This is a genomic window from Stenotrophomonas sp. PFBMAA-4, assembly GCF_030053215.1.
Taxonomy (GTDB): domain Bacteria; phylum Pseudomonadota; class Gammaproteobacteria; order Xanthomonadales; family Xanthomonadaceae; genus Stenotrophomonas.
This window is the reverse complement of record NZ_JASGBW010000001.1, coordinates 1-227160: the sequence shown is the minus strand read 5'-3', so window position 1 is coordinate 227160 and position 227160 is coordinate 1. Positions and strand designations below refer to the sequence as shown.

Genomic DNA, 227160 nt, shown 5'->3' with positions numbered 1-227160 from the left:
GGCTTCGCGGGCGCTGGCCGCGGTATCGATGGCGGCCAGCTGCGCACCGCCCTTGGCACGGGCATCGATCATCGTTTCCGAGGCCCGGTTGAGGTCGCGGATACTCGACTGCAGGGTGTTCTGCAGTGCCGTGCGCTGGCTTTCAGTGGACGGGTCGGTTTCCAGTGCCGCGACCAGGCTGTCCAGGGTGGAGAAGATGTCGCGGGTACCCGCGTCGCTGATGTTGAATTCGTCCCCGGCCGCCGGCGCGCCTTCGATGCGCATGCTGACGCCGGCCACGACAATGTCTTCGCCGGGCTTGTGGGTGCCGCTGCCCACCACCGTGCCGCTGCCGTCCACGACCTCGTAGGCCCCTTCGGCGGTGCCGGTGAAGCGCACGTTGAGCGTGCCGCCGGCCCAGCTGCCGCTGCCATCGCGGCTGATGGAGGTGAGCAGGCCGCTGCCACTGTTACCGGCGGCAGCGCTGGCATCCACGCGGCCATCGCCGGTCGGGATGCGCATGAAGATCTCGCTGCCGGGCAGGGCATCGGACACCAGCTGGCCGGGTGCGACCTCCACCTGGCGCTGGTTCTGGTCGCCGTTGTAGGTGACCGTGCCGCCGGACAGCTTGAACGGCGCATCGGCGTCGTTGCTGCCGCCGAACAGGTAGCGGCCGCTGCCGTCGCGGGAGTTGGCCAGCGACAGCAGGCTGTCCTGGATGGTCTTCAGTTCGCTGACGATGGCCTTGAGGTCACTGGACTTGGGCACCGGGCTGTTGGCCTGGATGCTCAGTTCAACGGCGCGCGACATCAGTTCATTGACCTGCGCCAGCGCGTTTTCCTGCAGGCCAAGACGGTTCTGCACGCTGTTGGCGTTCTTGCCGAGCTGCTCGAGGCCGGCCACGACGCGGTCCAGTCCAACGGCGGTGCCGGCACCGACCGGATCGTCCTTGGCCGAGCTGATCTTGCTGCCGGTGGCGATCTGCTGCTCGAGGTGGCTGATCTTGGACTGCTTGGCCAGCATCAGCGATACCGACTGGTTGAACATCATCCCGGTGGAAATGCGGCTGCTCATCGGCGGATTGCTCCCAGGATGGTCTGGAACATGTTGTCGGCGGTGGAGATCAGCTGCGAGGCGGCCTGGTAGGCCTGTTGCAGGCGCAGCATGTCGGCGGCTTCTTCATCCAGGTTCACGCCGGAAATCTCGTCGCGTGCGGACTGCGCCTTGTCCGAGATGACCTGCTGCGCATCGAGCGAATACTCGGCCGAGCGTGCGGCGGCGCCGACCTGGGTGGTCAGGCCACCGAGCGCGCCGTTGAGGGTGACCGTGCCAGCGTTGAATGCCTTGGCATCCTCGACCTTGGCCAGCAGCGCGGCGTTGCTGTTGTCGGACGAGCCTGCCGGGGTAGGGGTGATGTTGAAGGTGTCGCCGGTCTTGGGCGCGCCATCCAGCACGAAGCTCCAGCCGTTGGCGCTGATGGTCTGGCCGGGCGTATAGGTCTGCGGCGCCCCGCCATTGATGGTGTAGGTCGTGGCCGAGGTGAACACGATCGCGGCAGGGTCGCGCAGGTTGGCGTTGCCGACGTCGGTCACCGCAACGCCGGTCAGCTTGCCGGTACCGGTGTTGGCCAGTGCTGCCGTGCCCTTCACGGCGGCGGCGGCCGCGATGCGCGAGGGATCGGTGATGGCCGTTTCCAGGCTGCCGGCCACGCCGGCGGTCGGCTGCAGCAGGAACCGGTCGTTGGTGGCCGGCGTGCCGCTCACCACCAGTTCGACGCCGTTGATCACCAGCGGATCGGTGGCGCTGCCGGTGCCGGTCAGGGCAACGCTGGCGCCGGTGTCGGCGCGGCTGGCCTGCCACTGCGTGCCGTCGAACTTGAGCACGATGTTCTGTGCATCCAGCTTGGACAGGTCGCCATAGGTCGCCGTGATGCTGCCGGTGCCGGCGTTGCTGGTGTTGGGGGTGACGCGCGGGTTGCCGATGTTGAAGAAGTCACCACCCATCTGGCCATACAGGTCCACGCCCTGGCGGTGGGCCTGGTTGAAGCTCTCTGCCAGGCCGACCGCGAGCTTGCCCAGTTCGGCCTGGGCCGGGGTCAGCACGGTGTCGCGGAACTCGAGCATGCCGCCGATCTTGCCGCCCACGGCCTTCGGGTCCAGGGTGATCGTGCCGCCCTGGGTCTGCAGGGCGAGCTGCAGGCGCTCGGGCTGGTAGGGGTCGGTCACCGTGGTGACCTTGGAGGCCGTCGTGCCCACCACCAGCGCATTGCCGCCAGCGGTGTAGACGTTCATCACGCCGCCATCCTGCACGACCGCGGTGCCGCCGGTGTAGCCGACCAGCTGCGAGATCAGCTGGTCGCGGCGGTCCAGCAGGTCCGGCGCGGCGTCGGTCACGTTGCTGCCGATGGCACCGTTGATCTGGGCGATTTCCTGGGCCAGCCGGTTGATTTCGGTGGCACCGGCGATGAGCCCGTTGTTGACCTCGCTGCTGAGGTTGTTCATCTGCGTGTTGAGCTGGCCGAAGCGGCTGGCCAGGGCCTTGCCGCCATCGAGCAGGCTCTGCCGGTCGGCCGTGCCTGCGGCATTGGACGACAGGCCGCTGACGGCATCGAAGAAGTTGGACCAGGAGCCGGCGACGTTCGTGGCCGAGTCGGAGAACAGGGCGTTGACCCGGTCGGCCATGGTCGACAGCTGCTTCAGGCGCGCGAGTTCGCCGCTGCTGTCGAGCAGCCGCGAGATCGCCAGCTGGTCTGCAGCGCGGCGGATGTCGGTGATCCGGGTGCCGCTGCCCACCTCGCCAAACCCATAGTTCTGCGGATCGGCGGTGGCGAAGTCGACCTTCTGCCGGCTGTAGCCGGGCGTGTTGATGTTGGCGACGTTATGGCTGGTGGTCGCCAACGCACGCTGGAAGGCGAGCAGGGCACTGGTACCGGTGGAAAGGACGCTGGACATGGGGTTCCTCAACGACGGGTGATACCCAGCGCCGCTGTCGCGGTGCTGGCGAAGGTCTGGCCAAGGCGCGTGCCGGCGTCGGTCACGGCGGCCACGGCGCGCTCGATGGTCGGGCCACCGGCGATTGCGGCGATCTTGGCCGCGTAGCGCGGATCGGTGGCGTAGCCGGCGCGCTGCAGGCCGCGGGCGAAGCCCTGCACGTCGGTGCCGGCCTGCAGTGCCTGCTGGTAGCGCGGGCTGGTCTTCAGCAGGCGCACGTAGTCGGCGAAGCTCTCGGCGGGCGTGCTGTAGGCGCGGAAGCTGGCCGTTTCGTTACGGCGCACGCCATCGACATACTCGTGGGTGCCGGCGACGGCGCTCTGGCCCTTCCAGCCGGTGGCCTTGATGCCGAACAGGTTGTGCGAGGTGCTGCCATCGGCGTGCTTGATCTGGCGCTTGCCCCAGCCGGTTTCCAGCGCGGCCTGGGCCACCAGGGCGCGGGCATCGACGCCCAGCTCCTTGGCCGCGCTCTGTGCGTGGCCCCAGATGCTGGCTACGAATCCTTCCGGCGTGTTCGCGCCCAGCTGGGCCACGGCGGTGCGGGTGGCCAGGGCATCGGCTGGCGTGCCCATGCTGCCGCGGTTGCTGGCGGTGGCCGCCCACTGGTCGTTGCTGGCCGCCCAATCGTCGCCGGCGATGCTGCTGGCGTACGGATCGCTGGTGCCCAGCGAACGGTGCATGCTGCTGCTGTCGCGGCCGGCAATCAGGTCCAGCGCCTGCTCCATCGGTGCCAGAGCGGGGCTGGTCGCGGCCTGCGCGCCGTCCTGGGCGCCTGCCGCCATCTGCTGCAGCATGCGCACGGCCTGGCTGGCATCGTCCAGCGACAGCGAGGGCGCCGCCTTGGCCGGTGCATTGAGCTGGTAGGCGCGGCTGGCCTTGGCCGGGTCCACGCGGGTATCCAGCGCCGGGCCGTCGGCCTGCTGGCCGGACAGCTGGCGGCTGATGATGGACGACAGGCCCAGGCCTTTGCCCCGGGTCATCGCCTCGGCGATCTTCTGGTCGTACATCTCCCGGAACATCTTGTTTTCACCGGGGAACAGCGAATCACCGAAGCTGGCATCACGCATGCTCTTGACCAGCATCTGCGCGAACTGGCCTTCCAGCTGGCGCGCGACCTTGTCGATCTTGGCCGGGTCGGTCTGCTGTGCAGGATTCAGGTCGAAGGCGGGATTGATGCGCATGTCAGATCACCTCGAGTTCGGCGCTCAGCGCACCGGCCTGCTTCAGTGCTTCCAGGATCGCGATCAGGTCGCCCGGGGCAGCGCCCACGGCGTTCACGGCATGCACGATTTCATCCAGCGTGGTACCGCCGTTGAACTTGAACATGCGGCTGCCATCGTTGGTGGCCGTCACCGTCGACTGCGGGGTGACCACGGTCTGCCCGCCACCGAAGGCATTGGGCTGGCTGACGTTGGCGTTCTCCTGGATGGTCACCGTCAGCGAGCCATGCGAGATCGCGGCCGGGCCGACGCGCACCTGCTGGCCGATGACCACAGTGCCGGTACGCGAGTTGACCACCACCTTGGCCGGCGCGCTGCCCGGGGTCAGTTCCAGGTTTTCGATGCGGGCCAGCAGGCCGATCCGCGCACCCGGGTCGGTCGGTGCGGCCACGGCCACGGTTACGCCATCGACGGCACGCGCAGCGCCCTCGCCGAAGGCGTTGTTGAGCGCAGCGACCATGCGCGAGACCGTGGTGAAATCGTTCTGGTGCAGGTTCAGGGTGATGTCGCCGCCGTTGGCCAGCGGATCGGGCAGGGCGCGTTCGACGGTGGCGCCGTTGGGAATGCGGCCCACGCTGGGCACGTTCACCGAGACGCGCGAACCATCCTTGCCCTGTGCGCCGAAGCCGCCGACGATCAGGTTGCCCTGGGCGATGGCATAGATCTGCCCATCGGCGCCGCGCAGCGGGGCCATCAGCAGCGAACCACCGCGCAGCGACACCGCGTTGCCGATGGAGGACACGGTGATGTCGATCGGCTGGCCCGGCTTGGCAAACGGCGGCAGCTCGGCGTGGATCGCCACGGCGGCCACGTTCTTCAGCTGCGGGTTGACGTTGGCCGGCACGTTCACGCCCAGCTCGCCGAGCAGGTTCTTCAGGCTCTGCACGGTGAAGGGCGCCTGGCTGGTGCGGTCACCGCTGCCATCCAGGCCCACCACCAGGCCGTAGCCCACCAGTGCATTGCCACGCACGCCGCCCACCTGGGCGAGGTCCTTGATGCGCTCGGCGCTGGCCGGGAAAGCAACGGCGAGCACCAGGAACAGCGATCCGTAGAGCGACGCCGCGCGTCGCTGCAGGAAATATCGGAATGAAATCTTCATGGCCATACTCAGAACGGCGTCAGGCCGGAATTGAAGAAGCGGCTCAGCCAGCCCATCGCGTTGGACTGCGCGACCGGGCCGCGGCCGCCGTAGACGATGCGGGCTTCCGCCACGCGGCTGGAGGGAATGCTGTTGTCCGGCGCGATGTCGCCCGGGCGCACGATGCCCTGCACCTGCACCAGTTCGTCGCCCTGGTTCAGGCGCAGGTTCTTCTGCCCCTGCACCACCAGGTTGCCGTTGGGCAGGCGCTGCACCACGGTCACTGTCACGCTGCCCTGCAGGCGGTTGCTCTGCGCGCTGTTGCCCTTGCCGGTGAAATCACGCTTGCCCGACGCAGTGGCGCTGAGCACGTCCTTGCCACCCAGGGTCACCGGCGCACCGAAGATCGACGGCGTGCCGATGCTCAGGTTCGATTCCTTGTTGGTGGCGGTGTTGGCGCTGGTCGTGGCGGTGGTGTTCTCAAGCAGCGTGATGGTCAGCAGGTCGCCGACATCGCGTGCGCGGCGGTCCGAGTACAGCTGCAGCGTGGGGCCGGCGGCGTAGATCGCGCCCGCGGTCGGTGCGGCCTGCGGCGGCATGATCGGCTGGATCGGCGCCATGGCGGGGTACGGGCGCACGTCGCCGGCGATCACGCAGCCGCCAAGCAGGGCGGCCACGGCGCAGGGCAGGGCGATTCGGGCAAGGGTGGAGAAGGACGACATGGCGGTATCCCGTTGGCGACGGTCAGACGTTCTGGTTCAGGTAGCCGAGCATCGCGTCGGTGGTCGAAATGGCCTTGGCGTTCATTTCGTAGGCGCGCTGCGTTTCGATCATCGAAACCAGTTCTTCCACCACGTTGACGTTGCTGCCTTCCAGCGCACCCTGCACCACGTTGCCCAGGCCGTTCAGGCCGGGGTTGCCGTTCTGCGCCGGGCCGGAGGCAGTGGTTTCCAGGAACAGGTTTTCGCCGCGGGCCTGCAGGCCGGCCGGATTGACGAAGTCGGTCAGGGTCAGCGCGCCGATTTCCACGGTGGCGGCGTCGTCGGCCATCTTCACGCTGATGGTGCCGTCGCTGCCGATGGTCACCGACTGCGCGCCTTCGGGAATCTGGATGCCCGGCTGCACCGGGTAGCCGCTGTTGGTGACCAGCTCGCTGTCCTGGTTGATCTTGAATGAGCCGTCACGGGTGTAGGCCGAGCTGCCATCGGGCATCTGCACTTCGAAGAAGCCGCGACCATTGACCATCACGTCCAGTGCGCGGCCGGTCTGCTGCTGGCTGCCCTGTTCGAAATTCTTGGCGGTGGCCACCACGCGCACGCCGGTACCGATCTGCAGGCCGGTCGGCAGCTGCGTCTGCGCCGACGATGCGCCGCCAGGCTGGCGCACCTGCTGGTACAGCAGATCCTCGAAACTGGCGCGGTCCTGCTTGAAGCCGGTGGTGTTGGTGTTGGCGAGGTTGTTGGAAACCACCGACATGCGCATCTGCTGCGCATCCAGTCCGGTTTTCGCGATCCACAGTGCCTGGTTCATCTTCGAAGTCCTGTCTGGGTGAAGCCGGCCGCGCGGTGCGGCCCTTGGGTGAAGTAGTGCAAGCGGCGTGCCAGCAACGGCGCGTGCCGGTGCCGGAATTCCGTCAGCCGCCCAAGCGCAGCAGACTGTTGGCGCTGCGTGCGTTCTCGTCGCCGTGCTTGATCACCTTCACCTGCATTTCGTACTGGCGCTGCAGCTGGATCATCTGCACCAGCGCGCCGGCGGCATCGACGTTGCTGCCTTCCAGCTGGCCGCTGTGCACCGTCGGTCCCTGTGCCTGCGCGAACGGCTGCTGCGGGTCGGTGTTGGCGAACAGGCCGTCAAGGCGGCGCTCCAGGCGTTCGTCGGCGGCCTGCACGATTTTGATGCGGCCGATCATCGCCATCGTCTGCGGGCCTTCGCCCTGCGGGATGATCGAGATCGTGCCGTCGTTGCCCACTTCCATCGCCTGGTAGGGCGGGATGGCGATCGGGTTGTTGTTGTCGTCCAGCACCGGATGACCGCTGGAGGTCACCAGCTGGCCGTTCGGGGTGACCGACAGCGCGGCGCCACGGGTGTAGGCCTCGCTGCCGTCGGTGGCCTGCACGGCCAGCCAGGTGCCGGTCTGCAGCGACAGGTCCAGCGGCTTGCCGGTGATGTGCTGCGCGCCGGCGGTGCGGTTGAAACCGGCGTCGACGTGCAGCGCATCCACCCGCGAGGCAAAGCCCTGGCCACGGATCGGGAAGGCTTCGGTGTTGGCCAGCGCTTCCTTGAAGCCGGGGGTGTCCGAGTTGGCGAGGTTGTGGCTGAGCGTTCCCTGTGCCTGCAGGGAGGCGCGGGCGCCGGTCATCGCAACGTAAAGGGCTTTATCCATGGGGGGCGTTCCGTGACAGGTTCAGCAGGTCATCAACGGATGTTGATGACGGTCTGGGTGATCTGGTCCTGCGTGGTGATCATCTGCGCGTTGGCCTGGAAGTTGCGCTGCGCGGTGATCATGTTCACCAGCTGCTCGGTCAGGTCCACGGTCGATGCTTCCAGTGCGCCGGCCTGGATCTTGCCGAGGTTGGAGCTGTCAGGCGCGGCAGTGCGCGGGGTACCCGACTCGAAGGTCTCAACCCACAGGTTGTTGCCCTTCTGCGCCAGGCCCTGGGTGTTGTTGAAGCTGGTCAGTGCCACCTGGCCCAGCGGCTTGTCATCGCCATTGGAGTAGCGCGCGTAGACCACGCCGCTGTCGGACACGGTGATCTCGTTGAGCTTGCCGGCCGCATAGCCGTCCTGCTGCGTGTTGCGCAGAGCGAACTTCTCGCCGTACTGGGTCGAACCGCTGATATCCAGCGTCATGTTCAGTTCGCCCGCGCCGGTCGTGGGGGTGAACGTGCCGAGGCTGATCTTGGCATCGGCCGGGGTGGTGAGCTTGCCGCTGTTGTCGAATGCGATCGCGGTCGGAGTACCGGCCGGTTCGCCATCGACGTAGTTGTGCACGGTCCAGCCGTTGGTCGCGGCGTCCTTGACGAAGTAGGACACCTGGATGTGGCTCACGCCCAGCGAGTCATAGACGGTGATGCCGCCGCTGGACTGGTTGTAGCTGTTGGAATCGGTCGGATCGAAATCGGCGACCGTCGGCTGCTTGGCGTTGGCGGGCAGGGTGAAGCCCACCTTCACTTCGCTGGTCTGCTTGGGCGGGCTGTCGGTGGTCAGCAGCTGCAGGTCGACCAGGCGGCCGGCGTCGAAGCTGGTGCCATCGGCATTGGGTGCGAAGACCTGCAGGCGTGCGCCCTGCGGGTTGACCACGTAACCGGCCGAGTCGGTCTGGAAGTTGCCGGCGCGCGAATAGACGCGTGCGCCGTTCATGTTCATGGTGAAGAAGCCCTCACCGGAAATGGCCATGTCCAGGCTGCGGCCGGTCTGGTCGTTGTTGCCCTGGATGAACTGCTGGGCCACGTTGGTGACGCGCGCGCCCGAGCCGGTCTGGTTGTTGGACAGGCCGTAGCTGGTGGCAGCGAACAGATCGGCGAATTCCGCGCGCGACTGCTTGAAGCCGACCGTGTTGACGTTGGCAACGTTGTTGGCGGTGACGCTCAGGTCGGTATTGGCGGCGTTGATGCCGGACAGCGAGACGTTGAAGCCCATGGGATTGCTCCTGGTAGATGCGGGGGTGCGGCTCAGCTGACGCGGAGCACGTAATCGATCGGGGCCGTGCCCAGGCCCTTGAGGTTCAGGTACAGGCCGTCGGAGCCGACGGTCACGCTTTCCACCGGTGCCTGCACGTAGGTGGACAGCTTGGTGCTGGTGCCTGCGGTGTCGACGTGGTTGGCGACGATGGAGTACTTGCCCGGCGCCATGCGGTTGCCGTTGGCGTCCTTGCCGTCCCACTTGAACGCCACTTCGCCGGCGGCAGCGGCTTCGACACTGATCGAGGTGACCTTGCTGCCGTTGGCATCGGTGACATCGACGGTGACGATGCCGGCGGCGGGTGCTGCAACGGTGCCGCTGACATCACCTTCCGCTTCCAGCACCAGCTTTTCCGAGGGCACCAGCACTTCATGGCCGACCAGTGCCGCGCCACGCAGCACCTGGTCGCTGGCCATCGATTCCTGGAAGCCCTTCACCGAGGTGTTGAGGTCGGTGATGCCCTGCACGGTGGACATCTGCGCCATCTGCGCGACCATCTGCGTGTTGTCCATCGGCTTCAACGGATCCTGGTGCTGCAGCTGCTCGGTCATCAGGCGAAGGAAGTCGGCCTGGTCGAGCGTGTTCTTCTTCTTGGTGCTGTTGCTGTTGGGGGCGTTCAGGCCGAGGGCGGCGTAGACGTCCTGGTTGGTCTGGGTGGTGACGGTGGTCATGCGGTAATCCTCGCGGGCGCGCCTCAGCGGCCCATGGTCAGGGTGGCCAAGGCCAGTTCCTTGGCGGTGGTCAACATCTCCACGCCGGCCTGGTAATTGCGCGAGGTCGAGATCAGGTTGACCATCTGCGCCACCGGATCGACGTCGGGCTGGTAGATGTAGCCATCGGCGTCGGCCAGCGGATGGCCGGGCTCGTAGCGCTTGATCGGCGCGGCATCGCTCTGGGTGATTTCCTTGACCTTGACCGAGGTGATGTTCGGATCGGTCTTGCTGGTCACGGCCTGGAAGATCGGCTCCAGCGGCTTGTAGACCGCGTCGGCCGAGCCGGCGATGCTGTCGGCGTTGGACAGATTGGAGGCGATGGTGCTCATGCGCACCGACTGCGCCTGCAGTGCGGAGCCGGCGATGTCGAAGATCGGCAGGTTGCTCATGGCTTACTGCCCCGTGATCGCGGTGAGCATGGAACGGACCTTGCTCTCGACGAAGCTGAGCGAGGCACGGTATTCCAGCGCGGCGCGGCCATAGGCGGCGCGCTCGGCATCGGGGTCGACGGTGTTGCCGTCAAGGCTGGGCTGTACGCCTTCGCGGGCCACCTGGAACGGGTTCAGGCCACTACTGATCTCGTAGTGCCGTTCGCTCGTGGTGGTCATCAGGCCGTTGGCATCCAGGCCCTGCGCGTTGCGCAGGGCGGCGTCGAAGTCCAGGTCCTGGGCCTTGTAGCCGGGGGTATCGGCGTTGCCAAGGTTGCTGGCGATCAGCTTCATCCGCTGTTCGCGCAACGGCATGGCCTGGGCATGCACGCCCAGGTAGTCGGTAATCAGGTTGCGCACGGTGCACTCCCACGGGAACGATGCCCGGGAAGCTGCAAGCGGTGTGCCAAAGCGTGAGCGCCGCCGGGCATGGCCCGGCGCTACCCATGGGGTGCGGGAGGTCCCGGTAGCGCCGGGCCATGCCCGGCGGAGGCGCGTGGGGCGGCCTTACGCCGCCATCGCCACCTTGCGCAGGCGGTCCAGCACGAAGTCGGCCAGCTCGTGCGGCGAGTACTTGGCCACGAAGGCATTGGCGCCGACGCGCTCCACCATCGCATTGTTGAATACGCCTGACAGGGAGGTGTGCAGCAGCACATACAGCCCGGACAGGCCGGCGTGGCGCCGGATTTCCGTCGTCAGCGTGTAGCCGTCCATCGCCGGCATCTCGATGTCCGAGATCACCATGGCGTAGCGGTCGGCCGGGTTCTCACCCGAGGCGTGGATCTGCAGCAGGTGGTCCAGCGCCTGCTTGCCATCGGATAGCAGGGTGGCGCCGACCCCCAGCTGGTCCAGCACGCTGCGGATTTGCTGGCGGGCGACGCGGGAGTCGTCCACCACCAGCACCTGCAGCTGCGGGGCGTCGGCCGGCATGGCCATGGTCGGGTCCAGCACGGCCTCGCCACGGATCTGGGCGATGTCGGCCAGCACGCTTTCCACGTCGATCACCTGGATCAGCTCGCCCTGGAAGCGGGTCACCGCGGTCAGGTAGCTCGATTCGGCGCCCAGCTCCGGCGGCGGGTGGATGTCCTCCACCGCGATGTTGACGATGCGCTCGACCCCGCTCACCAGGAACCCCTGGATGGAGCGGTTGAACTCGGTCACCACCAGGTAGCCGGGGGCGGTGTCCGCGTCCGGCTCACGCTCGGGGTGGCCGATGGCCAGGCCCAGGTCCAGCACCGGCACCGAACGGCCACGCACATCGGCCACGCCGGCGAACTGGCCGGGCAGCCCGGGTACCTGGAACAGCTCCGGGCGGCGCAGGACTTCCTGCACCTTGAAGACATTGACGCCAAAAAGCTGACGTCCGCCGAGACGGAACAGCAGCAGCGCCAGGCGATTGTGGCCGGCCAGTCGGGTCCGCTGGTCGATCCGGTTGAGCAGGTCATGGGACATGGCTGCTGTATCGGCGCAGGGGCGGCCGAACTTGAGGGCGCTCTGTCGGTTGCGATGCATCTTGTAGGGTCGACCGTTGGTCGACCGCTCGATTGGTAGGGTCGACTGTTAGTCGGCCGCTCGATTGGTAGGGTCGACTGTTAGTCGGCCGCTCGATTGGTAGGGTCGACTGTTAGTCGACCGCTGTACAAGGGCAGAGCTCTGGCACGCCGCTTGCACGCACCCGGCCAGGTCTTTCCGAGCAGGAGGCGCCATGCGCCGGATCACATCTCTATTGGGCATTGCACTGGCGCTCGCCTCGCCGTGGGCGGCCGCTGCCGATTGGCAGCCGGTGGCCAGCATCCGCACGGCGGCGCTGTCGACCCTGGCGGCCGGCAGCGAGGGCGAGGCCGTGGTGGCCGACGCGCTGCGCCTGCCGCGCTGCGGCTCCGCCCTGCAGGTGCAGCCCACCGCCAACACCACGGTGGAGGTCAGCTGCCCCGATGCCGGGGGCTGGCGCCTGTTCGTGCCGGTGAAGGTGCGCCACAACCAGGCGGTGCTGGTGCTCACCCGTGGCATTGCCACTGGAGAAACCCTGGCAGCGGCCGATATCAGTACTGCCCAGCGTGACGCAGCCCGGATCGCCGGCGCCGTATTGTCCGATCCCGCAAGCGCTGTCGGTCGTATCGCCCGCAGGCCGCTGCAGGCCGGAAGCCTGCTGTCGGCCAACGACCTGGTCACCGAGCGTCTCATCAAGCGAGGAGATAACGTGGCCCTGGTGTCCCGGCGCGGCTCGGTCGAGGTGCGCATCGCGGGCCGGGCGATGGGCGATGCAGGCGAGAACGAGCGCGTTTCCGTTGAAAACCTGTCCTCCCGCCGCATCGTGCAGGGGACAGTGGACGCCCATGGTGACGTAATCGTGGCGCGTTGAAAAAGTAAGAGATTTCCCTAAAGATCACGGCCCTGCGGTCGTTATCCCTTGTGAACGGCAACTCCAGGACACCCCATGAGCCAGAAAATCGACGGCAACCTGCAGGTCCCCCAGGCACTGCGCAGCGTGACGACCCCGGCCACCAAGCCGGGCGTCAGCGGTGATGCACCGGCCCGCCCGGTGGAGGCCGCTGACAGCCTGCGCCTGACCGGCGAGGCGACCAACCTGCAGGCGCTCGAGCGTGAGCTGAGCACCGCCCCGGCCATCGACACCCAGCGTGTCGCCGCCGTGCGCGAGTCGCTGCAGAACGGCAGCTACAAGATCAATCCGGACGCGATTGCATCGCGCATGCTTGAACTGGACCAGCAGCTGCAGGGATGACCGCGGCGATGAGTGAACATCTTCAGCGACTTGCCCAGGCCCTGGATGTCGAACACCAGGCCCTGGTCGAGCACGATGTGCACGCGCTGATCCGCGCTACCGGCGCCAAGCTGGAGGCGTTGCGTGCCTTGGATTCGACCCCGCCGCTGGGCGAGGCCGAGCAGCTGCAGGCACTGGCCGAGCGCAACCGCGCCAATGGCGTGCTGCTGTCGCGCCGCCGCCGCGAGGTGGACTGGGCGCTGCGCCAGCTCGGTCGCACCGAGGCATCGTCTTCGTACGACGCCAAGGGCCAGGCGCACACGGTCAACGCACGCCGGCCACTCGCCGTCGCCTGACCGGCCCGGGGCGCATCCCGGCAGTAGATCCACGCCATGCGTGGATGCAGTCGGTGCGCCACGGGGATCAGACCTCCGCCGGCCATGGCCCGGCGCTACGGATACCCCGGTAGTAGATCCACGCCATGCGTGGATGCAGTCAGTGCGCCACGGGGATCAGACCTCCGCCGGCCATGGCCCGGCGCTACCGATACCCCGGCAGTAGATCCACGCCATGCGTGGATGCGGTCGGTGCGCCACGAGGATCAGGCCTCCACCGGCCATGGCCCGGCGCTACCGATACCCCGGCAGTAGATCCACGCCATGCGTGGATGCAGTCAGTGCGCCACGGGGATCAGACCTCCGCCGGGCATGGCCCGGCGCTACCGATACCCCGGCAGTAGATCCACGCCATGCGTGGATGCAGTCAGTGCGCCACGGGGATCAGACCTCCGCCGGGCATGGCCCGGTGTGCCGGCAGGCTGCTGCGCTGCGCGGCAGCGCGTATATTGGGCGCCTGTTCGCAAGCCCCCGAGTCGCCGTGTCTGCCGCCAACGCCCTGGTTACCGCCCCCCTTCCCCCGCAGCCGGTGCTGCAGGCCCTGTTAGAGCGCCTGCGCGAAGGGCTGCTGTTGTTCACCGAAGACGGTCAGGTGGCCTTGGCCAACCCGGCCGCGCAGAACCTGCTGGGCAGTGAAGAAGCCGCCGCAGCGGCCCCGCAGCGCCTGCGCGAGCTGCTGCCGCCGGATGCGCTGGAGCAGGCGCGCCTGCACGGGCAGTGGAACGGCAGCCTGCCGGTCGGCGAGGGGGTGGTCATCGCCCACCTGTACCACCACGGCCAGCCCGGCAGTGGCCACTACCTGGCCCTGTTCCGCCCCATCGAAGGGCAGGAAGACTACGAGCGCGAACTGCAGCAGCGCCATGCCGAACTGCGCCAGGCCTACCTGCGCCTCAACGGCACCCAGGAAAAGCTGCTGCAGTCGGAAAAGATGGCCTCCATCGGCCAGCTGGCCGCCGGCGTTGCGCACGAGATCAACAACCCGATCGGCTACGTGCACTCCAACCTCGGCAGCCTGCAGGAATACCTGCGCAGCCTGTTCACCGTCATCGAAGCGTACGAGCGGGCCCTGCGCGCGCCGGACCCGAAGGCGCTGATCCCGGAAATCGACGATATCCGTGACCGCCTGGACATCGATTTCATCAGCCGCGACCTGCCGCAGCTGATGGCCGAATCGCGCGAGGGCATCGAGCGGGTGACCCGCATCGTGCGCGACCTGAAGGACTTCTCGTATTCCGGCCGCGACGAGTCGTGGAAGCTGGTGGACCTGCATTCCGGCCTGGAATCGACCATCAACATCATCTGGAACGAGCTCAAGTACAAGGTCACCCTGCACCGTGAGTTCGGCCAGCTGCCGCTGGTGGAATGCCTGCCGTCGGAGTTGAACCAGGTCTACATGAACCTGCTGCTCAACGCCGGCCACGCCATCGCCGAGCGCGGCACCATCACCGTGCGCACCGGCGTGGACGGCGACACGGTCTGGGTCGAGTTCGAGGATACCGGTGGCGGCATTTCGCCGGAGCTGCGCCAGCGCATCTTCGATCCGTTCTTCACCACCAAGCCGGTCGGCAGCGGCACCGGCCTGGGCCTGTCGATCTCCTACAGCATCATCAACAAGCACCACGGCCGCATCGACCTGGACAGCACGCCCGGCTTCGGCTCGCGCTTCCGCGTGGTGCTGCCGGTGAAGCAGCCGCGCTGACGGCATCGGGTAGTGCCGGCCGCTGGCCGGCAACCCCATGGAATCGGGCACCCCGGGCAGCCGGCCAGCGGCCGGCACTACCGGGGCCTGAACCTCAACGCAGCGGCGTGCGATCCTCGCCGGCGTCTCCCGCTTCCACCGGCGTCGGCCCGGCATTGCTGCGCCGTTGTTCCTCGTACGTGCGGAATGCCTGGTGGATGTGCTTGCGCAGCTCATCATCGTTCCAGGGCTTGGTCAGGAAGCGGTAGATCGCACCGCGGTTGATCGCATCGGTCACCGTGTTCAGATCGGTGTAGCCGGACAGCACCAGGCGGATCGTGTCCGGGTAGAGCATCTTCACCCGGCCCAGGAACTCGGTGCCGCTCATGTCGCTCATGCGCTGGTCGGACAGGATCACCTGCACGTCGTTGATCGCCAGCAGGTCGAACGCATCGCGCACGTTGCCGGCGGCCAGGATGCGGTAGCCATCGCGACGGAACAGGCGCACCAGCGAACGCAGCACGTTCTCTTCGTCATCCAGCAGCAGCAGGGTGCGGTCCGGGCGGGTTTCGGCAAACGCTTCCGGGCGCAGGTAGCGGCGGCGCAGGGTCATGCCGGCGGCATCGGCCGACATCGGTTCGCCGAACAGATAGCCCTGGAACACATCGCAGTCGTTGCGCCGCAGGAAGCCCAGTTGCGCCTGCGATTCCACGCCATTGGCGATCACCGTCATGCCCAGCTGGTGGCCCATGGCGATGATGGCGCGGGCGATGGCGGCCTCGCGGTTGCCGGCCGGCGCGCTCTTGATGAAGCTGCGGTCGATCTTCAGCTTGTCCACCGGGTAGCGCACCAGCGCACTCAGGCTGGAATCGCCGGTGCCGAAGTTGTCCAGGCTCAGGCTGATGCCTTCGTTGCGCAGGTTGGCCAGCGTTTCGTGGACGAAGTTGACGTTGTTGGTCAGCGCGCTCTCGTTGATCTCCAGCGTCAGCATCTGCGCCGGCACGCCCGCCGCCTGGATCAGGCCCATCACCTCGGCAAAGAAGTTCGGCCGCAGCAGCTGCAGCGTCGACACGTTCACGGCGATGGTGAAGTCATCGAAGCCCTGGTCGCGCCACAGCCGCGCCTGCTTCAGTGCGCCCTCCAGCACCCAGGTGCCGATCTGAACGATGATGCCCAGGCGCTCGGCGGTACGCATGAAGCGCTCCGGCACCAGCATGCCCAGCGTCGGCGACTGCCAGCGCAGCAGCGCTTCCATGCCCACCACGTGGCCGTCGCGGGCGCTGACCAGCGGCTGGTAGCGCAGCTTCAGTTCGCCATTGGGAATCGCGTCGACGATCTGGCGGGCGATGATGCTTTCGCTGTGCGCGCTGGGCGGGGTATCCACCGCGTGGATGCGCACCGCATTGCCACCCTCGCGCGCAGCCTGGTAAAGCGCATCCTCGGCGTGGTCGAGCAGGCGCGAGGCGCTGCTGGCGTGCTCCGGGCACAGGCTCACGCCCAGCTTGCCGGTCATGAACAGGGTGTACGGCAGCACCGACAGCGGCAGTTCCATCTGCTGGCGGATTTCTTCGGCGAAGTCCTCCGGCAGCGGCAGGTCGGCAGTGCGCGGCACCGCCAGCAGGAACTCATCGCTGCCATGCCGCCACAGCTTGCCGCGGCCGCGCAGGTAGGACTGCAGGCGCTGGGCAACCAGCACCAGGGCCTGGTCGCCGACGTCGGCACTCATGTTTTCGTTGACCGATGCGAAGTGGTCGATATCCACGTGCATCAGCATCAAGGGGGTACCGCCGGAGGCGGCTTCGGTGACCATGACCTGCAGCTCGGGGTTGCCGGCGCCCAACCGATCGGGGGCGTCGTCGATGCTGACAAGGGGCATGTTGGGGTTCCACATGGCTCAGTATTCCGGGGAATCAGCGGCGGCCGCAGTGGCCGCCTGGTAGGGAAGGTGGACGTCGACGAGGGTACCGGCGCCATGCGCCGACTCGATATGGACGTGGCCGCCGACGCTCTGCGCACGTTCGCGCATCACGATCAGGCCCAGCCCGCGCGGGCCGTCCGGGTCGAAGCCCTCGCCGTCATCGCGGATCTGCAGGTGCAGGCCGCGCTGGTCGAGATCGCGCAGCTGCAGCTGCACCTGGCTGGCACGGGCGTGGCGCAGCACGTTGGTCAGGCTTTCCTGTGCGATGCGGAAGCAGGCCTGCTCGATGCTGTTGTCCGGGCGCGAGGGCAGGGTATCGATTTCGGCCAGCAGCTCCACCGGCGAGGAACGGAACAGCACCCGCGCCTGCCAGCTCAATGCCGCTTCCAGGCCCAGTGCGTCCAGCTGTGGCGGGCGCAGCAGGGTGGAGATGTCGCGCAGCTTGGCCACCGTGGTGTCGGCCAGGCTGACGATCTGCGCCAGGTCCTCGCCGCGGCGCTGCGCGTCCTCTTCATCCTGCGCCGCATACGCCGAAAGCTTGATGGCGGTGATCGCCTGGCCGATGTCATCGTGCAGGTCGCGCGAAATGGCGCGTCGCTCGTCTTCCTGCAGCGAGAACAGGCGGCCAGCCATGGCCTGCAGTTCGCGGTTGCTGGTTTCCAGTGCGGTGCGCGTGCGCTCGGATTCGCTCAGGTCGCGCACGATCAGCAGCTTGCAGTCGCGGCCGCCGTAGCGCACTTCGCCCACGGCCAGGCCCGCATGGAAGCGGCGGCCATCGGCACGCTGCATCACCACCACGCTGTTGTGGCCAGGGCTGTGCTGCGGCTGGCCGGCGCGCAGCTGCACGCGCACGCGGTCCAGTTCGGCCGGGTCCACCAGCGCATCCAGCGGTTCACCCAGCAGGGTATGGCTGCCATAGCCGAACAGGGCCGCGGCCCAGGCGTTGGCGTACAGCACATGCTCCTCGGACAGGATCACCACGCCGTCGGGCAGCACCCGCACCAGCTCGCGGAACTGCTCCTCGCGCTCACGCAGCAGGCGGCGCGACTGCTCGCGCTCGGTCACGTCCTGCAGGGTGCCCAGCACCCGCTCGCGGCCGGCCTCATCCAGGCCACTCGCGGCGCGCAGGTGCACCATCAGCGCGCGGCCGTCCATCGACAGCACTGGCAGCAGTACGTCCACCTGCGCCGTGGGGCTGGTACACAGCTCGGCCAGCAGCTGCTCGGTCTGGGCCGCGGTGGTCGGGTCGGCCGGTACCAGCAGTTCATCGAAGCGGTGCCAGCGCCGTGCCTCGGGCGGTCGCCGGCCAAGCAGGCGGTACACCTGGTTGGAATAGCGGCCGAGGCCGCTGGCCGGGTCCAGCTCCCAGGCGCCGATGCGGGCCAGCTCGTGAGCCTCTTCCACCCGCGCCAGGGCCTGGTCGCGGCGCAGCTGGGCCAGGTCTTCGGCCGTGCGGTCGATGGCGATCAGCAGGCGGGCGTTGCGCCCGTCATAGTCGATCGCGTTCGAGCGCAGTTCCATCTGCCGGACGCTGCCGTCGCGCAGCTGCAGCGGGGTGCGCAGGATGCAGATCTGCTCGGGTGCCTCGCGGATCGCCTCCAGCTTGGCCTGCAGCACCAGCCGGTCGCCAGGCGCCCACAGCACGTCGATGGCCTGCTGCAGCAGTTCCTCGCGCTCCCAGCCGAAGGCGAGGCAGGCAGCAGGATTGGCATCGAGGATGGCCAGGCTGTCCAGGTCGTAGACCAGGATCGGCCCGGGGTTGCCCTCGAACAGCTGCCGCAGGCGCAGCTCCGAGCCCTGCAGGCGGGTATGGGTGCGCAGCACGTGCTCGGCCAGTGGCCGCAGCAGCAGGTATAGCAGGCCAGCGCTGGCAAAGGCGAAGAAGGCGTCCTTCACGGTCTGCCAGAACGCCAGCTGCTGCGGGTCCGGCACCAGGGCCGCCATCGCACCATCGGTGGCGATCATCCACGCCAGCGCCAGCACCAGGTAGCTCAGCACCACCCGGCGACGGTCACGACCCAGCGCCTTCGCCATCTGCGGGTCGGGAGCGGGGGCGGTGCCGGTCGGTTCTGCGGGCATGGACAGGGCAGGAAGAGGGGGCGCCGGCCATATTACCGCGCAGGTGCGCCCTGGCACTCAATTATCCGCTGGACGCGCCGTTAACCACTGCGTGCCCCGCTGTCGGGCGCGCCATTCCGGAGCAACATCGCGTGGACCAAGGGATCATCGCCAGCCTGCTGCAGCACCCGCTTGCCTCGGCGCTGGTCATCGTCGACCGTGGCGGGCGCCCGCTTGCAGCCAATGCGGCCGCGCGCGAGCACGGCCTGCCGTCGACGGTGGCGGCCTACGCGCCGATGCTGGAGGACCTGCGCCTGCTTGCGGCCGACGGTGGCATCGTTGCCTGCACCCTGCCGGGTGGCCCCCGCGGTCACTACGATGGCTACCTGCGCGCGGTACACGATGGCAGCGGCAACCTGCTGGCCTTCACCCTCAGCGTGCCCGAGCCGGTGCCGGTGGATGCGGGCGGGCGCTGGGAGCTGGCCCTGGAAAGTGCCGGCCACAGCCTGTGGGACTGGGACATTCCCAGCGACCGGGTGGTGCGCACCCCGGCGCTGGTGGACGAGACGGCCAACGCCATCATCGCCCGCGTGCACAGCGACGACCTGGGCGACATGCGCGCCGCGCTGGACGAACACCTGCGCGGCCACAGCGAGCAGTACAGCGCCCAGTTCCGCTTCCGCCAGGAAGACGGCCAGTGGCGCTGGGTGCTGGATCGCGGCCGCGTGGTCGCCCGCACCGCCGATGGCCAGCCGCTGCGCATGGTCGGCACGCACACCGATATCGAGCAGCAGAAGCAGCTGGAAGCGCTGCTGCAGGAACAGCAGCTGCACCTGAGCGAGGCCCAGCGCATCGCCAGCATGGGCAGCTGGTCGTTCGATCCGACCAACCACCGGTTCTGGTGGTCGCCCGAGCTGCGCTCGCTGCTGGCCCTGGAGCCCGGCGAAGTGCCCGGCCAGCGCCGCTGGCTGAAGCAGCTGCACCCGCGTTCGCGCGGCGCGCTGCGTGCTGCGTGGCGCCGGCTGTGGCGTGACGGCCGCGCCGCCAACCTGGAACTTGAACTGACCCGTGGCAGCGAGCACTCGCAGCACCTGCGCCTGTGGATGCAGCCATTGCTGGACATGGATGGCCACCCCAAGCGCCTGCTGGGCCAGGTGCAGAACATCACCGAACAGCACCAGACCGACGCGCTCATCCGCTGGCGCACCGAACTGCTCAACCGCGTGTCAGCGCTGGGCCGCATCGGTGGCTGCGAGATCGAGGTCAGCACCCGGCACATGCAGTGGACCGAGGAGTGCTACCGCATCCACGGCCTGCGCAAGGAGCCGATCACCCTGGATCAGGCGCTGGCGCTGTACACCGAAGATTCGCGCGCGCATTTCGAGGCCGCGCTGCAGCGCATTGCCGGTGGTGGCCTGCCCGAGCAGCTCGATCTGTGCTTCTACCGCCAGTCGGGCCTGCGCGTGTGGGTGCAGGTGCTGATCGAGCTGGATCGTCGCGATGGCCTGCCGCCGCGCTTCGTGGTCCTGTTCCGTGACATCACCCGCGAGCGCGAAGCCAACGAGCGCATCGAGCTGCTTGCCCATTACGATCTGCTGACCGGCCTGCCCAACCGCGTTCTGCTGGGCGAGCAGACCGCCGAGGCCATCGAAGAAGCCCGCGACCGCGGTACGTCGCTGGCGATGCTGTTCATCGATCTGGACGGCTTCAAGACCATCAACGACAGCTTCGGCCACGCCACCGGCGATGCGCTTCTGAAGGCCGCCGCCACCCGCCTGCACCAGAATCTGCGCAACAACGATCTGTTCGGCCGCTTCAGTGGCGACGAATTCATCGTGGTGCTGCGTGACCTGGCCGAGCCGGAAGATGCCGGCCACGTGGCGCGCAAGCTGATCGGCTCGCTGGCCGAGCCGCTGCGCCGGGGCGACACCACCCTGAAGGTGGGCGCCAGCGTGGGCATCGCGATGCTGGGTGATACCCAGACCGATTTCGACTCGCTGCTGCGCGCCGCGGATGCCGCGATGTACGCTGCCAAGGAAGCGGGGCGCAACACTTACCAGTACTACAGCCAGGACGCCCTGGCGCGCATCCAGCGTCGGCTGGAGATCGAGCACGGCCTGCACGGCGCGATAGAGCGTGAGGAGTTCAGCCTGGCCTACCAGCCGTTGCTGCATGCCCACCACGGTGAGCCGCCGGCCATCGAAGCGCTGCTGCGCTGGCACCGCCCGGGCATTGGCTACTGCAGCCCGGCCGAGTTCATCCCCATTGCCGAAAAGTGTGGCGAGATCGTCCGCATCGGCGACTGGGTGCTGTCCGAAGCCTGCCGCCAGGCATCGGCATGGGACCGCGCCGGCCTGCGCTTCGAGCGCATCGCGGTGAACGTATCGGCCGTACAACTGCGCGACCGTGGGTTTGCCGAGCGCGTGATCGAGATCTGCCACGCCCACGGCTGGCCGCCGCAGCGCTTGGAGCTGGAACTGACCGAATCGGCGCTGATCCGCGACACCGACATCCTGCGCCACTGTTTCGACGTGCTGGAGCGGCACGGCGTTCCGCTGGCGGTGGATGACTTCGGCACAGGCTTCTCCAACCTTCACTATCTCAACCGCTTCCCGGTGGGCCGCCTGAAGATCGACCGCAGCTTCGTGCAGGGCATGCTGCATGACACGGGCACGGCCGAAGTGACCCAGGCCATCGTCCACCTGGGCCACGCGCTGGGCATGAAGGTGGTGGCTGAAGGCGTGGAGACGCACCAGGAAGAAGACATGCTGCGGCGGCAGGGCTGCGACGAAATCCAGGGCTACCTGTACTCACGCCCGCTCAGCCCGCGCGACCTGGCACTGTGGCTGCGCCAGCAGCACGCCGCCCCGGAAGTCGCCCTGGCTCGGTAGCGGTAGCGCCGGGCCAGGCCCGGCGGCACTGATCCGTGCCCTGGTGGGGGCCGACCGTTGGTCGGCACTGATGCCCGCACTCGCGATCATCCACGCATGGCGTGGATCTACTACCGGGCTTCGCCCTGGTGGGTGCCGACCGTTGGTCGGCACTGATGCTCGCGCTCGCGATCATCCACGCATGGCGTGGATCTACTACCGGGCTTCGCCCTGGTGGGTGCCGACCGTTGGTCGGCACTGATGCTCGCGCTCGCGACCATCCACGCATGGCCTGGATCTACTGGTCGACAAACCGCCGTGGGAATTCCGACCGCAGCCGCGCGCGCACCGCCTCAACAACGCCGGCATAGCGCCGCCGCTGGATGTAATACCCCATGTAGAACACCAGCAGGAATACCACCATCGGCCACGCCATCGGGCGCACCAGGACGATCGGCAGCAGCATCGCGGTAAACACCAGCGCGAACCAGCTGCATCGGCCAATCACCCGCACTTCGCGGCGCCGCTTGTCGACCACCAGCTGGCCGCGCAACAGCGGGAAGTAGCGGCCCCCAAAATGCGGGGCGTAGCTCTCGCGGAACGCGACGCTGCCATCAGGCAGCGCATGGAACACCAGGCGCATCCATTTCTCGTCCGCAAGGTCATGCTCAAGCCCACCCAGCGAAAGCTGGGCCAGCTCGGCCGGAGATGCAGCAATGCGCTGGTTGAACAGGGCAATGCCAGTGCCGAAGAAGAACGGCGCCCACCGAACAAGCAGCAGGACTTCGACCAGCAGCAGGGCGATCAGGGCGAGGGCCACCGGTCTTCCATGAACGGGACCGGCGCATCATGCCATAGCGGCTTCGCCACCCCGGTAGATCCACGCCATGCGTGGATGTTGCGGCGAGGGCCAGGCGTCACACCGGCGGATGAAAGCCATCCACGCATGGCGTGGATCTACCGATCCATCAACGCAATGCCTGCGATGGCATAGCTGGCGATCAGCAGCCCGCACAGATACTCCGCCACGATGATCAGCCAGAAGGTGATCGGCTCGATTTCCCGCCACGCATCAAGGGTGCCGGCGCGGCGATGGCTCACATGGATATGCCCGGTGTCGATGGCGTTTGCTGGTAACCAGGCGAACATGAAGGCCATCAGCAGGAACACCAGGCTGCCGAACAGGAACGCGACAGGCCGATGCCGGGGTGGCCGCAAGGTGGCGTAGGCGGGGCGCCAGGTGAAGCAGACCGCGATGACCATCATCGCGACGAATCCCAGCCAGGTCATGAACGTGGTGCTCATGCGACGACACTCCGTGTCCAGCCGTAGGCGGCGTGGGCGGATCATGCCATGAGTCTGGAACGTCTGGCGGGGAGCGCCATCCACGCGCGGTGTGGATCTACCTCAGCGCATCCCCATCGAGCCCAAGATCCCAGGCCATCCCCAGCAGTTCGCCGGCAGGCGCCGGTGGGGCAGGGCGGGCATCGGCCAGCTGCTGCAGTTCCTCGATCTCTTCGCGTGCCACCGTCTCCAGCGCCTGCAACTGCTCACGGACACCCGGGTTGCGCGGGCGCTGGCTGGGGTCGATCGGGGGCAGGGCACGGATCAGGGTCATGGTGCGCGGGTCAGGAGCTTCCAACGGCAGGTTACAGGCAAAGGCCCCGGAATGACCGGGGCCTTGCGGGCTGCCGGAACAGGCAGCGGACATCTGGATCAGAACAGCTCGACCGTACCGGCGCCCATGTTCTGCTGGGCAACCGGCTTGTGCGGCGGGCGCTCCCACTCGCTGCGCAGTTCGCGCAGGCGGCTGCCGGTGCGCTGCAGGGCAGTGGCGATCTCTTCGTCGAACACGCCGCCGTTACGGTGCAGCAGTTCCTGCAGGGCCACCGCTTCGCGGTTGATCGCGGTCAGGCGGTCCAGGTGGGTGTGCACGCCGCCCAGGGCCTGGGTGGCGATGTCTTCGAACTGCAGGGCGCGCACGGCTTCGGCCACGCTGCCGTCGATCGAGCGGGCGCACTCGGACACTTCGCGCATGCCGTCGCCCAGCGAGGCGTTGATCTGGGCCACGTTGTCCAGCATCGCCGCCGCTTCCTGGCGCGCTTCGCGGGAGCGGTCCATGTCACGCGAGGCCATGTGCGAGACCGTCTCGCGCACCTTGGCGATGGCGTCCTTGGAGCTGTGGGCCAGCTTGCGGATCTGCTCGTTGAAGGTGGTCGAGCGCTCGGACAGGTTGCGCACTTCGTCGGCCACCACGGCGAAACCGCGACCGGCTTCACCGGCTCGGGCTGCTTCGATGGCCGCGTTCAGTGCCAGCAGGTTGGTCTGGTCGGCAATCGACTTGACGTCTTCCAGCAGGGCGAAGATGCCGTCCAGGTGCTGGGCCATCTGGTCGATGTGCTGCACGGTGGTGGTGCTCTGGCCGCTCACCTGTTCCAGCGCTTCCACCAGCTGTTCCATGCGGTGGCTGGCGTGCTGGGCGAAGCGGGCGACGTCGAGGCCGGCGCTGCCTTCGTCACCGGCGCGGTCGACGATGCGCGACAGGGCCTGGCTCTGCTGGCGGGACTTGCGGTTCATCGCATCGAAGCTGCCGCCCAGGCTGGACACGGCCTGGCGGATCAGGTCACGGGCGCGTTCCACTTCGCCACGCGAACCGTCGATCTCGTTGCCGACGAAGTTGCGCAGCTCGGTCAGCAGCTGGTCCTGCTCACGCAGGACACGGGCATGTTCCGGGGAACGATGCGCCTGGGCGCGGGTGGTCCACCACGCAAAGCCCAGCCAGCTCAGCGTCATCGTGGTCAGGATCGCCCAGCGCAGGGCGGCCGGCCATTCGAAACCGATGGCGAAGGGGAGCAGCAGGGTCAGGGCCAGGGGGGCGGCCAGACGGATGAAAATGCGTGAGTACATGGACGTTCTCGGGAGGTGCACGGAGGATGTATCGGCCGTACCCCCTTTCTCTTTAACGTCGATGTGCCTTCTGGATGCGCCGGATTTCCGACGCCTCCGGTGCATCAGGGGTCAGAGCCCTTTCCGTACCGGAAAGGGATCCGACCCCGGGCCTCAGGCCAGCTGGCGGTCCACGGCCTCGGTCATCGCCTTGCGGCTGAGCAGGAAGTCCCAGTAGCTGCCCCCCAGCTGCCGCCACAGCACGGCCGCACGCACGGCGGCCAGCAGCAGCGCGCGGATCTCGGCCACCACCCCGGCCTGGGCCAGGTAGTGCGGGTTGCCCTGCACCATGACGCGCGGCTTGAGGTGGCTGATGGTGTCTGCATACAGGCCGCCCAGGCTGGCCAGCACGTCCGGGTGGCCGCTGTCGCCCAGCTCTAGGGCCTGGCGCTGGGCGCGCTCGATGCCCGAGGCGACCTTGTTCACGGTGGCGCCGTCCTGCACGAACCGCCGCTCCAGCTGCAGCACCGACAGGGCCAGCTTGGGCAGGATCGGGTCCTGGCCCTGGTTGCGGAAGTAGTTGTGCAGCAGGCGCAGGCCGGACTTCAGCGCGTCGCGGTCGCCAAACACCTCCTGCGGGGAGGCGGCATCGATGCGGAACACGCTGTCCACCGCGGTACGCACCGCCGCGGCGTCGGAATGGCCGGTATCGGCGATACGGCGCACCTGCTGCAGGGCCTGGGCAATGCCGGCCAGGGCCAGGACGCGGTCGTCGACAGTGAAACTCATGCAGCGATTACCTCAAAAGGAGAAGGGGTGGTGCGCAGGCGCTGTTCCAGCGGCGCATCGGTTGCGGCGATCACCGCGCCGCCCAGGCAGACATCACCGTCATACAGCACCAGCGACTGGCCAGGGGTCACGGCGCGCTGCGGGCGGGCAAAGGTCACCAGCACGCTGCCATCGTCCAGCACCTCGACCGTACACGGCTCGTCCGGCTGCCGGTAGCGGGTCTGGGCGGTGCACTCGAAGCGGCGGGCCGGCGGCGCACCGGCAATCCAGTGGGCGGTCTCCGAGCGCAGCCGGTCGGACAGCATCCATCGGCTGTCGCGGTCCTGGTCCACGTACAGCACGTTGCTGGCCACATCCTTGCCGACCACGTACCACGGCGCGGCAGGGCGGCCGCGCACGCCGCCGATGTTCAGGCCTTCGCGCTGGCCCAGGGTGAAATAGAACACGCCCGGGTGCTCGGCGATGACGCTGCCGTCGGCCGGGTCGAGGATCTGGCCGGCCTTGGCGGGCAGGTAGCGACCGAGGAACTCACGGAAATCGCGCTCGCCGATGAAGCAGATGCCGGTCGAATCCTTCTTGGCATGGGTCGGCAGGCTGACGTCGCGGGCGATCCGGCGCAGGTCGCTCTTTTCCAGGTCGCCGATCGGGAACAGGGTGGCGGCCAGTTGATCCTGCCCCAGCTGGTGCAGGAAGTAGCTCTGGTCCTTGGAACGGTCGGCGCCGCGCAGCAGCAGCCATTGCTGGCCGCGCTGGGCGATGCGCGCGTAGTGGCCGGTGGCGATGCGCTCGGCCCCCAGCTCGCGGGCGGCATCCAGGAAGTGCTTGAACTTCACTTCGCGGTTGCACAGCACGTCCGGGTTGGGCGTGCGGCCGGCGGCGTACTCGGCCAGGAAGTGTTCGAACACGCCCTGCCAGTACTCGTTGGAAAAATCGCGGAAGTGGAACGGGATGCCGAGCAGGCCGCAGACAGCCACCGCATCGCGGCGGTCATCCTCGGCGCGGCAGTCGCCGCTGCCATCGTCGGCCCAGTTCTGCATGAACAGGCCGGCCACGGCTTCGCCCTGCTGCACCAGGCGCCAGGCGGCCACGGAGGAATCGACGCCGCCGGACACGCCCACCATTACCCGAGGGCTGCTCATGCGACCTCCTGGACCAGGGAAAGCGGATGGCGCTGGCCGGCCAGGTAGTCGGCCACCACCTGCCAGACCAGCGGGCTGCGCAGGCGCGGGCCGGCGGCCTGCAGCTCGGCCGGGTCCAGCCACAGGGCGCGGTCGATGCCGGTATCCAGCGGCTGCGCCGGGTCGTGCGAGACCGGGCGGGCGGCGTAGCAGAAGCGCAGGAACGCGGTGCCGTCAGGCGCGGTCCACTGGTAGCAGCCGATGAAGGCGCTCAGTTCCACCGTCCAGCCGGTTTCCTCGCGGGTCTCGCGCAGGGCCGCGGCGGCGAGGCTCTCGCCCGGTTCCAGGTGGCCGGCGGGCTGGTTCAGCACCTGCCGGCCGTCAATGGTCTCTTCCACCAGCAACACGCGGCCGCCGTCGACCACCACGGTGGCCACGGTGGCATGCGGTGCCCAGCGCGGGTCCTGCACAGCGTTCAACTCAGAGGTCGTCCTTCTTGGTCAGCTCCAGCTCCATCGCATCGGCGGTCCGGATGGCCGCATCGATGGCGTCGCTGAGCTGGTCGGTGGTGGCATCGGCGTCGATCTTCACCACGAACATGGCGGTCTTGTCCTGCTTCACCCAGCCGCCCATCTTGGCGTCCTGGGAGTCTTCCAGCAGGCGGTTGGCCACCGCTTCGGGGAACTGCTTGTCCTTGGACACATAGCCCGGCGACCACACCTCGCGGATGTTGTGGCTGCCAAAGTCCTCCACGGCCGAGCGCACGTAGACCATCTGCGTGCGGTCGCCTTCCACATCGAACACCATCTGGTAGTCGCCGTCCTCGTCCACCTCGAAGGTGTAGCCCAGCTTCTCCAGGTGGCGGGCGATGGCGGCATCAGCCTTGCTGCTGTCAGCGGTGGTCGCGGCACCGGCAGTACCGGCGGCGGCCAGGGCGAGCAGCAGGGCAGGCAGAAGGGTCCTTTTCATGAAAATCCTGTGAAACGTGGGGGACAGGCGGTAATTGTGACGGCGGCCGTGCGTGCCGTCCATTCCGCGCCAGGCCGACGCAGCGCCGCCGCACCCCTTATAATGTGCGGATGCCCCGCGAGTCTTCCCCCGAATCCCATCACGACCACGGTATCGCCGTGGAGCCCGCGCGCCCCGAAGTGGCGCCGCCGCCGTTCTACCAGGTGATGATCCTCAACGACGACTACACCCCGATGGATTTCGTGGTGGACGTCCTGCAGCAGTTCTTCAGCATGGACCTGGACAAGGCCACGCAGGTGATGCTGCACGTGCATACCCGCGGCCGCGGTGTCTGCGGGGTCTTCACCCGTGAAGTGGCCGAAACCAAGGTTGCCCAGGTCAACGAGTACTCGCGCATGAACCAGCATCCGCTGCTGTGCACGATGGAAAAGGCCTGACCCCCGGTAGTGCGTAGAGTCGAGCTTGCTCGACTGATCTTCAATGCAGTCGAGCAAGCTCGACTCTACCGAGGGTCAACGCCAGCAATCCGCACCGTTCCAGCCATGGCCGTTCTCTGGCCCCGCCTGCGTGCTCACGTTCAATCCGCCTGCCTTGCCTGCTGACCGCCGGGGCGAGGCGTGTTGCGGGTCATCACGTGGCAATGGAGAGCCGATCGGGTAGGGTTCGCTGAAGCGCCGGCGGGCTGCCCGGGCGTGAACGATGATCAAGCAATCCGCACTGCTAACGCCATCTGAACGCAGCAATCCGCTAGGGTGATGGAAATCGCGTAGTCAGGCCGCATATTGTCCCCATCTGCCGCCGGAGTAATCCATGTTCAGCAAAGACCTCGAACACACCATCGGCCAGTGCTACAAGCGCGCCCGTGAGGCCCGGCATGAATTCATGACGGTCGAACACCTGCTGCTGGCACTGCTCGACAACCCGTCCGCCCAGGCCGTCCTCAAGGCCTGTGGTGCCGACGCCGAACGCCTGCGCCAGGAGCTGGAGCAGGCCATCGAGGCCTCGGTGTCCCGCCTGGCCGAAGACGACGGCCGTGATACCCAGCCGACCCTGGGCTTCCAGCGCGTGCTGCAGCGGGCCGTGTACCACGTGCAGTCCTCGGGCAAGAAGGAGGTCACCGGCGCCAACGTGCTGGTCGCCATCTTCGGCGAAAAGGACTCCCACGCTGTCTATTACCTCAACCAGCAGGACGTCACCCGGCTGGACGTGGTCAATTACCTGTCCCATGGCATCGCCAAGCTGGGCGAGGAAGGCGAGCAGCCGTCCTCCCCGGAAGGCGAGAGCCGCATGGAAGGCGGGGATGGCGAGCCCAAGGGCGATGCCCTGACCGAATTCGCCAGCAATCTCAACGAACAGGCCCGTGCCGGCCGCATCGACCCGCTGGTGGGCCGTGCGGACGAGATCGAGCGCACCATCCAGGTCCTGTGCCGCCGCCGCAAGAACAACCCGCTGTACGTGGGTGAGGCGGGCGTGGGCAAGACCGCGATCGCCGAGGGCCTGGCCCGCCGCATCGTCGAAGGGTCGGTGCCGGACGTGCTGGCCGACGCCGTCATCTACTCGCTCGACCTGGGCGCGCTGGTGGCCGGCACCAAGTACCGCGGCGATTTCGAAAAGCGCCTGAAGGGCGTGCTGACCGCGCTGAAGAAGGTGCCCAACGCGGTGCTGTTCATCGACGAGATCCACACCATCATCGGTGCCGGTTCGGCGTCGGGCGGCACCATGGATGCCTCCAACCTGATCAAGCCGGCCCTGGCGTCGGGCGAGCTGCGCTGCATCGGCTCGACCACCTTCCAGGAATACCGCGGCATCTTCGAGAAGGACCGTGCCCTGGCCCGGCGCTTCCAGAAGATCGACATCGTCGAGCCGACCGTGGGCGAAACCTACGAGATCCTGCAGGGCCTGAAGAGCAAGTACGAGGCCCACCACGGGGTCACCTACTCCGACGAGGCGCTGCAGGCAGCGGTGGATCTGTCGGTCAAGCACATTGCCGACCGCCTGCTGCCGGACAAGGCCATCGACGTCATCGACGAGGCGGGTGCCCGCCAGCGCCTGCTGCCGGAAGGGCAGCGCAAGGAGCTGATCGACGTCGAGGAGGTCGAGGCGATCATCGCCAAGATGGCGCGCATCCCGGCCAAGCAGGTCAGTGCGACCGACAAGGACGTGCTGCAGCACCTGGAGCGCAACCTGAAGATGGTGATCTTCGGCCAGGATCCGGCCATCGGCACCCTGGCGTCGGCCATCAAGCTGGCGCGCTCGGGCCTGGGCAATCCGGAAAAGCCGATCGGCAACTTCCTGTTCGCCGGCCCGACCGGCGTGGGCAAGACCGAGGTGACCAAGCAGCTGGCGCTGCAGCTGGGCATCGAGCTGGTCCGCTTCGACATGTCCGAGTACATGGAGCCGCATTCGATCAGCCGCCTGATCGGTGCGCCCCCGGGCTATGTCGGTTTCGACCAGGGCGGCCTGCTGACCGAGAAGATCGTCAAGACCCCGCACTGCGTGCTGCTGCTGGACGAAATCGAGAAGGCGCACCCGGACATCTTCAACATCCTGTTGCAGGTGATGGACCGCGGCGTGCTGACCGACACCAACGGCCGCGAAGCCAACTTCAAGAACGTGGTACTGGTGATGACCACCAATGCCGGCGCGGCGCAGGCTTCGCGGCGCTCGATCGGCTTCACCAAGCAGGACCATGCCACCGACGCGATGGAGACCATCCGCCGCAGCTTCACGCCGGAGTTCCGCAACCGCCTCGACGCGGTCGTGCAGTTCCAGCCGCTGGGCTTCGAGCACATCCTGCGCGTGGTCGACAAGTTCCTGATCGAGCTGGAAATGCTGCTGCAGGAAAAGCACGTCAGCCTGTCGGCCACCCCGACCGCTCGCGACTGGCTGGCCCACCACGGCTTCGACCCGCTGATGGGTGCCCGTCCGATGGCGCGCATGATCCAGGACAAGATCAAGCGCCCGCTGGCCGACGAACTGTTGTTCGGCAAACTGGTCAACGGCGGCCGCGTCAGCATCGACGTGCGCGACGACGAGCTGGTGGTCGAGACCCACGCCGAACCGGAGCGCCTGCTGCCGGCAACGGTGGAATAAGGGCGGCCGGGCACGGCCTGGTCGCGATGTGATTGGCAAGGGCGGCTTCGGCCGCCCTTTTCATTTCCGCGATCGTTCAGCGCCCCTGCTGCGCCAACCGCTTGAAGGTCGCCGGATCGATCGGCTCGATCCGGGTCACCCAGCAATGGTTGCTGTCGGTCCGTAGCAGGGTACGGGCATTGCCGCAGATCTGTTCGGGCGTACTGCGCGTGAAAAACGTGTAGCTGGCCGAGGCAGCGGCGCCCAGGCAGGGCTTCTGCAGGTGGACCCGATAGTGCGCATCGCCGTTGCGCAGCAGCACTTCCCGCTCCGTGCTGGACGGGCGGATGTCACGGTTGCCGCCCAGGGCTATGCACTCGGTCTGGGGCGTGGGCTGGGCAGGGTCGGCGGCGTGTGCTGCAAGGGAACTGGCCAGCAGAACGACGGGCAACAGGGCGCGTGTGAGCAGGGCGTTCATGGCGGGGCGGGGATGCGATCCGGATTGGATCGGATCCCACGATGCCGCTGGCGTCGCCGATGCGAATCTGCCGCAAGCAGGCCTGACCGACGCCATGGTGCGTTCGGTCACGATGACCTCCGGCACGTAGGCCCGGCGGGCTCAGGAGCTGATGGCGCGGAAACCCAGTTGCCGGCCCTGGCCCATCGGGCCCTCGATCACGAACGCCACGGCCTCGTGCGGGATGTGCAGGCGCTGGCGCTGGCGTGTGCCGGCATGGCTGATCTCGCGCTCGGCGGCCAGGTACAGCGGATGGGATGCGTCCATCTCGACGCAGATGAGGCAGGGCTGCCCAAACCAGGTGCCGTCAGGCCCCTTGCTGGCATAGCAGCGGGCGGTTACGGACTGCGGGTCCAATACGATCAGATAGCTCATGCATCCAGGGGGCGGGCGAACATCACGCCAAGTCTAGCGATCCGCTTCCGCAACATCTTTCGGACGAATACGAAAAATCGCAGCCATGTGATGGTCCGGAGAGCAGGCACGACAAAAGGCCGGCAGCAGGGCCGGCCTTGTCAGGGTGGCGCAGGGCGCCGACCGCTTACTTCATGCGGTAGGTGATACGACCCTTGGTCAGGTCGTACGGGGTCATTTCAACCTTGACCCGGTCACCGGTGAGGATGCGGATGTAGTTCTTGCGCATGCGGCCGGAGATGTGGGCGATGATTTCGTGCCCATTTTCCAGACGAACGCGGAAAGTGGTGTTCGGCAGCGTCTCGCTGACGGTGCCCTCGAACTCGATGGAATCGTCTTTCGACATGTAGTCCTGTGCGGTTCAGAAAACGGCCACGCTGGGCCTAAGGCGCGGTATTTTACGCGTCCTTCGCCCAGCTTGCAAAGATCCGGCTAAATTCCCGCCAGATCCCGGGCCGGCAGGCGCCCCACGGCGTGGGTCCACGGGCCTTCACGGCCTTCTTCGCGTACGGCCAGGCGGACATGCTGCAGGAATTCTTCCCGCGGCAGGTGAACGGCCCCCATCCGCAGCAGGTGCGGGTTCTCCACCTGGGCGTCGATCAGGCACCAGTCCCAGCGATGCAGGGTGGCGGCCAGCGCTGCCAATGCGATCTTGGAGCCGCCGCTGGCGCCGCTGAACATGCTTTCGCCGAAGAACATCGTGCCGATGGCCACCCCGTAGATGCCGCCCACCAGGGTCTGCCGGTCCCAGACCTCGAACGAATGGGCAAAGCCAAGGTCATGCAGATGGCTGTAGGCGCCCACCATGTCCGGGCTGATCCAGGTGCCGTCCTGGCCCGGGCGCGGCGCGGCCGCGCAGGCGCGCATCACCTGGCTGAAGGCGGTATCGGCGGTGACCTCCCAGGTGCTGGCGCGCAGCTGGCGGCGGAATCGGCTGGACAGGTGCACCCCGTCGGTGTGGAAGACCATGCGCGGATCGGGCGACCACCACAGTATCGGCTCGCCCTCGCTGAACCACGGGAAGATGCCGCCCGCATAGGCGTTGAGCAGGCGCAGTGGATGCAGATCGCCGCCCACCGCCAGCAGCCCGTCGGGCTTGCGCAGCGCGGTTTCGGCCGGAGGGAAGGGCGAGTCCGGCGCATCGGACAGGCGCCAGGGCAGCGGGCGGGTCATGCGGGAGATTGTATTCGTCGCGACCCCGCCGGAACGCGATGGTGGATGCGCGTTGACTCTGGTAGTGCCGGCCGCTGGCCGGCAGAGCCGCTTCAGTCGAGCAGGCTCGACGCTACCCGCCCGCGCGGAATGGGCTGTGCTCCATCAGCTCCTGCCGGTACCGGCGCACATCGCGCCGCTCCTGCTGGCACCACTCCTGCAGCGCCTCGGCAAAATCCGCATCGGCCACCCAATGCCGGCTGCGCACCAGTGTTGGCAGGAAGCCGCGTGCCAGTTTGTGCTCGCCCTGCGCGCCGGGCTCGAAGCGTGCCAGTCCTTCGCGCAGGCAGTACTCGATGCCCTGGTAGTAACACGCCTCGAAATGCAGGCCGGGCAGGGTGGCGCCACCCCAGTAGCGGCCATAGAGCGTGTCGCCCCCGCGCAGGCACAGCGCGCCGGCAATCGGCTCGCCGTCCTGCTCGGCCAGGAACAGCACCAGCCCGCGGCCCAGCGAAATCGCCAGATGGCGCAGGAACGCCTCGGTCAGCGCCGGCGCATTGCCATATTCGAGGAAGGTCTGCAGATAGAAGCGGTACATCGCCTGCAGGTCGGCGCGGCTGGCGTCATTGCCATGCACCACCCGGAAGGTGATTCCCTGGCGGGTGACCTTGGCGCGCTCCTGGCGGATGTTCTTGCGGTGCTTATGGTCCATCGCAGCGAGGAACTGCTCGAACGTCGTCCAGTCGCCCGCGTTCTGCCACTGGAACTGCACGTCTTCGCGCAGCAGCCAGTCGTCATTGAAGGCGTCGTCGTCGCTGGCGGTGTGGAAATTGATGTGTGCCGAGGACACCTCCAGCCCGTGCAGCTGCTCGCGAAGCACCGTCAGCAGCGCAGCCCGGTCCCTGCCTTCGCGGGCCAGCAGGCGGGGGCCCGTCACCGGCGAGTACGGCACCGCGCCCAGCCACTTCGGGTAGTAGTCGCGACCGTGCCGCGCATAGGCGTTCGCCCAGGCATGGTCGAACACGAACTCGCCGTGGGAGTTGGTTTTCAGGTAGCCCGGAATGGCGCCGACCAGGGTGTCGCCGTCCCACAGGGTGAGGTGCCGTGTCTGCCAGCCCCAGTCCTCGCGCAGGCAACCGTGGGCCTCCAGCCCGGACAGGAAGGCGTGGCTGACGAAGGGGTTGCGGCCGTTGTGCAGGGCATCCCAGTCGGTGTCGGGAATGGCCTGCAAGGAGTCGAGGAAGCGGGCGGAGAGCATGGGGGAAGGATAGGGCAGGTGGGGTTCGATTTGCCGGGTGTCGTGAATGCCTTGAGGATTCTTGCAATTTCATGGATGCGTGAAGTTCGTTCCGTTGCTCATCCCGGTTGGAAGTCACGTTGATGAAGCAGCGCATCGGCTGCAAAGACTCGAACCGGAGGACCAACACATGACACTGACCCGACTGCTTCGCTGCGCGCCGGGCACTTGCTTTGCAATCGCATCGCTTTTCGCTCCCCTGCCATCATTGGCGGTTGCTGGCTCGGCCGCGGCCAGCGTTCAGCACAGCGATGCACAGCTTGATGCGATCCAGACCGTCAGGGCGCAGGAGATTCTGGACCGGATGAAGCGCCTTGAGGGCCAGTCGAAGGACATCCGCGTGCAGGTGGTTTTCGACTTCGGGGCGGGCGCGCTTCGAGTTTACTTTGGCCCTGGAATCCTGCCGGATGACTACGGCGCCAGCTTTGAAGATCAGCATGACGACTTTCGTCACAGCTTGACGCACATTGCGCAGAAGGCTGCGCCAGTAAAGGAAATCATATTCCACTACGACGGTCGAGAGATCGAAGCGTACTTTCCGGAGGTCAGGAAGGAGGCTGAGTATGCTCAGAGTGCGCGCGTGCCACCGCGTCGCGCGCTGGCGGGTCAGGTCGAAGCCGGCCAGTCCGCGTTCCATCGAGGGCTCGTGGACACGGATCCGGCGGTGGATGCCATCGTCACCCGTGCGAGCCAAAATGCACTCGATTACTACCGACGACAGAATCATCTGAACACCCCGGCGGACGTAAGAGCCGTATATGACCCTGGAACAGGGATGATCCGAATCGACCTGAGAGGGGGGCTTCTGCCCGAAAGCGGTGGCGCCGAGCTGGAGGATCTGCAGGGGTTTATTTCAAATGGTGCACTCGATGCGATGAGGCCTATTTTTCCGGCCACGGGAACGAAGTTCTTCTACAACGGCAGGTCATTCGAGGAGCAGTATCCGGCGGAAGCGATGTAAGGGCGGAGCACTTCGCATTACAGGAAGGCGTGACTGGCGAAAGGGGTGGTGCCGTCGCGCAGGTGGACCCAGTGGGTGACGGGAATGGCCTCCAGTGAGGTCAGGGGGCGAGAAGTACGCAAGGGGAGAAAAAAGGCCCCGCGCAAAACGCGAATGATGATGACGGAATTGGACTGTTCGCGGCGGCTGCGGAGTGAGAAAAGTTGAATTTCTTGTTCCGCGATCGATCCCAGTTCCAAGTCCGGAGAAGCTGGGTGTGGGCCGCATCAGCGGTCGCGCTCAATTGAGGGGAGTATCAGGAGATGAAGGGAACGAAGCTGGCGACACTTGCAATTGCCTTTGGACTGGCCTTCTCGTCCATCACGCATGCGTCCGAGTCAAGAAATGCGGGGTTGGTGGAAGATCCGGCGATATTTGCAGAGCTGGTCGCAATGCTGGAGCGGGACGCCGCCTCCCAGCTTGAGCGGCACCTGCGGGAAGAGGGTGTGCTGCTCCATGTGAGCGTAAGCATTAGCCTGGACCTCGAGGAGCGGTCACTGACGATCAACTTCGGGCCAGGGTATCTGCCAGGGAAGTACGACAGCTATGGCGAACGCTTTCTGTATCCAATGGCCTCTTCGCTGAGGTTTTACGCTGAAAAATCCGGTCTGGAAGTGAATGACATACGCTTCCTCTTTGAGGGGCGGACGCTCGAGGAATACTTTCCGGACGATCTTGCTGTTCCGCCGAAGACCAAAACGCGTCCCGCACATTCGGATGTACTGGTTTCGTCGAGCCATGGCTACATTGCCCTCTATCCAGGCGGGGAATGGGAGTATCAGCGACCCGCACCGATGGGGATTCAGGAGGACACACTCAGTCCGGCCTATGGTGATGAGCTGGAGGCGCTCATTGTTGAGCGAAGTCGCTTGGCAGTGCATCGTGCGCGCAGTCGATCTGCCGAAATTCATCCCGAGTCAGGCAAGCCATGGGAACACATGTCGTCCCGCTATCACTTGAAAGCCCTTTTCCCGTCACGGACCGACATGTGGAATGAATTTCCCAACAGCCCCAAGCCGAATCGCGAAGTGGATGAGGACGTCCGTGCTCGACCGAACTATGCCAATCACCTGGGTGTGGATGCCATGCTCAGCTTGCACACCAATGGACACGTATCGCCCAGCGTTCGGGGCGCTGAGGTTTTTATCATCGCTCCAAGCCGGAGGACAAAGCGCTTGGTGACAGCATTCTCTGCGCAATGAAGGAGATCATCCGCGCACAGGATGGATACGAGGAATTTCCCATTCGGACGCAGGCGACGGAAGGCGGGCACGGCGAGAATCGCATCGGCACGATGCCCTCGGTGATCATTGAAACGGCATACCACTCCAATGCCGAGGACGTAGCTGCATTGCAGGATCCTGTCTTCCGCACAGCCTCAATGAAGGGGGTGGAAAAAGGCTATCGACTCTTCCGCGAAGGCAAGGACTGCCTTCCTCTCAAGGCAGAGCCAATCGAGGGCATTCACCTATCAGCCGGGGGATCGAAGCAGGTCGATGTCGTATTTGAAGGCTATCCCCAGTACCCAATTGAACTGATCACCACCAATGTCGGTTGCCCGCCGGGCTGGACCTGCACGGATGGGCGGGTACGCATCGAAACCCCGGATGCCAAGCCGAGCCAGATCACGCTGCGTTGCGAGAACGCTGGAAGCGCACCCATCTTCTGGGACACCCAGGTGATAGACGACGACGGCGTGAAGTCTCCGCCGGTGCGTCATTGGGTGCAGTGCACGCGCAGGCCCGGAGGTGCGGTCTCAGGTCCGGGCGTCACAGCCGGGATTGAGGCAGCGACGGCGGGTTGAAAAAACGGGCGCCTGCGCGCCCGTTTTCTTCCGTCGAGCATGGCTCGGCGCTACAGCAAAGGCAGTTGAAGCCTCAGCTGGCCTTGCCCTGTGCGTCCAGGTAGCGCTCGGCATCCAGTGCGGCCATGCAGCCGAAGCCGGCCGAGGTGATCGCCTGGCGGTAATGCTGGTCGGCCACGTCGCCGGCGGCGAACACGCCTTCCACCGAGGTCTGGGTGGCGTTGCCGCCCAGACCCGAGCGGATTTCCAGGTAGCCGTTGTTCATGGCCAGCTGGCCGTCGAACAGCTGGGTGTTCGGGTGGTGGCCGATGGCCACGAAGAAGCCGTGGGCGTCGATGTCGCGGGTGCTGCCGTCGAGGGTCGACTTCACGCGGACGCCAGTGACGCCGGCGTCGTTGCCCAGCACTTCTTCCACCTGATGGTGCCAGACGGTCTCGATCTTGCCGGCGGCCACCTTGGCGAACAGCTTGTCCTGCATGATCTTTTCCGCCTTCAGGGTGTCGCGGCGGTGGACCAGGTAGACCTTGCGGGCGATGTTGGACAGGTACAGGGCTTCTTCGACAGCAGTGTTGCCGCCGCCGACCACGACCACGTCCTGGTCACGGTAGAAGAAGCCGTCGCAGGTGGCGCACGCCGAGACGCCGCGGCCCTTGAAGGTCTCTTCGGTCGGGATGCCCAGGTACTTGGCCGTCGCGCCGGTGGAGATGATCAGGGCATCGCAGGTGTACTCGTGGCTGTCGCCGATCAGCTTGAACGGACGCTGGGATAGGTCGGCCGTGTGGATGTGGTCGAAGATGACCTCGGTCTCGAAGCGCTCGGCGTGGGCCTGCATGCGCGCCATCAGATCCGGGCCCATCAGGCCATGGGCGTCACCCGGCCAGTTGTCCACCTCGGTGGTGGTCATCAGCTGGCCACCCTGCTGAAGGCCGGTGATGACGACCGGCTTCAGGTTGGCGCGGGCGGCGTAGACGGCGGCGGTCCAACCGGCCGGGCCGGAACCGAGGATGACGAGGCGCTGGTGGCGGGAGGGCAGGCTGGTGCTCATGTAAACTCGCGAAAAGGTAGATGGGACAAGGCGCTGGCGATGTTTGCGCAGCATCCTCGGCAGGTCATAGAGTGGCGGCTGGGGCGGGGTGATTCAAGCCGATGAACAGAACGCCGTCACCCATGGGTGGTTTTGGCGCCTGTCAGCACTTTTGATGTCACCCGTGACTGAAAACTGACGCCGTGTCGTTTATTATCAAACACTAACAGCGCATTCCAAAGGTATGGTCTAAGGTGGCGAAGCAGGTGCCCGAACGCTCCAAGTCCGACGACAAAAAGGCGTCGCGTCGCTCGGCGGCAGCGGCCACAACCGACAATCCCCGTCGTCAGCGCCTGTGGCGCGACCTGGGGCTGATCGCCATTGCGCCGGCGCTGCTGTACCTGGCGGCCAGCCTTTTCACCTATTCAGCCAGTGACCCGGGCTGGTCGCACACGGGCAGCGTGGTTGCGCCTGTGCACAACATGGGTGGCCGTGCCGGCGCGTGGATCGCCGACGTGCTGCTGCAGCTGTTCGGCTACATCGCGTTCCTGTTGCCGGTGGTGCTTGGCGCGCTGGCGTGGATCGCCATGTTCGGCCTGAAGCGCGAGAGCAAGGGCGAGAACGATCTCGATCCGGCCCTGCGCCTGGTCGGCCTGGTCGGCTTCCTGATCGCCGGTACGGGCTTCCTGCATGTGCGCCTTTTCAGTGGCGACGTTTCCAGTGCGGGCGGCATCCTCGGCAAACTGGTCGGCAATTCGCTCACGGTGGGCTTCGGCGCGCTGGGCGCCAACCTGTTCGTGCTGGTGCTGCTGCTGGCTTCGATCACCCTGGCCACTGGCCTGTCGTGGTTCGCAGTGATGGAGAAGATCGGCCGTGGCGTGATGTCGCTGGCGCCGCTGCTGGAACGCAAGAAGGAACAGGCCACCGAGTGGCAGCAGACCCGCGCCATGCGTGAGGAGCGCCAGGAAGTGCGCAAGGCCGACGCCGAAGTGCGCGCCAAGCGTGAGCCGGTGAAGATCGAGCCGCGCCCGGAGCCAGTGATCGAGAAGAGCGACCGGGCCAAGCGCGACACGCAGATCCCGATGTTCCGTGGCGTCAATGGCGACGGCTCGGACCTGCCGCCGCTGGCGCTGCTGGATGATCCCAAGCCGCAGCCGGTGGGTTACGACAAGGACACCCTGGACGCGCTGTCGCGGCAGATCGAGTTCAAGCTCAAGGACTTCCGCATCGACGCGCAGGTGGTCGGCGCCAACCCCGGGCCGGTCATCACCCGCTTCGAGATCGAGCCCGCGCCGGGCATCAAGGTCAGCCAGATCAGTTCGCTGGACAAGGACATCGCCCGCGGCCTGTCGGTGAAGTCGGTGCGCGTGGTCGACGTCATTCCGGGCAAGTCGGTGATCGGCCTGGAAATCCCGAATGTCACCCGCGAGATGATCTACCTCTCCGAACTGCTGCGTTCGAAGGAATACGACAAGTCGGCCAGCGTGCTGACCCTGGCGCTGGGCAAGGACATCGCCGGCCGCTCCACCGTGGCGGACCTGGCACGTATGCCGCATTTGCTGGTGGCGGGTACGACCGGTTCGGGCAAGTCGGTGGCGGTCAACGCCATGGTGCTCAGCCTGCTGTTCAAGGCCTCGCCGAAAGACCTGCGCATGCTGATGATCGACCCGAAGATGCTCGAGCTGAGCGTCTACCAGGGCATCCCGCACCTGCTGGCGCCGGTGGTCACCGACATGAAGGAGGCCGCCAACGGCCTGCGCTGGTGCGTGGCCGAGATGGAGCGCCGCTACAAGCTGATGAGCGCGGTGGGCGTGCGCAACCTGGCCGGCTTCAACAAGAAGGTGAAGGACGCCCAGGACGCCGGCCAGCCTCTGATGGACCCGCTGTTCAAGCCGAACCCGGAACTGGGCGAGGCCCCGCGTCCGCTGGAGACGCTGCCGTTCGTGGTCATCTTCATCGACGAATTCGCCGACATGATGATGATCGTCGGCAAGAAGGTGGAAGAGCTGATCGCCCGTCTCGCGCAGAAGGCGCGTGCGGCCGGCATCCACCTGATCCTGGCGACCCAGCGCCCGTCGGTGGACGTGATCACCGGCCTGATCAAGGCCAACATCCCGACCCGCATCGCCTTCCAGGTCAGCTCGAAGATCGATTCGCGCACCATCCTGGACCAGTCCGGCGCCGAAACGCTGCTGGGCCACGGCGACATGCTGTACCTGCCGCCCGGTACGGCCATGCCCGAGCGCGTGCACGGCGCCTTCGTTTCCGACGATGAAGTGCACCGCGTGGTCGAGCACCTCAAGGCGATGGGCCCGGCCGATTACATCGATGGCGTGCTGGACGAAGTGCAGACGATGGGCGATGGCGTGGTGGTCGGTGCGACCGGCCTGCCGGAAACCAGTGCTGCAGGCGACGAGTCCGATCCGCTGTACGACGAGGCGCTGCGGGTGGTCACCGAGACCCGCCGCGCGTCCATTTCCGGCGTGCAGCGCCGCCTGAAGATCGGCTACAACCGTGCGGCACGACTGATCGAGGCCATGGAAGCGGCCGGCGTGGTCAGTGCCCCCGAACACAATGGCGACCGCACGGTGCTGGCACCGCCGCCGCCGAAGTAAGCCCTGCCACGCCTACGACGTCCAAGGATCCGACGCATGTTCCGACCCGTTCCCTGCGCGCTGGCGCTGGCCTGTCTGCTTGCCGCCAGCCCGGCCCTGGCCGGGGCGTCGGCCGCGGCGCCGACACCCGCGCCGCCGTCGGTCGGCAGTGATGCCGAGGCCAGCAACAATTTCAGCTTTGTCCGCTACCGTGCGGATTACGTGGTGCGGCCCGATGCCGGCAACGTGCAGACCGAAACCTACGAGATCCTGCTCAAGACCAAGGCGGCGGTGGAACAGTTCAGCCAGGTGCGGCTGAGCTACAGCGAGAAGATGGAGACCCTGGACGTGGTCAGCGCCTATACGTTGACCGCCGACGGCCAGCGCCGCGACGTGCCGGCCGACCGCATCTACACCCAGGAAAGCTATTCCAGCGCAGCCGCGGCCATGTATGCCGACCGCAAGGTGCGGGTGATCGTGTTCCCGAACCTGGCGCCGGGCACGCGCCTGGTCTACCAGGTGCGCCGCACCCAGCAGACCCCGTATTTCCCCGGCTACTTCGGCCTGTGGGAAACCTTCAACGTGTTCACCCAGTACGACGATGCCGAAGTGACCCTGAGCGCGCCGGCCAGCCTGCCCATGCATGTGGACAGCCGGGGCGTGCAGGGCAGAGACACCCCGACGGTGAAGAACGGCCAGGCGCAGTGGCGCTGGCGCTACCAGCGCCGCGAACCGATGCAGGCGCAGAACTGGGCGGCGGCGGTATGGGAGTTCGGCCCGAACATCATGGCCAGCACGTACCGTGACTGGGCCCAGGTCGGGCGCGCCTACCAGGTCAAGGCCGGCCAGGCCGCGCAGGTGACCCCGCAGATCCAGGCGCTGGCCGATGAAGTGACCGCCGGCCTGGTCGACCGCAAGGCGCAGGCCGACGCGCTCTATCGCTGGGTGGCGCAGAACATCCGCTACGTGGCGGTGTACCTGGGCAATGGCGGGCTGGAGCCGAACAGCGCGCAGAGCATCCTCGACAACCACTATGGCGACTGCAAGGACCACGTCGTGATCCTCGAAGCGCTGCTGGCAGCCAAGGGCATCGCCAGTTCGCCGGTGCTGATCGGTGCCGGAGGTGGCCCGACGCTGCCGAAGATTCCGGTGCTGGGCCGGTTCAACCACGCCATCACCTATGTGCCAGAGTTCGATCTGTACCTGGATTCGACCAGTGCCTGGGCGCGCTTCGGCCAGCTGCCTGATGGCGACCTGGGGGCGCCGGTGCTGCGCACCCGTGATGCCACCCTGGCGCGCACGCCGGACAACGATCCGCAGCGCAATGCCACGGCGATGGACGTGCGCTTCACCTTTGATGCGCAGGGCAACCTGCGCGGCGAGACAGTGCCGCAGCTGAGCGACAACGCCGAGATCGGCATGCGCGCGCAGTTCGCCCAGCTCAATGCCCAGAACCGGGCGCGTGCCGAAGAGTCGATCATGGCCGCCTCTGGTTTCGATGGGCGCGGCCAGCTGCAGCTGCTGGGCGTGCCGGTCGACCTGACCCATCCGTTCGGCTACCGCATGGCGTTCCAGGCCGAAGACTACGTGGACTTCAGCGTGGCCGGCGGCATGGCCGTGCCGGACCCGCCGGGCGGCGAGTCGGTGCGCGGGCTGTACGCCACGGCGTCGGCCCCGGCCAACGAAACACCGTTCTACTGCAACGCCAGCCTACGCGAAGAGACCTACCGCCTGCAGTTCCCGGGCAGCGTGCCGATCATCGCCATCCCGCAGAGCCAGCATTTCAGCAATGCTGCCGGTGACTACCGGGTGGATTGGACGCGGCAAGGTCAGGAGGTGATCGTCCATCACCGCCTGCAACAGAACGCCGTGCGGGGTGCCGATGCGCTGTGCCAGCCGCAGGATTACCCGGCCTTCCGTGCGCTGTATCGCGAGGTGCGCCGCGGGTTCCGCGGGCAGGTGCTGTACGGGAGATTGCCGGCGTCCGGCAGCTGAATCGCCGATGCACGCGCGGGGCGGCATAATGTCGCCCTGATCGCCCATTCATCTTCATCCGGGCACACTGGCTCCCAACTTTCCTGGCGCATGCGCCCACAGGATTCCTGCATGAACATCCGCTTCCGTCGTTTCCTCGCCACCACCACCCTGGCCGTGGCCTGCGCCGCTGCCGGCAGCGCCTGGGCCGGCGCCCGCGATGACCTGAAGACCTTTACCAGTGGCCTGAAGGGCCTGGATGGCCAGTTCAGCCAGCAGGTCTTCGACAGTCGTGGCAAGGTGAAGGAATCGACCAGCGGCCGCGTCGCCCTGTCGGCGCCGCGCCTGTTCCGCTGGGAATACGTGCGCCCGCATGAGCAGCTGATCGTGGCTGACGGCAAGAAGGTCTGGATGTACGAGCCGGACCTGGAGCAGGCCACCGTGCGCGAGCAGGGCAAGGAAGAGCAGAACAGCCCGTTGACCGCGCTGATCAATCCGGCGCTGCTGGAACAGCAGTACGACCTGAGCGAAGAGGCCGCCAAGCGTGACGGCCTGCAGTGGCTGTCGCTGTCGCCGAAGCGCGATACCGAAGCCAGCTTCCAGTACGCCGCGCTGGGCTTCAACGCGCAGGGCCTGGCCAAGATGGAAATCACCGACGCGGTCGGCCAGCGCACCGTCATCACCTTCAGCGGCTGGAAGCGCAACCCGGGCTTCGCCGCCGGCACCTTCAGCTTCACCCCGCCGAAGGGCACCGACGTCATCGGTAATTGATCAAGGTTGCCGACCTGGTGGGTGCCAACCGTTGGTTGGCACGCTTTTGATCTGCCGGCCAGCGGCCGGCACTACCGATGCGCCGGGCCCACCGCTCTGGTGGGTGCCAACCGTTGGTTGGCACGCTTTTGATCTGTCGGCCAGCGGCCGGCACTACCGACATGGTTCGCCGGGCAGGGCCCGGCGCTACCGTTGGGTAGCGCGGTACAATGCGCGCGTGCCAAGACATCGTTCCACTTCATTCCCCGGCCCCGATCTGCTGAGCGTCGATCGGGAACATCTGCGCCCGCTGGCCGAGCGCATGCGCCCGCGCACCCTCGACGAAATGGTCGGGCAGAAGCGCCTGCTGGCGCCGGAAAGCGCACTGCGCCGTGCGGTCGAATCGGGTCGCGTGCATTCGATGATCCTGTGGGGGCCGCCGGGCTGCGGCAAGACCACGCTGGCGCTGCTGCTGGCCGAGTATTCCGACGCCGAGTTCCGCGCCATCTCGGCCGTGCTGTCCGGCCTGCCCGAAGTACGGCAGGTGCTGGCCGAGGCCGCGCAGCGTTTCGCCGAAGGCCGGCGCACCGTGCTGTTCGTTGACGAAGTGCACCGCTTCAACAAGGCGCAGCAGGATGCGTTCCTGCCGCACATCGAGCGCGGCACCATTCTGTTCGTTGGTGCCACCACCGAAAATCCGTCGTTCGAGCTGAACTCGGCGCTGCTGTCGCGCTGCCGCGTGCACGTGCTGGAAGGCGTTTCGCCCACCGATATCGTGGAGGCGCTTGAGCGTGCGCTGGGGGATCGCGAACGCGGCCTCGGCGAAGAACACATCGAGGTCGCCCCCGAGCTGCTGCTGGAGATCTCCACCGCTGCCGATGGCGATGTGCGCCGTGCGCTGACCCTGCTGGAGATCGCCGCCGAGCTGGCGGGCGGGGAGGGCGGGCGTATCACCCCGCAGACCCTGACCCAGGTGCTGGCCGACCGCACCCGTCGCTTCGACAAGGGCGGCGAACAGTTCTATGACCAGATCTCGGCGCTGCACAAATCCGTGCGCAGTTCCAACCCCGATGCCGCGTTGTATTGGCTGACCCGCATGCTCGATGGTGGTTGCGATCCATCCTACCTGGCGCGCCGGTTGACCCGCATGGCCATCGAGGATATCGGCCTGGCCGACCCGCGCGCGCAGAGCATGGCGCTGGAAGCGTGGGACATCTACGAGCGCCTGGGCAGCCCGGAGGGCGAACTCGCCTTCGCCCAGCTGGTGCTCTATCTGGCCAGCACTGCCAAGTCGAACGCCGGCTATGCCGCCTTCAACCAGGCCAAGGCCGACGTGCGCGAAAGCGGTACCGAAGAAGTCCCGCTGCACCTGCGCAACGCGCCGACCAAGCTGATGAAGGAGCTCGGCTACGGGGCGGAGTACCAGTACGACCACGATGCCGAAGGTGGCATTGCGCTGGACCAGACCGGTTTCCCGGATGCGATGGGCGAGCGCGCGTACTACAACCCGGTGCCGCGCGGGCTGGAGATCAAGCTGAAGGAAAAGCTGGACCGGCTGCGCGCCGAGCGCGAAGCGGCAAGAGCCGCCAAGGGTCGTTGACCCCGCTTCCGTAGAGTCGAGCTTGCTCGACTGCTCCTGTGCGGCAGTCGAGCAAGCTCGACTCTACGGAATGCCGGCAGTCGAGTTGCGTTCGCCGGGCCATGCCCGGCGGCATCGGGTGTCGCGTGCGCGATATTTGTCGCGTCCGCCAGCATTTGGCACACTGCGCGGTTTCTCCATCAAGGATCGATGCCGTGGATCAGTTGATTCTGCCGTTGAAGCGCTATGCCCAGTTCGAGGGCCGCGCCAATCGCCGCGAGTACTGGATGTTCCAGTTGTTCCTGATGCTGGTCGCCGTGGCCGTGTCGCTGCTGGGTGGCGTGCTGGCCATCATCATGCGCGGCAATGAGGACGCGCTGGCCGCGATCGTCATGGGTTTCATGGGCCTGCTGGGCCTGGTGTGGCTTGCCACCCTGCTGCCGCTGATCGCCGTGACCGTGCGCCGCCTGCACGACTGCAACCAGTCGGGTTGGCTGTACCTGCTGGCCCTGGTGCCCGGTGGTGGGCTGGTCATCCTGGTGTTCGCGCTGTTGCCGGGCACGCCTGAGGAAAATCGCTACGGCCCGGTACCGCCGGAATTCGGCTGAATCCCGGCCGCGCCGCATTCGCCGGGCATGGCCCGGCGCTAGCACTGGCGCGCGGCCCCAGGTTCGCGCGCGCGATACACAGTGTGACGTTTGATCGATGTGATAATCATTCGCGTTTAAGGTAGACTGCGGTCCCTTGATGAAGAGGCGGCCGCGTCCGCCGCATCCGTCACCCATGATGTTTTCCGCACGTTCCTTCGGCTGTCTGGCCGCCCTGATGATGGGGGTCTTGATGGTTGCTCCCTACGCCCATGCGCAGCAGCGCAATCCGCAGCAGCTCATGGGCCGCACCGTGCTGGACGAGCCTGCGTCCAGCTACCGCTTCGAACGTTTCGTGATCAACAGCCCTGACCAGCAGCGCCGCTGGCGGGTGAACGTGGCGATCCCGGCCAAGGCCTCGAAGACGCCGTCGCCGGTGCTGTATGCCCTGGATGGCAACGCCGTTGCCATGGTGCTGGACCAGCCGCTGCTGGCCGAGCTGGCCGCGAGCAAGGCACCGCCGGTGCTGGTGCTGATCGGCTACGACAACGAGCTGCGCATCGACTCCCCGGCGCGCACCCGCGACTACACCGCCTGGATCGACCGCGCCGATGACGAGGGTGGCACGACCCAGGCTGTCGGTGGCGGTGCGGATCTGTTCCTTGACCTGATCGAGCGCCGCATCAAGCCGGAAGTGGAGCGTCGCGCCAACATCGACACCCGTCAGCAATCGCTGTGGGGCCACTCGCTGGGTGGCCTGTTCGTGCTCAATGCGCTGTACACGCGCCCGGCTGCGTTCCAGCGTTATCTGTCGGCCAGCCCGTCGCTGTGGTGGAGCCAGGGTGCCGCCCTCGGCGACCCGGAGCAGCAGTTCGTGCAGAACGTGCATGGCCAGTCCGCCAAGGTGTGGCTGATGCTGGGCGGTGCCGAACGGGTAGGTGATCGCGGCAAGCGCGACATGACCAACCCGCGCGTGGTTGCGCACCTGCGTCGCATCGGCGGCGCCACCCCGGATGCGGCCATGCAGCTGTCCTCGCGCCTGGCCAAGGTGCCCGGCCTGAGCGTGCAGTACCGCGAATTCCCCGGCCTCGGCCATGGCCCGATGCTGCCGGCCTCGTTCCACGCCGCCCTGCATGAGCTGTACGGCGTGACCGACCGCAGCGTGGATGACGGCAAGGCACCGGCGCCCGCCAACGCTGCAGAGTGATCTTCCGCACGGCCTGGCCGTGCACCCCCACTACCCAGGCGTGACTGCCGATGTGCAGCGGCCCAGGCAACCGATGAATCCCGCGCCACGTGGCGCGGCCTACGTGTGCAAGGAGCCTTCCATGTCGTTTCGTCCGTCCCTCCGCCTGACCTCCCTGGCCGCTGGCCTGCTGCTGGCGGTCACCGCCACCGCCCAGCCGGTGTTCGATCAGCCCGCCAGCGCCACCTTCAACGGCACGGTGATCTCGCGCGGCGAGAATGTCGTGCCGGGCAGCACCGCCGAGGTCATCGGCCGCGGCTTCGTGCCGGGCCAGCAGGTCAGCCTGGTGCGCGGTGACAGCGTGCTCAACGCGCAGCCGCTGGTGGTCGATGCCGATGGCAACTTCAAGACCCAGCTTGCCATCCCGGCCGACGCCGTCCCGGGCACCCATCCGGTGGTGGTGCGTGCCAGCCAGCCGTCGGCCGCCACGGTGCTGAAGCTGCGCGTCTCGCCGCAGCTGCCGCTGTCGGGCCAGCAGCAGTTTGCCACCCAGTCCAACAAGCTGGTGCCGGGCCTGTACCAGTCGGCCTACAGCGCGGCCAGCAATGCCGTGTTCGTCACCTCGGCCGTCGGCCGTCCGCCGGTCACCCAGTCGCAGTTGCTGAAGCTGGACCCGAAGACGCTGAAGGTGACCAAGGCGATCACCCCGGCCCAGGTGGCCGGCACCACCAACGGCGCGGTCTACGCGGTCTATGGCGTGGGCGTGGATGACACCAACGGCAACGTCTGGGTCACCAACACCCGCCAGAACTCGATCGCGGTGTACCGCCAGAAGGATCTGTCGCTGGTCCACCAGTTCCCGGTCGATACCGTGCCGCACGCGCGCGACGTCGTGGTCGATGGCACCCATGGCAAGGTGTTTGCCTCGGCCACCGGCGAAGACCACCTGTCTGTGTTCGATGCCAGGACGCTGAAGGAGCTGCCGTCGATCACCCTGGAATCGGGCGTGGACGAGGGCAAGTTCACCCCGATGAGCCTGGTGCTGGACGAAAAGGCCGGCAAGCTGTTCACCGTCAGCATCGGCACCCCCGAAGCCGCGGTGATCGACGTGGCCAGCGGCGAAGTCGACAAGATCATCGACCTGGGCAACTCGATCAGTGCGTCGGGCGTGGCCTTCGATGCGCAGCAGAACCGTTTGTACGTCGCCTCGCAGGGCACCGACAACCTGCTGATTGTCGATGTGGCCAGCGGCAAGGTCGTGCACGATGTGCCGGTGGGTGCCGGTGCGCTGAACGTCGCCTTCGATGACAAGAGCGGCCTGGCCTATGTCACCAACCGCGGTGCTGGCACCGTCACTGTCGTTGATCGCGCTGGCAAGGTGGTCGGCAACCTCGATGGTGGCACCTTCCCCAACCATGTGCGCGCCGATGGCAAGGGCAGCGTGTTCGCGGTGAACAAGTCGCGCGGCGCCGACGACGCCAAGGGCGACCGCATCACCCGCATCACCCCGCGCCAGCCGTAACCCACGTGCCGGGCGAGGGCAGTGCCTTCGCCCGGCCAGCAAGGAGATTCCGCATGACCATCGCTTCCCGCCTGCGCCTGTGCGCGCTTCCGTTGGCCGTTTCGTTGGCGCTCGCCGCCTGTGGCGGCACGTCCGCGCCACCTGCAGCGACCGATGCCGCACCGGCCGCCACCGAAGCCCAGGCCACGGCCGCCGAGCTGCCTGCCGGCTGGCAGCGCGTGGCGGGTAGCGACCTGCCGGCACTGACCGGCCAGGTGCCGGTGCTGCCGGCCAAGGTGCGTTCCGACGACGGGGCTGATGCCGAGGTGACGGACACCAGCCGCATCATCGCCGGCGGCGACGATGTGATTGCCGTGCTGGAGGCGCTCGGCCTGGGCAAGCAGGTGTTCGCTGCGCCGACCAACACCACCACGCAGGCCGGCCAGGCCGCGCCGCACCAGTTCCTGTTCAACCGCACCACCGGCGTGGAGGGCGTGGTGAGCCTGCATGGCTCGCTGTTCCTGGGCAACAGCCTGCGTCGCCACACCGTGCTGGCCGGCAAGCTGCGCGAAGTGGGCGAGTCGGCCGTGGTCATCGACGACCTGCAGCCGGCGCCGGACAAAGTGCGCAAGGTGGCCGCGGCCGTCGGCCTGGCCGATGCCGGGCAGACCTTGGCCACCCAGGTGCAGCGCCAGCTGGATGAGGCGGCGACGCTGGGCAAGGGCCTGGCGCACGCACCGCGCGTGATCCATGTGTCGGCCACCGGCGGTGGCGGCGCGCCGACCGTGGCGGGCGCAGACAGCGCCTCGGCCGAGATGATTGCCCTGGCGGGCGGCGTCAACATCGGCAGCGAGGCAGGCGTCAAGAACTACTCGCAGCTGAGCAACGAGGGCGTCATCGCCGCCGCACCGGAGGTGATCCTGGTGACCGAGCATGATCTGCAGCAGTTTGGCGGCGCCGAGGGCCTGTGGAAGGCCTATCCGACCCTGAAGCAGACCCCGGCCGGCGCAGCCAACCGGGTCTGGGTGATGCCGGATGTGCAGTTGAAGTACACCAGCGTCGGCACCGGTGCCGGGGCGCTGGCCCTGGCCAAGGCCCTGGCGGCGCTTCCGCCGGCATGAGTCCGGCTGATCGGCGCCGTCGTCGCGGGCGGGTGATGCTGCTGGTGGCACTGCTGGCCCTGTTGGGCGCGGTGCTGGCGTCGTTCGCGATGGGGCCGCTGCGCCTGCCGCCTCTGGATGTTCTGCAGGCCCTGGGGGTGAAGCTGGGCCTGGTCGATCCGCAGGCGGTCAGCCGCCGCGACCTCGCCGTGGTGTGGCAGCTGCGCATTCCGCGCGCCCTGCTGGGGGCCATGGTGGGGGCGGCGTTGGCGATGGCCGGTGCGAGCCTGCAGGGATTGTTCGGCAATCCCCTGGCCGACCCCGGCATCGTCGGCGTCAGCCAGGGCGCGGCGCTGGGCGCCGTGGCGGCGATCGTCCTGGGGGCGGCAGGCGCGGCGGGCTGGCTGGTGCCGGTGGCCGCTTTCGCCGGTGGCGCACTGGCCATCGGCCTGACGTATGCGTTGGCGCGGCCGGGGAAGGGCAGCGGCAATGCGACGTTGTTGCTGGTGGGCATTGCGATGGCCGCGTTCTGCTCGGCGCTGATCGGCTTCCTCACCTACATCGCCAGCGAGAGCGAGCTGCAATCGCTGGTGTTCTGGCAGATGGGCTCGCTGGCGCAGGCCAACTGGTCAGATGTGGCGGCGGTGTTGCCGCTGTTCGCCATTGGCGTCTTCGCGCTGCTGCGGCTGGCGACGCCGCTGGACATGCTGGCGCTGGGCGAGCGCCAGGCCCAGCACCTGGGTCTGGATGTTGCGGCCACGCGGCGCAGGCTGGTGGCGTTCAGCGCGCTGCTGGTGGGTGCGGCGGTGGCCTTCGCCGGCTCGATCAGCTTCGTGGGCCTGGTGGTGCCGCACGTGGCGCGCCTGCTGGTCGGCCCCGGCCATCGCTGGCTGCTGCCGGTGTCGGGCGTGTTGGGCGCCTTGCTGATCGTCATCGCCGATACTGCCGCGCGTACGCTGGATCCGCCGGCGGAGATTCCGCTGGGGCTGTTCTCGGCCGCGCTGGGCGCACCGTTCTTCCTGTGGCTTGTGCTGCAGCAGCGCCGCAAGGACACGCCATGAGCGATTTCCTGCAGTTGCGCGATGTGGTGGTGCGCCGCCAGCAGCGCGAGATCCTGCACGGCATCACCCTGGCGTTCGCGCCGGGTACGGTGACGGCGCTGGTCGGCCCCAATGGCGCCGGCAAGTCGACCCTGCTGGCCGTGGCCGCGGGCGACCTGCGCCCGGACGTGGGCGAGGTGCAGCTGCACGGCGCACCCTTGCGCAGCTACAAGGCCGGTCCTTTGGCGCGCGAGCGCGCGGTGATGCCGCAGGAGCACGGCGTGCGCTTCGCCTTCAGCGTTGAAGAAGTGGTGGCAATGGGGCGCCTGCCGCATCCACCGGACCCCGCAGCGGACGATGCGCGGGTGGAGGCGGCCATTGACGCGGCCGAGTTGCAGGCGCTGCGCCTGCGCGAGGTGCAGCAGCTGTCCGGTGGCGAATCGGCGCGCACCACGTTCGCGCGCGTGCTGGCGCAGGACACGCCGTTGCTGCTGCTGGATGAGCCGACGGCCGCGCTCGATCTGCGCCACCAGGAGCGCACGTTGCGCAGCGTGCGCGCGTGCGCCGAAGCGGGCGCGTGCGTGATCGTCGTGCTGCACGACCTCAATCTGGCGGCTGGCTATGCCGATCGCATCGTGCTGCTGGAGCAGGGCAGGGTGGCGGCCGATGGCACGCCGCTGCAGGTGCTGACGGAGGAAAACCTGCAGCGCGTGTACCAGCAGGATGTCGTGGTGCTTGAACACCCGCGTCGCGGCGTGCCACTGGTGGTGGTGACCTGATGCAGTAAAGCGTCGCATTGCACGGCGACGTATCATTGGCGGTTCGTTTTTTCAACGGAATGACCCCCATGAAGCATCACTTCCCGCGCACCGCACTGCTGGTTTCCATGGTTGCAGCGGCGTGTTCCGCCCACGCTGCAACCACCCGTACGGTGTCGATCGAAAAGGCGGTCGACCAGGCCACGTCGATCGAAACGCGCCATGCAAAAGGCCCGGGTGCCGCCGCTGACCTGTTCACCACGCACTACTACGCAGGTGGCGCGATGATGATGGCCTGGGCGGACCAGCACGTGCTGCTGCTCTGCAAGAAGTCGGCGTACCTCAAGCTGCCGGGCATGAAGCCTGCAGCCAGCGAGCTGCCGCTGGAGAAGCGGCAGATGGTCGGCTACCAGGCCATGATGGCCGGCTACGGCGGCATTGCCGCGGTTGGTGGGCTGGTGGATGGCTCGATTGAAGTGGCCGATGATGGCAGCGAAGTGCGCCGCCAGGCCGAACGCAGCTGGGCCTACGGCATTGAACGCTACGCTGTGATCAGCCAGCGCATGCCCAATGGCGCACTGCGCGTGCGGGCGCTGAAGACCGCAACGGTGAACAACGCCAAGCCGTCCAAGCCGGGCGACAGCTTCAGCACCGATGATGACCAGGCAGCGCGCCTGGCCGAGCTGGGTGCGGTGGGCAGCTGGACGGAAATCACGATCCATGACACGCCCAAGCGTGGCGAGGTGGATGCCGATTACTCGCTGAAGGATTGGGTGTCGGTGACCGGCGATCACGCTGCGACGGTGGGTGAAGCGCGGCGGATCAACGGCTGCGAGTGACAGCCTCGGCAAGCCTCATCGTTCCATCTGTGCGCGCAATATTCACTTGCGCGCCAGAATGACAGGTCTAGAATGCGCCCCATGAACCGGATGCCGCTCCTGAAGTTTTTCACCCTGACCCGCGCTAGCGCGGAACGGGCGTGTCTGCCTGGAGTGCCACGGGGTCGTTGATACGGCCATCGATGGACCATCCACAGAGCGCCCTTCGGGGCGCTCTTTTCGTTTCCGGTTTTGTAGAGTCGACCGTTGGTCGACTGGTTGTTCCAGTAGTCGACCAACGGTCGACTCTACCCATCCCATTGTTTTCACCAGATACACCAAGGAGAACGTGCCATGCACCAGATCGCCGAGACCGAACGCTAGCCGCGCCCCCTGTCGCCAACCGGGGGGCGCGGCCCCTGAAGTTGGCTTTGCAGGAACCTTTCTCATGAACACCCAAGTCCTTTCCCGCCGTCGCAACCTTGGCATCATTGCCCACATCGACGCCGGCAAAACCACGCTGACCGAACGCCTGTTGTGGAAAAGCGGCGAGATCCATCGCGTCGGCGAAGTACATGACGGCAACGCGACCACCGATTTCTCGGCGATCGAGCGCGAACGTGGCATCACCATCGGCGCTGCGGCCGTGCAGGCGCAGTGGGCGCCGCGCGACCTGCCGCCGCATCGGCTGACCCTGATCGACACCCCTGGCCACATCGACTTCGCCATTGAAGTCGAGCGTTCGCTGCGCGTGCTCGACGGCGCCGTGGCCGTGTTCTCGGCCGTGGATGGCGTGCAGCCGCAGTCGGAAACCGTGTGGCGCCAGGCGCGGCGGCATCGCGTGCCGCTTATCGCCTTCGTCAACAAGATGGACCGCGTCGGCGCGTCGTTCGAGCGCGTGCTGGAGCAGCTGCAGGACAAGCTGCAGGCGCGACCATGGGCGTTGGGTGTGCCGCTGGGCAGCGAAAGCGATTTCCATGGCTGGGTCGATCTGGTCGACGAACGCGTGCTGCGTTGGCAGGACGGCGCTGCGGCGTCCATCACCCCCTGGGGTGAGGACGAGCGCGGGCAATGGCAGGCACAGCGGCAGGCGCTCATCGAGGCGGTGGCCGACCATGACGACGTGCTGGCCACGGCGTGGCTGGAAGGCGCCGTGATCGATGCGACGATGCTGCGCGCGGCCATCCGTCGGGCCACGCTGGCGGGCGCCGGCGTGCCGGTGCTGGCGGGCGCAGCGTTCAAGGACAAGGGCATCGAAACGCTGCTGGACGCAGTGGTCGATTACCTGCCGTCGCCGCTGGACCGCCCGGCCGTCACTGCCGAAGCGGAACAGGGCGAGGTGACGCTGCCGCCGGATCCGGAAGGTCCGCTGGCGGGCCTGCTGTTCAAGATCACCCACCAGCAGCACGGTGCGCTGAGCTTCGTGCGGTTGTACTCGGGCACCTTGAAGGTAGGTGATGCCATTGCCAGCTCGCAGCACCCGCAAGGGCGCCGCGTCAGCCGCCTGGTGCGCGTGCAGGCCGACCAGACCCACGACATCGAACAGGCCGTGGCCGGTGACATCGTCGCGGTGCTGGGCTGGAAGGATGCCGTCAGCGGTGAAACGCTGAGCGGGCGAGGGCAGCCGTTGCGCCTGGAAAGCATCCAGTCGCAGGCGCCGGTGCTGGCCTGGCGGCTGGAGCCGGCACGCGCGGCCGACCTGATCCGCATGGCGCAGGGCCTGGCCAGCCTGGCCCAGGAAGACCCGTCGTTCAAGGTGGAAACCGAGCGCGACAGTGGTGAAACCCTGGTCTGGGGCATGGGCGAGCTGCACCTGGAAGTGATGGTCGAACGCCTGCGCAGCGAGTGGAAGGTCGACGTCGGCGTTGGCGCGCCGCGCGTGGCCTACCAGGAAACGCCGTTGCGCGCGGTGTCCGGTGCGGTTGGCCGGGTGTCCAAGCAGAACGGCGGCCAGGGCCAGTTTGCCCATGTGGTGCTGGACGTGGTGCCGCGCGAGGACGACCAGGTCGTGTTCAACGACCGCATCGTCGGCGGCGTGGTGCCGCGCAGCTTCATCGCTGCGGTGGAAAAGGGTGTGCGTGCGGCGCTGACGACCGGCCCGCAGGGACATCCGGTGGTGGGCATCGAGGTGAGCTTGGTGGATGGGGAAACCCACGCCAAGGATTCCTCGGAAATGGCTTTCCACCGCGCCGGTGGTGAGGCGATCAAGGCGGCGCTGGCGGCGGGTGGTACGCAGCTGCTGGAGCCGGTGATGGCAGTGACGGTGCATTCGCCGTCGGCCTCGGTGGGTGATGTGGTGGGTGACCTCAACCGTCGCCATGGCCGCATCGCACGCATCGACGACCAGGACGGTCGCGCCGAAGTCAGTGGTTTTGCGCCGCTGGCCAATCTGGTGGGGTACACCACCTCGCTGCGCTCGCTCAGCCAGGGCCGCGCCAGCAGCGAAGCACACCTGCACGGCTACGAGCCCGTGCGCGCTGCATGATGAGTGGAGCAGGGAGCCCGTTCGCGGGCTCCCTTTTTTTGTTTGGAAGTGCCGCGCGCATCCACGCATGGCGTGGATCTACTGGTATCTGCAGGTGCGATGCGTATCCATGCATGGCATGGATCTACAATGGGGTGGTAGATCCACGCCATGCGTGGATCGCATGTGTCCGTCATTACGCGCGTCGGCTCGCGCCGCACTGCAACAAAACTGCAGAAAAAGCTGGATTAAAGTGATGCCTCACGATAAATTGCGCACCCCCAGTTGATTTGCCGCCGACCGCACCCGCCATGCGTGATGACAATGACCCCGGAACCCTGGAGCTGACCCTGCCGCGCAAGCGCGGTCGGCCGCCCAAGTTCGGGTACGCGATGAGCGATGCGCAGCGGGCTGCGCGCTACCGTGCGCGCAGGGCAGGGCAGGCCAACCACGCCGATGTCCGCTCGTGCAGCGACATGGTGCTGCTGGACAAGATCCGCGCGGCGGTCAGCGCCCGCGACACTGAACTGGCCGGCTTCCTGGTCCATGTACTGTGGCAGCGCTATCCGCTGCAGCTGAAATAAATCTTCGTCGGGGTGGCTCTTGTCACCCGGCTTGTTGATAATGCGGGGTTCAGGTTGTTCCCGCTGGCGCGCCCGGGATGGCAGGCGTGCATGTTCGACATGGCTTTGACGATGACCACCACCAGCGACACCACCACCGAAGCTGCACCGAGCGGCGCACCCCTGTTCTACACCCGTCCGGTGCCGCTGCAGGCCGACCGGCACGCTGACGTGCGCATCCTGCCGGGCAAGCTTGAGTTCGCTGCCAGCAGCAACTCGATCCCGCTGGTGCTCGGCGAGTTCTCGCTGGCACTGCACCATTTCCCGATTCTGTTCGCTGGCCCGACCGCCGTGCCGATGGCAGCCGTGGGCGTGACCACCGACAACCTGTTTATCACCGATGGCCTGTGGGCGGACGACACCTACATCCCGGCCTACCTGCGCCGCCACCCCTTCATCTTCATCGATACGGGCGAGGGCAACGATTTCCTGCTGGGCATCGACGAAGACAGCCCGCGCATTGCGCGTGGTGGCGATGAAGGCCAGCCGCTGTTCGTGGACGGCAAGGCTGCCGACATCGTCCAGCAGGCCCTGGATTTCTGCGGCCAGTACACCCGCGAGCACGCGCAGACCCAGAGCTTCTCCAAGGCGCTGCTGGACGCCGACCTGCTGGTCGAGCGCAACGCCACCATCCGCCTGCCCGATGGCCGTGAGTTCAACCTCAACGGCTTCTTCGTGGTGGACGTGGAGAAGTTCGTCGCACTGCCGGAAGCCACGGTGGTTGAGTGGCACCGCAGCGGCTGGCTGGCGCTGATCCACCAGCACCTGATGTCGCTGGGTCGCTTCAACGATCTGACCCGCCGCCAGGCCGAGCGCGACGCCGCCTGAGTTGGTCCTCTGGCGCGGCAGCCCGCCTGTCGCGCCGGATAGTGCTTCGGCACCGTCGCGCATCCACGTGGTGCGCGGCGAACCTGATGGCGCAGGGCGTGTGTTTTCCCGCCTGGCCATTCAAGCAAATACGCATCGGCTGCGATTCCCGGGCCGGCAGCGTGCTGGGCGATGCCTGGCACAGTGGCAAACGGACCTGTACGGATTTTGCGATCATCGCCAAGCGCGCTGGCGTTGGCGATGCGGCGTGGGCGTTGAATTCTGAGGGCCAAGGCTCTGGTTGGGCGCTCAGATTTCAAGAGATTTTCGCCTATTAACGTGACGCATCACGGTCGAGCGACTGGAAGGCTCACGAGGAGGCAGCATGTCTGTTCCAATCCGTTGGTGCGTGGCGGTGTGTGTGCTGGTGCTTGCGAATGGCTGGGGTGTGCCCGGGCGCGCCCAGGAGTCGTCGGCTGAAGATCAGATCGAGGCAGCCGGCGTCATGGAGATCATCCCGGGTGGCCGAACACTGGGATCCATCCGGCTGGATGACGGACGCTGCTTTGATCTGGCGTTGCCTGGGGACGTGTTGAAGCAGCCGCGACGCTGGGACGGAAAGCGCGTCGGTGTCAGCGGTCCGCTGATGTACCGGCCACAGGGCCTCATCGAAGGGATGATGTGGTTCGACATCAAGGACCGGAAGGTCGAGGGGTTGGGGTGCTCGCAGAGCATCATCTATGTGGAGGGGATCAGGAGGTTGTAGATCCTGGCTGGGGTGGAGTTCGCTAGAACATAATATACATTATGCGAAATCGTCTAGGCGGGCTATTGCGGCGAGGAAGGCAAGTCAAGCTGGGGCGCCAAGAAGACCGCCATCCCCCGGGCCGAATTGGAGGCTGTGTTGATCACCTGCGACAACAGTCTTGAAAGCCTGCGTGACCGTAGTCTGCTCTGCTCTGCTCTGCTTGGCCTTTGGCAGTGGCGTACACCGGTGCAGCGAAGTCGTTGCCGCGGATATGCGCGACCTGCGGAACGCCGGCAAGGACGCCCACATCTACACGCGGGGCCTAATGTGGATTCGACGCTGGACATTCCGATCCTGGCGCGCAGCGCCCGGGCGCTGGCTGCCTGGCTCGATGCGGCGAGAATTCGCGAATCAACCAATCTCTGGCGGATATGGAAGGGTTACGTCGTCCCTGCCCTCCGCCCGGCGCTGATGGCGATGACCGGGCATCGAGCATTAGCGTTGTGTGATCGAATAATTCAAGGTGGGAGCACCCAAGGCAAACCGATGGCGCACTTGCTGAAGTAGACTTGTTAACCGATGCGCGTCAGACCCAAGAAGCAGCTCGATCTGCTGTTTGACGAGTGGATTCCGCGAACCAAGCAAGCGCGCATCAACGACAAGGCGCAGATTACCGCCTAGGAAGATAATCTGCGGTTAGCGACAAGGAGAGGCGCAAGTCATGCAATTCGTCAAGAACGGACCTGATGTTCCGGAGCAGCTGCTCCAGGCCCACGAAGATGGTCGCGTGGTGTTTTTCTGCGGCGCTGGCATATCCTATCCAGCCGGGCTGCCGGGCTTTGGTGGGCTGATCGACAAGGTCTACGACGCGCTTGGAACTACACGCACGCCAAGTGAAGATCAAGCCTACAAGAATGCCCAGTACGATGCCACGTTGGACCTACTAGAACGTCGTTTCCCAGGCCAGCGCGCCGCCGTTCGATCAAAGTTACCTGGATCGCTCAAGCCCAACTACAAGAAAAAGGGTGCAGTCCAGACACATTCGGCATTGCTTCGCCTAGCTACCGGCCGTGACGGCGCGGTAAGGCTTGTCACCACCAATTTTGACCGCATATTTCAGAGGGTCATCAAGCGCGAGAAGTTGGGAATACCCAGCTTTCCCGCCCCTCTACTTCCGATACCGAAGAACAGTCGATGGAATGGGATTGTATATCTGCACGGTCTTCTTCCGGACTCGCCCGATGATGGCGCTCTGCAGCGCCTTGTTCTTTCCAGCGGCGATTTTGGTCTTGCGTACCTGACGGAACGCTGGGCCGCTCGCTTCGTAAGCGAGTTGTTTCGCAACTATGTGGTCTGCTTTGTCGGATACAGCATAGGCGATCCCGTACTCCGATACATGATGGACGCCCTGGCCGCAGATCGGATGCTTGGCGAGTACACGCCAGATGCATATGCGTTCGGTGATTTCAAGCCAGGAGAAGAATCGTCTGCGAAAGTTAATTGGTCAGCGAAAGGCGTGACGCCGATTCTTTACGAGACCTCGGTAACCGGCCTGGATCACTCTGCCCTTCATGAGACACTGAATGAGTGGTCTAAAACCTATCGAGACGGAGTCCAAGGAAAGGAGCGCATCATCGTTGACTATGCGTCCTCTATGCCTTTGGCGAGCACCCAGCAGGATGACTTCGTTGGTCGCATGCTGTGGGCCTTGTCTCACAAGTCGGGTATGCCCGCAAAGAGATTTGCAGATTTTGATCCTGTCCCATCGCTGGAATGGCTGACACCGCTGTGTCACGAGCGATACGCGCATAACGACCTGATTCGATTCGGTATTCCGGCTGCTTCAGAGTCAGACGATAAACTGAAGTTCAGCCTAACTCGGCGCCCTGCCCCGTACACACACGCCCCTTGGATGCTGATTGCTCGCTACGGCAGTTTATCGGGCAGATGGGATCAGGTGATGCATCAGTTGGGACGTTGGCTGTGCCGCCACCTAAACGATCCCGCCTTGGTTCTTTGGCTCGTAGAGCGCGGAGGACGACTGCATGACGACTTCTCTTGGCTAGTCGAGAACAAGCTTGAGGAAATTGACAAGCTTCAAACAGCCGGAGACACGGTTGCGCTCCAGCGCATGCGAGACAGTGCCCCGAACAGCATTCCGACTGCGCCGATGCGAACCCTGTGGCGACTCCTTCTCGCAGGACGCGTTAGGTCGCCTGCCACTAGCTCAGACATCTACAGTTGGAAGAGTGCGCTCCGGCGGAACGGTCTTACTCCAACATCACGCATCGAGTTGCGAAAACTGCTGGAGCCGCAAGTGCGGATCCGCGAGCCATACCACCTTGACGAACAGGCCGGGGACGCTGTCGAACCAACGCGACTCAAACAGGTTGTCGAGTTCGAGCTGGTTCTGGCCTCCGATAATGTTGGTACGGCATTGGCAGAACTCCAACAGTCAGAACTATGGCGAGGCGCGCTACCACTATTCCTAAAGCATGCTCAGCAACTTCTACGTGATGCACTGGATCTGCTAGGTGAACTTGGAGAGGCCGACGAGCGAAGTGACCGCTCGCATTGGGATTTGCCGTCTATCAGCCCGCATTGGCAGAACCGAGGCTTTCACGACTGGGTGTCTCTCATTGAGCTATGTCGTGATAGCTGGCTCGCGACACTGGAAGAGGATCCGGAGATGGCGCGGAGCATTGCGCAGGACTGGTGGCGGGAGCCGTACTCGACGTTCAAGCGACTGGCCCTGTTTGCAGCGTCAAAGGAAGGCATCGCGTCGGGTGGGGAGTGGGCGGACTGGCTGGTGTCCGAAGAAGCATGGTGGCTGTGGTCGGTAGATTCTCAACGTGAGGTCATGCGTCTGCTGGTCCTGAGAGGAAATGAGCTTTCGTCAAGCATGCGGGACCGCTTGGAGGCGGCCATTCTGGCCGGCCCCCGTCGTTCCATAGCGGTAGCTGATGAGCACTGGCGACCCAGGGCAGACCGCGCCGCGTGGTTGCGACTTGCCAAGCTTGCCTCAACGGGTGAGCCGCTCGGGGAGCTGGCGCAGGCGAAGCTAGAGGAGCTTTCTGTCGCTTACCCACGCTGGGAACTTGCTGAAAATGAGCGCGATGAGTTTTCGCACTGGATGAGCGGAAGCGGCGACCCAGACTTTGAGGGTCAGCGGCAGCTGGAGCGCGCTCCGCTGGAGCATGCAAATCTGATGGAATGGCTATTGAAGCCGAAAGTCGACGACTTCTTCTATGAGGATGATTGGCGAGTACTGTGTCGTGACAAGTTCCGTGTTGCGTTTAGGGCCTTGAAGGATCTCGCGCAGGCAGGCCACTGGCCAAGCGAGCGCTGGAATGAGGCGCTGCAGGTCTGGAGCGATCAGACGCACCTGCGGCGATCGTGGCGGCTAGTGCCGCCGGTCCTTACTCGAGCCAGTGATGAAACGCTGAGAGAGATGGCGCACAGCGTGTCTTGGTGGATGGAGGCGCCTGCGAAGTCGCTGGATCGGCATGAAGAGCTTTTCTTGTCGCTGTGCCGCCGTGTTCTTGCCCTGGATCACGACGATAATGAGGGCGATGCCCAGCCAACTCAGCATGCGATCAATCATCCGATAGGCCATATCACTCAGGCCTTGCTTAACTATTGGCTGAGCCAGCAGCCCCGGGATGGGCAGGGATTGCCCGAAGAGCTGAAGGCGATCTTCACGGGCCTATGCGATACGAGAGTCCATCAGTTTCGTCACGCGCGCGTATTGCTTGCCACTCACGTCATTGCACTGTTTCGGGTAGATCGCGAGTGGACCGAACATAGTGTCCTGCCACTGTTCCGGTGGCAGACATCGCACACCCAAGCTCGGGCGGCATGGGAAGGTTTTTTGTGGTCACCCCGTTTGTATCGTCCACTGCTCACAGCCTTTAGAGCGGACTTCCTAGAGACAGCAAGCCACTATGCCGATCTTGACGAACTGGACAGCCAGTACGCGACCTTCTTGACTTACGTCGCTCTTGACCGAGCCGATACGTTTACTGCCAGTGAGCTAGCAGCTGCCACCGATAGCCTCTCTGCACAAGGACTCAGGGAGTGTGCGCAGGCACTTGCGCGGGCCCTTGAGGGGTCGGGGGAGAGGCGTAGCGAGTACTGGGAAAATCGGATAGAGCCATATTGGCGCGAGATCTGGCCTAAGGCCCGAAATCGCGCGACCCCCGGAATTTCCGAGGAGCTTGCGCGGCTAGTGGTGGCTGCGGGCGACGCATTCCCGCGAGCACTGGCAACAGTGAAGGAATGGCTGCAACCATTCGATCACCCAGGTTCTATCGTCCACAGATTGCACGAGTCCGGCCTATGCAGAAAGCATCCCAAGGACGCGCTGACACTGTTGCATGTTCTTATCAGGAACGACTTCTGGCCCGTTAACAAGCTAGTTTCTTGTATGGATGAGATCGTAATCGCATGGCCGGAAGCTGACCACGATGGGCGATACCAGAGAATCATGGAGATCATTCGCGCGCATCAGTGAAGCCAAAGCCTAGGACGTGGCGGAGTGTGCCAATATCGCATTGGCCACTCCGCCACAGAAAGCCATCCGGCCCCTAGAGGGCCCGCATGCGGACGGTGTGTTCTGCCGGGGAGACAACCAATCGTGAGAGGCGCGAGTGGATGAGTATGGATCTGGATATCGAACGCACGATTCGGGATGGCGAGCGTAATCAGGACGCCAAACGCCTGATCCATAACTGGTGCCGTCACGCCCGCGTGGAGAAGTTCGGCGGCACGGGCCTGATCGAGATGGAAACCGGCCTACCCATTGGACACCACTCCATGGTGTGCGATTTCGCCCCGGCTTCAGTCATGGCGACGTGGCTACTGGAAGAGTCCGCGGTGCGTTTCCATGACATCCATTGCGCGGGTTGCTCGCATCGCGTGCCGGTCGCTTTGCCCAACCTCGCCATGCTGGTGGCGCAACGTGATGCCGATCGCAAGGACGCAGAGACGCGTGCGCAGAATGCGCAACGCGTCAAGCAGGCGGCCCTGCAAGCTCGCGCAACCGTCCGCGCTGAGCTGCGGAAGATTTTGCCGGTCCTTTCCAAAACCTTCATGGACGACCTTGACCGGCTAGATGCCGATCGCGACGAACAAGCGGCGACCCGTGTGATCGAAAGCGCCCGACTGGCGCCGGAAATGCTCGTGCCAGCTCTTACCGAGTATCTTTTCTCGGTACTGGAAGGCGACGACCACTGGTTGGATGTGCCGGGACTGACCCTTCTGGCTGACACCCCCGACCAGCCTCGATTGATCCGCTGTGCGATGAAATGCCTGCGTGAGGGCTATGCACTCGACCTCGCCGCTGCGATGATCATGCAGCGGCTGGACCACATCGATGCAGCAGACGTCCCCGGGGCGGTCATCGGCCTGGCGTACGTCGCGACGCCACCCCGCCCGGAGTTCGGCCATCCGCACCGCGACGACGGTGATCCGAGTCCGCTGATTCAACTTGCGGATCGCTTTCCCGAGCCCGTCGAGCAAGGCCTGCTTGCCTTGCTTGCGCACCGCGATCAACTTCGCGTGGGCGTAACGGCCCGTGCCATGGGTCTGTTGATTACACGAAGTGAGCGTTGGGTCCGCCCCTTCATACGTCCGCTGGCGGCGCACCTGTCTCGGCTGGACTTCCTGGTCGAGATTGAGCGCGATTCTGAGTTGCGGAGCATCGCCCATGACCTCCAAGTGACTTTAGCCAGTGCTTTCATGGCCGTTCCCGACTTAGCCGATGAAGAGTTAATGCGCCAGTTCGAGAGTGCCTCGAACGAAGGGGAAGGCCGGGTGGCGGGAGTCTACGAGCACGTGCTGCGCCTCGCTCGCCGCACTCGTGACAGCTCGCTCGTCATGGAGCCGGCCCATACCCAAGCATTAGTCGTGGCGATTCGACGGCTGTCGGCGCTGTCGGCGACCTCAGACAACAGCGAGGTCAATCAGCAGGTCCTGGCTTCGTTTCGGCATCCGGGGGCCGCGCTCGCACCGGCCGCGAAGGCTGCGATGGACGTGCTGCTGGGCACCGCCGCGGTGCTCAATTCGAAGCTGGAGGCGCCAGAGCCAGAGCCCAGCATCCGCACGCTTTCCCATCCGTTGGCGGAAATGGAGAAAGCCAATCGCCGCTCGAATCTGTGGCATTTGCGTGCGGCATTGCTTGAGCTGGCCATCCAAGGCGCGCTGGCTGATTCCGAGGGGCTGTCACGCTTCGAGGCCTTTCTTAGTCAGCGCGGCGTGCTTGGCGATACATTCGAGGCGGCAATCGTGCGGGAGATCGCGCCAGTTCTCGCGACCAGCACCGGGCTGAAGACCATGTTGCCCTACCTGTACAGTGCGATGGTTGGCGCCTCGGTCACAGGCCGCGCTGCAGCCGCCGACGCGCTTAAGGAAATAGGCAGCCGGCGATTCGCCGATCTCCCCGACTTGGTCGCCGATAGCCTCGTACTGATGCTCTTCGATCCTTACGTCATCGTGCACAAGGCTGCGGTGCAAGCACTGGGGCGACTTCGGCTTCCGGCCCACTTCAACCGTTTGGTGGCCGCTGCCCTGGATAATCTCATCGTCGCATATCGACAGGGTAGTGATTCCGAGTTCCTGCTCGAGTGCATGGAGGCAAAGGTAAGGACGCGAGGAGACGAAGGCCCTTTGCCCGAGGCGCAGGGCCAGGTACTGTTGACCTTGGTGGCAGAACTGGAACCATCGGTACTCTTGCGTAGCGGACACCGTTACTTCCTCAGGCAGCTTCAGCACCTCGACGGATGGGCGGTGTTGGTCTTGGGCTGGATCCGCCATTGCCGGGAAGACTACGAGCTCGAGCATGCGCTGGAACTGGCTTTAGACCTTCCCGTTGGCGCCTGCGCGCCCCAGATCCCGGCTATCCTGGAAGCGGTGGCGACCGAGCCGAGCAGCCCCCATCTGTGCGGCACGTTCGTTGAGCTGCTCTCGCGCGATCGTGCCTGGTTGGGCGCAACGCAGGTGGCTGCGTTGCACAGGGCGGCCTTTTCCGACACCGTGCGTGAGCGTGCTCGCCGGCTGCAGGCGCAGCAGCTCGAGCGCCGCGTCCGCTTCGAGTACTTGATTAGCGAGGGCCAACTGGAAGAGGCCTTGACCCTGGGGCATGCTTGGATGCAAGCCGACCAAGATCTGACGCAACTATTAGAGAATGATGAAAAATTCCCTTTCTTCTGAGTCCTTGCAGCCGCGCCTGCAGGCGTTGGAGGCATTGGCGGCGATCGCCCAAGGTCGGTGGCCACCCCACGATCTGAAGGCGCTGGCTGTGGCTCTCGATTCGGTGTCATTGGCCTTTTCGAGCGCGGCGGCCGCAACGGCATACAACGCCTTCGGCGGTGTCGTGCGGATCGTCGACATGCTGGCGCATTGGCATAGGGGCATCCTTGACGCAGAGCCGGATGCCGGCCGGTATCTACGCAGCGCCCGCGAGCGTCACCGCCTATGGTTGGATGACTACGGCCATAGCGATGTCGCGGCGGAACTGCGCGCGGCCGTGGAAGGTCTAGCGACGCTGGAATCGACGGACCAAGTCGCCGACATAGCCAGGACGCTCACCACTGTGCCGTTGCCCATCGGCATCTTCGCGCAGCCGGTGAAACCTGACTGGGTCGTCAAGGCGGACCTAGCGCCCACAAAAAAGGAGCCGCCGGTCGATCTGACCGTAGCGTTCTTGAAGTTCCAGTTTGATGGCCAACCGGCAGCGGAAGTGCACCAGCTTGCGGCTCGAGAAGTTCACGATCTGGAGATCGAAGTGCGAGTGTCTCGCTGGCCGAAAGACAAGCGAGAGCTTCGGCTGACGCCGATCTCGGTGGAGCCGAAAACGACCTACGACTTCCCCTGCTTCCAGTTCGAAAAGCCCGACGGCGAAGCGCCGTACACGATGCGGCAGAGCGGTCGCGCCGCCCTGCTGCTACCACAAGGCATGCACGCGCGACCCTTCGAGTTCAAGTATACCGCCGAGTTCATCCCTGAACACGGGGATCAACCGGTGGCAGTTGTAGGCCACCGCACGCTGATCGTTGACGGTGCCGACGCAACAAAGCTGCAGGTCTGCGGTTATCCAGGGCTGGACCAGACGCTGTTCGCACTTCGGGAAATACTTCGTCGCCGTCCGGGCGTGCCGCAAGCGGAATCTGGCGATGCACTGCTCGTCCTTGCCGCGCTGTGCAACTTGGCCGGCCGTGCGGTTCAGGACGCCGAGTTCAAGGGAAGATGGGATGAAGCAGCGTTCCAACGGTACGTGCGCGCAGAGTTGCGTCGCCATCCGTTGATCGGCGCGGATCTGGACGAACACGCCCATGCAGCCGGCGGCATCACTGATCTGTCATTGCGCGGATTGCCAATCGAGCTCAAGGCAGTCGACACGCTAATCAGCTCTGTCGGTCAGTGCGAACCATTCCTCGCCCAAACCGCCAGCTATGCCGTAGCCAAATCCAAGCGCACGGCGATCTTGTGCGTGCTAGACAGTAGCGATAAGAAGACGGCGCCGGTACCGCCCGAGACGCTGCTGGACATCCGCGCACATGCCCAAGACACCGTGTCGATCTGCGTTCTGGTGATCCAGGGCAATCTGGCTCGGCCGAGTGCGTTGTCGCGCTGAATACTCTTCGGCTCTTCCCTCACGTGTGAAGCTTCAACCTTAGTCTGTTCTGCAATCCTTCTGGTAACCGCGTGTGGCTCGGAAGAATCTACTCTTAACCAGTAGTTTGAATGATTGTTTTAAGCCGGGAATTGCCTTTCCCGACCCATGATAAATCTTACTATTCGGCAGTACAGCTTTGCCTGACGACGTGCCTAGAGCCGGATGCAACTGATCAGCCGTCAATTGACTCAGGTGCGATTATGTCGCATTAGCCCCGATCTGAGGTTCCGCGCCCTTGCCGCACGCTGGATGGATTGTCTGCCTGCAGAGCGCTGTCCAGGCCAAGCCACACAAGGCGCTCGCGGAGATCCCTCCCCATGCGACAATGCCGAAAGCGTCAGGGTGATTGGCGGATTTGACCCCAAGCCCTAGCCACAGCGCACAACCGGACGTAATCCTAGCCGGGCCACCGGAAAAGGGTGGTCGGGGCCTCGAAATCCCCGGTTGTGCAATTGTGAAAAGCGCTTGTCAGCCGGCATCACTCTGCGTGATGCCGGCTGGCAATCCGTCGGCCGGCTATGGCGGGCGGTGCGTGGAGGCCTTGTGCCTGCCGGGATGATTGCACACCGGATTTCGAGCCACGCATCGTCCGCCACCTTTATCGGTGGCGGCTTCTGTCTGCACGCAAGGAGCTATGCCATGACCAAGTCCTACTCCCCTGCCCCAAAGCCCACTCCGGAAGCCCCCGCTTCAGAGCCGGCGCAGGATCCCAACAGCCTTATCGCTCTCCTTCACAGCATCGGCGCCGGTGGTGCGTCCGATGGCCAGCCCTGGCCGGAGCGCCATCCCCTGCCCTGGCGCAGGATCGCCCTTGCCGATGCGGATTGCGCATTGGCCGGCCAGCGCGTCATCCAGGAAATCCTGCTGGCGGCCGAGCGTGCTCGCCAGAACGGCGATCCGGACCAATACGTGGGCGACCGGGTGATGGAAGGCCTCGCGATGGCCTGCCTCGCCCTGACGGTCTTCATCCAGGAGCGGGTACGGCCCGCGACCTGACCGGGGCATCCGATCTGGCCGGGCCTGCGCTCGCGTGGGTCCGGCTGGTGGGGCAGTCGAGCAAGCTCGACGCTACTTGGTCGGCTCCTGCAGGGAGGCTTCCAGCAGCGAGACGTAGGTGTCCAAGCGGGTTCGCTGGGCGATCAGGATCCACCCGACCAGATACAGCATCACCATGGCGAAGATCAGGATGACGCCTGCCCAGCCGATGTCGAAGACCCCTGTCCAGTCGCCCCAGTGCCAGTTGCGGAACTGCAGATATAGCGCGACCAGCAGCGGGAACGGACCAAGGCGCTGCAGCCCTCCGTACATGAGGCCCATACGGTCGACCATGCGGGCTTGTCGGATGCTGACGTACCGGAGGCGCTGCTCGCGATCGGCGCGCGGATACGCTCGGAGTTCGGCAATGACGTCCTGCCACTGCAGAAACTCGCTGTCCATTTCCAATGCGTGGGAGAGCCTGGGCTGGAAGTACTGGCGGTACTCCCGGCGCAGCGTCAGGAAGCCGCCGAGCAGGAAGCCGCCAATCTCGACGACGAGACAGGCAAGCGCCACGAGCAGCAACACACGCTCAGGTATCCAGCGGTCAAGAAAAAGGCCGCAGATGAGCCCCACCGCCGCCGCGGCAATGCCGACGCGGAATGACCATTTCTCAGCCTGGCCCGCCTTGGCGTAGATCGATTGGCCCGACAGTTCCTGTATCCGGGTATGGAGCCCGTGGAACGTCAGGGCATCATCGCGTGCCCGCTCTGGCTGCGGAGTGCCGCTGCTCATCTGCATATCCATTGCGTGTCTCGTCCTGTCCCGGAAGGCGTCTCTTACCAAGCCATCTTAGCGTTTACGGGCTGGCGTCCGGCCCGTGCCGGGTTGTAGCTTACGGGTAAGGAAGATCAACAGCGAAGGATGTTGCATGGATGCTGGCGGTATTGGAAAGCGTGGTTATGCGCTTGCGGAGGCTGTTCCGGCAGAGGTTGAGCGACTGTGCGCATCGCTGCAGGCGTTCAATCAGCCCTTCGTGGGTGACGCTGCGGAGACTCACATCCGTTTGCTGATGCGGGATCGCGACGGTGCTCTGCTGGGCGGAATTCTTGCCGAAGTGGCGTTGGGCTGGCTGGAGATTCAGGTGTTGTGGGTCGAGCCCGGTGAGAGATCAAGCGGTGTGGGGGCTGCCCTGCTGACGGCGTGCGAACGACGGGCGTGTGCGCTGGGTGCGCATGGTGCGCGGCTGGATACGTTTGATTGGCAGGCAGAGGGGTTTTACGCACGGCACGGGTATGTGTGCTTTGGACGGTTGCAGGACTACCCACGTGGGCATGCGAGGGTTTTCATGAGCAAGCGGTTGTAGGCGAACGGCAGTCGAGCAAGCTCGACTCTACTCAGTCGGAATCCCAGTAGCGATTGAAGCGCCCTGTCTTCTGATCATAGAGAAAGAACGAGGAAGCGCTGCCGACACGGAAATACTCAAGTGCCTGTGCGCGGCTGCAGACCTTTCCGCTGGCGTCAACCAGGTCATTCACGGTGTTATAGAGGTGGCAACCTGGAGCGCGCACGTCCAGTCCCATGATGTCGTAGCCGTCTTCCAGATTGTCATCGACGAGAATGTGGCACTGGGACGGCGAGTTCGGATCCTTCTTGCCAAAGCAGACTCTCAGCCCTGAGTGGTGCCTGGCGCGGTCAACGACCAGGGTGGCTTCGTCCTTCAAGCCGTCGCCGTTCATGTCGAGGCTTACTTTGGCGAATGCGGTGGGCGACGTTCGTCGCCATTCGTCCTGCTTTTTGAGGTCTTCAATGCTGACCGCTTTCCAGCCCGCCGATGGTTCGCCCGACCTGGCTGCCAGCGGTGCAGCAAGCGCCACTGCCAAGGCGGCTGCTGCGCTCAGGGAAGTAAATCGACTCATGGCTATCCGTGGCCTTCTTGAGGGATTTTGCTTCTGCCAGCATATACATTATGGGCCACGCCAATACCACCATGCGGGTGCGGGATCCCGCGGGGCTGCGAGGGAAGCAGTCGAGCAAGCTCGACTCTACGGTTCGTCGGCGCTGGGTGATTAACCGGGTGAGATGTTCGGGTCGGTTGCGTAGCGCCAGGCGATGGTGCTCTGCAGGTGGCGCTGCAGGTGGTCGAGGAACACGCGCACCCGGGGCGCCAACTGCTTGCCGGGGCCATGCACGGCACTCAGTGGTGAGGTGGCCAGTGCGTGGTCGGGCAGCACCTCCACCAGCCGGCCGGCCTGCAGATCCTCGGCCACATCCCAGATGGATTTCCGCGCAATGCCGGCGCCCTGCACGGCCATCAACTGCGCCACTTCGCCGTCATCGCACAGGGTCGTGGCGTTGACCGGTACGGCAATGGTCCGGCTGCCTTCCAGGAAGCGCCAATGGCTGACCGGCGGGCTGCCGCTGGCGATGCAGTCGTGGCCCTGTAGATCGGCAATGCGGCCCGGCACGCCCCGCCGCTGCAGATACTCGGGCGACGCGCACAGCACCCGCCGGTTGGGGGCCAGTTGCCGCGCAACCAGGCGCGAATCGTCCAGCGTGCCGTAGCGCAGTGCCAGTTCGATGCCCTCCCCCACCAGGTCCACCACTTCATCGCGCAGTGAGAGGTGTACCCGCACACCCGGATGGGCCTTCTGGAAGCTGCGCACCGCCGGCACCACGTGGCGGCGGCCAAACCCGTTGGGCGCGGTCAACCGCAGCACGCCGGCCACCACATCCTGGCGCTGCTCCAGGGCAGCTTCTGCGGCCTCCACGGCATCCAGCACATTCTGGCAATGCACCCGGAACAGCTGCCCCTCATCGGTCAACGAGGCGCGCCGCGTACTGCGGTTGAGCAGGCGGACTTTCAGCCTGCGCTCCAGCGAGGTCAGCCGCTTGCTGACCACCGCCAGGGACACCCCCAGGTCGCGCGCGGCGGCAGACAGGCTGCCGCCATGGACGATGCGCTCGAAGGTGCGCAGCTCGTGGAGGTCGTCAATCACGGCACTTCTTTCCGTTGGGGCAATAGTTCCTTTCCCATATTGCCATTACGGAAAGTGTGCTGCATCCACACAATGGGTTCATCAACGGTGTCGGGTTCTGCCCGGCCCCGCTCTGTGAATGCGCACGCGGTCGCGACAGCACGCGCGCGATGCTTCACAACAGCCACCCTGCAGGTAGCCAGACAATGAAAGACGATCCCGACAAGACCCTGCCGGCGCTCACGCGCCGCCGCTTTTTCCAGGGCCTCACCCTTATCCCCGTTGCCGCAGCGCTGCCGGGCTGCGCCCCGGGTGATGCCCCCGGCCAGGCCGCGCCCCGCGCCGATGCGGGCACGCCGTATGCCCCGCAATTCTTCACGGCGGCAGAGTGGTCCTTCGTGGTGGCGGCCTGCGACCGGCTGATTCCCTCGGATGAGGTGGGGCCCGGTGCGGTGGAATCGGGCGTGCCCGAGTTCCTCGACCGCCACATGCAGACGCCCTACGCCGCCGGGGATATCTGGTACATGCAGGGCCCCTTCCTGGAAGCGCCCAGCGAGTTTGGCTACCAGGGCAAGCTGGCGCTGCGCGACATCCTGCGCGTGGGCATTGCTGCATTTGATGCGCAGTGCCGCCAGCAGCACCAGGGCAAGACCTTTGCGCAGCTGGACCACGCCGAGCAGGAAACGCTGCTGAAGGCGGCCGAGGGCGGCAAGCTCGAGCTGGAAGGCATTTCCAGCAAGTTGTTCTTCTCCAACCTGCTGGGTGAGGTGAAGAACGGCTACTTCGCCGATCCCAAGTACGGCGCGAACAAGGATATGGGGGCCTGGAAGATGATCGGCTACCCCGGCATGCGCGCCGATTACCTGGATTGGATTGGTGTACGGGACAAGGCCTACCCCTTGCCGCCCGTGGATCTGGCTGGACGGAGAGGCTGAAGCAGATGGCACTTGTGAAACCGAAAGTCGACGCGGTCATCGTCGGTATGGGCTGGACGGGCGCGATCCTGGCCAAGGAACTGACCGATGCGGGCCTGCATGTGGTGGCGCTGGAGCGCGGCGGCGACCGCGATACGCAGCCTGATTTCGCCTATCCCAACGTGGTGGATGAGCTGGAAGGTTCGGTACACCGGCGTTATCTGCAGAGCCTGTCACAGGAAACGGTGACCATCCGCCACAAGACTTCCGATACGGCTGTGCCCTACCGGCAGATGGGCTCGTTCAAGCCGGGTACCGGTGTGGGCGGTGCGGGCAGCCACTGGTCGGGCGCGCATTTCCGGCCGCTGCCGGAAGACATGAAGCTGCGCAGCAACGTGGAAGAGCGCTATGGCAAGGCCTTCATTCCGGCCGACATGACCATCCAGGATTTCCCGGTGACCTACGCCGAGCTGGAGCCGCACCTGCATATGTTCGAGCTGGTGTGCGGCACCTCCGGCAAGGCCGGTGTCATCAACGGTGTGGTGCAGCAGGGTGGCAACCCGTTCGAGGGCTCGCGCTCGGCCGAATATCCGCTGGGCCCCAATCCCAACTACCTGGGCGGTGAGCTGTTCTACAAGGCGGCCAAGGAAATGGGCTGGCACCCCTACCCCATCCCGGCCTCCAACGCTTCAGGCCCGTACGTGAACCCGTATGGCTGCCAGCTGGGGCCGTGCAACGCGTGCGGTTTCTGCAGTGATTACGGCTGCCTGAACTATTCCAAGGCCAGCCCGAATGCCTGCATCCTGCCGGTGCTGCGCCAGCGCCCGAAGTTCGAGCTGCACACCCATTCGCAGGTGCTGAAGGTGAATCTGGATGGCAGCCGCAGCAAGGCCACGGGCGTGACCTACCTTGACGCGCAGGGCCGCGAAGTGGAGCAGCCGGCGGACATGGTGCTGCTGTGCGCGTTCCAGCTCTACAACGTGCACCTGATGCTGCTGTCCGGCATTGGCCAGCCCTACGACCCGGAAAGCAATACCGGCACGGTGGGCCGCAACTATTCCTACCAGAACCTCAACCGCGTGGTGTTGTTCTTTGACGAGACGGTGCAGGCCAACGGTTTCATCGGCATTGGCGGTGCGGGCACCACCATGGACGACCTCAACGGCAACCAGCTGGACAACGCCAAGGCGGGCTTTGTGGGCGGCGGTCTGGTGTGGGCGCGGCAGCCCGGTGCGGGCCCGGTGCGTGGCATCAACGTGCCCAGCGGTACGCCCGCCTGGGGCGCGAAGTGGAAGAAGGCGGCGGCGGACAACTTCCGCCACAACTTCTATTACGAGGTGCAGGGCGCGTGCATGTCCTACCGGCAGCACTACCTGAGCCTTGACCCGACCTACAAGGATGCTTTCGGCCGGCCGCTGCTGCGCATGACCTTCGATTGGCACCCCAACGAGATCAAGGCCTCGCAGTTCTTCGTGGACAAGGCCATGCAGATGAGCAAAGTGCTGGACCCGCTTTCGATGAGCGGCGATGCCAAGAAGGACGGCGAGCGCTACAACATCACCAAGTACCAGAGCACGCACACCTGTGGCGGCGCGATCATGGGCGCGGACCCGAAGACCTCCGCGCTCAACCGCTACCTGCAGAGCTGGGATGTCTCCAACGTTTTCGTGATTGGCGCCAACGCCTTCCCGCAGAACAATGGCTACAACCCCACCGGCCTGGTGGGCGGGCTGGCGTACTGGGCGGCCACGGCCATCCGCGAAAAGTACCTGCCCGACCCGGGCCCGCTGGTGCAGGCCTGAGGACGCGACTATGAAGAAGCTGTTCCTCTGGATGATGGCGGTTGGCCTGGTCGTGTTGCTGGCGGCCCTCGCCTACGCGTTTGTGCCGACCAGAACCCGTGTACTGGCCGATGGCCCTGCTCCGGATGCGGCCCTGATCGAACGCGGCCGCTACCTGGCGGCGGCGGGCGACTGCACCGCCTGCCACACGCGGCCGGGCGGAAAGCCGTTTGCCGGCGGGCTGCCGGTGGCCTCGCCGCTGGGCAACATCTACAGCACCAACATCACCCCGGACAAGGACACCGGCATTGGTGGCTATTCGCTGGATGACTTTGATCGCGCGGTGCGGCATGGCATCGCACCCGATGGCCGCACCTTGTACCCGGCCATGCCCTACCCCTCGTATGCGCGCATCACCGATGAGGATGTGCGGGCGCTGCATGCCTACTTCCTGCACGGCGATATCGCCCCGGTGAAGGAAGCCAACAAGCCGGTGGAGATCACCTGGCCGCTGTCGATGCGCTGGCCGTTGGCCATCTGGCGCAAGACCTTCGCGCCACAGGCCGATGCGGTGGCCTTCGATGCCAGCCGCTACAGCGATGCGCAGCTGGCACGGGGCGCCTATCTGGTGCAGGGCCTTGGCCATTGCGGCAGCTGCCACACGCCGCGCGGATTTGCGCTGCAGGAGAAGGCACTGGACGAATCCGGCACCGCGTACCTCAGCGGTGGCCAGATCATCGATGGCTGGAACGCGGTGAACCTGCGTGGCAACCCGGCCGATGGCCTGGGCCGCTGGAGCGAGCAGGACATCGTGGACACGCTGCAGACCGGCCGCAACGCGCACAGCACGGTGGTGGGTACGCCGATGGCCGACGTGGTGGTGCACAGCACGCAGAAGCTGACCGAGGAAGATCTGCGGGCCATGGCCGTGTACCTGAAGCAGTTGCCGGGCAGCGGTCATGACCCCTCCTCGTTTGCTGCCAGCGATGCCACCGCGCGCAAGCTGCAGGCCGGTATCAACGACAGCCGCGGCGCCGAGCTGTTTGTGGACAACTGCGCGGCCTGCCACCGCACCGATGCCCACGGTTACAAGGACGTGTTCCCGTCCATCGCGGGCAACCCGACCGTGCTGGCGGACGACCCGACCTCGGTGGTGCGCCTGCTGCTGCACGGCAGCGCGTTGCCCTCCACCGACAAACGCCCCTCCAACCTGGGCATGCCGGGCTTTGCCGAGCGCCTGAGCGATGAAGAGATCGCCCAGCTGGCGACCTTCATCCGCCAGGAGTTTGGCAACACGGCGTCTGCAGTGGATGCGGGCCTGGCCAGGAAGGTGCGGGCGCAGTTGCAGAAGGAGCAGAAGCACGCTTCAGCAGCGCACGACCCGACCGATGCATCTGACGATGAGGCGCCTGCCAAGTAAGCAGAGCTCCAGAGGTGTGGCGCGCCGGGATCAGCCCCGGCGCGCCTCAGAAGTAGAAGCCGATGTTGACGTTCAACCGGGAAGCCCCTGCGAGGGGCCACCGCCGTTGATGCCGATGCCTTCGCCACCTGAAAACCACATTTCACGCCCGGCAATCCAGTCGACGTAGGTGGTCATGATGTCCTTCTGCAGGCTGCAGCCGGTGACGTTCTGCCATGAGTTGCGTGTGCCGGCGCTGTGCCCCACCGGGCGCGTCATGCTGAGGTTGTTGTAGCAGGTCAGGTCATCCAGCCGGCCCTTTCGCGCAAACGAGTAGGCGACATTCGCGCTCGGCACATCGGCCTGCGCTGCAATCTCGAACGGCGCCTGGAAGGCGGACATGGCGATGCGCTCGCCAGGAATGTCATAGCGATAGCGCGCCCACTGCAGCTGCGTCGTCCAGCCATCGCGCTTCCACTGTGCATGCACGGCGGCGCCTTGGTGACCGTGATGGCGGCGCGTCTGCGTGTTCTGCACCTTGCCAGTGAAGGCCGATGCGCCCAGCAGCAGCTCGCCGCCCGCCCAGGCATGCGCGCGCTCTACCCGTGCATGCAGCCGCTGCCGCTCGCGGTATGGCAGTGCGTCGGTCTGCGCCACATCGAACGAATAGCGATCGTAGCGGGCACCGGAGCCGTATTCGTCGCCGGAGAACCAGCCGACATGCCAGGTGGTGTCGCCATGGGTGTGTACCAGCACCAGCCCGGGGTCGTAGTCATCCTCGATGCCCAGGTAATAGCCGGAGCCGAACCAGAAGCTCTGCGAGGCGGTAGGCAGAAGCCCGAATGGCACCTGCTGGATGCCGGCCTTCAGCTGGGTCTGGTCGTTGAACTGCCAGCCTGCATAGGCGTGATGCACGGCGTGGAAGCCGTCGTACCAGCGGTACTGCGCGGAGAAGGAGAAGGGGCCGGCCCCGGCATCCAAGTCTGCCTGCAGCAGTTCCAGCTGCAGGCGGCTGGTGGGCGCGTAGTCCAGCCAGCCGTAGTTGAAGCGGACGGCGCCGCCGGGCTCGAAGTAAGGTGCTGCATTCCGGCTGCGCTCTGATGCGCTGGCCTGGAACGTGATGCCTGCCAATACCGTGGCAACAACAAAGGAAATGGGTCTCACGAGGGCGCCGCACGCCTCCCTGTTCTGCGGGGAAAGCGCGCTAGTGTGCCGTTGCTGCGATGAATGAGGCGTTTGCTGGGCGCGCCGTGACGGCGCTGCGGCACTCATTCAAGCGCGTTTGATGCCAGCGCCGGGCGTGGGGCGCTCAGAAGCGCGGCGGCTGTCATCGCGATGGCGATCATCACGCACGCCACCGCGAAGGCCGTGCTGACCTGCTGGGGCCCTGCCCCATCCGGTGCAAGCACGAAGAACACGCCGCCCACCAGTGCGACCGAAAGCGCAGCCCCCATCTGCATGGCTGCGGTGACCATGCCGGCGGCGAGCCCTGCCCAGTGTGGCGCCACCCGATCGACGTTGAGGCGTACCAGCGCGGGCAAGGCAATGCCCTGCCCGATGCCGAGCAACAGCAACGGCACAGCCAGCCCGCCGGGTTTGCCGGCTGCAGCGAGGCCAGCAGCTGAAAGGAGTGCAAGTGCTTCCATGCCCATGCCGAAGGCTGCAACGCGTGCGCCCAGCCAACGCGACAGGTAAAGCCCGCAGCTTGGACCAAGCAGTTGGCCAACGCCCAACGGAAGGATGGCCAGCCCTGCGGCAAGTGCGTCGTGCTGCAGGCCTGCCTGCTGATACACGGCAAAGACCAGGAAGAAGGCGGCCAGGGCGTAGAAGCACACGGCGGCCAGGAGCCCGCGGGGCAGGCCCGAGGAAAGCGTGAGCGCCGAGGGCGGCACCAGGGGCGACCGGCCCGAGTCCTCCAGATGCCTCTGGTAGCGCCAGAAGGCCGTGAGCAGCATTGGGCTCGCCACCATTAGTGCCAGGCTCCACCAGGGCCAGCCACGCTCGCGACCTTCAATGAGCGGCACCACCAGCGCAAGGGCACCCGCTGCCAGCAGTGCGGCACCCCGGTAGTCCATCGCCCTCGCCTGCGCTGCCCGCGTCTCACGAACCAGCAGCAAGGCAGCGGGAAGCGCAAGCGCAATGACGGGCAGGTTGATGAGGAAGACGCTGCGCCAGCCCAGGTCCAGCACGTTCACCGAGACCAGCCACCCTCCCAGCAACTGCCCGCCCACGGCTGCGATGCCGAAGGTGGCCCCATACAGGCCCAATGCGCGCCCTTTTTCGGCCGGCGGAAACAGCGCATGGATGGACGCCAGGGACTGCGGTGCCATGACGGCGGCAGAAATGCCCTGCAGCAGCCTGCCGGCCACCAGCGTGCCGGCGGAACCCGCCAGCCCGCAGATGGCCGATGCCAGGCCAAACCCCAGCATGCCGCCGACAAAGGCGCGCCGCCGCCCATGGATGTCGCCCAGGCGTCCGCCGAGGATGAGCGTTACCGCGTAGGCCATGGCATAGACCGACACGACCAGTTGGGTGACGTCTGCCGGTGCCTGCAGATCGCTGCGGATGGCGGGCAGCGCGACGTTCACGATGAAGAAGTCCAGGGGTGGCAACAGCGTGCCGGTCAGCAGCACCGCCAGTGCCGGCCAGCGGCGCGCATCATGCCCGCCCAGTTTCTGATCGTGATTCATCGGCCTCTCCTGGAGCATTCATTCGGGTCGCAAGCGCGTCTCAGCGCATGCCGCCCGAGCCGAGCATGGTCTCGCCGGTTACCCAGCCCGCATCCGCAGAGACAAGAAAAGCCACGATCGAGGCGATGTCAGCCGCCTGGCCGATGCGGCCCAGCGGTGTCTGCTGCTCATTCCAGGCCTGGAAGTCCGAGCCCATGACGCCATTGGCGTGTGTGCCTTCGGTCTCGATCAGGCCGGGGTTGACCGAGTTGACGCGGATGCCGCGTGGGCCCAGTTCACGGGACAGCACGCCGGTGATCGCGTCGATGGCGCCCTTGGTGCCGGTGTAGATGGCGCTCTCGGCAGGCAGCACGCGGGTGACGAAGGAGCTGACATTGACGATGCTGCTGCCTTCGCCAAGCAGCGGCGCGGCGGCGCCGGTGACCAGCAGCGTGCCCAGGACGTTGAGGTCGAACTGTTGGCGATACAGTTCCTCGGTGGTGTCCTCGATTTTCGCAAACTGGTAGATGCCGGCGTTGTTGACCACGATGTCCAGCCTGCCGAAGTGGTCAAGCGCCGCCGCGACCAGCGCATCCACGTCGGTCTTGCTGCGGACGTCAGCGCGCACCGCCATTGCCCTTCCGCCGACAGCCTCAATGTCCGCGACAAGGGCCGTGGCCGCATCTTCAGCGGAGGCGTAGTTGACTACGACGCGTGCGCCATCGCTGGCAAGGCGGCGGGCAATGCCTGCGCCGATGCCCTTTGAAGCGCCGGTGACCAGCGCGACTTTTCCATTCAGTGTGCCCATTGCGTGCAATTCCGGATCTGGCTGCCCCGGTGTGGGGCGGGGAGTGCATGGTGGGCCTTGCGGGATTGTTTGGGCACTGACACTGCTGCATAGTTCACGTTCAATTTTGAACGGATGGACCTGGCCGTGGAATGGAGTGACATCCGCGTTTTTCTGGCGGTGGTCCGCAGCCGCTCCCTTGGGGAAGCCGCCCGCAGCCTTGGCGTGAGCCATCCCACGGTGGGTCGACGGGTGAAGGCCTTGGAGGATGAGGCCGAGCAGCCGCTGTTCCGCAGAACGAAGGATGGCCTGGTGCTGACCGATGCCGGCGATGCCGTGTTGTCGCTGGCAGAATCGATGGAGGCATCCGCGCTTGCCATGGAACGGCGCCTGGCGGGCAGCCAGGATCGATTGGAAGGCATCCTGCGGATTTCATCGGCGGACTGGTTTGCCGCCCACGTGCTGGCCCCCAGCCTGGCCGAACTCGGGCGGCAGCACCCAGGGGTGGTGCCGGAAATCATTGCCAGCTACCGCCTGCTCGATCTGTCGCGGCGCGAGGCGGATGTAGCGTTCCGCATCGTTCCCTTCAGCGAGCCGGAGATCGTGCAGCGCCGCCTGATGACCATGCCTTATGGGCTGTATGGATCGGAGGCGACGGTACGCGCGGTAGCGGATGATCCGCGCTCGGCCAGGCTCATCCTGATGAACGCGGCGCAGGCCCACTTTCCCGACGTGACCTGGCTGATCGAGACTTTCCCGGAGTCGACGCCGGCCTTCAGCAGCACCAGTCGCAGCGTCCAGGCGCAGATGTGCGCGCGCGGCGTCGGCGTTGCCGTCCTGCCGCGTCCATTGGGTGAGCAGGTGGACGGGCTGCATCGCATCGACGCATTCGGGCAACCGCCCGGGCGTGATGTCTGGGTGGGCTACCACCAGGATCTGCGCCATATGGATCGGCTGCGGGCATTGCTGGAGATCGCGGAACAGAGGCTGCCGCACGCCAGTGCGATAGAGCAGCGTTCTTCCAGGGCATCCTGACGCGTGCCGACGCCACGCCGCCATCACGGCGTGGCGCGCATAACACTGCCGGCCTCCCCTTCCGTGCCCTGGCAGCCGCCCTGTGATCGACCCCACCCCCGATGCGCCCGGGCGCCGGCGCGCCGAGCGCGGCCTGGATGGCCTGAATTTCTTCCTGGCAGACGTTCGCGATGGGCTGGGCCCCTACCTGGCCATCTATCTGCTGTCGGTACACCACTGGCAACCGGCCAGCATTGGTGCGGTCATGACGGTGTCGGCCATCATCGGGTTGCTGACCCAGACGCCCGCCGGTGCACTGATGGACCGCATCCATGCCAAGCGGATGACCCTGGCCATCGCTGCCCTGCTGGTGACCGCCAGCTGCCTGCTGCTGCCGTGGACGCAGGGCTTTGCGGTGGTGGCCTCGACCCAGGCGTTGAGTGCCGTAGCGGCCTCGGTGATCGCCCCGGCCATTGCGGCCATTTCGCTGGGTGTCAGCGGGCCGCGCGCGTTCGCGCGTCGGATGGGCCGCAACGAGACCTTCAACCATGCCGGCAACGTTGTGGCGGCCCTGCTGGCCGGTGGCCTGGCCTACCTGTGGGGGCCGACGGTGGTGTTCTACCTGATGGCCGTGATGACACTGGCCAGCGTAGCCGCCGCGGGCGCGATCCCGGGGGGGGCCATCAATGATGCGCAAGCGCGTGGCCTGGCTGCCCAGCCGCAGGGGGCAAATCCACCCTCCCCCGGGCGCCTGCTGTTGCGGGACCGCCGGTTGTTGCTGCTGGCCGCGTGCAGCTGCCTGTTCCACCTTGCCAACGCGGCGATGCTGCCCTTGGTGGGGCAGAAGCTTTCGGTGAGCAGCCCTGCCCTGGCAACCACACTGACTGCCGGCTGCATTGTTGCCGCGCAGCTGGTGATGATCCCGGTGGCGTGGCTGGTGGGCGCGCGTGCTGACCGCTGGGGCCGGCGTCCGCTGCTGCTGGCGGGCTTTCTGATCCTGCCGATCCGTGCTGCCCTCTACCCCGTGTCCGATGCCCCGGCGTGGCTGCTGGGCGTGCAGCTGCTGGATGGCGTCGGCGCGGGCATCTTTGGTGCGCTCATCCCCATCATGGTGAGCGACCTGAGCGAGGGGACCGGGCGATTCAACGTCACCTTGGGCGCGGTCACCACGGTATTCGGGGTGGGCGGTGCGCTGAGCCCGGCCCTGGCGGGCTTCATCGTGCAGCGCGAGGGTTATGATGCCGCCTTCCTGGTGCTGGCGGTGATCGCCACGGCGGCATTGCTGCTGGCGTTGAAGGTGCCGGAGACACGGCGTGGGCTGGCAATCGAGCGCTCCCCGTAGGAAGCGCAGGCGAGCTAGCTCTCCGTTACCCGGCCAGGGTGAAGACTGAGCCCGAGTCGACGCGGATGTTGGCGCCATTGATGAAGCTGGCGCGCTCGGAGCACAGCAGCAGCACGGCGGCGGCAACCTCTTCCGGTCGCCCACGACGCTTGAGCACCATACCGGGGCGCTCTTCATCCAGGAAGGTGCGGATGGCCTCTTCGAACGACATGCCCTTTTCCTTGGCACGCTTGTGCATCATGGCGTCGGTCATGGGTGTATGGATGAAGGCCGGCGACACGGTGTTGATCATGATGTTGTCCTTGCCGTACTGCTTGGACAGGCCCTTGGCCAGGCTCAGCACGCCTGCCTTTGACGCGCAGTACGGCAGTTCGTCGGTATACGGCTGCACGGCATCTTCCGAAGCAAACAACACGATGCGGCCCCAGCCCTTGGTACGCATCGCAGGGATGGCCTGGCGGCACATGCGTACAGCGCCCATCAGGTTGATATCCAGCGTGCGCAGCCAGCCCTCGTCGCCCACATCGAGGAAATCGCCGGTGGCCCCGGTGACGCCGGCCGCGTTGACGTAGATATCCGGGTCGCCCAGCGCGCTGCGTACGGTGGCCCAGATGCGCTCGACGTCCTTGGCTTCGGTCACGTCACCGGCGACGGCCATCACCTCGCCCAGCGGCGTCAGTTCCTGCAGGGCCTCATCCAGCGTACCGTCGGGCAGGTCAGTGATGGCGACGCGTGCGCCGGCCTGCAGCAGTTCGCGTGCGGTCTGTTTGCCCATGCCCGAATCAGCACCGCTGACCAGCGCAATGCGCCCTTCTATTCCGAGATCCATGTTGTGTCCTTCTTGGGGGAAAATGTGGTGCGGCGCGGTGGCTGCGTTTGCAGGAACCGCTCGGCGGTGCGCAGGCCCAGCGCCATCTGGGTCAATGCCGGGTTGGCCGCCAGCGCGCTGGGGAAGGTGGAGTTGTCGCAGATGAAGAGATTGGGGATGTCGAAGCTGCGGCCGTCGCCATCCACAACCGCGGTTTCAGCCGAATCGCCCATGCGGCAGGTACCCAGGGTGTGGGCCGAGCGCGCGGCGGCGAAGATGCCCGTAGCACCTGCGGCCTGCCAGATGCGGGTGAGCTGGGCCTGCGCGTGCGCGTCCAGTGCCCTTTCGTTCGCGCCGTAGCTGAAATCGACCCGCGCGCGCCGCATGCCAAAGGCATCACGCTCGTCGCTGAGGGTCAGCTGGTTGCCGTCCTGTGGCAGGCACTCGCCGTTGATGCCGATGCCGGCCAGATGCCGGTAGGAAGAGAGCGCATCCACCAGTGGCTGGCCCCACAGGCCGGCGCCCCGGGCCAGTGTATTGGCCAGTGTGGCCGGCTGCACGCCCAGGCTCTGTACCAGGTAGCCCCCGGCGAACGAGGCGTCGTGCGGGCGCACGAAATCTTCTGTGATAAGCGAAGACGGGTAGCCGCGGTTCATGCACATATCGGCGTCGAAAAATCCCCACACCTGGGTGGCCACGTGGGCCATGAAGTTGCGGCCGACCTGCCCACTGGTGTTGGCCAGCCCCAGGTTGAGCAGCAGGCGCGGTGTTTCCACGCCGCCGGCACACAGGAAGGCAGCGGCGCATTTCACCCGGTGCAGGCGATGTTCGCGTTGATAGACCACTGCAGTGATGCGGCCGTGGGCATCGCGCTCCAGGTCCACCACCCGGCTTTGATCACGGATCGCGGCACCGTGTGCCACGGCCCACGGCAGCCAGGAGGTATCCATGGTGGCTTTTGCGCCGTTGCTGCAGCCTTGGTGGCATGCGCCGCAGTGGTTGCAGGACCGGCGCAGACCCCAGTGCGGCTGCTGCCGTGCCTGGCTGACCAGCGCGGCAGGCGCATCCGTGGCGCGCACGCCCAGTGCATCACAGCCACGCTGCATGGCCTGGGCGGACGCGTTGCGCAGTACGGGTGGATAGCTGTACTGGCGGGAGGCGTCCCACGGATAGTGGGCAGGGCCGGATACACCAATGAATGCCTCGACGCGCTGCACGTACGCCTGCAGCTCTGCCGCTGCGATGGGCCAATCGGCCCCCTGCCCTGTCAGCGAGCGCAGGCGCAGATCGCGTGGGTCCGGCCGTGGGCAGAAGGCACCCCAATGGAGAGTGGAGCCACCCACGCCCTGCCCGGAATTATTGGCCCCGAAGGCGGTGGGGGTCTGGCCGCCACTGAGCCGCTCTTCCATCCAGTAGATGTCGGTGGCCAGTTCGTCGGCGAGGTGGTCGTCAGGTGCGAATGTTCGACCCGCTTCCAGCACCAGCACCGATACGCCGGCGTCAGCCAGACGGGCTGCCAGCGGCGCGCCGCCCGCGCCGCTGCCGATGATGACGGCGTCGAACGACTGGTCTGCGCTGTGGCCTGGCTCGGCGCGACTCAGCATGGGAGCTGCCACGCGCCGATCATGTCGGCCGCTGTGTGCTCGTAACCTGGGCTCCGCGCACCTTTGCCGCCGACAGCGAAACCGTCATAGCCGATGGCGGCCCAGGTCGAGGGAAGACTCATCCAGGTTCTGGCATACAGCGCTCTCGCGTCCTCAAACCAGTGCGCCAGTTGGACGGGATCCAGCACGGCGTTGTCTGATGTGAAGGGGCTCTGCTGCTGCACCCGATCAAGCAGCGCGTGCTGTTCGGCAAGGGCAAGCGTGGTGAATCCGTTGGCGGCCACATCCAGTTGATCCAGGGCCTGCGCCCACGCCTCTGCGTCGGCAGGCAGATCGGCAAAGCGCCAGCCATCGCTTTCGTGATCCACCAGCGCGTGACCGATACGCAACGCCAGATCGTTAGGGTCTGCGCCGGGTACGAGGCATATCGCCAAGGCAGCCAGCAGTTCCAAGTGCCGTGCAGGCATTGCCGACGTCGGCAGCGGTAGCGGTCTCGCATGCCGCGCCAGCAGGCGGGCGCGCATGCGCGGTGCGACGCGTTCGGCGTTGAGCAGCTGAATGAATTGCGGTGGCAGCGCGACTGCGGCCAGCGGGAGGGCCCACGCGGCGATGTGCTGGGCAAGCCATTCGGGCTGTTCAACGGGGATCAGGTGCGCGGCGGCAGGCGCGGCCTCGACGGATGCATGCAGATAGTGCGGTGCGTTCAGTACGCGTTGTGCCGCTTCGCCCAGGTCACCGTCCTCGGCGCCGGCCAGTATCAGCGCGGGGATGTGCAGATGCGCGGCCTCTTCCTGGTGGTGCTCGCGGCTGCTCTGCTGCAGCCAGGCACGCCAGGCTACCGGGTCGGTGCGCAGCACATCGAGGATGGCGACTTCGCGGGTCGCACCCTGCAGGGGCCGATGTGTGTTGGCGTCGATGAATGCTTCAGCATGGACGCGCGCGGGTGCTCCGTTGGCGAACCAGCCGAGCATCCTTTCCCGGCGTGCCTCTTCCATGGGCTCGGGGCACGGCGGCGATGCGGCGACCAATACCACGCCCGTCAGACCTGCCAAGCCCTGTACGCCATCGCGGCTGCGGGCGGCGAGCAGCGTGGCGATCTTGCCGCCCATGCTATGGCCGACGGCAAACCAGCACGCGGGAGCACGCGTAGTGACTTCCTGCTGAAACCAGTCCACGAGGGCATCGATGTCGGTCGCACCGTCTGCAATGGTGCCGCCGAATCCAGGAATATCCAGCGCGACACACTCGAACGCGTCGCCCAGGGCGCGCTGTACGGCACTCCATTCCCGATGGCTGGCGCCCAGGCTGTGCAGGAGGAAAAGAACGGGACGTTGCATGCTGACCTCGGGATGTAGCGGCGCGAGCATGGTCGTCGGCCTGTCCACGTGGCGTGCAAGCATGCGTCAACGCAGTGCAACGATCACGTGGCGTTGAGCACTGCCTCACTCTGCCTGCGCATGTGGCTCTCTAGGTTCAATCCACCCCACGTCTGGACATCCACCATGTGCACCCCCGCCGCTGTCCCGGCAGCCTTGCATGCTCGCCGGAGGGTGCGTTGATGTCGACGTTGCCCGAAGTTGCTTCCCCCGATGCGTCCCCTGTGAGCGATGCCCCGGTTTCCATCGAGCGCAGGAAGGACGGTGCGCTGCCCATCGAACAATACTCGGCGCTGGGCGAAGGCCGCTCCGTTGCCCTGACCGGCTGCGATGGTTCCATCGATTGGTGGTGTGCGCCCAACATGGACAGCCCGCCGTTGTTCGATCGGCTGCTGGACGGCAACAACGGCGGCTACTTCAGCATTGCGCCTACCGAGCCCTGCACCGTCGAACGCCAATACCGGGCGGACAGCAACGTGCTGGAGACGGTCTTCACCACGGCATCCGGCCGTGCGTCGCTGACGGAATCGTTGAACAGCGGCAATGCGGGTCGCCTGCCCTGGTGCGAACTGGCGCGGCGCATCGAGGGCCTGGAGGGCGAGGTGCGTTTTGCTGTGCACATCTGCCCCAGCACCCGTGCGCAGTCTGCCAGCCCGTACTGCTCCTCGATTGGCGAACACACGGTCTTCCACGTGCAGCGGTTGCTGGGCGTGGCCATTCATCACCCGGCATTGCAGCTGCGGTGGACCGACGAAGGCGCGCGCGGTGAATGCACGGTTGGTGCCGGCGAGCGGGTGACCGTGGCGCTGGTGGTGGGTGAGGATGAGCCGCTGGTTGCGCCGTCGGTGGAAGAAGTGGATGGCCGCATCGACCTGACCGACCGCGAATGGAAGGCATGGGCGCGCAATGTGTCCTACGACGGCTGGGATCGCGCGACGTTCGTGCGCAGTACGCTGGCGTTGAAGCTGCTGCTGTACTCGCCCTCGGGTGCCATCGCAGCGGCGGCCACCACGTCGCTGCCCGAGCGTATCGGCGGTGACAAGAATTTCGATTACCGCTATGCCTGGGTCCGCGACGCTGGGTACACCATCCAGGCCTTCCTGGCCGCCGGTCTGGAAGCGGAATCCAAAGCGGCGTTCACCTGGCTGCTGCGACAGCTGCGGCGCCATGGGCCGAAGGTGGTCTTCACCCTGGATGGCGAAAAGGTGGAGCCGGTGCAGGAACTGCCCATGCGCGGCTACCGCGATACGCAGCCGGTGGTGAAGGGCAACCTGGCCGGTGACCAGCACCAGCACGGCATCTATGGCGACATCTTCGAGACCGCGTTCTGTTTTGTGGCGGCTGGCAACATCCTGGATGGCGCCAGCGCGGAGCTGCTTTCCCGCATTGCCGACCTCTGTGCGGACCACTGGCGCGCAAAGGACTCGGGGATCTGGGAGCTGCCGGAGCTGGAGCATTACACGATGTCCAAGATCAGCTGCTGGCAGGCGCTGGCGCGGGCGGTCGAGCTGGCCGACCAGGGCCAGCTGCCGACGACCTGCCGCGACCGCTGGCAGCGCGAACGCGACCGCATCAGTGACTGGATCGAGACACATTGCTGGTCCGACGCCCTGCAAGCCTTCGAGATGTACCCCGGCAGCGGCAAGCTGGACGCCTCCGTGGCGCTGGCGGTGCGCTTCCGCTTTGACGGCAGGGACCGCCTGCTGGCCACCCTGCGCGCCCTCGACCGTGAACTGGGCCAATCCGGCTTCCACTACCGCTATTCGGGCATGCCCGAAGAAGAGGGCTGCTTCATTGCCTGCTCTTACTGGATGGCAGAAGCGTATGCGCGGCTGGGCTTCGTTGAGGACGCCCGGGCGCGAGTGGATGCATTGAACGGCGCCCTCGGCCGCTGCCAGGGCGTGCTGAGCGAAATGGTGGACCCGGCCACGGGCCACTACCTCGGCAACACCCCGCAAGGCTTGAGTCACCTGGCCCAGGTAATGGCCATGGCCACGATTGCAGATACCCAGGGCTGCCCTTGAGCCGCCCACTCTCCCCCCGCCCCACGATAGGGAACGACCATGAATGACCGTCTGAAAATGCAGGACCCGCGCAGCCAGTATCCGCAGCCGCCTTTCCCCGCCCAGCCGCAGCCCGTGCCGGGCAAGGCGGCAGCCATGGATCCGGTGCCGGACCACGGTGAAACCAGCTACCAGGGCTCGGGCAAGCTGAGCGGACGCCGTGCGCTGATCACCGGCGCCGACAGTGGTATCGGCCGCGCTGCGGCAATTGCGTATGCGCGCGAGGGTGCCGATGTCGCCCTGTCCTACCTGCCCTCCGAAGCGTCGGATGCGGAAGAAGTGTTCGCGTTGATCGAGGCCGAAGGCCGCAAGGCACTGGCGCTGCCGGGTGACATCACCGACCCGGAATGGTGCAAGACCATGGTGGAGCGCACCGTGGAAGCCTTCGGCGGCCTGGACATCCTGGTGGTCAATGCGGCCCGCCAGCAATACCGCGAGAGCATTGCCGAGCTGAGCGCGGAAGACTTCGACAAGACGATGAAGACCAACCTGTATGCGATGCACTGGATCTGCCAGGCGGCGGTTCCGCATCTGCCGGCAGGCGCGTCCGTCATCACCACTGCCTCGGTGCAGGCGTACGACCCTTCGGCGATCCTGCTGGATTACGCCACCACCAAGGCAGGCATCGTCGCCTACACCAAGGCGTTGTCGGCACAGCTGGTCGAAAAGGGAATCCGCGCCAACGTGGTGGCGCCAGGCCCGTTCTGGACGGCGCTGCAGTCCTCCGGTGGCCAGCCGACCGAGGCGGTGACCAAGTTTGGTACGCAGGTGCCGATGAAGCGCCCGGGCCAGCCGGTGGAGATCGCGCCGATCTACGTGCTGCTGGCCAGCCAGGAAGGCAGCTATTTGACCGGTGAAGTGTTCGGCGTAACCGGCGGCGCAGGCATCGCCTGAGGGACAGCGTTGGCGCGGGCATGAGCCTGCGCCAACGTCCAACGCACTAGCATTCTGTAACTCGCCTGTGAAGCGCCAGACGCTTTTTCTGAATTGTTAATGATGAACGCGGTCACAAAATGCTGTTTGTGGCATCGTGTGCGCCTTCAAACGCTCCAGCGATTGGACGGAGCAGTTCCCCCGCTGCCAAAGGAAGTGCGTGTCGAACGATCAATTCAAGGGATTCCCCTCACCCGCTGTCAGAAGCCACCAGCAAGCCGGCGTGGGTGACAAACGGTCGGATATCTTCTTCAGCGCGGTGGAAACCACGCGGATGCCGATGATCATCACCGACCCGCACCAGCCCGATAACCCCATCATCTTCGCCAACCGGGCCTTCGTGGAAATGACCGGCTACGAGCGCGAGGAGTTGGTTGGCCGCAACTGCCGCTTCCTGCAGGGTCCGGACACCGACCCTGATGCGATTGCCGAGATCCGTGAGGCCATTGCCGAGACCCGCGAGGCGGCCACCGAGGTGCTGAACTACCGCAAGGACGGTTCGACCTTCTGGAACGCCCTTTTCGTGTCGCCGGTCTTCGACGATGACGGCACGTTGGTGTACTTCTTCGGTTCCCAGCTGGACGTGTCGCGGCGACGCGATGCGGAGGATTCGCTGCGCCAGGCGCAGAAGATGGAAGCGCTTGGCCAGCTGACCGGCGGCATCGCGCACGATTTCAACAACCTCCTGCAGGTGATGTCCGGCTACCTGGAAATGATCACCGGCACCTCCGAGCAGGAGCTTGGGCCGGACAGCTTTGTCAGGCGCGCGGCGACGCAGGCGCAGTCGGCGGCCAACAAGGCGGCGGTGCTGACCCAGCAGTTGCTGGCGTTCTCGCGGCGGCAGAAGCTGGAAGGCCGCACGGTCAACCTGAACTCCCTGGTGTCCTCCACGGTGGAACTGGCCGCCCAACGCGTGGGCGCCGAGGTGGAACTGGAGATGGATCTGGCGCCGGGCCTGTGGAACTGCAGGATAGACACCACCCAGGCCGAAGTCGCCATCCTCAACCTGGTCATCAATGCGCGTGACGCGTTGAAGGGACGTCCCGATCAGCGGGTGCTGCTGGCCACGCGCAACGTGGAGGTTTCCAAGGGTGCCGCCTCCGGTGACCTCGACCATCTGCCTTCCGGGCGCCTGGTCTGCATTTCAGTGCAGGACAACGGCAGTGGCATGTCGCCGGATATCGTGCGCCGGGTGATGGATCCGTTCTTCACCACCAAGGACGAAGGTGAAGGTACCGGGCTGGGACTGTCCATGGTGTATGGCTTCGTCAAGCAGTCCGGCGGCACCGTGCGCATCGCCTCCGAGCCAGGCGTGGGCACGACCGTCAGCCTGTATTTCCCTGCGACGACCGATGCGCTGACCAAGGATGTTGCGCCCTCCAACATGGCCATGGACCGCGGTGGCAGCGAGCGGATCCTGATTGTCGAGGACCGCGATGACGTCGCTGAACTGGCGCAGATGCTGCTGGAGGCCGGCGGCTACCAGACCCGCGTTGCCAACGATGGGGCATCGGCGCTGTCGCTGCTGGAACAGGGCGAGGTGTTCGATCTGCTGTTCACCGATCTGATCATGCCGGGCGGCATGAATGGCGTGCTTCTGGCGCGCGAAGCGAAGCGCCGGTTGCCGAGAATGAAGGTGCTGCTGACCACGGGCTACGCCGAAGCCGGACTCGAGCGCACCGATGCGGGCGGCTCGGAATACGAGGTGCTGAACAAGCCGTTCAACCGGCAGCAGCTGCTGCGCAAGGTGCGGCTGGTGCTGGAGGGGCCCACGGGCGTTGGCTGAGCCTTGCACTGCCCTGCGGCGGGCAACCTGGGCTGAATCCCGTCATGGCATTGCATTGCACGCGCGGCGCGCAGCTCCCACCTGATCTCTGCGCCCACGCATGGGCGCTCTCAGGAGAAATACATGCCGCACCATGAAAAAATCGCCTTGTCCGGCGTCGTTGAACACGTGTTTGCCCACCGCTTCACGCTGCTGGCAGATGGCCAGCCCTATTTGGCCGATCTGGGGCCCAAAGGTGCCGACGCCTTTTCCATCGAGCCGGGTCTTGCAGTCACCCTGGAGGGTGAACGGCGGCCGTCGGAGATCAAGGTGCTCAACATTGCCCGTACGGGCGGCAAGCGGGTGGAGATCGAGCACAAGAAGCCGCACCACGGGCCGGCGCATCATGCGGGGAAGCACGCAGACGCAGATCCCGCCGCAGCACTGGACGCCGTGAAGCAGGCGGGGTGGACACCTGCCGGTGAGCCGCAGCGTCACCCCAAGCACTTCGAAGTACTGGCCCGGCAGAAGGGCGGCGACTGGATGGAACTGCACGTTGATTTCGGCGGGACCATTTACAAGCAGAAGCCAGCAGCCGCGCACAAGTGGGATATTGCGTAAGTAGTTGAAGCCCCGCGTGAGCGGGGCTTCTTTGTAATGCTCAGCCTGCAGCCGCCGTGCCGCACCGGAAAACGGTCAGGCTGCGTGGCGGGGCCAGGAAGTGGCCAGCGCCCTGCACGGCCTGTTCGCCGGTGAGACCCGCATCGGTGGTCAGCAGCATCGACCAGTCCAGCGCCGCACCTTCGTCGTCCGGCAGCGCAAACTCGACGCCCTCATGATAGGCGTTGATGACGATCAGCAGGCTGGCATCGCTCGCATGTTCACGCACACCGGATGCCTGTGCCCTGCCCTCCAACAGCAGCCCGACCGAACGCGCGCCGGCGTCATTCCAATCGTCATCGGCCATTTCCCGGCCGGCCGGGTTGAGCCAGGTCAGATCGCGCACGTCGGCCTGCTCGTTGTACTGGCCGTTGAGGAAGCGGCCGCGGGTCAGGATCGGATGGCTCTGGCGCAGCGTCAGAAGGTCACGCACGAACTGCGCCAGCCTGTCTCCGGTGGTATCGCGTCCCCAGTCGATCCAGGCCGTTTCGTTGTCCTGGCAATAGGTGTTGTTGTTGCCGCCCTGCGTCTGCGCCCGCTCGTCACCGGCCAGCATCATCGGCGTGCCCTGCGAAAGCAGCAGGGTAGCCAGCAGATTGCGCATCTGCTGCTCGCGCAGCGCGTTGATGCCCGCGTCGTCGGTCGGACCCTCGGCACCATGGTTGCAGGACGAATCGTTGTTGGAGCCGTCCTGGTTCCCTTCGCCATTGGCGTCGTTGTGCTTCTCGTTGTAGCTGACCAGGTCGTTGAGGGTGAAGCCGTCGTGCGCGGTGATGAAGTTGACCGATGCCCACGGGCGGCGGCCGCGTCGGTCGAACAGGTCCGCAGAGCCGGTCAATCGGGTGGCAAACTCAGCCAGCTTGCCTTCATCGCCTTTCCAGAAGCTGCGCGCGGTATCGCGGAACTTATCGTTCCACTCTGCCCAGCCCGGCGGGAAATGCCCGACCTGATAGCCGCCGGGGCCACAGTCCCAGGGCTCTGCAATCAGCTTGACCTGGCTGAGCACCGGATCCTGGCCGACCGCATCGAGGAACCCGCCCCGCTGGTCGAAACCGGTCGGTTCCCGGCCCAGGATGGTGGCCAGGTCGAAGCGGAAGCCATCCACGTGCATGTCATGCGCCCAGTACCGCAGGGAATCGCAGACGAAGCGGATGGCCTGCAGGTTGCTCAGATTGAAGGTGTTGCCGGTGCCGGTATCGTTGATGTAGTACCGCTTGTCTTCGGCCAGGCGGTAGTAGCTGGCGTTGTCGATGCCCTTGAACGACAGCGTCGGCCCCAGTTCGTTGCCTTCGGCGGTGTGGTTGTAGACCACGTCCATGAAGACCTCGAGCCCTTTCGCGTGCATGGCCTTGACCATGTCGCGGAACTCGTCGCGGTGCCCGCTGGCCAGGTAGCGGCGCTTGGGCGCAAAGAACGCCAGCGTGTTGTAGCCCCAATAATTGCGCAGGCCCTTGTCCAGCAGATAGTTGTCATCCAGATAGGCATGGACCGGGAGCAGCTCTACTGCGGTGACGCCGAGGCCGCGGATATAGTCCAGCACGGCAGGCTGGGCAAGGCCGGCACAGGTTCCGCGCACGTCGTCGCTGACCTCGGGGTGGCGCTGGGTAAAGCCGCGCACGTGGGTTTCGTATACGACGGTGCGGTTCCAGGGCGTGAGCAGGCGCTCATCGCCTTCCCAGTCATAGGTGTCTTCCACCACCACGGCTTTGGGCATGAACGGTGCGCTGTCGCGTTCATCAAAACTGAGATCGCCATCGGGGTGGCCGATGGTGTAGCCGTAAAGTTCATCGGCCCAGGTCAAGTCACCATCGATTTCACGTGCGTAAGGGTCGAGCAGCAGCTTGTTGTGGTTGAAGCGGTGCCCTTCCGCTGGCGCATAGGGGCCATGCACCCGGTAGCCGTAGCGCTGACCGGGCTTCACATCGGGCAGGTAGCCATGCCAGATCTCGTTGGTGTACTCGGGCAACTCGATGCGCTGCTCGTTGCCGTCCTCGTCGAACAGGCAGAGTTCAACCTTGGTGGCGTGTGTACTGAAGAGCGCGAAGTTCGTACCTTGCCCATCGAATGAGGCGCCCTGCGGGAACGGGCGGCCTTCGCGGATGCGGGACGGGGTGGCGTAGCGGGAGGATTTGACCTGGTCGCGCATGGGGGAGGCTCTGCATGCCGGCTGCGGGCTTGCAACCGGGGAGCGCAGAGCATCCCTTTCGTGCTGTAGAGGCCGCGTGGCGGCGGCATCACACAGAATTGCGGCGGCCGGAGCTTGGCAGGCTGTCAAAGACTCCTTGGCCGATCGCCTGGCGATTGCTGCAATGGGTGCAGCTCAATACGGCGCCCCCGGAAATCGCTGTCAGTCCGACCGGCTCGCGCGCGACGAAGTCGCTGTCGCAGGTGTGGCAGTGCGCGTGCACCTTGACGATGCTTGGCCCGTCCGGTCGAGCGACGTCCAGGCATTCAACCTGGTCCAGTCGAAAGCGGCCGGTTTCGCCGGCGGCACCGCAGCTGTGGTGTTCCTCTCGCTCGCACATGTGATTTCCAGCCGTGGTGTTTGGTGCAGCATCCTGCTTTGCCGGGGAACATGGCGTGCTGCGCCCCTGATCCCTGCGTGAAGACGGGTGAAAGGCGGGAAATCCACTGGGCGGAAATGGTCAAGCGGATCACGGCTGGAAGGAGTACCTTGTCTGCAACCCATGACCGGACCCCTCCATGCTGCGTGCTGTCGCCTACCGAAGTGTTGCCGTGCAGGGAATTGATGCGCTACGCCTCGAGCGCATCGTGGAGGGCGCCCAGCGCTTCAACCGGATGGCGGGCGTGACCGGTGCCATGCTGTTCGATGGGGCACGCTTCCTGCAGTACATCGAGGGGCCAGCGGACGGCATCGAGGGGGCGATCGGGCGCATCCGCGCCAGTGCCGACCATGATCGGTTGCACATGCTGGGCGACGCCGTGATCGATGCGCGTCGATTTCCCGCGTGGGACATGAGCTGCCTCATGCAGCCCAATACCGTGCTGGACCGGTTGTTCGTCGCTCGCTGGGGACGCGTGGATCACGCGCTTGATGATGCCGGCACGCCTGCCGGTGGGGTGGTTCTCCTTCGCCGATTGTTGGAGCGACCAGACGCGTAGCCGGTAAAAGGCGCACAAAGCGCTCGGTGCATCGGACTGATGAGCCGAATAGCTGGTCTATTCGGCTCACTCAATGAGCCGAATAGCCGCCTTTCGTGGCTCGGTGCAGAAAAGGGCATAGGTCTGCACCTCATTGGATCTGGCACCGCCCCGGCTGGCCTGCCTTCACATGGGACGCAACAGCAGTTGCGGGACGGCTGCGCGAACGCCAGCAGGTCCAGGACCAGCTGCTCGGCATGGCTGGGGCTGCTACGGGCGAGCAGGTCAAGGTGCTCAACCGCATGCTCGACGGCGGCGAGCGAGGCTTCGAGCACGGCATCAGTGCGGCTCAATACCAATCAGCGGCCAAAGTTTCCAAGGCCACAGCTACCCGCCACTTGGTGGACCTGCTGGAAAAGGGCTGCATGCGTCGCCTGCCAGGTGGCGGCCGTAGCACCCGGTATGTGGTTGACATACCTGCGTCGGACATCGCGTTGCCTGAGCGCCTGGCCCGAGGCAGCGCCACCTGAGAAGCGGGGCCAAGGCCTCAGTCCAGGACCACGGTGAACCGGATGGCCAGCGCTGACGGTATTACGGCCACCCCTCGCCGCTTCAATTCCACCAGGCCGTAGCGTTCCATCATCTTCAGGGTGCGCGAGAGACTTGGCACCTTCCGTCCGGTCAACCCGGCAAGTTCGGTCAGGGATTGCGGCTCGCGCTGGTGCAGCGTGCGCAGGAGGCGACGGTTCTCATCGCTCAACACCGCAGCCAACGAAGACAACGATGCGAAGGTGATCGTATCTGGCTGCTGATGATGCTGCGGCGGCGCGGAGCGCCCTTCCCGTTCGCCGCCGATGATGCAGCGGCGGCAGGCGGTCGTTGGGTGGATGGGAGTGCGGTCTGGCTCGTTCATCAGAGCAATCGGTTTGAGCAGCACTGTAGTTTCGCGTTCCGCCCCGGGGTGGGATTGAACAAACCGCGCAATCGCGTGCTTCTGGCCGAACGTGTGTTGATGGTTTGCCGGCCAGCGGCCGGCACTACCGAGCATCGGCCGGAAAGAATGCCGACGCAGATCCGGCAGCGGGGCTTCACTTCACAAGCAGCTGCTCGGCCAGGCCGCGATAGATCGGCACCGGGCAGACCAGCCCGGACACCGCGCGGGCGATCAATACCGTCGCCAGGATGGGCAGCAGCAGGTCGCCGCTGTCGGTCAGCTCAAGCGAGATGACTGCCGATGTCAGCGGTGCCTGGGTCACGCCGGTGAGGTAGGCGCACATGCCCAGCAGCACGAAGGCGCGCGGGTCGACGGCGGGCATCAATGCGGCAAGGTTGTGGCCGATGCCAGCGCCCACGGCCAGTGCCGGCGAGAACAGGCCGCCGGGAATGCCCGCAATGTACGAGGCCAGGTTGGCGAGCAGTTTCATCAAGCCGAACTCGTGCCCCACCTCGGCGTGGCCCTGCACCAGGCTGCGTGCCTGCTCATAACCGGTGCCGTACGCCCCATCCCCGAATGCGGCGGCCAGGCCGACCACCACCAGGCCGCACCCTGCGGCGAGCAGCACCGGGTGCCGTTGCCGCAGCGTACCCAACCAGCGCGGCCGGCCGGCAACACTGGCCAGCACCATGCGTGCGAATACCCCGCCCAGCAGGCCGGCGACCACCCCGCACATCAGGATGGCCAACCAGGCCTGGCCGAGCGGCATGCGCGCGGTCACGTGGCCGAAGTAGGTGTAGTTGCCGAGCAGGCCCAGCGAGACCACGCCGCCCACGATGACCGCGGTCAACAGCGTGCCCGAGAACCGATGCTCGAAGCGCCCGCTCAACTCCTCAATGGCGAACACGATGCCGGCCAGGGGCGTGTTGAACGCCGCCGCGATACCGGCAGCACCGCCTGCCAGCAGGAAGTGCGACAGCTCTTTGGGATCCTTGAAGCCGAACCAGCGCCCGAACAGATACATCAGGCTGGCGCCGACGTGGACGGTGGGGCCCTCGCGGCCGACTGATGCGCCACCGAGCAGCGAGAGCGAGGTCAACAGGAGTTTGCCGGCAGAAACCCCGGGCGAGAGATTGACCTGGCGGAAGGTTTCATCGGGCTTTTCCAGCGCGGCGATGACCTGGGGAATGCCGCTGCCCCGGGTCGGGCGCAGGGCGCCGCTGGTCAGCCAGGCGAGCAAGGCGAAGATACCCGGCGTGAGCAGCAGCGCCCACCACGGCGAGTGGTTGATGGCGCGCTGGAACAGGCCGAACGCTGCGTCGCTGGCCTTGGCGAACAGGATGGCGACCAGCGCGACGGCCACCGCGCCGATCCACAGCGCGGCGCGGCGACGCCAGGCCTCGCCGCGCAGGTGGCCGGCCAGAGAGGCCTGGATGCAGCGGAACGGGTTCATGGGCAGCAGTATGGTCAGTCTGGCGGGCGTGCGAAAGCAGCCACCGTGGCGGCCCACCTTGCGGCATGCGGCGGCTGGGCCCGGAAAAGCGGGTGCCGAAGTCGGCCAGCGCCCAGGTGTAGCGCCGAGCCAATGCTCGGCTGCTCTCCGCCAAGTGCAACCGAGCACGGGCTCGGCTCTACCCGCTGATCAGTCGAGCAAGCTCGACTCTACAGATGATCAGTCGAGCAAGCTGGACTGTACCCGCGCGGCGAGCCAGTGCTCAAGGGCGTCTTTCGGCATCGGCGGGGCGAACAGATAGCCCTGGAAGTGATCGCAGCCCAGGCCCACCAGCAGCTCCCACTGCGCGGTTGTTTCCACGCCCTCGGCCAGGGCGCTCATGCCCATCACCTGCGAAATTTCGAGGATCTTGCCGAGCAGGTGCTGCGCGTTCTCCTGGCTCACGGCTTCGACGACAAACTGCCGGTCGATCTTCAGCTTGCGCACCGGCAGCGTGCGCAGGGTTGCCAGCGAAGAGTAGCCGGTGCCGAAATCATCCAGCGCCCAGGTCAGCCCCAGGGACTCGAGCGCTTTCATCTTCTCGATCACGATGCCAGCATCGTGCGACAGCGCGGATTCGGTCAGTTCCAATTCGATCAGCGCCGGATCGACCTCGGCCTGGGCGATGACTGCAGCCACCGAGGGCACGAACGCCTCGTCGAGCACCTGCACCGGGCTGATGTTGACCGCCACGCGCAGGTGGCGAGCATGCGCTGTGCTGGACCATTGCTTGAGTGTTTCGCAGGCCTGCCGCAGGACTTCCAGGCCGATGTCCCGGATGGCGCCACTCTCCTCCGCCTGCGCGATGAACGCGCCCGGCGGCAGCAGATCGCCGGAGGGTCGCCGCCAGCGCGCCAGCGCTTCCACCCCGGTGACCACGCCATTGCCGTGTACCTGCGGCTGGTAGTGCACTTCGATCTCACCATTGCGCACCGCACGGCCGAGCTCGCGCTCCAGCCGCAGGCGGTTGCCGATGTCCTTGCGGTAGATCGCAAAGATCGCGGCCAGCAGGATCATCGAGATGACCGTATTGGAACGCGCGCCCCACACGCGTACTTCGATGGGCGGCGACGTGCCGGGCGCGAGGAAATCCAGCGCGCCGATGGCAAACGCGGCGAACGTGGCCAGGCAGACCAGCGGGAAGACCAGGGATCCGTAGCGTTCGCGCGCATCGAAGGTAAAGGCGGCACCGGCGGCCAGCGGCAGCAGGAACAGGTGCCCCGAACGCGGTACCCAGGCGATGGGAGCGTCGATGATGGCCACGCCCACGACCGACAGGAAAACGCCATGGGCAACGATCAGCAGGGACGTGCCATCGGCGTGGCGGCTGCGGACAACGGCCAGCACGCCCACCGCCACTACCCCGAGGAAAGGCGCGGCCAGCTCGGCACGGTCGACGTACAGGTAGCACGCTGTCCAGCCCAGGCCCAGCAGGATCGAGGAAATGCCTGCCAGTGACAGGATGGTGCCGATCTTCCTGCGGCGCGGTGCCTCCTGGAATTTCGGCAGGCCCTGCCATTTCCGTGCTGCTCTGTTGGGCATCTGCCGAAGCGTCCTCTTGGCGTCCGGGACGCGCGTGGTCGCGCCCCGGACGAAGGGTAGCAAAGCCCGCGCGCGGGCCAAATAGTGCCGTTTTTCTGGCGCGTGCCGGGTCTACGGCGCCTGCCCTTCGTCACGCCTTGTCAACGTCGTTGAACCATTCAAAAGACGGTTGCAATCGGCCGCATCCAAGCGCCCTGCATCACTCGTAGAGATAGGCACAACGCGCTGGCAAGGCTCCCATGGGCGCGTTATCCGCAGGCATTCCTGCATTCATGAAGAGGCCGAAGGGCCTCGTCCAGCGAGGACACGAACATGCGTAGCCAGATCCAGCGTCTTGCCATTGCCGCGGGCATCGCGGTTGCTTGTGCCGCACCCGCAGCGTTTGCCGCCGATAACCCGATGGTGGGCGGCGTGCCGATGTATGCCAACAAGACCATCGTGGAAAATGCCTCGACGGCCAAGGACCTCAGCACCCTGGTGGCTGCGGTAAAGGCCGCCGGCCTGGTGGACACGTTGAGCGGCAAGGGCCCGTTCACGGTATTCGCGCCCACCAACCAGGCCTTCGAGAAACTGCCCGCCGGTACGGTGGACACCCTGCTGAAGCCTGAAAACAAGGCCAAACTGAGCAAGCTGCTGACGTACCACGTGGTATCAGGCACCTACACCTCCACCCAGCTGACGGCGGCCGCCCGCAGCCATGGTGGCACCAGTACCCTGAAGACCGTGCAGGGTGAGCCGCTGACGGTGAAGCTGCAGGACGGCAAGGTCTGGGTGATCGATGCCAAGGGCGGCAAGGCGTCGGTGACGACTGCCGATGTGATGCAGTCCAACGGCGTGGTGCATGTGGTGGACAGTGTGCTGATGCCGAAGTAACGGCTGCGGGCGGAACCCGTGGTCAGCCATGGGTTCCGCGCTGCTGCGCGCGCTCAGTGCACCTGCGGCTGGCGGCGCGCATCCAGCGCTTCCTTGATGCGTGCAATATCGCGGCCGCCCGCGTCGGCCAGCCGCCGCACCTGCTGTCGCTCGAGGGGCGGCAGCGGCGGCGGCGGTGGCGCTGCCTGGGGAGGCGGTGTTGCATTGACCAGCCGGGCCACGGCATCGCGCAGCCGCAGTTCCGGGTAGAGACGTGCTGCGCACCAGCGCTCGGCAAAGCGTTTGCCCTGGCGGATGCTGGCAGCACGCACATCCTTGGTCTGCCACATCTTCTGCCCCTTCATCCAGAGACGAACGCCCGGCCGCCCGTCCGGGGCGACCGCGGCGATTTCGCGTGCGTTCCACCACAGCGCCCAGCGCTCACCGGTCTGCACCCAGCCGGAGACGATGCGTGCGCGATTGACGTCTTGATGTGCGGAGGGCGTAAGCATGGCCCAGAGGATACGGAGGGCGGTCTCACGGCCTGCGACGCCAGCGGGAGCAACGCAAAGGCCCCGGCACATGCCGGGGCCCCGTCACTCACTTTTCCTGCAGGAAGGTCAGCAGGTCCTGGTTGACCTTGTCCTTGTGGGTGTCGGTCAGGCCGTGCGGTGCACCCGGGTACACGATCAGCTTTGCGCCCTTGATGAGCTTGGCCGACTGGCGGCCGGAGATGTCGATCGGCACGATCTGGTCGTCATCACCGTGGATGACCAGGGTCGGCACGTCGAACTTCTTCAGGTCCGCGCGGAAATCGGTGGCCGAGAACGCAGCGATCGAATCGTAGGTGTTCTTGTGGCCACCCTGCATGCCCTGCGCCCACCAGGCGTCGATCAGGCCCTGCGAGACTTTCGCGCCCGGGCGGTTGAAGCCGTAGAACGGGCCGGACGGAATGTCCTTGTACAGCTGGGCGCGGTTGTCCATCTGCGCCTTGCGGATGCCATCGAACACTTCGATCGGCAGGCCGTTGGGGTTGTCGGCGGTCTTCAGCATGAAGGGCGGCACCGAGCTGATCAGCACGGCCTTCTTGACCCGGCCGGTGCCATGGCGGCCGATGTAGCGCGCCACTTCACCGCCACCGGTGGAGAAGCCCACCAGGGTCACGTCGTGCAGGTCCAGGGTGTTGATCACCGTGGCCAGGTCATCGGCATAGTGGTCCATGTCGTTGCCTTCCCAGGGCTGGCTGGAACGGCCGTGGCCACGACGGTCATGTGCGATCACCCGGTAGCCGTTATTGGCCAGGAAGATCATCTGCGATTCCCAGCTGTCCGAGTTCAGCGGCCAGCCGTGGCTGAAGGTAACGACCGGGCCGTCCTTCGGGCCCCAGTCCTTGTAGTACAGCTGCACGCCATCGGCGGTGGTGATGTAGCTGGCGGTGCGCGCGATGCTGGTGACGGCAGCCGGCTTGGCCGGTTCGGCGGCCTGTGCGGACAGGCCAGCCTGTACAGAGAGGGCCAGCGCGGCGGCGGCCAGGGTACGGGTGAAGGTGTTCATGGATGAACTCGCTTGGGTGGGTGGTGTGGGACGTACTGTGCGCCCGATTTCAGGCGCATCGGTGATGTATGGTCCGGAATACTTGATGGATCGTCTTGGACCGTTGTGCGGATCACGGCCGCACGCAGGCGACGGCGTCGCAGCCGCCGGCAGCGATGCGGCCCTTCTCCAGCACCAGGATCCGGTTGGCGGCCCACAGCGCGCAGGACATGGCGATGCAGTCACAGCGCGCAGGTTGCTTCTGCTTTTCCCAGAGCAGCTCGAAGTAGCCCTCGCCGACCCGGCCGCGGATGGTGCCGGCCGCCTCGTGGTGTACCGATCCACTGCAGGTCAGTCCCCGGTGCAGTCCCCAGCGATGCAGCTCGGGCAGTGATTTCGAGCGCAGCGCCTCGTCGACCAGGCCCATGAGGCCTGCGGATGTCTGTGTTGCCAGGTACTGCATTGGGGTTTCCGGAAAGGCCTGATGTGCGCAGGGCGCCTTGTGGGGCGCCCTGCGGTGTAGCCACGTGCGGCAGACAACGGCGTTGTCAGATGTCCTGGTGGTGGTGTGCAGGCGGAGCCAGCGGCGCATCGCCGCCGCCCACGAAGTGGCGGACCACCGGGGCGCGCTCACCCCTGTGCAGCGCCCGCAGCGCTTCCTGGATCTGCTTGTCGTCGGCGGTGATGCGTTCGTGCTGGCGCAGGTGTTCCAGCCAGGACGCGGCGACGAAGTACTCCAGGTGGATGCCCGGGCTGGCCACATCCTCGACGACACCCCAGACCACGGCACCGTCGCGGCGGCGGATGATGCCCAGCTGATGCATGTGTGCGTGGAATGCCGCGCGATCCGCTTCGTCGATGCGGTACTCGAGGGTGACCAGCACCGGGCCGCGGTCATGCGAGACGGCCACCGACAGTTCCGGTGCAGGCCAATGCCCGGCCGGGCGCAGGTTCAGTTCTTCGGTACCGGCAATACGCACGCGCCAGACCAGCAGGCCACCGACCACCGCGCCGATGGCGGCCACCAGCAGGGCCAGCTCCGGCGACGTCCGCTGCGCGAGCGCGCCCCAACTCAGGCCACCGGCGGCCATGCCGGCCGAGAAGATCATGATGTACAGCGCCAGGGCACGCGCACGCACCCAGGCCGGCACCGCGGTCTGCGCTGCGATCTGCAACGAGGACAGCACGGTGATCCAGGCAAAACCATTGATCATCATCACCGGCGGCAGCAGGTACCAGCTACGTAGCAGTGCCAGGCCCACCAGGCTGGCGGCCAGCGAGAGCGTGGCCAGCAGTACCAGCAGGTCGCGGTCGAGCTTCGCGCGCAGCTTGGGCAGCAGCAGTGCGCCACCGACGGCACCGATGCCGATGCAACCCAGCAACATTCCGTATTGCCCTGCCCCGCCGTGCATCTGGCGGCGGACGACGACCGGCAGCAGCGCGTTGGCGGCGGCAGCAAAGAAGAAGAAACCGACCGACTTGATCAGCACCGCCTGCAGCTTGCCTGCCTTCGTGGCGTAGCGGATACCGGCCTTGAGGCCGGCGCCGAAGCCTTCCGGCGGCAGGCTCGAAGCGGTTGCATCGCGCTTCCACGCCCACACCACCACCAGCATGGCGGCAAAGGTGATGGCGTTGAAGGCAAACGCGTACATCGCGCCGAGCTGGGACACGATGACGCCACCGATGGCCGGACCAATCGAGCGCGCGATGTTGATGCCGATCGAGTTGAGTGCAACCGCCGAAGCCAGCATCGGCTGCGGCACCAGTTCGGACACGATTGCGGCCTGTGCCGGCATCGCCATGGCCGCGCCACAGCCCATGCAGAACGTCAGCAGCACCAGCAGCTCCGGGGTGAGCATCTGCAGGTGGGTCAGCACGGCCATCACCAGCGCCACCAGCAGCATCCAGCCCTGGGTGAACACCAGGTACCTGCGGCGGTCGACGATGTCGGCCAGCGTGCCTGCGGCCAGTGCCAGCAGCACGATCGGCACCGTCGTGGCCGACTGCACCAGGGCCACCATCAGCGGCGAGCCGGTGCGCTCGGCCATGACCCAGGCCGCGGCCACGTCATTGACCCAGGTGCCGATGTTGCTGGCCAGGATGGCCAGCCACAGCGATCGGAACATGCCGATCTTCAACGGGGACCAGGCACCGGCCTGGGAAGTGTTCTGTGATGCGGCTGCATTCACCAATGCCATGCTCCAACGATCGAGGCGAACAGCGTGTCCTGGCCGCCGGCCTGCTTCAGTGCAGGACCCGCATCCATCCAGGCGAGCTGCAGCTGCCATTGCCAGTGTTCGCTGGCCTGCCAGCGTGTTTCGGATTTGTATTGATTGCCGATGCGGCGGGGGCCGCCTGCCGTACCTGGCAGGGCCACCAGCGGTGCCGGCGTGGTGTAGACCGCATCGGCGCGGCGGTGCTTCCAGGCCAGCTGCACGCCCAGTTCGGTGGTTACCTTTTCATGCAGGCGCAGGGCCAGCGTGGGCTGGATGTCCATCAGGTTGGCCGGCGCCAGCAGGCTGGCTTCACTGAAGTAGGCCGACTTCGGGTACAGCGCATTGAACGTGCCCAGGCGACCATCGTGCAGGTTGCCATCGCCACTGGCGATGTCCGCCTTGACGCCCAGCCGCGGCTGCAGGGGCATGCTCTGCCACTGCCAGCCGGTATCGGTGGCGACCGTCCAGGCACGGATGTCCAGGTCGGTCGCTGCGGTGCGCAGTTCGCCGCCCTGGGCGACCAGCTCCGTGTTCCAGTCCAGGCCACCTGCACGGCCGAACCAGCGTGCGCCTACTGTCTGCCGGCGCTCGATGCCGCTGCCGGCGGCGAAGCGGCCCGCCTCCCTTCGGTAGTCGAGCAGGTACAGGTCCCACTGGCCCGGGCCGTGGCCGCGGGCGGTGGTGGCATAGGCACCCCACAGGTGCGCGCCCCGTTCGCCACGGTCATCAAACGCACCCGGTCGGTTCTCGACCGCGCGCAGTGCCATCAGGTCCAGCGTGCCGAGGCGACCGTTCCAGCCGACGCGTGCACCGTCGAACGCCAAGCGGATGTTCGGCCCGTCACGCACGGACAGCAGCCGCGAGCTGCCGTAGCCGGCTTCCTGCCGCCCCAGCTGCACGTGCATGCCGTTGTTTTCCCAGCGCCAGTACGCCTGCTGGATGTCGAGCGCGCCACGATCGGTCTTGCCCGGGCCGCCGGCCTTGCCTTCCTCGGCATGGGCGCCCAGCTGCAGCATGGCCTGCCAGTTGTCCTGGCGGTACCGCGCCGATGCCAGGGCGCGCAGCAGCCCATAGCCATCCTCGCTTTCGCCGATGCCGAACCGGGTCGGGTCGTAGTACATGCCGCGCAGGCGCAGCGAGGCATCCAGCTGCAGCTGGCCATCGCCTACCTCGGTACAGGCGCCACCGCCGCAGGCCAGGGCCAGCGACGGCGTGGCCAGCAGGGCCAAGGTCAGAAGTGCCGCACGCTGGCGGGCAGCCTTCGCTGGCCGCGCGGCATCGGGGGGAAGGGTGTGGGCCATCGACCGAAGGCATGGGTGGGGCGGCACAGCTTGCCGGTGTCCCTCCCAACGGCGTAGCCCTATTGGTTGGCCGCGTTGATTACTCTTTCGGGTTACGACCCACGCCCTCCAGATCGATCACGCGGTCGTCAACCATCAAAGGTGAAGGCTGCGATCCCGTATAGTTCCCTCCCTCAGACGGAACTGCTGGCGCACCATGCCCTACCTTGGAATCGGACTCCACTTCATTGCCGCGATCTATTTCGCGGTGCACGCCATCCGCTCAGGCCAGAGCCTGTACTGGCTCCTGCTGCTGTTCTCGTTCCCGCTGCTGGGCAGCGTGGTCTACGGCCTGGCGATCTACCTGCCGGAAATCCGCCATTCGCGCGGCGCGCGCCAGGTGGTCAGTTCAGCGAGGCAGTTCATCGACCCAGGCAAGGACCTGCGCACTGCGCGGGCCGAACTTTCCCGCACGCCGACCGTGCAGAATCGTGTCCGCCTGGGCATGCACCTGCTGGACGCGGGCCAGGCCGAGGAAGCCCGGGAACTGCTTGAACTGGCCGCCAGCTCGCCGCTGGGGGATGACCCGTACATCCTGACGGGCCTTGCCCGCGCGCGTTTTGAATCCGGACAGGCCGCGCTTGCGGTGGAGACGCTGGAAGGTCTGTTTGCCCGCCATCCGGACGTTCGCCGCAAGCCCGAGCAGACCCTGCTGTATGCGCAGGCGCTGGCTGGTGCCCGTTCGCCTGGCGCCCAGGCCGCCTTCGAGCGCGCCGTGGAGTGCGGCAACGATGCCGAAGCACGGTGCATGTACGCGGAGTGGCTGCTGACCCAGCCTGACGCTGCGGAGCGCGAGCGGAGCCGCCGCCTGTTTGCCAGCATCCTGGACGATGCCCGGCACTGGTCACGCCACGCCCGCAGCCACAACGCGCTGTGGCTGGACCGCAGCAAGGCGAGGATGAAGGAACTGGAGCGGGCGCGCTGAGCGGGCCCTATCTGCGACCCCGATAGGACTCGCACCCTACCCCATCGTTGTCGCGGTCCAGGTGTGGGCCGTAGCCCGGTTCGCCCCGGCGCACGGGGGCTGCGCCTGCGGCGCGCGCTTCGGCACAGTTGGCAAACGGGCGGTTTGTGCCTGCAGGCCCGGGGGCCAGATTGTTGCGGGGTGGCTCGATGCTGCGCGGCGCGATGGGTGCGCCGCGATGGCAGTGGTAGTCACCGGTCTTGCGATTGGTGTGGCAGCCGTTCTTGTCCAGCCCGCCGCTGTGGGCGCTGGAGGTCATCGGTGCTGCAAGACAACTGAGTACGAGTGCGATCAACACGCCAAGTGCGTGGGTGCGGAAATCCATGCCCTCCCCCTGCCAGGCGTGTGCGTCCTGTTGGGGAGGCTAGCATGGGCTGGACCACCAGCAAATCCATGCGGCAGAGGACCCGTCGGGCATGGCTCGACTCTGCGCGTTGGTGGGCGCCCGCCATGAATCCTGCTCATGGCTGCTGCAACAACATTCCGCTGCTGCGCCCGGGTCGGGGTCGATAGAGTTGCTCGGACAGGACGCCCCTCGACCCCTGAAGGAATGGAAGCGTGCAAACCCACCCCGCCGCCCCGACACGGCGAACCCTGGCAGCGAGCCTGGCGCTGGGCATCAGCCTGTTGGCCGACACCGGACACGCCCAGCCTGCTGAACCGCCTGCACGGGATCCCCGCGCGACCGACCTGCAGGCGGTCAAGGTCACCGGCCCCTCGGCGGCGGACCTGCGCCGCGACGACCCCACCCTGCGCATCAGCATCGGCCGCGAGGACATCCTGCGCCACCACGATGACCGGCTCGGCAGCGTGCTGCGCCGCCTTCCCGGCGTCACGGTCACTGCAGATGGCATCCGCATGCGGGGCCTCGGTGGCGACTACGTGCAGATCCTGATCGATGGTGACCCGGCGCCCGCGGGGTTCTCGATCGATTCGATCTCGCCGGAGCTGGTCGAGCGCATCGAGATCCTGCCGACGGCGGTCGCCGAGTACAGCACGCGGTCGATTGCCGGCACCATCAACATCGTACTGCGCCGCACGGGGGAGGCGCGCCAGCGCACGCTCAAGCTCGGTGCGGCGCAACTGGGCGGCGGCATCGCGCCCGCGGCCACCGTGCTTCTGTCAGGCAAGCAACAGGGCCTGGCGTGGTCGGTGAGCGGTGCGGCGTCGGCTCCGAAGGAGCGCCGCGCTGCGACGATCGATGACCAGGCCAGCGACGCCCTGGGGGCGGTGCTGTACCAGCGCCGTACGCGCGAGCGCTATGACGGCCAGACCAGCACCTTCAATGTTGCGCCGAAGCTGACGTGGACGCTTGGCGAGCGCGACGAGGTCAGCTGGCAGAGCCTGCTGCAGTACAGGAAGGAAGCCTGGACCCGCGATCGCAACGAAGCCGTGCGTGAGGGTGGCCCCAGCGAGTACCCGCGCAACCGCTGGATCAACGACGCGCGCACGTGGACGGCCAAGTCCGATGGCCAATGGAAGCGCCGGATCGGTGATGACGATACGTTGGAGATGAAACTTGGGGTGATGCACTTCAGCCGTGACATTGACTTTGCCTTTCTCGGCTTTGCGCCCGCAGGCGACTTCGCACTGGACCGCAGCGTGCGCACGCGCGCAACCCACACGGCCTACTCCAGCACCGGCAAGTACATCAGCGGCGTCAGTGAACGGCATGATCTGGCCTTCGGCTGGGACGGCGGCTACACCGGGCGCAACGAGCATCGCGTGCAGCGCGACCAGTCCGCCGATGGGCGTCCGCTGGGTCTGATCGATGACGACTACCAGGCCGACATCCGCCGCCTCGCGCTGTTCGCCCAGGACCAGTGGCGGACCTCGCCACGCCTGCAGACCTACCTCGGCCTGCGCTGGGAGGGTCTGGAAACCGCGGTAGGAAGCCGCATCACGGGTACCCTGCACAACCGTTCGAGCGTGCTCAGCCCCATCGCACAGTGGGTGTTCAAGCCCTCGCTTTCCAGCAAGGACCAGTTCCGCCTGGGCCTGGCGCGCACGTTCAGCGCGCCGCAACCGTGGCAACTGCTGCCGCGCCGGTATTCGGTCAACAACAGCAATGGCCCGACCAACCCTGACCAGCAGGGCAACCCCGCGCTGCGCCCGGAAATCGCCTGGGGCCTGGATGCCAGCTACGAGCATTACATCGGCAAGGATGGGTTGGTCAGCCTGGGAGCGTATGCGCGGCGCATCGATGATGTGATGCTGCGCTCGCTGTACGTGCAGGACGGGCTGTGGACCACCACGCCCTACAACGCTGGCAGGGCACATACCCATGGGCTGACCCTCGATGCGCGCTTCGCACTGGCCGATCTGCTGCCGACCGAGGCCGATGTCCAGTTCACGGCGAACCTGACCCGCAACGTGTCACGCGTGGCGTCCGTGCCGGGGCCGGACAACCGGCTGGCCGACCAGACGCCGCTGAGCGGGAACGTGGGGCTGCACTGGCAGGCATCGAAGCGGTTCTCCAGCAGCGTGGACTACAGCTACAGTGGCGGCGGCACGAACCGTCTCAGTGCCGAGTGGACGCGGGCATCGACGCCCGAGCGCACGCTGGATGTTGCTGCCGACTGGAGGCTGGACGACGCCAGCCGGTTGAACCTGTCGCTGTCCAATGTACTGCAGCAGCGGCAGGGCTCGCGCACGTTGTATCGGGATGCAGATGGCGCGGTGTCGCGCTACACCGGCAGCGACAGCAGGATGGGAATCAAAGTCCAGTATGAGAGGACGTTGTAGATCCACACCGTGCGTGGATGGTCTCCGGCGGCTCATCCACGCGTGGCGTGGATCTACCAAGGTGCCATGCCCAGTAGATCCACGCCGTGCGTGGATGGTCTCCGGCGGTTCATCCACGCGTGGCGTGGATCTACCAAGGCGGGTGCCATGCCCAGTAGATCCACGCCGTGCGTGGATGGCTTCCGACCCCTGCTCGGCTTACAGGAAGTCGTAGCTGAGGGTGAAGCGCACGTTGCGGCCCGGCTGCGACCAGCGGCCGATGCCATCAGGGCTGGTTGCCCCCTGGAAGATGGCCGTGCCGGCGCCGGCGGTACGCACGCGGTTCCACAGGTAGTACTCCTTGTTGAAGACGTTGTAGACACCGGCGGTCAGGTTGATCTTCGGGGTGATCGCGTAGCTGCCGAACACATCCAGCAGCGTGTACTCGCGGGCCTTGTAGGCGTAGACCGGCACCACTTCCACGCCGTAACTGCCGTTGGTGATGCTTCTGCCGTAATCCGAGGGATCCTTGCGCTGCTGGTGGGTGACGTTGGCGGTGACGCTCCAGCGTCGCGACGGTGCGTTGTAGGTCAGGCCACCCACCGCCTTGGCCGGGATGATGCTGGCCAGCGGTTCGCCGTCGTTGTCGGTGCCTTCGTTGTACGAATAGGCCACGCGGGCCAGCCAGTCATCGGCCAGCAGCCACATGCCCTCCGCTTCCACGCCCTTCACTTCCACGTTGCCGCGGTTGATCGGCATGGTGTAGGTGTAGCCGTTGGTGACCGTGGTGACGCCACGGGTGGTGGTGCTGTACTGGGTGCCCGCATCGGCGACGAACTGCGCGGTGTCGATGAAGTTGCTGTACTTGTCACGGAACACCGAGACGCCCAGGCGCAGCCGGTCGCTCTGGTAGCGCCAGCCCAGTTCCAGGTTCAGGCTGCGCTCGGCATCCAGGTCCGGGTTGCTCTTGCCATCGGGCACGGTGACGGTCGCACCGTCGGACACGCGGGTCACTTCGGTGGTGGACGAGGTACCGTACATGTCATTCACGCCCGGCGCGCGGAAGCCACGGCCGCCCTGCACCCACAACGACTGGGTGTCGGTGAACTTGAACTCGGCGCCCAGGTTCCAGGTGGGCGAGGAGAACTTCGAGACGCCGACACTGCCACCGCCATCTTCGTAGCCAGACTGGCCGTTGCCGCCTGCCGAGGTTTCCGGGGTGTACTTGTAACTGTCGTAGCGCAGACCGCCGGTCAGGCTGAGGCGGTCGTCGAGCAGGCGCACGCGGTCACGCACATAGGCGGTCAGGTCGGTCTCGCGGGTGTCCGGCCACAGCGACGGATCAGTGTCACGGGTGAACAGGCTGCCATCGTTGCCCCAGCGCGAATCCACCGAGTTCCAGTGGATCTTCGCCTGCTGCCAGGCTGCGCCGTACACGATGTCATGGCGCAGGCCGCCAGCCTCCACGCTCTTGTCGAAATCCAGGGCGACGCGGTTGCGCTTCTGGGTATCCCAGCGGTCTTCCTGGCGCGAGCACGGGTCGGTGATCGAGCAGCGGGTGCCATAGGTCGCGGCGGTGCCGTTGGCGACCAGCACGTTGGTCTGGCCCTGGATGTAGTTCTTCTGGTGGTCGGCGGTGGCTTCCATGCTGTCGAACAGCGCATTGCCCGCCCGCCAGGTGTACTTCAGGCCATAGCGGTCACGGTCGCTGCGGTCTTCGGCGCTGCGGAAGAAGTACGAGCCGGTGCCGTCGCTGCGGGTCCAGTTGTCGACATCATTGGTGGCGCGGGCCCGCTCATACACCACGCCCAGGGTCTGGGTATCGGTGGCGAGGAAGTTGACCTTGAACAGCAGGTTGTCGCTCTCGCGGTCCACCGGATCCGGCGTGCGGCGCCCCGGGCCCAGCCGGTCGAGGGTGGTGTCGTACCAGGATTCGGTTTCGTGGCCATCACGCTTGGTGTAGACCAGCAGCGATTCGAACCTGCCGGTGCGGTTGGCCAGCGTCAGCGAGCCCATGTTCTCGTCGCTGGACCCAGTGTAGCCGTACTTCACCGAGCCGAAGCTGTCGTTGCCATTGGCCTTGAGGAAGTCGGCCGGATCCTTGGTGGTGAACATCACCGCGCCGCTGAGTGCGCCGCTGCCGGCGGTGATGGCGTCGGCCCCCTTGATGATCTCTACCGTCTTGACGGCCTCCAGATCGACGCTGCCGCGACCGGAACGGAAGAATTCGTACGGCTGGTAGCTGCCCGGATCCATGCTCTGCGGGAAGCTGAGGCCATCCAGCGTGATCGACACGCGGTCGGCTTCCAGGCCCCGGATGTTGAAGCCGTTGAACCCGGCGCGCCCCAGGTCGACCATTTCCACGCCGGGCACGTAGCGGATGGCATCTTCCATGCTTTGCGCGCCCTGCTGCCGCAGGTTTTTCGCCGAAAGCGTGGTGACGTTCTGGTTGTCGGACTTCTTGCGCGTCTCGGTCACCTGGATGGTGTCGAGGGTGCTGTCGGCTTCAAGCGCGGCCGCGCGGGTGAGCGTGGGCATGGCAAGGCTGGTGGCGACGGCCAGGGCCAGCAGCGAGGGTTTCATGTTCATCGGAGACTCCGCAGTTGTGGAAGGTGGTGGTGCCGCGGGCGGGTGGCGCCCAGGCGTTCCTGGCTGCGGAGCGCCGGAGTGCGGCGCGGTCTGCGTTGCTGGGAGTAATCGGGAAAGAACGGTGGCTAGGGCCTTGAGACCTGCACGGTGCCGATCTCGCTGCTGCCGTGCGCCTGCGTGGGCAGGTCTCTGCCCTGGCCGGTATCGATGGGCACGGAGAGGAATTCGTGGCCACCGCCTTGGCGCGCCGCCTCGACCTGCAGGCGGTACGCGCCCGGCGGCATGGCCTGGCCGCGGTCATCGCGCCCATCCCACGCCACCGAGTAGTGGCCCGGCAGGCGCGTGGGCCGCGCGATGCCCTGGATCGCCGGTAGATCGTCGCGGCCATAGCGGCGCCACCATTGCGGCAGGTCCTGCAGGTAACGCGAGCGCTCGCCGAGGACCAGCAACTGGCGCACCGGGCTGCCGTCCTCGCGGGCGATCCACAGTGCCAGGTACGGTGCGTGGTAGCGCTCGCTGGCCAGCGAGGGCACCTGGTAATCAATGACCAGCCGTTCGGGAGCGACGGTCGCGCCGCTTGCCGGCAACAGCAGGCCGGGCCAGCGCTGCGAGGCGAAGGCCGTGCCGGTATCACTGAGGATCAGCGCGGCGACATCCGGCAGCACATCGGCCAGCTCCAGGCCGGAGCGGATCGGCATCACCGACAGTGCGGTGGCCAGCGCATCGGCACTGCTGGCATCGGGCGCCACGACGGTCGCAGACGGTGCGAACTGCATCGGCCAGCCCGACCAGGGATCAAGGATGTGGCTGTAGTGCCGGCGGCCCACCGTGTAGCCGCGGGTGGCGTGGCCGCTGGCGGCGATGGCCTGCGAGCGCAGGCCCACGGTGGCCAATGCCGCGCGATTGTCACGTGGTGCACGCGCATCGGCCACGCCCACCGGCCAGGCCTGCCCTGCCCCATCGGCCTGCCAGTAGCGGGCATCACCACCGATATCCAGCCCGATGGCGGTGGCCGCCGGTGCGGCAGCGCGGGCCGCGGCCAGGGCGCGATCAATGATGTAGCCCTTGGCCAGCGCGTCCACGTCGAAGATCACCGCGGGTGGGCGCGTTACCGGCTGGCGTTCGTCCAGGCGGACCTCAGCGGCGTTCGCGTCCGAAGCCAGTGCCCGCAGTGCTTCGCGCGTCGGCAGGACGCCGCTTTCCTGGGCCTGCTGCCAACGCTGGGCAAGCCCGCCCAGGCGGCAACTGAAGAGTCCTTCGGTGCGCGCCCGCCATTCCTCGCACAGGCGCAGCACGGCGCGCAGGTCGTGGGACAGATCCTGCGGCGCGGTCGTGGCATTGAAGCGACTCAGCTCGCTGTGCGCACGCCAGCGGCTGAGCAGCGCGTCCAGCCGCTCGATCTCGGCCAGCGCCGCACGGCCGGCGGCCGCCGCCTGGGCTGCAGGCGCGTCGATGCGCAGGTCGAGCGAGGTGCCGAGCACATCATCGCGATGCAGCTCGGCCGCACCCGCGGCGACGGAAGGCAGGCCGCCCAGCGCCATGCAGATCGCCAGCAGAAAGAGGGAACATCGCTTCATCGAAGGCTCGATCAGGCACAGCGTTGCCCAGCCGGTCCAGGGCGGACCGGTGGATGAACGCAACGAAGGGGAAGTCAGCGGGCCACCCCGTTCGGGTGGCCCGGAGCATCAGCGGCGCGGTTCGGGCGCGGGCAGCCGGGCGTCGACAGCGTCGACCACGCCGTCCTTGTTGCGATCCGCGGTTTCGAACAGGCGCTTGCCCGACACCTGGTACTCGGCGAAGGTCATATGGCCATCCTTGTCTGCGTCGAGCACGCCAAAACGCACGTGGACCTGGCGATCGCCGCCCTGGTCCAGCGCATCGATGCGGCGATCCACTCGCGTCTCGAACTCGGCCAGGTACTCCTCCAGGGCCAGCAGGCCATCGCTGTTGCTGTCGGTACGGGCGAACTGTGCATCGCGTACGCGCTCGTACTCGGCACGCTCAACCTTGCCGTCGCCGTTCTCGTCGTACAGCTCCAGAAAGCCGGCCGCGGTATGGCTGGTGGGCATGCCGATGCGGCTGCGGCGCTGGTTGTCGAAGCGCTGGGCACCGGCGGCGGTCTTTGCTTCCCGCTCCGGTGCGGTCTTGTTTTTACTCGTTCTGCTGACCAGCGCCTTCTGGCCGCCCTGCCAGGTCTTTTCGCCGGCAGCATCGAACTCGGCGCGCGATACCTGCCCACTCTTGTCGGTGTCCAGCGCGGCAAAGCGGGCCTTGGTCTGTTCAACCTGGGCGGCACGCTCGCGCTCGATCTCGGCCGCCACGCGGGCGTCGAACTCGGCCACGTACTCGGCCTCCTCCACGGTGCCGTTGCGGTCGGTATCGGTGGCGTCGAAGCGGGTGCGGCGGAACGTCTCGAACTCCTGCCAGGTCACGCGGCCATCGGCGTTGTCGTCATGCTCGGCGATGAAGGCCAGCACGTTGTTGCCGTGGCCGCCCACCAGCGGGCGCGGGCCGGGCGCGGTCTGTGCGGATACAGCAGAAGAAAGCAGCAGCGCGGCAATGCACGCACTGGCAAGCACGGTGGTTTTCATGTCGACCTCGAAGGCGGTGTTACGGGGAAATCAGGGATTGAGCACGCGGAACGTGAGCGTCACGCTGTTGCTGTATTCGGCCACCGGCGCACCGGCCGGTGCGGCCGTGCGGTGGCGGGTCAGTGCGACCCAGGTGCCGGCGGCGGACAGCGGGAAGCGCACGTGCCCGGCAGCATCGCTTTTCAGGTTGACCACCTGCGGCGTGCGATCCGAACTCCACACCGCCTCGGTGATCTCTACGGCCTGGTTGGCCAGGGGCGTGCCGTCGTACTGCACGACGAACTCGAAGGCTTCGCCCACGTACAGATCGCTGGGATGGGTGACCGGCACCAGCTCCACGCCCTTGTTGCGCGGCGCCAGCGCGGCGCGGCCCGGGTTGCCCACGGTGATGTAGCTGTCGGCCTGGGTAAGCGACTGGAAATCGGAGATCACCTTCGCCCCGGCCGGAATCTTCACCGCCGGGTCGCGCGAGCTCTCGCGCTTGCCGTTGTGTTCCCAGGTACGGAACAGCGCACCCAGGCGCGGGCCGGTGCTGAGGCGGTAGGTGCCCGTGCCTGCTGGCAGCGTGTACTCGGCCACGGTGCGGGTTTTCATCACCTGCGAGGCCAGCGGCGCCTGCGTGCCGTCCGGGCCGGTCACCGTGAACTGGCTGTCATCGAACGCAGTTTCCGGAACGAAGAAGGTCTCGGCAAACGAGGCGTCCATGGCAATCGTCTGCCCCGCCCGTGGCGCGAAACTGCTGGGCACCAGATAAGGCGTGTGGGCGTATGCCGGCAGGGATGCAGCCATCGCCAGCGCGGCGGCGGCGAGCAGGGAAAGAGTCTTCATGGGGCCTTCGTGTCGGTGAGCGTGGGCGCTGGCGAGACGAAGGTCCGGGGCTGGCGGACGGAATGCTATTCCAAATGCGATTGGTTATCAATTGGTGAAATCTGGCGAAATGTATCGTTGTCGCCGGCAACGTATCCGTGCCTTCCGCAAGGTGCCTGGGGCCTCAACTCCTCCCGCGATCCTGCAGATCCGCCGCATACAGCAGCAGTGCGCCGCAGCCCATCAACACCGCCGTCGCCAGCAGTGCGCCCTGGTAGCTGCCCGTTGCCCTGGCCATGTACCCGGCGATGATCGGCCCGATGATCTGTGCCACGCCATACCCAAGCGTGATGCGCGCCATCGCCCTGGAGGGGTTGGATGGCACATGGCGGCCAACCAGGGCCAGGGTGAGGCTGACGATGCCCACGAACGTAGCGCCAAACAGGGCCGCCGACAGCAGGTTGACCGGCGCGCTGGAGGATACGGCAGGCAGCAGCATGCCCGCGCCCTGCAGCACATAGGCCAGAAGCAGCGCCCGGGTTGCGCCGAAGCGGCGGGCGACGCGGTCCCAGATGAAGGTGGACGGCAATGCAGCCACGCCGACGATGACCCAGACCCAGCCGCCCCTGCCCTGCAGCAGGGGCAATCGTTCGAGGATGGCAACGATGAAGGTGGCGCCGATGACGAACCCGAAGCCCGCACACACATAGGCTGCATTGAGCAGGCGCATCCAGTTGCGCGACGTCGAGGGCGGTGGCGCGGCCTCTGCAGCGGCGGTGGGCGATGCAGGTACCGGAGCGGGCATCCACAACCAGGCGGGCACGAAGAACAGCAGACCGAGCACGCCGAGCGCGATCCACTGCCCGGACCAGGACAGTGCCGGCAAGGTCAGGACCACCGCCGCACCGGACACCACGATGCCCAGCCCCATGCCGGTGAAGTGCAGGCCCAGGTCCGGGCGGCGCCCGTGCTGCAGCAGCCAGTTCAGCACCAGACCCGAGGCCAGCAACAGCCCGGCCACGCTGGACAGGCCCGACAGGAAGCGCAGCACGCCCCAGGCCACGGGGTTGCTGGTCAGGCCCATGGCCGCGGTACTGGCCACCGCCACCACCAAGCCGATGCGATAGAGCACGTAGCGCCGGCGCAGATCGCCGGCCATCGCGGCCAGCACGGTGCCGGACATGTAGCCGGCGTAGTTGATGGCGGCAAGCCAACCTGCGGCGACATACCCCAGCCCCGCCTGCGCCTTCATGATCGGCAGCATGGGCGTGTAGGCGAAACGGGCGAGGCCCACGGTGAGGACGAGTGCGCAGATGCCAGCGAAGATCACCCGGTGCGGCGTGTCATGGGGCGCACTTCCAGCGAAGGTCATCGTGTTCCGTAGCGGCTGCCTGCGTTGCTGGAACCTAGCACCGGCATTGGTACCCGGGCCATGCCGCGAAAGTAGGGTCTGGCGATGCTGAACGGAAAATGCGCGTACCGCACAACTCACTAGACGACCGGTCTAATCGCGCGTATCGTCGCTCCCATGAACTCCGCCACCGACACCGCAGGCACCGACGTCCGCCGGAAGATCCTGGCCAGCGGCCGCCGCACCATGGGCGGCAAGGGCTTCTCGGCGGTCGGCCTGAACGAGGTGCTGACCGCCGCCGGCGTGCCCAAGGGCTCGTTCTACCACTACTTCGGCTCCAAGGAAGCCTTCGGCGAAGCCCTGCTGCAGGACTACTTCGACGAGTACCTGGCCGAAATGGACCAGATCTTCCGCGACGGCGGCGAGACCAGGGCCCAGCAGCTGGACAGCTACTTCGCTGCGTGGATGGCCAGCCAGTCCTTCGAGGACTGCCAGGGCAAGTGCCTTGCGGTGAAGCTGGGTGCGGAAGTTGCGGACCTGTCGCCGGCGATGCGTGCGGCGCTGCGCAGCGGCACCGCCGGCATCATCGAGCGGCTGGCACGGGCGATCGAGGACGGCCAGGCCGATGGCTCGCTGGCCTGCAGCGGCGATGCGTTCGCGCTGGCGCAGAGCCTCTACCAGCTGTGGCTGGGTGCCAGCATCATGGTCAAGATCGTGCGCGGGCCGCAGCCCTTCGACAACGCGCAGCGTGCCACCCGACAGATCCTGCATCCCTCACGCTGAGCGAGGGGTGCGTGCGCCACACTTCCCCCGAAGTGTTTTTTTGCGGCCGGGCGCTAGACGACCGGTCTACTTCACCACTCTCCCAACAGGAGCACCACCATGAAAGTCCTCATCGTTCTGACCTCGCACGACCAGCTGGGTGATACCGGGCACAAGACCGGGTTCTGGCTGGAAGAACTGGCCGCGCCCTACTACGCCTTCAAGGATGCGGGTGCGGAGATCGTGCTGGCCTCGCCCAAGGGTGGCCAGCCGCCGCTGGACCCGAAGAGCAACGAGCCGGCGTTCCAGACCGAGCTGACCCATCGCTTTGAAGCCGACGCCGCCACCAAGGCGCAGCTGGCCGCCACCGTCCGCCTGGACAGCGTCAATGCCGCCGACTTCGACACGGTGTTCTACCCGGGCGGCCACGGTCCGCTGTGGGATCTGGCCAACGACACCCATTCCATCGCGCTGATCGAAGCGTTCGTTGCCAGTGGCAAGCCGGTCGGCCTGGTCTGCCATGCGCCGGGCGTGCTGCGCCAGGTCAAGGCACCCGATGGCACGCCGCTGGTCGCCGGCAAGCAGGTCACCGGCTTCGCCAACACCGAAGAGGACGCCGTCGGCCTGACCAACGTCGTGCCCTTCCTGGTGGAGGACATGCTGAAGGAGCTGGGCGGTGACTACAGCAAGGGCCCGGACTGGGGCTCGTATGTGCTGCGCGATGGCCTGCTGGTCACCGGCCAGAACCCGGGCTCGTCGGCCGAAGCGGCTGCAGTGCTGATCCAGGCTGTGGCCAAGGCCTGAACCCGATGAAGGGGCGATCCGGCAGGCCTGTCCGGATCGCATCCCTCCCCCATGCTACGGTGCGCGCAACGGCAACCTGCAGAGTCCCAGGCCGGGAGGTTCCCATGACGCGCACCCAGGCGACACCCACGGCGGCCACCGGCACGGTCCCGCCCGACCTCTTCGGCGCCCTGCGGCAGATGCTGCTGCGCCATGGCGACGGCCTGCTCGTCGTCCACGATACAGACCAGCATTTCTACGCCAATTGCCGCAGGCCGGGCGCCAACGGCAAGGCGCAGTTCTTCGCTGCAGTGAAGGTGTCCGGGCGCAGGCACGCCTTCCACCTGATGCCCGTCTACGACTTTCCCGAGCTGCTGGCAGGCATCAGCCCCGCACTGAAGCAACACATGCAGGGCAAATCCTGCTTCAACTTCGAGCGCTGGGACGACGCGTTGCTGCAGCAACTGCAGGCGCTGGTCGACCAGAGCGCCGCGCGTTACGTGGCCGAAGGCAGGCTCTGAAGCCTGCGCTCCCTCCCATCAGAAATCGACGGTGGCCGACAGCGTGAAGGTCCGCGGTGCACCCAGCGCCAGGCTGGACAGCAAGGGCTGGCCCCAGTAGGCCGTGTTGGTCAGGTTGTTGACCGTGCCGCGCAGGGTCAGCGGGCGGCCGGAGAGACGGGTCGCGTAGCGCGCCCCCAGGTCGTACACGGTGTGCCCGGCCACCCACTGCGTGTTGTCGGCACTGATGAACTGCCGGGACATGGAGGTGATGCCCACATTGAGGCTGAGGCCTTCCAGCATCGGCAGATCCCATTCGGCGGTGATCTTGCCCTGCACCTTCGGCAGCCCGGTGGCCAGCTTGCCTTCGTTGATGCCACTCTGGGTGCGCGTGAGCTTGGGCTGCACGTAGGCCACGCCGCCCATCAGGCGTACGCCGTCCAGCGGTGAACCGAAGAAGCTCCAGTCCGCGCCGCGGTTGCGCTGTTCGCCGCCGAACGAATAGATGTTCGAGACCGGATCGGTGTAGCCATTGGGCCGCTTGATCTCGAACAGGCTGAAGGAATGTGCGAAGCGGCCCGCATCGAGCTTCAGGCCAAGTTCTTTCTGCCGTGTCTTGAACGGCGGGAACACTTCGCCGGCATTGGCGGCCGTGGTCGGCGCAGTCGCACCCTGGCTGAGGCCCTCGATGCTGTTGGCATACAGCGATACCTTGCCGCCCAGCTTGAACAGCACCGCGGCGGCCGGGGTAGTGGCGCTCTGCTTGTAGCGCGAAGACAGTGCACCGGTGTTGATGTCGAACGCATCACTCTGCACCTGCTGGCGGCGCACGCCCAGCGTGACCTGCACGCGATCGTCGGCAAACCCCAGGGTATCGGCCACGCCCACGCTGCGCAGCTTCACCTCGGTATGCATGATGTGGGGAGTGATGAACGTCGGCGCTTCGTTCCAGGTGGGTGCGTAGAGGTTGGTCACCCAGCTGGCCTCGGGCACGCTGCGGCGGCCGTAGTCGTCCTGTTTGTGCTGGTAGGCGGTCGCATTGGCGGCCAGCTGGTGGCTGACTGGACCGGTCTGGAAGCTGCCACGCACGCCCACATCAGCCGACTGCTTGCGGGTGTGGAAGGCCAGCTGGGCCACGGTCGTGCGGAAATCACCGGCGTTGTTGAGCACCAACGCACTGATGGCACCGTTGTAACGGTAGTTCGTCTCGCTGGCACCGAAGGCCGCATAGCCCATCAGGTGATCGTTGAAGTCGACTTCACCGCGCAGGATCGCGCCCTTGTCACGGCTCTCCACCCTGCCCCATTCGGGGTTGATGAGCACATCGGCGCGCGGCGGCTTCGGTACCGCCACGCCGACATCCAGGCTGACGCCGCGGGTTGGGCCATGGATGAGATCCTCGGCACTGTAGAGGTCCAGCGATGCGCGGCTGCGCTCGCCGCGCCAGTCCAGGGCCAGCGAGCCCAGCTGGTAGGCCTTGTCCTGGTGGCGGATGGCGCCCTCGCCCTCGCGGTGCACGGCGTTGACGCGCACGCCCCACTGATTGCGGTTGCCGAAGCGGCGGCCGACATCCACATGGCCGCCGAACTGCGCGTCGGAGCCATGGTCCACGCTCAGCCGGGTCAGCGGCGCATCGGCCGCACGCTTGGGAACCAGGTTGATGGTGCCGCCTACCGAACCGCCCGGCGGCATGCCGTTGAGCAGCGCCGACGGTCCCTTCAGCACGTCGATCCGCTCGAACATTTCCGGCGACGTGCGATAGAACGGCGCCATGCCGAACAGGCCGTCCACGGTCATGTCGGTGGTGCTGGAAGCAAACCCGCGGATGGCGTAGTTCTCGCTCCACGCGCCGGAGGCATTGTTGGTGAACACCGTCGGATCTGCCGCCGCGATGACCGAGGTGATGTCACGTGCCTGCCGATCGGCGATGTAGGCCTCGGTATAGCTGATGGTGTTGAACGGCGTATCCATGAAATCACGGTTGCCGAGCAGGCCCACGCGCCCGCCCGACGCCACTTGCCCGCCGGCATAGGGGTCGGTGACGGTGCGGCGCTCGTGCACGTTCACCGAATCGAGGGTGGACACCTGCGGCGCGCGGTCGGTGGCGGCGGCGATGGCCTGGGCAAGCGCCGAAGGCGCGGGAAGGATGAGAACGCCGCCCAGCGCAAGCAGCAGCGGGGTGGCTCGGCCTGCGCGCAGGCAGGACAAGGGAGCATGGCAACGGACATCGGACGTCATGGGTGTACCTGGGTATGACGAGGCCTGCGCCCTGGTCATGGGTCCGGCAGATTCCGGATGGACGGGTGCAGGCGGGGTTGCTGGCTGGGCCGATGCCTGGCTGGGAGCGGTGAGGCGCAGTTGCTACGATCACGCCGCGCGCAGGTGGTGCGCTGCGTGGTGCAATTAATTATCATTACTATAAAATAAATGGTCAAGCCGCCGATGAAAGACAGCGAACAGGCACCGACGCGCGGACGCCCGAAGAAGCTCAGCCATGCACGCATCGTCGAGGCCGGCATGGCCATGGGGCTGCGCGACCTGACCTTCGTCGGGCTTGCAGGGGCACTCGGGGTGACCCACATGACGCTCTACAACCACATCGCCAGCCTGGAGGCGCTGAAAGTCGCGGTGGCCGAAGCCATCTTCGAGCGCTGGCAGATGCCACCTGTCGAGCGGGGCGATGGGCAGGCGCTGCCGGACTACCTGATCGACTTCATCGCTTCGCTGCGCGATCTGGTGATCGCACACCCCGGGCTGACCCCTTACCTGCTGCGGCGCTCGGTGGCGTCACCCACGATGAGTGCGCGCATCGCCGGGCACCAGAGCGAGGTTGCAGCGGCGTATGCCCTGCCGGTGGAGCAGGCACGCTGGTTGATGTCGACCGTGGCGTTCCATTGCATCGCCGTGGCCGACACGCTGTATGCCGGCGCGGGCAAGGACGCCGTGCCCGCAGGAACGCGCGCCCGCGACGCCAGTGAGGTCGACCGCGAGTTCGCCCAGGGCATGCATGCGTTGGCGCTGGGGGCGCTGCAGATCCTGCGCAGCGGCGTGGACCTGCAGTCGCTGTCGCTGCCGCCGCCCGCGGCAAAGAGCGGCTAGCGCTCGCGGCAGCGCAGCCAGCCGCCGGCAGGGGCTGCGATCTGTTCCCACCCGTTGGCCAGCCGGCGGAAGGCCTGCCCGCCAATGCAGGCCGTGCCGGTGCGCTTGGCCTCGGCCGAACCGAGCGCAGGCAGCACGCCCACCTCGGCGGACGGACCGGGACGACCGGCCTGGCGCGCTTCATTCTGCAGTGTGCCGGCTTCAACGCTGGCGCAGTACGACTTCATGCCGGGATGCGGGTGGTTCGGCCAGGCGTACTGGTCGCAGTTGAACGGCGTCGTGCTCTTGGCCATCGAGTTGTGCGCCGGCCGGGGGGCCGCGGGCAGCGGCCTGGGCGCAGGCCCGGTGGCCGAGCGGATCTGCTGTGCAGCCGCAGGCAACGCTGCAGCCAGCAGCCAACCCGACAGCAGCAAGGGGCGAACAACCATGGCGTGTCCTCGTTCCATGAGTGGGCAGTGCGAAGGCCCTGCGGCGTGACGCATCACGCTTCCGGCCGGTCCATGCCGGCGATTCTGCCCGAAACCCGGGCCGCTGCGGGGGTGGTTCATCCATTGGACGCCGGCCTGTTCTAGCATGGACCACGTCCTTTGACTGCCCAGGATCACCATGACGGATCATTCTTCTGCCGCATTCACTGAAACCGAACGCCAGCACGCGCTGGATGCGCTGCACGTGGTCGGCAGCCTGCCCGAGCCGGCCTACGATGACATCGTGAAGGTGGCCGCCGCCGTCTGCGGCACGCCGATGGCGCTGGTGACGCTGATCGATCGTGACCGCCAATGGTTCAAGGCGCGCATCGGCGTGGAGGGCAGCGAAACCGACCGCGACGTGGCGGTCTGCGACCACGCGATCCGCCAGCCCGATCAGTTGCTGGAAGTGGGCGACCTGAAGCAGGACAGCCGCTTCGTCGACAACCCGGTATTGAACGAGATGGGCGCGCGCTTCTATGCGGGCATGCCGCTGGTCACCCGCGAGGGCGCGGCGGTGGGCAGCGTCTGCGTGGTGGACCTGACGCCGCGTTCGCTCAGCGCCGAGCAGCGTGACGCCCTGCAGGCCCTGGCCCGGCTGACCATGACCCTGATGGAAGCGCGCAGCCGCGAGCGCGAGCAGGAAGTGGCGACCATCCTCGAGCAGAGCCCGCTGGTGGAAGTCGCGCACGCCACCACCGGCACCGCCTGCACCGTGGTGATCCTCGAGCTGCAGGACCTGGCGGCCCTGGCCGAGCAGATGGGCGAGCGCAGCCTGGAGCGCCAGCTGCAGCAGCTGGATGTGGCGCTGGAACAGTGCCTGGACGCCACGCGCGGCGACAGCATCAACCGGGTCACCGGCAGCGGCGAATTCATCGCGGTGCTGGGCAGCGACCAGGCCAGCGACACCCTGGCGGCGCTGCAGGCAGTGGCCGACGATGCCTCCTCGCGGCTGGCCCGGCCGCTGCTGCTGGGCGCCGCCGGCGGTACCGGCGAGGAAAGCACCAGCGCGGTGTTCCTGCGCGCCGACCGTGAACTGAGCGCGCGCAAGGACGAGCAGCGCTGAGGCTGCGCAGGTCTCAGTCGAACCAGAGCATCGTGGCCGGCCCGCTGCAGTCTGCAGGCAGGGGGTCGGCCAGGCTGCCCGGCAATGCGGACAGTGCGCCGCTGCCAAAAGTATGCGTCGTGCCGAAGGCCACACCCTTGCCGGTTCGGGTGTAGCGCACGCCCACGGCCACGCCGTCCTTTCTTTCCAGCTCGAAGCCGTCCGGCCACAGCGCCAGAAGGCGCTGACCCGATCCAGTAACGAAGTAGACGCACGAGCCGATGGGCTCGATGGTGCCGATGGAAGCAGCGGTCAACCAGACCGTCGACGCTTCAGGCGTCAGCGTTACCGCCCGCAGCTGCGGCGCAGGATGGCGATCACCGCCCCCCGTTGTGCTGCAGCCTGCCACTGCGGACAGCAGCATCAGCACAAGGCTGTTGCGGAGTGTCCGTGTCTGGGTCATCGGTCCCATCTGCCCTCCTGGCTGACTTCGTTGACTGGAGCTTACCCTGCCGCGAACGTGCAGTCTGCGCTGGCGACGAGGCTGACAAACGCCCCGCGCAGCGTGGCGTTGTGATGCTCGACGATGGTCTGCGCCTCAAGCACGGCCGAATCGGTGGTGGTGTGCGCGTCGGCCACCAGCACGGCCGCAACGCCGAGGTCGCGCGCGGCGCGGCAGGTGGTATCCACGCAGTAGTCGGTCTTCATGCCGACGATGACCAGTTCTTCGACGCCGGCCGCGGCCAGTCGCTCGACCAGGCCGGTCTCGAAGAAGCAGCTGGGCCGCGTCTTCTCGAACACGGTGTCGCGCGCCGGATCGATGGCGAGGCCAGCCAGCAGCTGCGACAGCGGGCTGTCGCTGGCAAGCGGCGAGCCTGCGGGGCCGACGTGGCGTGCGGCAAACACCGGGGCATCGGCGGCATGTGCGCGGTCGATCAGCGCATTGATGTTGACCAGGACTTCGTCAGCGCGGTAAGGGCGATGCGCGCCGTTGAACAGGCCGTGCTGCATGTCGATGACCAGCAGGCCGCGGCGGGGGATTCGGGATGGGCTCATGGTGTTTCTCCTGTGGGGTGGGCACGGACGGAGAAACAGAAGACCCCGTCCATGACTGGCGGGGTCCTGAGGGGCGGCGCTACATCACGTCACGTAACGACCTCACGACCTGCCAGGGGCAGTCGTGGTGGTAGTGACGGCGGCGGCGCGGAGGACCATGCGCCCGATGCTGCGTCAGCGCGTTGTCGTGGTCAAGCCCTCATGCCGGCGACAGCGCCTGCAGTGCATCGAACACCGGGGTTTCGCCCTCGGTGAGTTCGATGATGCAGCGGCGCAGCTGCGGGTGTTCGATCAATGCCAATAGCGTGGCAGCGACGTCGGCGCGGGCGATGTTGCCGTAGGGAATGGCGAGGCCGGCACGCACCCGGCCCGTGCCCGGTTCGTCGGTGAGCGTGCCCGGGCGCAGGATCACCCAGTCCAGCGGGCTTTCGGCCAGGTGCACGTCGGCACGCTTCTTCACCACCATGTAGTTCTCGAACGTATCCGACAGGTGCTTGCCACGACCAGCTTCCGGGAAGGCCGACACCAGCAGGAAGCGCGGCACGGCCGCGGCCTGTGCCGCGGCCACGGCCAGTTCCAGTCCGCGCCCATCGATGGCGTCGGTCATCGACGCGCCGCCCTTGCCACCGGCACCGGCCGAGAACACCACCACGTCGCAGCCTTTCATCAGCGCCGCCAGCGCGGCGACATCCAGCTGCAGCAGATCGCCCTGCACCGGGCCGGCGCCGAGGGCGGTGAGTTCGGCGGCCTGGTCCTGACCGCGATGCAGGGCCAGTACGCGATGGCCACGTGCGCTGGCCTGCTCGACAAGGGAACGGCCGACCTTGCCGGCTGCGCCGACGATGAATACCTGGCTCATGCTGGATCCTGTGAAGGGGGTGGTCCAGTGTGGCGCGCAGAAAACCAACACAGCGTGATCGCCCGCGATGGCTCCGGTAGATGCCAACCTTGGTTGGCCCCTGGCCCTACGGCCCACCAAGGTGGGCATCTACCAAGGCGGCTCCCGGTGGCTGGACGCGCTTCGGTAGGTGCCAACCTTGACTGGCGCCCTGGCCCTACGGCCCACCAAGGTGGGCATCTACCAGGGCGGTTCACGTCCGCCCGCCGACTGCGACCCGCATCCATCGGGTCATGCGACCTTCGCGCCGCGCACACGGCAGCCAGCCGCTGGCTTGATGCCCGGAAGCGGAACATAGGGGCAACATGACAATACGAGCACGACCTGCGTATGCAGAAGTATGGAAATGAACAGACGCAGGAGCACTGCCTGTTATTGGTAGAGGATCAGCTGGATCTGGCTGAACTGGTTGAGGATGCGCTGTCCAACGAGGGGAACACCATCACGCACGCTGAAAGCGTATTCGAGGCACTCAGCCTGCTGCGCAACGAGCAGTTCGATGCCGCCATCCTTGATATCGAGCTCGGCGACGGCGTGGTGTTCCCGGTCGCTGACCGGCTGGCGGAGCTGGGCGTGCCCTTCCTGTTCGCCTCCGCCGTCTACGATCAGGTCGTGCCAGCCCGACACCAGAAAGCACGCTTCGTCGCCAAGCCGTTCCACATCCCGCAACTTCAGGAAGCAGTGAACCAGACGCTGGCCCAGAGCCGTGGCAGACAACCGTTACAGCGCTGAAACTGCCCCCACCGCAAGGAATTCCTCCGATGAGCAAGCTACCGTTCAACCCCACGGGCGACGCCAGCGACCAGGACAAGGCGCATACGCCGGACAAGGTCCGTACCGACCAGAGCTGGAAGAAAGGCAAGGACATGCCGGAACAGAACAAGACGGCACATCCCGACGACTACGAGCGACCTGAGGTCGATCCGACGGGAGGTCGTCGAGGGTCGAAAGACTGAGCTGCCTCCCTCCCCTTCAAAGACCGTCGAACCAGCTCGCGTACGGCGTATTCTTTACCAGGTAGCGGTTGTAGTCCTTGCCACCATCTGTCCACCACACCGGGCCACGCTCGCCGAGACCTCGTTTAGCCGCATCCACCGCACGGCGTGCATTCCGCAGCGCCGCCGCTTCTCCGCTCCTCATCGCGGCCTGCACCGCGCGCCGCGCGTCCATGAGCGCCGCCACCCACCGCGCACGTTCGATGGCGGTGAGATTCGGGTTGGTCGCGCGCCAGAGCCGCCCGCGCACCACGATGTAGCGCCTGTCAGGGGTCAGCGGCGTACCGCTCGCTGGGTCGCTTGTCACGGGGTCAGCACGATCTTCCGGCAGTCATCGTCCTTCGCATCGAACATGGCATAGCCCTGCGCGGCTTCGGCCAAGCTCATCCGGTGCGAAATGATGTTGCCGGGGTCCAGCTTGCCCTCCAGGATGGCGGTCAGCAGCTCGGGCATGAGGCCCTGCACATGGGTCTGCCCCATCTTGAAGGTCAGGCCCTTGTCGAATGCGTCCCCGAGCAGGAAGCCGTGTATGAAGCCGGCATACACACCAGGAATACTGACGATGCCGCCGCGGCGAGCGGCAGCAATGCACTGGCGGATCGCCACGCCGCTGCTGCCTTCAAGCTTCACTGCGGTCAATGCAGTCTCAACCGAACTGCCCTCCGCCTCGAACCCGACCGCCTCGATGCAGGCATCCACGCCCCGGCCGCTGGTCTGGCTGACGATGTAATCCGCCGGATCGTCCACCTTGCCGAAATCGATCGGCGTGACACCATAGGTGCGTTGCGCGAAGTCCAGCCGATACGGCAGATGGTCCACCATGAAGATGGTTTCCGCACCCAGGAGGCGGCAACAGGCGGCACTCATCAAGCCAACCGGGCCTGCACCGAAGATCGCTACCGTCGAGCCCGCCTTCACCCCTGCGTTGAGCGCGGCCTGATAGCCGGTCGGCAGGATATCGGACAGGAACAGCACCTGCTCATCGGCCACGCCATCCGGAATCCGCAGGGGGCCGACATTGGCCTTGGGCACCCGCACGAATTCCGCCTGGCCGCCAGCGACCCCGCCATACAGGTGGCTGTATCCAAACAACGCGGCAGGCGGCATCAATCCCTTCGCATTGAGCGCCGCGCCTTTGCCGGGGTTGGTGGTCTCGCACGCGGCATACTCCGCCAGCTGGCAGTGGAAGCATTCACCACAGGCAATCACGAACGGGATGACCACACGGTCACCAGGACGCACCTGGGTCACGCCTCTGCCAACCTCTTCCACGATGCCCATGAACTCATGGCCAAGTACATCGCCGGTGTGCAGATCGGGAATCCTGCCCCGGTACAGATGCAGGTCGGAGCCACAGATGGCAGTGGCGGTGACGCGCAGGATGAGGTCGTCCTCGGCCGCGAGTGCCGGATCGGGTACGGTCTCAACGCGGACGTCCTTGCGGCCGTGATAGGTCAGCGCCTGCATCGTCGTTCTCCTGCCGTTGGGGACTGCAGGGTTGCATGGGCACGGCTGTGCCGGCGGTGACCTTGCCGTGTGCGGGGCGTGGATTCCACTGTTGCAGCTTCAGCGGCCTTCGGCATCCACGGTGATCTCTCCCGAGGTTTCCAGCATGGCCAGTTCGATCTGGTGATGGCCATCGCAGCCTGCCTTGCGCATGGCCACGTCCAGGTCCTCCGGCGCCACATTGCAACGGCGCAACTGCTCCCAGAACACCTTGCCGTTACGCACCAGCACGACCGGCGCGCCCTCCACCCAACGGTGCAGCCGACGATTGCGCGCGGTCACGAAACCGACCAGCCAGTTCAGACCCAGCAACGTGGCGGCAAGGATGAGTCCGCCAAGCAGCGAGGTGTCCTCACCGATCAGCGAGTTCTGCACCGCCGTACCCAGCAGGACGATCACCAGCATATCGAACGGTGCGGACTGCCCGATCGATCGTTTGCCACTGAGCCGCGTCAACAGCAGCACCACCACGTAAACGGCGGTGGCCCGTAGTACGAACTCAAACCACGGCATGCCCAGCTCGAACAGATCGGTCACGGTCTTCTCCCTGCATGGCCTGCCCGGAGGGATACAGAACAGGTCGTCCACGCTGCGTGACTCTGTCTACGCGACCTGCTATAGCGGGTGCAGGGCCCATTGGCCCAACGACAGCCCCTTGCGAAGGATGCGGTACGCGTCGCGGTCGAACAGCGGATCAGTCCGACGCACGCGCCGGGCAGCGGCCAGGGTCTTCGCGCTGCCGTGATAGAACCACCCATCAACGACGTGGAACTGCCGCATCGCTTCGCCGCGCTCCTCGATGGCCACGGGGCCGGCGTAGGGCCATTCGGCAATCTCCAGCAGCATGAGCGCATCGGCCAGCCGCTGCTGATGCTCGGCAAGGGTCTCGCCGCCGCAGCAGGCACCGGCACACTGGCGCAGCATCGAGCGGAAGCACGGGCGTCCAGAGGGAAGCCGCTCCAGGCCCAGCAGCGAATAGCAGAGCCGATTCTCATCCGCCACGCGGCGCATTGACTCACGCGCGGCGCGGGCACTCGAATAGATGCCGTACAACATCGGCGTGGACGTCAGATCCACGTCTGACGAGTTCACCACGCTGATCTCGCCCCGGTACAGACGCAGGCTGAACTGACGCGGCAACCGCCGCAGCAGCCGGTTGTACAGCGGGCGCTGTTCTTTCACCATCGCCGCCTCCAGCAGCTGCGCGCCCAGATCGCCCGCCATCGGCAGATGACTGATGCGCTCTGACTGGCGCAGCATCGCAGCCTCCTCAGCCGTCCGCAGATGGTCCATCACCCGCGTGCGCAGGTTGATGCTTTTGCCGATGTAGAGCGGCAGGCCACCCTCGCGGCCATGGAACGTATAGACGCCGGGTTGTGCGGGGAGCGCCTGCGCCTGCTCGCGCAGATGCTCGGGAAACACATACCCGGCGGCGCGGGCGGAACGTCGCGCGGCCTGCGCATTGGAAGGCATGAAGGGCAGCAGTCAGGTGCAGTGGAACCAGCGATGCATGATAGGCAAGCGCCGCAGGACGGCCAACGCGTAACGGTGCACGCCACTGAACGCTTCATGTTGATGCCGTGGACACTTGACGTGCACGCCTTCGGCGCGGGCGCCTCGACCACTCTGGTGGCCCCTTACGGAGAGAAACCATGACGCAGGAAAACCCCGGCGCCCTCGGGCGCACGCGCTGGGCCATTGCCGAGGGCTACATTCCCGGTTGGAGCAACGGGCCTGAGCCCGAGCTGCAGAGTCACGACACGTGCTGCATCCTCAATGCCGGCAGCACCGATGCCCGTATCAGCCTGATGCTGTACTTCGAAGATCGAGCGCCGCAGGGGCCCTACACCTTCACCGTTCCTGCCCAGCGCACCTGCCACAAACGCTTCAACGACCTGCAGGAACCAGCCCCGGTGCCGCTGGGCGTTGGCTTCTCCTGCGTCATCGAGTCTGACGTGCCCGTGGTGGTGCAGCACACGCGCCTGGATTCGCGCCAGGCCGCGAACAGCATCATGACCACCATCGCGCACCCGCTATGACCCACGCCGTGCACGCCACGCCGACACTGCTGGGCCACGGCGTTTACTGCGGGGTGCCCAGACTGGGAGCTCCCTTCCCCCACAGAGGACGCACGCATGCCAGTGCCCAAGTACCCGAAGCCGCCGTTCAAGGCGCAGCAGCAGTCCTTCCCTGGCAAGACCAGCAAACTCGACCCGAAGCCGGACCACGGAGAAACGAGCTACAAGGGTCACCGCCAGCTTGAGGGCAAGAAGGCACTCATCACCGGTGGCGACAGCGGCATAGGCGCAGCCGTGGCCATCGCCTATGCACGCGAAGGTGCGGACGTGGCGATCGCCTTCCTGGAAAGCGAAAAGGACGATGCTGCCGCCATCGGCAAGCTCATCCAGGAGGCCGGCCAGAAGGCGGTTCTGGTCCCCTGCGATATCAGCGACGAGGCGCAGGCCGAGCAGCTGATCCAGCGCGTGGTGCACGAACTGGGCGGCTTGGACATCCTGGTCAACAACGCCGCATACCAACGCTACTACGAGTCGTTTGACGAAATCACCATGGACGACTGGCGCAAGACGTTCGATACCAATGTCCATGCGCTGTTCAACCTGACCCGACTCAGCGTTCCGCACCTGAAGGACGGCGGCTCGGTCATCAATACCGCGTCGGTGAATTCGAAAAAACCGACGCCTAACATCCTGCCGTACTCCACCACCAAGGGTGCGGTCGCCAATCTCACCATCGGCCTGGCGGGCCTGCTGGCCGAAAAAGGCATCCGGGTCAACGCGGTCCTGCCGGGCCCGATCTGGACGCCATTCATTCCCGCCGGCATGGCCGCGGACAAGGTCGAAAATTTCGGCAGCCAGACCCCGTTCGGTCGCCCCGGCCAGCCCGCCGAACTTGCGTCCGCCTACGTGATGCTGGCCGCGGACAGTGCCAGCTATACGTCGGGCGCGCTGCTCACCATCTCCGGTGGCGCCGTCACCCTGTAACCCGTTATCTACCTCCCCCAAGGAAACCCCATGACCCGCAACCAGTACGACATGCAGAACCCCCTCACCCAATTCCCGCAACCGACCTACCCGGCCCAGGTGCAGACGCCACCGGGTACGGTGCACGAATTGAATCCCAAGGCAGATCACGGCGAGAAGAGCTACGTCGGCCTGGGGCGGATGAAAGGGCGCAAAGCGCTGATCACCGGCGCTGACTCCGGGATCGGCCGCGCGCTGGCCATCGCCTTCGCGCGGGAAGGTGCGGATGTCGCGCTCAACTATCTGCCCGAGGAAGAGAAGGACGCGGCGGAAGTCGTCGCCCTGATCGAAGCGGAAGGCCGCAAGGCCATTGCCCTGCCCGGCGATCTGCAGGACGAGGCGTTCTGCCGGGACCTGGTGAAGCAGGCCGTGGACGGGCTGGGCGGACTGGATGTGCTGGCGAACATCGCTGGCAAGCAGCTGGCCGTGGAAAAAATCGAGGATCTGGACACCGAGCAGTTCGAGGCGACATTCCGCACCAACGTGCACGCGCTGTTCTGGGTGTGCAAGGCCGCCCTGCCCCATCTACCGGCCGGCGCGACGATCATCAACACCGCTTCCATCCAGGCCTACCAGCCCTCGCCGAACCTGCTCGACTACGCGCCCACCAAGGCCGCCATCGTCAACTTCACCAAATCGCTGGCGCAGCAGGTGGCCGAGCGCGGCATCCGCGTCAATGCGGTTGCGCCGGGCCCGATCTGGACGCCGCTGCAGCCCGCAGGTGGCCAGCCGCCGGAGGCGATCCCCGATTTCGGTTCGCAGACCCCGTTGAAGCGCGCGGGCCAGCCGGTGGAGATGGCATCCGCCTACGTTCTGCTGGCCACCCAGGAATCGAGTTACATCACCGGTGAGGTGATTGGCGCCACTGGCGGCATGCTGCTGCCGTGACCCAGGACGTAGTGGAAGGAGTGAGCATCGCGCGTGACCCTCAAGGTCACGCGCCGATCAACGCATACGGGGCCATCGGTGACGGGCGGTCTGCCGCACTGATCGCGCCCGATGGCAGCATCGACTGGTGGTGCGCACCCTGCCTGGATGCGCCGCCCCTGTTCGATCGCTTGCTGGATGCGGCTGACGGCGGGCGTTTCGTGCTGCAGGCGCGCAACATCGAGAACGTCTCCCGCCGCTACCGGCCGGACAGCAATGTACTGGAAACCGAGGTGCGCACCGTGTCGGGCCGTGCCCTGGTGACCGAATCGCTGAACAGCGGGCCGGCCGGACGCCTGCCGTGGTCAGAACTGGCGCGCCGCATCGAAGGACTCGACGGAGAGGTGACCTTCGATCTGCACTATCTTCCGGGTACCCGCGCCGGCAGCTGCACGCCCTGGATGAGCGACACGCCCAACGGCTGCGTGCACCATGTTGGCCCGGTGATGACCATGCTGCGCTATCCCGAGCAGACCCGCATCGAGCAGTGTGATGACCGCGAGGTGAGGGGCAGCATCCAGGTTGCACCGGGCGAGCGGGCGATCATTGCCCTGCTGGCCTCGCAGGACGAAGTGCTGCCGGTACCGCCCTTGCAGGACATCGATACCCGCATCGACCGTTCCGACCGTGAATGGCGGCAATGGGTTGCCGATCTGCATTGTGAGAGCCTCCAGCGCAGCGAGGTCATGTGTTCGGCGCTGGCGCTGAAGTTCCTCTGGTTTGCTCCCACCGGGGCGATCGCCGCAGCGGTGAGTGCCTCTCTGCCCGAACGCCTGGGGGGCGACAAGAACTGGGACTATCGATATGCCTGGGTGCGTGATGCCGCCTATGTGATCAAGGCGTTCCTGCGCGTAGGCGCCCTGCCCGACGCGAAGGCAGGTTTCAGCTGGCTGATGACCACCATCGGCCGCCACCGTCCAGGCATTCCACCGTGCTACACCCTGCGCGGAGAGCGTGTGGAGCAGGAGCGTTACATCGACATCCCGGGCTATCAGGGCAGCCAACCGGTGCGGGTCGGCAACACCGCCACCGACCAGCTGCAGACCTGTGTCTACGGCGATGTGCTGGAGATGGCCAGCCGGATGATCGAGGCCGGACACATACTGGATCCCGCTACCGCGCGCCTGCTGTTCGAGCTGGCAGACGAATGCGCCGACCAATGGATGCGCAAGGACTGCGGATTCTGGGAACTGGAGGAGCTGCAGCACTACACGATGTCCAAGGTGGAATGCTGGATGGCCCTTCGACGCGCCTGCGAGCTCGCTGAAAAGGGCCACATCACCCGCGCGCGTCTGCCACGCTGGCAGCGCGAGAAAGAGCGCATCCTGGACTGGATCGATACGCACTGCTGGGATGAGAGCAAGCAGGCATACGTGATGCACGCCGGCAGTGGCCGGCTGGATGCCAGCCTGATGCTGGCCTCGCGATTCGGCCTCGCCGAGGTACGGCGGGAGCGCTTCATCGCTACCCGTGACGCCATGCGACGCGAGCTGTGCGATGCCAGCGGCGATCTGTTGTGGCGCTACAGCGGCATGCAGGATTGCGAAGGCACCTTCATCAGCTGCGCGTTCTGGATGGTGGAGGCGTATGGCTTGCTGGACGAGCGGGACGAGGCCGAGCGCCTGTTCCATTCACTGCTGGGGCGGGTGCGCAACGATGTCGGGCTGATGCCTGAAATGTGGGACCCGCTCACTGGACAGGGTCTGGGCAACACACCGCAGGGCTTGAGTCATCTGGCGCTGATCCATGCCGCGTTTGCGGTGGACGGCCACTAGATCTGCGCTGAAGGACTGCTCAGCTGGCCAAGGCCAGCTGAGGAGTTGGCAACGCCTCAAAGGCAGCCAGGCTTGCCAGATGATCGGCAAAGCCACCGACGGCGCGGCCTGACAACCGGCTACTGGTGGTCACCACAGGCGCGCTGGCCCAACGGATCGACGCGCCAGCCGCCTCCAATCGGCGCACCAGGTCCACATCTTCGGAGCATCGCTTCGCCGCGAATCCGCCCGCCCGCCGGTAGGCAGAGGCCGAGACCCCGAGGTTGGCCCCGTGCACGCGACCATGCCCCTCACCCCAGCGCTCGCTGCGCTGGAAGCAGCTGCGCAACCACGCCTGCTGCGGCGCCAGTTCACCGAGATCGACGACGCCACAGAACACATCGGTCCCTGCAGCCCGTTGGGCGACCAGCCAATCGGCCGGGACTTCGCTGTCTGCATCGGTGCTGGCCAGCCATGTGGCGCCGCGCTCGATAAGCACACCCGCCGCGGCCGCGCGCGCCGCCCCCACGCAGCGTGCCTGCAGGCTGAGGATCTCCGCCGCCATCCCTGCACAGACCTCAGCGCTGCCATCAGTACAGGCATCCAGGGCAATGATGATCTGCACCGGCTCGCCAGCCAACCCGGGATGCGCTGCGGCAATGGCCAGCGAGCGCAGGCACGCCGGAAGGTGCTCGGCTTCGTTGTGTGCCGGCACCAGCACGCCGATCATCTCAGCCCCTCGTTGCTGGCCAGCGAAAGCGGTGCTCGGGTCCAGCCCTGCAGGATGAAATCGCTGTCGCGATAGCAGAACGCCTCCTGCAGGCCATGCCCCAATCGCTCATGCACCAGCGCGCTGCGGGTGGCCCGGCCCGGGAACGACGGCAGCCAATGGCAGGCTACCAGCAGGCCGTCGTCCTTCATCGCGGCGTGCAGCCCATCGCGCAGTTCCACCAGCGCATCTGGGCCGAGGTAGTAACCCATCTCGCCACATACGATCAGATCGAATCGACCGGCCGGCCACTGCTGCGGATGCTGCGCGCAATGCACCTGCACATGCGGTAGATGCGCCAGCCCGCGGCGCGCCTGGAAAGCGGCGCGCGGACTGATGTCGGTGGCCAGCAGGCGCTCGCAGCGGCCGGCCAGGCGCTCTGTGAGCACCCCGTTGGAGCAGCCCAGCTCCCAGCCGCGTTGGAAGGTGGGCTGGGTAAGACTGGCCATCAGCAGGTCGCGCTTACGCTCTTCGTACCAGCGGGTGCGGTAGCCGAAGGGATCGTCATTGGCGTGGATTTCGTCAAAGTAAGGCTGGGCGCTCATGCAAAGTAAACCTCGTGGGTACGGTAGAAGCGGGTGAGCACGTGGGCCGGAAGGATGGGCTCGGCCTGCAGCCGTGGCACGTCACCGGTCTGGGTGCGGAACTGGGCGATGGCCTCGCGCTTGCGCGCGGCGACAGCGGAAATATCGAGCAGGCGTGGCGATTCCCAGGCCATGTGGGCGCAACCGGGGTCCAGCCAGTGCCAGCCCCACACCGGATACTCCAGGCGCTGGCATCCGGCCGAACGCGCGGCACGCCAGGCAGCACGGCCCGCTGCTTCATGGTCGGGGTGGCCATCGAAGCGCCACGGTGCCAGCACCAGGTCGTCCTCGCGCAGCGTCTGCCACAACCAATCTTCCAGGCCCGTTTCGTGATTGCTGACCCCGCCGTCGGCAATGCCAAGGTGGACGATGGACGCAGCATCGATGGCCAGCTCGCCAAGGGCGTCGCGCAGTTCCTCGCGGCGTGCCTGGCGCAGGCGCTGCGGTGTCCACCAGGCTTCGCCCGGATAGCATGCCTCGCCATCGGTTACCGCCACCACCTGCACCGGCACGCCAATGGCTGCCGCCGCACACAGCAAACCGCCACAGGCCAGTACCTCGTCATCCGGATGCGGCGCGACCACCACGATGCGCCCTGCCCCGGCAACGAGTTCGGCCAAAGGCGTCTCGGGCTGCTGCCAGAGCCAGTCGCAGTTCTCCCACGCGCGCTCCTCCGAGCCCTGCCCGTGGATGGTGGCTACAGCGCCCATGGCATCACCTGCCGGGCGCACTGTTCGCCCAGCCATTCCCAATCCTTGTCGGCGTGGCTCTGCCGCATGAACACGGTCAGATCGGCCCAGCGGCGCGCATGGGCATCTTCCATGCACATCGGCGCCGGGCCAAGCGCGCGGCCGGCCAGGTCCAGTACCTGCGTGGCGGCGCGTTCGACCACGCTGCGCACGCGCACTACCTGCACCCGGTGGGTAAGCTGCGGCGCTGCATCGATGGCATGGGCCAGTTCGCGCAGCAGTGCCGCTGCCGGGGCCAGCGCGAGGTCAGCCTTGCCCAGCAGGCGTGCACGCAGGCCTTCACTGCAGGCGTGCTGCATGCGCTCGGCCAGCGCGGTCGCCGCACCGAACCAGACCGCGGCGATGCCAGCCCCCCCGTGCCAGAAGCCGGGACGTTCCAGGTAAGCGTTGACGGGCCCGACCGCTTCGGCCTCAGCGTCGTCGAAGCGCACCGTGGTGGAGGGTACGCCGGCCATGCCGGCGGCCGGCCACGGCTCGCTCTCCATGCAGTGCCACTGCGACGCGTCCACCTTGTACAACTGGACACCCGACTCATCGCGCACGGTCACCAACGCGGTGTCGGCCAGATTGCTTCCAGAACACCAGGGCTTGTCACCGCGCAGGCGTCCCGTGTGCTCGGCCCGCAGCGTACTGGCGGGGCCTTCAGCCGCCCACACCGCCAGCAGTTGCTCTGCTGGGACGGGCACGCGTAGTTCATGCAGGATCGCCACTGCATCGTGATGCGCCTCAAGCACCTTGGCCAGACACAGATCCTCATGGCCCAGAGCAGCCAGCGCCCGCCAGCGCTCCAGTGTGCGGCCGTGGCCCGGAAGTGGAAGATCAGGCACCTGCAGCAGGCGTTGCCGGGCAAGGTTGGACAATGGGGGAGGCAGCACCGGAGCAAGCATTTCGTGTCAATCGCAAGGGACAGAACTGCAACGTAGGCGCTGCCCGATCACATTGCTGTCTTGCCGGCGTGTCCGATGGATGAATGCTTTGGCAGTGCATCCTCACGACCAGCGCCTACAGCCACGATGAAGGATTCAGATGCTGACGGTGAGCCACGTCGGCGCGTGATCGCTGGCTTTCTCCTGCAGCCGCACCCAGCGGTCGACGCCTGCGTCCTGCAGGCGCGGCGCCAATGCGGGGTTGAGCAGCAGGTGATCGATGCGCAGGCCGCGGTCGCGCTCGGCGTGCTGGCGGAAGTAATCCCAGAAGGTGTAGATCACTGAATCCCCGTGCACGTCGCGCAGTGCATCGCGCCAGCCCTGCGCGAGCAGCTGCTCGAATGCCTCGCGGACGTCGGGCTGGAACAGCGCGTCACGCTTCCAGGCCTTGGGGTCATACACGTCCAGGTCGGTGGGGATGACATTGAAGTCGCCCATCAGCAACGCCGGGTGGGGCAGATCGACCAGCGAGCGGGCATGGCGCAGCAGCCGCTGCATCCAGCGCAGCTTGTAATCGTACTTCGGGCCAGGTTGCGGGTTGCCGTTGGGCAGGTACAGCGCGCCAACGACAACGCCGTGTACGGCCGCTTCCAGATATCGGCTCTGGCTGTCCTTGGGATCCCCCGGCAGCCGGCGACGGCTTTCGATCGGCATCGCATCCCGCGCCAGCAGCGCAACGCCGTTCCAGCGCGGCTCGCCGCACCAGATCGCGCCATAGCCCGCCTGCTCCAGCTCGGCTGCCGGGAAGGCAGCATCGGTGGCTTTCAACTCCTGCAGGGCCACCACATCGGGCGCTTCGCGGTCCAGCCATGCCAGCAGATGCGGCAGGCGCGGACCGATGCCGTTGACGTTGAAGGTGGCGATGCGCAGCGTCTTCCGGCGTGGCATGAAGGGTAACCCCGGCAACCCCGTGCGGGGATCGATGGCCCGCAGTATCCGGGCCTGCAGATGCAGGCGCAGTGCAGGGCCATTCATCCGTCGTCAGCGCCCCTCGCGGTAATCCATGTCCTGCAGATCCTGCAGCAGCGTCGGGCCGACCGGCTGCCAGCCAAGGCGCTGCCGGGTCAGTGCACTCGATGCCGGCAGGTCCATGCCGGCGAACAGGCCAAACCAGCCGAACATCGTGGCCGCGTCATCTGCAGCGATGCTGCGCACCGGCACGCCCAGCCCCGCACCCACCACCTCGGCGATGCGCCGGGCACTGACGCCCTCCTCGGCCACGGCGTGATAGCGCTCACCGGCGTGGCCGCGCTCCAGGGCCAGGACGTAGGCACGGGCCACATCATCCACATGGGCCGCGGACCAGCGATTGCCGCCCTCGCCCACGTAAGCGGCCACCGCCTGCTTGCGCGCGATGTCGATGAAGTAGCTGATCAGGCCCTGTCGGAAGGCATCGTGCACCTGCGGCAGGCGCATCACCCGCACGTCGATGCCCGCCTCGAGCAGCGCGTTGCCCGCGCGTTCGGAGGCGATGCGCGGGTTGCCATGGGCAGGATTGAACACGGTCTCCAGCGCCGGCTGGCCGGGCGCGGCCTCCCCCATGCCGACGCCGGAGGTGATCAGCAGCGGGCGCGGCGAGCCCTTCAGTACCTCGCCCAGTGCGCCGATCACGGCCGCGTCCTGCTCGCAGTTGGCGGCGAAGCGGCTGAAATCGTGGTCGAACGCGGTGTGGATCACCGCATCGGCTGCCGCCGCGCCTGCGCGCAGGCTGGCCAGGTCGCCCAGCTCGCCACGCTGCACGTGGGCGCCTGCGGCGCGCAGGGCCTCCGCGCCCGCGTCCGAGCGGGTCAGGCCGATGACCTCATGGCCTGCCGCCTGCAACTGCTCGCATACGCGGCGGCCAATGAAGCCGGTGGCGCCGGTCAGGAATACACGCATGGAATGCTGCTCCGCTGGAAAGTGGGACCAGTATCCGGCTCCGCGCATCCTGTTAAAGTAGTGACGTTATACAGGTATAGTCACTGACAGGCAGGGAACGGCATGAACCAGCACTCGCTCGGGGAATTTCTCAAGAGCCGCCGCGCACGGCTGGATCCGGCCAGTTTCGGTTTCGCCACCGGCCGCCGACGCACGCCAGGCCTGCGTCGCGAGGAGGTGGCGCAACGGGCCAGCATCAGCCCGACCTGGTACACCTGGCTGGAACAGGGCCGCGGCGGCGCGCCGTCGGCCGAGGTGCTGGACCGCATCGCCTCCGCCCTGCGCCTGACCGATGCAGAACGCGAGCACGTGTACATGCTGGGGCTGGGCCGCCCGCCCGAAGTGAAATACCGCAGCGGTGACAGCATCTCGCCGCGCCTGCAGCGGGTGTTGGACGCCCTGCCCCACAGCCCGGCGCTGATCCGCACCCCGACCTGGGATGTGGTCGCCTGGAACCACGCCGCCACGGTACTGCTGACCGACTACGCGCAGGTGCCGCCCAGCGAGCGCAACATCCTGCGCTTCATCTTCAGCAACAGCCGGGTACGCGCGGCGCAGGAAGACTGGAGCAGCGTTGCACGCTTCGTGGTGGCGTCGCTGCGGGCCGACGCGATCCGTGCAGGTGCCGAGGCGGAGGTGGCGCAGCTGGCGGCCGAGCTTTCGGCCAGCAGCCCCGAGTTTGCGGCGCTCTGGCGCAGCAACGATGTTGCCAGCGAAGGCGACGGCAGCAAGCGCCTCAAGCACCCGGAGCTGGGCCCGCTGGAGCTGGAATTCTCGACGTTCGCGGTGGAGGCACGCCCGGACCTGTCGATGATCGTCTACAACGCCGGCAACGCGGCCACGCTGCAGCGGATCGCGGCGTTCATCGAGGCGCGGCGCACCCCGCCGCCGCCTGTGGGAAAATGACGGGCAGCTTCCCCCCGTTGGTTGTTGCAAGGAGTTCCTGATGTCCCCCTTCCCCTTCGATGCCGTGCTGTTCGACTGCGATGGCGTCCTCGTCGATTCCGAGCCGCTGGTTGCCCGCGTGCTTTCGGAAATGCTGACCGAGCGCGGCTGGCCGCTGACCCAGCAGCAGGCCGGCGAGATCTTCCTCGGCAAATCCGTGGCGGGCCTGGCTGGCCTGATCGAGGAACGCACCGGCAAGCCCTTCACCGAGGCGTGGCTGGATGAATTCCGCCACCAGCGCAACGTGGCGCTGGAGCGCGACCTGGTTGAAATCCCCGGCGCGCCGTCCGCCGTGCGTGCCCTGCAGGCGGCCACCGGCGGCAGGATCGCCTGCGCCTCGGGCGCCGATCTGCTGAAGGTGCGCCTGCAGCTGGGCAAGATCGGCATCCTCGATGCCTTCGGCGGGCAGATCTTCAGTGGCCAGGACCAGCCGCGGACCAAGCCGCACCCCGATGTGTACCTGGCCGCCGCCGCCGCGCTGGGCGTCGATCCGACCCGCTGCGCGGTCATCGAAGACACCGTGACCGGCGCCACCGCGGGCGTTGCTGCCGGCGCCACGGTGTTCGGTTACAGCCCGGGCGGCCAGTACCACAGCACGCCCGAGGCCCTGCGTGCCGCCGGTGTCCACGTGATCTTCGAGTCGATGCACGAACTGCCGGCCGTGCTGGCCGCGTACGCCGCCAACGCAGCCGCGTGATCGGCGCTGCCGCCGCCCCTTTGGAGTGCGGCGGCAGCCTTGCATCATCAGGTGCTCAACACCAGGTGCGCATCACCAGGTAAACCGCGCCGTCGCCGTCACCGTGCGGCCGGTGCCGTAGTAGCAGGAGGACACGCCGGTGCAGGTCGACACGAAGCGCTTGTCGGCCAGGTTGCTCAGGTTCAACGACAGCAGCGTGCCCACTGCGCCATGCAGGCCGGCGTCATAGCGGATGGCCGCATCCCACAGCGTGTAGGACGGAATGCGGTACAGGTTGGCACTGTCACCATAGCTCGTGCCGTTGTAGCGCACACCCGCCGCCAGGCTCAGGCCTTCCAGGGCACCGGCCTGGAAGGTGTAATCCCCCCACAGCGAGGCGGTCCAGTCGGGCACCATCGCCAGTTCCTTGCCGCGGTAGCCGTTGTTGCTGCGGGTGACTTCCGATTCCATCCACGACGCAGCGCCGATCACGCTGAAGCCCTGCAGCGGGGTGACACGGCCCTCCAGTTCGACACCGCGCACGCGGCCTTCGCCATCCTGCACCTGGCACTGGCTGGTGCCCGTGGTGCCGCAGGTGTTGTGGCTGCTGTCCGGATCATCGGTCAGCACGTTCTGCTGGCGCAGGTCGTAGGCCGACACGGTGATCAGGCCGTCGAAGCTGGCGGGCTGGTACTTCAGGCCCACTTCCCACTGCTTGCCGGTGATGGGATCGAACGCCGTGCGCTCAAAGGACTGCGTGGCCGTGCTGCCGGCCGGCTGGAACGATTCGGCATAGCTCAGGTACGGGGTCAGGCCGTTGTCGGCCACGTACAGGATGCCGGCGTTGCCGCTGAAGGCATCGTTCTTGATGTGGCTTGGTGCGCGTGCGCCGAAGCGGTCGGTGGCCACGGTGTACGCCTGGGTCCAGGTGTCATCCTTGGTCCGGTCGTAGCGGCCGCCGACGGTGAAGCGCCACTTGTCCAGCGCGATCTGATCCTGCAGGTACGCACCGGTCTGGCGGTTGATGCCACCGGAGTAGCTGATCGACGTGGTGGCCGGGATGTAGCCGCTGTAGACCGGGTTGAAGATGTCGATGGCGGTGGGCGTATCGGTGGCGGTGCCCATCGCGCCGCGCGCGGCCGTCCAGTCGGCCTTCTGCCAGTCCACGCCCAGCAGCAGGGTGTGCTCGGCGCCGCCGGTGCTGAACGTGCCGGTCAGGCGGGTATCGGCGGTATCGCCACGCGAATCGCCCTCGCCCCAGGTGGAGCGGCGCTTCTGCGTGCGGCCATCGGCGTTCAGCGCGCCATTGGTCACCACGCTGCGGAAGGTCGATTCCACGTTCAACCGGCGCGCGCTCTGGCTCAGCGTCCAATGGTCGTTGAAGGCGTGTTCGAACAGCCAGCCGCCGGACCAGATGGTGCGGTCATAGGTGTTCCAGGTCGGCTCGCCGATGAAGGTGCTGTTCTTCATGTGGCCGTGGGGCGTGGCCACCAGGGTGCCTGCCATCGGCAGGAACTGGTAGGTCGAGCCGCCATCGTCGCGCTGGTACAGGCCCAGCACGGTCAGGCGGGTGCGCTCGGCCATCTGCCAGGTATAGCTGGGGGCGAGGAACCAGTGCTCCTGGTCGGTGTGCTTGATCTGCGTGTCACCGTCGCGGTACAGGCCAACCAGGCGGCCGAGATGGCGCCTGTCATCGCTGCCGGCGCCGACGTCGAAGGCGGTGCTGTACTGGCCGTTGCCATCCACGCCCAGCTGCAGCACCTGCTGCTGGTCCGGGGTGGGTGTCTTGCTGACCTGGTTGACCATGCCGCCCGGTGCCACCTGGCCGTACATCACGGCCGAAGGGCCCTTGAGGACTTCCACGCGGTCCAGGTTCCAGCTGTCGACCATGGTCCGGTTCCACTGCCCGCCCTGCGGGGCGCGCATGCCATCGACGGTGACGTTGTTGCTCCAGCTGCCGGCATCGAAACCACGGATGCGGAAATCATCCACGCGGTTGTCGATGCCGGTGCTTTCCAGCGAGACACCGGCCACGTAGCGCATCGCCTCATTGAGGTTCTGCACGCCGCGTGCGTCCAGTTCCTCACGGGCGATGACCGAGACGGACTTGGCCATCTCCGCCACCGGGGTATCGGTCTTGGTTGCACCCGAGGTGTGGGTGATCGTGCGGTAGGCGTTGACGTGCACTGCATCCAGATCGGTGGGCGTGGCGCCGTCCGGCATTGCCGACTGGGCCTGTGCGGCGATCGGCAGCGCCAGCAGCGTGGCAACGGACACGGATAGCAGCGAGCGCATCGGCTCGCGGGCAAGGGAACGGGTATGGGACATGGGGAACCTGCTGATAGGAGGCGCGCCTGGGGCGGCGGCAGCGGCGCTGGTTAAGGTCGCGTTAAATCATAGCAGATGCGAATGGTTCCCACTAGCATCGGCGCGACAATCGGTCGCAGTGCCGCTGCTTCGATGGCCGAGCACGGTGCCTTAACCGGTGTTGCCTATGCTGTCTGCGCGTCGCACGCCTGCGGCGCGCCCGCAATGGAACGCACGAGGAGATTGCATGACCCGTCTGCACAGCCTGATCGTCACCGCCAGCCTGCTGGCCCTCAGCCCGCTGGCCCTGGCCGAAACGGTGAACCTGACCAACAGCGCCGACGGCGCCAACCGCGATGCCGGCATCACCGCAGTGAAGAAGAAACTCAGCGACGCCTGCACCGACCGCAAGGGAACGCCAAAGTCGGACTCGTTCGAGGTGGTCTTCGAGAAGACCAGCGAGAACCCGAACGTGCCGAAGCCCTATTACGTGGACGGCAAGATGCAGTGTGAGCTGCCAGGCTGATGCCGTTGCGGGCCTGGCCCTGGGTCAGGCCTGCAGCCAGGCCCAGAGCAACCCCATCGGCAGCGCCGCCACCAGCGCCATGACCCCCAGGCACCCTGATCCGCCTTTCGTGGTCGACTCTGGCTTGCCCCGGTGTCGCGGTGGCTGCGCCTGCAGCCACTGCCGGTGACAGGCTTGGCAGAAGAACGTGGTTTTGCCACCGCGCCAAGCCTCCATTGTCCGTGCATCATGGTGCGCGGCAGATCCGCAGCCCCGGCATCGGTAGATGCGCGATGGCGGCCTGGCGTTCCGGTGCCGGCCGCCGAATACGAAGCCCACGACGATCACGGCGATGACCGCAACGATCAGAACCCCTGGTGTGATGACATCCATGCCCCCTCCTTGAAGAGGCGATGGTAGCCGATCACCTGGCCGGGTTGGCCCGAAGCACCGTCGCCCGGCCGCCCTACAGCGCCGCGCGCACGGCGGCCATCAGTTCCAGCAGGCTGAACGGCTTGGGCAGCAGGCTCATGCCGGTCCCGAGGAAGGTCTCGCGCACCGCGGCGCGCTCCGTATAGCCGGTGATGAACAGCACCGGCAGTACCGGATTGATCTCGCGCGCGGCATCGGCCAGTTCGCGCCCGTCCATGCCCGGCAGGCCGACGTCGGACAGCAGCAGGTCGAATGCGGGGTCATGCCTCAGCTGGCGCAGCGCCTGGCGGGCATCCGCCGCCAGCGTGACCTGGTAGCCGGCCTCGGACAGCATCTCGCCGACCATCATCCGGACCGAATCGGTGTCATCCACCAGCAGGATGCGCTCGGACTGGCCACGTGGGGGGGCTGCCTGGTCGATGCTGGCCTCGGTCTGGACCGGTTCACCGGCAGGCAGCAGCAATTCAATCTCGGTCCCCTCGCCCGGCTCGCTGGCGATGCGCGCCACCCCGCCTGACTGCCGCGCGAAACCATAGGTCATCGACAGGCCCAGCCCGGTGCCCTCGCCCTGCGGCTTGGTGGTGAAGAAGGGTTCAAAGACCTTGTCCAGCAGGTCCAGCGGGATGCCCGGCCCGTTGTCGATCACCTTCAGGCTGACATAGCGGCCCGGCGTCAACTTGTTCTCCCGCTGGACCTCGCAGGCTTCGGCGCGCAGGCGGATCAGGCCGCGGCCCGCGAGTGCGTCGCGTGCATTGATGACCAGGTTCAACACCACGTTCTCGAACTGGTTGACGTCGGCGATGGCCACCAGCGGTTCCTCGCCCAGCTCGAATTCCAGCTCGATGTTCTCGCCGATCGAGCGGCGCAGCAGGTCTTCCAGCGAGCGCGTGCGCGCGACCAGGTCGAAGGGACGCGAATCCAGCGGCTGCTTGCGCGCGAACGCCAGCATGCGCTGGGTCAGGGCGGCGGCGCGCTGGGCCGATGCGGCGGCGATGCTGCTGTACTGGGGCACCTTCTCCAGCCGGGAAGAGGCAACGGCCAGCTCGATCATGTCCAGGCCGGAGATGATGGTGGTCAGCAGGTTGTTGAAATCATGGGCGATGCCGCCGGTCAACTGGCCCAGCGAATCCATCTTCTGTGCCTGCAGCAGCTCGCCTTCGGTGCGGGTGCGCTCGGCGATCTGGTGGGCCAGCTCGGTGGTGGCCGTTTCCAGCTCGGCGCGCTGTGCGCGGGCGCGCACGTGGTGCTCGGTCACGTCTTCCACCACCACCAGCCCATGGCCGGTGCGGCGGTCCGGCGTCAGCCGCCACTGCGTATTGCGCAGGCCCTGCCGGCCCGCGATGGCCAGCACGCCCTGCCAGCGCTCCTGCCGGGCCAGTGCGTCCTGCAGGTCCAGCACGAACTCCTTGTTGCTGCCCATCATGGCAAACAGGGAGCCATTGGCATCGGCGTCGCTGAGCAGGCGCGCGAACGCGGGATTGCTCTCGTGGACCTGCAGCTGCTCATCGAGCACGGCAATGGGCGCGTTGACCTGGCTGAAGATCTCCTGGAACCGCGCGTCTGCGTCACGCAATGCTTCTTCGGCCCGGCGCGCGCGCAGCAGGCTGCGCAGGGTCGCCAGCAGGACATCCGGGTCCACCGGGTGGATCAGGTATCCATCGGCGCCGTTGTCCAGGCCGGTGATCATGTCGCCGGTGGCAATGGAGGCGGCCGAAACGTGCACTACCGGCAGCAGCTGGGTGCGCGGGTGCGAACGCAGCTGGCGCACCACGTCGAAGCCGCTCATGTCCGGCAGGTTGACGTCCAGCACCACCGCGCCGAACTCAGAGCCGGCCAGCCGGTCGAGCCCCTCCTGCCCGGTGGCCGCTTCACTTACGCTGTAGCCATGGTGTTCCAGCACGCGCCGCACGGAATACCGCGTGGCCGCGTTGTCGTCCACCACCAGCACACGATCAGAGTGGGGCATTGGCGGCCTCCGTCGCCTGGTCCAGTGCTACCGGCAGGATGACATGGAATGCCGAACCGCTGCCAGGCAGGCTCTCCACCGCGACACGGCCACCGAGGAGTTCAGCGAAGCGCTTGCACAGCGAGAGGCCCAGGCCGGTGCCGCGCAGGCGCTTCTGCAGCGGCGAATCCACCTGCACGAAGTCTTCGAACAGCGCCGGCAGCAGCTCCTGCGCGATGCCGATACCGGTATCGCGCACGGTGAAGCGGACCTCGACCTCGCTTTCCATCCTCGCCGACACCACCACCTGCCCCTCCGGGGTGAACTTGATGGCGTTGGAAATATAGTTGCGCAGGATCTGCGCCAGCTTCTTGTCGTCGGTGTAGAGCATCGGCAGCGGCGGCGGATCCTCGAACACCAGCTCGATGCGCTGGTTGCTCTCCACCAGCGGCCTGAACATGCCGCGCAGCGCGGCGAACAGGTCCATCAAGTCGAACCAGCCCGGCGAGATCGTGATGCGGCCCGCCTCGATCTTGGCCAGGTCCAGCAGGTCGTCCACCATCTCGCGCAGCTCCGAAGCCGAGGCGCTGACGAAGCGCACCTGGCGCAGCTGTTCATCGTTGAGCGGCCCGTCGAAGCCGTCCTCCAGCAACCGGGTCATGCTGAGGATGGAGCCCAGCGGCGTGCGGAACTCATGGCTCATGTAGGACAGGAACCGGCTCTTGAGATCGGACACCTCGCGCAGCTGCACCGCCTGCTGGTCCAGCTCGGCATACAGCGCCAGCACGCCCTGGTTGGTTTCTTCCAGCTCCGCCCGCAACGCGGCATTCTCGGCCGCCAGGCGCGCGTTCTCTTCCTGCATCTGCTCCTGCCCCATCACCACGCTCCCATGCGCAGGGCAACGATGCTGGCATCGTCACGCCCACGGTCGAAATCACGCTGCAGCACGGCCACCACCAGGGCCGGGTGGCGATGCACCAGGCCCGGATAGTCCTGCAACCGCCAGCGTCCCTGCAGCCCATCGCTGTGCATCAGCAGCAGGGTGCCGTGCGCGGCGTGAACGTTGAATGCCTGTGCCTTGCGGTACTGCACGCCGACGATGCCGGGCATCGAGGCCAGGCCGCGGTAGGTCGCGGCGTCGGCAATGCCGGCATTGATGTTGCCGATCCCGGAAAACTGCAGCTCCCCCCCGGCCAGCGGCAGGGTCGCCACGGCGACGGCGCCGCCGCGGGTGCCCGACATGGCCCGGTGCATCACCTCAATGAGCTGGCCGGGCGCGTCCACGCCCGCCTCCGCGGCCGCGCGCGTGCCTGCCTGCGCCGCATCGGTCGCAGGCAGGCCGTGTCCCAGGCCGTCGATCACGGTCAGCGTCGCCTGCCCTTCGCGCATCGACAGGTGCCAGGCATCGCCGCAGGCTTCTTCACCCCGCATGGCAAGGCGCAGGGCGCCATAGGCGAGGTCGACGCGTGGGCCGGCACGATCAGGATAGATGCGGGCGACAACGATCGTGCCACGCGCATCCGACCAGCTGTCGAGCAGCGCCGCCTGGCGCTTCACCGCGCCCAAGCCCAGGCCCTGGCTGCCGCCGGTGGAATAGCCTTCCACCAGCGCCTGCGAAAGCACGAAGCCGGGACCTGCGTCCACGGTGTACAGCTCGATACCGCGGGCGTCGCGCCCCTGCACGACCGAAAGATGGACCTTGCCGCCACCGCCATGGCGCAGCAGGTTGCTGGCAAGCTCGCTGGCCGAAAGTGCAACCCGGCCGCTGTCCGTTTCGTCGAAACCGATACGCGCCGCCAGAGCCAGCGCCTCACGGCGCACCTGCCCGACCTGGGTCGATTCCTCCACGGCCACGACGCGGGTGACGTGGCCGGAGAAACTCACGTCCATTTGGTGATGGTGATGCGCGTGCCCTGGCCCGGCGCACTGTCCAGTTCAAAGACATCCACCAGCCGCCGTGAGCCGGACAGGCCCAGGCCCATGCCCTTGCCCGATGACCAGCCATCGGTCAACGCCTGCTCGATGTTGGCAATGCCGGGGCCCTGGTCGGAAAACACCAAACGCACGCCACGGCGCAGCCCTTCATCCAGCAGCTCCCAGTCCATCTGCCCGCCACCGCCGTAGATGACGGTGTTGCGCGCCAGCTCACTGGCCGCGGTCACCAGCTTGGTCTGGTCGACCAGGCGCAGCCCGCAGGCCACCGCGGCCTGGCGCACGGCCTGGCGGGCCAGCACGACGTCCTGCTCCACCCGCACCGGTAACGTCCCCTGACGTGCGGTCATGGCGCTTCATCACTCTGGCGCAGCAGCTTCATGCCGCGCTCCACGTTCAGTGCCGTGCGCACACCGCTCAGGTCCAGGCCCAGCTCGACCAGGGTAATGGCTACGGCCGGCTGCATGCCCACCACGACGGTGGTCGCATCCATCACCCGCGACAGCGCGGAAATGGTGGCGATCATGCGGCCGATGAAGGAATCGACGATGTCCAGCGAGGAGATGTCGATCAGCACGCCACGCGCCGATGTGCGGCGGATGCGCTCGCTGAGGTCGTCCTGCAGGTTCAGCGCCAGCTGGTCGTGCATGTCCACCTGGATGGTGACCAGCAGCAGGTCGCCCATCTGCAGGATCGGGATGCGGTCCATCAGCGGTTGGCCTGGCTGATGGTCACGCCGTTCCGCTTCAGCGCCAGGGCCAGCGCGTCTGCCAGGTTGGCCTTGGTCACAATGCCCTGCAGGTCCAGGCCCAGGTGCACGATGGTCTGCGCGATCTGCGGACGCACGCCACTGATGATCGCGTCGGCGCCCATCAGGCGGATGGCGGTGACGGTCTTCAGCAGGTGCTGTGCCACCAGCGTATCCACGGTCGGCACGCCGGTGATGTCGATGATGGCGATTTCCGAGCCGGTGTCGACGATCCGCTGCAGCAGCGATTCCATCACCACCTGGGTCCGCTGCGAATCCAGCGTGCCGATCATCGGCAGCGCCAGCACGCCATCCCACAGCTTCACCACGGGCGTGGAAAGCTCCAGCATCTCTTCCTGCTGGCGCTGGATGACGTCCTCGCGGGTGCGCTGGAACGCCTTCACCGTGTGCAGGCCCAGCACGTCCAGCAGCTCGGAGATCGACCACAGCTGCTCGCCGAGCGACTGCGGGTCACCGCTGTGGTGCTCCTGCAGCAGCTGGAACAGCGGCCGCTTCAGCGAGAAGATGAAGGTGGCGGTCTCCGACGAGCTGAACCCCTTGAGCGCGCGGTCGCGCGAGAGATCCTCGAGGAAATGGCGGATGCCCTGCCATTCGCCGCCCTGCAGGTTGGCTGCATCGGCCGCCGACAGGGCGGGCAGCAGCAGTTGCCAGAATTCGTTGACCTGGATGTCCAGGTCGCGCGCGCCGATGCGGCTGTCGTCGTTCTGCCCGGCGGCGTTGATGTTGTCCCGCCACTGCGCGATCAGGGTCGACTGATGCTCGCGGATGAGATCGATGGTGCGCTGCTGCAATGCCGCCATGGGTACGGTCCAGGTAGTTGGAAACGCCGGGGACCGACCCTGAAGGACGAGCCCCCACTCGTCAGGAAGCGTATTAAGCACTGTGAAGACGTTTTCGGCATGTGAAATTCAGATCACACGCCCCGTCACGGGTCACCGAGCGCCAGCGCTTGCCTCCACAGGCATTCACATCGCCACGCAGTCATCTTCGCGATAGTGGCGCACACCCACCCGTCCCTGAGCCCGGATGCCCGCATTTCCAGTACGTTTCAAGCAATGGCCGCGCCCCTGGCGGGTGCTGGCATGGAGCATTGCCGGGGTCTACGCCGCCTACCTGCTGGCGGGCAACCTGTTCCTCAACACGCCCCTGTTCGACCGGGTCACCAACCACAAGCCGCAGAAGTTCGTGATGCGCACCGGCCCGGCAATCACCCTGCTGCCGGGCCATGTCATTGCCTGGAACGTGCACATGCGCGGGCACGTGAACCATACGGTGTATGTCCTGCATGCCGAGCGTGCCAGCGCCCGGCTGGCACTGTGGCCGCTGTTCCGCCGCGAAGTGCGCGTGCCGCGCCTGCAGGCCACGGGGGTGTCGGCCGAGGTCACCCGCGTCGAGGACGTGGTGCCACCGCCGCCCCGCGGGAACCAGGGGTGGACCCTGCGCTTCGACGCCATCCATAGCGATTCCATCCAGCACGCCCGTTTCGGCAAGCTGCTCATCATCGGCAAGGGCAGCGGCACCGTGGGGTTCCGCAAGCAGCTGCGCGGCGGCCCCTCGGAACTGTATGACTCGCAGGTGGCCTTCGCCGATGCCAGCGCCAGCTACGACGGCGTGCAGCTGCTGGACGCGATGAAGGTGGAGGCCCGCTTCGGCTACCCCTGGCACTACCGCGACCAAGCACCGGGCATCGCCAAGTTCGAGATCATCCACGGCGCGTTGAAGGTGGATGCGCGCAGCCATGGCATCCGCGTGGACACCGATGCACGGACGCTGGCGGTCTCCAGTTCACCCAGCACCGGGCAGCTGCAGGCAGACATCACGCTCAATGGCGGCACCCTGCAGCCAGGCAGCCGCGCCGTGTGGCGCGTGCCGCTGCAGGCCGGTGCGGGCGCGCCCGATCGCGGCACGCTGGCCCTGCAGATGGACGCCGCACAGGACATCCGCCTGCAGGCACGCCTGCCGGCACGCGAGGATACGGGTGCCTCGCTGGATGCTGACCTGCATGTCAGCGGACGGAAAATTCCTTTCCGCGAGCCCGCCCAGCTCATCGAACGCACCTCCGGCCGCGTCCAGGGCGAGTGGACGTTCACTTCGCTCAACTGGATACCCGCGCTGTTCCTGCGCAAGCCGTGGCTGCAGCTCGATGGCGGCGGCACCGTGCGTGCCGACCTGCAGCTGCAGCAGGGCGAGCTTGCCGCCGGCAGTACGGTGGACATTCCCGAGGCCGAGGCGTCGGCCGAGGTGGCGGGCGTACGAATGGCCGGCACGGCCAGCGCCCACGGCGAACTGAAGCCCGGCACGCCCACCCGTGCGGTGCTGGATGTCCGCGTGCCGCGCTTCAATGCCCGCGCCGGTGGTAACAAGGGAGACACCCTGTTCGACGGCCGCGACCTGGCCCTGCAGCTCAGTGGTGATGGCCGACTGCGCGAGTTCCGCAAGGACATGCGCGCGCGGCTGCGTTTCAACAACGCCACCATTCCCGACCTGACCGCCTACAACCGCTACCTGGGCGGCAACCAGGTCCGCCTGCTCGGCGGCACGGGCAGGCTTACCGGCGATGTGGAGCTGGATACCGATGGCCGCGTCGGCCACGGCACGGCCACGCTGCTGGGCAGCGGAGCACGGATGCGGGTGGCCGGGCTGGACCTGCTGGGCAATGCGCAGGTGGACGCCACCCTGCGGCGTGGCGACTTCAAGCAGCGCTACTTCGACCTGTCCGGTACCTCGGTGCAGCTGCGCGACGTGCAGGTTGGCCAGCAGGACCGCAAGGCTCCGTGGCAGGGCCGCGTGCGGTTCAAGCAGGGCCGCATCGATGCCCAGGCGCCGTTCCGGGTCGATGCCAATGCCGATCTGACCATGAGTGATGCCGGCCCCTTGCTGGCGGTGTTCGCCGAGCGCGGTGATTATCCGCGCTGGGTGCTGTCGCTGCTCGATGCCGGGCAGGTGAATGCCTCGACCCGCCTGCGCTGGCAGGCAGGACACATCGTGCTGGATGGCCTGCAGGCAGAGAACGAGCGCCTGTCACTGCGCGCACGCCTGGATCTGCTCGAGCAGAACAAGCGCGGTGATCTCTACCTGCGCTGGGGCCTGCTCGGCGCTGGCATCGAACTGGATGGCAAGCAGCGCCAGTGGCATCTGGCGGGCGCGCGCGAATGGTTTGACGGGCGCCCGGCCCTGCTCCCTGCTGACGGCGGTCCCCGCGCCGCGGACTGACCGTGGCGGCGCCTGCATCCAATACAGCGGCACATCCGTAGACACACCGCACTGCATATGGATCGAAAGGACCAACGATGAATCATAGACGACAGCTGTTCGGCCTGGTGGGCTGGCTGGCCGTGACCCTGGTGGCTGCGGCACTGGGTGCCCGCGCTTCGATCTCGGCCGCCGCCTTCTACGGCCAGTTGGCACAGCCCACATGGGCACCACCGGCGAGCGTGTTCGGGCCGGTCTGGACCTTTCTATATGTGCTGATGGCGATCAGTGCGTGGCTGGTCTGGCGCCACGGCGGCTGGCGCGCCAACCGGACCGCGCTTGGGCTCTATGTCGCGCAACTGGTCGCCAACGTGCTCTGGAGCTGGCTGTTCTTCGGCTGGAAGCTCGGTGCGGCGGCGTTTGCCGACATCCTGCTGTTGCTGGTGCTGATCTTCGCGACCATGCTGGCGTTTGCACGCCGTCGTGCGTTGGCAGCCTGGCTGCTGCTGCCCTACCTGGCCTGGGTCAGCTTTGCCACCGCACTCAACCATGCGGTCTGGCAGCTCAATCCAGCCCAGCTGTAATCGACGGTCAGCCCGCTGGCGCGGCAGCCGCACGCCACTGCCGCAGCGCGGCACCGCTGAAGGCCTGCTGGCCACAGCCAGCGGGGCACCGCACCACGCGGGCGGACGACGTGCTGACCAGGCCAGCGCCTTCTTCGGCCTTGAACACCGTTTCGCACGCCGTGCAGCGCGCCACCAGGGCGTAGAGGTGCACGATGCGGCCACTGCAGGGATCCTGAAGGGCGTTGACATCGAGCAGCTCGAAGTGGCCGCTGTCCGGCATCGGCCGACGGGGGAAGGAGAACGGAACGGAAGGCTGCAGGTCCACGCGGCGTCGCCAGGAGAGGGATGCAGTGCAATCTAGGCAAGCACGCGTGCAGCACGTGTGCAGCCCTGATGCAGGTTCCGCGAAAGCCCTCCCGTCGATGAAGCGCGTGAGCCTGAATTGTTCAGCGCATTGCGCGTTCGTCTTCACATGAAAGAGTTGTATGCGAATCACGGTTTTTGCTTCACCATGTAGCGATGGCTTTTTCTTCCGACTCAGACGTGCGTCGTGGCGTGCATTGCGGCGCTGCCAACCTGCCCCGAACCGCGAGCGTTGCTGATGGCCTCTACTGAGATCGCGCAGGACGTCGCGCTGGATCTCTGCGCGCAGGAGCCCATCCACACGCCCGGGGCGATCCAGCCTTACGGCGTGCTGCTGGTGATCGACCCGGCATCCCTGGAGGTGCTTGAGCGCGCAGTGAGCGAACCCGCGCTGCTCGAGCGCTTCGGCGATCCGCTGGGGCAGACGCTCGAGGCGGTGCTGGGCGGCGCATTGGCAGACTGCGTCGAACCGGTCCGCCAGTTGGCGACGGACAGTTCGCTGCATCTGGGTTCCATCGATCTAGCGGCACATGGCCGCCACCAGGTACTGGCCCACCGCTCGGCGCAGGCCGTGCTGCTGGAACTGGAATCGCCGGTTGCGGGCCAGCCGACCTCGCTTGAAGCGCTGTATCCGGCCATCCGGCAACTGATGGCGGCCATCGAGACAGCCAGCACGGTGGAGGCGCTGTGCCAGATCGCCGCCGAGCACATGCGCGCGATGACCGGCTTCGACCGCACCCTGGTGTACCAGTTCGACAGCGGCTGGAACGGCATCGTCATCGCCGAGGACAGCAACGGTGTGCTGCCCTCCTACCTCGACCTGCGCTTCCCGGAGTCGGACATCCCCGCACAGGCACGCGAGCTCTACCGCCGCAACCGCGTGCGCCTGATCGCCGATGCCAACTACAGCGCCGTGCCGCTGGTACGCGCCGCACGGCATGCCGATGCAGCGCCGACCGACCTGAGCCTGTCGGTGCTGCGCAGCGTTTCGCCGGTGCACCTGCAGTACATGCGCAACATGGGTACCGGCTCTTCCATGTCGGTGTCGCTCATCCACGAGGGCCAGCTCTGGGGCCTGGTGTCCTGCCACAGCGCGGACGCCCGCCGCCTGCCCTACCCGGTGCGCACCGCGTGCGAGTTCATGGGCCAGATCGTCTCGCTGCAGATTGCCTTGAAGGAACGGGCACGTGCGGTGGAAGAGCGCATCAACCGGCGCTCGGTGCTGGTGCGGCTGCTGGGGCGCATGGCCGGCGACGAGGAGTTCATGGCCGCGCTGCGCCAGGATCCGGCCAGCCTGATGTCGCTGACCAACGCGGCCGGCGCGGCGATCGTGCACAAGGGGGATTGCCTGCTGGTGGGCCAGTGCCCCAGCCGCCATGAAGTGCTGGACATCGCCCGCTGGCTGGCGACCGAGCACGCCGGCGACGAAGTCCATGCGACCGACCACCTCGCCAGCGTGTGGGCAGGGGGCGAGGCCCTCACCGACACGGCGAGTGGACTGCTGGCGGTGTCGATCTCGCAGCTGCACGACAGTTTCCTGATGTGGTTCCGCCCCGAAGTGGTGCGCACCGTGCGCTGGGGCGGCGACCCGCGCAAGACCGCGGCACCGGGGACGGTCCTGTCGCCACGACATTCCTTCGAGGCGTGGAAGGAGACCGTGCAGCAGCGCAGCCTGCCCTGGACCGATGCCGACCGCGATGCCGCGCATGAGATGCGCACCGCCATCGTCGACATCGTGCTGCGCAAGGCCGAAGAAATGGCCGAGCTCAACGAACAGCTCCTGCGCAGCAACAAGGAGCTGGAGGCCTTCTCGTATTCGGTCAGCCATGACCTGCGCGCACCGTTCCGCCATATCGTGGGCTATTCCGAGCTGCTCGGCAGTTCCGCCGCCGAGCGCCTGAACGCCACCGAGCGCCGCTTCCTGGACACCATCGTCGAATCGGCGAAGTCGGCCGGCACGCTGGTCGATGACCTGCTGAGCTTCTCGCAGATGGGCCGCTCGACGCTGGGGCGCATGCGCCTGGACATGGGCGCCCTGGTCAGTGATGTACGCCGCACCCTGGCCTTCGATCATGCCGGGCGCGAGGTCGAGTGGAAGGTCGGCGCGCTGCCGGTCATCGAGGCCGACCCGACGATGATGCGCCTGGTCTGGCAGAACCTGCTGTCCAATGCGGTCAAGTTCACCCGCGAACGCGAGCACGCCATCATCGAGGTCGGCTGCGAACGCACCGACGAGGAAGACATGTTCTTCGTCCGCGACAATGGCTGCGGTTTCGACATGCGCTACGTCGACAAGCTGTTCGGCGTGTTCCAGCGCCTGCACCACGTCGAGGAATTCGAAGGCACCGGCATCGGCCTGGCCAATGTGCGCCGCATCGTCGGCCGCCATGGCGGCCGCACCTGGGCCGAGGGCGTGCCTGGCAAGGGCGCCACGCTGTATTTCACCCTGCCCCATCAAGACGGAGAACACCCATGAGGGATCTGCGGCCCATCCTTCTGGTTGAAGACAGCCCCAAGGATGCCGAGCTGACGATGGCTGCGCTGGCGCGCTGCCAGCTGCTGAACGACGTCATCCACGTGCGCGACGGCGCCGAAGCGCTGGACTACCTGCGCTGCGAAGGCGCCTATGCCGGCACGCAGCATGGCGGCCCGGTGGTGGTGCTGCTCGACCTGAAACTGCCGAAGATCAATGGCCTGGAAGTGCTGGAGCAGGTGCGCAACGACGCGTCGCTCAGCAGTACGCCGGTGGTCATGCTCACCTCGTCCCGCGAGGAGCAGGACCTGGTGCGCAGCTACCAGCTGGGCGTGAATGCCTTCGTGGTCAAGCCGGTGGACTTCAAGGAGTTCTTCGACGCCATCCAGGGCCTGGGCATGTTCTGGGGCATCACCAACCAGCCGCCGCCGCACCCGTCCATCGGAACAGGTCCCCGCGATGCGTGATGCCACGCGCCGCGCGTCGCACCTGCGCATCCTCATGCTGGAGGACAGCGCGCTCGATGCGGAGCTGATCACGGCGCAACTGCAGCGGGCCGGGCTGGATTTCGAGATCGAGCGCCTGTGGACCCGCGATGCCTTCATCGAAGCGATCGAGAGTGATCGTTTCGACGTCATCCTCGCTGACCACGTGCTGCCGGGCTTCGACGGCGATGCGGCGCTCGACCTGGCGCGTGAGCGCGCGCCGCAGATTCCCTTCATCTTCGTCTCCGGCACCCTGACCGAAGAACTGGCCGTGCAGGCGCTCACCCGCGGCGCGCGCGACTACGTGGTCAAGCAGCGCCTGCAACGGCTGCCCGATGCGATCCGCCGCGCCCGCCAGGAGGCCAGCGAGCGCAGCCAGCTGGCCCATGCCCGGGCCGCGCTGGACGAGAGCCAGGCGCAGCTGCAACAGATCACCGATGCGGTGCCGGCGCTGATCGCCCACCTCGACACTGACCACCGCTACCGCTTTGCCAACAAGGCGTTCCTTGACTGGCACGGTGCCGACCTGCAGGGCATCCTCGGCCGCACCGCTGCCGAGATCGGCGGAGAAGAGGCCTTTGCCAACGCCCTGCCCAGCCTGCAGCGGGTACTGGCCGGCGAGCGGGCCAGCTTCCAGACCACCCTGGTCCATCGCAGCGGCGAGTCTCGTTTCGTGCAGATGGACTGCGTGCCCGAGCGCGCGGCCGATGGCAGCGTCACCGGCTATACCTGCCTGGGCAGCGACGTGTCCTCGCTGAAGCGTGCCGAGCTGGCGCTGCGTGAGGACAACGAGTCACTGGAGCGCCAGGTGCAGGCGCGTACGGCCGAACTGCAGGGCAGCAAGCGCCGCCTGCAGGCCATCTTCGAATCCAGCTTCCAGCACCAGGTCCTGCTCGACACGTCTGGCCGCATCGTCGATGCCAATGTTGCCTCGCTCGCTGCGGTACTGGCCGAGAAGGACGATGTCATCGGCCTGCCCTTCTGGGAGTCGCCGTGGTTTGCCGGCACCCCCGAGCTTGCGCGCATGGTCGAGCAGGCGGTGGGCGATGCCGCGCAGGGGCGCAGCGCCCTGCAGGCGATGGACCTTGAACTGCCGACCGGCCACCGCAGCTTTGATTTCTCCTTCCGCCCGCTGCAGGGTGCCGAGGGTGCGGTGAACGCAGTGGTTTCCGAGGCCGTGGAGACCACGGCGCGCATCCAGGCCGAGCATGCGCTGCGGCAGGCACAGAAGATCGAGGCGGTGGGCCAGCTCACCGGTGGCATCGCCCATGACTTCAACAACATCCTGACCGTGATCGCCGGCAACGTTGAACACGCGATGCTGCTGAACCAGCGTGACGGCCAGCCCGGCAACATGAGTGCGCGTGCGCTGGACAACGCGCTGAAGGGTGTGGGCCGTGCGGCCAGCCTCACCCAGCGCCTGCTGGCCTTCGCCCGCAAGCAGCCGCTGCGCAGCCAGGCCGTCAATCTCAACGATGCCCTGCTGGGCATGCATGACATGCTGCAGCGGGCACTGGGCGAGCTGGTCCAGCTCGACATCCGCACCGCCGAGGGCCTCTGGTGTGTCGAACTCGACCTCAGCCAGCTCGAAGCCTCGGTGCTCAACCTGGCGGTGAACGCGCGCGACGCGATGTCCCACGGTGGGCGCCTGGTGGTGGAAGTGGACAACAGCCACCTCGACCATGACTATGCCTCGCTGTTCCCCGATGCAACGCCCGGCGAATATGTGATGCTGCGCGTACGCGACAACGGCCACGGCATGTCGGCCGATACGCTTGCCAAGGTCTTCGAGCCCTTCTTCACCACCAAGCAGGTGGGCCGTGGCACCGGCCTGGGCCTGTCGATGGTGCATGGCTTCGTCAAGCAGTCCGGCGGTCACGTCCTCATCGATTCGGTGGAGGGCGGCGGCACCAGCATCACCATGATGTTCCCGCGCTCGTCGCTGGAGCTGCCCTGTGAAACCGCCGTGGCGGCCACCGGGCTGGCCGGCTACGAACCGCGCGAAGAAACCATCCTGGTCGCCGAAGACAACGACGACGTGCGTGCCTACACCGTCGAGGCGCTGCGCCAGCTGGGCTACCGGGTGCTGGAAGCGCACGACGGTCCGTCCGCGCTGCGCCTGCTGGAACGCCCGGACGCGAAGATCGATCTGCTGTTCTCCGACATCGTGATGCCGGGCATGTCAGGCTGGGAACTGGGCCGGCAGGTACGCGAACGCTGGCCCAGCGTGGCTGTTCTGTTCACGTCCGGCTACCCGCGTGATCACGATGCGGTCGGCAGCAAGGGCCGCTCGGCGCCCCTGCTGTCAAAGCCATTCACCCGCAGCGATCTGGCGGAGTCAGTGGTCAGCGTCCTGAAGGCCCACGCGCCAGCCGGTTGATCTGCGCGCATTCCACGACCGCCGGCGGTGCCGGCATCCCGGCCAGCGCGATCATTGCCTGGCCGATGGCCCGGTTGCTGGTGGTCAGCGCGGGCAGCAGCCCTTCGGCCACCGCCATCAGCGGGCGGGCCAGCAGATAGAACGGCTTGAGCAGTGCGTGCCGCGTGCCCGTGCCGGATACCGGCCGCACGCCCGCCGGTCGCAGCATCACCGTGTGCAACGGAAGTTGCGCCAGCGCCTGCTCGGTCTCGCCCTTCACCCGCAGCGGCATGATCCGGCTGGCCGGGTTGGCATGTGCACCGGATACGTACAGAAAGCATCCTTCAGGGTTCGCCGCCACCCACGCGTCAGCGACGGCGCGGGTCACCTGCAGCGTCACCTGGCGGTACTCAGCCTCGGGCGTACCCACGGGCGGAGCACCGGCGCAATAGAAGCAGGCATCGAATCCCGAAAGCGCATCGCCCAGGGTGGCGGCTCGCAGGAAGTCCGGCAGCACGATCTCATCGACGTTGCCCGCCACGCTGCCCGGCCGCCGCACCAGCGCGGCCACCCGGGCCACATTGGCCGATTGCAGGCACGCCTGCAGCACGCCCTGGCCCACCAGCCCGGTGGCGCCTACCACCAGCACCCGCAGCGCATTGCCGTTGTCCATGGGCCCTCCTCCCAGCGTGCTACAGCTTGACGAACCGCTGGATCTTGCGCGCCAGCCAGCCACTGAACACCAGCGGGGCATCCAGTGCCGACACACAGATGCATGGCACACCGGGTGCGGTCACGGGCTGGTGTTCCACATCCTCATCCAGGTCGGCCACATCGCCCGGCGCGAACAGGCCCAGCGCATCATTGTAGGAACCGCGCAGGATCTGGGTAAGCTCGCTGCGGCCGTGGCTGTGCATCGGCAGGCACTTGCCCGGTGCGATCTTCAGCATGATCAGCGACGGCATTTCTGCGGAGCGGATGCAATGCACGCCCGGGGCGATCCAGCGCCAGCGCAGGCCCCCCAGCGAGCGCCCGAAGTACGGATGCAACGAGGCCGGCAGGTGGTCCGCATTCACTTCAGGCCGCTCCACCGGTGGCTCGGCCGGCCGGGCGACGGCGACGGCAGCCACGGCAGGCTCACTACGCTCCAACTCGGCCAGCATGGCTGCACGCAGTGCCGGGCCGCGCCCGCTGACCACCATCGGCTGGGTCTGCTCAATCAGCGCCGCACCGATGGCCTCGGCCTCGCGCAGGCGCTGGCGGCAATGCGGGCACTGCTCCAGGTGGGTACCGGCCACCACGCTGAGCGGCGCGGGCAACGCGCCGGCGGCGTAGCTCAGCAGGGTCGATTCATGCAGGTGGTGGTGCGGGTTCATGGCATGCCCCCCACCTTCTGCTGCAGCTGCAGGAATGCCCGGCGCAGGTGCGATTTCACCGTGCCCAGCGGCATCCCCAGCGCCTCGGAAATTTCACCGTGGCTCTTGGCTTCGAAATAGGACATGCGCACCAGCCGTGCCTGCACTGCCGGCAGTTCGTTGATGCGCTGGCGCAGCCTGGCCTGGTCAGCATAGTGCTCGGCACTGCTGTGCGACTGTGCATCACTGCTGGAGGCCTCCTCCACCGCGGCCTGCACCTGCATCCAGCTGCGTTCATGGCGCACCCGGTCGATCTGCAGGTTGCGCGCGATGCGGTACAGCCAGGTGCTCAGCGCCCCCTGCGCCGCATCGTAATCGGCGGCGCGCAGCCACAGGCGCAGCAGGCACTCCTGGGCCAGTTCCTCGGCCACCGCCTCCGGCGCCCCCAGGCCACGCAGGTACACACACAGGCGCGGCATGAAGTGGTCATAGATGCGCATGAAACAGGCGCGGTCGCGCAGGCGCGCCACACCGTCCATGTCACCGGTCCAGTTCGTCGGCTCGTTGCTCGGCTGCTGGGAACTGGACACGATGCGCGCGGTGTCGAAGTCAAAGGAAGGGCTGGCGGCGTCAGGGTACATCCGGGCGGCGATCAGGCAGGTGAAGGGAGTCTGTGTGCTGTACGCAGCCGAGGCCGGTTTGGATGCAGCCCGCTGCCGTGCATCCAACCGGGGCCGCCATGCGTATCTCCTGCAGGCCAACCGCCAGGACCCCTCATGCACACCGCCGGGCTGCTGCTGTACCTGTCCACCGTGGCCAGCGCCACGCCCCTGCTGCGCACCGAAGGCATTGCCAGCCTGGCCGACGGCACCCCCGCCTACCGCGAAGTGCACTGGCGGCGGGGGGCGCCCGAAGGCGCGCAGCGCTGGGTGCAGTACCTGTGCCCGGATGGCCGCCCGTTCGCCCGCAAGGAATTGCCGGGCACCGCGCAGCCGCTGGCACGAGGCTACCTGCTGCAGGATGGGCGCAGCGGCCAGGCCGCACGCGTGGTGGTGGCCGGCACACAGGTCAGCATCGATTGGAAGGAAAGCGCGGCGGAGGCCGAGCGCCAGGCGCGTGTGCCCTTACCCGCCGACGCGGTGATCGACACCGGCTTCGACGCGGCGGTGCGCGCGCATTGGCCGGCGTTGATGAAGGGCGAGCAGGTTCAGCTGCCCTTCCTCGTCCCGGGCCGGCAACGCTTCTACCCGGTCAGCGTTCGCCGGACCGGCGCACTGCACTGGCAGGGCATCCCCGCGCAGGCCATCGAGGTGCGCCTGGCGGCGTGGTACGGCGTGGTCGCCCCCCGGCTGTCGCTGGTGTATGCCGATGATGACCGCCGCCTGCTCGAGTTCCGCGGCACCAGCAACCTCCGCGATGCGCGCGGCGCCTATCCGGCCGTCATTGTCCGCTTCGCCGCGCCGGCGTCGCCGCAGCCGCTGGCGCAATGGCAGCAGGCCTGGTCGCAGCCGCTGGTGGCGAGCTGCACCGTGAGCAGCAGGTGAAGCCGCACGCAATCCGCATTCACTGCATCCAATTGACGCCCTGCCGCGTAGAGGTAGACAGACACGCCCTCGAGACTTCGCCCATGTCCGCAGCCGCGCCCCTTCCACGCCGACGTGAGCGACTGCTGCGCACCCTGCGACGCTGGTTCGATACCGAGGCCGCTGCAGCGCAGGCCGAACCGGTGCAGCGCGGCCGCATCGACTGGCTGCGCGCAGTGCCCTTCGTGCTGCTGCACGTGGCGTGCCTGGGCGTGATCTGGGTGGGGGTGTCGTGGACCGCAGTCGCGGTCGCGCTGGCGCTGTATGCCGTGCGCATGTTTGCCATCACCGGGTTCTACCATCGCTACTTCTCGCATCGCACGTTCCACGCATCGCGCCCGGTGCAGTTCGTGTTCGCGGTGATCGGCGCGGCCAGCGTGCAGCGCGGCCCGCTGTGGTGGGCCGCCCACCATCGCCACCACCATCGCCACGCCGACCAGCCGCAGGATCCGCATTCGCCGCGCGAAGGTGGCTTCTGGCGCAGCCACATGGGCTGGTTCCTGACCCGCGAGGCCTTCGCCACCGACCTGTCCCGCGTGCCCGATCTGGCCCGCTATCCCGAACTGCGCTGGCTGGACCGCTTCGATATCGCGGTACCGGTGCTGCTGGCCGCGGCCCTCTACGCCATCGGTGCCTTGCTGGAACGCGTGGCCCCCGGCCTGCACACCACCGGCCCACAGCTGCTGGTGTGGGGCTTCTTCATCTCCACCGTGGTGCTGTTCCATGCCACGGTCACCATCAATTCGCTGGCCCACCGCTTCGGCAGCCGCCGCTTCGACACCCGCGATGACAGCCGCAACAACCTGTGGCTGGCCCTGCTGACCTTTGGCGAAGGCTGGCACAACAACCACCACTTCTTCCCGGGGACGGCCCGCCAGGGCTTCCGCTGGTGGGAAGTGGACCTGACCTGGTACGGGCTGCGGCTGCTGGCCGCGGTGGGCCTGGTCAGTGGTCTCAAGCCGATTCCCGAGTGGGTGCTGGCCAAGGCGAAGGACTGAGCATGCGCATCGCGGTCATCGGTTCGGGCATTGCAGGGCTGGCCAGCGCGTACTGGCTCGACGGCGAGCACGAAGTCACCCTGTACGAAGCCAACGACTACCTGGGCGGCCATACCCACACCCATCGGGTGGACGTGGACGGGCGCCCGCTGTCGGTGGATACCGGCTTCATCGTGTTCAACCCCCAGCACTATCCGCTGCTCACCGCCCTGTTCGACGAGCTGGGCGTGGCGTCACAGCCGACCACGATGAGTTTCTCGATGCACAGCGAGCGCAGCGGCGTGGAGTACAACGCCACCTCGCTGGATGGGCTGTTCTGCCAGCGCCGCAACCTGGTGTCGCCGCGGTTCTGGGGCATGCTGGCCGACCTGCGGCGCTTCTACCGCGATGCGCCGCTGCTGCTGGCCGACGCCGAGGGCCCGACGCTGGGCCAGTACCTGCGGCAGCAGCGTTACGGCGATGCGTTTGTGGAGGAACATCTGCTGCCGATGGCGTCGGCGCTGTGGTCTTCGCCAACGGCTACCGTGCTGGACTTCCCGGCACGCTACCTGGTCCAGTTCATGGCCAACCACCAGATGCTGCAGATGACCGGCCGCCCGCCGTGGCGCGTGGTCAAGGGTGGCTCGGCACGCTATGTGGATGCCCTGCGCAGCCGCTGGCGCGTGCATGAGCGGCTGGAAACCCCGGTCCGGGCGATCGAGCGCATGCCCTGGGGCGCGCGCGTGCACAGCTCCGCCGGCATCGAAGGCTTCGACGAGGTGATCCTTGCCTGCCACAGCGACCAGGCGCTGGCCCTGCTGGCCGATGCCGACCCGGTCGAGCACGCCGTGCTGGGCGCCATCCGTTACCAGGCCAACGAGGCGGTGCTGCACACCGACGCCTCCCTGCTGCCACGCAACCGCAAGGCCTGGGCCGCCTGGAACGCCCACGTGCCGGCCGACCCGGACGCGCCGTGCACGGTCAGCTACTGCATGAACCTGCTGCAGGGCCTGCCCGGCGATACGCCGCTGGTGGTGACCCTCAACCGCAGCGATGCCATCGACCCCTCCAAGGTGCTGCGCCGCCTGCATTACGCGCACCCGGTGCACGACCATGCCGCGGTACGCGCGCAGCAGCGCTGGGGCGAGATCCAGGGCCATCGCCATACCTGGTTCGCCGGCGCCTACTGGGGCTGGGGCTTCCATGAAGATGGCATCGCCAGTGCGCGGCGCACGGTCGACGCGCTGCGCTCCCGCAGCGGCATCGCATCGCCGCTGCGCCCGACCGAGACCACCGCATGACCGCCAGTGCGCTCTACTTCGGCCATGTGCAGCACCGGCGGCACCACCCGCATGCGCACGCGTTCCGCTATCCCGTCGCGCAGCTGCTGCTTGACCTGGACGAGCTGGACCAGGTCTTCGCCGGGCGCTGGCTGTGGTCGGTCAACCGCCGCAACCTGGCCGAATTCCGCCGCAGTGATTATCTGGGCGCCGCCGGGGTGCCGCTGGCCGATGCCGTGCGCGACCACGCCGCCACCGTGCTGGGCCGCCGTCCCGCCGGCCCGGTGCGCCTGCTGGCGCACCTGCGCTTCGGCGGCCACGTGTTCAATCCGGTCAGCTTCTACTACTGCTACCAGGCTGACGGCAGCACGCTGGACTGCATCGTGGCCGACATCACCAACACCCCGTGGAAGGAACGGCATGCCTACGTGCTGCCGGTCGAGCAGGCCCAGCACGAAGGCGGCAGCCTGCGCTGGCAGTTCGACAAGTGCTTCCACGTCTCGCCCTTCATGCCAATGGACTGTCGCTACGACTGGCGCTTCAGCGCACCGGGCGACGCGCTGCGCGTGCACATGCAGGTATGGCGCGACGGGGTCCGCCAGTTTGATGCCACCCAGTCGATGAAGCGCCGCCCTCTGGATGGCCGCGGCCTGGCCCGGGTGCTGCTGGCCTACCCGCTGATGACCATGCAGGTGGTCGCGGCCATCCACTGGCAGGCGCTGCGCCTGTGGATGAAGCGCAACCCTGTGCACGACCACCCTTCCCTTGCCGAGAAACCGCGATGAACAACCTGACGCCTTCGGTGGCCCTGCCCCGCGCCGGCACACTGGATGCTTTCCTGCGCCGCCGCCTGCTGGCGCAGCTTGCCCCGTTGCGGGACGGCCAGCTGCGCGTGCGCGATGCCTTCGGCGAGGTGCTGCTGGGCAATGGCCACGGTCCCCTGCAGGCCACGGTGACCATCGACGACCCGGCGTTCTACCGCAAGGTGGCCGCGCAGGGCAGCGTCGGTGCCGGCGAAAGCTACATCCATGGTGATTGGCGCTGCGACGACCTGGTGTCACTGGTGCGCCTGCTGGTGCGCAACCGCGATCTGCTCGATGGCATGGAGCGCGGCCCCGCACGCGCGGCCGGCTGGCTGCTGCGTGGCTGGAACCGCCTGCGCCGCAACAGCCGCGAGGGCAGCCGTCGCAACATCGCCGCGCACTATGACCTGGGCAATGATTTCTTCGCCCTGTTCCTGTCACCGGACCTGATGTATTCCTCGGCGTTGTACGCGCAGGCCGACGAGCCGCTGGAGGTGGCTTCGACCCGCAAGCTGGACCGCATCTGCCAGCAGCTGCGCCTGCAGCCGGGCGACCGCGTGGTGGAGATCGGCACGGGCTGGGGCGGTTTCGCCGTGCATGCCGCACGCAACTACGGCTGCCACGTCACCACCACCACCATTTCCGCCGAACAGCATGCGCTGGCCGTGCAGCGCGTACAGGACGCTGGCCTGCAGGACCGCGTCAGCGTGCTGATGCAGGACTACCGCGACCTGCAGGGACAGTTCGACAAGCTGGTCTCCATCGAGATGATCGAGGCCATCGGTGCCGAGTTCCTCGAGACCTATATGGGCACCCTGCAGCGCCTGCTGAAGCCCGAGGGCGTGGCCCTGCTGCAGGCGATCACCATCGAGGACCACCGCTACGAACAGGCCCGGCGCAGCGTCGACTACATCAAGCGCTTCGTCTTCCCCGGCAGTTTCATTCCCTCGATCAACGCGATCATGGCCGCCAAGACCCGGGCCAGTGACCTGCAGCTGGTCGCGCAACAGGATTTCGGCCACTCCTACGCCCTCACCCTGCGCGCCTGGCGGCAGCGCTTCCTGGCCCAGCGTGCCGCCGTACAGGCACAGGGCTTCGACGAGCGCTTCTGCCGACTGTGGGAGTTCTACCTGGCCTACTGCGAGGGCGGCTTCCTGGAGCGCTCCATCGGCGTATCGCACCTGCTGTTGGCGCGCCCGGGCTATTGCACGGACGTGCCCGCAGGCGGCGAGGCCTGAGATGGGCCGCACGTGGGCCAACCTGCTCGGCAACCAGCTGGTCTGGCTGTGCGCAGTGGCGGGCGCGGGCCGTGGCTGGCAATGGCCGGCCCTGGTGGCGGCGGCGCTGTACATCGCCAGCCAGCTGCTGACCAGCCCCGTGCCGCGGCTGGAACTGCGCCTGCTGCTGCTTGCCCTCGCCTGCGCCTGGCTGGTGGATGGGGTCGCTGCCGCCAGCGGCACCGTGCGCTATGCCGCCGCACCGCTGGGCTGGGCGCCACCACCCTGGATCATGGCGCTGTGGGCGGCCTTCGCCATGACGTTGACGTGTTCAATGGCCTTTCTGCAGCGCCATCGCCTGTTGCCGGTGGCGTTCGGCCTGCTGCTGGCGCCGCTGGCCTACCTCTCGGCCGCGCGCGGTTTCCAGGCGGTGCACTTTGCTGCGCCCGCCTGGCACGGCGTGCTGCTGCTGGGAGTGGGCTGGAGCATCGCGCTGCCACTGCTGTGCGCACTGGCACGGCGCGGCACCGGCAACACCGGCATGAATGCACACAGGAACGCTCACAAGGGAGCTCGCGCATGAACCTGCTTGGATGGGTGCTGCTCTACGCGGTGCTGGTGATGTGCTGGGGCTGGGCCTGGCAGCGCCGGCACCACAACATCGGCGTGGTCGACGTGCTGTGGGCCAAGGGCGTGGCGGCAGGCGCACTGCTGCTGGCCTGGCTGGGCGATGGCGCACTGCAGCCGCGCATCGCACTGGCCGTGCTGGGTGGCCTGTGGGGCAGCCGGCTCGCCCTGCACCTCTGGCACCGCGTGCGCAGTGAAGACGAGGATGGCCGCTACCGCTACCTGCGCGGGCACTGGAACGGCCACCAGGGAAAGATCTTCGGGTTCTTCATGGCCCAGGCCCTGCTGGTGGTGCTGTTCGCGCTGCCGTTCCTGGCGGTTGCGCGCAACCCGTCGACCGGTCACGCCGCGTGGATTGCGGCCGCCGTGGCGGTGTGGCTGCTCAGTGTCGGCGGCGAAGCACTGGCCGATCGCCAGCTCGCGCGCTTCCGCGCCAATCCGGCCAACAAGGGCCGCACCTGTCGGCAGGGGCTGTGGCGTTACTCGCGCCACCCGAACTACTTCTTCGAATGGCTGCATTGGTTTACCTACGTGCTGCTCGCGGTCGGCTCGCCGCTGTGGTGGCTGGCCTGGTCCGGCCCGGTGGTGATGTACCTGTTCCTGCGCTACCTCAGCGGCGTGCCCTTCACCGAGAAGCAGGCCCTGCGCAGCCGCGGCGAGGACTACCGCGACTACCAGCGCAGCACGTCGATGTTCTTCCCGTGGTTCCCCCGCACCTCCCCTTCCCAGGACCGCACGCCATGAACGCTGCCAGCACGCTGTACCCCCCCGTCCAGATCGAAGGCGGCCTGACCGGCTGGGCCGAGCGCGGCTGGATCCCGGATGTCGCCCTGCGGGCCGGCATCCGCCGCCAGTGCGCGCAGCGCCTGCAGGAGGAAACCGAGGGCGGCCTTGCCGCGCAGTCCGTGCGCTTCCAGCGCCGCATTGCCGACCTCGCCGGCAGTCCGCTGGCCCTGCACGTCGATGCGGCCAACCGCCAGCACTACGAGGTGCCTGCCGCGTTCTTCCAGGCCTGCCTCGGCAAGCGCCTGAAGTACAGCAGCTGCTATTACCGCACCGGTCACGAAACCCTGGACCAGGCCGAAGACGCAATGCTGGAGCTGTACGCGCAGCGCGCCGGCCTGCGCGACGGGCAGGACATCCTCGAGCTGGGGTGTGGCTGGGGCTCGCTGACCCTGTGGATGGCCGAACGCTATCCCAATGCGCGCATCACCGCCGTCTCCAATTCGCACAGCCAGCGCGAGCACATCCTCGGCCAGTGCCAGGCGCGCGGCCTGCGCAACGTCGAGGTGCTCACCCGCGACGTCAACCTGCTGGAACTGCCGGCAGCGCGATTCGACCGCTGCGTGTCGGTGGAGATGTTCGAGCACGTGCGCAACTACCAGCAGCTGCTGCAGCGCATCGCCGGCTGGCTGCGCCCGGACGGGGCGCTGTTCGTGCACATCTTCGCCCACCGCACGCTGATGTATCCGTTCGAGACGGAAGGCGATGACAACTGGATGGGGCGGCACTTCTTCACCGGCGGCCTGATGCCGGCCGCCGACACCCTGCTGCACTTCCAGCAGCACCTGCAGCTGGACCAGCGCTGGCTGCTGGATGGCACCCATTACGAGCGTACCGCCAACCACTGGCTGGACAACCAGGACGCGGCGCGCGGATCGCTGATGCCGATCCTGCAGGCCACCTACGGCGAGGCCGCGGCGCGCATCTGGTGGCAGCGCTGGCGCATGTTCTGGATGGCCTGCGCCGAACTGTTCGGCTATGACGATGGCCAGCAGTGGCTGGTCGCCCACTACCTGTTCCGCCCACGCTGAAGGAGCCACGCCATGCGCACCCTGCCCCTGCTTTCGTTGCTGGCCGTGGCCCTGTTCGGCGCCGGCTGCAGCAGCCAGGACACCCGGCCGCTGCCCCGTGCGGCATCGGTGGACGTGCCGCGCTTCATGGGTGACTGGTACGTGATCGCCCACATCCCGTCCTGGCCCGAGCGCAAAGCCTTTGATGCGGTGGAAAGCTACGCCCTGCAGCCCGATGGGCGCATCCGCACCACGTTCACCTACCGCAAGGGCAGCTTCGATGCGCCCTTCAAGAGCATGCATCCGGTTGGCCGGGTCGAGAAGGAAGGTGCCGGTGCGGTCTGGGGCATGCAGTTCGTCTGGCCCATCCAGGCCGAGTACATCATCGCCTGGCTGGACGAGGGCTATCAGCAGACCATCGTCGGCCGCAGCAAGCGCGACTACGTCTGGTACATGGCCCGCACCCCGCAGGTGTCGCCACAGGACTACCAGGCGGCGGTCGACCGTATCGCCGCAATGGGCTATGACACAAGCAAACTGCGACGGGTGCCGCAATCGGTGCGCTGATCGCCACAGCGCCCTGTGCGGCGACGATGGGGCTGCGGCATAATCCCGCCCCCATCAAGGAGAAATCGTTTTCATGGAGATCGCAGCACCCGCCGTTCCGCCCAAGGACTACCTGTTCCTGGCCGTCCTGAGCATCTTCTGTGGCTTCTGGCCGTTCGGCATCGTCGCCACCGTCTACGCCAACAAGACCTCGTCACTCAATGCAATCGGCCAGACCGGCCCGGCGTCCATCGCCTCGCGCAAGGCACTGCGCTGGATGATCGCGTCGTTCGTGACGCTGCCGGCCCTGCTGGTCATGCTCATCGGCTACGGGCTGATCACTCGCGCCATGGCGTAAGTACTCCGGGCGGGCGCGTGTCCCGCCCTTTCCTGCCGGTTCTGTCTGGCCTGCCGTGCATGAATGCGCGCCTGCGGCACCGGTGGCGAGGCACCGCCCCGCTCCTCTATAGTCAGCCGAGCACGACAGGCACGGTGCCTGTCCGGTAACCACAGGGAGCAGGTCATGGGTCTGGTACAGGCGGTCAAAGGTGCAGTGGGCGGTGTTCTGGCCGACCAGTGGAAGGACTTCTACACCGTGCCGACGGGCCTGCCATCGACGGCGGCGCTGTTCGCGGCCGTGCCGAACGGCACCAACGCCGGGCGCGGCTCCAACACCAGCGGCTCGTCCAACATCATCAGCAACGGCTCGAAGATCATCGTGCCTGAAGGCTACGGCCTGCTGCTGTTCCAGGACGGCGCCATCACCGCCTTCGTGGCCGAAGCCGGTGGTTACGAATGGCGTTCGGACGATCTCAATTCGCAGTCGATCTTCGCCGGCGATGGCCTGGTCAGCACCTTCATCAAGCAGAGCTGGGAACGCTTCAAGTTCGGTGGCCAGCCGGGCTCGCAGCAGGCCGCCTTCTTCGTCTCGCTGAAGGAACTGCCCGACAACCGGTTCGGCACCCAGTCTGAAATCTACTGGGACGATGGCTTCCTCAACACCCAGGTCGGCGCGGTCACCCGTGGCTCGTACACGCTGAAGATCGTCGACCCGATCCTGTTCGTGAAGAACTTCGTGCCGGCCAGCTACCTGCGTCCGGGCCAGGTGTTCGACTTCACCGACATGGACAATGCCGCCGCCACCCAGCTGTTCAATGAGGTGGTGGGTTCGCTGGCACCGGCGTTCAGCCTGTATACGAACGACCCGGCCAAGGGCAACCGCATCACCAAGCTGCAGCAGGATTCGATCGGCTTCGCCCACAGCCTGTCGGCCGCGGTCGAGCAGGCTTACCAGTGGCAGTCCGACCGTGGCCTGGCCATCGTCAAGACCGCCATCGTTTCGATCGAGTACGACGCCAACACCCGTGAACTGCTGAAGACCGTGCAGCGCGCCGATGCGCTGTCCGGTTCGCGCGGCAATTCCAACCTGCAGGCCAGTGTCGCCCAGGGCATCCAGTCGGCCGGGGAGAACGGCGGCGCGGCAGGCCTGGTCGGTGTCGGCATGGCGTCGGGCATGTTCGGCGCAGGCAACCTGCAGCAGCCCGCTGCACCGGCGGCCGATGATCCGGTGGCCAAGCTGAAGAAGGCCAAGGAAATGCTGGACCTGGGCCTGATCACGCAGGACGACTACGACGCGCTGAAGGCCAAGGCGCTGGGCCTGTAAGACGCAGGGCGCGCAGACACCATGTCCGACCCCAGAAACGGCCCTCCGCCGCTGCCCCAGGCCGATCCCGCTTCGCCCCCGCCCCTGCCGGCGGCGAAGCTGGACGGCCCGGGTTCGCCGCAGGACGTCCCGCCCCTGCCCGGCAGCTTCCCGCTGGATACCAGCACGCTGCCGCAGGCCATCCGTGATGACGTCGAGGCCCCCGATCCGCTGGCCATCGACACCTCCGCCAGCGAGCTGAAGGACGGCCTGAACCGCTGCCCGAAGTGCGGCGCCACCGACATCCGCCCCAAGCTTGGCACCGACATCCTGGTCTGCCTCTACTGCCGCCACGAGTGGCACGGTGCGCGGGTGGAGGAGGAATTCGGGCTGGGTGAAGCGCTGGACCAGCTGCAGGGCACCGTCATCGCCTCCGGCGCGCGTAACATCGACGCCGACACCTCTGCGTTGATGACCTTCAAGTGCAGCGGCTGCGGCGCCGAGGTCACCGTCAACACCGAGAGCACGATGACCGCACGCTGCCACTGGTGCCGCCACGTGTTCGGCGTGAACGAGCAGATCAGCAACGGTGCCGTGCCCGATGCGGTGTTGCCCTTCCACATCAAGAAGGACGACGCCGTCGCGCGGATCCGCCAGTTCGTCGACAAGCGGCGGATGTTCGCGCTGAAGGCGTTCAAGGACCAGTTCACCCCGGAAAACGTGGTGGGCGTGTACCTGCCTTACATGATCGTGGACAGCAACGTCAGCGCGGCCGTGGCCGGCAAGGGCGAGATCAAGACCCGCGAATACACCCGCGGTACCGAGAAGAACAAGCAGACCTACTACGACGCGGACATCTACCAGGTCGAGCGCCAGGTCGATTTCACCGTCGACGACCTGCCGCTGGAATCCTCTGCCGAGCGCGGCAATCTCGACACGCAGACCAATACCAACAACATCATCAACACCATCCTGCCGTTCGACACCAAGAACGCGGTCAAATGGAACGCGTCCTACCTGGCCGGCTTCACCTCGGAGAAGCGCAACCTGGATGTGGAGAAGCTGCGCCCGCGGCTGGAGGACCAGCTGCTGTCGATCGCCCGTGCCCAGGTCCAGGCCAGCGTGCGCCGCTACGACCGTGGCGTGCGCTGGGAACAGGAACAGCTGGACGTGCATGGCACCCGCTGGGTGTCGATGTACCTGCCGGTATGGCTGTACTCCTACCACCAGCCCGGCGCCAAAGGCGGCATGCTGCACTACATCGCGGTGAACGGCCGTACCGGCGAAACCATGGGCAGCGTGCCGGTGCAGCAGTGGAAGATGCTGCTGGCCGCCCTGGCCACCGGCACCGTCATCGAAGCCCTCGCAATTGCCTTCCTGGTGGCGACAACATGAGTGACGACAGTGGTCTCTGGTTGCTGGCGGCCGGCCCGGCCGGTGCTACGGCGCTGTACTGGGCGCTGTACCGCTATTACCGCAATACCGACAAATCGCATTCGTTCGAACGCGAAACCGCGATCGACGCCAAGCCGGTCACCGGCTCGGACAGACGCGTGGATTCGATCACCGGCACGCAGGAACGGCGCGTGCGCGGTGACAACGTCTACGAGTACCGCAAACGCGTGATGCGGGTGAAACCCGGCGGCAGTTGAGCCGGCACCACGCTACCGTGACAAGCGACTGATCTAGACTGGCGGCCCTTGATCTGCCTGCCGCTGACCGCGGCAGGCAGTGTCCCGTCGCTCGAGATCGTGCGTGAACCAGCCTCCCGCTTCCCTGCCCCAAGCCGCCCATGCCACCGAGAGCGTGAACATGGCGCTGGCTGCAGGCGCCATCGTCGGCACATGGTTCTGGGATGTTCCGCGCGACCAGCTGACCGTGGACGAAGCGCTGGCGCGTGCGTTTGGCCTCGACCCGGCGCTGGCCCAGCGCAAGCTGCAGCTGCACGACGTGCTGGGCACGGTCCATCCTGATGACCTGCCCGGCCTCGTGGCCGCCATCGAGCACGCGGTGCGCCACGGTGGCCGCTTCGCCCACCAGTACCGCACGCAGGGCCCCGATGGCCGATACCACTGGCTGGAAAGCATCGGCCGCGTCGATCTGGATGAGCATGGGCGGGCGAAAAGCTTTCCCGGCGTCCTGATCGATATCGATGAGCGCCTGCGGGTGCAGGCCGAGCGCGACCAGGCCCAGGCCCTGCTGCGTTCCTTCGTGGAGGCCGCGCCAGGCGTGATGTACGCCAAGGACCGCCAGGGCCGCCTGCTGATCGGCAACAGCGGCACCACCGAACTGATCGGGCGTACGCCCGCGGAGTATGTCGGGCGCACCGATGCCGAGCTGCTGGCCGACCCGGCGCAGGCCGCGGCGGTCATGGCGACCGATGAGCGGATCATGGCCAGCGGACAAGGCGAGCAGCTCGAAGAAGAGATCAACTTCTCCGATGGACGCCGCGCATGGTGGCTGTCGACCAAGGCGCCACTGCGCAACGGCAATGGCGAGGTCATCGGCCTGGTCGGCACCTCGCTGGACATCACCGACCGCAAGTCCGCCGAGGCCGACCGCCTCGACCTCGAGGAACGCTACCGCCTGGCGGCACAGGCCACCAACGATGCGGTGTGGGACTGGCGCATGGTCGACGGCCACGTGGTCTGGAACGAAGCACTGTCCAGCCTGTTCGGGCACCCGATGATGGAGACCAGCGCGCAGTGGTGGCTGGACCACATCCATCCCGAAGACCGCGACCGCATCGACCGCAACATCCATGCCGTCATCGACGGCGATGGCACGACCTGGAACGGCGAGTACCGCTTCCGCCGCGCCGACGGCAGCTATGCCGCCGTGCTCGACCGTGGCGCGGTGCTGCGCGATGCCGATGGGCGCCCGCTGCGGATGATCGGTGCCATGCTCGACCTGTCCGGGCGCAAGGCCGCCGAAGCCGCGCTGGCCGAAGGCGAGGAACGCCTGCGCCTGGCCACCGAAGCAGGCGAGCTTGGGCTGTGGGATCTCGACCTGGTGCAGAACATCCTGCTCTGGCCTGCGCGCACGAAGGCAATGTTCGGCATTTCCTCCGATGCGGAGGTGACCTTCGATGACTTCCGTACCGGCCTGCACCCCGATGACCGTGCCGCAACGCTGGCGGCGCTCGAGGCCTCCGCCGATCCACAGCGGCGCGCCAGCTACGACGTGGAGTACCGCACGGTCGGCAAGGAAGATGGCATCGTGCGCTGGGTCGCGGCCAAGGGCCGAGGCATCTTCGAGGCCGGGCGCTGCGTGCGCATGCTGGGCGTGGCCATCGACATCACCGCGCGCAAGGCCGCCGACGCGCGCCTGCGCGAGCTCAACGAGCAGCTCGAAGCGCGGGTGCGTGCCGAAGTGGCCGAGCGCATGCGGGTGGAGGACGCGCTGCGGCAGAGCCGCAAGATGGAAGCCGTCGGCCAGCTCAGCGGCGGCATCGCGCATGATTTCAACAACATGCTGGCCACGGTGATCGGCCCGCTGGACCTGCTGGCCCTGCGCATCGGCGACAGCGATGCCCGCGCGGTGCGCTACATCGAAATGGCCCTGGATGGCGCCCAGCGCGCTGCCCAGCTGACCCAGCGGCTACTGGCCTTCTCGCGGCAGCAGCCGCTGCAGCCGGTTGCCCTGGACGTGAACCACCTGGTGGCCGGCATGACCGACCTGCTGGTGCACTCGCTCGGCAGCAGCGTCATCCTGGAAACCGTGCTGGGCGGCGGCCAGTGGTGGACGCACGCCGATGCCAACCAGCTGGAGAACGTCATCCTCAACCTGGCCGTGAACGCGCGTGATGCCATGCCGGGCGGTGGCCGCCTGCAGCTGCAGACCAGCAACTGCCAGATCGACCTGGCAGACGTGGCCGAGCACGGTGGCATTCCCACCGGCGATTATGTGCGCATCGCGGTGACCGACACCGGCAGCGGCATGCCGGCGGACGTGATGGCGCGCGCGTTCGATCCGTTCTTCACCACCAAGCCCGTCGGCCAGGGCACGGGCCTGGGTCTGTCGCAGGTCTACGGCTTCGTACAGCAGTCCAACGGCCACGTCCGCCTGCAGTCCACGCCGGGCGCGGGCACCACCGTGGTGATCTACCTGCCGCGCCTGCTGGCCGAGGTGGACGCACTGCCGGCGGCCGCAACCGTTGCAGCCCCGCTGTCGGGTGGTGGCGCGGAGCAGATCCTGGTCGTGGACGACGACGCGGCGGTGCGCGCGTTCTCGGTCGATGCGCTGTCCGAACTGGGCTACCAGGTGCTGTCGGCCGATGGTGCCGCCAGCGCCCTGCACCTGCTGCAGGCGCATCCCAACATCGCCCTGCTGTTCACCGACGTGGTGATGCCCGGGGTCAACGGGCGGCAGCTGGCCGACCAGGCACTGGCGCGGCATCCGCACCTGAAGGTGCTGTTCGCCACCGGCAACAGCCGCAATGCGCTGGTCGACGATGGCGTGCTCGACGCGAACGTGCAGTTGATCGGCAAGCCCTTCACCATCGGCGAACTGGCCACGCGGGTGCGCGCGGTGCTGTCATCATCTGGCCATCCACCCTCACAGCAAGCAAGCTGAACGGGTAGCAGGGCGGAGCTTCACCACCCGCCCACCGCCGCGCGGCCATGCTGACACGCAATCCCGTCAGCCGACTGCAGCCAGCGGAGTCACGATGAATCCCCCTTCCAAGCTTCCGCTCACGCGCCGCGACATGCTCAAGCTCAGTGCGGGCTCGGCCACGACCATGGCCATGCCGGCCGCTGTCGCCGCCGCCGCCGAGCCCGATCGTTCCGCGGCACGTGCCCCGGTCACCTCGCAGGTAACCTTCAAGGTGAACGGTGCGAACCGCTCACTGCTGCTTGATACCCGCGTCACCTTGCTGGATGCGCTGCGTGAGCACCTGCAGCTGACCGGCACGAAGAAAGGCTGCGACCACGGGCAGTGCGGTGCCTGCACCGTGCTGGTGGACGGCCGCCGCATCAATGCATGCCTGACCCTGGCCGTGATGCATGAGGGCGCCAGCATCACCACCATCGAGGGCATGGGATCACCCGGCAACCTCAGCGACATGCAGGCCGCCTTCGTCAAGCATGATGGGTTCCAGTGCGGGTACTGCACGCCGGGCCAGATCTGCTCGGCCGTTGCGGTGCTGGACGAAATCGAGCGCGGTGTCCCCAGCCACGTCACTGCACGCCTGGACGCGCCTGCGGCACTGACACCTGAAGAGATCCGCGAGCGGATGAGCGGCAATATCTGCCGCTGCGGCGCGTACTCCAACATCATCGACGCGATCCAGGATGCCGCGGGGAAGCGCTCATGAGGGCCTTCACCTATGAACGCCCCGGCAGCGCGGCCGAGGCCATTGCCGCCGCCACGCGCGCGCCGGGCGCACGCTTCATCGCCGGGGGCACCAACCTGCTGGACCTGATGAAGCTGGAAGTGGAAACACCGACGCATCTGATCGATGTGAACGGGCTGGGCATGGACGGCATCGAAGCGACGGCCGATGGCGGCCTCCGGATCGGTGCACTTGTGCGCAATACCGACCTGGCCGCAGACGCACGCGTGCGCCGCGATTACGCTCTGCTGACCCGGGCGCTGGTGTCTGGTGCCTCGGGGCAGCTGCGCAACAAGGCAACCACGGCAGGCAATCTTCTGCAACGCACGCGCTGCCCGTACTTCTACGATACGGCCCAGGCCTGCAACAAGCGCCTGCCGGGCAGCGGCTGTGCCGCAGTGGAAGGCGCCAGCCGGCAGCTGGCGATCATCGGTGGCAGCGCAGACTGCATCGCCACGCATCCCAGTGACATGGCCGTGGCGATGATGGCATTGGGCGCGTCGGTAGAAACACTGCGTGCCGACGGCACCCGTCGGCGCATTGCGCTGGATGCCCTGTACCGCCCACCCGGAACAACCCCACACCTGGAGACGACGCTGCTGCGAGGCGAGCTGATCCAGGCGGTGATCCTGCCACCCCCGGCAGGTGGCACCCATGTCTATCGGAAAGTGCGTGACCGCGCATCGTACGCGTTCGCGCTTGTTTCGGTTGCGGCCATCGTGCAGGCCGATGGCAGCGGACGCGTCGCGCTGGGCGGCGTGGCCTACAAGCCATGGCGCAGCGACGCCGCCGACGCCGCACTGCCGCAGGGAGCCTCGGCCGTCATGTCGTCGCTGTTGCTGGGTGCGGCACCGACCGGCCAGAACCACTTCAAGGCGGTACTGGCCGAACGCACGCTGGCATCCATCCTGCATGACCTGAGGGCGCGCGCATGAAGTTCAATACGCCTGCTGGTACCAATCCCATCGATGCAGAGAAGATCGTCGGGCAACCGCACCCGCGCATCGACGGTCCATTGAAGGTCTCCGGAAAGGCGACCTACGCTTACGAATGGCATGACGCACTGCCCGAGACACCGGCCTACGGCGTGGTGGTGGGTGCAGGGATCGCCGCCGGAGCCGTCGCTTCACTGGACCTCGAGCCCGCCCACCGCTCGCCGGGCGTGCTGGCCATCGTCACTGCCGACAATGCCGGGCCGCTGCAGCGCGTGAAGCGCAACGCCGCGCCGCTGCTCGGTGGCCCGACGATCAGCCACTACCACCAGGCGCTGGCGGTGGTGGTTGCCGAGACCTTCGAGCAGGCACGCGCGGCGGCCGCCAAGGTCCGCGTGCGCTACGCACCGCGGCACGGTTCATTCGACCTGGCTGCGGCCCGCAAGGATGAGTCGTCATTGAAGACTCCCGAGCCCGATGCCCGGGTGGGCGACTTCGAAAAGGCGTTCCAGCAGGCCGACATCACCCTGGATGCGACGTATCACACCCCTGACCAGTCACACGCCATGATGGAGCCGCATGCAACGCTGGCGGCGTGGGACGGTGACCACCTGACCGTGTGGACGTCCAACCAGATGATCGACTGGGGCCGTACGGACCTGGCCAGGACTCTGGGCATCCCCAAGGACAACGTCCGCCTGGTATCGCCTTACATTGGCGGAGGCTTTGGCGGAAAGCTGTTCCTGCGCTCCGATGCCCTGCTCGCAGCGCTCGCGGCACGCGCGGCGAAGCGCCCGGTCAAGGTGGCGCTGCAACGCCCGCTGGTCGCCAACAACACGACCCACCGCCCGGCCACCATCCAGCGCATCCGGCTGGGCGCGTCCCCGAACGGAACGTTGACCGCCATCGGACACGAATCGTGGTCAGGCAACCTGGCGGGGGGCTCGCCTGAGGAAGCCGTGCAGCAGACCCGCTTCCTGTACGCCGGCGCGCACCGGCTGGCCGCCATGCGATTGGCCGCACTGGATCTGCCCGAAGGCAACGCGATGCGCGCGCCCGGCGAGACGCCCGGACTGATGGCCCTGGAAATCGCCATGGATGAGATGGCAGAGAAGGTCGGGCTGGATCCGATCGAGTTCCGCATCCGCAACGACACCCAGGTCGACCCCAGCGACCCGTCACGCCCATTTTCGCAGCGCCAGCTGGTGCAGTGCCTGCAATCCGGTGCCTCGCGCTTCGGTTGGGAGCGTCGCAACGCTGCCCCTGCCAGCAGCCGCGATGGACGCTGGCTGGTCGGCATGGGTGTGGCCGCCGGCTTCCGCAACAACCTGGTGATGAAGTCCGGCGCGCGCGTGCGCCTGTCCACTGATGGCCGCGTGACCGTCGAGACCGACATGACCGATATCGGTACAGGCAGTTACACCATCATCGGCCAGACCGCCGCCGAAATGCTGGGCGTTCCCCTGGACCAGGTCACCGTGAAGCTGGGCGACTCGCGCTTTCCGGTTGCCGCCGGCTCTGGCGGCCAATGGGGTGCGAACAGTTCTACTGCCGGTGTCTACGCGGCCTGCATGGCATTGCGGACCAAGGTTGCCAGCGCGCTGGAAATGGATCCGTCCGTGGCACGGTTCGAGGATGGCCATGTCATCGATGGGCAACGGCGGGCTGCCTTGACGGAGGCGACCCGCAGCGGCGAACTGGTTGCCGAGGACAGCATCGAATTTGACACCCTGCAGGAAAAATTCCAGCAATCCACCTTCGCTGCGCATTTCGTCGAGGTCGGCGTTGATGTCGCGACGGGCGAAACGCGCATCCGGCGGATGCTGGCCGTCTGCGCTGCGGGACGCATCCTGAATCCCACGACGGCACGCAGCCAGGTCATCGGCGCGATGACGATGGGCATCGGCGCTGCGCTGTCGGAGGAACTGATCGTCGACCCGCGCCTGGGCTTCTTCGTCAACCATGACCTTGCAGGCTACGAGGTTCCCGTGCATGCCGATGTGCCGCACCAGGAGGTCGTGTTCCTCGACGAGGCAGATGCGGTGTCATCCCCGATGAAAGCCAAGGGCGTCGGTGAGCTGGGTCTGTGTGGTGTCAGTGCCGCCATCGCCAACGCCGTCTACAACGCAACCGGTGTACGGGTCAGGAACTACCCACTGACGCTGGACAAGCTGCTGGCAGGCCTGCCGGACCTCGCATGACAACGGCGTTTTTTCCCGCACCCCTGGACCTTGAAACGGGCAATGCACGGCCCGTGCTGCGTGCTGCTGCCGATGCCGCGCGCATGCGCTCTCCGGCGGTGCTGGCCATCGTGGTGCAGACCGAGGGCTCGACCTACAGCCGTGCGGGGACCTGCGTGCTGTTTGCCGGCGACGAACAGATCGGCTGGCTCAGTGGTGGCTGCCTCGAGCCGGAACTCGCACGTGCGGCCTGCAGGGTTGCAGCGGAAGGACGCGTCACCTGGGTAAAGATTGATACCCGCGATGATGCGGCGCTGTTCTCCGGCAACGCCGTGGGCTGTCGCGGCTGCCAGTGGATCGCACTGCTGCCGTTGCACCGGTTGCCGGGCCTGGCAGGCTGCCTGGATGTCTGGCTGCAGGGCCGTGACAGCCTGCACCTGTCCCTGGCAACCGAGGGTCGTATCGACGGTCGCTGTGCTGGATCTTCGTTCAGCATCCAACTGCCGGTGCTCGACAGCGACGAGGCCATCGACACCCGCGCTTGGCGCCTGCAGTGGCACCGGCCACCGCTGGTACAGCTGCATGGCGCCGGGCCTGAGGCCGCGACGCTGGTGCCAATGCTGGAAGACCAGGGCTGGCTGATACAGATCGTGGAGCCGCGCAGTGCGTGGCAGGCGCGCCTGCCGTCGCTGCAACAGAAGAACGAGGCACAAGCAGGCCACCAGGTGGATGCAGCGCTGGTCATGCACCACAACTTCGAGCTGGACCTGGATGCGTTGCGATTGCTTTCCCGATCAAGGATCCCTTTCATCGGATTGCTTGGCCCCCGACAGCGCAGGGAGGATCTGTTCAAGGTGCTGGACGCAGATACGCGCGCCGCACTGCACTCCCGGCTGCGCTCCCCCATCGGCCTCGCACTGGGCGGACGGGGGCCTGAAGCCATCGCCCTGAGCATCACCGCCCAGCTGCAGGCATGGCGTCACGGCAGCGCACTGGGCAATACGTGAGCGGCCACGCGGCCGTAGTGCTCGCCGCCGGGCTGAGCCGTCGCCTGGGCCGACCCAAGCAGTGGTTGCAGGTCGATGGCGAATCATTGTTGCGGCGTGCGGCGCGGCTCGCCTCTGAAACAGATCCGGATGTCCTGATCGTCGTGACGCCGCAGGGCCCCGCCTTCGGTTCGGAACTGAGCGGACTGCGCGCCGTCCAGGTGGAGAATCCCGCGCCCGCGCTGGGCATCGGCAGCAGTCTCCGGCTGGCAGCGCCGCACCTCGGCACCGCCCGCCACGTGCTGGTCCTGGTCTGTGACCAGCCCCGCCTCCATGCAGCACATCTTCGCGCCCTGCTCGCTGCTGCGGCCAGCACGCCGTGCCGCTGCGCTGCCACGCTGGAAGGCGGCGTGCCGGGCTCGCCGGCTGTTGTCCCCGCCGCATGGTTCAGCGGCCTGCCGGAGAGCGGTGGTGACCGCGGTTTCGGTCGCCGGTTGCGGCAGACCCCGGGCGTCGCCCTCTGCATCAGCGATACGTCCCTTCGTGATATCGACGACGCGGACGATCTGCGCGCCGCGCTCGCCGCAGGATGGATCGATGCGCCGCCGCAATGACGACCGGTAGCGCCGGGCCGCGCCCGGCGAGCGCAGCGGCACCTGATGGCATCCGCCAGGCATGGCCTGGCGCTACCACGGCTGCGTCGATCCCTTCGCTACCGACGCAACGACGACCGGTAGCGCTGGGCCACGCCCGGCGAACGCAGCGGCACCTGATGGCATCCGCCAGGCATGGCCTGGCGCTACCACGGCTGCGTGGATCCTTCCATTACCCTGCCTGCTGCGCGCTGCGCAGCTGCTCGAGCACCCGCGCCTTGCCATGAGCGGCAGGCATCGCCCTGACCAGGTCGCGCAGCAGCTGCAGATCCTGCTGCTGCCCCAGCGCATCACTGAGCCGGTGCAGGGCCTTCGCATCGCCACCCGACGCTTGCCGTTTCCCAGCGTGCAGATGCAGTGCGTGTGCCACGTCCAGCTGCATGCGCAGGCGGCGGACCTTGCGCCGCCAGCGATGAATCGCCTCGGCCCCGCCATCGTCGCTCGCACGCTGGGTGGCCTTTTCGGCCCGCCGTTGGCTGCCCTCCAGGTTGCTGCGCAGCGCTGAACGCCGCAGCTTCCCCCAAGGCTGCTTCGCAAGCTGCTCCTGCACGATCCTCACGCGGCGCAACCGCCGCTCGAACCCGGGATCGCGCTGCAGGCTCTGCTGCAGCAGCCGGTCGCGGCGCTGGGTGAGCCGGGCGATGATGGCCGGCCACGCGTCTGCGGCATGGCTGTCCTGCAGGTAGACCGCAGCCTGCACCACCACCTGGGCATCGCGCAGGTCCGACAGGCTGTCGCCGAGGCGCTGCAGGCGCCGGTCCGCGTCCTCCAGGTCCAGCGCCGGATGCTGCACCAGGCCAAGCAGCGCCCGCAGGCGGCGGATCGCCTTGCGCGCCGCGTGGATCGAGGCGTGCGGATCATCCATGGACGACAGGGTCGCGGTGATGGCCCGGCACTCCTGCAGTGCCCGTTGCCGCATGGCCTGGCCTGGTTCTGCTGCGGACATCGGGGCCTGCCCCGCTGGGGTGGGCATGCAGTGTATCCCCCGCCACGGGCAGCCCTGTTCACGATGCGCTGGCCGCGGCCCCGCCAGGCCTGCACACGGCCCTCACGCCGCCCCCGTCGGGCCGGCGCTATGCTCCGCCGTCGCGGCAGGCTGCCGCCCCACACGCAGATCAGCGGTTCCAGCGTTCTCCAACGAGGATTCGACGATGGCCAAGCTCTTCCCGCACTACGGGCTGCTGGCGCTGTGCAGCCTTGCCCTCCCCGCCACCGCCATGGCCCAGGACGCATCGTTCGGCTTTGGCCAGGACACGACCAGTACGCAAGCCACCAGCAGCTCGCAGACCACTACGACCACCCAGTCGAACAACGGCACAGGCCAGGACGACAGCGGCGACCCGACCCAGTCCAATACGGACTTCGGCAACATGGGCTCGATGACCACCGAGACCACGACCAGCGGCAACTCGCACTCGGAGTCGCGCAGCCGCAGTTCCGGCGCCGAGGTGGACATCGGCTACCACGACGACAACCGCGACGACTGGGGCAGCGACCGCCACCATGGCGGCTGGTCGGTGCGCGACAGCGATCTGTTTGGTGACTGGACCCTGGGCCAGGAAAACGGCTCCAGCTGCACCATCACGCTGAAGGACAGCCAATGGTTCGGCGGCTATGGCGCGTGGGTGCCGGCCGGCTGCCCCGATGGCTTCTTCTCGGTCAACCGCTGGCTGCTGTCCGGCAACCAGCTGCTGCTGACCGACACCAACAACCAGGTCATCGCCCGCTTCCGTCCCAGCGGTGGCGGGCGCTGGTCGGGCCGGCGCGAATCGGACGGAACCCGCATCTATCTCAACCCGAGGCAGCGCTGAGCGAGCCGTATACGCCGCACGGACACCCCCCATCGCACCATGGGGTGTCCGTTCCATCTGCCCCCTCACATGGCCGCTCCCACGGGCTCACGCCTGGTCGTCTACGCCGCGCTGTTCGGCAACCTCGCCATCGCCATTGCCAAGTTCATCGCTGCCGGCATCTCCGGCAGCTCGGCCATGCTGAGCGAAGGCGTCCATTCGCTGGTCGACACCCTGAACGAAATCCTGCTGCTGTACGGCCTGCACCGTGCGGAGAAGTCGCCCGACACGCTGCACCCCTTCGGTTACGGGCGTGAGCTGTATTTCTGGAGCTTCATCGTCGCCCTGCTGGTGTTTGCCGCCGGTGCGGGCGTATCGGCGTACGAAGGCATCCAGCACATCCGCCACCCGCAGCCGGCCACGAACCATGGCCTCAGCTACACGGTACTGGGCGTGTCGCTGCTGTTCGAGGGCACGTCGTGGTACATCGCCCTGCGCGAGTTCCGCCGCAGCAAGGGGCGCATGGGCTACTTCGAAGCCTTCCGGCGCAGCAAGGATCCCTCCACGTTCACCGTATTGCTGGAAGACAGCGCCGCGCTGCTGGGCCTGGGCTTCGCCCTGGCCGGCCTGCTGGCCGCGCAGCTGCTGGAAATGCCCATGCTCGATGGCGTGGCCTCCCTGTGCATCGCGGCCGTGCTCGCGGTGACCGCCTTCCTGCTGGCGCGGGAAACCAAGGGCCTGCTGGTGGGCGAGCCGGCCCACCCGGCGGTGGCGAAGCGGATCATGGCCGTGGCGGTCACCGATCCTGACCTGCTGCGTGCCAACGGCGTGACGACCATGCAGATGGGGCCCGAGCAGGTGGTGGCCATGCTCAGCGCGGAGTTCGAGGACGACCGGCGTACGCCGCAGATCGAAGCCTGCATCACCCGTATCGAGACAGCGGTCAAGGGCGAATTTCCCGAACTGGTGGCACTGTTCGTCAAGCCGCAGACCCCGGAAGTCTTTGCTGCACGCCAGGCCGCGCTGAAGCAGAACAACTGAGGCAGCTGCAACCAGCATCACGCGGACATCACCCGGGAACGCACGATGCTAACCCTTGCCCCACTAGCGTGGGGCCTGCCCCGCCCTTCCCGACAGAAGCCAGCGCGCCAGTTATGGATGAAGCTTTCAGACTCTGTGAGATCGATCGCCTGGGCGTGCTCGACACGCCCTCAGAACCCGTCTTCGATGCCATCGTCGCCGCCGCCCAGGCGGCGACCGGCATGCCGATGGGGCTGATTTCCATCGTTGCCGAGCACCGGCAATGGTTCAAGGCCAACATCGGCCTGCCCAACACCAGCGAAACCCCGCGCGACATTTCGTTCTGCACGCATGCCATCGAGCGCGACGCGCTGATGGAGATTCCCGATGCGCGCCAGGACCCGCTGTTCGCGGCCAATCCGCTGGTCACCGGCGGCCCACGCATACGCCACTACGCGGGCATCCCGCTTGGCACCGCGCATGGCGCCCGCATCGGCACCCTGTGCCTGCTCGATACGATGCCCGGCGTGCTCTCGCCCTCGCAGCGCGAACTGATGGTGCACCTGGGCCGTGTGACCACCCAGGTCCTGGAACAGCGCGCCGCGCTGCTGCAGAAGGTCGACCAGGCCCAGCACCTGCACAGCGACCTCAAGCGCAGCGAGGATTTCCTGGAACGTACCAACACCGCCGCCAAGGTGGGCGGCTGGGAACTGGACCTGACCAGCAACGAGGTGCGCTGGACCCGCGAGACCAAGCAGATCCACGGCGTGCGCTCCAGTTACCAGCCAACCCTGGACAGCGCCCTGTCCTTCTACCGCGATGACAGCCGCGCCATCATCGAGGCGTCGGTCAAGCGCTGCGTCGAGGCCGGCACGCCCTGGGAAGTGCAGTTGCCGATGACCACCGCCGATGGCCGTGCGATCTGGACCCGCGTGGTCGGCAGCCGCCAGCAGGTGGAGGGACGGCCACGCCTGGTCGGCGCCATCCAGGACATCACCGAGGAACGCGCGGTGCTGGATGCGCTGGAAGCCAGCGAAGTGCGCTACCGGCGCCTGTTCCACTACAGCCTGGGCCTGATCTGCACGCACACGCTGGACGGCACGCTCACCTCGGTGAATCCAGCGGCGGTGCAGTCGCTGGGCTTCTCCGAAAGCCAGATGGTCGGCCGCAGCCTGTGCGACCTGATGCCGCCGGAGAAGCGCGATGCCTTCAAGGCCTACCTTGCGCGGATCGAGAGCAACCATACCGATGCCGGTGTCATCGAGCTGATCGCGGCCGATGGCAGCCGCCGCTACTGGGCCTACAACAACGTGCTGGACAGCGAGGCGCATCCACCGTTCGTGCTCGGCCACGCCCAGGACGTCACCGCCCTGCGGCAGCAGGAAGAGCGCCTGCGCGAACTGTCCCAGCGCGACCCGCTGACCCTGTGCCACAACCGCCGCTATCTGCACCGGCTGGAACAGCTGGAAACCGAATCCTGGGCCTGCGTGGTGTTCGACCTGGATCATTTCAAGCAGGTCAACGATACCCAGGGCCATCGCCGCGGCGACGCCATCCTGGTGGAGTTCGCTGCGTTCCTGCGCTCGCCGCTGGGTGCAGGCGAAAGCGAGGTCCGGCTCGGCGGCGACGAGTTCATGGTGGTGTTGATCCAGCCGGGCCGCGAGCGCCTGCAGGCCCTGCTGGACTGGTATGAGGTCAATGCCGGGCTTGCCCCGATCGCGTTCTCGATGGGCGCAGCCACGCATGCCCGCGGCGAGGTGGTGGCCGATACCATCCACCGTGCCGACAACAGCCTGTACAGCACCCGCGAACGGGTGCGCCGGCGCAAGCGGGAGGATGGTCCCGTGATGGCTGCGGGATCCACGTCCACATCCGATTGAGCCTCCCATCATACCTTGCAGCCGGCGCTGCGGGCACCCTGAAGGCAGGTTCTACGGAGACAGTGCCATGCCCAATACCGGTCGATTTTTCGTATTGGCTGTTGACGCAGACAGGGACCCGGCAGGCGCCATCGTGCAGATCCGTTCGATGGCGCTGCGCTGCGAAGCCTGCGGTGAAGTCACCCGCACCGGGGGACGCAGATCGCACGCCTGAGCGGGGGCACCGTACTTGCCTGCGCCCACTGCGGCGCGACGCAGGCCGTGGCCAATGCACGGCTGGAAGAGTGCGATCACGTAATTGCGGTCGCATCACCTGCCACTGCCTCGGCCAGTGCTCTGCCTCTGCCTGGCCGAGGGCGCGGCTGACACCGGTGGCGCGGCTCAGGGCGCGCCGCTGGGCCCGAGCAGGAAGTCGCTCATGCGCTGCAGTTCGTCATCCAGCGCATTGCGGAACGCGGCCTCGCGCGGCGCCTTGCCGCTGGCGTAGCCGAACGCCGGCTGCAGGCGACCATCGCGCGTGCTGATGTTGGCCCAGCCGATCACCTGGTCACACCACAGCAACGGCAACGCGTAGTAGCCGAAGCGGCGCTTGGGCGCAGGCGTATAAGCCTCGAACTTGTACACCCACCCCCACAGCAGCTCGAAGCGCCGGCGATCCCAGGTGACCGGATCGAAGGGCGCGAGCAGGCGCACCTGCTCATCCACTTGGAACCGCCGCGAACGTGGGTTTTCTTCGGCCGGCCAGTACCAGGTGGTGCCATCGACAACGGCACTGGCCAGAGCCTGCCGGGCATCACGCAATGCCTGCTGCAGTGGCGCAGCCAGGTGTGGCGCGCCATAACCGAGCAGCCGCACGAGATAGGTCAGGCTGGCGGCTGGCAATGGCGCGTAGGTGCGTACCACCACGTCGATGAGGGCGGCTGCCCGCAGCGCCTGTGCGGCGGCCCCGGCATCCGCCAGCGGGTGCTCGGCGATGCTGTAGATGCGGGTACCACTGTCACGCCGCTGCACGCGCAACATGCCGCGGTAGTGCATGCCATCGAGCAGGTGGGTGCTTGCATTGCTGGTGCCGCCCCAGTAGTTGGTCACCCGCCCATGGGCAAAGGCCTGGTCCACCTCGCGCGGGTGGACACTGCCACGCGCCTGCACGAATTCCAGCACTTCGGCCGCCCGGCGCCGGGTGGCGGCGTCCCATACCCGCTTGGAGATCCGCGGGTGCATCAACGCCAGGTGCTCGCGCGGCAGGAACCCATAATTGACCAGGCAATCTTCTTCCACCGGCAGCCGCGCATAGCGCCGCTCCAGGTCACCGGCCCGGTAGCCCTTCACCCGGTGGCGCAGGATCAGATCCTGGGCGCGGGCCGGTGCCCGTATGGGATCCGCCTGCACGAAGCCGAGGCGACGGATCGCCGCCAGCAAGGTGGTCGGCGTGAACAGCGTGCGCGCCACTGCATGGCGGCGCAGGTCATCAAGGCTGGGCATGGCAGGCATAGCGCATTGTAGGGTCGCGCGCGCTCGACTGGCATTGAAAAAGCCAACTATGCTTGCCATTCCCGCAAGTGAGGCAACGCCATGCGCACGCTCTATCCCTCGATCACGCCCTACCGCGAGCACCGCCTCGCCGTGGATGCGCTGCACACGCTGCATCTGGAGGAGTGTGGCAACCCCGATGGCATCCCCGTCGTGTTCCTGCATGGCGGACCGGGGGCAGGCGTCTCGCCTACGCATCGACGCTTCTTCGACCCGGCGCGCTACCGCATCGTGTTGATCGACCAGCGCGGCTGCGGACGCTCCACTCCTTTCGGCGAGCTGCGCGACAACACCACCGCGCACCTGGTGCAGGACATCGAGCGTGTGCGCGCACACCTGGGCATCGAGCGCTGGCTGGTGTTCGGTGGCTCCTGGGGGTCCACCCTGGCGCTGGCCTATGCGCAGGCCCATCCCGAGCGTGCGAGCGGCGTGATCGTGCGCGGTGTGTATCTGGGCCGCGCGGAGGAGAACGCCTGGTTCAACCAGGCCGACGGCGGTGCGCGCTGGATCTTCCCCGAACGCTGGGCGCGCTACGAGGCGCATATTCCTGAAGAAGAGCGTGGCGACCTGATTGCTGCGTACTGGAAGCGGCTGGACAGCCCTGACCCACAGACGCAGATCGCCGCCGCCCTGGCCTGGCTGGGCTGGGAGGACAACGCCGCCACCCTGGTGCATGACGCTGATGCGGTCTCCGACGCCGATCCGCTCGACACGCTGGCCAAGGCACGCATCGAGGCCCATTACTTCCGCCACAACGCGTTTCTTGAACATGGGCAACTGCTGCGTGGGGTTGATCGCATCCGCCACCTGCCCGGGGTGATCGTGCAGGGGCGCTACGACATCATCTGCCCGGCACGCAGCGCCTGGGATCTCGCCTGCGCCTGGCCGGAAGCCCGGCTGGAGATGGTGTTGTCCGGGCACAGCGCCATCGAACCCGCCACGACCGATGCACTGGTGCGCGCGACGGACGCATTTGCGGATCGTTCCGCGCACTTGTAGATCCACGCCACGCGTGGATGCCATTCACCGCACACCGCACATCGCGCGTGCTGCCTATACCAACGTATAGCCGCGCTTACCCACGGGCATCTAGGCCCGGCGCAGCCCTGCGCGGACAATAGCGGCACAGGGCCACGACGGCCTTGCCCACGGAGACGCTGATGGACCCCGACCCTGCCGGGCGCGTTGCGCCCTGGATCAGTACCCCCCGTTCCCTGCTGGCGCCCATCGCCGGTCCCTGTCCGCGCGCGTGATGGGGGCCCCGGGCGTCGCCTGCCCGGAGTATCCCCATGTCCTGCAAGACCCTCTACATCACCCTGCGCCGCCTGATCGCTGAGCGCGACCGCGCAGGCCTGCGCAGCCACCTGCTGCAGCACGGCCCCGTCCTGTTCGCCCATGCGCTGGCGCTCGGTTCGCCGCGCGTCGTCGCCGATGCGTTGTCGCTGCTGCCGATCAGCGAGCGCATGACGGCGCTGCGCCACCTGCCCCTCCCCCTGCGCGATGCCATGAAGCCGCTGTGCATCGGTGGCAGCCAGCACCTGCACCTGCAGCCGTGGTCACCCCCGGTGCCCACCCTGCGCCGCGCCTGACCCACGCCACTCCACGACCCGGCGCACCCGGGTCGGCACCTCCGAGGATGACCCCATGAGCCTGCTCAACGCCTGGTTCAACGCCTTCCTGCGCAGCCGTCGCGCGGGCAGCCTGTTCCGCCGCCGCGCCCTGCCCGAGTCCGGCTTCGGCCGCGGCGCTGCCGAGGCCGCGCCCTCCACGCTCACCGAGGGCCTGCTCCGCCTGGCCCAGCTCGACGATGCCCGCCTGCTGGCCGCACTGGATTCGCACGGCGATGGCCTGAGCCCGCAGGAGGCCAGCGAGCGCTTTGCCCGGCTCGGCCCCAATGAAGTCGATCACGAAAAGCCGCTGCCGTGGTGGCGCCACCTGTGGCAGTGCTACCGCAATCCGTTCAACCTGCTGCTGAGCGTGCTGGCCGCTGTTTCGTGGCTGACCGAGGACGCCAAGGCCACGGTGGTGATCGGTGCGATGGTCCTGCTGTCCACCCTCATCCGCTTCGTGCAGGAAGGACGCTCCAACCGTGCCGCCGAGCGGCTGAAGGCGCTGGTCGGCAACACCTCGCGGGTATTGCGGCGCAGCGCGGGCACCGAGGCCGCGGAGCTGGCCGGCCAGTACTTCGGCGCGCACCTGCACAGCCGTCGTCCGGCGCGCCTGCTCGACCTGCCGATCCGCGAGCTGGTGCCGGGCGACCACATCGTGCTCTCCGCCGGCGACATGATCCCGGCCGACTGCCGCGTACTGGCCGCCAAGGATCTGTTCGTCGCCCAGGCGGCGATGACCGGCGAGTCGCTGCCGGTGGAGAAGTTCGCCAGCCCGGGTGCCGCTGACGCCGGCCTGATGGAACAGGCCAACCTGCTGTTCATGGGCACGAACGTGGTGTCCGGCACAGCGACGGCGGTAGTGCTGGCCACCGGCAACCGCACCTACTTCGGCACGCTGGCCCAGCGCAGCACCGCTACCGAGCGCGCGCCGACCGCGTTCCAGGCCGGCGTCAACAGTGTCAGCTGGCTGCTGATCCGCTTCGCCCTGGTCATGGTGCCGTTCGTGCTGCTCATCAACGGCTGGACCAAGGGCGATTGGACCGAAGCCTTCCTGTTTGCATTGTCGGTGGCGGTGGGCCTTACCCCGGAAATGCTGCCCATGATCGTCACCTCCACCCTCGCCAAGGGCGCCGTGCTGCTGTCGCGCAAGCGGGTGATCGTCAAGCGCCTGGATGCGATCCAGAACTTCGGCGCGATGGAGGTGCTGTGCACCGACAAGACCGGCACCCTCACCCAGGACCGCATCGCCCTGGAGCGCCACACCGATGTGTTCGGGCAGGACTCGGAGGACGTGCTGAAGTTCGCCTACCTCAACAGCCATTTCCAGACCGGGCTGATCAACCTGCTCGATCGCGCCGTGCTGGAGCACGTCGAGCTGCAGAGCTCGCTGCGCCTGTCGCAGGATTACCGCAAGGTCGACGAGATTCCGTTCGACTTCCAGCGCCGCCGCATGTCGGTGGTGGTGGCCGAGCGCGATGACCACCACGAGTTGATCTGCAAGGGCGCGGTGGAGGAAATGCTGGCGGTGTGCAGCACCGTGCGCGAGGGCGGGCGCGACCAGCCGCTGGACGCGGCGCGGCTGGCGCGGGTGCGGCAGACCACCGAGGAACTGAACGAGCAGGGGCTGCGCGTGGTGGCCGTGGCGATGAAGGAAACTGCGGCCAGCCAGTCGGTGTACTCGCAGGCCGACGAATGCGGGCTGACCCTGCTCGGCTACGTGGCCTTCCTCGACCCGCCCAAGGAGTCGGCCGCCCAGGCCCTGCAGGCACTGGCCGCGCATGGCGTGGAGGTCAAGGTCTTCACCGGCGACAACGAGCTGGTGACCGCGCGTGTCTGCGCCCAGGTCGGGCTGGAGGCCGACGCCATCCTCACCGGCCCACAGATCGAACGCATGGAGGATGCCGCGCTCTCGCAGGCGCTGCAGCAGCACCGCGTGTTCGCCCGCCTCACGCCACTGCACAAGGAACGCCTGGTGCGCTGCCTGCGCGCACAGGGCAAGGTGGTGGGCTTCCTGGGCGACGGCATCAACGACGCTCCGGCCCTGCGCGCGGCCGACATCGGCATCAGCGTGGACAGCGCGGTGGACATCGCCAAGGAGGCCGCCGACATCATCCTGCTGGAAAAGAGCCTGATGGTGCTGGAGGACGGCGTCGTGCAGGGCCGCCGCACGTTCTGCAACATGCTCAAGTACATCCGCATGACCGCAAGCTCCAATTTCGGCAACGTGTTCTCGGTACTGGTCGCTTCGGCCTTCCTGCCCTTCCTGCCGATGCTTCCGCTGCAGCTGCTGGTGCAGAACCTGCTGTATGACATCTCGCAGATCGCCATCCCGTTCGACAACGTCGACGAGGAACTGGTGCGGCAGCCGCTGAAGTGGAATCCGGCGGACATCGGCCGCTTCATGGTGTTCTTCGGGCCGATCAGTTCGATCTTCGACCTGTGCTGCTTCGCGCTGATGTGGCATGTGTTCGATGCGCGCACGGCCGCCGACCAGAGCCTGTTCCAGTCCGGCTGGTTCGTGGTCGGCCTGCTGACCCAGACCCTGATCGTGCACATGATCCGCACGCCCAAGGTGCCGTTCCTGCAGAGCATCGCCGCACCGGCGCTGCTGCTGATGACCGGCGCGATCATGGCCATCGGCGTGCTGCTGCCGATGAGCCCGCTGGCCGGTTACTTCAAGCTGCAGGCCCTCCCGCTGGGTTACTGGCCGTTCCTGGTGGCGATCCTGTTCGGCTATGCGGTGCTGACCACGGCAATGAAGCGGCTCTACATCCGCCGCTACGGGTGGCAGTGATGATCGCGCTGCAGGTGAACCTGCCGCCGTTCGACGCCGGGGCGACGCTCGGCTCGCTGCTCAGCCTGACCGTTGCGTTCGTGCTGGGCGCGGCCATCGGCCTGGAACGCCAACTGCGGCAACGCACGGCCGGGCTGCGCACCAACACGCTGGTGGCGGTAGGCGCCGCCGTCTTCGTCGATCTGGCGGTGCGGTTCCATGATCTGTACGGCGGCCCGCCCTCGCCACTGCACGTGGTGGCCTACGTCATCTCCGGCGTCGGCTTCCTCGGCGCCGGCGCGATCATGAAGGACGGTGCGCAGGTTTCGGGCCTGAACACCGCCGCGACCCTGTGGGGTTCGGCCGCGGTCGGGGCCTGTGCCGGCGTCAAGCTGCTGCCGGAAGCGGTGATGGCAGCCGTGTTCGTGCTGGCCGCCAACACCCTGCTGCGGCCAGTGGTGAACCGCATCCAGCGGCAACCGCTGGCGGAGGGCTTCAGCGAGGCAACCTATGCGGTCAACGTCGTCTGCCAGCGCGAGCAGCAGGCCGAAGTGCTGGATCGCCTGCTGTTGCTGCTGGAGCAGGCACAGTATCCGGTACGGGCGGTGGACCAGCGGCCGTTCGGCGAACGCGACGTGGAGATCGAGGCGGTGCTGTATGCCACCTCGGTCGATCCAGCCGAACTGGATGCGGTGCTGGAGAACCTGGCCGGTACACCCGGTGTGCTGCAGGGATTCTGGAACGCCAGCCTGGAAGAATGACACCCGCCCCGGTAGCGCCGGGCCATGCCCGGCGAGCGCGCAGCGCGGCCGACCGCCGGGCCTACCGTGCATGGCCCGGCGTCACCCAGCCGCTTATCATCCCCCCACCACCCGCCAGGGAGCCCCACCCGATGCCGTCGCTGTCGCCCCGCCGCCCGCTGGCGCTGTTCGCCCTGATCGTGGTGATGGGGGCGATCTTCCTGCTGGACACCCTCACCGATTACGCGGTCGCCGCTGCCTGCTTCTACGCGGCCGTCATCCTCGCCGCGTCGCGGCTGATGTCGGCGCGCGGCCTGCTCTTCCTGGCAGCCGCCTGCATCGCCCTGACCGGCCTCAGCTTCTTCCTGACCCGCTTCGGCACCTATCGCATCGGCCTGGTCAACTCGACCATCGGCATGCTGGTCATCGGCATCACTACCTGGCTGGTGCTGAAGATGGAAGCTGCCAAGGCCGCCGTGCAGGAAGCACAGGCGCGCCTGCTGCGGGTCGCGCGGGCCTCCACGGTGGGTGAGCTGACGACCTCGATTGCCCATGAAGTGAACCAGCCGCTGGCGGCCATTGCCAGCAGTGCCGAGGCCGGCCAGCGCTGGTTGGCGCAATCGCCCCCCAACGTCGACAAGGCGCTGCAGGCCATCGCCCGCATCCTGTCCGATGCACATCGCGCCAGCGACGTGATTGCCCGTATCCGTGGCCTGACCCAGGGCGCGGCACCGGAACGCCGCGCCTTCGATCTGAACCAGGCCGTGCAGGACATGCTCGCGCTGTCGCGCAGCGAACTCGACCAGCACCACGTAGACGTGTCGCTGCTGCTGGATACCGAGCTGCCGCCGGTCTTCGCCGACCCGGTGCAGGTACAGCAGGTGATCGGCAACCTGCTGCTGAACGCGGTCGATGCGATGGCCCAGCTGCCCCCGGGCGAGCGCCGCGTGGCCCTCGTGACCGCGCGCGATGGCCGCGGCCAGGCCAGCCTGAGCGTGCGTGACCGCGGCATCGGCCTGCCCACGGAGCAGCCGGACCGCGTCTTTGATGCCTTCTGGACCACCAAGGACCATGGCCTCGGCCTGGGCCTCAGCCTGAGCCGTTCGATGATCGAGGCCAATGGTGGCCGCATCCGCGCAGAACGACCGGCCGGGGGTGGCGCCTGTTTCGTGTTCGAACTGCCCACCGCGGGCGAGGATGACCATGCGTAAGCCGTTGCCACCCCCGGCCGAAGCGGCCCCCATCGTCTATGTGATCGATGACGATGCATCCGTGCGCGCCGCGCTGGAAGACCTGCTGGCGTCGATGGGCCTGCAGGTGCGGGCATTCGCCTCCACCCAGGCCTTCCTCGATCATCCCCGCGACGATGCGTCGGCCTGCCTGGTGCTGGACGTGCGCATGCCCGGACAGAGTGGCCTGGACTTCCACCGCAGCATGGCGGACCTGGGCCTGCAGGTGCCGGTGGTGTTCATCACCGGCCACGGCGACATCGCCATGGGCGTCAATGCGATCAAGGCCGGCGCCATCGAATTCCTGACCAAGCCCTTCCGCGACCAGGAACTGCTGGACGCCATCCACAAGGGCATCGCCCTGGACCGCGAGCGGCGGCGCGAGGGCGAGGCACTGGGCGAGCTGCAGGCACGCTGGCAGACCCTCAGCGCCGGTGAGCGCGAGGTGGTGGACGGCGTGGTGCGCGGACGCCTCAACAAGCAGATCGCCGCCGACCTCGGCGTCAGCGAGATCACGGTGAAAGTGCGGCGCGCGCAGGTGATGCGCAAGATGGAAGCGCGCACCCTGGTTGACCTCGTGCGCATGTACGACCGCCTGCAGGCCGCTGCGCCATGAACGTTTACGTGGCCCTGCTGCGGGCAGTGAACGTGGGCGGTACCGGCAAGCTGCCGATGGCAGCGCTGGTGGCGATGTGCGTGGATGCCGGGTTCAGCGACGTGCGGACCTATATCGCCAGCGGCAACGTGGTGTTCCGCAGCCAAAGCGACGAGGCAACCGTTCGCGACGCGCTCGCCAAGCGGCTGCAGGCTCACGCCGGCAAGCCGGTGGGTGTGCTGGTGCGCAGCGCCGCGGAGATTGCCGATGTGGTCAGGGGCAATCCTTTCCCGCAGGCCGCCGGCAACCGCGTGGTTGCCCTGTTCGTCGACGGCCCGCTGCCGGGCGATCCGCTGCAGGGTGTGACCGGGCGCACTGCCGAGCAGCTGGCGTTGGGGCCGCGCGCACTGTATGTGCACTACGGCGAGGGCATGGCCGATTCGAAGCTGCGGATTCCCTGCGCTGCGCAGGGCACCGGTCGCAATCTCAACACCGTGGCACGGCTGGCTGCGATGGCCGCTGCGCTGGCCTGAGCGCGGTCTCCGCCCGTACGGCTACGGCAGGCGACGTCGCGTCCGCGTGTCGATCAGGCCCACCAGCAACACCACCACGCTGGTCAGCCAGCCAGCCGCCAGCAGGTGGGTGAGCGGCAGCAGGGGGCCCATCGCCACCAGCAGCAGCGCACCCAGCAGGTGCGAGCGCGGCACCCGCCCATACACCGCGCGCTTGTACAGCGCGCTGCCCAACAGGTAGATCAGCGGCCCGGCCACCAGCATCGCTGCGTGCGGCAGCGATACGCCCTCCTCCGGCGCGTCCATCACCAGGTCGTTGCCGACTGCGGTGGCGATGATGCCGGCGATCAGCAGCGCATGCACGTAGTGGAAGTAGGCGCCGATGCGCCCAGGATCGTCGGAGCGGGTGATGGTGTCGGTGGCATCCTGGCTGGAGATGCCGAAGTACAGCCACCACATCGCCAGGGTGCCGGCGAAGGTGGCGAGCACGGCCGAGACCACGTCGACATTCCAGTTGCCCGCCTCGCTGAGCACGCCGCCGGTGGCCAGCAGCGTCTCACCGAGTGCGACGATGACGAACAGCTGGCAGCGCTCGGCCAGATGGCCGCCTTCGATCGTCCATTCGCGCGTGTGCGAACGCCCCAGCCCCGGGAACGCGAAGCCGAACATCGGCGACAGGTATTCGCAGGCCACCGCCAGCGCCCACAGCCCCAGCCGCAGGTGGCCTTCGGCGGCCGCCCCCGCCAGCCAGAAGCAGGCCGACACCAGCACCCAGGCCAGCATGCGGCGGAAGTTGGGCGCGAGTGCATGGCCGCGCCCCACCTCCCATAGCACGAAAGCTGTGCGCCCCACCTGCATCGTGGCGTAGGCCCCGGCAAACGCCCAGGCGCGCTCGCCGAACGCGTCTGGAATGGAGGACGACATCAGCAGCGCCAGCAGCATCGTGGTGAACAACAGGCCACGGATACGCGGCGCCTGCGGATCGAACCAGTTGCTGACCCAGCACGCGTACTGCCAGCCCAGCCAGACCGCGAACCACAGCACCAGCGTCTGCAGCACGCCGAGCAGGCCCAGGTGGTGCAGCAGGTGGTGGCTGAGCTGGGTGACGGCGAAGACGTAGACCAGATCGAAGAACAGCTCCTCGTAGGTCACCCGCGCGTGGTGGCCGTCGCGGCGGCGCAGGGCGGGTACACGGATGCCGGGAACCATGGAAACTCCTGATCGGTGGCCGAGCCAACCATCGCGCTTATTGCAGCCATGAGCAATACGCGAAACGGCCCAGGAAGCGGCCGTGATAGCGTCTTCGCACCTTCCCGACCGATCCCTCCGAATGCGCATCCTGCCCCTTGCCTTCGCTCTGGCCACGGCCCTGCCGCTGGCGGCCCACGCTGCCGGACCGGCGCTGCCGCAACTGCGCGCGTACACCGTCGATGCGTCGTGGCTGCAGCCCATCGCGCCGCTGCAGATCGCCGACCACACCTGGCAGATCGGCACCGCGGACCTCACCGCCCTGCTGGTGCAGACCCCGCAGGGTGCGGTGCTGCTGGACGGCGGCATGCCGCAGATGGCCGACCACCTGCTGCACAACCTGCAGCTGCGTGGCGTGGCCCCGGCTGACCTGCGGGTGATCCTGCTCAGCCACGCCCACGCCGACCACGCTGGCCCGGTGGCCGAACTCAAGCGCCGCACGGGCGCGCGCGTGCTGGCCAATGCCGAATCGGCGGTACTGCTGGCCCGCGGCGGCACCGACGACCTGCACTTCGGCGACCGGTTCACCTTTGCGCCGGCACAGGTGGACCGCATCATCATGGACGGCGAGACGGTGGACGTGGGCGGCACGCGGTTCACCGCCCACTTCACGCCCGGCCACACGCCCGGCAGCACCGCATGGACCTGGACCGACACCCGCAACGGCACGCCGGTGCGCATCGCCTATGCAGACAGCCTGAGTGCACCGGGTTACACGCTGAAGGACAACCCGCGCTATCCGCACCTGGTCGAGGACTTCCGCCGCAGTTTCGCCACCGTGCGCGCCCTGCCCTGCGACGTCCTGCTGACCCCGCATCCGGGTGCCAGTGGCTGGGACTACGCGGCCGGCAGCAAGGCCGGTGACAAGGCGATGAGCTGCGGCGCGTATGCCGATGCCGCCGAGCAGAAGCTCGACGCAGCCCTGACCCGGTAGAGTCGAGCTTGCCCGACTGTTCTGGAGCAGCCGAGCATGGCCCGGCTCTACAGAAAGCACGGGCCGCTACGGCGCCTCGGCCAGCGCGCGCACCCGCACCGGGATCGACTTCGCTGCGGGCGTGCCGCTGATGCGATCGTAGTAGTCCAGCGGCAGCAGCGGATTCAGTTCCGGGTAGTAGCCGGCCAGCGCGCCGCGCGGCATCGGGTAGTCCAGCACGGTCAGGCCATCGATGCGCCGCACGACGCCATCGTCGGCGATCGTTTCCAGGCTTACCCGCGCTTCCTTGCCCAACCCGCGTGCCAGCCGGTCCTCGATGTTCATGAACACCACGTTGCGGTCGTTGTACACGCCCCGGTAGCGATCGCTGTAGCTGTAGATGGTGGTGTTGTACTGGTCGTGCGAACGCACCGTGGCCAGGCGCAGCATCTCCGGGTCGTCCACCACGTCGTTCACCTCCAGGCCGGGCATCACCAGGATGTTGGCCTTGCCGGTGTCGGTCGGCCACACCCGGCGGCGCGGCGGGATGTCCAGGTGGAAGCCATGCGGTTGCTGGATGCGCTCGTTGAAGCCGGCGTAGATCTCCGGGTAGACGGCTGCGATCAGCTCGCGGATCGGCGCGTAATCGTGCATGCAGGCCGCCCAGTCCACACGGCTGTCCGGCAGCGTGGCCATCGCCATGCGGCAGACGATCTCGACCTCCGGCAGCACGTGCTCGCTGACCGGCTCGAGCACGCCGCGCGAGGCGCTGACATTGGACATCGCATCTTCGATGGTCACGAACTGCTCGCCGGCCGGCGTGCGGATCCACTCCGAGCGCGCCACCACCGGCAGGATCAGTGCATCACGGCCGTGCACCAGGTGGCCGCGGTTGAGCTTGGTCGCGATGCCCACGGTCAGCTCCAGCCGCTGCATCGCCTCGTAGGCGCGCGGCGTATCGGGCACGGCATGGATGAAGTTGCCGCCCAGGCCGATGAACACCCGGGCCTGTCCATCGAGCATCGCCTGGATCGACTCGACCACATGGTGGCCATGCGCGCGCGGCGGCTCGAAGCCGAACACCTCGCGCACCCGGTCCAGGTAGGCCGGCTTGGGCTTCTCGTCGATGCCCACGGTGCGGTCGCCCTGCACGTTGGAGTGCCCGCGGATGGGGCCGATGCCCGCGCCGCGCTTGCCGAAGTTGCCACGCAGCAACAGCAGGTTGGCCACCTGCTGCAGCAGGCGTGAACCGTATTGGTGCTGGGTCAGGCCCATGCCGTAGCAGATCACCGTGGCCTGCGAACGGATGTAGATATCCGCGCATCGCCGGATCTGCACCTCGGCAATGCCGGACACCCGCACGATCTCGTCCCACTCCTGCGCCAGTACGTCCTCCCGCAGCGCATCCACGCCCAGGGTGTGCTCGGCCAAGAAGGCGTGGTCGAGCACGGCCTCGCCCTGCGCTTCGCGCTCGAACATCACCTTCATGATGCCCTTGAGGAAGGCCAGGTCACCGCCGATGCGGATGTGCACGAACTCGCTGGTGATCTCGGTCGATCCCAGCGTGGCCATCTGCACGATGTCCTGCGGCTCGGTGAAACGGATCAGCGCGCGCTCGGGCATCGGGTTCACCGCCACGATGGGGATGCCGCGTTTGCGCGCCTCCACCAGGTTGGTCATCATCCGCGGCGAATTGGTGCCGGTGTTCTGGCCCATCACGAAGATGGCCTCGGCGTGTTCGAAATCGTCCAGCACGATGGTGCCCTTGCCCACCCCGATCACCGGCGGCAGGCCGCGGCTGGTGGGCTCGTGGCACATGTTGGAACAATCCGGGAAATTGTTGGTGCCGAACTCACGCACGAAGATCGAGTACAGGAACGCCGCTTCGTTCGGCGTGCGCCCGGAGGTGTAGAACTCGGCCTGGTCGGGGTGGTCCAGGGCGCGCAGATGTTCGCCGATCAAGGCAAATGCCTCGTCCCAGGCGCAGGGCACGTAGTGGTCGCTGGCCGCGTCGTAGCGCATCGGCTCGGTCAACCGGCCCTGCATCTCCAGCCAGTAGTCGCTCTGTTCCATCAGCTCGCTGACGCTGTGGGCGGCGAAGAATTCGCGGGTGACGCGGTGCTCGGTCGCCTCCCAGGCCAGGGCCTTGGCGCCGTTCTCGCAGAACTCGAACTTGCGCCGGTGGTCCGCGTCCGGGAAGGCGCAGCTGGGGCACTTGAAGCCACCCGGCTGGTTCATCGCCAGCAGTGCCTTCGAGCCCTTGCCGACCACGCTCTGCTGCAGCAGCACCTTGGCCGTTGCCCCGGCAGCACCCCAGCCACCGGCCGGCTGGTTGTAGGACGTGTAAAGCGGGGGTTTCTGTTCGGACATGGCTCGGCAACCTGGTGGCGCGCAAGGGACCGGGTCCAGTCAAGCACGACCGCGACCGTCGTGCCATTCCCCGGATGAGGGGTGCCAGCCTGCCACGGCAACGGTTACAACGGCGTCTTCCCCTGATCGCTGCGCTATCCTGCGGCGGTAGATGGCCTTCGTGCTCCACCCAGGACGTACTGCATGCCCGCACCGACACCGCTTTCCCCACCGCCGGCCGGGACCGCGCTGCGCACCTTGCAGCGCTGGCGGGAAACGGAGCAGGACGAACGGGTCGATCTGATCGCCGAAGAAGTACCGGTGGCGATGCGCTACAACGGCACCGCCTTCGCGGTGATGATGGCCACGCCCTGCGACCTGGAGGATTTCGCCCTGGGCTTCTCGCTCAGCGAGGGCCTGGTCACGCGACCGCAGCAGGTGCTGTCGATCGACGTGCAGCCGCAGCTGGAAGGCATCGAGCTGAAGATGACCGTGGCCGAGGACGCGCCCGGTGCAGCGCTGGACCCGGCCAACGGGCGCCTGCTGCCGGGCCGGGGCGGCTGCGGTCTGTGCGGCACGCGGCAGTTGGAGGACGTCCTGCGGCCCCTGCCACCGATACGTGATCGCCGCAGCTATCCGCCCGTGGCGCTGCAGCGCGCACTGGCTGCGCTGGCGCAGCACCAGCCGATGAATGCTGCCAGTGGCTCCACCCATGCCGCGGCCTGGGCCGATGCCCGTGGTCGCATCGGCTGGGTGCGTGAGGATGTCGGCCGCCACAACGCCCTGGACAAGCTGATCGGGGCACTGCACCACAACGAGCACGGCAGCGAGGGTGGCCTGCTGGTGATTTCCAGCCGGGCAAGTTACGAGATGGTCAGCAAGGCGGCGCGCGCCGGTACGAGCGTGCTGGCGGCGGTGTCGGCGCCCACGGCACTGGCCATCGACCTCGCCCGCAGCGCCGGCCTCTGCCTGGTGGGATTCGCGCGCGAGGGCGGGTTCAATGTGTATACCCACCCCGAGCGGCTGCAGGCAGGGTAAAGCCGACAGGGTAGAGTCGACTGTCAGTCGACTGCTGTTCCACGGACCGCCCGAAAAACCCGCGCTTCGCGCGATAGTCGACTGACAGTCGACTCTACCCCGTCGGTCTTGCCTGGTTGCCCGCAGGCCTCAGCGCAGCGCGATCTTCGGGAAATCGACCGGCACGTCGAACGCTACGTTGACGTAGTTGGTGAACAGGTTGAGGGCGACGTGAGCGAGGATTTCGACGATCAGCTCATCATCGAAACCGGCATCACGCAGTGCCTGCACGTCGGCGTCGCTGATCTGCGCACGGTTCTCCACCACCTTCAGGGCGAACGTGAGTGCGGCGGCCGTGGCCGGGTCGCTGGACTGGCCGACCTGGGCGGCGGCCATCTGCTCGCCGCTGGCACCGGCCTTGCGGCCCAGCGCGGTGTGCGCGGCCAGGCAGTACTCGCAGGCGTTGCGGTTGGCGATGGCGACGGCGATCTGCTCACCCAGCAGCGGCGACAGGCGACCGCCGCCAAGGGCGCCGAACGAGCCCCACATGCTGGCCAGCGCCGCCGGCGAGTTGGCCACGGCGCGGAACATGGCCGGGGTGGCGCCGAAGGCGGCGTGTACCTGGCCCAGCAGGGCCTGGCGGTCGGGGGTGGTGGCGGCAGCGTCGATCAGGGCGATACGGGACATGGTGGTTTCCTTCGGTAACGCGTCCGGGATTGGACGATGGGGTCATCGTAGGTAGACTCGCAGGACGAATCCCCAACATTTGTCCGCATCGGTTATCCATTCGTCCATGGACACCCCGCCCGACCGCCTCTCCGCCCTGCTTGAACGCTTCCGCGTGCAGGCCGCCCTCTTCCATTCCGGCCCCCTGTGCGGGCGCCACGAGTTCGCGCCGCAGCCCGGCCGCGCGTTCCTGCACATCCTGCGCAAGGGCGAGATGGAGGTCTGCCACACCGAAGCCGGCCTGCCCTCGCGCCTGCGGGTCGACCAGCCCAGCCTGCTGCTGTACCCGCAACCACTGCACCACACCTTCCTCAACGCGCCGCTGGACGGGCCGGATTTCACCTGCGCCACGCTGGATTTCGACGGCGGTGCGCGCAACCCGGTGGTGCAGTCGCTGCCGCCGGTGATGGTGGTGCCATTGGCGGACATCGGCGAGCTGGATGGCACCCTGCAGCTGCTGTTCGGCGAAGCGGACCGCCAGCGCTGCGGCTCGCGGCTGCTGACCAACCGACTGTTCGAGGTGGCGCTCATCCAGGTGCTGCGCTGGGTGGTGGATCACCCGGATGCGGCGGGGGTCAGCCATGGGCTGATGCGCGGCCTGTCCGATGCGCGGCTGGCGCGTACCCTGGTGGCCCTGCACCAGGCACCGCAGGAAGAGTGGACGCTGCCGCGCATGGCGGCCATCGCCGGGCTGTCGCGCAGTGCGTTCGCCGCGGTGTTCAAGGACGTGATGCAGGCCACCCCGGCCAGCTACCTGCAGGACTGGCGGTTGAGCCTGGCCTGCGCGCAGCTGCGGGCGGGCGCGCCGGTAAAGCAGGTCGCGGTGGACGTCGGTTTTGCCGATACCGCCTCGCTGTCCAAGGCCTTCCGCAAGCGGATGGGCGTCTCGCCGCGGGCGTGGCTGGCGCAGGCCGCAGCCCCGTAGAGTCGAGCTTGCTCGACTGTTTCTGCAAAAGGCAGTCGAGCAAGCTCGACTCTACAACGGCGCTACGCCTTGCCAGCCGACAACAACCCGGCAATCCGCTCGGTCAGCTGCGCACGCACCTCGGGATCCAGCTGGCCCTCGTACATCGCCTCGTAGATCCACAGACCATCGGCGGCCAGCCGCGCTACGAAATCATCCAGCGCCGCCGGGTCCGCAACCGCCCTGGCCGGCGGCGATGGCGCCCAACGCTTCACCACCGGGCCCCAGGGGCGTTCGCCGGCGTCCGGGTCCATCGCTTCGAGCATGAACATCAACTCGGCACGGGTGGCGCTCTGTGCCGACACCCGCACGAAGGTCTGGTACCGCTCCAGCGCCGTCGCCTCGTCGGCGCGCTTGCCGAGCAACGCCTCCATCGACGCCTCCCAGGCCTTCACCAGGTGCTCGTCGATGCCGCGCAGCAGCGCTTCGCGCGAGGGGAAGTGGTACAGCAGGCCGCCGCGGGTCAGCTGCGCTTCGGCCGCCACCGATTCAAAGGTGACCGCACCGAGACCGTCACGGTTGATGACGCTCACGGCGGCGTCGAGGATGCGGTCGCGCTTGCTGGTTCTCATTGCCGTTACTTTACGCGATCACCTGCGCCGTCGCGGCCACCCACGCGCCCGCGCAGCAGGCGCGCCAGCACCGCGGCACCTGCGGCGAGCACCGCCATGATGACCAGCAGCACGATCTGGTAGCCACGGTCATAGGCGGCCACCGCCTGCGCGAACCACGCCCCCTGCCCGCCTTCGCGCGCCAGGTGCAGTGCCTGGGTGAAGCCGTCGCGCGCCGCCGCGGGCATGTCCGCGACATCGGGCAGGAACGCACCATACATCGCCGCCCCCAGGCTGCCCAGCAACGCCACCGCCAGCAGGCCACCGAATTCATAGGAGACTTCTTCCACCGACGACGCCATGCCGGCGCGGTGTGCCGGCACGTTGTTGAGGATGGCGGTGGACGCCACCGAGATCGCCGCGCCCATGCCCACGCCGGTCAGCGCCATGCCCGCCACCACCCAGCCCACGCCATGCGGGAAACCGAACGCCACCAAGGCCACGCCCACCGCGCCGGTCGCCAGGCCGCCACAGATCAACGGACGCAGGCCGACGCGGTGCAGGATGCTGCCACCCAGCAGTGCACTGGGCAGGCTGCCCAACGCGGCTACCGAAACCAGCAGGCCGGCCTGCAGCGGGCTGAAGCCGGCCACCAGCTGGAAGCGCTGCGTGGTGACCAGCTGCAGGCCCGCCAGCGCGAACAGGGTGAACACCGCCGACAGCGTGCCGGCGAGGAAGGCGGGATTGCGGAAGATGGCGAAATCCAGCAGCGGATAGGCAAGGCGCTGCTGGCGACGCGCGAACGCAGTGCCGCTGACACCTGCCAGCAGCAGCGCACCCACACCCTGGGCATACGAAGGCGGCGTGGCGATCAGCGATTTGATGGCCAGCACCAGCCCGGACAGGGCCGCCAGCGCCAGCAGCGAGGACGGCATGTCCCAGGGGCGCGAGGTGTCGCGCTGGCCTTCCGGCGCCAGCAGCAGGGTCGCAATGAACGCCACCACCACTACCGGCACGTTGATCAGGAACACCGAACCCCACCAGAAATGCTGCAGCAGCAGGCCGCCGATGATCGGGCCGAGCGCTGCACCAACGATGGCCACCGAACCCCAGAGGGCGATGGCGATGTTGCGTTCGCGCTCCTCGTGGAAGCTGAGGCCGATCAGCGCCAGGGTGGCCGGCATCATGGCCGCCGCACCGACGGCAAGGACGGCACGCGCCGCGATCAACTGCGCGGGCGTGGCTGAGAACGCGGCCGCCAGCGAGGCGATACCGAACACGACCAGGCCGATCAGGAACATCCGGCGGTGGCCCAACCGGTCACCCAGGGTACCGGCGCCCAGCAGCAGGCCGGCCATCACCAGCGGGTAGGCGTTGATGATCCACAGCGCCTGCCCTGCGCTGGCGGACAGCTCCTCGGTCAGGGTGGGCAGCGCGGTGTACAGCACCGAGTTGTCCAGCGTGACCAGCAACAGGCCGGCAGCCACGGTGAACAGCAGCGCCCAGCGACGGGCACGGGACAGGGCCGGAGCACCGGCCAGGGGCTGGGAAAGCGCCATGGAACAGACCTGCAGGAACGGGTTGAGGTTCGTAACTATACAGGACGTCCTGTACAGTTATAGGCGTGAGCCGCGGCCTCGTTCAGGTAGAGTCGAGCTTGCTCGACTGCGCACGGAACAATTCTGGAGCAGCCGAGCATGGCTCGGCTCTACAAACGCGGGGTTACCGGCAGCCTTCCGGCAACGCAGCGATGGTCGCCACCACCGCGCCCTGCATGCCCTGCCCCACGGCCATGTCGAGTTCGCCACCGGTGCTGCCATGCTGGCGCTGCAGCTCGCCTTCGCAGAGCTCGCGCACATGGCGGCGCGCCGTGGCACGCAGCATGCTGCAGCGCCAGTCCCCCGGCCCCAGCGGCAGCACCGAATACACCACGCTGTTGCAGGCATCGCCGGCGCGCTCGACCAGGCTGTGGCCGGCGAAGTCGCGCGGCGGGCTGCTGTGCGTGGGATCGTAGTAGCTGTCGGGAAAGCTGCGCGCGTACTGCTCGACATCCACCTGCAGGCGCCCCTGGCCTGCGTCCGGCAGCTGCAGCGGCTCGCCGCAGGCCGTGCTGTCGGCGCGGTGCTGGATGTACTGGTAGATCGGCCGGTCGAGCCTGCGGTCCTGCGCGGTCACTGCACTGATCGCACCCAGCACCGGCAGCGCCGCGCGGTTGGCCATCCGTGCCAGCACGCCGGCCTCGGCCGGTACACACCGGTCACGCACGGTGGCCACCAGCAGGAACACCACGTCGTCACGGAAGGCGCGATCCTCGCGCAGGTGCCGTTCGATGTCGGCCTGCAGTGCGGGAATGGGCGCAGGGAACGCCACTGGCGGCGGCCGCACCGGCGACGTCCAGCGCTGCCAGACCAGCAGCGCAGCGCCAAGCAGCAGGGCTGCGCCGATGCACAGCCAGCGCGTACGCGGCATCAACGGTCGATCGCCGTCAGCGTGGCCGCGTCCGCGTCGTAGGACGCACTGGCGATGTCGGCCTCGAAGCGCTTGATGCGCAGGTGGCCCGACAGCCGATAGGCATCCCACAGGTTGCCCAGTGCGATGGGCCGTTCCAGGGTCACGTGGATGATCTGGTTCGGCGGCGGTGGCGGCACGTGGATGCAGGCACCGTAGAACGGCACGAACAGCAGTTCATTCACGGCGCCGGCATCGTCCATGGCCAGCGGCACCACGTAGCCATCCAGGTCGATCGCGCGACCGTCCACGCCATCGACCACGGCGGCCGAGCCGAACTGCTGGGCGCGGTCGGGGCTGGAATGGTCGATGGCCGCGCCCGGCGGCGTGCCCGAACCCGTGTCATCGATCAGCCCACCGACGCCGGACATCGCCCCCATGCCACCGCTGCGATCAATCCCGATCTGCGGCGGCGGGCGCAGGAAGGCGTCGTCCTCGGGCATCAGGTCACTCCACGCGGTGATCGCGGCATCGCCAGGCGCGGCCGTGTCCGCCGTGGTTGCGGCCTCCGGCCGTGTCGTGGCCACAGGAGTTTCTGCTTCCGCGGCAGGCACATCACCACCGGGCCGGCTGCAGGCAGCCAGCAACATCACCACCAGCACGCAGGCATTACGGTTCATAGGGCCTCAACTGCGGATCAACCATGGTGTAGGCCGAACCGGCCAGATCATCGTCCACGCGTTCGCCGCGCAGCGTGCCGGCCAGGAAGAACGGCGAATACATGTCCGGCATGTCGATCGGGCGCGACAGCCGCACGTGCACGATCTGGTTCGGTGGCGGCGGCGGCACGTGGATGCAGGCGCCGTAGTACGGCACGAACAGGAACTCGGACAAGCGTCCGTCGGCGGCATTGGCCAGCGGCACCACGTAGCCGGGCAGGCGCACGGCGCGGTCCAGCACCGCATCCACCGTGCGGAAGGTGCCGAACTGGGCCATGCGCCGGTTGCCGCTGTGCTTCACCTCCGGGCCATCGCCACGCTCCAGCGCGGCCAGCTCATCGGCAGGCATCATCTGCAGCCAGTCCAGTTCCTGCTCGGCGACAGCAGTGGTTCCCGTGCCCTCCTGCACCGGCGTCGGTGGCAGGGCCTGCACACCGGTATCCACCGGGCGCTCGCAGCCGGCCAGCATCAGCATCAACGCAAGGGCGATCCAGGTGCGCATGGTTCAGCCCCCCGCCGAGAGGCCGTCGGCCACGGTGCGGCGGTAGGCCAGCAGCGCCGGCACCAGGCCGGCCAATGCACTGAGCACCAGCACCCCGCCCACCCAGGCCAGCTCGCGCAGATCCGGCCAGACATGGGTGATCGACAGCCCGAAATTCGACAGCGCCCAGCCACGCCCGGCCAGGCTGGCGCTGACCAGCACGGCCAGTGCCAGCACGCAGGCCATGCCACTGGTCGCCACCGCTTCCAGCACCAGCAGGCTGGCGATGTAGCGCGGCCGTGCACCGGTGGCGCGCAGCACGGCCATTTCGCGGCGGCGCTCGTGCAGGGTCGACACCAGCAGCGCCACCAGCGAGACCAGGCCCAGCAGCACCACCATCGCGCTGATCAGCTGCAGCGCCCGCTCGGCGGTCCCGAGCGACTGCCACAGCTGCTGCAGGGTGACACCGGGCAGGATCGCCAGCAGGGCCTCATCGGGATAGTCATTGATGGCGCGCTGCACAGAGAACGTGGCAATGCGCGAGTTGAGGCCGAGCATGAAGGCGGTGATGCTGGTCGGCGTCAGGTCCAGGTGCCGTGCTTGCTCGGCGCTCACCGCGTGCCCGCGCAGCTGCACGCCGGAGCGCCAGTCCACGTGGATGGCCTCGATCGCCGGCAACGACACCAGCACCGAAGAATCCACCGGCGTGCCGGTACGCTGCAGCACGCCGCGGATGCGGAACGGCTTGTCGGCATGCCTGGCCAGGGTCACGGCGGCAGTGCCATGGGCCAGGATCATTTCATCACCCACCCGTACGCCCTGCGCGCGGGCGACGTCGGCGCCGATGACCGCATCATAGAGATCATCGAACGGCGTGCCCTCGGCGAAGGCGAGCAGGTGCCCGGCCCCGTAGCGGTAATGCTGGAAGTAGCCGGCGGTGGTGCCGATGACCCGGTAGCCACGCCAGGAATCGCCCAGCGACAGCGGCACCGCCCACTTCACCTGCGGCAGCGTGGACAGTTCCTGGTAGGACTGCCAGGACACGTTGTTGGTCGGGTCACCGATGTGGAACACCGAATACAGCAGCAGGTTCACCGGCCCCGAGCGCGCGCCGACAATCAGATCGGTGCCGGAAACGGTGCTGGCAAACCCCTCGTGGGCCTGCACGCGGACGCGCTCCACGCCCAGCAGCAGGGTCACGCTGAGGGTGATGACCAGCACGGTAAGGGCCACGCTCAGCGCACGGCTGCGCAGGCTGGCCCAGGCAAGTTCAAGCATGGACGGCTCCGGCGTGATTGATGTCCTGCAGTTGCACCACGCGGTCGAACAGCGGCTGCAGGCTGTCGTCATGGCTGACCACCACCGCCGTGGTGCCGGCTGCCGCACATTGCGCCGCCATCACTTGCAGGAAGGCGGTGGCGGCGCCACGGTCGAGGGCCGAGGTCGGCTCATCGGCCAGCAGCACCGCAGGACGGCCGATCAGCGCACGCGCGGCGGCCACCCGCTGCTGCTGGCCCACGCTGAGCGTGCCGGCCCGGCGCAGCAGCAGGTCCGGCGGCAGCTGCAGGGCCTGCAGCAGGCGCTTGATCTCATCATCGACCGGCCGGCCCACCCGCCCGCTGCGCAGTGGCGAGAAGCGCAGCCCCAGCGCGATGTTGTCGCGCACGCTGAGGAACGGCAGCAGGTTGAACTGCTGGAAGATCACGCCCAGCTGGTCGGCGCGGAAACGGTCGCGGGCCGCCGGCCTGAGTGCGTGCAGCGGCGCACCGGCGACCCTTACTTCGCCCTGCTCCGGCGTCAGCACGCCCGCCAGCAGGCCCAGCAGGGTGCTCTTGCCCGAACCGCTGGCACCCCGCAGCAGCACACTGCTGCCCGGGGCAATCTGCAGCTGCGGGATATCCAGCACGGCGCGCCCGCCGTAGCTGAAGCGCACCTGGTCCAGTGCGATCACCGCGGCGGACGTCATGGCGCCAGCACCACGCGCAGGTTGTCGGCGCTCAGCACGGTGCGGCCCTGGCCGGCCGGGGTGGCCGTGTTGACGATGACCTCGTGCAGGTTCGGGAAGGCCTTGGGCAGCGACAGCACCAGCACGCGCAGTGCGGCGGGGTTGGCGCACTGGTAGCTCAGCTCGGCAGTGAAGCCTGCGTGCGCATGCTTGCCCGCTGCAGTGGCCGGGGTCGCCGCTGCGGCAGCGAAGCCTTCGGCGTGCGCGTCACGGTGCAACGGCGTGCACTGCGCTGCGCTGGGCAGGGTCAGCCAGTCGGCGCGCTTCAACGCAGCCAGTGCCGAGTCCAGCGCGGCCTGTTCGCCCGCGTTGGCCGGCGGTCGTTCGAAATCGAGGATACCGATGCCCGGTGCCTGCAGGGCGAGCTCAAGCCTGCCCTGGTCAATGGCAAGGTCAACGGTGGCCTGGCCATGCACATGCGCACCGAGCTGGCGAACGTCATGCGCGTGCACGGCGGGCGCGGCAAACAACAGGTACAGCAAAACAGAACGCTTCATGGGGGAGTCTCATGTTGTTACTATGTAACATTATGGACCACATCCCCACACCGCCCGCAAGGGCATTGCCCCAGCCGCCTGTTTCGGCACGCTGGCACCCCCGTCTCGACCTGGCCGGCGCCTGGCTGTCCCTGGCCTGCGCCGCGCACTGCGTCACCCTGCCCCTGCTGCTGGCCTTCGTGCCTGCGGCGATGATGGCGCTGCGTTCGTTCCAGCACCCGGCCCACGGCGCGATGACCGCGCTGCTGGTGATGTCACGCTGGGAATGGGTGTTCGCCCTGTTGGCGTCCAGCGTGGCCGCCGCCAGCACCGCCTCCGGCTGGCGCCGGCATGGCCAGGCCGGTCCGCTGCGCCTGGCCGCCTGCGGTGCGTTCGCGCTGCTGTCGTCCTCGCTGTACCTGCCCCTGAAGGAATCGCTGGTGTGGCATGGCGTGGCGAGCGCCTGCGGCGGTGTGCTGCTGGCCGCCGCACATATCCGCAACCTCCGGGCGCTGCACCGCCCCCGGTAGCGTTGGGCTGCCGGCCAGCGGCCGGCACTACCCGATCTCGGGCCGCGCGCTACGCCTGGTAGCGCCGGCCGCTGGCCGGCAACGCACTCAGAAACGGTAACCCACCTCGGCACCATAGATGCGCGGATGGTCCACGGGGCCGTAATAGTTGCCATCTCGCCCGAAGGCAAGGTTGTCGAAGATCAGGCCATTGATGCGCCGCTTGCCGGTCAGGTTCTGCACGAACAGGCGAGTGCTCCACGGTCCCGTGTCGTACCCCACCTGCAGCCCGAGCACCGCCACCGCCGGCTGGAACGCGCGGTTGCGCTCATCGAGGGCACTGGATCCGGTGAACTGCGATTCCACCCGCGCAAACACCCCCGAATCGAACTGGTAGCGCGCGGCCAGATAGCCGGTGTAATGCGGGGTCAGTTTGACCCGGTTGCCGGCAAGGTTCTGATCCGCGCTGACCCACAGCTTGGTGTACTTCGCGTCCACGTAGCCCAGGTTGGCCATTACGGTCAGCTGCGGCAACACGTCGAAGACACCTTCCAGCTCTGCGCCGCGCGAGCGGATCGAGGCATCAGAACCCACGTAGTCCGAAGAGATCGGCCGGCCATCAGCATCGGTGGCGACCTGGATCTCCTGCCAGTTGTCCGAGGTGATGTGGAACAGCGCACCGCCGATGTGGCCGCGGCCGCCGGCCAGGTTCATCTTGAAGCCCAGCTCGTGGCTCCACATGCGCTCGGATTCGTAACGCAGCACCTTCTCGTTGACCACATCGCTCTGGGCGGCCGCCAGGTTGAAGCCACCCGGGATGTAGCCCTTGGCCGAGGCCGCATAGAAGGACAGGTCGTCGCTTGCGTCGTAGCGCAGCGACACGCGCGGCAACGTGGCCGAGAACGTGTGGGCCAGTGCCGCGTCGCGGTACAGCACCCGTCCACCGGCGCCCAGGTCCAGTGCGCCGGCTCGCTGTTCGGTGGAACGTCGTGCCTGCTCGTGGCGCAGGCCCACGCTGGCGGTCAGCTTCGGCAGCGCCGGCAAGGTATAGCTGGCAGTGGCGAACACGCTGTAGTCCTCGCCCTTGGAGGTCTGCCGCGGCGCCAGGTTGTAGCTGTCCAGGCCGCGTGTGGCCGCACCGACAAACGTACCGAGGATGGAATCCTTGCCCGTGCGGTAGGTCGCCACGCCGGCCATCCAGGTCAGCGCCTGATCGCTGGGCGAGCTGAAACGCGCCTCGGCGGTCCATTCGTTCTTCTTGTCGTAGATGCGGCCGGCCAGTGCGGCGCTGGCGGTCATGTCGAAATCGTAGCCGGCCGACATCACCTCCTCGCCACGGTAGGAGGTGGCGACATCCAGCGTGCCGGCCTGCAGCTGCCACTGCGCGCTCAGGCCTGCCACGGTCTCATCCTTCTCGGTGCGCTTGGGCGCGTCATTGATGTAGGTAAAATCACCTGCCTGGCGGCCGCCGTTGAGGCTGCTGCCGTAGGTGCGGTTGTACAGGCCGGTATCCAGCGGCAGATACTCATACTCGAACATGCCCGGCGCGCGCGTGCGCAGATGGTAGGCCAGCGCGTTGACCTGCACGTAATCGCTGGGCCGCCAGCGCAGCTTGCCCTGCAGGTAGCCTTCATCCACCTTGCCGCGCGCACCGGATGGCGTCAGGTTCTTCAGGTAGGCATCCTCCTTCGATCCCATGAAGGCGACCGAACCGGTCAGCGCCCCGCCCTTGTCCAGGGGGCCGGACAGGAAGCCATCCAGCGCGGTGCCGCCGCCGTTGCCGAACCAGGTCTGGCGCAGGTTCACTTCACCTTCGGTGGCATCGGACGGGCCGCGGGTACGCACCAGCACCAGGCCTGATTCACTGTTGGCGCCGTACAGCGTGCCCTGCGGGCCACGCAGCACCTCGACCGATTCGACCTGGTTGAGCACGGCATTGCTCAGTTCGCGGAACGGGATGCCATCGATGTAGACCGAGGCGCGGTTGACCAGGAACGGATTGGACTCGATCCCGCGGATGGAGATGAACATGTTGCTGAGCTGGCCCATTACGTTGAACTTGACGTTGGGTGCCAGCTTGTCCAGATCACGGAACTCGGTGACGCCGGCCTGCTGCAGCGCCTCGCGGTCAAGCACGGTGACCGACAGGTCGCTCTTCAGGTAGGGCGTATCACGCTTGGAGCCGGTGACCATCACGCCGTCAAGCGTGGTGGCGGCGTCCTTCTGCTGGGCATGGACGGGCAGGACGGGAACGATCAGTGACACCGCGACCAGTGCGGCGGACGAAACGGGGGCTTTCAAGGGAAACCTCTCGGGGAACGGACAGGTGCCTGGCAGGACGGCTGGCACACATTGTTATGATGTAACACTCAACTGAAGCAGCCACTCCATTCCGTGCGCCGACACTCCATTCCGGGAACCGCCATGCCCGCCCTCGCCGCCCAGCTGCAACGCGAGACCGGTCATCCCGCGCTCGGCACCCACGCCAGCGACGATGGGGGGATCGTGCTGCTGCGGCATCGCTTCGAAGCCAGCGAAGGCAGGATGGGTCATCCCGATCAGCTGCGGCTGGGCCTGGCCCTGGCCGGTGGCGGCCCACTGCATCAGCGCACGGCGCTGGGCCGGCTGCAGGAACGTTGGCGGCCGGGCCAGTTCAACCTGGTGCTGCCCGGTGATGCCGGCAGCTACGCCAGCCCGGCGGTGGACCTGCTCGGCATCGCCATTGATACCCGCCTGCATCCGCAGGCCGCGCAGCTGCTGGCGCCGCTGTTGCCGCTGGCCACCCGGCTGCACGAGGATCCGGTGATTGCGTCGGTACTGCAGGCACTGTGGTCAAGCGCCCAGGCCGACGCCTGCCTTCCCGGCTTCCTGCAGCAGGGCAGCGCGGTGCTGCTGCACCGGCTCGGCCAGCTGGCAGGCCAGACGCCTGCACCGCCGCCGGCGTCAACACCGTTGTCGGCGCGCCGGCTGCGGCAGCTGGAAGAATTCATTGATGCCCACCGCGCCGAGGCGCTGGATGTTGCGGCTCTGGCGGCGGCCGTGGGGATGGAGGCCTCGGCCTTCGGCCGCGCCCTGCGCGCGGCCAGTGGCCAATCGCCGTATGTATTCCTGACCCGGCGCCGCATGCACTGGGCCGCCAGTGCGCTGCTGCAGGGTTACGTGGTGACCGACGTGGCGCTGGCAGCCGGCTATGCCAACCCCAGCAAGTTCAGCGCCGCGTTCCGGCGGGTGATGGGGTGTACGCCGAGTATGTGGGGATTGCGGTAGCGCGGAGCCACCACGATGATTTCCGCTATCCACGCATGGCGTGGATCTACTGCATCGCGTCGGGGGCCAATCCCTGCGCATCGCGTTCGCGCAGCAGCTCGGCGAAGGCCTTCGACGGCGGCGGCAGGTGCCGGTGGCCCGGGAAGTACAGGTACAGGCCGGGGAACGGCGGGCACCAGGCATCCAGCAACGGCACCAGCGCCCCGCTGTCCAGGTCATCGCGGATATGCCATTCGGACAGGAAGGCCAGGCCAACCCCGGCCAGCGCCGCCGCCCGTGCCGCCTGCAGTTCACCCACCACCAGGCGCGCCGGTGGATCAACCTGCAGCACCTGGCCGCGGTGTTCCAGCTCCCAGCGATACACGCCGCCGTGCGACAGGCGCATGCGGATCGCGCCGTGCCCGGCCAGCGCATCGGGCGTGTCCGGCGTACCGTGCGCGGCCAGGTACGCAGGCGACGCGACCACGCGCATGCGCTGCTGCCGATAGAGCGGCAAGGCCACCATGTCCTGTGGCACCTGCTCATGCAGGCGCACGCCGGCATCGAAGCCATCGGCGACGATGTCCACCAGCCGGGCCTCGGCGGACAGCTCCAGCCGCACCTGCGGGTAGCGCTGCACGAAGGCCGCCACCAACCCGGCCAGCATGCGCGTGCTTTCCGGCGGCACGCTGATGCGCAACGCGCCACTGGGGTACTGCGCATCGCCGTGCAGTTCTTCGGCCGCCGCCTGGATCTCGGCCAGCGCAGGGCCGATGCGCGCGACGTAGCGCGCGCCGGCTTCGGTCAGGGCCACGCTGCGCGTGGTGCGGTGGAACAGGCGCGCCTGCAGGCGAGCCTCCAGGTTTGCCACGGCATGGCTCAGCGCCGAGGTGGACATGCCCAGTTCGCGCGCGGCCGCGCGGAAGCTGCCGCGGCGGGCCACGGCCAGCACGGCATCAAGTTCAACCAGCCCGGAACGATGCATGGCGCGCCTTCAATCATCCCGAAAACCAGGACACCCCATCCACGATAGACCGGATTCCCCGCACGGTCGAGCAGCGCCAGACTCTGCCCACACCCTCTCACTCCCCAGGAACCGGCCATGCAACGCATCGACCAGCACTTCATCAACGGAGCCTTCGTGGCGTCCCACGGCCAGCACCACGCCAACCTGCACAACCCCGCCACCGAAGCAGTCATTGGCACGGTACAGCTGGGCGACGCGGTCGATGCCGAACGTGCAGTGGCCGCGGCCAAGGCGGCACTTCCCGCACAGGCCGCGCGCAGCGTGGCCGAGCGCCTGGCCATGCTCGGCCGTTTCCGCGATGCGATGGCCGAGCGCCAAGATGCCCTGCATGCGGCGGTACTGGCCGAGTACGGTGCGCCCTCGGCACGTTCGCGCTGGATGGTCGAGCACCCCGTGCAGGTGATCGACGAGGCGATGCGCGTGCTGGCCGATTTCCCGTTCCAGCGCGGCGTCGGCCAGGCCCAGGTGCATCTGCTGCCGGTGGGCGTGGCCGGCCTGATCACGCCCTGGAACAGCAATGCGTCCTTCATCTGCGGCAAGCTTGCGACCGCGCTGGCGGCCGGCTGTACCGCCGTGGTCAAGCCCAGCGAGATGTCCGCGCTGCAGACCCAGGTGGTGATGGAGGCGCTGCACGCGGCGCAGCTGCCGGCCGGCGTTGCCAACATCGTCAACGGTCTGGGCCAGGACGTCGGCGCCGTGCTCAGCGCATCGCCCGACGTGGCCAAGATCTCCTTCACCGGGTCCACCGCCACCGGCCGCGCGATCCTGCGCTCCAGTGCGGACACCTTCAAGCGTGTCACCCTCGAGCTGGGCGGCAAGTCGCCCACGGTGATCCTCGACGATGCCGACCCGCAGGCGGCCGCAGCGCTGGCCGTGCAGGCCGGTTTCATCAACAGTGGCCAGGCCTGCATTGCGGGCACCCGCATCCTGGTGCCCGAATCGCGCCGGGCGGTGTTCGAGGATGCCCTCGCGGCTGCCGTACGGGCCGTGCGCAGTGGCGACCCGCGCGATGCGGCAACCACGGTCGGGCCGATGGTCAGTGAACGGCAGTGGCAGCGCGTGCAGGGCTACATCACGACCGGCATCGCAGAAGGCGCGCGGCTGCTGGCCGGTGGCGAAGGGCGCCCCGAGGGGCTGCAGAAGGGCTGGTTCGTGCGCCCTACCCTGTTCACCGACGTGCGCAACGACATGACCATTGCCCGCGAGGAAATCTTCGGGCCGGTGCTGTGCGTGATCGGCTACCGCGACGAGGAAGAGGCGGTGGCCATCGCCAACGACACCGCCTACGGATTGAGTGCGCTGGTGATCGGCAGCGATGAAGCGCGGGCGACGGCGGTGGCGCGACAGATCCAGTCCGGCCGGGTACTGGTGAATACCCTGCGGCATGAGCCGATGGCCCCGTTCGGCGGCATGAAGCAGTCGGGCATCGGCCGCGAGAGTGGCGCGTGGGGCCTGGAAGCGTTCCTGGAGGCACAGACGCTGGTGGTCGGCTGACCCACGCACGCCATCACTCGTCGAACGGCCGTTGTCCCAGCGTCTGCGTCACATGGTCCACGAAACAGGTGATGCGTGCCGCCAGCGCGGTGTTGCGGTAGTAGACCGCGTTGATCGGCTGCAGCACGTCCTGGGTCTGCCGCGCGAACAGCTGCACCAGCCGCCCTGCGCGGCGATCCTCACGGGTGAGGAAGTCGGAAAGGCAGGCAATGCCCAGCCCGGCCACGGCCATCTGCCGCAACGTTTCACCACTGGACGAGGCGATGGCCGGCTGGATGACGAACGGGCCACCGTCGGCGTCGCGCAGCGGCCATTCGTTGAGCGAGCTGGGCTGGGTGAAGCCCAGCAGATCATGCTCGCGCAACTGGGCGATGCGGCTGGGCGAGCCGCGCCGCTGCAGGTAGTCCGGGCTGGCCACCACGCGGATGCGGCTGTGGCCGATCGGCCGTGCGTGCAGGGTGGAATCACGCAGCACGCCGATGCGGAACGCCACATCGGTGCGCTTCTCGATCAGGTCGGTGATGCCCTCGTTGGAGTTCAGTTCCAGCTCCACCTGCGGGTAGCGTTCGCGGAAGCCCGCCAGCAAGGGCACGATCACGTGCAGCATGAAAGGCGTGGCGGCATCCACGCGCAGGCGTCCCACCGGCTGCAGGCGGCGGGCGGCCATCTGTTCCTCGGCCTCGTCCACCGTGGCCAGGATGGTACGCGCGTACTCGAGGAACGCCGCGCCTTCTTCGGTCAGTTCAAGGCGCCGGGTGGTCCGCCGCAGCAGCGTGGTCTGCAGCTTGTCCTCCAGCCGCGCCAGGGTGCGGCTGGTGGCCGAGATGGTCAGCTCCAGTGCCTCGGCCGCTGCGGTGATCGAGCCGCTGTCGACCACCGCCACGAAGGCCTTCATCTCATCCAGGGTGGTCTTCATTCTTTACTCCGGCGCAAAAGCGTTTCCCGTATACACGGCTTAATCGGCAAATGTAAAGCCGCCAGACTGGCCCCGTCGGAGCACTCCGCTCCCCTTCCAGCCTGGAGCATCCATGAGCATTCCTTCCTTTGGCGTCGGCACCTTCCGCCTGACCGGCCAGACCGTCATCGACTCGGTGCGCAACGCGCTCGACGTCGGCTACCGCGCCATCGACACCGCGCAGATCTACGGCAACGAGGCCGAGGTCGGCCAGGCCATCGCCGAATCCGGCGTGCCGCGCGAGCAGCTGTTCCTGACCACCAAGATCTGGGTCGACAACCATGCCGCCGACGCGCTGATCCCCAGCCTGCGCGACAGCCTGGCCAAGCTGCGCACCGACCATGTCGACCTGCTGCTGATCCACTGGCCCGCCCCCGGCAGCGCCGTCGAGCTGCGCGAATACATGACCGCGCTGGCTGAAGCGAAGACGCTGGGCCTGGCCCGGCAGATCGGCGTCTCCAACTTCAACATCGAGCTGACCCGCCAGGCCATCGACGTCGTCGGCGCCGGCCAGATCGCCACCAACCAGATCGAACTGAGCCCGTACCTGCAGAGCCCGGCGCTGACCGCGTTCCTGAAGGACCAGGGCATCGCCGTGACCTCGTACATGACCCTGGCCTACGGCAAGGTGCTGAAAGACCCCGTGCTGGCCCGCATCGCCGACAAGCACCAGGCCACGGTGGCCCAGATGGCTCTGGCCTGGGCGCTCCAGCTGGGCTACGCCGTCATCCCCTCGTCGACCAAGCGCGAGAACCTGGCCAGCAACCTGCTCGCCCAGGACCTGCATCTGGATGCCGAGGACATGGCCGCGATCGCCGCGCTGGAACGCAACGGCCGCGAGGTCGACCCGCCGGGGCTGGCCCCGGCCTGGGACTGAGGCGCATCGACATGGGCAGTGCGTTGACGCGGCTGCGTGCCGGTGGCTTCAGCATCGGCATCGAAGCCCCCCTGGACAATGACTGGACGCCGCGGGGCGAACAGGCGCGCCGCGCCGCGCGACGCCTGCCCGGCGAACCCGACCTGCAGCGGCATGCCGAACTCGCGCGGCTGGCCGACCGCCTCGGCTTCCGCGCGCTGTGGGTACGCGACGTGCCGGTGTACGACCCCGCCTTCGGCGATGCCGCGCAGGTGTTCGAGGTGTTCACCTATCTGGGCTACCTGGCCGGAATCACCGACAACATCCTGCTGGGTACCGGCGCGGTGGTCCTGCCGATCCGCGAGCCGCTGCTGACCCTGAAGTCGGCGCGCAGCGTGCAGCAGCTCAGCGGGGACCGCCTGCTGCTGGGCGTGGCCAGCGGCGACCGGCCCGTGGAGTACCCGCTGTTCGGTCGTGACTTCGACACCCGGGGCAGCCGCGTCCGCGACCAGGTCGCGCTGCTGCGCGAGGGCGGCGCCGCGCACCTGCCGCAGGGGTTGGACGTGCTGCCCGCGGGCGGGCCAGCGCTGCCGCTGCTCGTGGCCGGCCTGGCCCAGCAGCAGCCGGCGTGGATCGGCCAGCACATGGATGGTTGCCTGGCCTACCCCGGCACGCCGCAGGACCATGCTCAGCGTGTGGCAGCGTGGCGTGCGGTTGCGGGTGACAAGCCCTACGCCAGCTTCATCCACCTGGACCTGCTGGGCCAGGCGGACGCGCCGTTGCAACGCTGGCGCTTCGGCCTGCGCGGCGGCCGCAACGCGCTGCTGGCCGAACTGCAGGCCATGCAGGCCGCCGGCGTGGACCACATCGGGCTGCAGTTCCGGCGCAACGAACGGACCTTGGCCGAAACCTTCCACGAGATCGCCGAGCATGTGCTGCCGCACTTCACGGCGCACGCTCCTGCGATGGCCGTCTGAGCCAGGCGCTGGCCAGCGGCCGGCACTATCCGACCTGGTCGAATACCCCGGCCACCCAGTCGATGAACACCCGCAGGCGGGGTGACGGCGTGCGGTTGCGCGGGTAGACCACGCTGAGCGGGCTGGGCGTGGGCGGCGCCTCCGGCAGCAGCTCCACCAGCTGCCCGCGCGCAATGTACGGGTCCATGCGGTAGCGAGGCGCCTGGATGATGCCCAGCCCCGCCAGCGCGGCGCCAAGAAACGCATCCGCGCCGGAAACGCGCACCCGTGCCGGCAGCGGCAGGTAGCAGACCTGCCCAGCGAGCTGGAATTCCAGCGGAATCAGCTGCCCGGTGGCGCTGGATCGATAGCCAACCATTTCGTGGCCGTCCTGCAGGGCATCGATGCTGCCCGGCACGCCCCGGGCCTGCAGGTAGCCAGGCGAGGCCACCGTGACTTCGCGCAGCAAGGCCAGCCTTCGCGCGGCCAGATCGCTGTCGGCCAGGCTGCCGACCCGCAGCGCCGCGTCCACGCCCTCCCGCAGCAGGTCCACGTAGCGGTCGCCTTCGCTGACATCCAGTTCAATCTCCGGGTAGCGCTGCAGGAAGTCCGGCAGGTGCGGAAACAACAGGTGGCGGCCCAGCGTGCCGTGTACCTCGATGCGCAGCGGGCCGCGTGGCGGCACGTCACGGAAGGCGGCCTCGGCATCGTCCATGTCGGCGATCAGGCGCAGGCAGCGACCGTAGAACGCCTCGCCTTCCAGGGTCGGCACCACCAGCCGCGTGGTCCGGTGCAGCAGGCGCACGCCCAGGCGCTGTTCCAGCGCCTTGATCGCATCGGTCACCGTGGCCCGCGGCAGGCTCAGGTCTTCAGACGCGCGGGTGAAGCTGCGGCGTTCGACGATGCGGACGAAGGCACGCATGGCGGTGAAGCGATCCATTGTTCGGCCTGCCGGATGATGTTGGCGGATCATGCCAGATTATCCGGACACGCGACTGCGCGAAGATGGCCCTGCGCCGATCGGGCGTGTCCTGCTGGAACTGAACATGACCGTTGCCTCCTCCCCTTCCGTCGCCCTGGTCACCGGTGGCTCGCGCGGTATCGGCGCGGCCATCTCGCGTCGCCTGTCTGCCGATGGCCATGCCGTGGCCATCAACTACGCCGGGCGCCGCGATGACGCTGAAGCGCTGGCGGCCGAACTGACCGCCGCCGGGGGCCAGGCCATCGCACTCCAGGCCGATGTCGCCGACCCGCAGGCCGTCCGCCAGCTGTTCGATGCCATCGAGGCGCGCTTCGGTGGCGTCGACGTGGTGGTCAACAGTGCCGGCGTCCTGCAGCTGGCCGCCCTGGCCGACAGCGACGACGCACTGTTTGAGCGGGTGATGGGCATCAACCTGAAGGGCGCGTTCAACGTGCTGCGCGAAAGCGCGCGACGGGTCCGCGACGGCGGCCGCATCGTCACCCTGTCCACCAGCGTGGTCGGCATCAAGCTGGAAAACTACAGCGTCTATGCGGCCAGCAAGGCAGCGGTGGAGACGCTCGGTGCGATCCTCAGCAAAGAGCTGCGCGGGCGCGGCATCACGGTCAATGCGGTGGCACCGGGCCCGACCGCCACCGATCTGTTCCTGGATGGCAAGTCGCCGGAGCTGATTGATCGCCTCGCGAAGTTGAATCCGCTCGAACGACTGGGCACGCCGGAAGACATCGCAGGTGCGGTGGCGTTCCTGGCTGGCGCTGATGGCGGATGGATCAACGGCCAGGTGCTGCGTGCCAATGGCGGGATGGTGTAGCCGGTAGCGCCGGGCCATGCCCGGCGGCGGTACGGTGGCCGTCCAAGCCCTGTAGAGCCGAGCCCATGCTCGGCTGCTCTCCGCACAGAAGCCCGACGCAGCCGAGCATGGGCTCGGCTCTACATTTTCGTCAGCCCGCCCGCGCCTCCCGCCGGCGGTGCACCCAGTAATACAACGTCGGCAGCACCAGCAGGGTCAGCAGCATCGCCGACAGCAGGCCGCCGATCACCACCACCGCCAGCGGCTTCTGCGTCTCTGCACCGATGGCATGCGAGGTGGCCATCGGCAGCAGGCCGAACATCGCCAGCAACGCGGTCATCAGCACCGTACGCAGGCGCTGCAGCGAGCCCTGCACCACCGACTGCAGCAGATCCATGCCCTGCTCGCGCAGCTGGGCGAAGCGGCTGAGCATCACCACGCCGTTCAGCACCGCCTGGCCGAACAATGCAATGAAGCCGATCGCGGCCGACACCGAGAGTGGAATGCCGGTCACCCACAGGGCCAGGATGCCGCCGATCATCGCCAGCGGCACGTTGGCCAGGATCAGTGCCGCACTGCTGATGTCCTTGAACGCATCGAACAGCAGCACGAAGATGATCAGCACCGACAGCGGGATCACCCAGCCCAACCGCTTCATCGCGCGCTGCTGGTTCTCGAACTCGCCCGACCATTCCAGACGGTAGCCGTCGGGCAGTGCGACGCTGGCATCCACCCGCGAACGCATGTCGGCCACCACGCTGCCCATATCGCGGCCGGCGATGAAGATGCTCACGGCCTTCACCCGCTGCGCGTTCTCGCGGGAAATGTTGATCGCACCGCTGGCCATTCGGAAATCAGCCACATCGGACAACGTCACCGTATGTCCATCACCGATCCCCACCGGCACCATGCGCAGGCGCTGCAGGTCACGGTCGGCATCGTCCAGGCGCAGGGTGATCGGGAACCTGCGGTCGCCTTCCCACAGTTCGCCTACTTCACGGCCCCCCAGCGCCGTCTCGATCACCTCGTCGATGTCACGCACGTTCAGCCCGTAGCGCGCGGCACGGTCGCGGTCGATCTCGATCTGCAGCTGCGGCAGCGAACCATCGCGGTCGATGAAGGCGCTCTCCACGCCGTCCACGCCACGCACCTGGCCGAGAATGGCCTGGGCATGTCGATTCAACACGTCCAGGTCGGCACCGCTGACCTTGATGACGACCTGGCCCTTGATCTGCGAGATGCTCTCCAGGATGTTGTCGCGCACCGGCTGCGAGATCGAGAACTCCGGCCCGGGAATGCGCTGTTCGAGCGTGCGCTGCAGATCGGCGATCAGCTGCCGCTTGTCCACGCCCTTGGGCCATTCCTTCTCCGGCTTCAGCGCCACAAGCGCCTCGATCTGGTTCGCGCCCTTGGCATCGGAGCCGTCTTCGGGCCGCCCAAGCTTGGCGACCACCGTCGACACCTGCGGATAGGTGTTCACCAGTTCGCGGATGCGCCGCGACTGCTGCTGCGCTTCGGCCAGGCTGGTGCTGGGGTCGAGGGTGGCGGTGAGCCAGATCGAACCCTCATCCAGCTCGGGCAGGAACTCCGAGCCCAGCCGCGTGCCCAGCGCCAAGGTGCCGACCAGCAGGGCCACGGCGGTCAGCACCACTGCCCGCGGGCGGGCCAGGGCACGCTCCAGCACCGGCTGGTACCAGCCGGTCAGTCGGTCCATCAGCGGGTTTTCGCCGCGCATGCGGTCACGGCGCAGCCACCAGTAGCAGAACAGCGGCACCACGGTGAGCGCCAGGATCAGTGCGCCGATCAATGCCGAGGTCACCGAGTAGGCCATCGGTGCGAACATCCGGCCTTCCTGCCGCTGCAGGGTGAAGATCGGAATATGCGCGGCGATGATGATGAGCATCGAGAAGAACGTCGGCCGCCCGACCTCCGAGGCCGCCGACAGCACGGTGGAGAACCGTGTCTTCCGGTCCGCGCTGGGTGGCAGCGAGGACAAGCGTGAAACGATGTGCTCGGTGACGATGACCGCACCGTCGATAATGATGCCGAAGTCCATCGCCCCCAGCGACAGCAGGTTGGCCGGCACGCCCCACAGGTGCAGGCCGAGGAAGGTGGACAGCAGCGCCAGCGGCATCATCGCCGCCACGATCAGCGCCGCGCGGGCGTTGTACAGGAACAGCCAGAGCACCAGGAACACCAGCACCGCACCTTCCAGCAGGTTGCGGAACACCGTCTTCAACGTGGTCGACACCAGCCAGGAGCGGTCATAGAACGGCTCGATGCTGACCCCGGCCGGCAGCTGGCCGGCCTCGATCTCGGCCACGCGCGCATGCAGGGCATCAAGCACATCGGACGGATTTTCGCCCTTGCGCATCAGCACCATGCCGAACACCGCGTCATCGTTGCCGTCCTGGCCGACCAGGCCCTGCCGTGGCAGGCCGGTGTCGGCGATGCTGGCCAGGTCACGCACCAGCACAGGCGTGCCGCCCTTCTGCGCCACCACCACGCTGCCGATGTCGGCGGGCGAGCGCATCAGGCCAACGCCGCGGATCAGGAACTGCTGCTGGCCGCGTTCGACATAGCCACCACCGGCATTGGAGCTGCCCTTCTCCAGCGCTTCGGAAAACTCCCCCAGGCTGATGCCACGGTCGCGCAGCTTGTCCAGGTCCGGCTTGACCTGGAAGGTACGCGCGTAGCCGCCAAAGCTGATCACATCGGCCACGCCGGGCACGGTGCGCAGGCCACGTTCCATTACCCATTCCTGCACCGTGCGCAGTTCGGTGGGGCTCATGTGCGGTGCCTTCAGCACGTAGCGGTAGATCTCGCCCACCGCCGAGCTCATCGCTTCCAGCTCCGGCGTCACGCCTTCGGGCAGGTCCACGCCCTGCAGGCGCTCCAGCACCTGTTGCCGGGCGAAGTAGTCATCGGCCTTGTCATCGAAGGTCAGGATGATCATCGACAGACCGAACTGCGTGTGCGAGAACACCCGCACCGAGTGCGGAATGCCCGACAACGCCACTTCCAGTGGCATCGTCACCTCGCGCTCGACCTCCTCGGCCGCGCGGCCCGGGTGCAGCGACACCACCGTTACCTGGGTGTCGGACACATCGGGGAAGGCCTCGACCGGCAGCACGCGGAACGCCGCAACGCCGCCGCCGATGAACAGCAGCAGCGCCAGCATCACCATCAGCGGCTGGCGCAGGCAGTACGCAATCAAACGGTCGATCATGGCGCGGCGCGCCCCGTGCCCGAGGTAGACGTGGCCGGCGCGGTATCCACCAGCTGCTGCAGCAGCAGGCCGCCTTCAACCACCACGCGGCTGCCGGCGGGCAGGCCCTCGCGTACCCACAGGCGGCCATCGCCCAGTTCTTCGGCCTGCACGGCACGGCGGGCGTAGTGCCCCCTGCCTTCCTCCACGAACACGACCTGCTTGCCGTCGATCAGCAGTACCGCCGCATCCGGCAGCGATACGCCGCCCTGCCCCGGCAGCGCGACCTGGGCCCGCACGTACTGCCCGGCCTTGAAACTGCGGTTGCGGTTGTCCAGCTCGGCGCGGGCCTGCACCACGCGGCGCTCGTTGTCGACGAAGTCATCGACGTGCTGCAGCGTGGCCTGCAGCGAGCTGCCATCGGCCGTCGGCACACGCACCTGCATGCCGGGCCGCAGGCGACCAGCCAGGCTTTCCGGGATGTCCAGCAGCAGCCACAGGCGATCCGGATCGCCGATGACCGCCAGCGGCCGCTCGCTCTCCGGGCCGACGTTCATGCCGGGGCTCATGCGCCGTTCCACCAGCACGCCGTCGATGGGCGCGCGCAGCGGCAATCGCTGGTCAACGCGGTTGCCATTGCCATAGGCGGTAGCAAACGCGGCGGCGCGGGCATGGTCGGCCTGGCTGCCGGCAAAATGCGCTTCCGCCTCGTCCAGTTCGCGGCCTGAGGCCACGCCGGCGGCATGCAGCTCGCGGGTGCGCTCCAGCTCACGCCGGGCCTGCTGCAGTTCAGCCTGCCCACGCACACCCTCCGCCTGCGCCTGGCCGAACTCCGGCGAGGTGATCCAGGCGATGACCTGACCCGCCTTGACCTTCTGCCCCGGCTGCGCCTCGATGCGCGACACCTGACCCGGCATCGGAGACCGCAGGGCACTGGAACGGGTTTCGTCCCACACGATGCGGCCAGGCAGCGGCAGCAATGCGCTGGCCCCCTCGCCCACGGCCTCGCTGCGCAATACCTCCAGTTGGCGGCTGTCGGCCGGGAACTGGATCTGGCCGGCACTGACGGCCGGCGCAGGATCGGCATGGGTCGCCGGCTCACGCCCGCAGCCGGACAGCAGGGCCAGCGCGAGCAGCGCAGGCAGCAATGCGCGGCGCGCACGCGGTTGGGTGACGTCACGCGGGGTCATGGCGCATCTCCTTGGGCTACAGACGTGGCCGCGTTCCAGCGCGCCAACGCAACGGCATGGTCGGCACGCGCCTGGATCAGCGCGACTTCGAAATCGCGCCAGCTGCGGCGCGCATCCAGCAGGTCGGTCAGGCTGGCCGCACCGCGTCGGTAGGCCAGCTCGATGCCTTCAACGGCCTTGCGCGCGCTGTCGGCCTGCAGGCCTTCGTACGCCTGCCGGCGCTGCGCGGCGCTTGCGGCGCTGGCCTGCAACTGGTCCAGCTCGGCCCAGGCCTGGCGCTGCAGCGCATGCAGTTCCAGCGCGGCGGTATCGCGGTCAGCCTCGGCACGCTGGATTCCGCCACGCGCGCGCGACGGCGCGCCCAATGGAATGGTCACCGAAACGCCCCAGGTAACGCCGTTGATGTCGGTCGGCTCGCGCTCGGCTTCCACGCCCCACTGGATGTCGCGGCGGCGCTCGCTGCGCGCCAGCGACACGCCCGCATCGGCGGCGGCCAGCCGCGAACGGGCGGCGCGAAGGTCGACACGCTGCTGCGGATCGGCAGCGCTGCTTGCGGGTTCGAGGGTGGCATCCGGCCAGTCATCGTCGGCACTGAGCGACGCGCTTTCATCCAAGCCCAGCAGCAGGGCCAGCGCATGCCGCGCATCGCGCAGATCCAGCGCCGCGTCACGCGCCGCGTCGGCCACCGCCAGGTCATCCACCGCAAGGCGCGCACGATCCACCGGCGCCATCGCCCCGGACGCGACCTGGCGTTCGGCCGCCGCCATCTGCTCGGCGGAACTGCGCCGGTTCGCCTCGGCAACGTCGAGGTTGTCCTGCGCGGCCTTCAAGCCGAAGTACGCCTCGTGCAGCGCCAGCTGCTGGCGACGCTTGGCATCCAGCATGTCCAGTCCGGCGGCCTCCACCAATGCATCGGCCTGGCGCATGCGCAGGCTGCGCTTGCCACCGCGCTCCCAGGTCCAGCCAAGGCCAACGGTGCTGTCCACGCGCTTGTCCTGCCAGCGGCCGCTGCCGACCCCGTGCTTCGGGCTGATCTTGCTGCTGCCCAGCGACAGTTCCGGCGCCGGCCGCAGTGCGGCACTGAGTGCATCACCCTGTGCCCCACGCAGTTCCAGTGCCGCCGCGCGCAGGTCGGGGTTGTGCGCATCCATGGCGCGTTGTGCGTCCTGCAGGCTGATCGCCCATGCCGCCGGTGCGCACGCCAGTACGGCCAGCAGGGCCGCCGAACGAGGGAGGAAATTCATGCGCGCCACGGTAAGGTGGCGCACTTGCGCCAAACTTTCCCGAACCTTGCGCGAAGCTTGCAATGCGAATCCTGTTGATCGAAGACGACGCGGCCCTGGCCGACGGCCTGGTACGTGCCCTGCAGGGCGCCGGCCACTTGTGTGACCACCTTGCGCTGGGCCTGCTGGCACCCGCGGCACTGGCCGCCGCACCCTATGACGTGATGGTGCTGGACCTGTCGCTGCCCGATGTGGATGGACTGGAACTGCTCTCGCGCCTGCGCGACCAGGGCATCACGCTGCCCGTACTGATCCTCACCGCGCGCGACGGCGTGGAGGATCGCATCCTCGGCCTGGACCGCGGTGGTGATGATTACCTGGCCAAACCCTTCGCACTGGGCGAGCTGGAAGCACGCCTGCGCGCCCTGTCGCGCCGCCGCAGCGATGCCCCGGCACAGAAGCGACTCGGCCGGCTGTGCCTGGACAGCATCCGCCAGGAAGTACAGGTGGACGGGCAGCGCATCGAATTGACCGCGCGCGAACTCGCCCTGGTGGATGCACTGATGCAGCAACCCGGGCGCACGGTCACCAAACAACGGTTGTTCGACACGCTGTACAGCTGGGACCACGACGCCAACCTGTCGGTGATCGAGGTGCATGTCAGCCGCCTGCGCCGCAAGCTCGAGCAGGCGGGCGCGGGCGTTGGCATCCGCATGCTGCGCGGTCTCGGCTACCGGCTGGAGGCCATCGATGGTTGAGCGCATGCACAGCCTGCGCGGGCTGCTGCTGCGGCGCCTGTGGCTGCCGCTGCTGGTCCTGCTGCTGTGCAGTGCGGTGGGATCCTTCGCACTGGCGCGCTACTTTGCCGGCCAGGTCTACGACCGCTGGCTGCTGGATTCAGCGATGTCGCTGTCCGAGCTGGTGAAGGACGAGGACGGACGCGCCGTGATGGACGTGACGCCGGCGATGTCGCGCATGTTCACCTGGGACACCGTGGACGAGGTGCATGGCGAGGTGGTCGACGCCGCCGGTGCACGCCTCTACGGCGATCTGCCCGAAGCGCTGCCGCGTCCCGCGCAGGCCGCGGACGACGAAGCGACCTACTACGATGCGCGACTGCGCGGGCAACCCGTGCGCATGGTGGACGTGGTGGTGCCTGTGGCAGGCGGCCACGACGTGCGCCTGCGCGTGGCCGAGACCCTGCGCAAGCGGCACCGGCTGGAGCGCAAGCTGCTGATGACCAGCGTGCCGTTCCAGGCTGCGATCCTCGCGCTGGCCGCATGGCTGGCCTGGTCCGGTACCGGCGCTGCGGCGCGGCATGCCAACCAGGTCGCGCGGCGCCTGGCCAGCCCGCGCCCGGACCCCTTGGCGCCGTTGGACCCGGCGCAGGAAGCACCGCGTGAACTATGGCCGGCGGTGGAGGCCTACAACGCCTTGTTGCAGCGGCTGGATGCGATGCAGGCGGCACAGCGGCGCTTTGTCAGCAACGCTGCACACCAGTTGCGCACGCCCTTGGCCGCGATGCAGGTGGAGCTGGAAAGTTCGTTGCGGCAGCGGGATCCACAGGCACAGCAACTGGCGCTGTCCGGCACGCTGGCCGGCTTGTCGCGGCTGCAGCATCTGGTCAACCAGCTGTTGCTGCTCAGCCGTTCGGAGGATGCACAGGGCAGCGCCCTGCCGTTGCAGACGCTGGACGTCGCCGTGCTGGCACGTGGCGTGGTCGAGCGCTATGCCGACCGTGCGCTGGCGGCTGGCCTGGACCTGGGTTACGAGGGACCAGATGACGGCGTGCCGGTTCAAGGCGATGCGCCGTTGCTGCGTGAAGCGTTGGGCAATCTGCTGGACAACGCGCTGCGGTACGGCGCCGAGCAAGGGGTGATCACGCTGGCAGTGCAGGGCCGGGATGACGGCGTGCAGCTGTGGGTGGATGATGATGGTGCCGGCATCGACGCGACTGAGCGCGGCCGCGTCACGGAACGCTTCTACCGCGCCAGCAGCCAAGGCGATGGCTGTGGATTGGGCCTGGCCATCGTGGCCGAGATCGCGCAGCGGCATGGCGCCGCGTTGGAGATCGGCAGCGCCCCGATGGGCGGCGCGCGGGTGGGGATGCGGTTTTCTAGCTGACCGTAGAGTCAAGCTTGCTCGACTGCAGCCGGAATCTGTAGAGCCGAGCCCATGCTCGGCTGCTTTCCTGCCTGGTGCCCAAGCCGAGCGCGGGCTCGGCTCTACAGATTCCTCCACCGGGCATGGCCCGGCGCTACCGTGACGACTTTGACGCAGCGCGCACCGCATTGGTAGAGCCGAGCCCATGCTCGGCTGCTTCTGGCGCGGTGTCTGAGCCGAGCATGGGTAAGGCACTACAAGATCCGGGCAGCGGACAGCCTCAGCCGCCACGTGTGATGCCCCCGCATTGCTACGCTGATTCAGTCCTTCCAGAACTGATCGGTGCTTTGAATGCCGCCTCTTCGATCCGCGCTTCTGAAATCCCTTGTGCCAGCAGCGTTTCTACTTACTGCGTGCCAAGGCCCCACCCCCAAGAAGGCCCAAACGCTCTCTCCTGAGCTCACAGCACGTATCGAAGCACTGTCGCAAAAGACCATAAGAGACCTCGTGGAGGTGGAAGGAGGCACCTTCATCATGGGTGACTTCGGTCCCATCGATCCGCACGCGAAAATGCCGTATAGCAGTGACCGCAACGATGACGTGCTGCGCGAGGTAACGTTGAGCAGCTACGCAATTGGTGCAAAGAAGATCACCTATGCCGACTTCGACGTCTACACCGATGCCACGGGGCAGCCCCGAACGGCACAGTACCCGATGGATCTGGAGTACAGGAACCTGCCCGACGACCTGCCGGTAGGCGTGAGCTGGGAGGCTGCACAGCAATACTGCGGATGGGTGGGAAAATTGATCGACAGGAAGATGGAGCTGCCGACCGAGGCGCAGTGGGAGTACGCAGCGCGTAACCGGGGTCAGTTCGTCATATGGCCCACCGATGATGGCAGCGTAGACGACGGTAGGAATGTGGGGGATTTCAGAACGATCAGAGGCTATGCAGCAAAGCATGGCTACCTTACTGGACCTACCCCAATAGGTCAGTATCCTCCCACTCCGCTGGGCCTCTATGACATGATCGATCATGGATATGAGTGGGTCTATGACTGGTATCGGGATCCATACGATAGCTCCGACACAGAAGACCCTCGCGGCCCCGTGCAGGGCGAGGAGAAAGTGCAGCGAAGCCACAGCAATCGAGGCGGAGACTCGCTCTTCATTGTGTCCATGACGTTTACGCGATTCAAAAGACACCCCGATCCTGCTCCGAATCCGTTGCTTGATGAGGAAGACAAACACCTCTTCAACCCCAACAGCTCAAACAGGTTCCGCTGTGCTGCTGCCAGTCTTGGAGGATCGAAGGAAGAGTGAAGCGACACGTTATTCATCTTCACCGATGCCCCTATTTGGACTTCCACAGCGGACTAAGATGCGCTTACCGGAATGCCCCGACCAGATTTCGCGGCAATTCCATGTGCCCGGCGATGGGTATCGAGGTATTCACTATCTATGCTCGCGAAAGTGCCTGCGTCTTTTCCATCTAGCGCCAGAAGCGAGTCGACATCCATCATTTGCAGGTCCGCCAGCTCATACCCCTTGGGGAAGCTTCCCAGCAGTCTATTGCGATGGGCAAGGAACTGTTCAAGGTAGATGTTCCCCAGCTGGCCCGAAGGCACTTCGCCCTCCGCATTGATTGGATCTATCACCTTGCCTTTTAGATCATCGGACAACGAAAAGCCGTAGTTCAAAAATCTAATCACATCACCCTCAAGCTTGCCTGGATCTTTATCGCTGGGTTCGCCTTCAGCAGTCATGTGTTGGAACATGGCTTGCCACTCACTCACAAGCGTGATGCCCTTTATCACACGGATCACAGCCTTCTTGTGATCGGGGAGGTAGTGCACCTGGAAATCAAGCAACCCCTCAACATCGACTGGATTCTGCGTGTGCGTCATCCAGTTATGGCGAGTGATGGCGTAGAGAAGCATTCCGCGAGTCATTGGCGTTGCGTAGACGAGCCACCCACCTAACCTATTAGAAGCTTCCATGGGGGCAGCGTTAATGCGACGCACTAGAAGCAGCCTGTTCTTGGCAATTTCATTGCTGCGAACCACTGCCCCAACCCTCTCCTTAGCTACCTCAATGCTACCAACGAGATAGTCCGCTATAGAGCCATCGCGGGAGAACAGGAGAAGCACTATCTGGGAAAGATACTCCAAGGCATCCCCCGCAATAAATAGCAACTCTTTAAACCCAGCATGCGCCAACTGGTAATACACCCACTTGGCGAACTCCAGCATCCCCTCCACGCCCACCACAAAATCCAGCGACCCTCTGCAGCCAATGCCCAGGCACAACCGCGCACTGACCTTGATCCTGAACCTCCCGTCCGCGTAGAACACATACAGCTGCGCCTTGACACCCGCCCCTGCAGAACCGGCCAGACCCTGGCTCAGCTTCGCAAGCGTCACCGGCTTTCCCTGCTGCGGCGGCAGCCACTGCAGCTCGCCCGCAGGCGTCAGCCCCGCTTCAACACCCACAAACGCCTCGGCGTTCACCTGCATGCCATTCAGGCTCTTTGGCGGCTTCTCGCCCACCGCCGCCATCACAAAGCGCCCCGATGGTTTGCCGTCCTTGTCCGGCGGATCGCCCATGTCAGCCCGGGGCATGCCCCGCACAATGTCGAAGCTGGGCACAAAACTGTCATCACGATCACGCGGCTGCGCCTCAACCTTCACAGCGCCGCGATCAATGGTCACGCCAGCAGCGCCCATCAAGGCGCGCTTCATTCCGGCAAAGCCATGCAGCTCCAGCGACATCTGGAACACGATCGCACCCAGGTCGATATCGCCGTAGCGCTGCATCCACCCCGTGCGCGAAGGAATCGACCACGTATGCACGGCCTTCGCTTCAAACAGCGCCAGTTTGTAATGCGCGCTTGCTTCGACCTTGGCGCTGACCTTGCGGTGCAGGGGATCCCACTCGGCCTGCGCGCTGGCCCCGGCGCCTGCCACAAACCGCAACCACTGCGCGGAGGTCTCCAACGAATAGGTCTCCGACTCGCGCACAAGGTCGGAGAACTGATTCCCACCCAGCTCGATCAGATCGAACTGGATGTTCGGCGCCTTGACGTTCCGGCCGATCTGGCCCTTGATCGTCATCAGCGACTCTTTGAACTTGCGTGAATCGAAGTTCTCGAACGCCGAGCCTTTCTGGCGGGCGGCGCTGCCCACGGACATTGTGCTGTCACCCGCCCGCGTCGTCGCGCCCACATCCACGTGGGTGGGCACCCCCATCAGCCGGCGGCTGTAGCTCTCAAACGTGATCACTTCGACCAGGTCGACCATGTCGGCCTTTCGGGCAAAGTTTCCAGTGAGCATTGCCGCTGCACGGCCCCCGGACATGCCCAGGGTTTGCCCGACCTGAGCCAGCGTGGCACCTACAAGCTTCGATGCGCGGCATGGCGAATCCCCCGCCCAATCAGTGCCTCCGGCTTACGTCCCTCACACGTCATGAGTGTCGCACCCGTATCCGTGGTTGCTACGCTGATTCAGTCCATCCAGAACTGATCGGTGCTTTCAATGCGACCACTTCGATCCGCGCTTCTGAAATCCCTTGTGCCAACAGCGTTTCTACTTGCCGCGTGCCAAGGCCCCGCGCCGAAAAAGCCCCAGACGTTCTCTCCTGAACTCACCGCGCGCATCCAAGCGCTGTCGCAAAAGACCCAAAAAGACCTCGTGGAGGTGGAAGGCGGCACCTTCATCATGGGCGACTTCGGTCCCATCGATCCCCGCGCAAAGATGCCGTACAGCAGTGACCGCAACGATGATGTGCTGCGCGAGGTAACGCTGAGCAGCTACGCAATTGGTGCCAAGAAGATCACCTACGCCGACTTCGACGTCTACACCGACGCCACGGGGCAGCCACGAACGGCGCAGTACCCGTTTGACCTGGAGTACAGGAATATACCGGACGACCTACCGGTCGGCGTGAGCTGGGAAGCTGCACAGCAATACTGCGGATGGGTGGGAAAATTGATCGGCAGGAAGATGGAGCTGCCAACAGAGGCGCAGTGGGAATACGCGGCGCGTAACCGGGGCCAGTTCGTCATCTGGCCAACCGATGATGGCAGCGTCGATGATGGAAGGAACGTCGGCGACAACAAGACAGTCTCACGCTACGCTTCCCAGCACGGTTACACCATCGGCCCAACCCCGCTGGGTCAGTACCCGCCCACCCCGCTAGGCCTGTACGACATGATCGACCATGGGTTCGAGTGGATGTTTGACTGGTATCAGGATCCCTACGACACTTCCGACACACGAGATCCGCGCGGACCTGCGCATGGCAAGGAGAAGGTGCAGCGAAGCCACGATAACCGTGGCGGAGACTCACTTTTCATCGTGTCGATGACGTTCACACGATTCAAACGGCATCCAAATCCAGGTCCGGATCCGCTTCTAAACGACGAGGACAAGTATCTGTTCGACCCCAATAGCCTGAACAGATTCCGATGTGCATCTCCCACCTCTCCAGGTTCGACGGAGTAATCCCACGGCTGTTTTTCATCACCCCCTCAGCTATGAATAGAGACGCCTTAGTTAGGATCTGCTTCTGGACGTGCCAGCTCTAGTGGCCGTAGCGATGCCTCGTCCTTCCTGATCCAGTGGATTGAGGTAGCTTCCATCGAGGCTCGCGAAGGTAGGGGCATCCTTCCCGTCAAGCGCCAGAAGTGCATCGACATCCATCATGTGCAGGTCGGCCAGCTCATATCCCTTGGGGAAGCTACCCAGCAGTCTGTTGCGATGGGCAAGGAACTGTTCAAGGTAGATGTTCCCCAGTTGGCCCGAAGGTGCCTTACCCTCTGCATTGATTGGATCAATCACTTGGCCTTTTAGATCATCGGACAACGAAACACCGTAGTTCAGAAATTTAATTACATCGCCCTCAAGCTTGCCTGCCTCCTCATTACTGGGCTCACCTTCAGCGGTCATGTGCTGAAACATGGCTTCCCACTCACTGGTAAGAGTGATGCCCTTTATCACACGAATCACAGCCTTCTTGTGATCAGGAAGGTAGTGCATTTGCGGATCAAGAACGCCCTCGACACCGGCTGGATTCTGCATGTGCGTCATCCAGTCGTGTCGAGTGATCGCGTAGAGAAGCAACCCACGAGTCATAGGTGTCGCGTAAAGAAGCCATGTCCCACTACCGTCGGATGGACTCGCTGCGACAGCGTTGATGCGCCGCACCAGCTTCGTTCTATTCTCCGCAGCGTTAATCCTGTTGATCAGCGCCTTCACCCTGTACTGAGCGACACTAATTTCGCCGGTCAGGTATTCAGCCATAGCGCCATCGCGGGAAAACACCAGAAAAACTGCTCGAGAAAGATACTTTAGTGCGTCCTCCGCAATAAACAGCAACTTCCTAAACCCAGCATGCGCCAACTGGTAATACACCCACTTGGCGAACTCCAGCATCCCCTCCACGCCCACCACAAAATCCAGCGACCCTCTGCAGCCAATGCCCAGGCACAACCGCGCACTGACCTTGATCCTGAACCTCCCATCCGCGTAGTACACATACAGCTGCGCCTTGACACCCGCGCCTGCAGAACCTGCTAGACCCTGGCTCAACTTCGCAAGCGTCACCGGCTTTCCCTGCTGCGGCGGCAGCCACTGCAGCTCGCCCGCAGGCGTCAGCCCCGCTTCAACACCCACAAACGCCTCGGCGTTCACCTGCATACCATTCAGGCTCTTTGGCGGCTTCTCGCCCACCGCCGCCATCACAAAGCGCCCCGACGGCTTGCCATCCTTGTCCGGCGGATCGCCCATGTCAGCCCGGGGCATGCCCCGCACAATGTCGAAGCTGGGCACAAAACTGTCATCACGATCGCGCGGCTGCGCCTCAACCTTCACAGCGCCGCGATCAATGGTCACGCCAGCAGCGCCCATCAAGGCGCGCTTCATTCCGGCAAAGCCATGCAGCTCCAGCGACATCTGGAACACGATCGCACCCAGGTCGATATCGCCGTAGCGCTGCATCCACCCCGTGCGCGAAGGAATCGACCACGTATGCACGGCCTTCGCTTCAAACAGCGCCAGTTTGTAATGCGCGCTTGCTTCGACCTTGGCGCTGACCTTGCGGTGCAGGGGATCCCACTCGGCCTGCGCGCTGGCCCCGGCGCCTGCCACAAACCGCAACCACTGCGCGGAGGTCTCCAACGAATAGGTCTCCGACTCGCGCACAAGGTCGGAGAACTGATTCCCACCCAGCTCGATCAGATCGAACTGGATGTTCGGCGCCTTGACGTTCCGGCCGATCTGGCCCTTGATCGTCATCAGCGACTCTTTGAACTTGCGTGAATCGAAGTTCTCGAA

General features: G+C 66.8%; 207 protein-coding genes and 4 pseudogenes (1 of these 211 only partly in view). 108 read left to right on the top strand and 103 right to left on the bottom strand.

Annotated features, from left to right (window positions below; translation table 11 throughout):
• The 12 genes from flgL to QMZ26_RS00995 all read right to left on the bottom strand — a co-directional run.
• Positions 1 to 1053 carry the 5' portion of a flagellar hook-associated protein FlgL gene (gene flgL, locus QMZ26_RS01050; protein WP_283220291.1) on the bottom strand. The gene continues 156 nt to the left of window position 1, outside the view, so only the first 1053 of its 1209 coding nucleotides appear in the window; its start codon is at positions 1051 to 1053; its stop codon lies off the left edge, out of view.
• On the bottom strand, positions 1050 to 2930 hold the full coding sequence (gene flgK, locus QMZ26_RS01045; RefSeq protein WP_283220290.1) for a flagellar hook-associated protein FlgK: 1881 nt from the start codon (positions 2928 to 2930) through the stop codon (positions 1050 to 1052). Before flgK ends, flgL begins: the two co-directional genes overlap by 4 nt.
• Before the next feature lie 8 nt (positions 2931 to 2938).
• On the bottom strand, positions 2939 to 4150 hold the full coding sequence (gene flgJ, locus QMZ26_RS01040) for a flagellar assembly peptidoglycan hydrolase FlgJ (RefSeq protein ID WP_283220289.1): 1212 nt from the start codon (positions 4148 to 4150) through the stop codon (positions 2939 to 2941).
• A 1-nt stretch (position 4151) separates the two neighbouring features.
• The gene (locus tag QMZ26_RS01035) at positions 4152 to 5294 is read right to left on the bottom strand and encodes a flagellar basal body P-ring protein FlgI (protein ID WP_254051575.1); all 1143 of its coding nucleotides are present in this window, start codon (positions 5292 to 5294) and stop codon (positions 4152 to 4154) included.
• A gap of 2 nt (positions 5295 to 5296) precedes the next feature.
• On the bottom strand, positions 5297 to 5989 hold the full coding sequence (flgH, locus tag QMZ26_RS01030; RefSeq protein WP_079221838.1) for a flagellar basal body L-ring protein FlgH: 693 nt from the start codon (positions 5987 to 5989) through the stop codon (positions 5297 to 5299).
• Positions 5990 to 6011: 22 nt separating this feature from the next.
• Positions 6012 to 6797, bottom strand: coding sequence for a flagellar basal-body rod protein FlgG (gene flgG / locus QMZ26_RS01025; protein WP_079221839.1), 786 nt, complete (start codon positions 6795 to 6797; stop codon positions 6012 to 6014).
• Positions 6798 to 6900: 103 nt separating this feature from the next.
• Entirely contained in the window at positions 6901 to 7650 is a 750-nt protein-coding gene (locus QMZ26_RS01020) for a flagellar basal body rod protein FlgF (protein ID WP_200733796.1), read from the bottom strand.
• A gap of 32 nt (positions 7651 to 7682) precedes the next feature.
• A complete protein-coding gene (gene flgE, locus QMZ26_RS01015; RefSeq protein ID WP_079221841.1) occupies positions 7683 to 8906 on the bottom strand; it encodes a flagellar hook protein FlgE in 1224 nt (407 codons plus the stop codon).
• A 32-nt stretch (positions 8907 to 8938) separates the two neighbouring features.
• The gene (locus tag QMZ26_RS01010) at positions 8939 to 9619 is read right to left on the bottom strand and encodes a flagellar hook capping FlgD N-terminal domain-containing protein (protein WP_108746655.1); all 681 of its coding nucleotides are present in this window, start codon (positions 9617 to 9619) and stop codon (positions 8939 to 8941) included.
• A gap of 23 nt (positions 9620 to 9642) precedes the next feature.
• Entirely contained in the window at positions 9643 to 10050 is a 408-nt protein-coding gene (flgC, locus tag QMZ26_RS01005) for a flagellar basal body rod protein FlgC (RefSeq protein ID WP_079221843.1), read from the bottom strand.
• 3 nt (positions 10051 to 10053) lie between these two features.
• Positions 10054 to 10449, bottom strand: coding sequence for a flagellar basal body rod protein FlgB (gene flgB, locus QMZ26_RS01000; protein WP_079221844.1), 396 nt, complete (start codon positions 10447 to 10449; stop codon positions 10054 to 10056).
• A gap of 147 nt (positions 10450 to 10596) precedes the next feature.
• A complete protein-coding gene (locus tag QMZ26_RS00995; RefSeq protein WP_079221845.1) occupies positions 10597 to 11541 on the bottom strand; it encodes a chemotaxis protein in 945 nt (314 codons plus the stop codon).
• A 253-nt stretch (positions 11542 to 11794) separates the two neighbouring features.
• On the opposite strand from QMZ26_RS00995, the gene flgA reads away from it, so the two are divergent.
• The 4 genes from flgA to QMZ26_RS00975 all read left to right on the top strand — a co-directional run bounded on the left by flgA (position 11795) and on the right by QMZ26_RS00975 (position 14905).
• Entirely contained in the window at positions 11795 to 12451 is a 657-nt protein-coding gene (gene flgA / locus QMZ26_RS00990; protein ID WP_283220288.1) for a flagellar basal body P-ring formation chaperone FlgA, read from the top strand.
• 75 nt (positions 12452 to 12526) lie between these two features.
• Complete coding sequence (flgM, locus tag QMZ26_RS00985) at positions 12527 to 12832, top strand: flagellar biosynthesis anti-sigma factor FlgM (protein WP_079221847.1); 306 nt, start codon at positions 12527 to 12529, stop codon at positions 12830 to 12832.
• Positions 12829 to 13167 carry a flagellar protein FlgN gene (locus QMZ26_RS00980; RefSeq protein ID WP_079221848.1) on the top strand — a complete coding sequence of 113 codons (339 nt, stop codon included), beginning with the start codon at positions 12829 to 12831 and terminating at the stop codon, positions 13165 to 13167. The genes flgM and QMZ26_RS00980 overlap by 4 nt, the downstream gene beginning before the upstream one ends.
• Before the next feature lie 520 nt (positions 13168 to 13687).
• Positions 13688 to 14905: an ATP-binding protein gene (locus QMZ26_RS00975; protein ID WP_283220287.1), complete on the top strand. Its 1218-nt coding sequence runs from the start codon at positions 13688 to 13690 to the stop codon at positions 14903 to 14905.
• Between the two features lie 94 nt (positions 14906 to 14999).
• On the opposite strand, the gene QMZ26_RS00970 is transcribed toward QMZ26_RS00975, so the two are convergent.
• Together QMZ26_RS00970 and QMZ26_RS00965 are read right to left on the bottom strand one after the other, a co-directional pair.
• Positions 15000 to 16775, bottom strand: a complete 1776-nt coding sequence (locus QMZ26_RS00970; protein WP_079221850.1) for an EAL domain-containing protein — start codon at positions 16773 to 16775, stop codon at positions 15000 to 15002.
• Positions 16776 to 16778: 3 nt separating this feature from the next.
• The gene (locus QMZ26_RS00965) at positions 16779 to 18881 is read right to left on the bottom strand and encodes a PAS domain S-box protein (protein WP_283220286.1); all 2103 of its coding nucleotides are present in this window, start codon (positions 18879 to 18881) and stop codon (positions 16779 to 16781) included.
• A 131-nt stretch (positions 18882 to 19012) separates the two neighbouring features.
• Here QMZ26_RS00965 and QMZ26_RS00960 point away from each other — a divergent pair, with 131 nt between their 5' ends.
• Positions 19013 to 21751, top strand: a complete 2739-nt coding sequence (locus QMZ26_RS00960) for a GGDEF domain-containing phosphodiesterase (protein WP_283220285.1) — start codon at positions 19013 to 19015, stop codon at positions 21749 to 21751.
• A 277-nt stretch (positions 21752 to 22028) separates the two neighbouring features.
• Here the strand turns inward: QMZ26_RS00960 and QMZ26_RS00955 are convergent, their stop codons facing one another.
• The 8 genes from QMZ26_RS00955 to QMZ26_RS00920 all read right to left on the bottom strand — a co-directional run bounded on the left by QMZ26_RS00955 (position 22029) and on the right by QMZ26_RS00920 (position 27492).
• Positions 22029 to 22550 carry a hypothetical protein gene (locus QMZ26_RS00955; protein WP_283220284.1) on the bottom strand — a complete coding sequence of 174 codons (522 nt, stop codon included), beginning with the start codon at positions 22548 to 22550 and terminating at the stop codon, positions 22029 to 22031.
• A gap of 137 nt (positions 22551 to 22687) precedes the next feature.
• Complete coding sequence (locus QMZ26_RS00950) at positions 22688 to 23035, bottom strand: hypothetical protein (protein WP_200733000.1); 348 nt, start codon at positions 23033 to 23035, stop codon at positions 22688 to 22690.
• A 97-nt stretch (positions 23036 to 23132) separates the two neighbouring features.
• Positions 23133 to 23348, bottom strand: a complete 216-nt coding sequence (locus QMZ26_RS00945; protein WP_200732999.1) for a hypothetical protein — start codon at positions 23346 to 23348, stop codon at positions 23133 to 23135.
• 98 nt (positions 23349 to 23446) lie between these two features.
• Complete coding sequence (locus QMZ26_RS00940) at positions 23447 to 24637, bottom strand: methyl-accepting chemotaxis protein (protein WP_200732998.1); 1191 nt, start codon at positions 24635 to 24637, stop codon at positions 23447 to 23449.
• Between the two features lie 153 nt (positions 24638 to 24790).
• On the bottom strand, positions 24791 to 25405 hold the full coding sequence (gene hflD, locus QMZ26_RS00935; protein WP_079221857.1) for a high frequency lysogenization protein HflD: 615 nt from the start codon (positions 25403 to 25405) through the stop codon (positions 24791 to 24793).
• Positions 25402 to 26544, bottom strand: coding sequence for a tRNA 2-thiouridine(34) synthase MnmA (gene mnmA / locus QMZ26_RS00930; protein ID WP_283220283.1), 1143 nt, complete (start codon positions 26542 to 26544; stop codon positions 25402 to 25404). The genes hflD and mnmA overlap by 4 nt, the downstream gene beginning before the upstream one ends.
• The gene (locus QMZ26_RS00925; protein ID WP_108746662.1) at positions 26541 to 27002 is read right to left on the bottom strand and encodes an NUDIX hydrolase; all 462 of its coding nucleotides are present in this window, start codon (positions 27000 to 27002) and stop codon (positions 26541 to 26543) included. Before QMZ26_RS00925 ends, mnmA begins: the two co-directional genes overlap by 4 nt.
• 1 nt (position 27003) lies before the next feature.
• The gene (locus QMZ26_RS00920) at positions 27004 to 27492 is read right to left on the bottom strand and encodes a hypothetical protein (RefSeq protein ID WP_079221860.1); all 489 of its coding nucleotides are present in this window, start codon (positions 27490 to 27492) and stop codon (positions 27004 to 27006) included.
• Positions 27493 to 27602: 110 nt separating this feature from the next.
• Between QMZ26_RS00920 and clpS the strand changes: the two genes are divergently transcribed.
• Positions 27603 to 27929, top strand: a complete 327-nt coding sequence (gene clpS, locus QMZ26_RS00915; protein ID WP_079221861.1) for an ATP-dependent Clp protease adapter ClpS — start codon at positions 27603 to 27605, stop codon at positions 27927 to 27929.
• A gap of 373 nt (positions 27930 to 28302) precedes the next feature.
• Positions 28303 to 30585, top strand: a complete 2283-nt coding sequence (clpA, locus tag QMZ26_RS00910; RefSeq protein WP_079221862.1) for an ATP-dependent Clp protease ATP-binding subunit ClpA — start codon at positions 28303 to 28305, stop codon at positions 30583 to 30585.
• Between the two features lie 76 nt (positions 30586 to 30661).
• Here the strand turns inward: clpA and QMZ26_RS00905 are convergent, their stop codons facing one another.
• From QMZ26_RS00905 to QMZ26_RS00885, 5 genes are all read right to left on the bottom strand, one after another.
• A complete protein-coding gene (locus QMZ26_RS00905; RefSeq protein WP_283220282.1) occupies positions 30662 to 31153 on the bottom strand; it encodes a hypothetical protein in 492 nt (163 codons plus the stop codon).
• Between the two features lie 30 nt (positions 31154 to 31183).
• Positions 31184 to 31456 (bottom strand): hypothetical protein, encoded by a 273-nt coding sequence (locus QMZ26_RS00900; RefSeq protein ID WP_108746666.1) that lies wholly within the window; start codon positions 31454 to 31456, stop codon positions 31184 to 31186.
• A 166-nt stretch (positions 31457 to 31622) separates the two neighbouring features.
• On the bottom strand, positions 31623 to 31841 hold the full coding sequence (gene infA / locus QMZ26_RS00895) for a translation initiation factor IF-1 (protein WP_005409596.1): 219 nt from the start codon (positions 31839 to 31841) through the stop codon (positions 31623 to 31625).
• Between the two features lie 86 nt (positions 31842 to 31927).
• Entirely contained in the window at positions 31928 to 32668 is a 741-nt protein-coding gene (gene aat, locus QMZ26_RS00890) for a leucyl/phenylalanyl-tRNA--protein transferase (protein WP_283220281.1), read from the bottom strand.
• 112 nt (positions 32669 to 32780) lie between these two features.
• Complete coding sequence (locus tag QMZ26_RS00885; RefSeq protein ID WP_283220280.1) at positions 32781 to 33905, bottom strand: GNAT family N-acetyltransferase; 1125 nt, start codon at positions 33903 to 33905, stop codon at positions 32781 to 32783.
• A gap of 169 nt (positions 33906 to 34074) precedes the next feature.
• Here QMZ26_RS00885 and QMZ26_RS00880 point away from each other — a divergent pair, with 169 nt between their 5' ends.
• The gene (locus QMZ26_RS00880) at positions 34075 to 34905 is read left to right on the top strand and encodes a hypothetical protein (RefSeq protein ID WP_283220279.1); all 831 of its coding nucleotides are present in this window, start codon (positions 34075 to 34077) and stop codon (positions 34903 to 34905) included.
• 17 nt (positions 34906 to 34922) lie between these two features.
• Here QMZ26_RS00880 and QMZ26_RS00875 read toward each other — a convergent pair whose 3' ends face one another.
• Positions 34923 to 35144, bottom strand: a complete 222-nt coding sequence (locus tag QMZ26_RS00875) for a hypothetical protein (protein WP_200732993.1) — start codon at positions 35142 to 35144, stop codon at positions 34923 to 34925.
• Between the two features lie 63 nt (positions 35145 to 35207).
• On the opposite strand from QMZ26_RS00875, the gene QMZ26_RS00870 reads away from it, so the two are divergent.
• Both QMZ26_RS00870 and QMZ26_RS00865 read left to right on the top strand, forming a co-directional pair.
• Positions 35208 to 36146: an N-acetylmuramoyl-L-alanine amidase gene (locus tag QMZ26_RS00870; protein ID WP_283220278.1), complete on the top strand. Its 939-nt coding sequence runs from the start codon at positions 35208 to 35210 to the stop codon at positions 36144 to 36146.
• Complete coding sequence (locus tag QMZ26_RS00865; RefSeq protein ID WP_283220277.1) at positions 36143 to 36748, top strand: hypothetical protein; 606 nt, start codon at positions 36143 to 36145, stop codon at positions 36746 to 36748. Before QMZ26_RS00870 ends, QMZ26_RS00865 begins: the two co-directional genes overlap by 4 nt.
• A gap of 73 nt (positions 36749 to 36821) precedes the next feature.
• Here QMZ26_RS00865 and trxB read toward each other — a convergent pair whose 3' ends face one another.
• On the bottom strand, positions 36822 to 37793 hold the full coding sequence (gene trxB / locus QMZ26_RS00860) for a thioredoxin-disulfide reductase (RefSeq protein ID WP_079221869.1): 972 nt from the start codon (positions 37791 to 37793) through the stop codon (positions 36822 to 36824).
• Positions 37794 to 38026: 233 nt separating this feature from the next.
• Here trxB and QMZ26_RS00855 point away from each other — a divergent pair, with 233 nt between their 5' ends.
• The 20 genes from QMZ26_RS00855 to QMZ26_RS00760 all read left to right on the top strand — a co-directional run bounded on the left by QMZ26_RS00855 (position 38027) and on the right by QMZ26_RS00760 (position 65971).
• Positions 38027 to 40387 carry a DNA translocase FtsK gene (locus QMZ26_RS00855; RefSeq protein ID WP_079221870.1) on the top strand — a complete coding sequence of 787 codons (2361 nt, stop codon included), beginning with the start codon at positions 38027 to 38029 and terminating at the stop codon, positions 40385 to 40387.
• 36 nt (positions 40388 to 40423) lie between these two features.
• A complete protein-coding gene (locus tag QMZ26_RS00850) occupies positions 40424 to 42361 on the top strand; it encodes a DUF3857 domain-containing protein (RefSeq protein WP_283220276.1) in 1938 nt (645 codons plus the stop codon).
• Between the two features lie 111 nt (positions 42362 to 42472).
• Positions 42473 to 43111, top strand: a complete 639-nt coding sequence (lolA, locus tag QMZ26_RS00845) for an outer membrane lipoprotein chaperone LolA (protein ID WP_079221872.1) — start codon at positions 42473 to 42475, stop codon at positions 43109 to 43111.
• Positions 43112 to 43412: 301 nt separating this feature from the next.
• Complete coding sequence (locus tag QMZ26_RS00840; protein ID WP_283220313.1) at positions 43413 to 44690, top strand: replication-associated recombination protein A; 1278 nt, start codon at positions 43413 to 43415, stop codon at positions 44688 to 44690.
• 194 nt (positions 44691 to 44884) lie between these two features.
• On the top strand, positions 44885 to 45277 hold the full coding sequence (locus tag QMZ26_RS00835; protein ID WP_108759964.1) for a DUF805 domain-containing protein: 393 nt from the start codon (positions 44885 to 44887) through the stop codon (positions 45275 to 45277).
• A 175-nt stretch (positions 45278 to 45452) separates the two neighbouring features.
• Positions 45453 to 46463 (top strand): alpha/beta hydrolase-fold protein, encoded by a 1011-nt coding sequence (locus QMZ26_RS00830; RefSeq protein WP_345782643.1) that lies wholly within the window; start codon positions 45453 to 45455, stop codon positions 46461 to 46463.
• 121 nt (positions 46464 to 46584) lie between these two features.
• Positions 46585 to 47964, top strand: a complete 1380-nt coding sequence (locus QMZ26_RS00825; protein WP_200732987.1) for a YncE family protein — start codon at positions 46585 to 46587, stop codon at positions 47962 to 47964.
• Positions 47965 to 48017: 53 nt separating this feature from the next.
• Positions 48018 to 49064 (top strand): ABC transporter substrate-binding protein, encoded by a 1047-nt coding sequence (locus QMZ26_RS00820; protein WP_283220274.1) that lies wholly within the window; start codon positions 48018 to 48020, stop codon positions 49062 to 49064.
• Positions 49061 to 50104, top strand: a complete 1044-nt coding sequence (locus tag QMZ26_RS00815; RefSeq protein WP_079221878.1) for an iron ABC transporter permease — start codon at positions 49061 to 49063, stop codon at positions 50102 to 50104. Before QMZ26_RS00820 ends, QMZ26_RS00815 begins: the two co-directional genes overlap by 4 nt.
• Positions 50101 to 50862 (top strand): heme ABC transporter ATP-binding protein, encoded by a 762-nt coding sequence (locus QMZ26_RS00810; RefSeq protein WP_283220273.1) that lies wholly within the window; start codon positions 50101 to 50103, stop codon positions 50860 to 50862. Before QMZ26_RS00815 ends, QMZ26_RS00810 begins: the two co-directional genes overlap by 4 nt.
• Positions 50863 to 50930: 68 nt before the next feature.
• Positions 50931 to 51680, top strand: a complete 750-nt coding sequence (locus QMZ26_RS00805) for a hypothetical protein (protein ID WP_283220272.1) — start codon at positions 50931 to 50933, stop codon at positions 51678 to 51680.
• 427 nt (positions 51681 to 52107) lie between these two features.
• On the top strand, positions 52108 to 54144 hold the full coding sequence (fusA, locus tag QMZ26_RS00800) for an elongation factor G (protein WP_283220271.1): 2037 nt from the start codon (positions 52108 to 52110) through the stop codon (positions 54142 to 54144).
• A 290-nt stretch (positions 54145 to 54434) separates the two neighbouring features.
• On the top strand, positions 54435 to 54707 hold the full coding sequence (locus QMZ26_RS00795; RefSeq protein ID WP_079221882.1) for a hypothetical protein: 273 nt from the start codon (positions 54435 to 54437) through the stop codon (positions 54705 to 54707).
• Positions 54708 to 54818: 111 nt separating this feature from the next.
• Positions 54819 to 55574, top strand: coding sequence for a SapC family protein (locus QMZ26_RS00790; RefSeq protein ID WP_200732982.1), 756 nt, complete (start codon positions 54819 to 54821; stop codon positions 55572 to 55574).
• 86 nt (positions 55575 to 55660) lie between these two features.
• Positions 55661 to 55891, top strand: a complete 231-nt coding sequence (locus tag QMZ26_RS00785) for a hypothetical protein (RefSeq protein WP_283220270.1) — start codon at positions 55661 to 55663, stop codon at positions 55889 to 55891.
• A gap of 47 nt (positions 55892 to 55938) precedes the next feature.
• The gene (locus QMZ26_RS00780; RefSeq protein ID WP_283220269.1) at positions 55939 to 56319 is read left to right on the top strand and encodes a hypothetical protein; all 381 of its coding nucleotides are present in this window, start codon (positions 55939 to 55941) and stop codon (positions 56317 to 56319) included.
• Positions 56320 to 57022: 703 nt separating this feature from the next.
• The gene (dsr1, locus tag QMZ26_RS00775) at positions 57023 to 60814 is read left to right on the top strand and encodes an anti-phage defense-associated sirtuin Dsr1 (RefSeq protein ID WP_283220268.1); all 3792 of its coding nucleotides are present in this window, start codon (positions 57023 to 57025) and stop codon (positions 60812 to 60814) included.
• 146 nt (positions 60815 to 60960) lie between these two features.
• The gene (locus QMZ26_RS00770) at positions 60961 to 63510 is read left to right on the top strand and encodes a hypothetical protein (protein WP_283220267.1); all 2550 of its coding nucleotides are present in this window, start codon (positions 60961 to 60963) and stop codon (positions 63508 to 63510) included.
• Positions 63488 to 64933 (top strand): hypothetical protein, encoded by a 1446-nt coding sequence (locus QMZ26_RS00765; protein WP_283220266.1) that lies wholly within the window; start codon positions 63488 to 63490, stop codon positions 64931 to 64933. Before QMZ26_RS00770 ends, QMZ26_RS00765 begins: the two co-directional genes overlap by 23 nt.
• Positions 64934 to 65614: 681 nt before the next feature.
• Complete coding sequence (locus QMZ26_RS00760) at positions 65615 to 65971, top strand: hypothetical protein (protein WP_079221885.1); 357 nt, start codon at positions 65615 to 65617, stop codon at positions 65969 to 65971.
• 72 nt (positions 65972 to 66043) lie between these two features.
• Here the strand turns inward: QMZ26_RS00760 and QMZ26_RS00755 are convergent, their stop codons facing one another.
• Positions 66044 to 66745: a hypothetical protein gene (locus QMZ26_RS00755; RefSeq protein ID WP_283220265.1), complete on the bottom strand. Its 702-nt coding sequence runs from the start codon at positions 66743 to 66745 to the stop codon at positions 66044 to 66046.
• Positions 66746 to 66881: 136 nt separating this feature from the next.
• Between QMZ26_RS00755 and QMZ26_RS00750 the strand changes: the two genes are divergently transcribed.
• Positions 66882 to 67316 carry a GNAT family N-acetyltransferase gene (locus QMZ26_RS00750; RefSeq protein WP_283220264.1) on the top strand — a complete coding sequence of 145 codons (435 nt, stop codon included), beginning with the start codon at positions 66882 to 66884 and terminating at the stop codon, positions 67314 to 67316.
• A 31-nt stretch (positions 67317 to 67347) separates the two neighbouring features.
• On the opposite strand, the gene QMZ26_RS00745 is transcribed toward QMZ26_RS00750, so the two are convergent.
• The gene (locus QMZ26_RS00745) at positions 67348 to 67869 is read right to left on the bottom strand and encodes a hypothetical protein (RefSeq protein WP_283220263.1); all 522 of its coding nucleotides are present in this window, start codon (positions 67867 to 67869) and stop codon (positions 67348 to 67350) included.
• 150 nt (positions 67870 to 68019) lie between these two features.
• Positions 68020 to 68949, bottom strand: a complete 930-nt coding sequence (locus tag QMZ26_RS00740) for a LysR family transcriptional regulator (protein ID WP_283220262.1) — start codon at positions 68947 to 68949, stop codon at positions 68020 to 68022.
• A gap of 185 nt (positions 68950 to 69134) precedes the next feature.
• On the opposite strand from QMZ26_RS00740, the gene QMZ26_RS00735 reads away from it, so the two are divergent.
• The 3 genes from QMZ26_RS00735 to QMZ26_RS00725 are packed head-to-tail and all read left to right on the top strand — an operon-like array spanning position 69135 to position 73043.
• Positions 69135 to 69863 carry a gluconate 2-dehydrogenase subunit 3 family protein gene (locus QMZ26_RS00735; RefSeq protein WP_283220261.1) on the top strand — a complete coding sequence of 243 codons (729 nt, stop codon included), beginning with the start codon at positions 69135 to 69137 and terminating at the stop codon, positions 69861 to 69863.
• A gap of 5 nt (positions 69864 to 69868) precedes the next feature.
• Complete coding sequence (locus QMZ26_RS00730) at positions 69869 to 71644, top strand: GMC family oxidoreductase (protein ID WP_283220260.1); 1776 nt, start codon at positions 69869 to 69871, stop codon at positions 71642 to 71644.
• Between the two features lie 10 nt (positions 71645 to 71654).
• Positions 71655 to 73043: a cytochrome c gene (locus tag QMZ26_RS00725; protein ID WP_283220259.1), complete on the top strand. Its 1389-nt coding sequence runs from the start codon at positions 71655 to 71657 to the stop codon at positions 73041 to 73043.
• Between the two features lie 72 nt (positions 73044 to 73115).
• Here QMZ26_RS00725 and QMZ26_RS00720 read toward each other — a convergent pair whose 3' ends face one another.
• Genes QMZ26_RS00720 through QMZ26_RS00710 form a run of 3 tightly spaced genes read right to left on the bottom strand, consistent with a single transcriptional unit; the run spans position 73116 to position 76499 of the window.
• Positions 73116 to 74294, bottom strand: coding sequence for a hypothetical protein (locus tag QMZ26_RS00720; RefSeq protein WP_283220258.1), 1179 nt, complete (start codon positions 74292 to 74294; stop codon positions 73116 to 73118).
• Entirely contained in the window at positions 74291 to 75712 is a 1422-nt protein-coding gene (locus QMZ26_RS00715; RefSeq protein WP_283220257.1) for an MFS transporter, read from the bottom strand. Before QMZ26_RS00715 ends, QMZ26_RS00720 begins: the two co-directional genes overlap by 4 nt.
• A gap of 40 nt (positions 75713 to 75752) precedes the next feature.
• The gene (locus QMZ26_RS00710) at positions 75753 to 76499 is read right to left on the bottom strand and encodes a glucose 1-dehydrogenase (protein ID WP_283220312.1); all 747 of its coding nucleotides are present in this window, start codon (positions 76497 to 76499) and stop codon (positions 75753 to 75755) included.
• Positions 76500 to 76625: 126 nt separating this feature from the next.
• Between QMZ26_RS00710 and QMZ26_RS00705 the strand changes: the two genes are divergently transcribed.
• Both QMZ26_RS00705 and QMZ26_RS00700 read left to right on the top strand, forming a co-directional pair.
• Positions 76626 to 77513 carry a LysR family transcriptional regulator gene (locus QMZ26_RS00705; RefSeq protein ID WP_283220256.1) on the top strand — a complete coding sequence of 296 codons (888 nt, stop codon included), beginning with the start codon at positions 76626 to 76628 and terminating at the stop codon, positions 77511 to 77513.
• Between the two features lie 82 nt (positions 77514 to 77595).
• Positions 77596 to 78834, top strand: coding sequence for an MFS transporter (locus tag QMZ26_RS00700; protein ID WP_283220255.1), 1239 nt, complete (start codon positions 77596 to 77598; stop codon positions 78832 to 78834).
• A 25-nt stretch (positions 78835 to 78859) separates the two neighbouring features.
• Here QMZ26_RS00700 and QMZ26_RS00695 read toward each other — a convergent pair whose 3' ends face one another.
• The 3 genes and pseudogenes from QMZ26_RS00695 to QMZ26_RS00685 form a co-directional block, all read right to left on the bottom strand.
• Positions 78860 to 79663 carry an SDR family oxidoreductase gene (locus tag QMZ26_RS00695; protein ID WP_283220254.1) on the bottom strand — a complete coding sequence of 268 codons (804 nt, stop codon included), beginning with the start codon at positions 79661 to 79663 and terminating at the stop codon, positions 78860 to 78862.
• A gap of 50 nt (positions 79664 to 79713) precedes the next feature.
• Positions 79714 to 81246 (bottom strand): annotated as a pseudogene (locus QMZ26_RS00690) (GMC family oxidoreductase); the annotation flags it as partial.
• On the bottom strand, positions 81240 to 82583 hold the full coding sequence (locus tag QMZ26_RS00685) for an alpha/beta hydrolase (RefSeq protein WP_283220253.1): 1344 nt from the start codon (positions 82581 to 82583) through the stop codon (positions 81240 to 81242). The gene QMZ26_RS00685 and the pseudogene QMZ26_RS00690, both read right to left, overlap by 7 nt.
• A gap of 221 nt (positions 82584 to 82804) precedes the next feature.
• Here QMZ26_RS00685 and QMZ26_RS00680 point away from each other — a divergent pair, with 221 nt between their 5' ends.
• From QMZ26_RS00680 to QMZ26_RS00665, 4 genes are all read left to right on the top strand, one after another.
• Positions 82805 to 84646: a glycoside hydrolase family 15 protein gene (locus QMZ26_RS00680; RefSeq protein WP_283220252.1), complete on the top strand. Its 1842-nt coding sequence runs from the start codon at positions 82805 to 82807 to the stop codon at positions 84644 to 84646.
• 39 nt (positions 84647 to 84685) lie between these two features.
• Positions 84686 to 85579 carry an SDR family oxidoreductase gene (locus QMZ26_RS00675; protein WP_079221898.1) on the top strand — a complete coding sequence of 298 codons (894 nt, stop codon included), beginning with the start codon at positions 84686 to 84688 and terminating at the stop codon, positions 85577 to 85579.
• A 262-nt stretch (positions 85580 to 85841) separates the two neighbouring features.
• Entirely contained in the window at positions 85842 to 87404 is a 1563-nt protein-coding gene (locus tag QMZ26_RS00670) for a histidine kinase famiy protein (RefSeq protein WP_283220251.1), read from the top strand.
• Between the two features lie 123 nt (positions 87405 to 87527).
• Positions 87528 to 88004: a hypothetical protein gene (locus QMZ26_RS00665; protein WP_283220250.1), complete on the top strand. Its 477-nt coding sequence runs from the start codon at positions 87528 to 87530 to the stop codon at positions 88002 to 88004.
• 40 nt (positions 88005 to 88044) lie between these two features.
• On the opposite strand, the gene glgX is transcribed toward QMZ26_RS00665, so the two are convergent.
• Together glgX and QMZ26_RS00655 are read right to left on the bottom strand one after the other, a co-directional pair.
• On the bottom strand, positions 88045 to 90189 hold the full coding sequence (gene glgX, locus QMZ26_RS00660) for a glycogen debranching protein GlgX (protein WP_283220249.1): 2145 nt from the start codon (positions 90187 to 90189) through the stop codon (positions 88045 to 88047).
• Positions 90190 to 90277: 88 nt separating this feature from the next.
• Positions 90278 to 90568 (bottom strand): hypothetical protein, encoded by a 291-nt coding sequence (locus QMZ26_RS00655; RefSeq protein ID WP_079221902.1) that lies wholly within the window; start codon positions 90566 to 90568, stop codon positions 90278 to 90280.
• Positions 90569 to 90746: 178 nt separating this feature from the next.
• Between QMZ26_RS00655 and QMZ26_RS00650 the strand changes: the two genes are divergently transcribed.
• From QMZ26_RS00650 to QMZ26_RS21265, 3 genes and pseudogenes are all read left to right on the top strand, one after another.
• Positions 90747 to 91166: a BLUF domain-containing protein gene (locus tag QMZ26_RS00650; protein WP_283220248.1), complete on the top strand. Its 420-nt coding sequence runs from the start codon at positions 90747 to 90749 to the stop codon at positions 91164 to 91166.
• A gap of 95 nt (positions 91167 to 91261) precedes the next feature.
• Positions 91262 to 91408: pseudogene (locus QMZ26_RS21270) on the top strand (DUF4172 domain-containing protein); the annotation flags it as partial.
• Positions 91409 to 91423: 15 nt separating this feature from the next.
• Positions 91424 to 91675: pseudogene (locus QMZ26_RS21265) on the top strand (DUF4172 domain-containing protein); the annotation flags it as partial.
• A gap of 17 nt (positions 91676 to 91692) precedes the next feature.
• On the opposite strand, the gene QMZ26_RS00640 reads toward QMZ26_RS21265, so the two are convergent.
• The 3 genes from QMZ26_RS00640 to QMZ26_RS00630 all read right to left on the bottom strand — a co-directional run bounded on the left by QMZ26_RS00640 (position 91693) and on the right by QMZ26_RS00630 (position 95113).
• Positions 91693 to 92058, bottom strand: coding sequence for a helix-turn-helix domain-containing protein (locus QMZ26_RS00640; protein ID WP_283220246.1), 366 nt, complete (start codon positions 92056 to 92058; stop codon positions 91693 to 91695).
• 175 nt (positions 92059 to 92233) lie between these two features.
• Positions 92234 to 93532 carry a chloride channel protein gene (locus QMZ26_RS00635; protein ID WP_283220245.1) on the bottom strand — a complete coding sequence of 433 codons (1299 nt, stop codon included), beginning with the start codon at positions 93530 to 93532 and terminating at the stop codon, positions 92234 to 92236.
• Between the two features lie 219 nt (positions 93533 to 93751).
• On the bottom strand, positions 93752 to 95113 hold the full coding sequence (locus QMZ26_RS00630; RefSeq protein WP_283220244.1) for an EAL domain-containing protein: 1362 nt from the start codon (positions 95111 to 95113) through the stop codon (positions 93752 to 93754).
• Positions 95114 to 95425: 312 nt separating this feature from the next.
• On the opposite strand from QMZ26_RS00630, the gene QMZ26_RS00625 reads away from it, so the two are divergent.
• Positions 95426 to 95986, top strand: a complete 561-nt coding sequence (locus QMZ26_RS00625) for a fasciclin domain-containing protein (RefSeq protein WP_079221906.1) — start codon at positions 95426 to 95428, stop codon at positions 95984 to 95986.
• Between the two features lie 53 nt (positions 95987 to 96039).
• Here QMZ26_RS00625 and QMZ26_RS00620 read toward each other — a convergent pair whose 3' ends face one another.
• The 5 genes from QMZ26_RS00620 to QMZ26_RS00600 form a co-directional block, all read right to left on the bottom strand.
• Entirely contained in the window at positions 96040 to 96477 is a 438-nt protein-coding gene (locus QMZ26_RS00620) for a hypothetical protein (protein WP_283220243.1), read from the bottom strand.
• A gap of 88 nt (positions 96478 to 96565) precedes the next feature.
• Positions 96566 to 97519, bottom strand: coding sequence for an alpha/beta hydrolase (locus QMZ26_RS00615; RefSeq protein ID WP_283220242.1), 954 nt, complete (start codon positions 97517 to 97519; stop codon positions 96566 to 96568).
• A 112-nt stretch (positions 97520 to 97631) separates the two neighbouring features.
• Positions 97632 to 97961, bottom strand: a complete 330-nt coding sequence (locus QMZ26_RS00610; RefSeq protein WP_283220241.1) for a hypothetical protein — start codon at positions 97959 to 97961, stop codon at positions 97632 to 97634.
• Between the two features lie 85 nt (positions 97962 to 98046).
• A complete protein-coding gene (locus QMZ26_RS00605; protein WP_283220240.1) occupies positions 98047 to 99696 on the bottom strand; it encodes an MFS transporter in 1650 nt (549 codons plus the stop codon).
• Positions 99684 to 101015: an alginate export family protein gene (locus QMZ26_RS00600; protein ID WP_283220239.1), complete on the bottom strand. Its 1332-nt coding sequence runs from the start codon at positions 101013 to 101015 to the stop codon at positions 99684 to 99686. The genes QMZ26_RS00605 and QMZ26_RS00600 overlap by 13 nt, the downstream gene beginning before the upstream one ends.
• Before the next feature lie 196 nt (positions 101016 to 101211).
• Here QMZ26_RS00600 and QMZ26_RS00595 point away from each other — a divergent pair, with 196 nt between their 5' ends.
• Positions 101212 to 101979 carry a tetratricopeptide repeat protein gene (locus QMZ26_RS00595; RefSeq protein WP_283220238.1) on the top strand — a complete coding sequence of 256 codons (768 nt, stop codon included), beginning with the start codon at positions 101212 to 101214 and terminating at the stop codon, positions 101977 to 101979.
• Between the two features lie 7 nt (positions 101980 to 101986).
• Here the strand turns inward: QMZ26_RS00595 and QMZ26_RS00590 are convergent, their stop codons facing one another.
• Positions 101987 to 102277 carry an excalibur calcium-binding domain-containing protein gene (locus tag QMZ26_RS00590; RefSeq protein WP_283220311.1) on the bottom strand — a complete coding sequence of 97 codons (291 nt, stop codon included), beginning with the start codon at positions 102275 to 102277 and terminating at the stop codon, positions 101987 to 101989.
• Positions 102278 to 102576: 299 nt separating this feature from the next.
• Between QMZ26_RS00590 and QMZ26_RS00585 the strand changes: the two genes are divergently transcribed.
• A complete protein-coding gene (locus QMZ26_RS00585) occupies positions 102577 to 104763 on the top strand; it encodes a TonB-dependent receptor (RefSeq protein WP_283220237.1) in 2187 nt (728 codons plus the stop codon).
• Between the two features lie 198 nt (positions 104764 to 104961).
• Here the strand turns inward: QMZ26_RS00585 and QMZ26_RS00580 are convergent, their stop codons facing one another.
• From QMZ26_RS00580 to QMZ26_RS00560, 5 genes are all read right to left on the bottom strand, one after another.
• Positions 104962 to 107331 carry a TonB-dependent hemoglobin/transferrin/lactoferrin family receptor gene (locus tag QMZ26_RS00580; protein WP_283220236.1) on the bottom strand — a complete coding sequence of 790 codons (2370 nt, stop codon included), beginning with the start codon at positions 107329 to 107331 and terminating at the stop codon, positions 104962 to 104964.
• Positions 107332 to 107456: 125 nt separating this feature from the next.
• Positions 107457 to 108908, bottom strand: a complete 1452-nt coding sequence (locus tag QMZ26_RS00575) for a DUF2271 domain-containing protein (protein ID WP_283220235.1) — start codon at positions 108906 to 108908, stop codon at positions 107457 to 107459.
• A gap of 108 nt (positions 108909 to 109016) precedes the next feature.
• The gene (locus QMZ26_RS00570; RefSeq protein ID WP_283220234.1) at positions 109017 to 109922 is read right to left on the bottom strand and encodes an EF-hand domain-containing protein; all 906 of its coding nucleotides are present in this window, start codon (positions 109920 to 109922) and stop codon (positions 109017 to 109019) included.
• A 30-nt stretch (positions 109923 to 109952) separates the two neighbouring features.
• A complete protein-coding gene (locus QMZ26_RS00565; protein WP_283220233.1) occupies positions 109953 to 110750 on the bottom strand; it encodes a DUF4198 domain-containing protein in 798 nt (265 codons plus the stop codon).
• Between the two features lie 163 nt (positions 110751 to 110913).
• Entirely contained in the window at positions 110914 to 112101 is a 1188-nt protein-coding gene (locus tag QMZ26_RS00560; RefSeq protein ID WP_283220232.1) for a YbfB/YjiJ family MFS transporter, read from the bottom strand.
• 156 nt (positions 112102 to 112257) lie between these two features.
• On the opposite strand from QMZ26_RS00560, the gene QMZ26_RS00555 reads away from it, so the two are divergent.
• The 3 genes from QMZ26_RS00555 to QMZ26_RS00545 all read left to right on the top strand — a co-directional run bounded on the left by QMZ26_RS00555 (position 112258) and on the right by QMZ26_RS00545 (position 114146).
• On the top strand, positions 112258 to 112863 hold the full coding sequence (locus QMZ26_RS00555) for a TetR/AcrR family transcriptional regulator (protein ID WP_283220231.1): 606 nt from the start codon (positions 112258 to 112260) through the stop codon (positions 112861 to 112863).
• 99 nt (positions 112864 to 112962) lie between these two features.
• Positions 112963 to 113646 carry a type 1 glutamine amidotransferase domain-containing protein gene (locus QMZ26_RS00550; protein ID WP_283220230.1) on the top strand — a complete coding sequence of 228 codons (684 nt, stop codon included), beginning with the start codon at positions 112963 to 112965 and terminating at the stop codon, positions 113644 to 113646.
• Positions 113647 to 113750: 104 nt separating this feature from the next.
• Positions 113751 to 114146: a hypothetical protein gene (locus QMZ26_RS00545; RefSeq protein ID WP_283220229.1), complete on the top strand. Its 396-nt coding sequence runs from the start codon at positions 113751 to 113753 to the stop codon at positions 114144 to 114146.
• 18 nt (positions 114147 to 114164) lie between these two features.
• Here QMZ26_RS00545 and QMZ26_RS00540 read toward each other — a convergent pair whose 3' ends face one another.
• Positions 114165 to 116363, bottom strand: a complete 2199-nt coding sequence (locus tag QMZ26_RS00540) for a TonB-dependent siderophore receptor (RefSeq protein ID WP_283220228.1) — start codon at positions 116361 to 116363, stop codon at positions 114165 to 114167.
• Positions 116364 to 116567: 204 nt separating this feature from the next.
• Here QMZ26_RS00540 and QMZ26_RS00535 point away from each other — a divergent pair, with 204 nt between their 5' ends.
• Positions 116568 to 117224 (top strand): TetR/AcrR family transcriptional regulator, encoded by a 657-nt coding sequence (locus tag QMZ26_RS00535; RefSeq protein ID WP_108747831.1) that lies wholly within the window; start codon positions 116568 to 116570, stop codon positions 117222 to 117224.
• On the opposite strand, the gene QMZ26_RS00530 is transcribed toward QMZ26_RS00535, so the two are convergent.
• Positions 117221 to 117652: a hypothetical protein gene (locus QMZ26_RS00530; RefSeq protein WP_283220227.1), complete on the bottom strand. Its 432-nt coding sequence runs from the start codon at positions 117650 to 117652 to the stop codon at positions 117221 to 117223. The two genes, QMZ26_RS00535 and QMZ26_RS00530, sit on opposite strands and share 4 nt — an antisense overlap.
• Positions 117653 to 117830: 178 nt before the next feature.
• On the opposite strand from QMZ26_RS00530, the gene QMZ26_RS00525 reads away from it, so the two are divergent.
• The gene (locus tag QMZ26_RS00525; protein WP_283220226.1) at positions 117831 to 118757 is read left to right on the top strand and encodes a GAF domain-containing protein; all 927 of its coding nucleotides are present in this window, start codon (positions 117831 to 117833) and stop codon (positions 118755 to 118757) included.
• Positions 118758 to 118770: 13 nt separating this feature from the next.
• On the opposite strand, the gene QMZ26_RS00520 is transcribed toward QMZ26_RS00525, so the two are convergent.
• From QMZ26_RS00520 to QMZ26_RS00510, 3 genes are all read right to left on the bottom strand, one after another.
• Complete coding sequence (locus QMZ26_RS00520) at positions 118771 to 119208, bottom strand: hypothetical protein (RefSeq protein ID WP_159095353.1); 438 nt, start codon at positions 119206 to 119208, stop codon at positions 118771 to 118773.
• 32 nt (positions 119209 to 119240) lie between these two features.
• Positions 119241 to 119792 carry a cysteine hydrolase family protein gene (locus QMZ26_RS00515; RefSeq protein WP_079221962.1) on the bottom strand — a complete coding sequence of 184 codons (552 nt, stop codon included), beginning with the start codon at positions 119790 to 119792 and terminating at the stop codon, positions 119241 to 119243.
• Between the two features lie 199 nt (positions 119793 to 119991).
• On the bottom strand, positions 119992 to 120651 hold the full coding sequence (locus tag QMZ26_RS00510; RefSeq protein ID WP_079221963.1) for an NAD(P)H-binding protein: 660 nt from the start codon (positions 120649 to 120651) through the stop codon (positions 119992 to 119994).
• Positions 120652 to 121020: 369 nt separating this feature from the next.
• Between QMZ26_RS00510 and QMZ26_RS00505 the strand changes: the two genes are divergently transcribed.
• Both QMZ26_RS00505 and QMZ26_RS00500 read left to right on the top strand, forming a co-directional pair.
• Positions 121021 to 121422, top strand: a complete 402-nt coding sequence (locus QMZ26_RS00505) for a response regulator (RefSeq protein ID WP_079221964.1) — start codon at positions 121021 to 121023, stop codon at positions 121420 to 121422.
• Between the two features lie 29 nt (positions 121423 to 121451).
• Positions 121452 to 121646, top strand: coding sequence for a hypothetical protein (locus QMZ26_RS00500; protein ID WP_283220225.1), 195 nt, complete (start codon positions 121452 to 121454; stop codon positions 121644 to 121646).
• Positions 121647 to 121662: 16 nt separating this feature from the next.
• On the opposite strand, the gene QMZ26_RS00495 is transcribed toward QMZ26_RS00500, so the two are convergent.
• The 4 genes from QMZ26_RS00495 to cho form a co-directional block, all read right to left on the bottom strand.
• Positions 121663 to 121992 carry a hypothetical protein gene (locus QMZ26_RS00495; protein WP_200731686.1) on the bottom strand — a complete coding sequence of 110 codons (330 nt, stop codon included), beginning with the start codon at positions 121990 to 121992 and terminating at the stop codon, positions 121663 to 121665.
• A complete protein-coding gene (locus QMZ26_RS00490) occupies positions 121989 to 123152 on the bottom strand; it encodes a zinc-dependent alcohol dehydrogenase (RefSeq protein ID WP_283220224.1) in 1164 nt (387 codons plus the stop codon). Before QMZ26_RS00490 ends, QMZ26_RS00495 begins: the two co-directional genes overlap by 4 nt.
• A gap of 99 nt (positions 123153 to 123251) precedes the next feature.
• On the bottom strand, positions 123252 to 123728 hold the full coding sequence (locus QMZ26_RS00485) for a YetF domain-containing protein (protein ID WP_108768928.1): 477 nt from the start codon (positions 123726 to 123728) through the stop codon (positions 123252 to 123254).
• A gap of 78 nt (positions 123729 to 123806) precedes the next feature.
• Positions 123807 to 124664 carry an excinuclease Cho gene (cho, locus tag QMZ26_RS00480; RefSeq protein ID WP_283220223.1) on the bottom strand — a complete coding sequence of 286 codons (858 nt, stop codon included), beginning with the start codon at positions 124662 to 124664 and terminating at the stop codon, positions 123807 to 123809.
• 179 nt (positions 124665 to 124843) lie between these two features.
• On the opposite strand from cho, the gene QMZ26_RS00475 reads away from it, so the two are divergent.
• From QMZ26_RS00475 to QMZ26_RS00460, 4 genes are all read left to right on the top strand, one after another.
• Positions 124844 to 125230, top strand: coding sequence for a sensory rhodopsin transducer (locus QMZ26_RS00475; RefSeq protein WP_200731689.1), 387 nt, complete (start codon positions 124844 to 124846; stop codon positions 125228 to 125230).
• A gap of 96 nt (positions 125231 to 125326) precedes the next feature.
• Complete coding sequence (locus tag QMZ26_RS00470; protein WP_283220222.1) at positions 125327 to 126193, top strand: SDR family oxidoreductase; 867 nt, start codon at positions 125327 to 125329, stop codon at positions 126191 to 126193.
• Positions 126194 to 126223: 30 nt separating this feature from the next.
• The gene (locus QMZ26_RS00465) at positions 126224 to 127120 is read left to right on the top strand and encodes an SDR family oxidoreductase (RefSeq protein ID WP_283220221.1); all 897 of its coding nucleotides are present in this window, start codon (positions 126224 to 126226) and stop codon (positions 127118 to 127120) included.
• Positions 127121 to 127131: 11 nt separating this feature from the next.
• Positions 127132 to 128934 carry a glycoside hydrolase family 15 protein gene (locus tag QMZ26_RS00460; protein ID WP_283220310.1) on the top strand — a complete coding sequence of 601 codons (1803 nt, stop codon included), beginning with the start codon at positions 127132 to 127134 and terminating at the stop codon, positions 128932 to 128934.
• 19 nt (positions 128935 to 128953) lie between these two features.
• On the opposite strand, the gene QMZ26_RS00455 is transcribed toward QMZ26_RS00460, so the two are convergent.
• The 6 genes from QMZ26_RS00455 to QMZ26_RS00430 all read right to left on the bottom strand — a co-directional run bounded on the left by QMZ26_RS00455 (position 128954) and on the right by QMZ26_RS00430 (position 133819).
• A complete protein-coding gene (locus QMZ26_RS00455; protein ID WP_283220220.1) occupies positions 128954 to 129643 on the bottom strand; it encodes a glycosyltransferase in 690 nt (229 codons plus the stop codon).
• Positions 129640 to 130227, bottom strand: a complete 588-nt coding sequence (locus QMZ26_RS00450) for an SAM-dependent methyltransferase (RefSeq protein WP_200731693.1) — start codon at positions 130225 to 130227, stop codon at positions 129640 to 129642. The genes QMZ26_RS00455 and QMZ26_RS00450 overlap by 4 nt, the downstream gene beginning before the upstream one ends.
• The gene (locus QMZ26_RS00445) at positions 130224 to 130976 is read right to left on the bottom strand and encodes a PIG-L family deacetylase (protein WP_283220219.1); all 753 of its coding nucleotides are present in this window, start codon (positions 130974 to 130976) and stop codon (positions 130224 to 130226) included. Before QMZ26_RS00445 ends, QMZ26_RS00450 begins: the two co-directional genes overlap by 4 nt.
• Positions 130964 to 131875, bottom strand: coding sequence for an acyl-CoA dehydrogenase (locus QMZ26_RS00440; protein WP_283220218.1), 912 nt, complete (start codon positions 131873 to 131875; stop codon positions 130964 to 130966). Before QMZ26_RS00440 ends, QMZ26_RS00445 begins: the two co-directional genes overlap by 13 nt.
• Positions 131876 to 132037: 162 nt before the next feature.
• Positions 132038 to 132829, bottom strand: coding sequence for an exodeoxyribonuclease III (gene xth, locus QMZ26_RS00435; protein ID WP_283220217.1), 792 nt, complete (start codon positions 132827 to 132829; stop codon positions 132038 to 132040).
• Positions 132830 to 132922: 93 nt separating this feature from the next.
• Positions 132923 to 133819 carry an SDR family oxidoreductase gene (locus QMZ26_RS00430; protein ID WP_283220216.1) on the bottom strand — a complete coding sequence of 299 codons (897 nt, stop codon included), beginning with the start codon at positions 133817 to 133819 and terminating at the stop codon, positions 132923 to 132925.
• Positions 133820 to 133921: 102 nt separating this feature from the next.
• Between QMZ26_RS00430 and QMZ26_RS00425 the strand changes: the two genes are divergently transcribed.
• Entirely contained in the window at positions 133922 to 134764 is an 843-nt protein-coding gene (locus QMZ26_RS00425; protein WP_283220215.1) for a helix-turn-helix transcriptional regulator, read from the top strand.
• A 40-nt stretch (positions 134765 to 134804) separates the two neighbouring features.
• Positions 134805 to 135500 (top strand): HAD family phosphatase, encoded by a 696-nt coding sequence (locus QMZ26_RS00420; protein ID WP_283220214.1) that lies wholly within the window; start codon positions 134805 to 134807, stop codon positions 135498 to 135500.
• Between the two features lie 72 nt (positions 135501 to 135572).
• Here QMZ26_RS00420 and QMZ26_RS00415 read toward each other — a convergent pair whose 3' ends face one another.
• On the bottom strand, positions 135573 to 137807 hold the full coding sequence (locus tag QMZ26_RS00415; protein WP_283220213.1) for a TonB-dependent siderophore receptor: 2235 nt from the start codon (positions 137805 to 137807) through the stop codon (positions 135573 to 135575).
• Positions 137808 to 138033: 226 nt separating this feature from the next.
• Here QMZ26_RS00415 and QMZ26_RS00410 point away from each other — a divergent pair, with 226 nt between their 5' ends.
• Positions 138034 to 138312, top strand: a complete 279-nt coding sequence (locus tag QMZ26_RS00410; RefSeq protein ID WP_079221976.1) for a hypothetical protein — start codon at positions 138034 to 138036, stop codon at positions 138310 to 138312.
• A gap of 24 nt (positions 138313 to 138336) precedes the next feature.
• On the opposite strand, the gene QMZ26_RS00405 is transcribed toward QMZ26_RS00410, so the two are convergent.
• The 7 genes from QMZ26_RS00405 to QMZ26_RS00375 all read right to left on the bottom strand — a co-directional run bounded on the left by QMZ26_RS00405 (position 138337) and on the right by QMZ26_RS00375 (position 144169).
• Complete coding sequence (locus QMZ26_RS00405; RefSeq protein ID WP_200731700.1) at positions 138337 to 138684, bottom strand: hypothetical protein; 348 nt, start codon at positions 138682 to 138684, stop codon at positions 138337 to 138339.
• Between the two features lie 73 nt (positions 138685 to 138757).
• The gene (locus QMZ26_RS00400; RefSeq protein ID WP_283220212.1) at positions 138758 to 140689 is read right to left on the bottom strand and encodes a response regulator; all 1932 of its coding nucleotides are present in this window, start codon (positions 140687 to 140689) and stop codon (positions 138758 to 138760) included.
• Positions 140676 to 141545, bottom strand: a complete 870-nt coding sequence (locus tag QMZ26_RS00395) for an ATP-binding protein (RefSeq protein ID WP_200731702.1) — start codon at positions 141543 to 141545, stop codon at positions 140676 to 140678. The genes QMZ26_RS00400 and QMZ26_RS00395 overlap by 14 nt, the downstream gene beginning before the upstream one ends.
• On the bottom strand, positions 141545 to 142558 hold the full coding sequence (locus QMZ26_RS00390) for an ATP-binding protein (RefSeq protein WP_283220211.1): 1014 nt from the start codon (positions 142556 to 142558) through the stop codon (positions 141545 to 141547). The genes QMZ26_RS00395 and QMZ26_RS00390 overlap by 1 nt, the downstream gene beginning before the upstream one ends.
• Positions 142549 to 142950, bottom strand: a complete 402-nt coding sequence (locus QMZ26_RS00385; protein ID WP_079221982.1) for an anti-sigma regulatory factor — start codon at positions 142948 to 142950, stop codon at positions 142549 to 142551. The genes QMZ26_RS00390 and QMZ26_RS00385 overlap by 10 nt, the downstream gene beginning before the upstream one ends.
• A complete protein-coding gene (locus tag QMZ26_RS00380; protein ID WP_079221983.1) occupies positions 142947 to 143309 on the bottom strand; it encodes an STAS domain-containing protein in 363 nt (120 codons plus the stop codon). Before QMZ26_RS00380 ends, QMZ26_RS00385 begins: the two co-directional genes overlap by 4 nt.
• Positions 143309 to 144169, bottom strand: coding sequence for an STAS domain-containing protein (locus tag QMZ26_RS00375; RefSeq protein ID WP_283220210.1), 861 nt, complete (start codon positions 144167 to 144169; stop codon positions 143309 to 143311). The genes QMZ26_RS00380 and QMZ26_RS00375 overlap by 1 nt, the downstream gene beginning before the upstream one ends.
• Before the next feature lie 226 nt (positions 144170 to 144395).
• Between QMZ26_RS00375 and QMZ26_RS00370 the strand changes: the two genes are divergently transcribed.
• On the top strand, positions 144396 to 146582 hold the full coding sequence (locus QMZ26_RS00370) for a hypothetical protein (RefSeq protein ID WP_283220209.1): 2187 nt from the start codon (positions 144396 to 144398) through the stop codon (positions 146580 to 146582).
• 77 nt (positions 146583 to 146659) lie between these two features.
• On the top strand, positions 146660 to 147145 hold the full coding sequence (locus QMZ26_RS00365) for a TspO/MBR family protein (protein WP_283220208.1): 486 nt from the start codon (positions 146660 to 146662) through the stop codon (positions 147143 to 147145).
• 7 nt (positions 147146 to 147152) lie between these two features.
• Here the strand turns inward: QMZ26_RS00365 and QMZ26_RS00360 are convergent, their stop codons facing one another.
• Positions 147153 to 147452: a hypothetical protein gene (locus QMZ26_RS00360; RefSeq protein WP_283220207.1), complete on the bottom strand. Its 300-nt coding sequence runs from the start codon at positions 147450 to 147452 to the stop codon at positions 147153 to 147155.
• Between the two features lie 276 nt (positions 147453 to 147728).
• On the opposite strand from QMZ26_RS00360, the gene QMZ26_RS00355 reads away from it, so the two are divergent.
• The 3 genes from QMZ26_RS00355 to QMZ26_RS00345 are packed head-to-tail and all read left to right on the top strand — an operon-like array spanning position 147729 to position 152828.
• Positions 147729 to 149966: an ATP-binding protein gene (locus QMZ26_RS00355; RefSeq protein ID WP_283220206.1), complete on the top strand. Its 2238-nt coding sequence runs from the start codon at positions 147729 to 147731 to the stop codon at positions 149964 to 149966.
• Positions 149963 to 150430 (top strand): response regulator, encoded by a 468-nt coding sequence (locus QMZ26_RS00350; RefSeq protein WP_200731710.1) that lies wholly within the window; start codon positions 149963 to 149965, stop codon positions 150428 to 150430. The genes QMZ26_RS00355 and QMZ26_RS00350 overlap by 4 nt, the downstream gene beginning before the upstream one ends.
• Positions 150423 to 152828 carry a hybrid sensor histidine kinase/response regulator gene (locus tag QMZ26_RS00345; RefSeq protein ID WP_283220205.1) on the top strand — a complete coding sequence of 802 codons (2406 nt, stop codon included), beginning with the start codon at positions 150423 to 150425 and terminating at the stop codon, positions 152826 to 152828. The genes QMZ26_RS00350 and QMZ26_RS00345 overlap by 8 nt, the downstream gene beginning before the upstream one ends.
• Here QMZ26_RS00345 and QMZ26_RS00340 read toward each other — a convergent pair.
• Genes QMZ26_RS00340 through QMZ26_RS00330 form a run of 3 tightly spaced genes read right to left on the bottom strand, consistent with a single transcriptional unit; the run spans position 152794 to position 154803 of the window.
• Positions 152794 to 153480: an NAD(P)H-binding protein gene (locus tag QMZ26_RS00340; protein ID WP_283220204.1), complete on the bottom strand. Its 687-nt coding sequence runs from the start codon at positions 153478 to 153480 to the stop codon at positions 152794 to 152796. The genes QMZ26_RS00345 and QMZ26_RS00340 overlap by 35 nt on opposite strands.
• A gap of 19 nt (positions 153481 to 153499) precedes the next feature.
• Positions 153500 to 154183 (bottom strand): ChrR family anti-sigma-E factor, encoded by a 684-nt coding sequence (locus QMZ26_RS00335; RefSeq protein WP_108746752.1) that lies wholly within the window; start codon positions 154181 to 154183, stop codon positions 153500 to 153502.
• A complete protein-coding gene (locus QMZ26_RS00330) occupies positions 154180 to 154803 on the bottom strand; it encodes a sigma-70 family RNA polymerase sigma factor (protein ID WP_200731713.1) in 624 nt (207 codons plus the stop codon). Before QMZ26_RS00330 ends, QMZ26_RS00335 begins: the two co-directional genes overlap by 4 nt.
• Before the next feature lie 135 nt (positions 154804 to 154938).
• Between QMZ26_RS00330 and QMZ26_RS00325 the strand changes: the two genes are divergently transcribed.
• The 19 genes from QMZ26_RS00325 (at position 154939) to QMZ26_RS00235 (ending at position 174677) form a co-directional block, all read left to right on the top strand.
• Positions 154939 to 155706 (top strand): hypothetical protein, encoded by a 768-nt coding sequence (locus QMZ26_RS00325; protein ID WP_283220203.1) that lies wholly within the window; start codon positions 154939 to 154941, stop codon positions 155704 to 155706.
• 83 nt (positions 155707 to 155789) lie between these two features.
• Positions 155790 to 156743 carry an acyl-CoA desaturase gene (locus QMZ26_RS00320; RefSeq protein WP_283220202.1) on the top strand — a complete coding sequence of 318 codons (954 nt, stop codon included), beginning with the start codon at positions 155790 to 155792 and terminating at the stop codon, positions 156741 to 156743.
• A gap of 2 nt (positions 156744 to 156745) precedes the next feature.
• The gene (locus QMZ26_RS00315; protein WP_283220201.1) at positions 156746 to 158023 is read left to right on the top strand and encodes an FAD-dependent oxidoreductase; all 1278 of its coding nucleotides are present in this window, start codon (positions 156746 to 156748) and stop codon (positions 158021 to 158023) included.
• Positions 158020 to 158787, top strand: coding sequence for a DUF1365 domain-containing protein (locus QMZ26_RS00310; protein ID WP_283220200.1), 768 nt, complete (start codon positions 158020 to 158022; stop codon positions 158785 to 158787). The genes QMZ26_RS00315 and QMZ26_RS00310 overlap by 4 nt, the downstream gene beginning before the upstream one ends.
• Positions 158784 to 160043, top strand: coding sequence for a cyclopropane-fatty-acyl-phospholipid synthase family protein (locus tag QMZ26_RS00305; RefSeq protein ID WP_283220199.1), 1260 nt, complete (start codon positions 158784 to 158786; stop codon positions 160041 to 160043). The genes QMZ26_RS00310 and QMZ26_RS00305 overlap by 4 nt, the downstream gene beginning before the upstream one ends.
• Position 160044: 1 nt before the next feature.
• Positions 160045 to 160605 carry a DUF2878 domain-containing protein gene (locus tag QMZ26_RS00300; RefSeq protein WP_283220198.1) on the top strand — a complete coding sequence of 187 codons (561 nt, stop codon included), beginning with the start codon at positions 160045 to 160047 and terminating at the stop codon, positions 160603 to 160605.
• The gene (locus tag QMZ26_RS00295) at positions 160602 to 161393 is read left to right on the top strand and encodes a DUF1295 domain-containing protein (RefSeq protein WP_200731720.1); all 792 of its coding nucleotides are present in this window, start codon (positions 160602 to 160604) and stop codon (positions 161391 to 161393) included. Before QMZ26_RS00300 ends, QMZ26_RS00295 begins: the two co-directional genes overlap by 4 nt.
• Complete coding sequence (locus QMZ26_RS00290; protein WP_283220197.1) at positions 161390 to 162463, top strand: class I SAM-dependent methyltransferase; 1074 nt, start codon at positions 161390 to 161392, stop codon at positions 162461 to 162463. Before QMZ26_RS00295 ends, QMZ26_RS00290 begins: the two co-directional genes overlap by 4 nt.
• A gap of 12 nt (positions 162464 to 162475) precedes the next feature.
• A complete protein-coding gene (locus QMZ26_RS00285; protein WP_283220196.1) occupies positions 162476 to 163009 on the top strand; it encodes a lipocalin family protein in 534 nt (177 codons plus the stop codon).
• Between the two features lie 73 nt (positions 163010 to 163082).
• Positions 163083 to 163346 (top strand): CD225/dispanin family protein, encoded by a 264-nt coding sequence (locus QMZ26_RS00280; RefSeq protein ID WP_079222003.1) that lies wholly within the window; start codon positions 163083 to 163085, stop codon positions 163344 to 163346.
• Positions 163347 to 163511: 165 nt separating this feature from the next.
• Entirely contained in the window at positions 163512 to 164651 is a 1140-nt protein-coding gene (locus tag QMZ26_RS00275) for an SPFH domain-containing protein (RefSeq protein WP_079222004.1), read from the top strand.
• A 21-nt stretch (positions 164652 to 164672) separates the two neighbouring features.
• Complete coding sequence (locus QMZ26_RS00270) at positions 164673 to 166025, top strand: TFIIB-type zinc ribbon-containing protein (RefSeq protein WP_283220195.1); 1353 nt, start codon at positions 164673 to 164675, stop codon at positions 166023 to 166025.
• Positions 166022 to 166282, top strand: a complete 261-nt coding sequence (locus QMZ26_RS00265) for a hypothetical protein (RefSeq protein WP_079222006.1) — start codon at positions 166022 to 166024, stop codon at positions 166280 to 166282. Before QMZ26_RS00270 ends, QMZ26_RS00265 begins: the two co-directional genes overlap by 4 nt.
• Positions 166283 to 166385: 103 nt before the next feature.
• Positions 166386 to 169205: a PAS domain-containing protein gene (locus QMZ26_RS00260; protein ID WP_283220194.1), complete on the top strand. Its 2820-nt coding sequence runs from the start codon at positions 166386 to 166388 to the stop codon at positions 169203 to 169205.
• A 94-nt stretch (positions 169206 to 169299) separates the two neighbouring features.
• On the top strand, positions 169300 to 169947 hold the full coding sequence (paoA, locus tag QMZ26_RS00255; protein ID WP_283220193.1) for an aldehyde dehydrogenase iron-sulfur subunit PaoA: 648 nt from the start codon (positions 169300 to 169302) through the stop codon (positions 169945 to 169947).
• Positions 169944 to 170900 (top strand): xanthine dehydrogenase family protein subunit M, encoded by a 957-nt coding sequence (locus QMZ26_RS00250; protein ID WP_283220192.1) that lies wholly within the window; start codon positions 169944 to 169946, stop codon positions 170898 to 170900. Before paoA ends, QMZ26_RS00250 begins: the two co-directional genes overlap by 4 nt.
• Entirely contained in the window at positions 170897 to 173098 is a 2202-nt protein-coding gene (gene paoC, locus QMZ26_RS00245; RefSeq protein ID WP_283220191.1) for an aldehyde oxidoreductase molybdenum-binding subunit PaoC, read from the top strand. The genes QMZ26_RS00250 and paoC overlap by 4 nt, the downstream gene beginning before the upstream one ends.
• Positions 173095 to 174084: an XdhC/CoxI family protein gene (locus tag QMZ26_RS00240; RefSeq protein ID WP_283220190.1), complete on the top strand. Its 990-nt coding sequence runs from the start codon at positions 173095 to 173097 to the stop codon at positions 174082 to 174084. The genes paoC and QMZ26_RS00240 overlap by 4 nt, the downstream gene beginning before the upstream one ends.
• Positions 174051 to 174677 carry an NTP transferase domain-containing protein gene (locus tag QMZ26_RS00235; RefSeq protein ID WP_283220189.1) on the top strand — a complete coding sequence of 209 codons (627 nt, stop codon included), beginning with the start codon at positions 174051 to 174053 and terminating at the stop codon, positions 174675 to 174677. Before QMZ26_RS00240 ends, QMZ26_RS00235 begins: the two co-directional genes overlap by 34 nt.
• A 211-nt stretch (positions 174678 to 174888) precedes the next feature.
• Here the strand turns inward: QMZ26_RS00235 and QMZ26_RS00230 are convergent, their stop codons facing one another.
• Positions 174889 to 175662: a CHAD domain-containing protein gene (locus QMZ26_RS00230; protein WP_283220188.1), complete on the bottom strand. Its 774-nt coding sequence runs from the start codon at positions 175660 to 175662 to the stop codon at positions 174889 to 174891.
• A 205-nt stretch (positions 175663 to 175867) separates the two neighbouring features.
• Here QMZ26_RS00230 and QMZ26_RS00225 point away from each other — a divergent pair, with 205 nt between their 5' ends.
• The 4 genes from QMZ26_RS00225 to QMZ26_RS00210 all read left to right on the top strand — a co-directional run bounded on the left by QMZ26_RS00225 (position 175868) and on the right by QMZ26_RS00210 (position 179620).
• The gene (locus tag QMZ26_RS00225; protein WP_283220187.1) at positions 175868 to 176527 is read left to right on the top strand and encodes an AprI/Inh family metalloprotease inhibitor; all 660 of its coding nucleotides are present in this window, start codon (positions 175868 to 175870) and stop codon (positions 176525 to 176527) included.
• Positions 176528 to 176596: 69 nt separating this feature from the next.
• On the top strand, positions 176597 to 177547 hold the full coding sequence (locus QMZ26_RS00220) for a cation diffusion facilitator family transporter (RefSeq protein WP_283220186.1): 951 nt from the start codon (positions 176597 to 176599) through the stop codon (positions 177545 to 177547).
• A 113-nt stretch (positions 177548 to 177660) separates the two neighbouring features.
• Positions 177661 to 179406, top strand: a complete 1746-nt coding sequence (locus QMZ26_RS00215) for a PAS domain S-box protein (protein ID WP_345782640.1) — start codon at positions 177661 to 177663, stop codon at positions 179404 to 179406.
• 67 nt (positions 179407 to 179473) lie between these two features.
• The gene (locus QMZ26_RS00210; protein ID WP_283220184.1) at positions 179474 to 179620 is read left to right on the top strand and encodes a hypothetical protein; all 147 of its coding nucleotides are present in this window, start codon (positions 179474 to 179476) and stop codon (positions 179618 to 179620) included.
• Positions 179621 to 179787: 167 nt separating this feature from the next.
• Here the strand turns inward: QMZ26_RS00210 and QMZ26_RS00205 are convergent, their stop codons facing one another.
• The gene (locus QMZ26_RS00205) at positions 179788 to 180897 is read right to left on the bottom strand and encodes a crosslink repair DNA glycosylase YcaQ family protein (protein ID WP_283220183.1); all 1110 of its coding nucleotides are present in this window, start codon (positions 180895 to 180897) and stop codon (positions 179788 to 179790) included.
• An 81-nt stretch (positions 180898 to 180978) separates the two neighbouring features.
• Here QMZ26_RS00205 and pip point away from each other — a divergent pair, with 81 nt between their 5' ends.
• The 7 genes from pip to QMZ26_RS00170 all read left to right on the top strand — a co-directional run bounded on the left by pip (position 180979) and on the right by QMZ26_RS00170 (position 188416).
• The gene (pip, locus tag QMZ26_RS00200) at positions 180979 to 181935 is read left to right on the top strand and encodes a prolyl aminopeptidase (protein WP_283220182.1); all 957 of its coding nucleotides are present in this window, start codon (positions 180979 to 180981) and stop codon (positions 181933 to 181935) included.
• A gap of 290 nt (positions 181936 to 182225) precedes the next feature.
• The gene (locus tag QMZ26_RS00195; RefSeq protein WP_283220181.1) at positions 182226 to 182525 is read left to right on the top strand and encodes a hypothetical protein; all 300 of its coding nucleotides are present in this window, start codon (positions 182226 to 182228) and stop codon (positions 182523 to 182525) included.
• Positions 182526 to 182580: 55 nt separating this feature from the next.
• Positions 182581 to 185340 (top strand): magnesium-translocating P-type ATPase, encoded by a 2760-nt coding sequence (mgtA, locus tag QMZ26_RS00190; RefSeq protein WP_283220180.1) that lies wholly within the window; start codon positions 182581 to 182583, stop codon positions 185338 to 185340.
• 2 nt (positions 185341 to 185342) lie between these two features.
• Positions 185343 to 186080: an MgtC/SapB family protein gene (locus tag QMZ26_RS00185; protein WP_283220309.1), complete on the top strand. Its 738-nt coding sequence runs from the start codon at positions 185343 to 185345 to the stop codon at positions 186078 to 186080.
• 131 nt (positions 186081 to 186211) lie between these two features.
• On the top strand, positions 186212 to 187270 hold the full coding sequence (locus QMZ26_RS00180) for an ATP-binding protein (protein WP_283220179.1): 1059 nt from the start codon (positions 186212 to 186214) through the stop codon (positions 187268 to 187270).
• Positions 187263 to 187904: a response regulator transcription factor gene (locus QMZ26_RS00175; protein ID WP_283220178.1), complete on the top strand. Its 642-nt coding sequence runs from the start codon at positions 187263 to 187265 to the stop codon at positions 187902 to 187904. The genes QMZ26_RS00180 and QMZ26_RS00175 overlap by 8 nt, the downstream gene beginning before the upstream one ends.
• Positions 187901 to 188416: a DUF1697 domain-containing protein gene (locus tag QMZ26_RS00170; protein WP_283220177.1), complete on the top strand. Its 516-nt coding sequence runs from the start codon at positions 187901 to 187903 to the stop codon at positions 188414 to 188416. The genes QMZ26_RS00175 and QMZ26_RS00170 overlap by 4 nt, the downstream gene beginning before the upstream one ends.
• A gap of 21 nt (positions 188417 to 188437) precedes the next feature.
• On the opposite strand, the gene QMZ26_RS00165 is transcribed toward QMZ26_RS00170, so the two are convergent.
• The gene (locus QMZ26_RS00165; RefSeq protein WP_283220176.1) at positions 188438 to 189604 is read right to left on the bottom strand and encodes a low temperature requirement protein A; all 1167 of its coding nucleotides are present in this window, start codon (positions 189602 to 189604) and stop codon (positions 188438 to 188440) included.
• A gap of 121 nt (positions 189605 to 189725) precedes the next feature.
• Here QMZ26_RS00165 and bla point away from each other — a divergent pair, with 121 nt between their 5' ends.
• Positions 189726 to 190577, top strand: a complete 852-nt coding sequence (gene bla, locus QMZ26_RS00160) for a subclass B3 metallo-beta-lactamase (protein ID WP_283220175.1) — start codon at positions 189726 to 189728, stop codon at positions 190575 to 190577.
• Positions 190578 to 190643: 66 nt separating this feature from the next.
• Here bla and QMZ26_RS00155 read toward each other — a convergent pair whose 3' ends face one another.
• Positions 190644 to 192926, bottom strand: a complete 2283-nt coding sequence (locus QMZ26_RS00155; protein WP_283220174.1) for an FdhF/YdeP family oxidoreductase — start codon at positions 192924 to 192926, stop codon at positions 190644 to 190646.
• 183 nt (positions 192927 to 193109) lie between these two features.
• Here QMZ26_RS00155 and fdhD point away from each other — a divergent pair, with 183 nt between their 5' ends.
• On the top strand, positions 193110 to 193943 hold the full coding sequence (fdhD, locus tag QMZ26_RS00150; RefSeq protein WP_283220173.1) for a formate dehydrogenase accessory sulfurtransferase FdhD: 834 nt from the start codon (positions 193110 to 193112) through the stop codon (positions 193941 to 193943).
• 129 nt (positions 193944 to 194072) lie between these two features.
• Here fdhD and QMZ26_RS00145 read toward each other — a convergent pair whose 3' ends face one another.
• Complete coding sequence (locus tag QMZ26_RS00145) at positions 194073 to 194609, bottom strand: carboxymuconolactone decarboxylase family protein (protein ID WP_200733849.1); 537 nt, start codon at positions 194607 to 194609, stop codon at positions 194073 to 194075.
• A 106-nt stretch (positions 194610 to 194715) separates the two neighbouring features.
• On the opposite strand from QMZ26_RS00145, the gene QMZ26_RS00140 reads away from it, so the two are divergent.
• Positions 194716 to 195573: an AraC family transcriptional regulator gene (locus QMZ26_RS00140; RefSeq protein WP_234458675.1), complete on the top strand. Its 858-nt coding sequence runs from the start codon at positions 194716 to 194718 to the stop codon at positions 195571 to 195573.
• Between the two features lie 62 nt (positions 195574 to 195635).
• Here the strand turns inward: QMZ26_RS00140 and QMZ26_RS00135 are convergent, their stop codons facing one another.
• From QMZ26_RS00135 to QMZ26_RS00100, 8 genes are all read right to left on the bottom strand, one after another.
• Positions 195636 to 196184, bottom strand: a complete 549-nt coding sequence (locus tag QMZ26_RS00135; protein ID WP_283220172.1) for a TetR/AcrR family transcriptional regulator — start codon at positions 196182 to 196184, stop codon at positions 195636 to 195638.
• A gap of 5 nt (positions 196185 to 196189) precedes the next feature.
• Positions 196190 to 197722 carry an MFS transporter gene (locus QMZ26_RS00130; RefSeq protein ID WP_283220171.1) on the bottom strand — a complete coding sequence of 511 codons (1533 nt, stop codon included), beginning with the start codon at positions 197720 to 197722 and terminating at the stop codon, positions 196190 to 196192.
• A 163-nt stretch (positions 197723 to 197885) separates the two neighbouring features.
• The gene (locus QMZ26_RS00125; protein ID WP_283220170.1) at positions 197886 to 198632 is read right to left on the bottom strand and encodes a hypothetical protein; all 747 of its coding nucleotides are present in this window, start codon (positions 198630 to 198632) and stop codon (positions 197886 to 197888) included.
• Positions 198632 to 199291, bottom strand: a complete 660-nt coding sequence (locus tag QMZ26_RS00120; RefSeq protein ID WP_283220169.1) for a DUF3299 domain-containing protein — start codon at positions 199289 to 199291, stop codon at positions 198632 to 198634. Before QMZ26_RS00120 ends, QMZ26_RS00125 begins: the two co-directional genes overlap by 1 nt.
• Positions 199281 to 199832, bottom strand: a complete 552-nt coding sequence (locus QMZ26_RS00115) for a DUF3299 domain-containing protein (protein WP_283220168.1) — start codon at positions 199830 to 199832, stop codon at positions 199281 to 199283. The genes QMZ26_RS00120 and QMZ26_RS00115 overlap by 11 nt, the downstream gene beginning before the upstream one ends.
• 3 nt (positions 199833 to 199835) lie before the next feature.
• On the bottom strand, positions 199836 to 201089 hold the full coding sequence (locus tag QMZ26_RS00110) for an ABC transporter permease (protein WP_283220167.1): 1254 nt from the start codon (positions 201087 to 201089) through the stop codon (positions 199836 to 199838).
• Positions 201082 to 201777: an ABC transporter ATP-binding protein gene (locus tag QMZ26_RS00105; protein WP_283220166.1), complete on the bottom strand. Its 696-nt coding sequence runs from the start codon at positions 201775 to 201777 to the stop codon at positions 201082 to 201084. The genes QMZ26_RS00110 and QMZ26_RS00105 overlap by 8 nt, the downstream gene beginning before the upstream one ends.
• Entirely contained in the window at positions 201774 to 202313 is a 540-nt protein-coding gene (locus QMZ26_RS00100; RefSeq protein ID WP_283220165.1) for a DUF2796 domain-containing protein, read from the bottom strand. The genes QMZ26_RS00105 and QMZ26_RS00100 overlap by 4 nt, the downstream gene beginning before the upstream one ends.
• Before the next feature lie 32 nt (positions 202314 to 202345).
• Here QMZ26_RS00100 and QMZ26_RS00095 point away from each other — a divergent pair, with 32 nt between their 5' ends.
• On the top strand, positions 202346 to 202822 hold the full coding sequence (locus QMZ26_RS00095) for a MerC domain-containing protein (RefSeq protein WP_283220164.1): 477 nt from the start codon (positions 202346 to 202348) through the stop codon (positions 202820 to 202822).
• Between the two features lie 87 nt (positions 202823 to 202909).
• On the opposite strand, the gene QMZ26_RS00090 is transcribed toward QMZ26_RS00095, so the two are convergent.
• Positions 202910 to 205102: a TonB-dependent receptor gene (locus QMZ26_RS00090; RefSeq protein WP_283220163.1), complete on the bottom strand. Its 2193-nt coding sequence runs from the start codon at positions 205100 to 205102 to the stop codon at positions 202910 to 202912.
• Positions 205103 to 205225: 123 nt separating this feature from the next.
• On the opposite strand from QMZ26_RS00090, the gene QMZ26_RS00085 reads away from it, so the two are divergent.
• Positions 205226 to 206068 carry a helix-turn-helix transcriptional regulator gene (locus QMZ26_RS00085; protein WP_283220162.1) on the top strand — a complete coding sequence of 281 codons (843 nt, stop codon included), beginning with the start codon at positions 205226 to 205228 and terminating at the stop codon, positions 206066 to 206068.
• Positions 206069 to 206114: 46 nt separating this feature from the next.
• Here QMZ26_RS00085 and QMZ26_RS00080 read toward each other — a convergent pair whose 3' ends face one another.
• The gene (locus tag QMZ26_RS00080; protein ID WP_283220161.1) at positions 206115 to 207032 is read right to left on the bottom strand and encodes a LysR family transcriptional regulator; all 918 of its coding nucleotides are present in this window, start codon (positions 207030 to 207032) and stop codon (positions 206115 to 206117) included.
• 117 nt (positions 207033 to 207149) lie between these two features.
• Here QMZ26_RS00080 and QMZ26_RS00075 point away from each other — a divergent pair, with 117 nt between their 5' ends.
• On the top strand, positions 207150 to 208568 hold the full coding sequence (locus QMZ26_RS00075) for an aldehyde dehydrogenase family protein (RefSeq protein ID WP_283220160.1): 1419 nt from the start codon (positions 207150 to 207152) through the stop codon (positions 208566 to 208568).
• A gap of 13 nt (positions 208569 to 208581) precedes the next feature.
• Here the strand turns inward: QMZ26_RS00075 and QMZ26_RS00070 are convergent, their stop codons facing one another.
• Entirely contained in the window at positions 208582 to 209484 is a 903-nt protein-coding gene (locus QMZ26_RS00070; RefSeq protein WP_200732401.1) for a LysR family transcriptional regulator, read from the bottom strand.
• A 112-nt stretch (positions 209485 to 209596) separates the two neighbouring features.
• Between QMZ26_RS00070 and dkgB the strand changes: the two genes are divergently transcribed.
• Complete coding sequence (gene dkgB / locus QMZ26_RS00065; RefSeq protein WP_283220159.1) at positions 209597 to 210400, top strand: 2,5-didehydrogluconate reductase DkgB; 804 nt, start codon at positions 209597 to 209599, stop codon at positions 210398 to 210400.
• An 11-nt stretch (positions 210401 to 210411) separates the two neighbouring features.
• A complete protein-coding gene (locus QMZ26_RS00060) occupies positions 210412 to 211356 on the top strand; it encodes a TIGR03571 family LLM class oxidoreductase (RefSeq protein WP_283220158.1) in 945 nt (314 codons plus the stop codon).
• Between the two features lie 25 nt (positions 211357 to 211381).
• Here QMZ26_RS00060 and QMZ26_RS00055 read toward each other — a convergent pair whose 3' ends face one another.
• Positions 211382 to 212275 (bottom strand): LysR family transcriptional regulator, encoded by an 894-nt coding sequence (locus tag QMZ26_RS00055; protein ID WP_283220157.1) that lies wholly within the window; start codon positions 212273 to 212275, stop codon positions 211382 to 211384.
• Between the two features lie 106 nt (positions 212276 to 212381).
• On the opposite strand from QMZ26_RS00055, the gene QMZ26_RS00050 reads away from it, so the two are divergent.
• Positions 212382 to 213125, top strand: coding sequence for an SDR family oxidoreductase (locus QMZ26_RS00050; RefSeq protein ID WP_283220308.1), 744 nt, complete (start codon positions 212382 to 212384; stop codon positions 213123 to 213125).
• Positions 213126 to 213255: 130 nt separating this feature from the next.
• Here the strand turns inward: QMZ26_RS00050 and QMZ26_RS00045 are convergent, their stop codons facing one another.
• Genes QMZ26_RS00045 through QMZ26_RS00035 form a run of 3 tightly spaced genes read right to left on the bottom strand, consistent with a single transcriptional unit; the run spans position 213256 to position 218746 of the window.
• Positions 213256 to 216333, bottom strand: a complete 3078-nt coding sequence (locus tag QMZ26_RS00045) for a CusA/CzcA family heavy metal efflux RND transporter (RefSeq protein WP_283220156.1) — start codon at positions 216331 to 216333, stop codon at positions 213256 to 213258.
• Complete coding sequence (locus tag QMZ26_RS00040; protein WP_283220155.1) at positions 216330 to 217502, bottom strand: efflux RND transporter periplasmic adaptor subunit; 1173 nt, start codon at positions 217500 to 217502, stop codon at positions 216330 to 216332. Before QMZ26_RS00040 ends, QMZ26_RS00045 begins: the two co-directional genes overlap by 4 nt.
• Entirely contained in the window at positions 217499 to 218746 is a 1248-nt protein-coding gene (locus tag QMZ26_RS00035) for a TolC family protein (protein WP_283220154.1), read from the bottom strand. The genes QMZ26_RS00040 and QMZ26_RS00035 overlap by 4 nt, the downstream gene beginning before the upstream one ends.
• Positions 218747 to 218808: 62 nt before the next feature.
• Between QMZ26_RS00035 and QMZ26_RS00030 the strand changes: the two genes are divergently transcribed.
• The 3 genes from QMZ26_RS00030 (at position 218809) to QMZ26_RS00020 (ending at position 222151) form a co-directional block, all read left to right on the top strand.
• The gene (locus tag QMZ26_RS00030; protein ID WP_283220153.1) at positions 218809 to 219483 is read left to right on the top strand and encodes a response regulator; all 675 of its coding nucleotides are present in this window, start codon (positions 218809 to 218811) and stop codon (positions 219481 to 219483) included.
• Positions 219476 to 220849 (top strand): sensor histidine kinase, encoded by a 1374-nt coding sequence (locus QMZ26_RS00025; protein ID WP_283220152.1) that lies wholly within the window; start codon positions 219476 to 219478, stop codon positions 220847 to 220849. Before QMZ26_RS00030 ends, QMZ26_RS00025 begins: the two co-directional genes overlap by 8 nt.
• Before the next feature lie 330 nt (positions 220850 to 221179).
• On the top strand, positions 221180 to 222151 hold the full coding sequence (locus QMZ26_RS00020; protein WP_283220151.1) for an SUMF1/EgtB/PvdO family nonheme iron enzyme: 972 nt from the start codon (positions 221180 to 221182) through the stop codon (positions 222149 to 222151).
• A 53-nt stretch (positions 222152 to 222204) separates the two neighbouring features.
• Here QMZ26_RS00020 and QMZ26_RS00015 read toward each other — a convergent pair whose 3' ends face one another.
• Positions 222205 to 224127 carry a hypothetical protein gene (locus tag QMZ26_RS00015; RefSeq protein ID WP_283220150.1) on the bottom strand — a complete coding sequence of 641 codons (1923 nt, stop codon included), beginning with the start codon at positions 224125 to 224127 and terminating at the stop codon, positions 222205 to 222207.
• Between the two features lie 270 nt (positions 224128 to 224397).
• On the opposite strand from QMZ26_RS00015, the gene QMZ26_RS00010 reads away from it, so the two are divergent.
• Positions 224398 to 225330, top strand: a complete 933-nt coding sequence (locus QMZ26_RS00010) for an SUMF1/EgtB/PvdO family nonheme iron enzyme (RefSeq protein WP_283220149.1) — start codon at positions 224398 to 224400, stop codon at positions 225328 to 225330.
• 51 nt (positions 225331 to 225381) lie between these two features.
• Here QMZ26_RS00010 and QMZ26_RS00005 read toward each other — a convergent pair.
• A pseudogene (locus QMZ26_RS00005) lies at positions 225382 to 227160 on the bottom strand (DNA repair protein); the annotation flags it as partial.

Coding starts and splice junctions, on each gene's coding strand:
- QMZ26_RS00015 (WP_283220150.1), bottom strand. CDS start 224,127: ATGGTCGACCTGGTCGAAGTGATCACGTTTGAGAGCTACAGCCGCCGG.
- QMZ26_RS00410 (WP_079221976.1), top strand. CDS start 138,034: ATGACCCGTCTGCACAGCCTGATCGTCACCGCCAGCCTGCTGGCCCTC.
- QMZ26_RS00575 (WP_283220235.1), bottom strand. CDS start 108,908: ATGAAGCGATGTTCCCTCTTTCTGCTGGCGATCTGCATGGCGCTGGGC.
- QMZ26_RS00945 (WP_200732999.1), bottom strand. CDS start 23,348: ATGACCCTGATCCGTGCCCTGCCCCCGATCGACCCCAGCCAGCGCCCG.
- QMZ26_RS00265 (WP_079222006.1), top strand. CDS start 166,022: ATGAGTGACGACAGTGGTCTCTGGTTGCTGGCGGCCGGCCCGGCCGGT.
- QMZ26_RS00525 (WP_283220226.1), top strand. CDS start 117,831: ATGACGGATCATTCTTCTGCCGCATTCACTGAAACCGAACGCCAGCAC.
- flgK (WP_283220290.1), bottom strand. CDS start 2,930: ATGTCCAGCGTCCTTTCCACCGGTACCAGTGCCCTGCTCGCCTTCCAG.
- QMZ26_RS00885 (WP_283220280.1), bottom strand. CDS start 33,905: ATGCTCTCCGCCCGCTTCCTCGACTCCTTGCAGGCCATTCCCGACACC.
- QMZ26_RS00120 (WP_283220169.1), bottom strand. CDS start 199,291: ATGAACCGTAATGCCTGCGTGCTGGTGGTGATGTTGCTGGCTGCCTGC.
- QMZ26_RS00105 (WP_283220166.1), bottom strand. CDS start 201,777: ATGACGTCCGCCGCGGTGATCGCACTGGACCAGGTGCGCTTCAGCTAC.
- QMZ26_RS00070 (WP_200732401.1), bottom strand. CDS start 209,484: ATGAAGACCACCCTGGATGAGATGAAGGCCTTCGTGGCGGTGGTCGAC.
- QMZ26_RS00780 (WP_283220269.1), top strand. CDS start 55,939: ATGTCTGTTCCAATCCGTTGGTGCGTGGCGGTGTGTGTGCTGGTGCTT.
- fusA (WP_283220271.1), top strand. CDS start 52,108: ATGAACACCCAAGTCCTTTCCCGCCGTCGCAACCTTGGCATCATTGCC.
- QMZ26_RS01035 (WP_254051575.1), bottom strand. CDS start 5,294: ATGGCCATGAAGATTTCATTCCGATATTTCCTGCAGCGACGCGCGGCG.
- aat (WP_283220281.1), bottom strand. CDS start 32,668: ATGACCCGCCCGCTGCCCTGGCGCCTGTCCGATGCGCCGGACTCGCCC.
- QMZ26_RS00750 (WP_283220264.1), top strand. CDS start 66,882: ATGGATGCTGGCGGTATTGGAAAGCGTGGTTATGCGCTTGCGGAGGCT.
- QMZ26_RS00310 (WP_283220200.1), top strand. CDS start 158,020: ATGACCGCCAGTGCGCTCTACTTCGGCCATGTGCAGCACCGGCGGCAC.
- QMZ26_RS00745 (WP_283220263.1), bottom strand. CDS start 67,869: ATGAGTCGATTTACTTCCCTGAGCGCAGCAGCCGCCTTGGCAGTGGCG.
- QMZ26_RS00370 (WP_283220209.1), top strand. CDS start 144,396: ATGCCCGCATTTCCAGTACGTTTCAAGCAATGGCCGCGCCCCTGGCGG.
- QMZ26_RS00155 (WP_283220174.1), bottom strand. CDS start 192,926: ATGTCCGAACAGAAACCCCCGCTTTACACGTCCTACAACCAGCCGGCC.
- flgM (WP_079221847.1), top strand. CDS start 12,527: ATGAGCCAGAAAATCGACGGCAACCTGCAGGTCCCCCAGGCACTGCGC.
- QMZ26_RS00970 (WP_079221850.1), bottom strand. CDS start 16,775: ATGTGGAACCCCAACATGCCCCTTGTCAGCATCGACGACGCCCCCGAT.
- QMZ26_RS00330 (WP_200731713.1), bottom strand. CDS start 154,803: ATGTACCCTGACGCCGCCAGCCCTTCCTTTGACTTCGACACCGCGCGC.
- dsr1 (WP_283220268.1), top strand. CDS start 57,023: ATGCAATTCGTCAAGAACGGACCTGATGTTCCGGAGCAGCTGCTCCAG.
- QMZ26_RS00290 (WP_283220197.1), top strand. CDS start 161,390: ATGAACGCTGCCAGCACGCTGTACCCCCCCGTCCAGATCGAAGGCGGC.
- QMZ26_RS00980 (WP_079221848.1), top strand. CDS start 12,829: ATGACCGCGGCGATGAGTGAACATCTTCAGCGACTTGCCCAGGCCCTG.
- QMZ26_RS00605 (WP_283220240.1), bottom strand. CDS start 99,696: ATGGCATTGGTGAATGCAGCCGCATCACAGAACACTTCCCAGGCCGGT.
- QMZ26_RS00025 (WP_283220152.1), top strand. CDS start 219,476: ATGGTTGAGCGCATGCACAGCCTGCGCGGGCTGCTGCTGCGGCGCCTG.
- QMZ26_RS00030 (WP_283220153.1), top strand. CDS start 218,809: ATGCGAATCCTGTTGATCGAAGACGACGCGGCCCTGGCCGACGGCCTG.
- glgX (WP_283220249.1), bottom strand. CDS start 90,189: ATGCGCGACCAGGTCAAATCCTCCCGCTACGCCACCCCGTCCCGCATC.
- QMZ26_RS00805 (WP_283220272.1), top strand. CDS start 50,931: ATGAAGCATCACTTCCCGCGCACCGCACTGCTGGTTTCCATGGTTGCA.
- QMZ26_RS00545 (WP_283220229.1), top strand. CDS start 113,751: ATGACGCGCACCCAGGCGACACCCACGGCGGCCACCGGCACGGTCCCG.
- QMZ26_RS00130 (WP_283220171.1), bottom strand. CDS start 197,722: ATGGCGCTTTCCCAGCCCCTGGCCGGTGCTCCGGCCCTGTCCCGTGCC.
- QMZ26_RS00765 (WP_283220266.1), top strand. CDS start 63,488: ATGAAAAATTCCCTTTCTTCTGAGTCCTTGCAGCCGCGCCTGCAGGCG.
- QMZ26_RS00470 (WP_283220222.1), top strand. CDS start 125,327: ATGCCAGTGCCCAAGTACCCGAAGCCGCCGTTCAAGGCGCAGCAGCAG.
- QMZ26_RS00770 (WP_283220267.1), top strand. CDS start 60,961: ATGGATCTGGATATCGAACGCACGATTCGGGATGGCGAGCGTAATCAG.
- QMZ26_RS00430 (WP_283220216.1), bottom strand. CDS start 133,819: ATGCGTGTATTCCTGACCGGCGCCACCGGCTTCATTGGCCGCCGCGTA.
- QMZ26_RS00055 (WP_283220157.1), bottom strand. CDS start 212,275: ATGGATCGCTTCACCGCCATGCGTGCCTTCGTCCGCATCGTCGAACGC.
- QMZ26_RS00230 (WP_283220188.1), bottom strand. CDS start 175,662: ATGTCCGCAGCAGAACCAGGCCAGGCCATGCGGCAACGGGCACTGCAG.
- QMZ26_RS00400 (WP_283220212.1), bottom strand. CDS start 140,689: ATGCCCCACTCTGATCGTGTGCTGGTGGTGGACGACAACGCGGCCACG.
- QMZ26_RS00175 (WP_283220178.1), top strand. CDS start 187,263: ATGCGTAAGCCGTTGCCACCCCCGGCCGAAGCGGCCCCCATCGTCTAT.
- QMZ26_RS00490 (WP_283220224.1), bottom strand. CDS start 123,152: ATGCAGGCGCTGACCTATCACGGCCGCAAGGACGTCCGCGTTGAGACC.
- QMZ26_RS00095 (WP_283220164.1), top strand. CDS start 202,346: ATGGACCACATCCCCACACCGCCCGCAAGGGCATTGCCCCAGCCGCCT.
- flgE (WP_079221841.1), bottom strand. CDS start 8,906: ATGGGCTTCAACGTCTCGCTGTCCGGCATCAACGCCGCCAATACCGAC.
- QMZ26_RS00345 (WP_283220205.1), top strand. CDS start 150,423: ATGCGTGATGCCACGCGCCGCGCGTCGCACCTGCGCATCCTCATGCTG.
- QMZ26_RS00755 (WP_283220265.1), bottom strand. CDS start 66,745: ATGAGCAGCGGCACTCCGCAGCCAGAGCGGGCACGCGATGATGCCCTG.
- QMZ26_RS00195 (WP_283220181.1), top strand. CDS start 182,226: ATGTCCTGCAAGACCCTCTACATCACCCTGCGCCGCCTGATCGCTGAG.
- QMZ26_RS00655 (WP_079221902.1), bottom strand. CDS start 90,568: ATGTGCGAGCGAGAGGAACACCACAGCTGCGGTGCCGCCGGCGAAACC.
- QMZ26_RS00165 (WP_283220176.1), bottom strand. CDS start 189,604: ATGGTTCCCGGCATCCGTGTACCCGCCCTGCGCCGCCGCGACGGCCAC.
- QMZ26_RS00080 (WP_283220161.1), bottom strand. CDS start 207,032: ATGCATCGTTCCGGGCTGGTTGAACTTGATGCCGTGCTGGCCGTGGCC.
- QMZ26_RS00450 (WP_200731693.1), bottom strand. CDS start 130,227: ATGAGCGCCCAGCCTTACTTTGACGAAATCCACGCCAATGACGATCCC.
- pip (WP_283220182.1), top strand. CDS start 180,979: ATGCGCACGCTCTATCCCTCGATCACGCCCTACCGCGAGCACCGCCTC.
- QMZ26_RS00355 (WP_283220206.1), top strand. CDS start 147,729: ATGGCCTCTACTGAGATCGCGCAGGACGTCGCGCTGGATCTCTGCGCG.
- QMZ26_RS00350 (WP_200731710.1), top strand. CDS start 149,963: ATGAGGGATCTGCGGCCCATCCTTCTGGTTGAAGACAGCCCCAAGGAT.
- QMZ26_RS00385 (WP_079221982.1), bottom strand. CDS start 142,950: ATGACCGCACGTCAGGGGACGTTACCGGTGCGGGTGGAGCAGGACGTC.
- QMZ26_RS00850 (WP_283220276.1), top strand. CDS start 40,424: ATGTTCCGACCCGTTCCCTGCGCGCTGGCGCTGGCCTGTCTGCTTGCC.
- QMZ26_RS00475 (WP_200731689.1), top strand. CDS start 124,844: ATGACGCAGGAAAACCCCGGCGCCCTCGGGCGCACGCGCTGGGCCATT.
- QMZ26_RS00625 (WP_079221906.1), top strand. CDS start 95,426: ATGCGTAGCCAGATCCAGCGTCTTGCCATTGCCGCGGGCATCGCGGTT.
- QMZ26_RS00795 (WP_079221882.1), top strand. CDS start 54,435: ATGCGTGATGACAATGACCCCGGAACCCTGGAGCTGACCCTGCCGCGC.
- QMZ26_RS00710 (WP_283220312.1), bottom strand. CDS start 76,499: ATGGGCACACTGAATGGAAAAGTCGCGCTGGTCACCGGCGCTTCAAAG.
- QMZ26_RS00405 (WP_200731700.1), bottom strand. CDS start 138,684: ATGGATGTCATCACACCAGGGGTTCTGATCGTTGCGGTCATCGCCGTG.
- QMZ26_RS00170 (WP_283220177.1), top strand. CDS start 187,901: ATGAACGTTTACGTGGCCCTGCTGCGGGCAGTGAACGTGGGCGGTACC.
- QMZ26_RS00140 (WP_234458675.1), top strand. CDS start 194,716: ATGGACACCCCGCCCGACCGCCTCTCCGCCCTGCTTGAACGCTTCCGC.
- QMZ26_RS00135 (WP_283220172.1), bottom strand. CDS start 196,184: ATGAGAACCAGCAAGCGCGACCGCATCCTCGACGCCGCCGTGAGCGTC.
- QMZ26_RS00295 (WP_200731720.1), top strand. CDS start 160,602: ATGAACCTGCTTGGATGGGTGCTGCTCTACGCGGTGCTGGTGATGTGC.
- mnmA (WP_283220283.1), bottom strand. CDS start 26,544: ATGAGCAGCCCTCGGGTAATGGTGGGCGTGTCCGGCGGCGTCGATTCC.
- QMZ26_RS00315 (WP_283220201.1), top strand. CDS start 156,746: ATGCGCATCGCGGTCATCGGTTCGGGCATTGCAGGGCTGGCCAGCGCG.
- QMZ26_RS00395 (WP_200731702.1), bottom strand. CDS start 141,545: ATGGGGCAGGAGCAGATGCAGGAAGAGAACGCGCGCCTGGCGGCCGAG.
- QMZ26_RS00825 (WP_200732987.1), top strand. CDS start 46,585: ATGTCGTTTCGTCCGTCCCTCCGCCTGACCTCCCTGGCCGCTGGCCTG.
- QMZ26_RS00615 (WP_283220242.1), bottom strand. CDS start 97,519: ATGAACACCTTCACCCGTACCCTGGCCGCCGCCGCGCTGGCCCTCTCT.
- QMZ26_RS00420 (WP_283220214.1), top strand. CDS start 134,805: ATGTCCCCCTTCCCCTTCGATGCCGTGCTGTTCGACTGCGATGGCGTC.
- QMZ26_RS00730 (WP_283220260.1), top strand. CDS start 69,869: ATGGCACTTGTGAAACCGAAAGTCGACGCGGTCATCGTCGGTATGGGC.
- QMZ26_RS00250 (WP_283220192.1), top strand. CDS start 169,944: ATGAGGGCCTTCACCTATGAACGCCCCGGCAGCGCGGCCGAGGCCATT.
- QMZ26_RS00425 (WP_283220215.1), top strand. CDS start 133,922: ATGAACCAGCACTCGCTCGGGGAATTTCTCAAGAGCCGCCGCGCACGG.
- QMZ26_RS00375 (WP_283220210.1), bottom strand. CDS start 144,169: ATGGCGGCATTGCAGCAGCGCACCATCGATCTCATCCGCGAGCATCAG.
- flgC (WP_079221843.1), bottom strand. CDS start 10,050: ATGAGCAACCTGCCGATCTTCGACATCGCCGGCTCCGCACTGCAGGCG.
- QMZ26_RS00035 (WP_283220154.1), bottom strand. CDS start 218,746: ATGAATTTCCTCCCTCGTTCGGCGGCCCTGCTGGCCGTACTGGCGTGC.
- QMZ26_RS00810 (WP_283220273.1), top strand. CDS start 50,101: ATGAGCGATTTCCTGCAGTTGCGCGATGTGGTGGTGCGCCGCCAGCAG.
- QMZ26_RS00785 (WP_283220270.1), top strand. CDS start 55,661: ATGGCGCAGGGCGTGTGTTTTCCCGCCTGGCCATTCAAGCAAATACGC.
- QMZ26_RS00220 (WP_283220186.1), top strand. CDS start 176,597: ATGGCCGCTCCCACGGGCTCACGCCTGGTCGTCTACGCCGCGCTGTTC.
- QMZ26_RS00340 (WP_283220204.1), bottom strand. CDS start 153,480: ATGGACAACGGCAATGCGCTGCGGGTGCTGGTGGTAGGCGCCACCGGG.
- QMZ26_RS00325 (WP_283220203.1), top strand. CDS start 154,939: ATGCACACCGCCGGGCTGCTGCTGTACCTGTCCACCGTGGCCAGCGCC.
- QMZ26_RS00280 (WP_079222003.1), top strand. CDS start 163,083: ATGGAGATCGCAGCACCCGCCGTTCCGCCCAAGGACTACCTGTTCCTG.
- QMZ26_RS00075 (WP_283220160.1), top strand. CDS start 207,150: ATGCAACGCATCGACCAGCACTTCATCAACGGAGCCTTCGTGGCGTCC.
- mgtA (WP_283220180.1), top strand. CDS start 182,581: ATGAGCCTGCTCAACGCCTGGTTCAACGCCTTCCTGCGCAGCCGTCGC.
- QMZ26_RS00115 (WP_283220168.1), bottom strand. CDS start 199,832: ATGCGCACCTGGATCGCCCTTGCGTTGATGCTGATGCTGGCCGGCTGC.
- QMZ26_RS00735 (WP_283220261.1), top strand. CDS start 69,135: ATGAAAGACGATCCCGACAAGACCCTGCCGGCGCTCACGCGCCGCCGC.
- QMZ26_RS00110 (WP_283220167.1), bottom strand. CDS start 201,089: ATGCTTGAACTTGCCTGGGCCAGCCTGCGCAGCCGTGCGCTGAGCGTG.
- QMZ26_RS00210 (WP_283220184.1), top strand. CDS start 179,474: ATGCCCAATACCGGTCGATTTTTCGTATTGGCTGTTGACGCAGACAGG.
- QMZ26_RS00215 (WP_345782640.1), top strand. CDS start 177,661: ATGGATGAAGCTTTCAGACTCTGTGAGATCGATCGCCTGGGCGTGCTC.
- infA (WP_005409596.1), bottom strand. CDS start 31,841: ATGTCGAAAGACGATTCCATCGAGTTCGAGGGCACCGTCAGCGAGACG.
- QMZ26_RS00760 (WP_079221885.1), top strand. CDS start 65,615: ATGACCAAGTCCTACTCCCCTGCCCCAAAGCCCACTCCGGAAGCCCCC.
- flgA (WP_283220288.1), top strand. CDS start 11,795: ATGCGCCGGATCACATCTCTATTGGGCATTGCACTGGCGCTCGCCTCG.
- QMZ26_RS00505 (WP_079221964.1), top strand. CDS start 121,021: ATGCAGAAGTATGGAAATGAACAGACGCAGGAGCACTGCCTGTTATTG.
- QMZ26_RS00995 (WP_079221845.1), bottom strand. CDS start 11,541: ATGTCCCATGACCTGCTCAACCGGATCGACCAGCGGACCCGACTGGCC.
- QMZ26_RS00275 (WP_079222004.1), top strand. CDS start 163,512: ATGGGTCTGGTACAGGCGGTCAAAGGTGCAGTGGGCGGTGTTCTGGCC.
- QMZ26_RS00085 (WP_283220162.1), top strand. CDS start 205,226: ATGCCCGCCCTCGCCGCCCAGCTGCAACGCGAGACCGGTCATCCCGCG.
- QMZ26_RS00445 (WP_283220219.1), bottom strand. CDS start 130,976: ATGGGCGCTGTAGCCACCATCCACGGGCAGGGCTCGGAGGAGCGCGCG.
- QMZ26_RS00685 (WP_283220253.1), bottom strand. CDS start 82,583: ATGCAACGTCCCGTTCTTTTCCTCCTGCACAGCCTGGGCGCCAGCCAT.
- QMZ26_RS00225 (WP_283220187.1), top strand. CDS start 175,868: ATGGCCAAGCTCTTCCCGCACTACGGGCTGCTGGCGCTGTGCAGCCTT.
- lolA (WP_079221872.1), top strand. CDS start 42,473: ATGAACATCCGCTTCCGTCGTTTCCTCGCCACCACCACCCTGGCCGTG.
- QMZ26_RS00595 (WP_283220238.1), top strand. CDS start 101,212: ATGCCCTACCTTGGAATCGGACTCCACTTCATTGCCGCGATCTATTTC.
- QMZ26_RS00790 (WP_200732982.1), top strand. CDS start 54,819: ATGACCACCACCAGCGACACCACCACCGAAGCTGCACCGAGCGGCGCA.
- QMZ26_RS01020 (WP_200733796.1), bottom strand. CDS start 7,650: ATGGATAAAGCCCTTTACGTTGCGATGACCGGCGCCCGCGCCTCCCTG.
- fdhD (WP_283220173.1), top strand. CDS start 193,110: ATGCCCGCACCGACACCGCTTTCCCCACCGCCGGCCGGGACCGCGCTG.
- QMZ26_RS00270 (WP_283220195.1), top strand. CDS start 164,673: ATGTCCGACCCCAGAAACGGCCCTCCGCCGCTGCCCCAGGCCGATCCC.
- QMZ26_RS00510 (WP_079221963.1), bottom strand. CDS start 120,651: ATGAGCCAGGTATTCATCGTCGGCGCAGCCGGCAAGGTCGGCCGTTCC.
- QMZ26_RS00535 (WP_108747831.1), top strand. CDS start 116,568: ATGAAAGACAGCGAACAGGCACCGACGCGCGGACGCCCGAAGAAGCTC.
- QMZ26_RS00900 (WP_108746666.1), bottom strand. CDS start 31,456: ATGAGCTATCTGATCGTATTGGACCCGCAGTCCGTAACCGCCCGCTGC.
- QMZ26_RS00100 (WP_283220165.1), bottom strand. CDS start 202,313: ATGAAGCGTTCTGTTTTGCTGTACCTGTTGTTTGCCGCGCCCGCCGTG.
- QMZ26_RS00820 (WP_283220274.1), top strand. CDS start 48,018: ATGACCATCGCTTCCCGCCTGCGCCTGTGCGCGCTTCCGTTGGCCGTT.
- QMZ26_RS00635 (WP_283220245.1), bottom strand. CDS start 93,532: ATGAACCCGTTCCGCTGCATCCAGGCCTCTCTGGCCGGCCACCTGCGC.
- QMZ26_RS00240 (WP_283220190.1), top strand. CDS start 173,095: ATGACAACGGCGTTTTTTCCCGCACCCCTGGACCTTGAAACGGGCAAT.
- xth (WP_283220217.1), bottom strand. CDS start 132,829: ATGCCACGCCGGAAGACGCTGCGCATCGCCACCTTCAACGTCAACGGC.
- QMZ26_RS00415 (WP_283220213.1), bottom strand. CDS start 137,807: ATGTCCCATACCCGTTCCCTTGCCCGCGAGCCGATGCGCTCGCTGCTA.
- QMZ26_RS00695 (WP_283220254.1), bottom strand. CDS start 79,663: ATGGATCTCGGAATAGAAGGGCGCATTGCGCTGGTCAGCGGTGCTGAT.
- QMZ26_RS00680 (WP_283220252.1), top strand. CDS start 82,805: ATGTCGACGTTGCCCGAAGTTGCTTCCCCCGATGCGTCCCCTGTGAGC.
- paoA (WP_283220193.1), top strand. CDS start 169,300: ATGAATCCCCCTTCCAAGCTTCCGCTCACGCGCCGCGACATGCTCAAG.
- QMZ26_RS00840 (WP_283220313.1), top strand. CDS start 43,413: ATGCGCCCGCGCACCCTCGACGAAATGGTCGGGCAGAAGCGCCTGCTG.
- QMZ26_RS00335 (WP_108746752.1), bottom strand. CDS start 154,183: ATGAACCCGCACCACCACCTGCATGAATCGACCCTGCTGAGCTACGCC.
- QMZ26_RS00125 (WP_283220170.1), bottom strand. CDS start 198,632: ATGCCGCGTACGCGCTGGCTGTGCATCGGCGCAGCCCTGCTGCTTGGC.
- QMZ26_RS00455 (WP_283220220.1), bottom strand. CDS start 129,643: ATGATCGGCGTGCTGGTGCCGGCACACAACGAAGCCGAGCACCTTCCG.
- QMZ26_RS00940 (WP_200732998.1), bottom strand. CDS start 24,637: ATGTACTCACGCATTTTCATCCGTCTGGCCGCCCCCCTGGCCCTGACC.
- QMZ26_RS00515 (WP_079221962.1), bottom strand. CDS start 119,792: ATGAGCCCATCCCGAATCCCCCGCCGCGGCCTGCTGGTCATCGACATG.
- QMZ26_RS00665 (WP_283220250.1), top strand. CDS start 87,528: ATGCCGCACCATGAAAAAATCGCCTTGTCCGGCGTCGTTGAACACGTG.
- QMZ26_RS00620 (WP_283220243.1), bottom strand. CDS start 96,477: ATGCTTACGCCCTCCGCACATCAAGACGTCAATCGCGCACGCATCGTC.
- QMZ26_RS00675 (WP_079221898.1), top strand. CDS start 84,686: ATGAATGACCGTCTGAAAATGCAGGACCCGCGCAGCCAGTATCCGCAG.
- QMZ26_RS00555 (WP_283220231.1), top strand. CDS start 112,258: ATGAACTCCGCCACCGACACCGCAGGCACCGACGTCCGCCGGAAGATC.
- bla (WP_283220175.1), top strand. CDS start 189,726: ATGCGCATCCTGCCCCTTGCCTTCGCTCTGGCCACGGCCCTGCCGCTG.
- QMZ26_RS00180 (WP_283220179.1), top strand. CDS start 186,212: ATGCCGTCGCTGTCGCCCCGCCGCCCGCTGGCGCTGTTCGCCCTGATC.
- clpS (WP_079221861.1), top strand. CDS start 27,603: ATGCCCCGCGAGTCTTCCCCCGAATCCCATCACGACCACGGTATCGCC.
- hflD (WP_079221857.1), bottom strand. CDS start 25,405: ATGAGTTTCACTGTCGACGACCGCGTCCTGGCCCTGGCCGGCATTGCC.
- QMZ26_RS00830 (WP_345782643.1), top strand. CDS start 45,453: ATGATGTTTTCCGCACGTTCCTTCGGCTGTCTGGCCGCCCTGATGATG.
- QMZ26_RS00365 (WP_283220208.1), top strand. CDS start 146,660: ATGAATCATAGACGACAGCTGTTCGGCCTGGTGGGCTGGCTGGCCGTG.
- QMZ26_RS00600 (WP_283220239.1), bottom strand. CDS start 101,015: ATGGCCCACACCCTTCCCCCCGATGCCGCGCGGCCAGCGAAGGCTGCC.
- QMZ26_RS00205 (WP_283220183.1), bottom strand. CDS start 180,897: ATGCCTGCCATGCCCAGCCTTGATGACCTGCGCCGCCATGCAGTGGCG.
- QMZ26_RS00565 (WP_283220233.1), bottom strand. CDS start 110,750: ATGAAGACTCTTTCCCTGCTCGCCGCCGCCGCGCTGGCGATGGCTGCA.
- QMZ26_RS00300 (WP_283220198.1), top strand. CDS start 160,045: ATGGGCCGCACGTGGGCCAACCTGCTCGGCAACCAGCTGGTCTGGCTG.
- trxB (WP_079221869.1), bottom strand. CDS start 37,793: ATGAGCACCAGCCTGCCCTCCCGCCACCAGCGCCTCGTCATCCTCGGT.
- QMZ26_RS00815 (WP_079221878.1), top strand. CDS start 49,061: ATGAGTCCGGCTGATCGGCGCCGTCGTCGCGGGCGGGTGATGCTGCTG.
- QMZ26_RS00285 (WP_283220196.1), top strand. CDS start 162,476: ATGCGCACCCTGCCCCTGCTTTCGTTGCTGGCCGTGGCCCTGTTCGGC.
- QMZ26_RS00040 (WP_283220155.1), bottom strand. CDS start 217,502: ATGACCCCGCGTGACGTCACCCAACCGCGTGCGCGCCGCGCATTGCTG.
- QMZ26_RS00610 (WP_283220241.1), bottom strand. CDS start 97,961: ATGCAGTACCTGGCAACACAGACATCCGCAGGCCTCATGGGCCTGGTC.
- QMZ26_RS00590 (WP_283220311.1), bottom strand. CDS start 102,277: ATGACCTCCAGCGCCCACAGCGGCGGGCTGGACAAGAACGGCTGCCAC.
- paoC (WP_283220191.1), top strand. CDS start 170,897: ATGAAGTTCAATACGCCTGCTGGTACCAATCCCATCGATGCAGAGAAG.
- flgG (WP_079221839.1), bottom strand. CDS start 6,797: ATGAACCAGGCACTGTGGATCGCGAAAACCGGACTGGATGCGCAGCAG.
- QMZ26_RS00630 (WP_283220244.1), bottom strand. CDS start 95,113: ATGCCCAACAGAGCAGCACGGAAATGGCAGGGCCTGCCGAAATTCCAG.
- QMZ26_RS00570 (WP_283220234.1), bottom strand. CDS start 109,922: ATGAAAACCACCGTGCTTGCCAGTGCGTGCATTGCCGCGCTGCTGCTT.
- QMZ26_RS00965 (WP_283220286.1), bottom strand. CDS start 18,881: ATGCCCGCAGAACCGACCGGCACCGCCCCCGCTCCCGACCCGCAGATG.
- flgH (WP_079221838.1), bottom strand. CDS start 5,989: ATGTCGTCCTTCTCCACCCTTGCCCGAATCGCCCTGCCCTGCGCCGTG.
- flgJ (WP_283220289.1), bottom strand. CDS start 4,150: ATGCGCATCAATCCCGCCTTCGACCTGAATCCTGCACAGCAGACCGAC.
- QMZ26_RS00870 (WP_283220278.1), top strand. CDS start 35,208: ATGAAGGGAACGAAGCTGGCGACACTTGCAATTGCCTTTGGACTGGCC.
- QMZ26_RS00720 (WP_283220258.1), bottom strand. CDS start 74,294: ATGAGTGCCGCAGCGCCGTCACGGCGCGCCCAGCAAACGCCTCATTCA.
- cho (WP_283220223.1), bottom strand. CDS start 124,664: ATGCCTTCCAATGCGCAGGCCGCGCGACGTTCCGCCCGCGCCGCCGGG.
- QMZ26_RS00715 (WP_283220257.1), bottom strand. CDS start 75,712: ATGAATCACGATCAGAAACTGGGCGGGCATGATGCGCGCCGCTGGCCG.
- QMZ26_RS00950 (WP_200733000.1), bottom strand. CDS start 23,035: ATGAGCACCACGTTCATGACCTGGCTGGGATTCGTCGCGATGATGGTC.
- QMZ26_RS00650 (WP_283220248.1), top strand. CDS start 90,747: ATGCTGCGTGCTGTCGCCTACCGAAGTGTTGCCGTGCAGGGAATTGAT.
- QMZ26_RS00020 (WP_283220151.1), top strand. CDS start 221,180: ATGCCGCCTCTTCGATCCGCGCTTCTGAAATCCCTTGTGCCAGCAGCG.
- QMZ26_RS00540 (WP_283220228.1), bottom strand. CDS start 116,363: ATGACGTCCGATGTCCGTTGCCATGCTCCCTTGTCCTGCCTGCGCGCA.
- QMZ26_RS00560 (WP_283220232.1), bottom strand. CDS start 112,101: ATGACCTTCGCTGGAAGTGCGCCCCATGACACGCCGCACCGGGTGATC.
- QMZ26_RS00145 (WP_200733849.1), bottom strand. CDS start 194,609: ATGTCCCGTATCGCCCTGATCGACGCTGCCGCCACCACCCCCGACCGC.
- QMZ26_RS00880 (WP_283220279.1), top strand. CDS start 34,075: ATGACACTGACCCGACTGCTTCGCTGCGCGCCGGGCACTTGCTTTGCA.
- QMZ26_RS00390 (WP_283220211.1), bottom strand. CDS start 142,558: ATGGACGTGAGTTTCTCCGGCCACGTCACCCGCGTCGTGGCCGTGGAG.
- QMZ26_RS00465 (WP_283220221.1), top strand. CDS start 126,224: ATGACCCGCAACCAGTACGACATGCAGAACCCCCTCACCCAATTCCCG.
- QMZ26_RS00305 (WP_283220199.1), top strand. CDS start 158,784: ATGAACAACCTGACGCCTTCGGTGGCCCTGCCCCGCGCCGGCACACTG.
- QMZ26_RS00235 (WP_283220189.1), top strand. CDS start 174,051: ATGGCGTCACGGCAGCGCACTGGGCAATACGTGAGCGGCCACGCGGCC.
- QMZ26_RS00920 (WP_079221860.1), bottom strand. CDS start 27,492: ATGAAAAGGACCCTTCTGCCTGCCCTGCTGCTCGCCCTGGCCGCCGCC.
- QMZ26_RS00500 (WP_283220225.1), top strand. CDS start 121,452: ATGAGCAAGCTACCGTTCAACCCCACGGGCGACGCCAGCGACCAGGAC.
- QMZ26_RS00060 (WP_283220158.1), top strand. CDS start 210,412: ATGGGCAGTGCGTTGACGCGGCTGCGTGCCGGTGGCTTCAGCATCGGC.
- dkgB (WP_283220159.1), top strand. CDS start 209,597: ATGAGCATTCCTTCCTTTGGCGTCGGCACCTTCCGCCTGACCGGCCAG.
- QMZ26_RS00050 (WP_283220308.1), top strand. CDS start 212,382: ATGACCGTTGCCTCCTCCCCTTCCGTCGCCCTGGTCACCGGTGGCTCG.
- QMZ26_RS00550 (WP_283220230.1), top strand. CDS start 112,963: ATGAAAGTCCTCATCGTTCTGACCTCGCACGACCAGCTGGGTGATACC.
- QMZ26_RS00865 (WP_283220277.1), top strand. CDS start 36,143: ATGAAGGAGATCATCCGCGCACAGGATGGATACGAGGAATTTCCCATT.
- QMZ26_RS00580 (WP_283220236.1), bottom strand. CDS start 107,331: ATGAACATGAAACCCTCGCTGCTGGCCCTGGCCGTCGCCACCAGCCTT.
- clpA (WP_079221862.1), top strand. CDS start 28,303: ATGTTCAGCAAAGACCTCGAACACACCATCGGCCAGTGCTACAAGCGC.
- QMZ26_RS00045 (WP_283220156.1), bottom strand. CDS start 216,333: ATGATCGACCGTTTGATTGCGTACTGCCTGCGCCAGCCGCTGATGGTG.
- QMZ26_RS00725 (WP_283220259.1), top strand. CDS start 71,655: ATGAAGAAGCTGTTCCTCTGGATGATGGCGGTTGGCCTGGTCGTGTTG.
- QMZ26_RS00640 (WP_283220246.1), bottom strand. CDS start 92,058: ATGAACGAGCCAGACCGCACTCCCATCCACCCAACGACCGCCTGCCGC.
- QMZ26_RS00380 (WP_079221983.1), bottom strand. CDS start 143,309: ATGGACCGCATCCCGATCCTGCAGATGGGCGACCTGCTGCTGGTCACC.
- QMZ26_RS00530 (WP_283220227.1), bottom strand. CDS start 117,652: ATGGTTGTTCGCCCCTTGCTGCTGTCGGGTTGGCTGCTGGCTGCAGCG.
- QMZ26_RS00520 (WP_159095353.1), bottom strand. CDS start 119,208: ATGGGACCGATGACCCAGACACGGACACTCCGCAACAGCCTTGTGCTG.
- QMZ26_RS00320 (WP_283220202.1), top strand. CDS start 155,790: ATGTCCGCAGCCGCGCCCCTTCCACGCCGACGTGAGCGACTGCTGCGC.
- QMZ26_RS01010 (WP_108746655.1), bottom strand. CDS start 9,619: ATGACCACCGTCACCACCCAGACCAACCAGGACGTCTACGCCGCCCTC.